The sequence below is a fragment of the Nocardioides sp. Leaf285 genome (genome assembly GCF_001422955.1).
Taxonomy (GTDB): Bacteria; Actinomycetota; Actinomycetes; order Propionibacteriales; family Nocardioidaceae; genus Nocardioides; species Nocardioides kribbensis.
Genome location: NZ_LMNH01000003.1, coordinates 628,164 through 854,516, shown reverse-complemented (window position 1 = coordinate 854,516; position 226,353 = coordinate 628,164). Strand labels below are relative to the sequence as shown.

Here is a 226,353-nt window from a genome sequence, read left to right as displayed (position 1 = left end):
GGCCCCGACGCGCTCGCGTGGCTGCGGCAGCGCCCCGGACGCTCGGGGCTCGTGGTCCACGACGACGGCACCACGAGCACGTTCGCCACCCCGCGCTGACCACGCAACACCCGTGTCCCACCCGCGTCCCACCCGCACCGCATCCACACCGGGCCGGCTTGGGGGCCCGTCGCAGGATGGGCCCATGCGCTACACACGACTCGGCAGCAGCGGCCTCGAGGTCTCCGTCGTCACCCTCGGGTGCATGAGCTGGGGCGACCCGTCACGGGGCGGTCACCCGTGGGTGCTCGACGAGGACGCCGGCCGCGCGATCATCCGCGACGCCCTGGAGGCGGGCGTGACGGTGCTCGACACCGCCAACGTCTACTCCGGCGGCTCCAGCGAGGAGATCACCGGCCGCGCGGTGCGCGACTTCGCCCGGCGCGAGGACGTCGTGCTCGCCACCAAGGTCCACGGCCGCATGCGCCCCGGGCCCCACGGCGCCGGCCTCTCGCGCGGTGCGATCCTCCACGAGATCGATGCGTCGCTGCGCCGCCTCGGCACCGACTACGTCGACCTCTACCAGATCCACCGGTGGGACCCCGAGGTGCCGATCGAGGAGACCATGGAGGCGCTCCACGACGTGGTGCGCTCGGGCAAGGCGCGCTACCTCGGCGCCTCCTCGATGTACGCCTGGCAGTTCGCGAAGGCCCAGGAGGTCGCGCGCGCCCACGGCTGGACGCCCTTCGTGTCGATGCAGGACCACTACAACCTCCTCTACCGCGAGGAGGAGCGCGAGATGCTCCCCCTCTGCGCCGACCAGGGGGTCGGGGTCATCCCGTGGAGCCCGCTGGCCCGGGGCCGGCTGACCCGCCCCTGGGACACCGAGACCTCCCGCACCGAGACCGACGAGTTCGGCGGCACGCTCTACCGCGACGAGGACGCCGACATCGTCGCCACGGTGCTCGCCCTGGCCGAGCGACGCGGCGTCGCGCCGGCGCAGGTCGCGCTGGCCTGGCTGCTGCACCAGCCGGTGGTCACCTCGCCGATCGTCGGCGTCACCAAGGCCCACCACCTCACCGACGCCGTGGCCGCGGTCGACCTCGAGCTCAGTGACGAGGAGCTCGACGAGCTCGGCTCCGGCTACGTGCCCCACGCGGTCGCCGGCCACCGCTGAGGGCCCGCCGGGACCGCTCGGGTCAGTACGCCGCGGCCGTGTCGGTGCTGCTGGTCGCGTCGGTGCCGTCGGCCGGCGCGTAGGCGCAGGAGTCCTCGGGGTCCTCGGCCCGGCCGGGGTCCTTCTTGCCCAGCCCGGGGCGCGAGCGCGGCTCGAGGGCCTTGGCCACGACCTGGCGCATGTAGTCGAAGTCGGGGTCGCCGGAGAAGAATCGCTCGGAGGGCCGGAAGACGACCGACTTGACCTTGGCGTCCTTGACCTTGAGGGCGAGGTCGAGCAGCGCCGGCACGATCCGTCGCGGGATGTCGGTGGAGACGATCTCCTGCCCGGTCTCGGCCAGGGCCTGGTAGCGCTGCAGCACGGTCATCGGGTCGGCGGCCTCGATGATGGCGTCGACCGCGCAGCGCTGGCGGTCCATGCGCTCGTAGTCGTCGGAGCCGTAGCGCCCCCGGGCGAACCACAGCGCGTGGAAGCCGTCGAGCTCTTGGTCGGGGCCGGGGTCGATGTAGTCGACCGGCGGGATGCCCAGGTCGGTGTTGCCCTGGATGGCGACCGGCTCGTTGACGTTGACGGTGATGCCGCCGATGGCGTCGACGACGTCCTCGAAGCCCTTGAGGTTGACCATCAGGTAGTAGTCGACCGGCACCCCGAGGCTGCCCTCGACGGCCTGCTTGAGGGCGTCGGCACCCTCGTTGTCGCTCGCCCCCAGGATGCCCGGGTGACGCTCGGGGATCTGGCCGTAGATGGCGTTGAGCATGTAGAAGCCGTCGTCCTCGGGCCCGCTGAACCCGGTCGGGTAGAGGTCGTGCAGCGGGCTGTCCTCGGGGAACTGCGCGTTCATCAGGTTGCGCGGCAGGCTCACCGTGACCGCGCGGCCGGTGGTGGTGTCCATGCTCAGCAGGATCACGGTGTCGGTGCGCACGCCGGTGCGACCCTCGCCGCCGTCGCCGCCGAGCAGGAGCACGGTCACCCGCTCCCGCCCGCCCCAGGGGTCCTCCTCGGTGACGTCGGTCGGCACGGTGGCGCTCTCGTTGCGGTCGTCGTCGAAGACGGTGCCGACCAGCCCGGCCTGCACCTGGGCGTAGCGCGCCGCCACCGCGAAGGGCGCACCGATCGCGAGGCAGAGCACCAGCACGAACCCGTGGCCGACCGCCGTGTGCCACCGGGGTCGGCTCGGGGGCCTGACCTGGCGGTAGGTCAGGTAGACCACGGCCACCCAGGTCGCGAGGCCGAGCACCAGCACGACCGCGGCGATGGTGAGGCGGGTGGGGTCGACGGCGAAGGCGAGCAGGGCGCGCAGGTCGCGCCCGACGTACCACGCCGCGCCCCCCAGCAGGGCCAGCACCGGAAGCAGCACCAGGGCCCCGAGCAGGCGGCGTCCGGTGTAGAGGAAGCCGGCCCCCGGCACGAGCGCGCCGAGCAGCGTCACCCCGAGCGTGCCGGGCAGGCCCGCGGCGCGACGGCGGCGCCGGTCGGCGCGGGCACCGCCGCGGCGGCGGGTGGGAGGCGGGGTGGAGGGCGAGGTGGAGGGACGGGCCCGCCGCGTGCGCCGGGCGAGGGCCGGTCGGCTGCTGGCCCGCCGGCGTCCGCGTCGGGGCGCCTGGGTCGACGGGGACCCGGGGTGGGCGGGCACGGCACCGGGCTCACGTGACACGTCCTCCACGCGGCGCCTCTCCCTCGGTCCGGTCGGCCTGCTCCTGTCGGGTCGGTGCACCGGCACGGCTCGCACCACCCTCGGCGGAAAATAGCACCCCGCCCGATCACCCCGCCGGGGTCGACGCCCTCACCCGTTCGGGGTCTGGGGTCCGCCGGCGCCCCGACGTAGCGTGGGCCCATGACCTCATCGAACATGTCTTCGAACGACCAGGCTCCCGAGCAGGGCACGGAGCAGACCCCGAGCGGCGTGCCCGACGGCGAGGTCCTGGGTGCCGACAACCCCAGCCCGACCAACGCCGAGAAGGACCCCAACGACTGGGTGACCGGCGACGAGCCCATCACCGGCGCCCAGAAGAGCTACCTCGACACCCTGGCCCGCGAGGCCGGCGAGACGCTTCCCGCCGACCTGACCAAGGCCGAGGCCTCCGAGCACATCGACCGGCTCCAGACCTCCACCGGGCGCGGCGCCGACAGCTGAGCGACCGCGCCGCCGAGGCGGCGCAGCGTCTCCGTGCCGCAGCGGCGGCGGAGCCCCCGGGACCTCACGGTCCCGGGGGCTCGCTGACGTAGGGCGGGTGGGGCTCGAACCCACGACCCAAGGATTATGAGTCCTCTGCTCTGACCGGCTGAGCTACCGCCCCACGGTGCGGACGGTCGAGGGTCGCGCCCGTCCAGCCGCGCACTCTACCGACGCCGCGCTCCCGCCGACGTCAGGTGCCCCGCCCGGTCCGGGGCCCCCGCGAGGCCCGGACCACCGGCCCTGCTTCGATGGGCCCATGATCCGCAACGTGGTGGTGGGAGTGCTCCGGGACGACGCGACGCGCGAGCAGGCGCAGGCCGCGCTCGACGCGATCGCGGCGCTGCGCGTCGAGGGTGTCGCGTTCGAGATGCGCACCGGTCTCGACCTGGGCCTGCGGGAGGGCAACGCCGGCTACGTGCTGACCGCCGACTTCGCCGATGCGGAGGCCTACCGCGTCTACGACCTCGACGAGGAGCACAACCGGATCCGTCGCGAGCTGTTCGCGCCGATCTCGAGCGAGATCCGCCGCATCCAGTTCGCCCTCGACTGACCCCCCTCCCCGCACCGGCTACCCGACGCGGCGCACCTCGATCAGCACGAGGTGCTCGGGGTCCTGCGCCGGGACCTGCACCCCGACGGTGTCGAGCACCCGCCCGGTCAGGCGCACGCCGGTCGACCACCACGGCAGCGGCGAGTAGCCGGGGCCGTGCACGACGTCACCGGGCGCCAGCGCCGCCACGTCGTACGTCGCCGCCGCGTCGAGACCGGGCAGCGTGACCGGGCCGGGCGGCCACGTGGTCGGCCCGGCGGTCGCGACGACGGCGTAGACCGCGTGGTCGGCCGCGGGCGAGACGATCCCGTGCACGAGCGTGGCGGGGTCGGGGTGGTCGGAGCGCACCGTCGTGCCGGTGGCCAGCAGCGGGCGCAGCCGCCGGTGCAGCGCCACCCACGCCGCGAGCTCCTCGCGCTGCGCCGCGGTGGCCTCGCGCAGGTCCCACTCGATGCCGAGGTGGCCGAAGAGGGCGGTGCCGGCGCGGAAGGACAGGTCGTGGGTGCGTCCGGTGGTGTGGGAGCGCGCGGAGCCGATGTGGGCGCCGAGCAGCTCCGGGGGCACCAGCAGCGAGGTCCAGCGCTGGATGCCCTGGCGCTCGAGGGGGTCGATGCAGTCCGAGGCCCAGACCCGGTCGGTGCGCTCGAGCACCTCGAGGTCGATGCGGCCACCACCCGAGGAGCACGACTCGATCTCGACGCCGGGGTGCCGGCGGCGCAGCTCGTCGACCAGCGCGTAGAAGGCCAGCGTCTGGCGGTGCACCGACGCCGCGCCCGCGGGGCCGCTGCCGGCGTCGACGAGGTCGCGGTTGTGGTCCCACTTCAGGTAGGCGATGTCGTGCGCGGACAGCAGGGCGTCGAGGCGCTCCAGGACGTGGGCGAAGGCGTCCGGGTGGGCGAGGTCGAGCACCTGCTGCTGGCGCGAGGCCACCGGCACCCGCCCGCCGGTGCCCAGCACCCACGCGGGGTGGGCGCGGGCGAGGTCGGAGTCGAGGTTGACCATCTCCGGCTCCACCCACAGCCCGAACTCCATGCCCAGCGCGCGCACCCGCCCGATGAGCGGGTCGAGGCCGTCGGGCCAGACCGTGGGGTCGACGTACCAGTCGCCGAGGCCGGCGGTGTCGTCGCGCCGACCGCGGAACCAGCCGTCGTCGAGCACGTAGCGCTCCACCCCGACCCCGGCGGCCAGCTCGGCCAGCTCGGTGAGGACCTCGAGGTCGTGGTCGAAGTAGACCGCCTCCCAGGTGTTGAGGGTGACCGGGCGGGGGTGCCTCGGGTGCTGCGGGCGCGAGCGCAGGTGGGTGTGGATGCGTGCGGTGACCTCGTCGAGGCCGGTGCCGTGGCTGCCGTAGAGCCACGGCGAGGCGTAGGACTCCCCCGGCGCCAGCCGGACCTCGCCGGGCAGCAGCAGCTCGCCTCCGCTGACCAGCGTCACCCCGGTCGTGGCCCGCTCCACGCGGCTGCGGTGGTCGCCCGACCACGCGACGTGGGTGGCCCACACCTCGCCACGGCGGAAGCCGAAGCCGGGCTCGCCGAGGGCGGTGAGCAGGGTGGCGTCGGTGCCGGTGCGTCCGCGGCGGCCCTCGCGCACGTGGGCACCCACGGTGACCGGGCGCCGCTGGGGGCTGCGCTCGCGTGCGTGGCGCCCGGTGAGGTCGAGCAGCTCCCCGGCCCGGGTCGGCACGGGCAGCGCCGGCTCGAGCGCGTCGAGGCGGTAGTCGCCCTCCCCCGTGCTGGTCAGCGTGGCCCGGGTGCGCAGCAGCCCGCTGGCCAGCAGCTCCACCTCGAGCAGCACCTCCAGCCCCGCGACCGCGTCGACGAGCTCGTACGTCGCGCTGCCGCCCAGCGCCGCCGGGTCCGCCGCGTCCGCCGCGGTGGTTGACACCCGGCGCACCCGCAGCACGGGCGACCAGTCCGCGCCGTCGGCGCGCGAGCCTCGCAGGCCGGGCGTGCCGGGCCAGCCCGAGGCGTGCTCGGGGAGCAGGCCGACCGGGCGCAGCTCGTCGACGGTGTTGGGGGTCAGCTCGCGGTGCCCGGCACGCACGACCTCCCCGCGGGCCGCCTCGTCGAGCGGACCCAGGTCGGCACCCCAGTGGGCCACCCACGGCCCGCCGTGGTCCACGTCGGGGTGGTGGGCCAGCAGCACGCTGACCCCGGCTGCCCGCAGGTGCAGGGTGGTGGGCGCGCCCACGGCGCGGTCGTCGGTCACGGTCGCCTCCTCGTCGGCGACAGACGCTAGCGGCGACGCCGGGCCGGCGAGCGCGCGGGCCCGGTGCGACGCGCCCGCCCGCGGGACCGGCCCGCGACGCTCAGGCGGCGCGTCGCCCGTCGACGACCAGGGCGACCGTGTTGAGCGCCGCCCAGCCGAGGGTCACGGCCATCACCTTGCCGCGCACCTGGGAGTCGGGGGCCTTGGCGGCGAGGATCGCGCAGTCGCCCAGGTCGCCGACGATGCGCAGCAGCATCGCGGTGCGCACGACCTTGTCGGAGCGCCCGAGCGCACCGGCGGCGCTGATGCCGAGGTCGCGGACGCCGTAGGTGCGGGCCAGCACGTCGTAGCCGCCCCGCTCGGAGCGGCCGGCCTGCATGGCCGAGCCGAGGTGGTCGGGCTTGAGCAGGGCGAAGGCGCCGTAGCCGGCGGTGGCGGTGGACATGAGGCGGCTCAGGGGATAGCTCATGCCTCCGGTCTACCCCGCGCCGGGTCTCCCCGGCTCACCCGCGCGGGGTGGTCGCCGCGCCCACGGGACCGTCCACGGTCGCTCCCGCGGGCAGTGTCAGCCGCATCCGGGCGCCCGCGCCGCCGGCGGGCTCGCGGCAGACGAGCTCGCCGCCGTGGGCGCGGGCCAGGCCGCGGGCGATCGAGAGCCCGAGGCCCGAGCCGCCCGCCCGGCGCTCGCGGGCGGGGTCGAGCCGCACCAGCCGGTCGAAGACCCGCTCGCGGTCGGCCGCGGGGATGCCCGGTCCGTCGTCGACGACCTCCACGACCGCCGCGTCCCCGTCGTAGGACGAGCGGAGCTCGACCTGACGCGCGCCGGCCTGCACGGCGTTGTCGACGAGGTTGCCCAGCACCTGCACGACCCGGTCGCGGTCGGCCACGGCCACCGCCGGGTCGCCCACGACCCGGACCACCGCCGGGCCGGGCCGCGGCGACCTCGCCACCTCCTCGGCCACCGAGCGCAGGTCGACCGGGCCCGTGACCAGGGCCAGACCGCGGTCGATGCGCGCCATCAGCAGCAGGTCGTCGACGAGCCGGCCGGCGCGCTGGGCCTCGCGGATCAGGTCCACCAGCACCTGCTCCCGCTCCTCGCGCGGCGGGTCGGCGCGCAGCACGTGCTCGGCAGCGGCGCGGATGCCGGTCACCGGGGTGCGCAGCTCGTGGGCGGCGTCGGAGACGAAGTCGCGCAGCCGGGCCTCCGAGTCGACCGCTCGGGCCTCGGCGCCCACCACCTCGTCGAGCATCTCGTCGAAGGCCAGCGCGGTGCGGCCGAGGTCGGTGCCGGGCGTGGTCGGGCGCAGCCGGCGCCCGCGGTCACCGCGGGTGATGCTGCGGGCCACGTCGGTGATGCGACGCAGCGGCCGCAGCGCCCCGCCCACCACCAGCGGCACGACGAGGGCGGTGGCGAGCAGCACCGTCACCGCGGTCACGAGCAGCACCAGCCTGACCTGGGCGACGGTGTCGCGGACGTCGCTGGCGTCGGCGAGCAGCAGCAGCGTGCTGCCGTCGGTGAGGCTGCGCGCGACCGCGAGCAGGTCGCCGCTCTCCTGCACCGCGGGAGTCGCGCCCGGCGGGTCGGGCGGACCCGGGTCCCCCAGCGGGCTGGGCACCGTGGCGGGCCCCCGGGGCCCGCCGTCGGCCGGCCCCTCGCCCGTGCCCGAGCCGCCTCCCGTGCCTCCGGAGCCTCCTGTGATCTCCTCGCCGTCCCCCGGGGCCACGCCGGCCGCCCCGGCCAGCGGACCCTCGGCGTAGACCTCGCCGTCGGCGGCCCGCACCACCGCCGAGACGCCCTCCCCCTCCAGGCGTCGGGCCAGGTCGCGGTCGTCGACCTGGCCCACGAGGGCGTCGGCCACCCCCGCGCGCTCGACGAGACGCTGGCGCAGCTGGTCGTCGAGCCGCTCGCGCAGCGCCAGCTCGGTGGCCGCGACCAGCACCACCAGCAGCACGGCCACCAGGGCCACCACGACCAGCGTCACCCGCCGCCGCAGCGACGGGGTGCGCAGGCCCGACACCGCGACCGGGCCGTGCGCCGCGCCGCTCACCGGGGCGCCCGCAGCACGTAGCCCAGGCCGCGCTCGGTGTGGATGAGACGCGGTCCGTGGACCTCCAGCTTGCGGCGCAGGGCACTGAGGTGCACCTGCACGAGGTTGTCGGCGTAGTCGTCGTAGCCCCACACCTGGCTGAGGATCTGGGCGTTGGAGAGCACCCGGTCGCGGTGGCGGGCCAGGTGGGCCAGCAGCCGCAGCTCGGTGGCGGTGAGCGCGACGTCGTGGCCGCCGCGCGTGACCCGCGCCGCCTCCTCGTCGACGACCAGGTCGTCGATCTCGATCGTGGTGGCCACGGCGCCGGTGCGGCGCAGCACCGCCCGCACCCGGGCGAGCAGCTCCTCCACCACGAAGGGCTTGGCCAGGTAGTCGTCGACGCCGACCTCGAAGCCGCGCAGGCGGTCCTCGACGGCCTCGCGGGCGGTGAGCATCACCACGGCGGCGTCACTGCGCCGTCGCACGACGCGCACCAACTCGGGGCCGTCGCGCCCCGGGAGCATCCAGTCGAGCACCACGAGGTCGACGCGGTGGGCCGCCAGCTCCTCCTCGAGCGCGCCGCCGTCGGCCAGCGCACGCACGGCGTAGCCCTCCGAGCGCAGCGACCTCGCCAGCGACTCGCGGATGACGTCGTCGTCCTCCACCACGAGCAGGCGGGCGGCGGCGTCACGGATCGGCACCTCGACAGTGTGCCGTCGCCGACCTGAAGACCACCTCAAGAACACCGCGTGCGGTCGCCGTCTTGAGGTGGCCCGCAGGTACGCCGCCCAGAGTCGACCCCGGCGGCCCCCACCAGGGGCCCCGACCGCCCGGCCCACCGGCCCGGCGCGTCCGGCCGTCCTCGACCCCAGGAGTACCCGTGCCACACCTCTCCGTCCCGGTCCCGTCCTCCCTGGGCCTGGTCGACCTGCTGGTCGCCCTCGCCGTCCTGCTCGCCGTGGTCGGCGCCCTGCGCACCGGTCGCGGACTCGTCCCGACGCTGCTGTCCGCCGTCGGCGCGGGGCTCGCCGCCCTCGCCGTCGCGTGGGTCGTCACCTCGGTCCTGAGCACCTGGGGCCGCCCCGCGTCGCCCGGGCCGTCGACCGCAGCGCGTTCGCCGCGGCCCTGCCCGCGCCCGACCGTGCCCTCGCCGAGCTGCACGAGCTGCACGAGCTGACCGGCGGTGGGCCCGGCCCCGCGGGCGACCGCGACGACGCACCCGGCCCACGCCCCTGACCGACCGGCCCCCCTGACCCGTCCCGACCTGTCCCGACCCGTCCCCGATCCCTGCACCGACGGCCGACCACGGCCGCGACACCGAAGGAGCACCCCATGACCCACGCCGACCAGCCCCGCCCGCACGACCCCCGCGACCCCGACCGGCGCGACCGGAGCGCCGCGGACCCGCACGACGACACCCGGCCACTGAGCGTCGGCGCCTGGTCGGCCGCGAGCCACCCCACCGCGCCGCCCCCTGCACCGGGTCGCGAGGAGGTCTCCGCTGCTCGCGCCGCGGACGTCGCCGGCCCGCCGCGGCCCCGCCGCCCCCGTCTCCTCGCCGGACTGGCCGCCGGCGCCGTCGCCGGCCTCGTGCTGGGCCTGGGGGTGCCGGCCCTCGCCGGGGGCTCCGGCTCGGGCGGCGGAGACGGTGACGCCGACACCGCGAGCGCCGCCATACCCGCGGTCACCCCCGGCGCCACCGGCGCCGACGCCGGCACCAGCACCGACGCCCCCGGCACCGGCACGGCGACCCCGCCGCAGGATCCCGGGGCCGGTGCGCCGCCGGCGACCACGCCCCGACCGGGCACGGCCCCGGCGCCCGACACCGCCCCCGCGCCCGGCGCCGTGCCGACCCCCGGAGGTCCGCTCTGCGAGGTCCCGGGCACGTCGGGCCCGTCCACCGAGCCCGGCGCGCCCGACGAGGACCCGCGGGCTGTCCCGACTCCCCGTGGCGGCCAGCACCCGACGCCGCCTGCTCCCCCGGCCCCGCCGGCCCCGCCGCACGACGAGCAGCCCGGCGCCGACGCTCCCGCTCCGCCCACCCGGCCCACCCCGCCGGCCGCCCCCGAGGCCAGCGACCGGATCGACCCGGGTGGCCGGCCCGGCTGACGACAGCAGCAGCGGGGCTCCGCGCTCCGGTCGTCAGGCGACGCAGAAGGCCCCGGCCCGCATCAGCGGGCCGGGGCCTTCTCTCTGCTCCCCCGGTTGGACTCGAACCAACAACCCTCCGATTAACAGTCGAATGCTCTGCCAGTTGAGCTACAGGGGATCGGTGCAGCGCGCACACATTAGCAAGCGTGGTCGGCGAGGTGAAATCGGCCTCCCCCGACCCGGCGGACCGTGCGGAGCGGCCCGCTCAGCCCAGCCCGACGGCGTCGCGCGCCGAGGCCAGCGCCTCGGCCGCCGCGGCCTGCACGACGGGATCGGTGGGATCCACGCCCTCGTCGTACTGGAAGACCCAGGTGACCTCGGAGCCGCCACCGGGAGCACGACGGGCCACGACCCGCACCCCGCGACGACCGGCGAGGGGCACGTGGCGCTGCAGCAGCACGCTCGCGGTGACCCGCTCGCGCACCAGCTCCAGCAGACGGGCGCCGTCGTCGAGGCAGAAGCGGTGCACGACGCGCGCGCCGGTGCGACCCGCGTCGTCGGCCTCGGTCACGGCCAGCGTGGAGGTCTCGGCGTCCCAGTCGGCCGCGTCCACCCGCTCCCAGCGCAGCCGCGCGGAGCGGGAGCCGTCGACGGAGACGTAGAGCGCGTCGCGGGTGCCACCGACGTCGCGGCCGTCGTCGGTGCGGGCCCAGGCCAGCAGCCGCTCGCCGCGGCCCACCTGGAGGTCGGGCCGGGGACCGTCGGCGCGGGTGCGCCACCACGGGCGGAACGCTCCGCGCAGCGCCCCGGCGAGGCTCACGCGCCCATCACCCGGTCGCGCAGGGCCCGACGGTGCTGCTCGAGGGCGGCCAGCTCGCCGAACATCCGGTTGTAGGCCTCAACGTCCTCTACCGGGTTGGTGCGCTGCAGCCGCGACTTGACCTCGGCGATGCGGCGCATCGTCGTGAGCTCGAGGAGGCGGAAGACGTGGTGGCCGACGTAGGCCGCGTCGGGCTCCTTCTCGGTGAGCAGCGGCTCGACGCCGAGCGCGGAGACCGCCGAGGAGACCTCCGGGTCGCTCGCCGCGTCGCGCAGCCGGGCGGCCCAGGCCGGGTCGCCGGCGCCCGTGGCGGTGCCACCGGCCTTCTCCACCAGCTCCCACACCGCGCGGTAGGTCGGGTGGGTGAAGTCGTTGGCGCCGATGTCGGCGGTGGTGCGGCCGATCGCCATCGGGTGCTGCACGACGAGCTTGAGCGTCTCGCGCTCCAGGGTGAAGCGGGGGTCGCGCAGGTCGGGCACCTGGCGCCGGGGCGCCGCGGGCGCGCTGTCGGCGGCGGCCGGGGACCGGTCGGCCCGGCGGTCCTGCCCCCGCCCGCCCGCTGCCGCGGCGGGACGGTTGGCGGCGCGGCGCACCTCGGCGCGCGCCTCGTCGGGGTCGACGCCGATCATCTGCGACAGCTCGCGGGCGAAGGCGTCGACCTTCGACTTGTCGCGCACGCTCGAGACCAGCCGGGCACCCTCGCGCAGGGCGTCGATGCGGCCGTCGGCGCGGTCGAGGTCGTACTTGCCGACCACGTTGCTCAGCACGAAGCGGTAGAGCGGCACCCGTCGCGCGACCAGCTCGCGCACGGCGGCGTCGCCGTCGGCGACCCGCAGGTCGCACGGGTCCTTGCCCGAGGGCTCGACCGCGACGTAGGTCTGCGAGACGAAGTTCTGGTCGCCGGAGAAGGCCCGCAGGGCGGCCTTCTGCCCGGCCGCGTCGCCGTCGAAGGTGAAGATCACCTCGCCGCGGAACTCCTCGTGGTCGTCGAGGAAGCGCCGCAGGATCCGCGAGTGGTCCTCGCCGAAGGCGGTGCCGCAGGTCGCCACCGCCGTGCCGACCCCGGCCAGGTGGCAGGCCATGACGTCGGTGTAGCCCTCGACGATCACCGCCTGGGAGGACCGCGCGATCTCGCGACGGGCCAGGTCGATGCCGTAGAGCACCTGGCTCTTCTTGTAGATCGGGGTCTCGGAGGTGTTGAGGTACTTGGCGTCGATGCGGTCGTCGTCGAGGATGCGCCGCGCGCCGAAGCCGATGGTGTCGCCGCTGGCGTCGCGGATCGGCCACATCAGCCGGCCCCGGAAGCGGTCGTAGGCCGACCGGCCTACGGCCACCAGGCCGCCGGTGACCAGCTCCTCCTGGCTGAAGGCCTTGGCGCGCAGGTGCTTGAAGAGGTCGTCGCCCCCCCGCGGGGAGAAGCCGATGCCGAACTGCTCGGCGGCGGCCTGGTCGAAGCCGCGCTCGGCGAGGAACTGACGGGCGACCAGCGCCTCGGGGGTGGCCAGCTGCTCGGCGTAGAACTCCTGCGCCTCGCGGTGGGCCTCCACCAGGCGGGTGCGGGACGGGCCACGCGGACGGTTGTCGCGCTCGTCGCCCTCCTCGCGGCGCAGCTGCACGCCGTACTTGTCGGCCAGCCGCTCGACGGCCTCCCCGAAGCCCAGGCCGTCGATCTTCATCACGAACGTGATGACGTCGCCGCCCTCCTGGCAGCCGAAGCAGTGGAAGAAGTTGCGCGCCGGGGTGACGTGGAAGGAGGGCGACTTCTCGTCGTGGAAGGGGCACAGGCCCTTCTGCGAGCCGCCGCCGGCGTTGCGCAGCGTGACGTACTGCGACACGACGTCGTCGATCCGGGCCTTCTCACGCACCTCGGCGATGCTGTCGTCTCGGATCCGGCCCACCACGGGTCGATCCTACGGCCGGGTCAGTACTCCCCCGACATCACGTTCACCAGCTCCTCGCCGGCGGCGAAGCGCTGCAGCTGCTCGCGCACCAGGCGGTGGGCCCGGGGCCACATCGCGCTACTCGCCCCACCGACGTGCGGGGTCATCAGCAGGCCCGGGGTCGCCCACAGCGGGCTGTCGGAGGGCACCGGCTCGTCCTCGAAGACGTCGCTGGCCGCGCGCAGCCGCCCCGAGGCCAGCTCGGCGAGCAGCGCGTCGGTGTCGACCACCGCGCCCCGCGCGACGTTGACCAGCAGCGCGCCGTCCTTCATGCGGGCCAGGAGGTCGGCGTCGACCAGGCCGCGGGTCTCCTCGGTCAACGGCACGACGAGGACCACGACGTCGACGTCGGGCACGAGGTCGGGCAGCTCCTCGAAGCCGTGGACGTGGCCCTCGGGCTCCTCGCGCGCCGCGCGGGCCACCCGCACCACCTCGCACTCGAAGGGCAGGAGGCGGGCCTCGATGGCCCGGCCGATGGCGCCGTGACCCACCAGCAGCACCCGCTTGTCGGCCAGCGACGGGCGCCAGCCGGCCGCCCACTCGCGCCGCTCCTGGGCGCGCACGAAGTCGGGCACTCCGCGCAGCGAGGCCAGCGTGAGGGTCAGCGCGAGCTCGGCGGTCGAGGTGTCGTGGATGCCGCGCCCGTTGCACAGCGTGACCCCGTCGGGCACGCGGCCGCGCACGGCGTCGACCCCGGCGGTGAGCAGCTGCACGACCTCGAGGGAGGACATGCGCTCCATGACCTCCACGATGCCCGAGCCCAGCTGGTAGGGCGGCACGTAGAACCGCACGTCGCCGACGGTGTCGGGCACCTCGCGGGTCGGGTCGACCCGCTCGTAGCGCAGCCCGGCCGGGGCCTCGCCCAGCTCGGAGACGTCGAAGGGCAGCCAGACGAGGGGTTCGCTCACGGCACCGACCCTAGCCACGACCCAGGAGCCGGCGGTGCCAGCCCACGGCGCTGGCGTCGGTGAGCGAGGCGACCTGGTCGACGACCACCCGCAGCCGGGCCGCGTCGTCGGGCGCCGCCGCCCAGTCGTCGGCGAAGGCCCGCTCCAGGGCGTCGGGACCGCGGTGGGCCACCAGCGCCACCAGCTCGGCCATCACCTCGCGCTGGCGCGCCATGACGGCGAGCCGGTCGTCGGTCTGCATCACGTAGTGCGCGGCCACGCCCTTGAGCACCGCGATCTCCAGCAGGGTCCGCCCGGGCAGCACCAGGTCGCCGCCGTGGCGCACGAGGGCGCCCGGCCCGGAGGCGAAGGTCGCCGCCTGCACCGCGCCGCAGAAGCGGCCGATCAGGTCGCTGGTGAGGTTCTTCAGCGCCGCCAGCGACCTCCGGCTCGCGTCGTACGGCGCGCTGGGCCAGCTCGCCTGCGCGACCAGCCCCGCGAGCACGTCGTCGAGCTCGTCGTCGTCGGCCTCGGGGAGGTACCACTCGCGCACCGTCTGCCACACCGCCGCGGTGTCGAGCGCGGTGAGCTCGATGCGCCCGACCACGATGCCGTCCTCCACGTCGTGCACGCTGTAGGCCACGTCGTCGGCGAGGTCCATCACCTGCGCCTCCACGCAGCGGCGCGGACCGTCGACACCGGCGCGCAGCCAGGCGAAGACCGGCGCGTCGTCGGCGTAGACCCCGAACTTCGGGTCGGCGGCTCCCCCCGGCCCGGCCCCGCGCGCCCACGGGTACTTGGTGCAGGCGTCGAGCGTGGCCCGGGTGAGGTTGAGGCCCACCGAGCGCCCCTCGGCGTCGGCCGACTTCGCCTCCAGCCGGGTCAGCAGCCGCAGGGTCTGGGCGTTGCCCTCGAAGCCGCCGCACTCGGCGGCGAGGTCGGCCAGCACCCGCTCGCCGTTGTGACCGAAGGGCGGGTGACCCAGGTCGTGGGCCAGCGCCGCGGTCTCGGCGATGTCGGGGTGGCAGCCCAGGGCGCGTGACAGGTCACGGGCCACCTGGGCCACCTCGAGGGAGTGGGTGAGCCGGTTGCGCACGAAGTCGTCGGTCTCGGGACCCACCACCTGGGTCTTCGCCGCCAACCGGCGCGACGCCGCGGCGTGGACCACCCGGGCGCGGTCGCGCTCGAAGGGGGTCCGCTCGGGGGCGTCGACCCGCTTCGGCGGCTCGGCCACCACCCGCTCGCGCGCCGACGCGTCGTAGCGCTCGAGCAGGTCGTCGGAGTCGAGGAGCCGGGGCACCGGCCCGACTCTAGCGGCGCTCAGTAGGTCGTGACGTGGACGTGGTCGTAGTGGTTGGCCGTGACCGAGCCACGGTCCTCCATCGCCCGCCACCCCTCGGAGGCGCGGTCGACCGACCAGATCTGCTGGGAGTAGATGATGTAGTTGACGCCCAGCTCCTGGTAGTTGGCCTGGACGAAGTCGCGCACCTGGTAGCCGAGGTCTCCCGACACCATGATGTCGATCGCGATGCCCTGGGCGTGCTCGCCGTCGCTGCGGAAGGTGCCGTAGGTGGTGATCGTCGGGAAGGCCGCGCACACCGCCTCGTGGATCGCGGCGATGTTGGGGCTGACCCCGCTCGGCACCGACGTGCCGTTGGTGCAGGTGGCGGAGCCGACGCTGCGGGCGGAGGCGACGTCGCTGGCCTCCTCGGCCACCGGCTTGTCCTCGGAGAGGTAGCCGGCGGTGACCCAGCGGGCCGACCCCTTGACGACGATCTCGACCCGGTCGCCCAGGGCGCGCCCGGTCACGAGGACCTTCTTCCCCTCGTCGAGCACACCGGTCTGGTCGGCCTCGCCGGTGGGACCGGTCCACAGGTTGAGGGGGGCGGTGCTCCACCGGGGCTGGTCGGCGCCGGCCACCGCGGCGCGGACGGCGGCGGGCGTCATCATCCGCTCGGCCGCGGTGGGCTTGGAGAGCGTCAGGCCCCGCTCGACGCGGTAGGCCGCCGTGCGGTCGGCGTCGCGGGACAGACCGCGGCCCTCGGCGAAGGCCTGGAGGGCGGCGACGTCGGTGGGCTGGACCGCCTCGGCGAGGTCGGAGGTGCCGGCCTGCTGCAGCGGCGCCGTGCCGGGGTCGGCGGTGGCGACGCCGAGGGCGACGACCGCGGAGGTGGCGAGGAGGGCGACGGGTCCGGCGACGAGGGCGGCGCGGGGACGCGGACGTCGGGTGGTGCTGCGGGCATTGGCGTCCCGCTTGTGGCGATGATCTGCCACAGCGCTGATCCTTTGCTGTTGCTGGCTCCTGCCGGGCGGTCGCCCGGCATGACGACGCCGTCCTGCGGTCGGCAGGGCGGCGGAGTTGTCGAGTGAAGCACAGACGGACAGCAGGCGACCAACCGTCGCGGGTAAAAACTGACGTGTCACCGGTCACGACCGTGCCGACCCCGACCGCCTCGACGCGACGCGGGCGGGCCGCCAGATCAGCCGCCGGAGCCCGCGTCGGCGTCCTCGGCGACCGCGCACCCGGCCCCGTCGGCGTCGTCGAGCCAGCCCTCCGGCAGCACCACCCGGGCCCGCGGCGAGCCCTGGCGCCCCCGGGGCGTGCCGAGCTCGGCCACCGGGAACGGCGCGTCGGGGTCGAGCTCGGCGAGCAGGCGGTCGAGCCCCACGAGGGTCTCCACCAGGGCCAGCGCCCGCCGCAGGTCGCCACCGGCCGGGAAGCCCTTGAGGTACCACGACACGTGCTTGCGGAACTCCTTGCAGCCGCGCTCCTCGCCCATGTGCTGGCACAGCAGCTCGGCGTGGCGGCGCATGACGTCGCGCACCTCGCCCAGGCGCGGCAGCGTCGCACGGAAGCCCTCCGCCGGCACGTCGCCGGCGAAGGCCGCGGCCAGGTCGCGGAAGAGCCACGGACGGCCCAGGCAGCCCCGCCCCACGACCACGCCGGCGGCGCCGGTGTGCTCGACCATGCGCAGCGCGTCGCCGGCCTCCCAGATGTCGCCGTTGCCGAGCACCGGCAGGTCGACGTGGGCCACGAGCTCGCCGATGGCGTCCCAGTCGGCCTGCCCCGAGTAGGCCTGCGCCACGGTGCGCCCGTGCAGGGCGATCGCGGCGCAGCCGGACTCCTGCGCGATCCGGCCGGCGTCGAGGTAGGTGAGGTGCTCCTCGTCGATGCCCTTGCGGGTCTTCATCGTCACGGGCACGTCGTACGCCGACGCGGCCCGCACCGCCTGCTCGAGGATCTGCGCGAGCAGGCCCCGCTTCCAGGGCAGGGCGCCGCCGCCGCCCTTGCGGGTCACCTTCGGCACGGGGCAGCCGAAGTTGAGGTCGATGTGGGCCACGCCGTAGTCGGCGCAGAGGATCTCGGCGGCCCGCCCGACGTAGACCGGGTCGGTGCCGTAGAGCTGCACCGAGCGCGTGGTCTCCAGCTCGTCGAAGACGAGCATGTCGCGGGTGTGCTGGTCGCCCTCGACCAGGCCGCGGCTGGTGATCATCTCGCAGACGTAGAGCCCGGCGCCCTGCTCGGCGCACAGGCGGCGGTAGGCGGCGTTGGTAATGCCGGCCATGGGCGCGAGCACCACCGGGGTGTCGACCCGCAGCGACCCGAGGGTCAGCCCCGGGTGGGGGCGGGTCGGCTGGGCGGTCATCGTCACCGGTCCATTGTCCGCCGCGCCCGCCGGGCGCCCCAAATCAGCCGTTGCCGCCCTGGCCGCCGCCCGCGCCGCCGTTGCCGCCCTGGCCCCCGCCGCCCTGGCCGCCCTGGCCGCCCTGGCCGCCGCCGTCGGAGCCCTTGCCGACGGTGGTGACGGGCCCCGACCACGTGATCGGGTTGAAGTCCTCGGTGGGCCGGAAGCTCACCGCCTCCAGCGAGCCGCCGTCGGGCACGAGGTAGACCAGGCAGACCTTCTCCTCGTCGCCGTTGCGGAACTTCTTGGGCAGCGGCGTGCTGGGGCAGGGCGTGAAGGTGCTGACGAACGACGAGGACTCGACGAGCACGTCGGCGTCGTCGACGGCGTAGAGCGGCACCCGGCGTCCGCCGAGGTCGCTGTCGCCGACGTTGGCCACGGTGGCCTGCACGAAGTAGGGCGTGGCCGCGCGGACCTGCTTGGTCAGCTCCCAGCCCTGGAAGGACTTCTCGAACGTCGTCCGCTGGACCTTCTCGACGGTGATGTCGAGGACCCCGACGCTCTTCTGGTCGGGCTCGTAGGCCACGACGGCCTCGTCGCCCAGCGAGAGCGCCGAGCCCTGCCCGGTCAGCTCGACGTCGTCGGGCACGGGCAGGTAGGGCTCACCCTCGGCCGGGGCCGAGGCACCCGCCGAGGCGCTGGTGCTGGCGGAGGCGGCGCCGGACGCCTCCGACGGCCCCGCCGCCTCGTCGGTCCCGCTGCACCCGGCGGCGGCCAGGGCGAGCACGGGCAGGACCGCGAGGGCGGCCAGGCGGGGGCGGCGGAGCGGCGGTCGAGCGGTCATCGGGTCATTGTGCACAGCGGGCGGCTCAGCAACCGACGAAACGCTGGGCGAAGTAGGCCGTGATGCCGTCGAGGCTGATGCGCTCCTGCGACATCGAGTCGCGCTCGCGCACGGTGACCGCGCCGTCCTCGAGGGTGTCGAAGTCGACGGTCACGCAGTAGGGCGTGCCGATCTCGTCCTGGCGGCGGTAGCGGCGGCCGATGGCGCCGGAGTCGTCGAAGTCGACGTTCCAGTTGCGGCGCAGCTCCGTGGCCAGGTCCTTGGCCTTGGGCGAGAGGTCGGCGTTGCGGCTCAGCGGCAGCACGGCCACCTTGACCGGCGCCAGGCGCGGGTCGAGGCGCAGCACCGTGCGCTTGTCGACGCCGCCCTTGGTGTTGGGGGCCTCGTCCTCGACGTAGGCGTCGACCAGGAAGGTCATCAGGCTGCGCGAGAGCCCGGCCGCGGGCTCGATGACGTAGGGCGTGTACCGCTCGCCGGCGGCCTGGTCGAAGTACGACAGGTCCTGGCCCGAGTGCTTGGCGTGGGTGGAGAGGTCGAAGTCGGTGCGGTTGGCGATGCCCTCGAGCTCGCCCCACTCCGAGCCCGCGAAGCGGAAGCGGTACTCGATGTCGACGGTGCGCTTGGAGTAGTGGCTCAGCTTCTCCTGCGCGTGCTCGTAGTGGCGCAGGTTGTCGGGGTCGATGCCCAGGTCGACGTACCACTGCGTGCGGGCGTCGATCCAGTACTGGTGCCACTCCTCGTCCTCGCCGGGCTTGACGAAGAACTCCATCTCCATCTGCTCGAACTCGCGGGTGCGGAAGATGAAGTTGCCGGGGGTGATCTCGTTGCGGAAGCTCTTGCCGATCTGGGCGATGCCGAAGGGCGGCTTCATGCGCTGGCTGGTCACGACGTTGGCGAAGTTGAGGAAGATGCCCTGGGCGGTCTCGGGGCGCAGGTAGTGCAGGCCCGACTCGTCCTCGATGACGCCGAGGTAGGTCTTGAGCAGCCCGGAGAACTGGCGCGGCTCGGTCCAGGCGCCGCGGGTGCCGCAGTTGGGGCAGGCCAGGGTGGCGATGTCGACCGTGTCGGGGTCGTCGATGCCCTTCTTCTCGGCGTACTGCTCCTGGAGGTGGTCGGCGCGGTAGCGCTTGTGGCACGACTGGCACTCGGTCAGCGGGTCGCTGAAGGTGTCGACGTGCCCGCTGGCCTCCCAGGTCTGGCGGGGCAGGATCACGCTGGAGTCGAGGCCGACCATGTCGTCGCGCATCTGCACCATGGACTTCCACCACTGGCGCTTGATGTTGTCCTTGAGCTCCACGCCCAGCGGGCCGTAGTCCCACGCCGACCGGGTGCCGCCGTAGATCTCCCCGCAGGGGTAGACGAAACCCCTCCGCTTGGCGAGGGAGACGACGTTGTCGACGGTGGACGGGGGCGGCTTGGCCACGGGTGCTCCTGCTCTCACGGACCGGCTGGCTGCCGGTCCTGGACGAAGCGCTCAGCCTAGCGATCGGGTCCGCTCGACATTGAGGTCGGTCCCGGGCTCGACGACCTCGTAGGCGCTCGGCTCGTCGAGGGCGCGGTAGAGCACCGGCACGGCGTGCAGCTTCACGTCGTACGACGACAGCGCCCGGCGGTAGGCGCCGACGTTCTCCCACCGCGTGGTCAGCACCCACAGCCCGGGGTCGTCGACGTTGCGGCCGATCGTCGCGCCGACGTGGCCGGGTCGCGCCGCGAGGGCGTCGCGGGCGGTCTCGAGCGCGATGCGGAACGAGCCCTGCTCCTCGGGGGCGACGCGGAAGCGGTTGACGACGATCACACCCCGACCCTAGGTCAGCCCTAGGTCAGCCCGGGGCCAGCCCGGGGCCAGCCCGGGGCCAGCCGGCGATTTTGACAATCGTTCTCAGTGGGTCGAGAATCGTTCTCATGACTTCGCGTGCCACCCGAGCCACCCGCCCCGTCCGACAGCGGCTGCTCTCCCCCGCGGTCGCCGGCGTCGCCGCCCTCGCGCTGAGCTCGTGCGCCGCCTTCTCCGACGACACGGGCACCGCCTCCGACGACGGCGACGTCACGGTCGCCGCAGCCTTCTACCCGCTGCAGTTCGTCGCCCAGCGCGTGGCCGGCGACCGCACCGAGGTCGCCAACCTCACGAAGCCGGGCGGCGAGCCCCACGACCTCGAGCTGAGCGTCGGCCAGACCGCCGAGGTCGCCGGCGCCGACCTGGTCGTCTACGAGGCCGACTTCCAGCCGGCCGTGGACGCCGCCGTCGAGCAGAACGCCGAGGGCGCCACGCTCGACGCCGCCGAGGTGGTCGGTCTCGAGCCCTTCGCCGACGAGCACGCCGAGGAGGAGCACGCGGACGACTCCCACTCCGAGGAGGAGCACGCGGAGGAGGAGCACTCGGAGGAGGAGCACGACCACGGCGACCTCGACCCCCACTTCTGGCTCGACCCGGCGCGGCTGGCCGAGCTCGGCGACGCCGTCGCCGAGCAGCTCGCCGAGATCGACCCCGACGGCGCGGAGACCTACACCGCCAACGCCGCGACCCTGCGCGAGGACCTCGAGACCCTCGACGGCGAGCTGTCCGAGGGCTTGGCCGACTGCGAGCGCTCGACCATCGTGGTGTCCCACGACGCCTTCGGCTACCTCGGCAAGTACGGCATCGAGGTCGAGCCCATCGCCGGGCTCTCCCCCGACGCCGAGCCCACCCCGGCCGACCTGGCCCGCCTGCAGCAGATCATCGACGAGGACGGCATCACCACGGTCTTCTCCGAGCGCCTGGTCTCGCCCGCCCTCAGCGAGTCGCTGGCCCGCGACAAGGGCATCGAGACCGCGGTGCTCGACCCGGTGGAGGGCCTGAGTGACGAGACCGCCGACGAGGACTACCTTTCCCTGATGCGTGAGAACCTCGCGGCCCTCCGGACCGCCAACGGGTGCCGGTGACCCCCGCCGTCCCGGCCGCACCGACGCCAGCGCCCGAGCCCGGGGCCGACCACACGGTCGGCCCCGGGCTCGAGGCCGTGGTGCGACTCGTCGACGGTGCCGTGGCCATCGCCGGTCGCCCGGTGCTGCGCGGCATCGACCTGACGGTGTCGCGCGGCGACTTCGTGGCGCTCATGGGCGCCAACGGCTCGGGCAAGTCCACCCTCGTGCGGGCGCTGACCGGCCTGCGACCGCTGACCACGGGCAGCCTGGAGCTCTTCGGCCACCCGTTGGAGCACTTCGACGAGTGGCGCCGCGTCGGCTTCGTGCCGCAGCGCACCGGCGCCGCCTCGGGCGTGCCGGCGTCGGTGTGGGAGGTGGTGGCCTCCGGGCGGCTCACCCACCGCCGCCTGCTGCGCCCGCTCGGGCGCGCCGACCGCCGCGCCATCGCCGACGCGCTCGAGGTGGTCGGCCTGGCCGACCGGGCGCGTGACGGCGTCTCGCAGCTCTCCGGCGGCCAGCAGCAGCGCGTGCTCATCGCGCGGGCGCTGGCCGGTGAGCCGGAACTGTTCTTCCTCGACGAGCCCACGGCCGGGGTCGACCTGCCCAACCAGCACGCCCTCGCCGCGTCGCTGGCGCGCCTGAAGGAGCGCGGCGCCACCGTCGTGCTCGTCGCCCACGAGCTGGGCCCGCTGGCCCCCCTGGTCGACCGGGCGGTGGTGATGCGCGACGGGCGCGTCGTCTACGACGGCACCCCCCTGGCCGACCACGAGGTGCACCAGCCCTGGCTGGGCGAGGCCCACTCCCACCACCACGCCACGCACCGCGACCGCGCCCGTCACGACCACGCGCCCCACGTCGCCTCACCGCTCGGGACCCACCCGGAGGAGCACCACCGATGAGCACCCTCGAGCTGTTCTCACTGCCCTTCATGCAGCGAGCCCTCATCGCCGCGGTCTTCGTCGGGCTCGCCGCCCCGGTCGTCGGCACCTACCTGGTGCAGCGGCGCCTGGCCCTCATGGGCGACGGCCTCGGCCACGTCGCCGTCACCGGCGTCGCCCTCGGCCTGCTCACCGGCACGTCCCCGACCTGGACGGCCGTGGTGGTCGCGGTGCTCGGCGCGGTGCTGATCGAGGTGATCCGCGAGCGCGGCCACACCAACGGCGACGTCGCACTCGCGCTGCTCTTCTACGGCGGCCTCGCGGGCGGGGTGCTGCTGACCGGGCTCGGCGGCCAGAGCGCCTCGCGGCTCCAGACCTTCCTCTTCGGCTCGATCACCACGATCTCCGTGGCCGACGTGGTCACGACGATGGTGCTGGCCGCCGTCGTCGTGCTCCTCGGTGTCGGTCTCTCCCCGCAGCTCTTCGCGGTGGCCCAGGACCAGGAGTTCGCCCGCGTGGCGGGCCTCAACGTCCGGGCCTACAACCTGCTGGTGGCGGTGATGGCCGCGGTGAGCGTCACGGTGGCCATGCGCACGGTCGGCCTGCTGCTCGTCTCGGCGCTCATGGTGGTGCCGGTGGCCACCTCCCAGCAGCTCACCCGCTCCTTCCGCACCACCCTGGTCGCGGCCATGGCCCTCGGCACCGTCGCGTCGCTGGGCGGGCTGGTCGTCTCGGCGCTGGTGCCGGCCGGCACCTCGGTCTCCCCCGGGCCGACCATCGTGCTGCTCGCCCTGGCCGGCTTCGTGGCCACCTGGCCGGTGGGGGTGTGGCTGCGCCACCGCGAGCAGCTGCGGGCGCCCTTCCCGGTGGACCCCGACGCCCCCGACGGCGCGGTCGCGCCCCTGTGCCCCGAGGTCGTGCCCGGACCCGCCGACCACCGCCACGACGAGGAGCACGCCGACCACGACCACGGGCCCGACTGCGGGCACGTCGCCGTGCCCCACGGCGACCACGTCGACTACGTTCACGACGGACACCGCCACGCGCCGCACGGGAGGCACTATGACGAGCACTGAGCCCCATGACGAGCACTGAGCCGCCGACGACGGACCGCGCCGACCAGCAGACCGCCCAGGAGCCCGCCCAGGAGCCCGCCCAGGAGCCCGCTGCGAGGCCCGCGCTGCGCCCGACCCGCCAGCGTCGTGCCGTGAGCGAGGCGATGGCCTCCTTCGAGGACTTCCGCTCCGCGCAGGAGATTCACGAGCTGCTGCGCAACCGCGGCGAGGCGGTCGGCCTGGCCACCGTCTACCGCACGCTGCAGCGCCTGGCCGACGCCGGCGAGATCGACATGCTGCGCAGCGAGGACGGCGAGGCCATCTACCGCGCCTGCTCGACCACCCACCACCACCACCTGGTGTGCCGCTCCTGCGGACGCACCGTCGAGGTGGAGGGCCCCGCCGTCGAGCGCTGGACCAGCGCGATCGCCGCCGAGCACGGCTACGGCGAGGTCAGCCACACCCTGGAGATCTTCGGCACGTGTCCGGCCTGCCGCTAGACCCCGCGCCCGTCGAGGCGCCGCGCACCCCGCTCCAGGTCGTCGTCATGGGTGTCTCGGCGACGGGGAAGTCGACCGTGGCCCGCGGTCTCGCCGACGACCTGGGCTGGCCGATGGTGGAGGGCGACGACCTCCACCCCGAGGCCAACATCGCCAAGATGGAGGCCGGTGAGCCCCTGACCGACACCGACCGCGAGCCGTGGCTGGACCGCATCGCCGTGGCCCTGCGCAGCGACGTCGAGGCCGGTCGGCCCGGCGTGGTGACCTGCTCCGCGCTCAAGCGGTCCTACCGCGACCGGCTGCGCGCCGGCGCGCCCGACGTGTTCTTCGTGCACCTCCACACCGACCCGGCGGTGCTGCGGGAGCGGATGGCGCGCCGTGAGCGGCACTTCATGCCCACCTCGCTGCTCGACAGCCAGCTGGAGACCCTGGAGCCGCTCGACGCCGACGAGCAGGGCGCCGTGGTCGACGTCGCCCCGCCGGTCGAGGAGGTCGTAGCCGAGGCCGCCCGTGTGGTGCGGGCGCGGCTGTCGTCGCCGTGAGCCCGCGCTACCCCTCGGTCGGGTTCGGGAGCGCCCCGCCGTACCTGCGGTCGCGCGAGGCGTAGATCTCGATGGCCCGCCACAGGGCGCGGCGGTCGACGTCGGGCCACAGCACGTCGGTGAAGACCATCTCGGCGTAGGCGGCCTGCCAGAGCATGAAGTTGGACAGCCGCTGCTCCCCGGAGGTGCGCCACACCAGGTCGGCGTCGGAGAGCTCGGGCACGTAGAGGTGGCGGGCGAAGGTCTTCTCGGTGATCCGCTCGGGGTCGAGGCGTCCTGCGGCGACCTCACGGGCGATGGAGCGGGCGGTGTCGGCCAGCTCCGCGCGTCCGCCGTAGTTGACGCACATGGTCAGCGTCAGCACGTCGTTGTCGCGGGTCAGCTCCTCGGCGACCTGCAGCTCCTTGACCACCGAGCGCCACAGCCGCGGGGTGCGACCGGCCCACCGCACGCGCACGCCCAGCTCGTGCATCTCGTCGCGCCGGCGGCGGATCACGTCGCGGTTGAAGCCCATCAGGAACTTCACCTCGTCGGGCGAGCGTGACCAGTTCTCGGTGGAGAAGGCGTAGGCCGACACCGCCTTGACGCCCATCTCGATCGCGCCCTCGACCACGTCGAAGAGCGAGGACTCCCCCGCCTCGTGGCCCTTGGTGCGAGGCAGGCCGCGCTCCTTGGCCCAGCGCCCGTTGCCGTCCATGACCACCGCGACGTGGCGGGGCACCAGCTCGCGGGGCACGGCGGGGGGCCGGGCGCCCGAGGGGTGCGGGGTCGGGGGACGGACGTCGCGCTTCACGCAGCAGACCCTAGGACCCGCGGGCCCGGACACCGGTCGCGGCTCACCGCTCGACGTGCTCCATCGAGCGCAGCCCGCGCTCGAGGTGCCAGTGCAGGTACGCCGCGACCAGGCCGCTGGCCTCCTTGCGGGTGCGGGCGTCGGCGGCGGCGACGGCCGGCCAGTCACCGGCCAGCAGCGAGCCGAGCAGCTCGAGCGTGGCCGGCGCGGGGCTGGCCGACCCGGGCACCCGGCAGGTCGCGCAGAGCACCCCGCCCATCGCGTGGTTGAACCAGCGGTGCGGGCCCTCGACGCCGCAGCGGGCGCAGTGGTGGAAGGACGGGGCGTAGCCGGCCACCGACAGCGAGCGCAGCAGGTAGGAGTCGAGCACCTGCCCGGGCCCCCGGTCGCCCGAGACCATCGCCCGCAGCCCGCCCACGAGCAGCAGGAACTGCTGCAGCGAGGGCTCGCGCTCCTCGGTGGCCAGCCGCTCGGCGGTCTCGAGCATGACGGTGCCGGCGGTGTAGCGCTCGTAGTCCAGCCCCACACCCGCGGCGAAGGGGTCGAGGGTCTCGGCCTGGGTGATCGTGTCGAGGTTGCGCCCCTCGGCGAGCTGGAGGTCGACGTGGGTGAAGGGCTCCAGCCGCGAGCCGAACTTGGAGGTGGTGCGCCGCACGCCCTTCGCCACCGCGCGGACCCGGCCGTGGTGGCGGGTCAGCAGGGTGATGATGCGGTCGGCCTCCCCCAGCTTGTGGGTGCGCAGGACGATCGCCTCGTCGCGGTAGAGGGGCACGCCCCCCATTGTGCCCGCCCCGGGGTCGCCCGGCGCTCAGGCGCCCGGACGCGGGCGGGTGCGGCGCGAGGCGCGGGGGCTGCGCCAGCAGGCGGTCGCGAAGTCGGCCGCCGCCCGGTCGAGCCGAGCGGGGGCGACCCGCCACTCCAGGATGCTGCGGGCCCGCACGAAGGTGGCGTGGGGCATCTCCTCGGCCAGCATCGCCGCATCGGCCGCCGGGTGGATCGGGTCGGCGGGGTGGCCCACCACGAGCGCCGGCGCCTGGATGGCGCGCCGCTGGCGGGAGGAGGGCGCCACGCGGCCGAAGAACAGCCCGTGCACCACGGCGGCGACGCTGTCGGCTCGCTGGTCGAGGGTGTCGAGCACGATCCCGACCCAGAAGGGCACCAGGCCGCGCGGCACGGGGCGGGTCAGTCGCCGGACCCCGTTGACGGTGAAGGGCAGGAAGCGGGCGGCGAAGAGCACCGGGGCGAAGGCCAGGATGCCTGCCTCGACGGCGTTGTCGAGCACGGGCATCTCGAGGATCAGGCCGCGCACCCGGTCGGGGGCCTCCACCGCCACCTCGAGCGAGACGTTGGCCCCCAGCGACGTGCCTCCGACGACCGCCTGCGGCGCGCCGAGGTGGTCGAGCAGCGCCACGACCTGCTCGGCGAAGGCGGTCATGGAGTAGGCCAGCGGGTCGGCGGGCCGGTCGGAGCGGCCGTGGCCGAGCAGGTCGACGGTGACGACGTGGAGGCCCTCGGCGGCAAGCGCGCGCGCCAGCGGCTGCTGCATGCGCCGGGGCATGAGCTGGCCGTGGATCAGCACGACCCACGAGTCGCCGCCGCCGTACTCGGTGTACTCGATGCGGTCGCGGCCCGACTCGCCCTCGAGGAAGAACTGACCGATCCGCTCGGAGACCAACATGGCGCGAATGTACTGCGAGCGGCTCCGGCACCGGGAAGAATGCCCGCCATGAGCGAGCACGGCGGTCGACCCCTGACCCTGAGGGCGTCGGTCCTGCTGCTCGTGGCGACCTACGCCGCAGCCGTCGGGGCGGTCGAGCTCGCCCCCGCCGACCGCCCGGTGGCGGCGTGGTGGCCGGCCGCCGGCATCGCGGTCGTGCTGGTCGCCTGCGCACGTCCAGGCCGACTGGCCGTGCCGCTGACGGTGGCCGCGCTCGTGGTGGTGACCGCGGCCGCCAACGTGACCGGGGGCCGTCCACTCGACGTCGCCACCGCCTTCGGCGCCGCCAACGCCGCCGAGGCCCTCGTCGCGGGCCTCGTGCTGCGCCTGGGACGGGGCCGGGCGGGCGGGACCCCCGGGCTCGCGGGGGCCGACGACTTCGTGCGGCTGGTGCTCGCCGCCCTGGCCGGCGGGGCCACGGTGGCGGCGGGTGCCGCCCTCACGGTGGCCACGCTGGTGCCGGGCGGCTCCCCGGGCGAGGCCGCGGTCTCGGTGCTCGCCGCCCACGCCGCCTCGACCCTCGTGATCGCCCCGATCGCGCTCGCGGCGACGACGCGTCGCCGTCCGCGGGGGCGCAGCGAGGAGCTGGCGGTGCACGTGGCGGCGCTGCTGGTCGCCACGCTGGTCGTCTTCTCCCCCGCCCAGTCGCTGCCGCTGGCCTTCGTGCCCTTCGTGCTGCTGGCCTGGGCCGGCCTGCGCTTCGACCTCCGCACGGTCACCGTGGAGCTGGCCGGCTTCGCGGTGCTGACGACCTACGTCACCGACCTCGGGTGGGGGCCGCTCGGCAACGCCGCCGACGCGGCCGCCCTCGGTGGCCTCGCCGCGGCGACGCTCACCCAGGGCTACCTCGTCTGCGCCGTGCTCATCACCCTGCCCCTGGCCATCGTCGTCGCCCAGCGCGCCGACCTCCTCGAGCGGATCCGCTCCGACGGCCTGCTCTTCCGGCGCAACTTCACCGAGTCGCTGCTCGGCCAGGTGCTGCTGCGCGCCGAGGGCGCCGACCTGGTCGTCGTCGACATCAACGACGCCGCCGCGGCCGTGCTCGGCGCGGGCCGCGAGAGCCTGCTCGGTCGTGACCTGGGCGGGCTGCTGGTCACCCCCCAGTCGTTGCCCGACCTCGTCGTGGGGCTGAGCACCGGGCGCATCCGCAGCTGGCAGTCCACCGTGGGGGTGACCGGTCGCGAGGGAGCGCGGGTCGACGTCGCCCTGGGGGTGATCGACCGCGAGCTCGACGGGGGGCTGGTCTACTCCGCCCAGCTGCTCGACGTCTCCCGCGAGCACAGCGCCCGGCGCCAGCTCGAGGCCGCGCAGAAGCTCACCAGCGCCACCCTCGACACCACCGACGCGCTCATCCTGGTCACCGACCTCAGCGGCCGCGTGGTGCGCGTCAACGCGGCCACCACGCGGGCCACCGGCTACGGCGAGACCGAGCTGCTCGGCCGCCTCGTCGGGGAGACCGGCCTGGCTCCCGACAGCGGCGACCTCGACGCCCTCTTCGTGTGGCCCAACCGCTCCGGCGCCCCGGTGGTGCGCGAGGGCGAGGCCCTGACCCGCAGCGGCGAGCGGCGCCGCATCGTGTGGAGCAGCAACGTCGTGCGCGACGAGCACGGCTTCCCGGCCTTCGGGGTGATGACCGGCATCGACGTCACCACCGAGCGCGCCAGTGCGGGGCTGGTCAGCCACCTCATGCGGGCCCCGATCGGCACCGCACTGCTGGGCCTGAGCCCCGAGGGCTGCATCGAGGTGGTCAACACCGGCGCCGTGCAGCTGCTGGGCCACCAGCCCCACGAGGTGGTCGGTCGCCGCTTCGTGGACCTGCTCGACCGCGAGCAGCTGCTGGCCCGCACCGGCACCACCGACCTGCGGGCCGCCTTCGCCGCCCTGGTGGCGGAGGCCGGTGACGGGGAGACCCGCGCCCGCGAGTGGACCTTCGTCGGGGGCGACGGCAGCCCCCGGGTGATCTCGGTGACCCTGAGCGCGACCGACCCCTCGCTGTCGACCGGCGTCGGCTACCTCTGCGTGGGGCGCGACGTCACGCAGCAGCGCCGCAGCCAGGACATGCTGGCCGCGGCGCTCGACAAGGAGCGCACGGCCGTCGAGCGGCTGCGCGCCCTCGACGAGGCCAAGACCGAGTTCGTCTCCACGGTGTCGCACGAGCTGCGCACCCCCATCACCAGCATCGTCGGCTTCACCGAGATGCTGCAGGACGGCTCCGTCGTCGAGCCGCTGCCCGAGCAGCTGCGCCTCTTCGAGACCATCGCGCGCAACGGCGAGCGCCTCATCGCCCTGTGCAACGACCTGCTCATGCTCAGCGGCCTCGACAGCGACGACGTGACCTGGCGCAGCGAGGAGGTCGACCTGGCCGCCTGCCTGGGCCTGGTCGAGGACTCCGTGCAGCCGCTGCTGGCCGGGCGCGACCTCACGGTCACCTTCGAGACCCCGACGGGCCCGCTGCACGTGCTGGGCGACCGTCCGCAGCTCGAGCGCGTGATGGTCAACCTCGTCAGCAACGCGATGAAGTTCACCGAGGACGGCGGCGTCGTGCGCGCCCGGCTCTGCCAGGAGGGCGACGAGGCGGTGCTCAGCGTCACCGACACCGGTCTCGGGATCCCGCTCGACGAGCAGGAGGACCTCTTCAAGCGCTTCTTCCGCAGCTCCACCGCCCACACCGAGGCGATCCAGGGCACCGGGCTGGGCCTGGCCATCGTGGCCGCGATCGTCGAGGCCCACGGTGGTCGGATCCGGGTCCGCTCGGCCCACCTGGAGGGTGCCACCTTCACGGTGCGGCTGCCGCTCCTGCACAGCGGTGGCCCGAACCGCCCCGTGGGCGACCCGGGCCACCGGCCGGTGCCGGCCTGACTCGGCCGGCCTGACTCAGCCGGCGCGGTTGACGGCGCTCACCACGGCCTGCAGGGAGGCCGTGACGATGTTGGCGTCCACGCCGACGCCCCAGTAGATGCGGTCGCGCACCGAGCACTCGACGTACGCCGCGGCCAGCGAGTCGCCACCGGCGGTCAGCGCGTGCTCGGCGTAGTCGAGGATCCGCACGTCCCAGTCCTGCGGGAGCGCGTTGATGGCGTCGCAGAAGGCCGAGAGCGGGCCGTTGCCGGTGCCGTGCAGCGACTGGGCCTGCCCGTCGACGAAGACGTTCACGTCGAGGGCGTCCTTCTCCCCGGCCGCGGAGCTGGTGTGCACCGCGTCGAGGCGCAGCGGGGCCTCCCGGTCGAGGTACTCCGCGCGGAAGACCGCCCAGATCTCGTCGGGCGTGATCTCGCCGCCCTCGGCGTCGGTGCGCTCCTGGACCACGCGGCTGAACTCGATCTGCGCGCGGCGGGGCAGGTCGAGCTTGTGCTCGGCCTTGAGCACGTAGGCCACCCCGCCCTTGCCGGACTGGCTGTTGACCCGGATCACGGCCTCGTAGGTGCGACCGACGTCCTTGGGGTCGATGGGCAGGTAGGGCGCCTCCCAGCGGATCTCCCCGACGGGGTGGCCCTGCTCGGCGGCCTGGCGGTCGAGGTCCTCCAGGCCCTTCTTGATGGCGTCCTGGTGCGACCCGGAGAAGGCGGTGTAGACGAGGTCGCCGGCGTAGGGGTGGCGCGGGTGCACCGGCAGCTGGGTGCAGTACTCCACCGTGCGGCGCACCTCGTCGATGCCGCCGCCGACGGCGAAGTCGATCTGGGGATCGATGCCCTGGCTGAAGAGGTTCATCCCCAGGGTCACCAGGCACACGTTGCCGGTGCGCTCGCCGTGGCCGAAGAGACAGCCCTCGACGCGGTCGGCACCGGCCATCAGCGCCAGCTCGGTGGCCGCCACCGCCGTGCCCCGGTCGTTGTGCGGGTGCAGCGAGATGGCGCTCACCTCGCGCCGGGTCAGGCCGCGCGAGAAGTACTCGATCTGGTCGGCGTAGGTGTTGGGCGTCGACATCTCGACGGTCGCCGGCAGGTTGAGGATGATCTCGCGGCCCGGCTCGGGCTGCCACACGTCGGAGACCGCCTCGCACACCGACAGGGCGAAGTCGGTCTCGGACTGGGTGAAGATCTCCGGGGAGTACTGGTAGCCGAACTCCTCGATGGCCCGGCCCAGGTGCTGCTCGGCGTACTTCATCACCAGCTCGGTGCCGCGCACCGCGATGCTGGTGCACTCCTGCGGCGTCACCCCGAACACGACGCGACGGAACAGCGGGGCGGTGGCGTTGTAGAGGTGCACGGTGGCGCGGTCGGCGCCCACCAGCGACTCCACGGTGCGCTCGATGAGGTCCTCCCTGGCCTGGGTCAGCACCGAGATGCGGACGTCGTCGGGGATGCGGTCGCCCTCCACCAGCTGGCGCACGAAGTCGAAGTCGGTCTGGCTCGCCGACGGGAAGCCGACCTCGATCTCCTTGTAGCCCATGCGCACCAGCAGGTCGAACATCTCCAACTTGCGCGCCGGGGTCATCGGGTCGATCAGCGCCTGGTTGCCGTCGCGCAGGTCGGTCGAGAGCCACCGCGGGGCGTGGGTGATCTTGCGGGTGGGCCAGGTGCGGTCGGGCAGGTCGACGGGCTGGAACGCCTCGTAGCGGTGCACCGGCATGCCGCTGGGGCGCTGGGCGTTGTGGGTGTTGCTCAGGTCGATCCGGGTGCTGCTCATGGTCAGGTCCTCGCTGGGTGGGGCCGTGGGCGGCCGGCGCGCACTGGTGCACTCCGCAGCGAGGGGGTCCGGCTCTGGCTCAGACCTCGCTGCGGCAGCGAAGGAGGAGGAGCAGCTGTCGCGTCATGAGGCGACCACCATAGCCCAGCCCCGGGCGGGCCCGCGCTGGCACGGGCGTCGTCCCACCCCTCGGGCCGTTCGTCGGCCCGGCCGGCACCCACGGGCGGGTTCACGAAAATTTCACCCCTCCGGGCGAGGCGTCCCCATGTCACTCGTGTCGTGCTCACGATTAGGTTCCCGTTCCGTGACCGCACCACCTCCTGCTCCGTCCCGCGCGCGACCGCCGCTGCGCGTCGGGGTGCTGGCGGAGTCGGAGCTGGTGGCCGCGGGGCTGGTCGGGATGCTCGCGCCCTACCGTCACCGTGTCGTGGTCGACCTCCTGCCCGACGAGGTCCTCGAGGAGCCGAGGGCCCTGGCCGGCGTCGACCTCGTGCTGTGCGACCCCTTCACCCCCGGTCCGGGCCACGAGGCCCGGCTCCTGGCCTGGCTCGCGCACGCCCCCGGGGTCCCGGTGCTCGTCCACACCTGGCAGACCCACGCCTCGGCGGTCGAGCGCGCGCTGGACGCGGGCGCCGACGGCTGGGTCGCCAAGACCGCCCCGGCGGCCGAGCTCGTGGTCGCGGTGGAGGCGGTCCACCGCGGCGAGGCCGTGCCGGCCCAGGCGGGTCCACCGGCCTTCCCGGGCCTGTCGGGCCGCGAGTCGGAGGTGCTCGTCCTCCTGTGCCGGGGGCTGTCCAACAGCGAGATCGCCGAGGCCCTCTTCGTGAGCGTCAACTCGGTGAAGACCTACGTCCGCCAGGTCTACGCCAAGACCGGGGTCAGCCGCCGCACGCAGGCCGTGGCCTGGGCGCACCGCCAGGGCTGGACCGGCTAGCGCCGGGCCTCGCCCGGGCCGGCGGCGATGGCCAGCAGGTCCCTCACCGGCCCCGCCGGCGGTCGCGAGCTGCCCTGCCAGACCGCGGTCAGCACCCGGTGGAGGTCCAGCCCGGTGGTGGCGACCTCGACCACGTCGCCCGCCTCCACGTCGCGGCGCACCGCCCAGCGGCTGAGGAAGGCCGGCGGGCTGCCCGCACGCACGGCGGCCAGCACCGCGGCGTTGGTGGTCAGCTCCACCTCCGGCGCCGACGCCACGTGCCCCGCCGCGGCCAGGGCGTCCTCCAGCACGCGGCGGGTGCCGGAGCCCGGCTCGCGGGTGGTCAGCGCCCGCGCCGCGACCCCGGCGGCCGGCAGCGGGGTGCGCCGGCTCGCCCACGGGTCGTCGGGCGCCGCCACCAGCACCAGCTCGTCGGTGCCCACCGGCCGCGTGGCCAGCCCGTGGAGGTCGACCGGCCCCTCCACGAAGCCGAGCCCGGCGCTGCCGTCGCGCACCGCGGCGACCACGGTCTCGGAGTTGGTGGCGTGCAGGCTGACCGCCACCGGCGCGGCCGTCCCGGCCGCGCGCTGCTGGCGCAGCCGCACGAGCCAGCGCGGGAGCAGGAACTCCGCGGTGGTCATGCTGGCGTAGACGTGGAGCTCCCGCGCGCCCTCCGAGCGCAGGGTCCGCAGCGCGAGGTCGAGCTCGTCGGCCCGGTCGAGCAGGTCCTGGCTCCACTCCACGAGCAGGCGACCGTGGGCGGTGAGGGTCGAGCCGCTGGTGGAGCGCTGCACCAGCGAGAGCCCGGTCTGCGTCTCGACCGCCCGCAGCCGCTCCGACGCGCTCTGCTGGGAGATCCCCACCGCGCGTCCGGCCGCGCCGATGCTGCCCAGCCGGGCCACGTCGACGAGCAGCCGCAGCGCCGGCAGGTCGGGGAGGGAGCTCACGGGCAGCACGCTAGTGCCCGCGGCGCTGCCGCACCCCCGCAGCGCGGTGACCGGCCGCTACGGTCGGCCCATGAGCCGGCTCCTCCTCGTGCACCACGCCCCCACCGCCGTCGTCGCGGAGCTGGCCGACCGGGTCGAGGCCGGGGCCCACGACGAGGAGGTCACCGGCGTCGAGGTGGTCGTGCGCGACGCGCTGTCGGCGGGCCCCGAGGACGTGCTCGCCGCCGACGGCCTCGTGCTCGGCACCCCGGCCAACTTCGGCTACATGTCGGGAGCGCTCAAGCACTTCTTCGACTCCGTCTTCCTGGAGGTCGGCGGCTCGCTGTCCGACGACGGCTCCGCCGCCTCCGGCGCGGGCGCCAGCACGCCCTTCGGGCTGTGGGTGCACGGGCGCTACGACACCACCGGCGCGACCCGGTCGGTGCTCACGATCACCGGGGCGCTGCCGTGGCGGCAGGCGGCCGCTGTGCTGGAGGTGGTCGGCGACGTCGACCGACGGGCCCGCGACGCGGCCTACGAGCTCGGCGCCACGCTGGCCGCCCTGGTGTCGCCCGACGCCTGAGCCACTCCCGCCCCTCGCCGGCGCCCCCACCGGTAGCATCCCGGTGTCCGCCCCACCACCCGGCGTCGCGCCGGGCCGAGACCAGCACCGGAGGAGCGCGTTGCCCCACGCACCGCTGCCCCACGCCTCGCTGGTCCCCCGACGGCGCCCGCTCCCCGTGCCCACCGCCGTGCTGGCCGCCCTCGCCCTCGCCGCGCTGCTGAGCGCCTGCAGCGGGGGCGCCCAGGCCGACCCCGAGGTCGACCCCGCCCAGGTCGACGCCGTCGAGGCGCCCGAGCTGGGCGCGTGCCGCGTGCTCACCCCCGACGACGTCGCGCAGCCCTCCGACGCCACGCGCACCGTCGATTGCTCCGAGCCGCACACCGCCCAGACCTACGCCGTGGGCCCGCTGCCCGACGAGCTCTCCGACGCCGCCTACGACGACCCGCGCCTGGGTGCCTTCGCCTACGACACCTGCTCGGCCCAGCAGATGGCCTTCCTCGGCGCCGACGAGAGCACCGTCATGCGCACCGTGGTGGCGTGGGCGTGGTTCCGCCCGTCGGAGGCCGCCTGGGACGAGGGCGCGCGGTGGTACCGGTGCGACCTGGTCGGCGGCAGCGAGCAGAGCGAGGAGTACGTCGAGCTCCCCGAGACCGCCGAGGGTCTGCTGACCGGACGCGTCGACGACCGGTGGCTGGTCTGCGCCGACGGCGCGACCGTCGCCGGGTCGCCGCGGGTGCCGTGCAGCGAGCCCCACACCTGGCGGGCCGTCACCACCATCAAGCTCGGCGAGGCCGGCGACCCCTATCCCGGCGACCGGCTCTCCGAGGTCCGATCCCGCGACTTCTGCTCGGAGTCGGTGGGGGCGTGGCTGGGCTACCCGCCCACCTACGAGTACGGCTACACCTACTTCCACGAGGCCGAGTGGGACGGCGGCAACCGCCGCTCGGTGTGCTGGGCGAGGACCGACCGGTGACCCGCGCGCGCCGCCTGCGCACCCGTCTGGGCGCCCTCGCCCTCGTGCTCCCGCTCCTCGCCGCGTGCAGCGGCGGGTCCGGCGAGCCGCAGCCGTCGTCCTCCTCGACACCGTCGGGCTCCGGGTCGGCCTCGGTGAGCCCCACCCCGACCGCTCCGCCGACGGCCGAGCCGGTGGCGCGGCCCGCGGAGGGCGCCTGCTACCGCCTGTCGTACGCCGCGGCCCTGGCGCCGACCGTCGACGCCCGCCCGGTGGACTGCGGGGACGACACGGCGCGCACCTTCGCCGTCGGCACCGTCGACGCGCTCGCGGGGGGCCACCTGCTGGCCATCGACTCCGACCGGGTCCAGGCCGCCGTGGCGCGCACCTGCCCCGAGCGCCTGGCCGGCTTCCTCGGCGGCACGCAGGCCGACCGCCGGCTGAGCATGCTGCGCGCGGTGTGGTTCACCCCCACCGTGGAGGAGTCCGACGCCGGCGCCGACTGGTACCGCTGCGACGTCATCGCGCTGGCCGCCGACGAGCGGCTCGCCCCGCTCACCGGGGTCCTCGCGGGCGTGCTGGACACCGAGGCCGGTCGCGCGCGCTACGGCGTGTGCGGCACCGCCGAGCCGGGCACCGCCGGTTTCTCCCGCGTCGTGTGCTCGCGCCCGCACTCCTGGCGGGCGATCTCGGTGGTCGACCTCGGCACCGGCGCCTACCCGGGGGTCGACACCGTGCGCACCCGGGGGGAGGCGCCGTGCGAGGACGCCGGGCGCGACGCCGCGGCCGACCCGCTCAGCTTCCGCTGGGGCTACGAGTGGCCCACCGCCGAGCAGTGGGCCGACGGGCAGACCTACGGCCTGTGCTGGGTGCCGGACTGACCGGTCCGACGGACCGGCTCCGCGGCGGTGGGCTCAGAAGCCGAGCCGGCGCAGCTGGCGGGGGTCGCGCTGCCAGTCCTTGGCGATCTTGACGCGCAGGTCGAGGTAGACCGGGGTGCCGAGCAGCGCCTCGATCTGCACGCGGGCGTCGGAGCCGACCTTGCGCAGGCGCGAGCCCTTGTGGCCGATCATGATCCCCTTCTGCGAGTCGCGCTCCACGAAGACCGACGCGTGGATGTCGAGCAGCGGGCGGTCCTCGGGGCGGTCCTCGCGCAGCCCCATCTCCTCGACCACGACGGCGATGGAGTGCGGCAGCTCGTCGCGCACCCCCTCGAGGGCGGCCTCGCGGATCAGCTCGGCCACGATCGCCTCCTCGGGGGCGTCGCTGAGCTCGCCGTCGGGGTAGAGCTGCGGGCCGGTCGGCAGCAGCGCGACGAGCAGGTCCTGGAGCAGCTCGACCTGGTCGCCGGCCTGGGCCGAGACCGGCACGATCTCGGCCCACTCGATGCCGGTCTCGGCGCCGAGCGCGGCGATGTCGAGCAGGTGCTGACCGATCTGCTCGGGCGTGGCGAGGTCGGTCTTGGTGGCGATGGCGACCTTGGTCGTGCGACGCACCTTGGCCATCTCGGCGACGATGAAACGGTCCCCGGGCCCGATCTTCTCGTTGGCGGGGAAGCAGACGGCGACGACGTCGACCTCGGCCAGCGTGGTCTTGACCAGGTCGTTGAGCCGCTCGCCGAGCAGAGTGCGGGGGCGGTGCAGCCCCGGGGTGTCGACCAGCACGAGCTGAGAGTCGGGGCGGTGCACGATGCCACGCACCACCGTGCGGGTGGTCTGGGGCTTGGAGGAGGTGATGACCACCTTCGAGCCCACCAGCGCGTTGGTCAGCGTGGACTTGCCGGCGTTGGGCCGGCCCACGAAGGAGGCGAAGCCGCTGCGGAAGCCGGCGCTCCCGTCGGCGCCGCCGCCCGCGCGGTGGTCGTCGAGGCGCTCGCCGGACGTGCGGCCCGACCTGCTGCCGGGGGTCGTGGGGGTCTCACTCATGTCGCGCCTCGTCATAGTCGGCCCAGATCTGCTCGTCGGTCTTGCCCGCTGCCTTGCCGGCCCGCCAGATGGGGCCGGGGTCGACAGCGCGCGGCTGACGGGTGGCGCCTCCGCGCCAGTAGCCCATCACGTCGTAGGCCGTGCTGGGCAGCGACCGCTCGCGCATCAGGTGCTTGCGGATCGCCCGCATCTGCGAGGACTCCCCCGCCATCCAGAAGTATCCCTCGTCGGCGGGCCAGTCCAGCTCCTCGACGACCTCGGCCAGCCGGGAGCGGCCCTCGCCGGGCTGCGGCAGCCAGGTCACGTCGGGGCCCTCGGGCAGGTAGCCGGTCGGCACCTCGGGCACCTCGACCCAGATCCGGGTCGGCACCGCGGCCCTCGCGCCGTCGGCCCGGGTGGTCGTCTGGGCGATGCGGGCCATGGCCGGCAGGGCGGTGAGGTCGCCGACCAGCATCAGCCAGGCCGCTCCCGCCGGCATGGCGAAGGAGCCCTTGGGCTCGGTGACCGTCACGGTCTCCCCCACCAGCTCCTCGGCCGGCCGGGCCGCCCACTCGGCGACCAGGCCGACGTCGTGCACGACGACGTCGAGCACGAGCTCGGTGCCGTCCCAGGAGCGCACCGTGTAGTAGCGGCTCTGGAACTGGCCCGGCACCACGAGGCCCACCCACTCGTCGGGCACCCCGGTCGAGACGAACCCGGCCAGACCGGGCCCGCCGAGGACCAGGCGCACGAGGTGGTCGCTGCGCTGCTCGCGACGCAGCACCACGGCGGCGTACTGCTGGGCGCGGGTGCTCACCGGACGAGGTTAGTCACCAGGTGGGCCGCAGCGGCAATCCGTCGGAGCCGTCCTCGCCGGTGCGCACCGCGAGCACCTGGTGCAGCTGGATCTCGTTGCGCTCGAAGCCGAGCCGCGAGCCGGCCATGTAGAGCCCCCACACCCGGGCCGTGCCCTCGCCGACCTCGGCCACGCACTCGTCCCAGTGCTCGACGAGGTTGGCGCACCAGTCGCGCAGGGTCATCGCGTAGTGGCGGCGCAGGTTCTCCTCGTGCACGACCTCCAGCCCCGCGTCCTGGGCGGTGGCGATGATCGTGCCCGACCCGGTGAGCTCGCCGTCGGGGAAGACGTAGCGGTCGATGAACGCCCCGGTCTCGGTGACCGCGTTGTCGTGGCGGGTGATGCAGTGGTTGAGCAGCCGGCCCTCGGGGCGCAGCCGCTCGCGCAGGAAGGAGAAGTACGCCGGGTAGTTGCGCACGCCGACGTGCTCGAGCAGGCCGATCGAGCTGACCGCGTCGAAGTCGGTCTCGAGCACCTCGCGGTAGTCGCTGTGGCGCACCTCGGCGAGGTCGCCCAGGCCGTCGCGGTCGATGGCCTCCTTGGCCCACGACGCCTGCTCGCGCGACAGCGTCACGCCGAGCGCCTTCACGCCGTACTCCCGCGCGGCGTGGCGCACCATGCCTCCCCAGCCACAGCCCACGTCGAGCAGGCGCTGTCCCGGCTTGAGGTCGAGCTTGCGGCACACGAGGTCGAACTTCTCGGCCTGCGCCTCCTCCAGCGAGGCGTCGGCGTCGGGGTAGACGGCGCAGGTGTAGGCCATCGAGGGGCCCAGCACGTGGCGGTAGAAGGCGTTGGAGACGTCGTAGTGGTGGCTGATGACCTCGGCGTCGCGCGTCAGGGAGTGGCGCAGGCCCTCCACGGCGCGTCGCCAGCGCGGCAGGTGCTCCTGCGGCGGGGGCGGCGGCGGCTTGAGGTGCCCCAGGCCGAGCCCGCGCACGAGGGTCACGAGCTCGCCGGGGGTGGGCTTGCGGAAGCGCAGGTGGTTCTGCAGGAGCCGCATGACGGCGTAGGGGTCGCCGGGGTGCACGCCGTGCACGACCAGGTCGCCGGAGACGTAGGCGCGCGCCATGCCCAGGTCGCCGGGCGCGGTGAGCAGGTACGACAGCCCGCGCGGGGTGCGCAGCTCGAGGCCGAGCTCGGCGTCGGGCGGGCCCGCGACGGAGCCGTCGTAGGCCCGGAACCGCACCGGCATGCCGTCGCGCAGCAGGGTCTCGACCGCCTGGCCGATGGTGAGGGTGGATGTCGTGGGGCCGGTCACTGCCTGCGCACCGCCTTGTCGTAGAGGTGGGTGAGTCTGTCGTCGGGGTCGACGCGGGCCTTGACGGCGGCCAGGTGCGCCCCGTCGTAGAGCCGGTCGAAGGTCTCGCGGTCGTAGAAGGCCTCGGAGTAGAGGGACTTGTGCCCGCCGAGGCGGTGCACCTCGGCCTCGATGGCGCGGTTGGTCGGGCCGTCGTCGGCGTCGTCGCCGACGTGCACGGTGCCCCAGAAGCCGACGTTGACGTAGGTCTCGCCCGGCTCGAGGGGGTAGGTGGGCCAGCGCCCGCCGCCGCTGGTGCCGCGGGAGACCAGCGGGCACAGCCACACCGGGCGCATGCCGACCTCGTCGTCGAACCACGCCAGGAAGTCGGGCAGCCGCTCGACGGGCACCTCGACGTCCTGCACCACCCGCTCGCGGCGCGGTCGGCCCGCGCGGGCGTCGAGGCGGTCGACCAGGCCGAGGCGCTGGTCGAGGCCGACGAGGCGGTGGTAGACGTCGGAGCGACGCCAGCGCCGCGGCCACAGGCGTCGCACGACGGGGCGCTGCACCCCGAAGGCCCCCGAGCACCAGAACCAGTCGGTGTCCCAGCGCCAGAGGTAGTCCTCGGTGGTCAGCACGTCGTGCTCGCGCTGCTGCAGGGAGCGGTAGAAGACCTGCTGGCCGGTGTAGTCCGACGCGGGCCCGCCGGGTCGGTCGGTGAAGGTGGCCAGCGTGAGGTAGAGCTCGTCGGGGGAGAACGCGACCCCGTCGAGGCCGTCGACACGCACCCCGTCGTGCTCCCCCGACCCGACCACGGCCGCGATCCCCGCCGCCAGCTCCTTCGCGTTGGCGAAGCGCACGTGGCGCAGGGCCACGAAGGACGGCACCGCGACCAGCGAGATCCGCAGCCGCGTGGCGTAGCCCAGCGAGCCGTAGGAGTTGGGGAAGGTGTCGAAGAGGTCCTCGCCGGGTCGGGTCGTGACGATCTCGCCGGCGCCGGTGAGCACGTCCATCTCCAGCACCGACTCGTGGGGCAGCCCGTGGCGGAAGCTCGTCGACTCCACGCCCAGCCCGGTGACCGCGCCACCGAGGGTGATGGTGCGCAGCTGCGGCACCACCTCGGGCACGAGCCCGTGGGCCAGCGTGGCCGCCACCAGGTCCTCGTAGGTGCACATGCCCTGCACCTCGGCGGTGCGCCGCCCGGGGTCGACCTCGATCACGCCGGTCAGGCCCGACACGTCGAGGCCCGGCGACGTGGTCGCGGCGCGGGGCCGGAACAGGTTCGAGGTGCGCTTGGCCAGCCGCACGGGGGCGTCGGGCGCCAGCTCCGCGTACGACGTCAACAGGCGGGCGACCGCCTCCTCATGCTGTCTCCAAGCACCGCTCTCAGCCACTCGCCGCACGTTACTCCCGGGTCGTGTCGCCCAGGTGTCGGGTCCGTGTCGCCCCCCGTCGTACGGTGGCGGACGACACGGGGTGCCCGCCGACGCGGGCTGAGAGCAGACCCGTCGAACCTGATCTAGCTCGCACTAGCGAAGGGATGTCGCCGTGGACCAGCCACGCCCGATCCAGCCGGACCCGACCCGGCCCGACCCGATCCGGCCCGACCCCGCCCGGTGGCGCCCCGGCGGCGTCATGCTGGTCGCCGACACCGGTGCCTGCCGGCCGCGGGGCGTGGTGGCCACGGTGGCCGCCGCCCTCGACGGCGGGATGCGCTGGGTGCAGCTGCGCGCCAAGACCGAGCCGGACGGCGAAGTGCTCGAGCTGCTGGGCGAGGTGGCCGAGCTGTGCCGCGACCGGGCGCGCCTGGTGGTCGACGACCGCGTCGACGTGCTGCTCGCCGCGCGGGCCCGCGGCCTCGCGGTCGACGGCGTGCACGTGGGCCGGCGCGACCTGCCCGTCGACCTCGTACGCCGCCTCGTCGGCCCCGACGCGCTGGTCGGGCTGACCACCCCCACCCCGGCGCTGGCCGCCCGCGCGGGCGACCTGCCGCCCGGCACGGTCGACTACCTCGGGGTCGGCGCCTACCGCGCGAGCACCACCAAGGCCGACCACCCGCCGGTGACCGGCGCGACCGGCCTCGCCGCCGTCGTGGCCGCGGCCGGGCGGCTGCCCTGCGTGGCGATCGGTGGCATCGTCGCGGGCGACCTCGCCGCGGTGCGGGGTGCGGGCGCGGCGGGGGCCGCCGTCGTCGCGGCCGTCTGCGCCGCCCCCGACCCGCGCCTCGCCGCCGCGGCCCTCGTCACCGCCTGGGGCGCCCCGTGAGCCGCCCCGTCACCACCGCGGGGCGCCGGGCACGACCGGACCTGCGCGCCAGGGACCTGCCCCGCGTGCTCAGCATCGCCGGGAGCGACCCCAGCGGCGGCGCCGGCGTGCAGGCCGACCTCAAGAGCATCGCCGCCCACGGCGGCTACGGCATGGCCGCCCTCAGCGCCCTCACCGCGCAGAACACCCACGGGGTGCGCGCCGTGCACGTGCCCCCGCCGTCCTTCCTGCGCGCCCAGCTCGACGCGGTCTCCGACGACATCGTCGTCGACGCGGTCAAGGTGGGCATGCTGGCCCGCGCCGACGTGGTAGGCGAGGTCGCGGCGTGGCTCGGGCGGACGGCGCCGCCGCTGGTGGTGCTCGACCCCGTGATGGTCTCCACCAGCGGCCACCGCCTCCTCGACGCCGACGCCGAGGCCGCGGTGCGCGACCTGTGCGCCGGCGCCGACCTGCTGACGCCCAACCTCGCCGAGCTGGCGGTGCTGGTCGACCGGCCCGCGGCACCCGACTGGTCGGGAGCGCTCGCGCAGGCGGCCGAGCTGTCGGCGCGCACCGGCGCGGTCGTGCTGGCCAAGGGAGGACACCTGGCGCGCAGCGCCTCCGACCGCGGCGGGGAGGCCGGCTGTCCCGACGCCCTCGTGGACGCCGCCGCGGCGCCGGTGGTGCCGGGCGGCCTGCTCGAGCTGCCGGGACGGCGGCTGGCGAGCACCGGCACCCACGGCACGGGCTGCTCGCTGTCGGCGGCGATGGCCACCCTGCTGGCCCGCACCGCCGACTGGGCCGGCTCGGCGCGCACGGCCAAGGCCTGGCTCCGCGGCGCCATCGAGCACGGACCGGAGCTCGAGGTCGGCACGGGCCACGGGCCCGTGCACCACCTGCACGCGTTGTGGGCCGCGGCCCGGTGACCCCGGCCCCCGGCGCGGCTCAGGTGGTGGTGGTGCCCAGCAGGGAGCCGCGGGCGTCGCCGCGGTGGACCACGACCCCGGCCCCGGCCAGGTCGCGCACGGCGGCGAGGTCGGTGTCGGCGACCGCGTCGGCGTCGGTGAGCACGACGACGGCCTCCAGACCCTTCGAGCCCGAGGCCACGGCCATCGCCACGCAGACCCCGACGGCCGACACGGCCAGCGAGGGCAGCGCCACCGTCGCGGCGGCGTAGGTGCGTCCGTCGGAGTCGCGGACCGCCGCGCCCTCCGCGGCCCCGGTGCGGGCCCGGGTGGCGCGCGCCAGGGTCACCAGCTTGCGGTCCTCGGCGGAGGTCTCCTCGGTGCGGGTCTCAGTCATCGTGCTCCTCGTCGTCGTGGGCGGGGTCCTGCGGGGGCACGCGGCTGATCAGCACGGTGCCGATCCGGTTGCGCCGCCCGGTGGTCTGCTCGGCGGTGAAGCGCAGGCCGTGGGCCTCCACCTCGGAGCCGGCGATCGGCACCAGACCGAGGTGCTTGGCCATGAGGCCGCCGACGGAGTCGACGTCCTCCTCCTCGACCCGGTGGCCGAAGAGCTCGTCGAGGTCGTCGACGGGATAGCGGGAGGAGACCCGGAAGACGTCGTCGCCGAGCACCTCCACCTCGACCTCCTCGGCGTCGTACTCGTCGGTGATCTCCCCGACGATCTCCTCGAGGATGTCCTCGATGGTGACGAGCCCGGCGGTGCCGCCGTACTCGTCGACGACCACCGCGACGTGCTGGCGCCGCGCCTGCATCTCGGTGAGGAGCGCGTTGGCCGGCTTCGACTCCGGCACCCAGTGCACCGGGCGCATCACCTCGTCGATGCGCTGGGTGAGCGCGACCTCGGGGGCCTCGAAGTCGCGGCGCACGATGTCCTTGAGGTAGGCCATGCCGACGATGTGGTCGACGTTCTCCTCCACCACGGGCACGCGGGAGTAGCCCGAGCGCAGGAAGAGCGAGAGCGCCTGGCGCAGGTCCTTGTGGCGCTCGAGGAAGACCACGTCGCCGCGGGGCACCATGACCTCGCGCACCGTGGTGTCGCCGAGCTCGAAGACGGAGTGGATCATCTTGCGCTCGCTGGTCTCGATCACCGAGGACGCCTCGGCCAGGTCGACGAGCTCGCGCAGCTCGGTCTCGGTGGAGAAGGGACCCTCGCGGAAGCCCCGCCCCGGCGTGATGGCGTTGCCGACCGCGATCAGCAGTCGCGGCAGCGGGCCGAGGACACCCGTGATGACGGCCAGCGGGCCGGCCGACAGCAGCGCCACCGTCTCGGCGTGCTGGCGTCCCACCGTGCGCGGGGCCACCCCGACGGCGACGAAGGAGACCACCAGCATCACGAGGATCGCCGTGACGACGCTGCGCCACCACGCGCCGTCGTAGGCCTCGTCGATCTGGTCGGCGACCAGCACGATGGCCGAGATCTCGCACAGCAGCCGCAGCAGCAGGGCGGTGTTGAGGTAGCGCGGCGGGTCCTCGAGCAGGACGACGAGCCGGCGCGCGCCGGGGCGCCCCTCGGCGAGCAGCTCCTCGGCCCGGGCGCGGGAGAACGACGCGAGCGCGGCCTCGGCCGCGGAGAAGACGCCGGCGAGGACGACCAGGGCGGCCGCCGTCACCAGCAGCCCGAGATCGCCCGAGGTCACCGCCGGGTCACCGCGAGCGCCAGCCGGCGAGGAGCTCGTCCTGGAGACCGAACATCTCCCGGTGCTCCTCCGGCTCGGCGTGGTCGTAGCCGAGCAGGTGCAGGATGCCGTGGGTCGTCAGCAGCTCCAGCTCGGCCAGCGTGCCGTGCCCGGCCGTCTCGCCCTGCCGCTCCGCGACCACCGGGCACAGCACCAGGTCGCCGAGCACGCCCTCCTCGGGCTCCTCGTCGACCAGCCCCGGACGCAGCTCGTCCATCGGGAAGGCCAGCACGTCGGTGGGGCCCTCCTTCTCCATCCACTGCTCGTTGAGCTGAGCGATGGTGTCCTCGTCGACCGCCTTGATGCACAGCTCCGCGAGGGGGTGCACCCGCATGGCGTCCATGACGTAGCGGCTCAGCGCGGCCAGGTGCGCCACGTCGAGACCCCGGCCGGACTCGTCGAGGACCTCGATGCTCATCCCGCTCACCGCCCGGGGTGGCCCGCGCGGGACCGCTCGGAGCGCGCGCTCTCGGCGCGGGCGTCGAACTCGTCGTAGGCCGCGACGATCTTGCCGACCAGCTTGTGGCGCACGACGTCGCTGCTGGTGAGGCGGTTGAAGGAGATGTCGTCGACGCCGTCGAGGATGCCCTCGATGATCCGCAGCCCCGACTTCGTGCCACCCGGCAGGTCGGTCTGGGTGATGTCGCCGGTGACCACGATCTTCGAGCCGAAGCCCAGCCGGGTCAGGAACATCTTCATCTGCTCCGGCGTCGTGTTCTGCGCCTCGTCGAGGATGATGAAGGAGGAGTTGAGGGTGCGACCGCGCATGTAGGCCAGCGGTGCCACCTCGATGGTGCCGGCCGCGAGCAGCTTGGGGATCGACTCGGGGTCCATCATGTCGTGCAGCGCGTCGTAGAGCGGGCGCAGGTAGGGGTCGATCTTCTCGCTCAGCGTGCCCGGCAGGTAGCCCAGGTGCTCGCCGGCCTCGACGGCCGGACGGGTCAGGATGATCCGGGTGACCTCCTTCGACTGCAGCGCCTGCACGGCCTTGGCCATGGCGAGGTAGGTCTTGCCCGTGCCGGCCGGGCCGATGCCGAAGGTGATGGTGTGCTTGTCGATGGAGTCGACGTAGCGCTTCTGGTTCAGCGTCTTGGGCCGGATCGAGCGGCCGCGGTTGCTGAGGATGTTCATGCTCAGCACGTCGGCGGGACGCTCGGTGGTCTCGGCGCGCAGCATGCCGAGCACGCGCTCGACGGTCTCCGCGGTGACGCCCTGGCCGGTGCGGATGATCGTCACCAGCTCGTCGAGCAGGCGCTCGGCCAGCGCGACCTCGCCGGGCTCGCCGAGGAAGGTGATCCGGTTGCCCCGCACGTGGATCTCGGCGTCGAAGGCCCGCTCGATGAGCGCGAGGTGCTCGTCGCCGGCCCCCAGGAGGCTGACCATGTTGATGCTGTTCGGGACGACCACGGTGTGCCGGGTCTGGTGGGCGACGGACGGGCTCTGCGGGGCGTCGAGGTCGCGGGGGGTGCTCTCGGTCATGGATGCCCCGGTCGGGGCGCCTCTCGTGGTCGGCGGTGCGGCCGTTCCATCGTACGGCGCGCCGCCCGACCAGCCCAGCGGGTTCCTCGCTGGGAGCCGCGGGCGCGGCGTACGGTGGGCGCATGGCCGGTCCGGACGCGCACGTCGAGCAGTGGCCCGACGAGGACCCCGACGACCACGACGACGACACCGAGCCGTACTGGTTCCCCGGTCACCACCTCCCCGGCCACGCCCGCGGCATGGGGCTGACCCACCACACGCAGGAGGGGGCCCTGCTCGACTTCGCAGGCTCGCTCGACCCCAGCAAGCCGCTGCACAAGATCACCGCCTGGGTGATGCTCGTGGTCTTCGGCCTGCCGGTGTTCTTCTACGTGCTGCGCCTCGTGCTCGCCGTGCTGCCCGGCTGACCGGGCGCGCCGGCCCGGGTCCGCCCCGCCGACCGGCTCAGCCGGGCGGCCAGGTCATCGAGCGACCCGCGAGCAGGTGCAGGTGGGTGTGGAAGACCGTCTGGCCCGCGTCGGCGCCGGTGTTGAAGACCAGGCGGTAGTCGTCGTGGCCCGCGGCCGTGGCCACCGCGGCCGCGGTCGTCACCAGCTCGGCCGAGGCCTGCGGGTCGCCCGCGGCCAGCTCGGCGGCGTTGGCGTGGTGCTCGCGCGGCACGACGAGCACGTGGGTCGGCGCCTGGGGGTTGAGGTCGCGGAAGGCCACCGTGCGCTCCGTGACGTGCACCACCTCGGCCGGCACCTCCCCCGCCACGATCTTGCAGAACAGGCAGTCGGCCACGGGGCCCTCCGTCGGTGGGGTGCGTCGGGCCCCGGCGGGACCGCTCGGTCGTGCCGCCGGCGCAACCCCGGGGGCGCCCCGAGCGTCTCACCTGCGCCGACCCCGCACCAGCACCGACCCGACACGCGAGCCCCCCGCCTCCAGCGCTGGACCGGCTCCCACCCTGAGGATGGACCCATGACCGCTTCCCCCTGGACCCGTCTCGCCACCGTCGGTGGCACCCTCGCCCTCGGCGCCTGCGTGCTCGCGGGCTGCGGCGCCGACGACGACACCGCCGGCGACCCGACGGCCTCCGACAGCGCCACCGCCTCCACGACCCCCTCGGAGTCGCCCAGCGGCAGCGAGGAGCCCACCACCTCCCCCAGCGCCAGCGCCCCGACCGCCAGCGCCTCCGAGGAGCCGAGCCAGGACCCCGGCTCGGAGACGGTGCCGACCTACTTCGTGGCCGACGCCCCGCAGGGCCCGCGGCTGTTCCGCGAGTTCCACCAGGTCTCCGGCGACCCGCTCCAGGCCGCCGCCGACCTCGTCACCACCGGCGAGGCCACCGACCCCGACTACCGCTCGCTCGTGCCCGCCGGCACCTTCTCCTCCGTCTCCTACGACGGCGACGCCTTCGTGGTCTCCCTGCCCGACGCCTCGTGGGCCGAGCGCGGCGGCCTGTCGGCGCGCGAGGCCCGCCTCGCGGTGCAGCAGGTGGTCTACACGCTGCAGGGGGTGCAGCAGGAGCGGGCGCCGCTGCGCGCGGAGCTCGACGGCGAGCCCTCGACGCTCTTCGGGGTCGACACCTCCGCGGGCGTCAAGCAGGCGCCGCAGCTCTCGGTGCTGGGCCTGGTCAACGTCACGGCGCCCGAGCAGGGCGCGACCCTGTCGGGCACGGTCACGGCCTCGGGCCTGGCCAGCTCCTTCGAGGCGACCGTGCCGTGGGAGGTGCGCGACGCCTCCGGCGAGGTCGTGCTCGACGGGTTCGCCACCGCCGACGGCTTCATGGGCCGGCTCTTCCCGTGGACGACCGAGGTCGACCTGTCCTCGCTGGAGCCCGGCGACTACACCTTCGTCGCGTCGACCGACGACGCCGGCGGCGAGGGCCCCGGCCCCACCGAGGACTCCAAGGACTTCACCGTCGGCTGACCAATCCACCCGCAGCACGACTCCGAAGCACCAGGGCAGACGCTCCGGCCTCGTGGCGTGGGGGCCTTTTCCGGGTCCGGACCGTCTGCGGCGCTCGACCCCGGCCTCACACATCGAGGCCGGGGTCGAGCCGTCTCCGGAGCCCGCGCCGGGACAGAACCGGGGGAAGTCCGCCCAGGGCGGCGGAGACGACGGGGACGGTACCCCGCCGGCAGCGCGAGTACCCAACTTGACGTCGGCCCCGCGAGGTGGTGGGGCTCAGCCCCAGCGAGGCGTGGCCGCCAGCAGTGCCGCGACGGCGGCGAGCCCTGCGGTCGACGTGCGTAGCACCTCGGCGCCCAGGCGCACCGAGCGGGCGCCGGCCGCGACGAGGGCCGCGACCTCCTCCTCGGTCAGGCCGCCCTCGGGGCCGACGACCACGACGAGGCGACCGGAGGCCGGCACGCTCAGCGCCGAGAGCGCCTCGGTGGCCTCCTCGTGGAGCACCACGGCCAGGTCGGCCGCCGCGACGAGGGCGCAGACGTCCTGGGTGCGCGTGAGCGGGGGGACCTGCGGGTGCCAGGGGCGGCGCGCCTGCTTGGCGGCCTCCCGGGCCGTGGCCCGCCAGCGCGCCAGCGACCTCTCGGCCCGCTCGCCCTTCCACACCGCGACCGACCGCGCCGCGGCCCAGGGCACCACCTCCGCGACGCCGACCTCGGTCAGCACCTCCACGGCCAGCTCGCCCCGGTCGCCCTTGGGCAGGGCCTGCACCACCGTGACCGACGGCGCGGGCTCGGGGTGGTCGGCCACCTCCTCCACGACGGCCTCCAGCGACCGCTTGGCCGTGGCCGTCACGGCGGCCACGACAGTGCGCCCGCGGCCGTCGGTCAGCACCAGGCGCTCACCGACACGCATCCGGCGTACGGCGACGGCGTGGTGGGCCTCGTCGCCCTCGAGCGCGACGGGCGCCCCCACCCGGGCGTGGGCGAGGGTCTCGACGAGGTGCACCGGCAGCGACACGGCCGGCTCAGTGCGGGTTGAAGGCGTCGCGCAGGCGGCCGAAGACCGACTTGGTGCCGGGGCGCACCGACCCCGTGGGGGCCTCCTCGCCCCGCAGCGCGGCGAGCTCGCGCAGCAGCTCCTCCTGGCGCGCGTCGAGGCGACCGGGGGTCTCGACGGCGATGGTGACGACGAGGTCGCCCCGGCCGCCCCGCAGCCCGGGCACACCGCGCCCGCGCAGCACCTGCTCGGTGCCCGACTGGGTGCCGGGGCGGACCTCGATCTCGAAGCTGGTCTCCAGCTCAGTGGGCTCCTCGGGATCGGCCACGACGTCGGCCTCCAGGGTCGGCAGCGTGATCGTGGTGCCGAGCGCGGCCGCCGTCATCGGCACCGTGACGGTGCACTGGAGGTCGTTGCCGTGGCGGCGGAAGGTCGGGTGCTCGGCCACGTGGATCTCGACGTAGAGGTCACCGGCGGGGCCGCCGCCCGGCCCGACCTCGCCCTGCTCGGTCAGCTGCACGCGGGTGCCGGTGTCGACGCCCGCAGGGATCTTGACCGTCAGCGAGCGACGCGAGCGCACCCGGCCGTCGCCGGAGCACTCCCGGCACGGGTCGGGGATGATCGTGCCAAAGCCGCGGCAGGCCGCGCAGGGGCGCAGCGTGCGGATCTCGCCGAGGAACGACCGCTGCACCTGGGCGACCTCGCCCTGGCCCCGGCAGGTCTCGCACGGCACCGGCTGGCTGCCCGGTGCGGCGCCGTCGCCGTGGCAGGTCGAGCACAGCACCGCGGTGTCGACCTTGATCTCGCGGGTGACGCCGAAGGCGGCGTCGGCGAGGTCGACCTCGAGGCGGATCAGCGCGTCCTGCCCCCGACGAACGCGCGGGCGCGGACCACGGCCCTGGCCACCGCCCTGACCGCCGCCTCCGAAGAACGCGTCCATGATGTCGGTGAAGGAAAACCCGGCACCCTGCCCGAAGCCGGCCTGGCCGCCCCCACCGAAGGGGTCTGCGCCGCGGTCGTAGGAGGAGCGCTTCTGCGGGTCGGAGAGCACCTCGTAGGCCATCGAGACCTGCTTGAACTTCTCCTGCGACTCGGGGTCGGGGTTGACGTCGGGGTGCAGCTGGCGCGCCAGTCGGCGGTAGGCCTTCTTGATCGCGTCGCCGTCCGCGTCGCGGGCGACCCCGAGGAGGTCGTACAGGTCCTGGCTCACTGATGGTCCTTCGTCGTCGTCCGGGTGGTGCGTGCTGGTCGTGCGTCGTGCTCTGGCGTGCTGGTCTGGCGTGCTGGTCTGGCGTGCTGGTCTGGCGTGCTGGTCTGGTGGGGCGCGGGCGCTCGGGGGCCCCGGGTGCGGGGCGGGCCCGCGGGCCCGGCCGGCGAGGGCCTGCTCAGGCCTCGTCGAGGATGCGGGAGACGTAGCGGGCGACCGCGCGCACCGCAGCCATCGTGCCCGGGTAGTCCATGCGGGTGGGACCCACGATGCCGAGCGTGGCCAGCGACTCCTCGCGGGGGCCGTAGCCGGTGGAGACGACGCTGGTCGAGGACAGCTCCTCGTAGGGGCCCTCGGCGCCGATGCGCACCGTGACGAGCCCGCCGGTGCCCGACTCCCCCAGCAGCTTGAGCAGCACGACGTGCTCCTCGAGGGCCTCGAGCAGCGGGCGCACGGCGGAGTCGAAGCTGTCGCCGTACCTCGCGAGGTTCGCTGCGCCGCCGACGGCGACGCGGGCGTCGTTGCGGTGGTCGCTCATCGAGTCCACGAGCACCTCGACCACCTGCACGGTGGCTGCGCTCGGGCCCCGGCCGTCGGGGTCGCCGGCCTCGCCGAGGGCGCGCAGGGCCACGAGGGCCTCGGCGATGGTGGCGCCGGTGACGGTGCGCAGCACCAGCGAGCGCAGCTCGGCCAGCTCCTCGTCGTCGAGCTCCCCCTCGAGCTCGACTACGCGCTGCTCGACGCGCCCGGTGCTGAGGATCAGCACGACGAGCAGCCGGTGGGCGCCCAGGGAGACCAGCTCGACGTGGCGCACGGTGGAGCGCGACAGCGTGGGGTACTGCACCACGGCCACCTGCCGGGTCAGCTGGGAGAGCAGCCGCACGCTGCGCTGCACCACGTCGTCGAGGTCGACGGCGCCGTCGAGGAAGGTGGAGATGGCCCGGCGCTCGGCGGTGCTCATGGGCTTGACCGTGGTGAGCCGGTCGACGAAGAGCCGGTAGCCCTTGTCGGTCGGCACGCGGCCGGCGCTGGTGTGGGGCTGGGTGATGTAGCCCTCGTCCTCCAGCACGGCCATGTCGTTGCGCACGGTGGCCGAGGAGACGCCCAGCCCGTGCCGCTCGACGAGCGCCTTGGAGCCGACCGGCTCGTCGGTGGCGACGTAGTCCTCCACGATGGCTCGCAGCACGGCGAGCCTGCGGTCCTCCTGCATCCCGCCTCCTCCCGCCGGCCCGGTCCGGGGCCTCTGGCACCCGGCCGCGCTCGATTGGCACTCGATTCCGTGGAGTGCCAACTCTACAAGGTCGGGTCCCTCACGGCAGCCCGGGCGTGGACCGCGTCGGCCGCCGGGCGTCCGCGCTCCGGCGCGTGTGGCGGACCCGACTCGGAGAGCCCCTCCCCCGGACGACCCGAGTAGGTTAGGCTCACCTAACAACGACCACCCGTCACGGCGTCCGACCCAGGACCGCCCGCCGATCGGAGGCAGCATGACCGCCGAGAGCTCGACCCGTCCCCTCCACGACCCCTACCTGGTCGCGGCCGAGGCGCGCGCGGTCCTGTCGTGCGCCACCGACGCCGGGCTGGTCGTCGAGGGCGCCCCCGACGTGCTGCGCGACGACACCCTGGGCATGGCCGAGCGCGACGGCGTGCCGACCTTCACCTGCTCCCCCGCCGGCGACCTCGCCCTGGCCGCCGCCCGTGGCGCCGGGGCCGTGCTCACCGTCGACAGCGCCCTCGCCGGCCCCGCCGGCGCGCGGCCTCCCTCGGTGACGGTCTCGGGCCGCCTCTCCCTGGCCGGCCTGGAGGCCTGCCCCTGCTGCGAGGACGAGCGGCAGGTCGTGCGCTTGGTGCCCGAGCAGGTCGCCCTCCAGCTCACCGGCCCCGACGGCGTCGCCACCTCGCTGGCCGTGCCTGTCGAGGAGTACGCCGCGCCCGCCCACGCGCTCAACCGCGGCTACCTGCAGCGCTGCGTGGAGCACGCGGGCCGCTGCCACCCCGAGGAGCTGCGCGCCTCGGTCGCCCTGGCCGCCGGCGTGCCCGTCGAGCGCCTCATCGCCGCCGAGCTGGCCGAGCTCACCGCCGGCGGGGTCGACGTGCGCTGGATCGACGACGCCGGCGCCCACGTCACCCGCCTGGTCTTCCCCCGCGCCGCGCGCACGCCCGTGGAGCTGGCCGCGATGCTGCGGCGCGAGCTCGGCGCCGGCATCTGCTGACCGCTCCGACCCTCGCGCGGTCGGGGTCGCCCGGTCGGAGCGGACAGCAGGGGTCCTGAGCCGCCGAACCAGCGCCATTGCGCAGCGCGCACGCCTCGGGGCTCGCCGGTCTGCGTGATCGGAGACCACCCCGGCGGCCCCAGCCTGCTCAACCAGCGCAATTGCGGAGGGGGCAGGGCGCAGGGCTCACCGGTCTGCGTGATCCGCGACCACCCCGGCGGCCACACCCTGCTGAACCAGCGCAATTGCGCAGCGCGCACCCCTCGAGGCCCACCGGTCTGCGTGATCCGCGACCACCCCGACGGCCCCAGCCTGCTCAACCGGCGCAATTGCGCAGCGCGCACCCCTCGACGCCCACCGGTCTGCGTGATCCGCGACCACCCCGACGGCCCCACCCTGCTCAACCAGCGCAATTGCGCGGCGCGCCCCGCACCCCGCACCCCGCTCCCCGCGTCCCGCGTCCCGCGCCCCGCGCCCCGCGCCCGGCTAGGTTGAGCCGATGGACTTCGAGGAGATCGCCGACCGCGTCTGGATCTCACGGCGCGCGTGGTGCGACGTCAACGTCACGGTGGTGCGCGGTGAGCGCGGCCTGGTGGTGGTCGACACGCACGGGTCGCTGGCCTCGGGCCGCGCGCTGGTCGACGACGTCCGTGCGCTCGGCCGGGGCGAGGTGGTGGCCGTCGTGACCACCCACGACCACTACGACCACGCCTTCGGCACCGGGGCGTTCCTCGAGGCCTGGGGGCCCCTGCCCGTGCACGCCCACGAGACGGCCGCCGCGCTGCTCACCGAGGCCGCCCGGCGCGGCACGGGCGACTACCGGGGCGAGCACGCCGAGGAGGTCCACGCGACCGAGGTGGTCGCGCCCGACCACGTGTTCTCCTCCGCCGCGGTGCTGGACCTGGGCGACCGCGCCCTCGAGCTGGTCCACCCCGGCCGCGGTCACACCGCGGGCGACCTCGTGGTGCGGGTGCCCGACGTCGACGTGCTGCTGGCCGGCGACCTCGTCGAGGAGGCGCCGCCCGCCGGTGCCGGGGACGGCGCGGTGCCGGCGTACGGCGCCGACTCGTTCCCGTTGGAGTGGCCCTGGAGCCTCGACGTCGTGCTGTCGCTGACCACCGGTCGCTCGGTGGTCGTGCCCGGCCACGGGTCGCCGGTCGACCGCGACTTCGTCGAGGTCCAGCGCAACGAGATCGGCCTGGTGGCCACCGAGATCCGCGACCTGGTGGCCCGCGGCGTGCCCGAGGCCGAGGCCCTGGCCACGGGGGCGTGGCCCTACCCGGCCGCGACCCTCGCCGACGCGGTCGCCCGCGGCTACTCCCAGCTGCCGCGCACCCCGCGCCGGCTCCCCCTCGTCTGACCCGCCCCCCAGCCCCGCCGCGGCACCACGCCGTCACCACCCCACCCCGTCACCACCCCGCCGGGCGGTCGACCGCCCGCCCCCCGCGCACTAGCGTCGCCCCATGAGCGAGACCCCCGACGAGCCCAGGACCGGCATCTCCGACGACCAGCTGCCCGAGGACCTCGTGCCCGGCGACGACAACCCCCTCGCGGAGGGCCTGCCCGCCGGCGAGGACGCCGGCGACCTCCTCCACGACGGCAAGCCGGCCGCGGAGGCCGACGGCGACGACGACGGTGAGGAACCCGACACCCAGCACTGACCGGCGCGCCGGGCCGGCTCGCGGCGACGGGCGTCCTAGCCTGCTGCGATGAGTGATCGGTACGGCGGCGACGTGCTCTCCGGCGACTGGCGCGCCCCGAAGCGGGGCCGCGCGGTCGAGGCGCCCGCGGAGCTCGGAGCCGTGGTCGAGGAAGTCACCACCGACTGGGTCGGCGAGATCGTCGCCGTCGACCGGGACCTGCACACGCTGACGCTGGAGGACCGCCGCAGCAGGCGGCGCACCTTCCCCCTGGGCCCCGGCTTCCTGCTGGAGGGGCGCCCCGTCATCCTCGTGGCCCCGGCCCGCAAGGGTGCCCCCGCCGCGCCAACGCGCACCGCGTCGGGCTCGGTCGCCGTGCCGAGGGCGAAGGCGCGCGTCGCGCGGCAGAGCAGGATCTTCGTCGAGGGCCGCCACGACGCGGAACTGGTGGAGAAGGTCTGGGGCGACGACCTGCGCATCGAGGGGGTCGTCGTGGAGTTCCTCGGCGGCGTCGACGACCTCGCCGACCACCTGGTCGACTTCAGGCCCGGGCCGCAGCGGCGCGTGGGCGTGCTGGTCGACCACCTGGTGCCGGGGTCGAAGGAGAGCCGCATCGCCCAGGGCATCGCGCGCTCGGCGGTAGGCAAGCACGTCCTGATCGTCGGCCACCCCTTCATCGACGTCTGGCAGGCCGTGAAGCCCGACCGCCTGGGGCTGGCGGCCTGGCCGACGATCCCCCGCTCGGTGGAGTGGAAGAAGGGCGTGTGCCAGCACCTCGGCTGGCCGCACCGCGACCAGGCCGACATCGCGCGCGCCTGGAAGCACATCCTGGGCAAGGTGGCCTCCTACGACGACCTCGAGCCGGCCCTGCTCGGTAGGGTCGAGGAGCTGATCGACTTCGTCACGGTCGACTGACCGCGACCGGCACCAGGAGGCCCCATGTCCCAGCCGCCCTTCGGCCAACCGCCCTACGGCCAGCAGCCCTACGGCCAGACCCCCTACGGCCAGACCCCGGGGCCCGACGGCCTGACCCCCGACGAGCGCACCTGGGGCGGCGCGGCGCACTGGTCGGCCCTCGTCGCGGCCTTCGTGGCCCTGTCGTTCCTCGGCCCGCTGCTCGTGCTGCTCCTCAAGGGCGGCACCTCGCCCTACGTGCGGCAGCAGTCGGTCGAGAGCCTCAACTTCCAGCTCTCCATCCTCATCTACGGCGTCGTGTCGCTCGTGCTCGCCCTGGCGCTGGTGGGCTTCCTGCTGCTGCCGGTGGTGGGGCTGGTCTGGCTGGTGTTCACCGTCATCGGCTCGGTGCGCTCGGCGCGCGGCGAGCTCTACCGCTACCCGCTGACCATCCGCATGGTCAGCTGAGCAGGTCGCGCACCACGCCGTCGGCGACGAGGCGCGCCGCGTCCTCGAGCACGACCCGGTCACCCTCGACCCGCACGAGGCCCCGCGAGCGCAGCCCCGGCACGGCGGCGGCGCCGGCGTCATCGAGGACGTCGAGCGGGAGGCCCTCGCGCAGCCGCAGCTCCAGCAGCACCCGCTCGACGCGACGGTCCTCCGGTGAGAGCACCTCGCGCGCGTGCGCCGGGCTCAGCCCGGCGCCGATCCGCTCGGCGTAGGCGACGGGGTGCTTGACGTTCCACCACCGCACGCCCCCCACGTGGGAGTGGGCGCCGGGACCGACGCCCCACCAGTCGGCCCCGGTCCAGTAGAGCTCGTTGTGGCGGCAGCGGTGGGCTCCGCTGGCCGGCATGCCCCGGGCCCAGTTCGACACCTCGTACCACCCCAGCCCGGCCGCGACCAGCCGCTCGTCGACGAGGGCGTACTTGTCGGCCAGGTCGTCCTCGTCGGGCATCGGCAGCTCGCCGCGGCGCACCCGGCGGGCCAGGGCGGTGCCGTCCTCGACGATGAGCGAGTACGCCGAGACGTGGTCGGGCTCGCAGGCCAGGGCCGCGTCGACCGAGGTGGCCCAGTCCTCCAGGCTCTCCCCGGGGGTGCCGTAGATCAGGTCGAGGCTGACCTGCTCGAAGCCGGCCTCGCGGGCCCACGCGACCGCCGCCGGCACGCGGCGGGGGTCGTGGGTGCGGTCGAGCACCCGCAGCACGTGGCCCACCTGCGACTGCATGCCGAAGGAGACGCGGTTGAGACCCAGCTCGCGCAGCCGAGCCAGGTCGGCGGCGTCGACGCTGTCGGGGTTGGACTCGGTGGTGATCTCGGCGTCGGGGGCCAGCCCGAACTCCTCGGCGACCGCCTCCACCACCGCCCCGAGGTCGTCGGGGTCGAGCAGCGTGGGGGTGCCGCCGCCGAAGAAGACCGTCGACACGGGCAGGTCGACCTCGCCGAGGACCCGTCGCGCCTGCCGGACCTCGGCCACCGCCGCGGCGGCGTACGTCGAGCGCGAGGCCCCCGGGGCGCCCCCGGCGGGGCCGAGCTCCTCGGCGGTGTAGGTGTTGAAGTCGCAGTAGCCGCAGCGCACGGCGCAGAAGGGCACGTGGACGTAGAGGCCGAACGGGCGCCGGCCCAGACCCGCCAGGGCGGCCTCGGGCAGGGACCCGTCGGCGGGGACGGGATCGCCGTCGGGCAGGGCGGAGGGCATCTGGCCATCCTCCCACCCGGGGCCCGGGCGGCTCGGCGGCGGCTCGGACCCGGAGGGCTCAGATGGGGACGTTGAGGGTCAGGGTGTAGCCCTCGGCCACCGACCCGGCCGCCTTCGCCAGCTGCAGCGAGTACCCGTCGGAGAAGACGTTGTCGCTGTCGAGGCTGGTCTGGGCCATGTTCGTGACGCTCTGCTCGTAGCCCTCGGCCTCGGCGTAGACGGCGTCGGCGACGTCCTGGGGGATGGCCAGCTGGCTGGTGCGCAGCTTGTTGGAGGCGCTCGTGGCGTCCTCGAGGCTGGGGTAGACCTCGAAGTGCACGTGGGGCCAGCGACCCGAATAGGCGGCGGGGAAGATGGTGGTGAACTCCACCCAGCCCTTCTCGTCGGTCTCCTGGACCCCGCGCAGGTAGTTCTCCTCCGCGATGGACTCCGAGTACATCGAGTACTCCCCGTCGCGGTCGCAGTGCCACACGTAGACCGCCGCCCCCGACAGCACCTCGGCCTCGTCGCCGGTGAGGTCGTAGACCTTGAGGCGCAGCGTCGTGGGCACCCCCTCGGCCACGCCCGAGGCGGAGCCGAAGCTGCGGGTGATGTCGGAGCGCACCACCCCCGACTCCGTCAGCACGTTGACGCCGTTGGACCCGTCACCGGGGTAGGGACCGGCGGTCTCCTCGGGGATCTCGCCCTCGGCGACCTCCACCTCGGACCCGGCGGGCGCCGCGCCGCCGGGCCCGCCCTCCGGCGGGGTGCCGCCCGCGGTGCCGCCACCGGCGCCGCTCGTCGAGTCGGCATCGGCGGAGCACGCCGCGAGCGCCGTGGCCGCGCCCACGCCACCCACCGCGGCGAGGAAGCGGCGCCGCCCGAGACGGTTGCGCTCCACGATCCGGGGCAGGTCGTGGCTCAGGCCCAGGTCGTGGTCCTCGAGGTCGCCCTGGTGGTCATGGTGGTGGTCGTGGCGCTGGTGCGGGGTCATGGCTCTCCTCGGAAGACGGAACGGGTGCCGGCGGTCTCCCGCCGGCACCCATTCGAGTCGTCCTGCCTGTGCGCCCCCTGTGGGGAGCCTGCGCTCAGGAGTAGAAGGAGGCGATCCTCTCGGAGTTGTTGCTCTCCACCACGTTGCGCTTGACCTTCATCGAGGGGGTCAGCTCGCCGGACTCGATGGTCAGGTCGTGGTCGAGTAGGTCCCACTTCTTGATGGTCTCCCAGCGGTTGAGCCGCTCGTTGAGCTGGTCGACGTAGCCCCCGACCATCGCGCGGACCTTCTCCGAGCGCACGATGTCGGTGTAGGAGGCGCCCGACATCCCGTTCTCCTCGGCCCACGTCGCCATCGCGTCGGGGTCGAGGGTGATGAGGGCGACCACGAAGTTGCGCTCGTTGCCGAACACGAGGAACTGGCTGGCGTAGGGGCACAGCGCCTTGAACTTGGCCTCGATGGCCGAGGGGGCGATGTACTTGCCGCCCGAGGTCTTGAAGAGGTCCTTGATCCGGCCGGTGATGGTGAGGAAGCCCTCGGCGTCGAGGCTGCCCTTGTCGCCCGTGCGCAGCCAGCCGTCCTCGGTGAACGCCTTGGCGGTCTCCTCGGGAAGGTTGTGGTAGCCGGCCATGATGTGGGGGCCGCGGATCTGGATCTCGTCGCCCTCCCCGATGCGGATCTCGCTGCCGGGCATGGCCTTGCCGACGCTGCCGATGCGGTAGTCGTCAGGGTGGTTGACCGCCGCGCCCGCGGAGTTCTCCGTCAGGCCGTAGCCCTCGAGGATGAGGATGCCGGCGGCGTGGAAGAAGTCGGCGATCTCGGAGTTGAGGGCGGCGGAGCCGGAGATGAAGAACTTCACGCGGCCGCCGAAGCGCTCGCGGACCTTGCTGTAGACCAGCTTGTCGAAGAGGCCGTGCTGCACCCGCAGCGCCAGCGGGACCGACTTTCCCTCGCGCTTGAGGCGGTCGACGGTCGTGCCGACCTCGAAGGCCTTGGTGAAGATCTTCTCCTTCGCGCCACCCTCCGCGGCCTGCATGGTGACGATGCGGGCGTGGGCCTTCTCGAAGATGCGGGGGGCCGCACCCATGAAGGTCGGCTTGACGACGCCGAGGTTGTCGACGATGCGGTCGACGCGACCGTCGATGGCGGTGGCGAACCCGCAGGCGAGCTGGGCCGAGAGCAGCACCTTGCCGAAGGAGTGGGCCATCGGCAGCCACAGGAACTGCAGGTCGGTCTCGTCGAGGATCCCCTGCTCCTTGATGAGCGCACCCTGGTAGACCCAGCCGCGGTGCAGCAGGCGCACGCCCTTGGGGCGCCCGGTCGTGCCCGAGGTGTAGATCAGCGTGGCCAGCTGGTCGGCCGGGATCGCCTCGGCGGTGCGCCGGATGACGTCGGGGTGCTCGGCGAGGTAGGCGTCGCCGCGGGCGGCGAGCTGGTCCATGCTGAGCACGCCCTCGCCGTCGGCGGCACCGTCGAAGGTCACGACCGTGCCGAGGGCCGGGAGCTCGCCGCGGTGCTCGGCGATCTTGGCCAGCTGCTCGTCGTCCTCGGCGAAGACCACGCGGCACTCGGCGTCGCTGAGGATGTACGCCGTGTCCTCGCTGTTGGTCGTGGGGTAGACCGTCGTGGTCGCACCGGCCGCGAGCATGATCGCGAGGTCGGCCAGGACCCACTCGTAGCGCGTGCTCGAGGCGATGCCGACGCGCTGCTCGGGCTCGATGCCCAGCGAGAGCAGGCCGGCGGCGAGCCGGGAGACCAGCTCGCCGGTCTGGCGCCAGGTCACCGACTCCCAGGCCTCGCCGACCGGGAAGCGGTAGGCCTCGCTGTCGGGCGAGGTGGCCACCCGGTCGAGGAACAGCAGGGCGACGTTGGGTGTGAGGTGATCGACGAAGCCGGGGTCGATGGTGGCGGGCATTGACGCTCTCCTGCGGTGGACGACGACAGTGCCCGTAACCTACGTCACGTCGTGACCCGTGAGTAACCGGATCCCCCCAGGCGGTCCGTGTCGGGCCAGGCTTTACCCGGGACGCGCGCCCCCGGCGACCCAGCGCTCGGCGGCGAGCCGCGCCTCCGGCACCAGGTCGGGCACCTCCAGCAGTCGGGGCAGCAGCGTCCGGTCGAGGTGCACGGCCCGGAACATCAGCGCGACGGTCACACCGTGCCCGGGCCGGTGGCGCACCCGCACCTCGTCGCCGGCGGCCAGCGTCCCCTCCCCCAGCACCCTGAGGTAGGCGCCGGGGCGGGCCCGCTCGGTGAAGCGCCGCAGCCAGGCCTCGGCGGGCAGCCCGCAGTGGTCCATCCAGCCGCTCAGGGTGCGGCACGGGGTGCGGGGCGAGCGCACCTCCAGCACGACCTCCCCCACCTCCCAGCGCTCGCCGATCTCGCAGGCGTCGACGTCGAGCCCGCTCAGCGTGAGGTTCTCCCCCAGCTGCCCGTCGGGCAGGTCGTGGCCCAGCTCCGCGGCCCAGTCGTCGATCGCCTCGCGGGCGTAGGCGTAGACGGCCTTGTCAGGACCCCCGTGGTGGCGGCGGTTCGACACCTCGTCGCCCACCAGCCCCGCCGCCGTGGCCCGCACCCGACCCACGACCGGGGTCTTGTCGATGGAGGTGCGCCCCGTGGTCGCCCACGACGCCGCACGGGGACGACCCACGTTGACCGACCGCACCACCGCCACGTCGCCATCGTGCCAGCCCGCGGTCCGGCACCCGGCGCCACACCGTGTGACACGTCACGCACCCCGGTGGTTTGGACCGGGCCCACCGGGATAGGTTGAGTGGTGTCATACCGGGGGGTATCAGTTACATGCGTCTTCACATGGACGACGTCGTGCCAGGACTGGCCAGCGTCACACCATTGCTCATCGCCGCCGACCTGCTGGCCGTCACGGGTGCCAGCCTCGTCGTCGCCGACTCCGTCACGCTCGTCACCGTGCTGTGCGCCGCCGTCGGCGGCGCCGTCGTCAGCCGGGGTCTCAGCCTCCAGCGCTCCCGACTCGTGCTGTCGGTCCTGGAGGACCTGCCGGCCTTGTGCCTGACCGCGATCGCCGCCACGCTCCTGCTGCTGGCCACCAGCGGCCTCGACGTGGGCGACGGCGGAGCGGTGCTCGGCCCGGTCGCGGCCTTCGCGGCCACGACGCTCGGCCTGCTGGCGACGCTGCGCGGGGTGGCGTATGCGCTCGTGCGGGCCGGGCGCCGGCGCGGTGTGCTCTCGCACCCCGTCGTCATCGTCGGCACCGACGGCGTGGCCCGGCGCCTCGCGGCGGCCCTGCTCGCCGACCGCAGCCTCGGGCTGCACCCCGTGGGGTTCGTCGACGACGACGTCGAGACCGCCCTCGACCTGCCCGTGCCCCTGCTCGGCGCGCTCGGCGACCTGCCCCACGCGATGCGGGCCCTCGACGTCAACGACGTCATCTTCGCCTTCGGCAACGCGCCCGACGAGCGGGCCCTGGCCCTGGTGCGCTACTGCCAGAGCCAGGACCACCAGGTCTTCGTGGTGCCGCGCTTCTACGAGATGATGGGCCTCGACCGCCCCAGCCGCATCGAGGTCGTGCGCGACGTCGCCGTCGTGCGGCTGCGCCGCTGGCGGGTGCGGCCCCACGCCCTGCTCGTCAAGCGGTGCTTCGACGCCACCCTGTCGGCGGCCGCCCTGGCCGCCCTCGCCCCCCTCATGCTCGGCATCGCGCTCGCGGTCCGGCTCGAGACCGGGCCGGGCGTCATCTTCCGCCAGGTGCGCGTGGGCCGCGGCGGTCGCACCTTCGAGCTGATGAAGTTCCGCTCGATGAAGCCCGCCGACCCCTCCGAGAGCGCCACGGCGTGGAACATCGACAACGACCACCGCATCGGCCCGGTCGGTCGGTTCCTGCGCCGCACCGGTCTCGACGAGCTGCCGCAGCTGGTCAACATCCTGCGCGGTGACATGAGCCTGGTCGGCCCGCGCCCCGAGCGGCCCTACTTCGTCGAGCAGTTCTCCCGCGAGACCCGGGGCTACGGCCACCGTCACCGGGTGCCGATGGGCCTGACCGGCTGGGCGCAGGTCAACGACCTGCGGGGCGACACCTCCATCGACGACCGGGTGCGGGCCGACAACTACTACATCGAGAACTGGTCGCTGTGGGGCGACGTCAAGATCGTGGTGCGCACCGCACGCACGCTCGTGCGACCCCAGCCCGCGGCCACGCCGGCCTCGATCGGCCCCACGACCGCCGACCACGGGACGGGGGACGACCGGGCCGCCGAGGTCACCGTCGACCCGGCCGTCGTACGTCGCATCGACGGCGCGCAGCGTCCGCCCGCCGGGCACCGGGGCTCCGAGGGGACGCCCGAGTCGGTGCGCCGCGGCGCCTGACCCGTCCCCCGGCGGGTCGTCCGGCCGCGCTCAGGCCCGGTTGCGTGACGCCATCAGGCCCAGCGACAGCCGGGCCACGCGCCGGGCGGCCTCGGCGGCGTCGCGCTCGGCGCTGACGTGGTCGTAGCCCGCCCACCCCTCGTCGTCGGCCCGCGCGGGGTCGAGGAGCCGCTCGGCCAGGGCCGCGGCGAGGGCGTCCGGGTCGCCGGGCGGCACGAGGGCCCCCACGCCGTCGACCACGCCCTCGGCGATCCCCGGGACGTCGGTGGCCACGACGCTGCGTCCGCTCGCCATCGCCTCGAGCGGCGCGAGGGCCATGCCCTCGTAGCGCGAGGGCACGGTCACGACATCGGCCGCCGAGAGCCAGTCGGGCACGTCGACGCGGGCGCCGGCGAAGACGACCCCGCGGAGGCCGCTGGCACGCCGGCGCAGGTCGGCCTCGTCGGGCCCGGCGCCGACGAGCACCAGCTGGGCACCCGGCACGGCCTCGAGGACCGACGTCCAGGCGTCGAGCAGCCCGTCCTGGCCCTTCTGGTGGCTCAGCCGCCCCACGCACACGACCGTCGGGGCCTCGCGCAGGCCCAGGCGCGCCCGCGCCTCGACCCGGTCCTCGGGGCTGGTCGGGCCGAAGCGGCGCAGGTCGACCCCGTTGGGCACCACGGTCACCTCGGCGCGCACGCCCGCCGCCTCGCCCACGAGCCGCTCCCCCTCGCCGACGCACACGACCTGGTCGGTCCACCGCACGGCGAAGCGCTCCCACAGCAGCGCCAGCCGGCTCGACGTGCCGGACCCGGCCTGGAAGGACCAGGCGTGGGGCTGAAAGACGGTGGGCACGCGCCGGCGCACCGCGAGCCGACCGGCCAGACCGGCCTTCGAGCTGTGCAGGTGCACCAGGTCGGGACCGAGCCTGGTGACCAGCGCGGACAGACGGGCGGTCTCCTCCAGGGTCCCGACGCCGGGCTCACGGCCGGCGCGCCACCACGCCACCTCGGCGCCGGCCTCGCGGGCCGCGTAGCCCAGCCAGCCCTCCGAGGGGCAGGCCACGCTCACCCGCCAGCCCCGGGCCAGCTGCTCGCGCACGTAGCCCAGCAGCACCTCGGCCGTGCCCTCGCTCGTCGGCACGCTGACGTGCAGCACGTGCGGACGGCCCGGCGTGGCCCCGACGGGGGCGGTCGCGGCGCTCAGGGCGCCAGCGCCTCGGCACGGTGCCCGACGAGCACGGTGCCGGCCAGGCGCACGCCGGCGACGACGAACCGGTCGGCGTAGGCGGCCAGCGCCTCGGGACTGATGACGCCCTCTACGACCCCGAGCAGCAGCGAGCCGCCCGCGGACATGACGAGCGCGTCGTCGCGCTCCTCCAGCGAGGGGGCGATGACCACCACGACGTCGAAGGTGCGGGTCAGGGCCTCGGCCAGCGCCCCGAACCTCCGCTCGAGCAGGTCGCCCGGCTCGGCGCCCGCGTCGGAGGCGGGCGCGCGACCGGGAGGCAGCACGCTGAGTCCGTCGACGGGGCCGGGGCTGACCGCGTGCTCCCAGGGCGTGCCGCGCAGCACGTCGTGGAGACCGGGGGTGTCGGGCTCCTCGGGCAGGGGCTCGTCGGCAGGGGTCGCGAGCCGCCCGTCGAGGAGCAGCACCCGGCGCCCGGCCGAGGCCAGGGAGATGGCCAGGTTGGCGCCGAGCCAGGCGTTGACGTCGCCCGTCGTCACCCCCGTGACGACGACCAGGCGCGGCGGGTGCGCCCGGTGCGAGGCCTCCAGCGACAGGCGCAGGCGGCGGAAGACGTCGGCGGCCGGCGTGCCGGTGAACATGGCCTGCAGGGTCGGCGACCGGGGTGGGGCCACGTGGGCGAGCACGGGGGCCCGCAGCGCCGCCTCGACGCCGTGGGCGTCCTTGACCGTGTAGGTCCGGCGGTCGCGGGCCAGGGCCGAGACCACCGCGAGCACCAGGCTCAGCAGCACGCCGACGCCGATGGCGAGCGGGAGGTCGGGGCTGGAGTAGGTCGCCGGCTCGACCGCGGGGTCGACGTCGGTGAACTCGAAGGCCCCGGTGGGGTCGCTCTGCTGCAGCGTGAAGGACGCGGCGTTGGCCAGGCCCGCCGCGTCGCGGGCCGACGGGTCGGCGACGGTGATCTCGATCAGCTGGGTGCCCTCGACCCAGCGCGCGTCGACCTCGTCGAGCAGCTGCCCCACCGACCGGTCGACCCCGGCGCGCGTGGCGGCCTGACGCAGCACCTCGGGCGTCGTGGCGGTCTCGGCCAGGGTCGCGCGCAGGTCGTCGAGCTCGGCCGGGGCGGGCGCTCCGGGCGCCGGGGCGGCCGACACCGTCGCGGTCGCGGTGTAGGTCTTGGTCGAGGACCACACCCCCACCGCGACGCCGATCGCCGTGACCACCACCACCACGGCCACCAGCAGACGCTGGCGCCACAGTGCGGCCCCCATGTCTCGCAGCTCCATGCCCACGCTCTCCGCGGTCGGTCCTGCCCGACCGTCCTCACCCGTGGCCAGGAGATCTTCCCGGCCCCGCACGCCCCCGAGCGGAGTGCTGCACGGTGGCACCCTGGTGCGGCCACCGCTTGAAATGTCTACCACCCGAGCGCACCACCCAAACCCGTCAGCAGCCTGCGGTAGAGGTCACGGTAGGCCGCGTGCATGGTCGCCGTGGCGAAACGCGCGTCGACGAGCCCGCGGGCCCGCGCCGTGCGCTCGGTGACCGCGCGGCCGCCGGCGAGCACCTCGTGCAGACCGGCCGCCAGCCGGGGCGCGGAGCCCGGCGCCACCCGCGTCACGGCATCGCCCAGGCTGGCCAGGCCGCCCACGTCGCTGGCGACCACGGGCACCCCGACCGCCATGGCCTCGAGCACGGCCATCGGCAGGCCCTCGCGGTCGCTGGGGAGCACCAGGACGTCGGCCGCGGCCAGCAGTCGCGCCACGTCGGCGCGCTCGCCGAGCAGGCGCACGCTCGCGGTGAGCCCGGCGTCGGCGACCTGCTGCTCGAGGGCTCGGCGATGCGGCCCCTCGCCGACCAGCAGCAGGGTGCCGAGCGCCTCCCCGTGCGCGCGCCCGTCCCCGTGCTGGGCCCTGCGCTCGGCCCAGGCCTCGACCAGCAGGTCCTGGCGCTTGGGCCCGGCCAGCCGGGCCAGGCAGAGCACCACCGGTCCCCCCTCGGGGAGCCCCAGGTCGCGCCGCGCTGCGACCCGGTCGCCGGCGCGGGCCGCCGGAGCCACCCGCACGGCGTTCTCGATGACCGAGAGCCGCTGCGGGTCGAGCCCGGCCGCCACGAGGTCGTCGGCGACGGAGTCGGAGACGGCCACGACGTGGTCGGCGCAGCGGGTCAGCACCCCGACGGCGCGGGGGTAGCTCTGCGGCGGGAGGCCGTGCACGGTGCTCAGCACCGGAGGTCCACCCGCGGGATAGGTCGCCATCCGGGCGACGAGGGTGGCCCGGACGTTGTGGGCGTGGACCAGGTCGGGGCGCAGGCGCTGGGCGTGCGCCGCGAGGCGTACGACGGAGCGCGTGCGGTCGAGGGCCGTGTCACGTCGCAGCGGCACGCGTAGCGTCTCGACACCGCCGATCCCGGCGACCTCCCGCTCCCGGAAGCCGCCGCTGCTGGCCAGGCTGACCTGGTGGCCCTCGGCGGCCAGGTGGGCGGCCATCTCCGCGACCAGCGTCTCCGCGCCGCCCGGTCCCATCTCGGCGATCGTGACCAGCACCCTCACGCCGTCACCCGGTCGTAGGTCCGCAGCAGTCCCGCGACGCAGTGCGACCGGGTCCACCCGGCCGCCACCCTCTCGCGCGCGGCCGTGCCGAGCCGCCGTCGCAGCCGCGGGTCGTCGCGCAGCCGGCGGAGCGCGCCCCCCAGGGCGTCGGGTTCGTCGACCGGCACCAGGAGGCCCTCGACGCCGTCGCGCACGACCTCCGGCACCCCGCCGACCGCGGTCGCCACCACCGGCAGGCCGTGGGCCATGGCCTGGAGCATCGCGAGCGGCTGGTTCTCGGCGGCGGAGGTCGACACGTAGACGTCGGCCGCAGCCAGCGCGGGGGCGAGGTCGGGCAGCTGCCCGACCACCTCGACGCCGCCCGGGCCGCGCCAGCCGGTCGCCGCCACGCGGCGCAGCAGGAGGTCGCGCTCCGGCCCCTCCCCCGCGATCACCACCGGTCCCAGCCCCGACACCCGCTCGACCGCGTCGAGCAGAGCGCCGGGCCGCTTGGCCGGCACCAGCCGGCCGGCCCACACCAGGGCCGGCGCCCGGGCGGGTCCGGCGGGTCCGACGGGGCCGACGGGCGGTACCTCGACGCCGTTGGGCACGACGTCGAGCAGGTCGGGGTCCACGCCGACGCGGTGCACCAGGAAGTCCGCGACGGCCCGGCTGGGCGTGACCACCCGCGTGCGCGTCCACCGGGCCGACCACCGGGTCGCCCACCGCTCGCCGGCGACGTAGTAGAGGTCGTCGCGCCGCCGGCGCGGGCCGACGAGGGCGTTGCCCGCCACCTGGTCGCTCAGGCCATCGGCGACCCCGTGCACGGTGTGGACCACGCCCGCCTGCAGGGCGGGGGCGGCGAGGCGGCCCACCCAGGCCGCCCGCCGGTCGTGGAGGTGGACGACGTCGGGGCGCAGGCCGCGCACGACCCGCGCCAGCGCCAGGGCCCCGGCGGCGTCCCGCTTGGAGGTCACCGCCACCGTGTGCCAGGCGGCCCCCGCCGCCCGCACCGTCTCCGTGCGCGGCGACGCCGGACCCACCACGTGCACCTCGATCCCCTGTCGGGCCATGGCGGCCGCCACCGCGGACACGTGGTCGGCCGGTCCGCCCCCCGGCTGGGTCAGCACGTGCACCACCCGGCCGCGCCACCGGTGCTCGGCGGGCACGTCCGACCTCGTCGGGCGGACCTCGTCGGGGTGCCTCATCGGGCGCGGCGCACGCGCGGTGGTCGCCGCGCGGGTGCGCGGTCGCCGACGGACACCGCGACGGCGAGGGCCGCCAGCAGCCACAGCGGGAGGTAGAACTGCTCGCTGAGGAAGGACGCGGCCACCCCGGTGCCCACCAGGGCGGTGCACACCCCCGCGGCCAGCGGCGAGCGGTCGCGCCGCCAGCGGGCCCAGGCGCCGGCGAAGGCGGTCCCGAGCACCGAGAGCAGGGCCAGCAGGCCGAGGAGACCGAGCTCGGCCGCCACCTCGAGATAGGTGTTGTGGGCGGTGTCGAGGTCGGCCACGGAGGCCCCGGCGTCGCCGGCGTAGTCCTGGTGCTCCTCGGCGAAGGACCCGGGGCCGTGACCGAGCAGCGGCGCGTCGAGGGTCATCCGCGCGGCCTGCTGCCACAGCTCGAGGCGCTGGGAGACGTTCTCCTGGGCCACCGCCTGCTTCTGCTCGAAGCTGACCCTCACCAGGTCGGCGTTGACCGACGCCGTGAAGGCGACCGCGGTGACCACGACCACCAGCAGGGCGCCGACGGCGCGCCACGGCAGCAGCCGCACCACGACGGCGACGCCCAGCGCGACAAGCAGCCCGAGCACGGCGCCGCGGGAGTAGGTGCCGGCCAGGGCGACCGCGCACACGACCGTGGCGAGGTCCCACGCGCGGGGTCGGCGGCTCTCCGCACGCACGGCCAGGCCGAGCGGCACCGCGGCGAGGAGGTAGAAGGCGAAGTCGTTCGGGTCGGCCACCGGCCCGCCGACCCGGCGGTCGCCGTCGGCAGAGGGGAAGACCACGAGGGCGCAGAGGGCCGCCAGGGCGCAGGACGCGACGTAGACCTCGGCGAGCACGGTGGGCGCCAGGCGCCCGCGCAGGCAGTCGGCGAGCACGACCAGCACGGCCAGGAAGCCGGCCCACCGACCCAGGGTGGCCACCGCGGCGCCGTCGGAGCCGGTGACCAGGGTCGACAGCAGCAGCACTACGACGAGCACGCCGGCCGACACCAGCACGGGGCTGCGCGGTGCGTGGTGGAAGGGCCGCGCGGCCCGGCGCACGGCCCAGGCGACCACCACCACCACGGCCAGCGTCTTGGTGGCGGCGGGCGAGACGAAGACCAGGTAGTCCTCGAAGACCGACGCCGCCACGACCACCAGGGCGGCGATCTCGATCTGGCCCAGCAGCAGCGTCAGCACGACGACGGCGAGCACGACCAGGCCGGTCAGGCCCGGGGCGAGACCCACCGACACGCCGCCCAGGAGGGCGAGCAGGACCGGTACGACGGTGTGCAGCCACGCCGGCCGGGTCCGCCGCGACGGGTCGTGCCGACGGGGGCGCCCCACCGACAGCAGGGCGCTGGGCGCCTCCCGGAGCATGAGGGTCATCGGGTCCGGCCCTCCCCCAGGAGCAAGCCGACGCGCGCGAGGGCCGCCAGGAGCACGGCCGCCGCCACGACGACCTGCGCCGCGGCGACGGCCACGACCCCGGCGGGAGCGAGCAGGAGCAGCGTCGGCAGCAGGAGCAGCAGGTGGGCCAGCCGCGCGAGCACCGCCTCGCCGGGACGGCCCATGGCGTGCAGCACGGTCAGCGTCACGTGGAGCAGCCCCGCCGCGAGGGCGTAGGCCGCGAGCACCCGGAGCACCGGCACGGCCGGTGCCCACGCGGGTCCCAGCAGCACCAGGCGGTCGGCCAGCAGGGCCAGCAGCCCGCAGACGGGCAGGAGCAGCGCCAGCGAGAGCCGCGCGAGGTCCGACACCGTGGCCCGCAGCTCCGCGCCGTGCCGGCGGCACAGCACGGGGAAGGCGGCGCTGGAGAGGACCACGGCCACCAGGAGGTAGGGCACCGCCGCCACCCGGAAGGCCAACGAGTAGTGGCCCAGCGCCACGGCGCCGAGCAGGTGGGCGACCACGACGTAGTCGAGGTTGACCTGGACGAGCTCGAGCAGGTGGGCCCCCGACCACGGGAGCCCGAAGCGCAGGAGGCCGCGCACGTCGTCGGCGTGCCAGCCCGGGCGCACGGGCGGGTGCACGCACCAGGCCAGCAGCAGCACCGCGACGCCCTGCACCACCTGGCCGGCCACCAGCGCTCCGACGCCCCAGCCACGCCCGACCAGCCACACCGCCAGCGCGGCCCCCAGCAGGGAGGCCGCGACGTCGGGCAGCACCCGGCGGCCGAAGGCCAGGCGCCGGCGCATCAGCTCGAGGGTGACCATGGCCGCCGCGACCAGCGGCGCCGTCAGCACGAGCCCGCGCACCGGGCCCACGGCGGCGGGCCCCGCCCCCAGCGCGGACACCAGCGCCGGCGCCGAGACCCACACCGCGAGCGTCGCCGCGGCGCCCGAGGCCAGCGCGAGGGAGACCGCGGAGCGGGCGGCCCGGTCGACGTCGCCCTCCCAGCGCACCAGGGCGGCGGAGGCCCCGAGACCGCTGACGAGCGCCACGGCGCTCGACACCAGCGTGGCCAGGGCGACGACCCCGAGGTCGGCCGGCACCAGGGCCGCGGCCAGGGCCAGCAGCACGACGGTCTGCCCGGCCTTCAGGCTCACGGCGTGCGTGGCGAACCACAGCGCCCCCGTGCCCACAGGACGCTCGCGGGGCGGGAGGGCGCGCGTCGGTGCGGCCACCACGGCACGCGCGACGTCGAACATCATCCCCCCGGACTGCGACCGGGACGTCCTCCCGATCGCCATGATCGTGCTCCGACGCTACCCCGGATGGTGTGTCGCCACACCCGCGAGGGCATCATGGGGGCCGGTCCACGCGTGTCGACGGTGATTCGGGGGAACACATGCGCACCCAGCCGGCCCGCCTCCTGGTGGCGCTCCTGCTGCCCGCTCTGCTGCTGGCCCTCGCCGGCTGCGCCGACCTGCGGGCCCAGGTGGCCGGCGCGGCCGACGCCCCCGCCTCGGGCGCGGCCGAGGCGCCCGACGTGCTGACCACCAGCGAGTGGGCCGTCACCGACGGACTCCTCTCGGTGCTGGTGCGCAACGAGGAGGACCGCACGCTGCGCACCGCCGAGGTCACCCTCGAGGCCTTCGACCGCGACGACGTGTCCCTCGGCACCTGGAGCGCCAGCGCCATGGTCGGGCAGGACGCCTGCTGCACCGTCACCGACCTGGCCCCCGGCGAGATCTACGGGCTCTACTTCCCCGTCGGCGTCGACGTCGGGGAGGTCGCCGCGGTCGACCTCGACTACCGCGACGTCGCCTGGCAGCCCGCCGCGACCGACCAGGACAGCTCCACCGCCTCGGCCACCGGCCTGGCCAGCGACCTCAACGCCAGCCGCACCGTCGTCAACGCCGACCTCACCGTGGGCAGCGCCGACATCCCGCAGGCCCTCGTGCAGGCCATCCTGCGCGGCGTCGACGGTCAGCTGGTGGCGGTCGTCACCGGGGTGTGGACCTGCCTGACGGCCTTCGAGGTGCGCCCGATCGAGATGCAGCTCTTCCAGGGCGTGCCCGAGGGCACCGTGGTCGACTCGATCACGGTGCGACCGCTCGACCCCTCGACCAGCCCCGTCGCACCGACCTGCGGCTAGCCACGCCCGCGAGCCCCGGGCGGCCCGGGCGCTGGAGGCGCCGAGGGCGCCGCGTGCGCCGCGGCCGCCCGAGCGGATCAGTGGCCGCGGAAGAGCCAGCCGAGCGGGCGGGCACCCGTGAGGGCCTGGTCGAGGTCGTCCTGCTCGCCGCCCGCGGCACGGGCGCCCGACGCCGTCCGCTGCGACGGGCCCGTCGCCGGCTCGGGCCGGGGCTCGGGCGCCACGGCCTCGTCCTCCCCCACGGGCACCGGGCCGGGGGCGGTCTCCGCGCCCGAGGTGGACCCGGGCTCCCCGTCGCCGTCGTCGGCCAGGTCGTCGGCCAGGTCGTCGGCAGCGAGGTCGTCGGCAGCGTGGTCGTCGGGACCCACGACCACGACCGGCAGCGCGGTGACCTCGCCCCCCGGGCCGGAGGGGCCGTCGGCGCCCTGGGGTGCGTCCGCCGTGTCGGTCGTGTCCGCCGTGTCGGTCGTGTCGGTCGTGTCGGTCAGGTCGGAGCCGACGGCGGCGTCGAGCTCGGCGGCCGCGGTGGTCACCGCGAGCGCCACCGTGCTGGCGCTCGCCAGGGTGGTGGCGAGACCGCGCAGGTCGGAGTCGATCCCGGCGATGAGCCGCTCGGCCTGCTGGCGCACCTGGGCCATCTCGGCGAGGGCCTCGGCCCGGGCCTCGCGGCGGGCCTCGGCGCGCGCGGCGTCGGCCTCGTCGCGCACCCGGACGGCCTCCGCCTCGGCCTCCTCCTTCACCCGGGTGGCCGTCGCCTCCGCCTCCGCCACCGTGCTGCGGGCCCGCTCCGCCGCGGCGTCGCGCTCGCGCTCGGCGTCGGCGCGGGCCTCAGCCACCAGCGTGGTGGCCAGCTCCTGGGCCTCGCGCACGAGGTCGTCGGCCTCGGCCACGGCCGCGTCGCGCACGCGCGTGGCCTCGGCGAGCAGCCCGCTGGCCTCGCGCCGCGTCGCCAGCTCCGCGCGCAGCGCCGCGGCCCGCGCCCCGACGTCACCCGCCGGGCCCGCTCCCGCGTCGCCCGCGTCGCCCGCGTCGCCCGCTGCGTCCTGCGACTGGTCCTGCGACTGGTCCTGATCGGTCACCGTCGTCCCCCTTTGCGCTGGTGTCCTGCCCCGAGGGTAACCCGGCTCAGCCCTGCACGGCCTTGGCGATCGTGATGCAGCGGGTCAGCCACTCGGCGTCGGGCGCTCCCGACTCCACCGACCACAGGGCCTGGTGCAGCATGCGCACGACGACCCAGTCGCGGGCACGGTCCTCGTCGAGACCGGCGGTGTCGATGGTGGTGTGGAAGCGGCGGCGCACCGCGTCGCGCACGTCGCCGGAGGCCAGGACCTCCTCCCAGCGGTTCCACAGCAGCGGCGCCACCTCGTAGTGCGGGTCGCCGCTGACCGGCTTCGGGTCGATCGCCAGCCACTCCGGCCCGTCGGAGCGCGAGGTGGCCAGCACGTTGGCGTAGTGCAGGTCGGTGTGGATCGTCGTGCCGGCGGCCGCGTGGTCGCCCAGCAGGTCGCGGCCCAGCGCCACCGCCTGCTCCACCAGGCGGTGCGGCACCCCGGCGTCGCGCGGCAGCCCGGCCAGCCGCTCGCTCCAGGGCTCGACGTACGACGCGAGGGTGCGCAGCTGCGGCGGGGCCGGCGTGTGGAGCGCGGCGTAGAGCCCGCCGACGACCTCGCAGGCCTCGACGTCCCAGGCGTCGGTGAGGTCGCGGTCCTCCAGGCGCTCCAGCAGCAGCGCGCGGCGGTGGGGGTCGGCGCGCAGCAGCCGCACGCTCGCGCGCCCGCCCCAGCGCTGGAGCACCAGTGCCTCGTGCTCGGACTCCTCGTCGGGGAAGGCGAGCTTGAGCACCGCCGGCGCGCCGCGGTCGGTGCGCACCGGCAGCACCCACGAGCAGTGCCCGGCGCGGGCCTCGCCGTCGGCGGCGAGCTCCCACGCACCGGCCAGCTCCTCGACCAGCCGCGGCAGCCGCTCGACGAAGGCCGCCCAGTCGGGCCCACGCGCGGCGAAGGCCGTGACCTCGGCCGGCAGCCGTGGCCTCACCGGGCCCGCACCTACTTCTTGCCGGTCTTCTCGCCGGCGACGGTCGGGCCGTTGGACAGCGCGGCGATGAACGCCTCCTGGGGGACCTCGACGCGGCCGACCATCTTCATCCGCTTCTTGCCCTCCTTCTGCTTCTCCAGCAGCTTGCGCTTGCGGGTGATGTCGCCGCCGTAGCACTTGGCCAGGACGTCCTTGCGGATGGCGCGGATGTTCTCCCGCGCGATCACCCGGGCGCCGATGGCGGCCTGGATCGGCACCTCGAACTGCTGGCGCGGGATGAGGTCCTTGAGCTTGCCGGCCAGCATGACGCCGTAGGAGTAGGCCGCCTCGCGGTGGACGATGGCGGAGAAGGCGTCGACCGGCTCCCCCTGGAGCAGGATGTCGACCTTCACCAGGTCGGCGGCCTGCTCGCCCGAGCGCTCGTAGTTGAGCGAGGCGTAGCCCTTGGTCTTGGACTTGAGGTGGTCGAAGAAGTCGAAGGCGATCTCGCCCATCGGCAGCGTGTAGCGCATCTCGACACGGTCCTCGGAGAGGTAGTCCATGCCCTTGAGCGTGCCGCGCTTGGTCTGGCACAGCTCCATGATCGTGCCGATGTAGTCCGAGGGGCTGAGGATCGTGGCGTTGACCACCGGCTCGCGGACCTCGGCGATCTTGCCCTCGGGGTACTCGCTGGGGTTGGTCACCGTCAGCTCGGTGCCGTCCTCCATGACGACCTCGTAGACCACGTTCGGGGCGGTGGAGATGAGGTCGAGGTTGAACTCGCGCTCGAGGCGGTCGCGGGTGATCTCCATGTGCAGCAGGCCCAGGAAGCCCAGGCGGAAGCCGAAGCCGAGCGCGCCGGAGGTCTCCGGCTCGTAGGTCAGGGCCGCGTCGTTGAGCTGGAGCTTCTCGAGCGCCTCGCGCAGGTCGCCGAACTGGTCGCCGTCGATGGGGTAGAGACCGGCGTAGACCATCGGGTTGGGGTGCTTGTAGCCGCCCAGGGCCTGGGTCGCGCCGTGGTGCTGGGTGGTGACGGTGTCACCGACGCGCGACTGGCGCACGTCCTTCACCCCGGTGATGAGGTAGCCCACCTCGCCGACGCCGATCTTGTCGGCCTTGACCTGCTCGGGGCTGATCACGCCGAGCTCGAGCAGCTCGTGGGTGGCGCCGGTCGACATCATCTTGATCCGGTCGCGGTGGCTGAGCTCGCCGTCGATGACGCGGACGTAGGTGACCACGCCGCGGTAGGTGTCGTAGACGGAGTCGAAGATGAGCGCCCGTGCGGGCTTGTCGGCCTCGCCCACGGGAGGCGGGGTCTGCTTGACGATCTCGTTGAGCAGGTCGGCCACGCCGACGCCGGTCTTGGCGCTGACCCGCAGCACGTCGGAGGGGTCGCAGCCGACCAGCCCGGCGAGCTCCGCGGCGTACTTCTCGGGGTTGGCGCTGGGCAGGTCGATCTTGTTGAGCACCGGGATGATGTGCAGGTCGGCGCCCATGGCGAGGTAGAGGTTGGCCAGCGTCTGCGCCTCGATGCCCTGGGCCGCGTCGACCAGCAGGACCGCGGCCTCGCAGGCCTCCAGGGAACGCGAGACCTCGTAGGTGAAGTCGACGTGGCCCGGCGTGTCGATCATGTTGAGCACGTAGTCGCCGGCCTCGGCGCCCTGCTCGTTGGCCGCCGGCACCGTCCACGGCATGCGCACGGCCTGGCTCTTGATCGTGATGCCGCGCTCGCGCTCGATGTCCATGCGGTCGAGGTACTGCGCCCGGGCGGCGCGCTCGTCGACCACGCCGGTCAGCTGCAGCATCCGGTCGGCCAGCGTCGACTTGCCGTGGTCGATGTGCGCGATGATGCAGAAGTTGCGGATGATCGCGGGCGCGGTCTGGCCGGGCTGCGGCAGAGGGGTGGGTGCCATGGTGCACCCATTGTCCCCAACGCCGCCACAGGCGCGAAACCCGTGCCGCGAGGTCACTCCGGAGCGGCGACGAACTCCTTGGTCTTGGCCAGCGCGAAGCCCCAGCCCTGCGCGACGGTGGGCGTCGGCGGCACGGCCACCTCGTCGGGGTTGGTGACCACGTCGAGGAGCACGGGCCCGGGGTGGGCCAGCGCCTCGCGCACGGCCTCGTCGACGTCGTGGGGGTCGGTGACCCGCACCCCGTGCAGGCCCACGGCCCGCGCCACCGCGGCGAAGTCGGGGTTGTGCAGGACGGTGCCGAACTCGGGCAGCCCCGCCTGCTCCATCTCCAGCTTGACCATGCCCAGGCGGCCGTTGTCGAAGACCACCAGCTTGACCGGCAGGTCGTGGGAGACGGCGGTGAGGAGGTCGCCCATCAGCATCGACAGGCCGCCGTCACCGCAGAAGGCCACCACCTGGCGGCCCCGGTCGAGGCCCTGGGCACCCAGGGCCTGCGGCATGGCGTTGGCCATCGAGCCGAGGTTGTAGCTGCCGAGCAGCCGGCGCGTGCCCGACATGCGCACGAAGCGCGCGAGCCAGGTGGTGGCCATGCCGGTGTCGGTGGTGAAGACGGCGTCGCTCGCGGCGTGGCGGTCCACGGCCGCGGCCAGCAGCTCGGGGCGGATCAGCGCGTCGGGGTTGTCGACGCGGCGGCGCAGCAGGCCGCGCGGTCGTCGGTCGTGGTCGGGGTCGGTCAGGCGCTGCTGCCGCTCGCGCCAGGCGTCGTACGACGAGCGCGCCGACTCCAGGTGCGACCGGTCGGGCTTGGCCGACAGCCGAGCGAGCAGGCCCTCGATGGCGAGACGGGCGTCGCCGACCACGGCGTGCTGCACCGGGATCCGCCGGCCGATCCGGGCGCCGTCGAGGTCGACCTGCACGACCGTCTTCCCCTCGGGCAGGAAGCCGGTGTAGGGGAAGTCGGTGCCGAGGAGCACCAGCACGTCGCAGCCGGAGAAGGCCACCTCGGAGGCGTGGTTGCCCAGCAGGCCCGACTGGCCGACCTCGTAGGGGTTGTCCTCCTCCAGCCCCTCCTTGGCCTTGAGCGAGAGCACCATCGGCGCGGAGAGCCGCTCGGCCAGTCGCAGCACCTCCGCGCGGGCGTGCCGCGCACCGGCGCCCACCAGCAGGGTCACCGCGGAGGCCGACTCGAGGGCGGTGGCGGCCTCGGCGAGGGCGTCGGGGTCCGGCGTGGCGACCGCCGGGCGGGCCACCAGGCGCGGCACCGGCGTGCCGGAGGGCAGGTCGAGCTCGCCGACGTCGCCGGGCAGCGTGAGCACGGCCACGCCGCGGTGCTGGAGGGCGGCGTTGCCGGCCCGCTCGATCAGCCCGGGCAGCTGCTCGGTGCTGGTGACGGTCTCGCAGAAGACCGAGACGTCGGCGAAGAGGGTGTCGTTGTCGACCTCCTGGAAGAAGTCGCTGCCCATGTCGCCGCGCGGCACCTGCCCGCAGATGGCCAGCACCGGGGCGCCGGACTTCTTGGCGTCGTAGAGCCCGTTGAGCAGGTGGATCGCCCCCGGGCCCACCGTGCCCATGCAGACGCCGAGCCGCCCGGTGAGCTGCGCCTGGGCCCCGGCGGCGAAGGCCGCGACCTCCTCGTGGCGCACCCCCATCCACTCCAGGCGCTCCTCGCGCCGGATCGCGTCGGTGACAGGGTTGAGCGCGTCGCCGACCACGCCCCAGACCTGGGTGACGCCGTGGTCGGCGAGGGACTCCACGAGCAGCTCTGCGACGGTGGTCATGGCCCCACCCTCCGCTCGCGGCACGACGCCCGGCTCCCCTCGCGGGGTGGGTCGCCGCCGACGGGCCCGGTGGCCGAGGATGGCCGCGTGCACCCCACGACGATCCCCCACGGCCGCACGGCGCGGCGCGTCGAGTGGTCCTTCCTGCCCCCGGCGCTGCGCGCCCAGGTCGAGCGGCGCCTCGGCTCCCCCGTGGTCGAGGCCCGCTCCCAGCGCGCCGGCTTCACCCCCGGCATGGCCTCGGTGCTGGTGTGCGCCGACGGCAGCCGCCACTTCGTCAAGGCGGCCTCGGTCAAGGCCCAGCGGCCCTTCGCCGAGGCCTACCGCGCGGAGGCCCGCACGCTGGCCGCCCTGCCCGCGGCCACCCCCTCGCCGCGGCTGCGGTGGGTCCACGACGACGGCGACTGGGTGGTGCTGGCCATCGAGCACGTGGAGGCGCGCGCGCCCCGCCGGCCGTGGACCCCCGCCGACCTCGACGCCGCGCTGGCGGCCCTGGCCCGCGCCGCCCAGACGCTGACCGCGGCCCCGGACGGACCGGCCGTCGTCGCGGGCGCCGCCGACTTCGCCACCGAGTTCGCCGGCTTCCCGGCGTACTGGGACAGCCTGCGGCGCAGCCTGCCCGACCTGCGCCACCGCGAGGAGGCCGCGCTCCTGGCCGGGCGCTTCCGCGAGGTGACCGCCGGCAGCACCCTGGTGCACACCGACGTGCGCGACGACAACCTGCTGGTGCGCCCCGACGGCAGCGTCCTGGTCTGCGACTGGAACTGGCCGGCGCTGGGGGCGCCGTGGATCGACTCCCTGCTGCTGCTCATCGGCCCCCGCGGCGACGGACTCGACGTGGAGGCCGTGCTCGCCACCCACCCGACCTTCGCCGGCGTCGCCCCCGAGGCCGTCGACATCGTGCTCGCCCTGGTCACCGGCTACTTCCTCAAGTCCGCCGGCGACCCCGTGCCCGCGACCTCCCCCCACCTGCGCGAGGCGCAGTGGTGGCAGGGCGACGTGTGCTGGCACTGGCTCAGCGAGCGGCGCGGGTGGGAGTGAGCCCCGTGACCAGTGGTTCGACGACTCCCTGGCCTCCTCGCCCGTCCGGCGCCTGGGGGTGTGACCCGAGGTGCGGGTGGTGCGATTTGGGGGCCCAGGAGCGCCGCTGTTAATCTTGCTCGTCGCGTGTCTGGCCGCAGCCTGCGCCGACCGCACCGCAGACCTGCAGCACCAGACCACCACACGTCGACTCGAAGCGAAGGCACATCCGTGGCGAACATCAAGTCCCAGATCAAGCGCAACAAGCAGAACGAGAAGGCGCACGAGCGCAACAAGGCGGTCAAGACCGGCCTGAAGACCGCCGTCCGCAAGTTCCGCTCCGCCGCCGACGCCGGCGACAAGGACACCGCCGTCACCGCCGGCCGCGACGCTGCGCGCATGCTCGACAAGGCCGCCTCCAAGGGCGTCATCCACAAGAACCAGGCGGCGAACCGCAAGTCGGCCATCGCCAAGAAGACCGCCTCTCTCTGAGTCGGTCCACCACGAAGGCGCCACCCCGGTCGGGGTGGCGCCTTCGTCGTTCTCCGGCCCAGCTGCGCGGCCCGACCGCGCGGTCCCGCTCAGCGCTGCGTGCGCAGGCCGGTGATCGTCAGCACCAGCCGCTCCAGCGTGTACGACGGGTCGCTGGCGGCGCCCTTGATGTCGGCGTCGGCGCGCGCGACCGCCCGGATCGCGCGGGCCAGACCGTCGTCGTCCCACCCGCGCAGCTGGTCGCGCAGGGTGCGCAGCTTCCACGGGGGCACACCGACCTCGCGCGCGAGGTCGGCCTCGCCGCGACCTCGTGCCGAGCGCAGCCGGGCCAGGCCGCGGGCGCTGCCGGCGAAGGCGGAGGTCACCAGCACCGAGGCCACGCCGTTGTCGAGGGCCCAGCGCAGCTCCTCGAGCGCGGCACGGGTGTGGCCGGAGAAGGCTGCGTCGGCGACAGCGAAGGACTTGGCCTCGGCGCGGCCGCCGAAGTACTGCTTGACCTTCTCGACGGTGAGGTTCTCGCCCAGGAAGTCGTTGGTGAGCTGGTGGGCCGCGGCGGCCAGCGAGCGGAGGTCCTGCCCGACGGCCTGCACCAGCACCGAGGCCGCCTCCTGGTCGATGCGCGCCCCGTGGGAGCGCACCTCGGCGGCCACGAACGAGGGGTACTCCGAGGCGCGCAGCTCGGCCGACTTGACCTCGGTCACCGCGGGCAGCTTGCGCAGCTTGGCCAGCACGCCCGACCCCTTCGCGCCGCCACCGTGCACGAGCACGAGCGCGACGTCCTCGACCGGGTCGGCGGCGTAGGCCAGCAGGCCGGCCACCGACTCCTCCGGGAGGTGCTCCAGCGCCCGCACCACGACGCAGCGCGTGCTGGAGAACAGCGAGGCGGCCGACATCTCCCCCAGGGTGGCGAGGGTGAGGTCGGCGGCGGGCGAGTCGGCCAGCTCGGCCTCGGGGTCGTGGGCCCTGACCGCGGCGCGCACGGCGACGACCGTGCGCTCGCCGAGGAACTCCTCCTTGCCGGTGACCAGGGTGACCCGCCCCAGGACGTCGGCGGCGCTCGGCCCCCGACCCCCGGCGGGTCGGGCGGCGGAGCGGGTCGAGGACGATGCGGCGGCCATGGTGGGACGAGCCTGCCACAGACCGGGGACACCGCGTGCGGGCGCATGGGCCGACCGCGTGCGCGCGGGGCTCAGCGGTCGCCGGCGCCGCCCGGCTCCGCCGTCGAGGCCGGGCGGAGCGGCTCGTGGGTGAGGGTGCCGAGAGCGCCGTCGGGGTCGACGACGACGGCCAGGTCGCCGCTGAGGTCGGTGCGCAGCACCCGCGCACCGGTGCGCTCCAGGTCGGAGACGACCTGCGGCGAGGGGTGGCCGTAGGTGTTGTCCTGCCCCACCGAGACCAGGACCAGGCGGGCCGCCAGCGACTCCAGGAAGGCCTCGTCCTGGTGGGCGCTGCCGTGGTGGGGCAGCTTGAGCACGTCGGCGCGCAGGCCCGGCAGGGCCGCGGCGAGCACCGCCTGGCCCGTGGGCTCGAGGTCGCCGGTGAGCAGCATCCTGACCCCGCGCACCTCGACGAGCAGCACGACGCTCGCGTCGTTGGCGGCGCTGGCCCCGGAGGGCACCGGCGGGGCCGGCACCGGTGGCCACAGCACCTGCAGCGTGGCCTCGCCCACCCGCGACGTCGCGCCGTGGGCCACGGTCGACACCGCGACGCCGTGCTCCGCGGCGACCTCCTGCACGTGCTGCACCCCGCCGGGCGGGTCCGGCACGGAGGTCACCTCGACGCGGTCGACGCGCCGGCCCTCGAGCACGCCGGCGAGACCGTCGACGTGGTCGGCGTGGAAGTGCGTGAGCACGACCAGCGGCACCTGCTCGACCCCCAGGTCGGTCAGGCAGCGGTCGACCGCCGCGGCGTCGGGGCCGGCGTCGACCACCACCGCGGCCCCCGGGCCGGTGCGCAGCACCAGCGCGTCGCCCTGGCCCACGTCGCAGGCCACCAGCACCCAGCCCGGCGGGGGCCACCCGGGCGTCGGGAGCCGCACCAGCGCGACGAGGACCACGACGCCGACCGCGACCGGGCCCAGCGCCCGGCTGCGCAGCACGCGGGGCGCCAGCAGCGCCAGGGCGGCGCAGGCGAGGACGAGCACCACCAGCGCCAGCGGGCCGGTGCCCCAGGCGACGGCCGCCGTGGGGAGGTCGGCCCCGCGACGGGCGACCAGCACGATCCAGGCCACGCACCACGCGGCCAGGGTGCCGATCACCGTGGCCAGCCCCGGCCAGACCAGCCCGACCAGCCCGGCCACGAGGCCGAGCACCGTCGCCGGGCCGACGACAGGGGCCACCAGCAGGTTGGCCACCACCGCGACCAGGCTGACCTGGCCGGAGACGGCGGCCACCAGCGGCGTGCAGGCCAGCTGGGCCGCGGCCGGCACCGCCACCGCCTCGGCCGCCCACCGGGGCAGCCAGCGCCGCAGCGCGTCGCGCCAGGTCGGGGCCAGCACCAGGATGCCGGCCGTCGCGAGCACCGACAGCGCGAACCCCACCGTGGTCGCGAGCCCGGGCGAGACGAGCAGCAGCGCGGTGACCGCCACGCCCAGGGCCCGGAACCCGCGCTGTCGGCCGTTGCGGCCCAGGCCCAGCAGCCCCACCGCCCCCATCGCGGCCGCGCGCACGACGCTGGGCTCGGTGCGCGCGAGCAGGACGAAGCCGACGATGCCGAGGGCGCCGACGACCACCAGCCAGCGCCCGCGCACCCCGACCCAGCGCGCCAGCAGGAGCACGAACCCCACGACGAGCGTGAGGTTGGTGCCGGACACCGCGGTCAGGTGGGTCAGCCCGGTGGTGCGGAAGTCCTCGGCGACCCCGGGGTCGAGGCCGGCGTCGTCGCCCACGACCAGCGCGGGCACGAGCACCCGCTGGGCCGCGGGACGGTGCTCGACAGCCGCCCGCAGCGAGGCCCGTACGCCGGCAGCGCCGCGCCACCACACGTCGGGGCCCTCGAGGGTGGCCACCGCGTCGGCGCCGACCAGCAGCGCCGCGACCTCGTCGCCGCCGCGGGAGTCGGAGGGTGCCAGCCGCCCGCTGGTGCTCACCCGCGCACCGAGCGGCACCGCGGCCCAGTCGGCGCCGCCGAGCACCACCACGGGCGCGGAGAGCCGCCACGCCCGACCACGCCCGACCACGCGGTCGACGTCGAGGCGCACGACCACCTGCTCCTCGAAGGCGCCCTGCACCGGGCGCGGGTCGCTGACCACCGTGCCCTCCAGGTCGACCACCGCACGCTCGGCGGCGAGGTCGGCCACCGGCCCGTCGCGCACGACCGCGGCCCGCAGCACCGCGACGACCCCGACGGCGACCAGCACGCTGAGCAGCGCCGCCACGAGCGCACGGGTGCCGGGGCGGCGACGGGCCAGCGCGGCTCCGCCGACGAGGGCCGCGGCGAGCACGAGCGCCGCCCAGCCGACCGTGAGGAGCGTGCCGGCGAGGGCACCGGCCCACGCCGCGAGCCCCACCAGGGCCATCCGGGGGTCGCGCACCTCAGAGGGTCACGTGGGGGGCGATCTGGGCCAGCGTGGCGTCGCCGATGCCGTCGACCTCGAGCAGCTCCTGCACCGAGGTGAAGCCGCCGTGCTCCTCGCGCCAGGCGAGGATGGCCTGCGCCGTCACCGGCCCGACCTCGGGCAGGGCCTCCAGCTCGGCCTGGGTGGCGGTGTTGAGGCTCACCGTGGCCACGGGCGCACCCGCCTCGGGCCCGGGGACCGCGCCGGGGGCCACCGCCGGCGCGGGTGCGGCCGCAGGCGCGACCCCCACGACCACCTGCTCCCCGTCGACGAGCACACGGGCCAGGTTGAGCCCCGCCAGGTCGACCCCGGGGCGGGCCCCGCCCGCGGCCTCGAGGGCGTCGACCACCCGCGAGCCCGCCTCGAGCACCGCGATGCCGGGTCGGCGCACCTTGCCGGTGACGTCCACGGTGACCGTGGCGGCCTCCCCCGACGCCTGCCCCGACGCCTCCCCCGACGCCTCCGTCCCGACCGCGCCGGTCGGGGCGGCGCCGAACGCCTCGGGCGCGGTCGGGACCAGCGGAGTGGGCGCCGCCCCGGGCCCGGCCGCGGCGGCAGGCGCCGCCTCCACGACCGGGTCGGACCGCACCACCCACCAGCACGTGAGCGCCAGTGCCGCCGCCACCATCAGCGCGAGGGCGGCCACGTGGCCCGGCTGCAGCGGGACCGCGGGCAGCCGCGCGGCCCAGGACCGGCCCACCCCGACCCCCGAGCGCCTCGCGGCGTGTCGTCCCGGCACCGGCACGACCACCGCACCGTCCACCGCAGCGTCCACATCAGCGGCCGCAGGAGGGGCAGCAGCACCGTCCGCAGGAGGGGCCGCCCCGGGCCACCGCCCCGGGCCGGGCTCCCGGCCCTGCGTCGGAGCCGGCACCAGCCGCAGCGGCGGCTGCTCCCCGGCGACCCGGGTGTGCCCGTCCCACCACGGCTGCTCCCCGCCGGCGGCACGCGCGGCGTCGAGCTCGGCGGTCAGCAGGGCCAGCCGACGGGCGACGGCCTCCTGGTGCTCGGGGCGGGGTCGGGTGCGCATGCCGGCACGCTACGAAGCCTCCGCGGCCCGTCGCGGCGACCGGAGGCCGACTGTGGACCAGCGGGCATCCCCGGCGCCCTGTGCACGACAGGTGGGCCCCCGCAACCGGCCGCGGGCGCGTGCGGACCTCAGCGGGGCGCGACGCAGACCGCGATCATGCCGGGCCCGACGTGGGCCCCGAGCACGGCGCCGAGCTCGCCGCAGGAGATCTCCTCCCCGGCCAGCTCGACGTCGAGCCGTCCGGCGAGCCGCTCCACCAGCTGGGCGGCGCGCTCGGGGTTGGCCAGGTGGGCCACCGAGACCTCCACGGGTCCGCCGGCCGCCGTGGCCGCCTGCACCGCGAGCTCCTCGAGGCGACCCAGCGCGCGGCCGGAGGTGCGCACGCGCTCGAGCGGCGACACCCGGCCCTCGGCGATCTGCAGCAGCGGCTTGACCGCGAGCGCGCCGCCGAAGAGTGCGGCGGCGGTGCCGATGCGCCCGCCGCGGCGCAGGTACTCCAGCGTGTCGACGTAGAACAGCGAGGTGGTGGCGCGGCCGCGCTCGCGTGCGGCCGCGGCGGCCGTCGCGGCGTCGGCCCCGCCGGCCACGGCACGGGCGGCGGCCAGGGCGGCGTAGCCGGTGCCGATGCCGACCTGCTCGGTGTCGACCACCTCCACCGGCACCGACGCCCGGCGCGCGGCCAGCTGGGCCGACTCCACCGTGCCGCTCATCTGACCCGACAGGTGCACCGACACGATCGCGTCCGCCCCGCCGCGCGCGGCCCGCTCATAGGTCTCGAGCAGCAGCTCGGGCGAGGGGCGCGAGGTCGACACCGGCGTCCACTCCCGCAGCGCCGCCGCGACCAGGGCCGGGGTCGCCTCGCCCTCGGCCTCGCCCTCGTCGTAGGCGCTGGCGCCGATCACCACCTGCAGCGGCACCACGACGATCCCGAGCCCGGCCGCCAGCTCCCCGGGGAGGCTGGCGGTCGAGTCGGTGACGACGACGACGCGACCGGCGGGCACGCGCTCAGACCACGATGTTGACGAGCTTCGGGGCCCGCACCACGACCTTGCGCACCTCGCGCCCGTCGAGGGCACGCTGCACGTCGGCGTCGGCCAGGGCCAGCGCCTCCAGGGCCTCGCCGTCGATGCCGGGGTCGACCTCCAGGCGGGCCTTGACCTTGCCCTGCACCTGCACGACCGCGGTGACCGACTGCTCCACCAGCAGCGCGGGGTCGACCTCGGGCCAGGCGACCTGGGCGACGGTGGGCTCGTGGCCCAGCCGCTCCCACATCTCCTCCGCGACGTACGGCGTGACCAGCGACAGCAGCTGCGCGACCGTCTCGACGGCCTCGCGCACCGCCGGGTCGGCCGGGCCGCAGCCGGTGTCGACGGCCTTGCGCGTGGCGTTGACCAGCTCCATCACGCGGGCCACCATCACGTTGAAGCGGTGGCCCTCGACCAGCTCGGCGGCGTCGCGGATCGTGCGGTGGGTCTGCGAGCGCAGCGTCGCGTCGCCGCCCGCGGGGTCGGTGCCCGGCGCGGAGGTGACGTCGCCGCTGAGGCGCCAGGCCCGCTGGAGGAACTTCTGCGAGCCCGACGGGGACACGTCGGCCCAGTCGATGTTGTCCTCGGGCGGGCTGGCGAAGACCAGCGTCAGGCGCACCGCGTCGACGCCGAAGGCGTCGAGCTGCTCGCCGAGGTTGACGCCGTTGCCCAGCGACTTGCTCATCTTGCGGCCCTGGTTGACCACGACGCCCTGGCCCAGCAGCGCCTCGAAGGGCTCGACGAAGTCGAGCATGCCCATGTCGTGCAGGACCTTGGTGAAGAAGCGGGCGTAGAGCAGGTGCAGCACGGCGTGCTCCAGGCCGCCGACGTACTGGTCGACCGCCCCCCACTCGCGCAGCTTCTCGGGGTCGAAGGGCCCCTCGGTGTAGCCCGGCGAGGTGAAGCGCAGGAAGTACCAGGAGGAGTCGACGAAGGTGTCCATCGTGTCGCTGTCGCGCTTCGCCGCGCCGCCGCAGGTCGGGCAGGCGACGTCGACCCACTCGCTGGCCGCGGCCAGCGGGGAGACGCCCCGTGGCTTGAGGTCGGCGCCCTTGAGCTCGGGCAGCTCGACGGGCAGCTGGTCCTCCGGCACGGGCACCTCGCCGCAGGAGGGGCAGTGGATGATCGGGATCGGGCAGCCCCAGAAGCGCTGCCGGCTCAGCAGCCAGTCGCGCAGGCGGTAGTTGACCGTGCCGGTGCCGGTGCCGCGCTCCTCGAGCAACTCGATGGCACGGCCGATGCCGGCGGCCTTGTCGGTGAGGCCGTCGAGCTCGCCGGAGGAGACGTAGACCCCGTCGCCGCTGGTGGCGACGCCGCTCTCGGCGGGGTCGGGCTCGCCGGTGTCGACCACGCGGCGCACCGGCAGGTCGAAGGCGCGGGCGAAGTCGAGGTCGCGCTGGTCGTGGGCGGGCACGGCCATGATGGCGCCGGTGCCGTAGTCGGCGAGCACGTAGTCCGACGCCCACACCGGCAGCCGCTCGCCGGTCAGCGGGTTGGTCGCGGTGACCCCGAGGTCGACGCCGCTCTTGGGCCGGTCGGTGGCCAGCCGCTCGATGTCGGAGGCCTTGCGAATCTCCTCCAGGTAGGCCTCGTAGGCCGGGCGCTGGGCGTCGCTGACCAGCTCGGCGGCCAGGTCGGCGTCGGCGGCGACCACCATGAAGGTCGCGCCGAAGAGGGTGTCGGGGCGGGTGGTGTAGACGGTGACCGGCTGCTCGCGGCCCTCCACGGCGAAGTCGACGTGGGCGCCCTCGGAGCGGCCGATCCAGTTGCGCTGGGCGGTGACCACGCGGTTCGGCCAGCGGTCGGCCACCTGGTCGAGGTCGGTCAGCAGCCGCTCGGCGTACTCGGTGGTCTTGAAGTACCACTGCGTCAGGTCGCGCTTGGTGACCACCGCGCCGCAGCGCTCGCAGGCGCCGTCGACGACCTGCTCGTTGGCCAGCACGGTCTGGTCGTTGGGGCACCAGTTGACCGGGCTCTTGCGGCGGTAGGCCAGGCCCCGCTCGCGGAACTTCAGGAACAGCCACTGCGTCCAGCGGTAGTACTCCGGGTCGGAGGTGTGCAGGCGGCGCGACCAGTCGAAGGCCAGGCCGTAGCGGCGCATCGAGGCGGCCTGGGTCTCGATGTTGGCGTAGGTGTAGGTCGCCGGGTGCTCGTCGTTGCGGATCGCGGCGTTCTCGGCCGGCAGGCCGAAGGAGTCCCAGCCCATCGGGTCGAGCACCTCGAAGCCGCGCATGCGCCAGTAGCGCGCGATGACGTCGTGCAGCGCGAACACCTCGGCGTGACCCATGTGCAGGTCGCCGCTGGGGTAGGGGAACATCGTGAGCGCGTAGCGCTTCTCGCGCGGGGAGTCGTCGTCGGCCCGGAAGGGGTCGAGCTCCTCCCAGACCCGCTGCCACTTCTCCTCGGTCGCCACGACGTCGTACGTCGCCGCCTCGGTCTCGGCGTGCGTGGTGCGGTCCTGCGTCATCGTGGTCTCCTGGTGCTGGCCCTGACGGCCGGGCCGGTGCTGGTGCTGAGGCTGGTCCTGGTGCTGGAGCTGGCGGTGTCGCCACATGAAAAAACCCCTCGCAGGGAGGGGTGGCCGCGCGATCGGTGGAAGATCAGCGCGGCTGGCCGAGAAGCAGGGTCGACGTGGTCATGGCCTCATCCTAGCGCCCCACGACGGAGCCGAGGAACTCCACCTGGGCGGCCACGGAGCGCTCGAAGGGCTCGCCGAGGTAGATGTCGAAGTGCCCCACGTCGAGGCGCTCCACGACCACCCGGCCCCGGGCCCGCTCGGCCACGCGCTCGACCGCCGCCGGGGGCGCGATGGTGTCGTCGGCGGCCACGAGCAGGAAGAGCGGCATCCGCAGCCGGCGGGCACGCGCGACGGGACGGTTGGTCGCGATCGGGAGGATGGCGCGCGCCGGCGTGTCGTTGCGGAAGCCGGGTCCGGCGATCGCGGCGTAGCCGTCGACCCCGTCGTGGGAGGTGATCGCGGCCAGCGACCCGGGCTCGCCCACGACCGCGATGCGGTGGTCGGGACGGCCCAGCGCGTGGCCGGCCGCGTCGCGCAGGGCGTGGCCGGTCAGGCGCAGCAGCTGGCGCGGGCCGGCGTAGCGCAGGATCTCGCGCACCGCCGCCAGCCCGTCCATGGCGGCGCCCTGGGAGACGACCGCCGCGATCCGGGGGTCGTCGGCGGCCACGGCGACGACGTGCCCACCGGAGTAGGAGCTGCCCCACAGCACCACGCGCTCGGGGTCGAGGCCGGGCAGCCCGCGCACGTGCGCCACGACAGCGGCGTAGTCCTCGCGGTGGCGCCGGTGGTCCACCAGCGTGCGCGGCTCCCCCGCCGAGGCACCGAAGCCGCGGTAGTCGAAGAGCACCACGTCGGCGCCGGCCGCGGCGAAGCGCTCGGCGAAGGGCATCAGGCCCGAGTCGCGGGTGCAGCCGAAGCCGTGGGCCATGACGACGACCGGTCGCCCGGCCGGCCCGGCCCAGGCCTCGGTGGTGGCCGGGACGTGCCAGGCCGCGAGGGACGTGCCGTGGCTGGGGATCGTGAGGTCGTGGCGCACGTCTCGGACCCTAGGCCACCGACGGCCCCGGTGTGCCTACGATCACGCCATGACCGACCCCACCACGACCGACCGCCCGCGCACCGTCTCCGACATGTTCCGCCTCGACGGCAGGGTCGCCGTCGTGACCGGCGCCTCGAGCGGCCTCGGGGTCGCCTTCGCCGAGGCCCTGGCCCAGGCCGGCGCCGACGTCGTGCTCGGCGCCCGGCGGGTGGACCGCCTCGAGGAGACCGCCGCCCTGGTGCGCGCCGCGGGACGCACGGCGCTGCCGGTGGCCACCGACGTGGCCGACCCCGCGTCGTGCGACCGGCTCGTGGCGCTGGCCATGGAGGAGTTCGGCCACGTCGACGTCCTGGTCAACAACGCCGGGATCGGCACCGCCGTGCCCGCCACGCGCGAGACGCCCGAGCAGTTCCGCGGCGTCATCGACGTCAACCTCAACGGCTGCTACTGGATGGCCCAGGCCTGCGGACGGGTGATGGGCCACGGCTCGTCGATCATCAACATCTCCTCGGTGCTCGGCCTCACCACCGCGGGTCTCCCCCAGGCCGCCTACGCCGCGTCCAAGGCCGGCCTCATCGGCCTCACGCGCGACCTCGCCCAGCAGTGGACCGGACGCAAGGGCATCCGGGTCAACGCCATCGCCCCGGGCTTCTTCGCCTCCGAGATGACCGAGCAGTACCCCGAGGGCTACCTCGAGTCGATGCAGCAGCGCATCCCGGCCGGACGCAAGGGCGACCCCGCCGAGCTGGCCGCCACGGTGGTCTGGCTGGCCTCGCCGGCCGGCGGCTACGTCACCGGCCAGACCCTCGCGGTCGACGGCGGCCTCACCATCACGTGAGCACCCCGCGCCCGCCCGGTGCCGCTCCGGACGGGCGCGAGGAGCGCCGTCAGGCCCGGCGGAAGGCGACGACCACCGACGGGCGCGGGAAGTCGTCGGTGTGGGGCCAGGTGCTCTGCGGGGCCTCGAAGGTGGCCGTGTCGGCCTCACCGGGGTGCTGCACGGCGAAGAACAGCGACCGGTTGCGATCGGTCACCAGCGGCCCGCAGGCCTCCGCGCCGCGCGGCACGGTGACGAACTGCTCGACCTTGCCGCGGTCGGGTCCCGTGGTCGGCACGCGGAAGACGCCGTCGTTGGAGCCGAGCACGTTGCCGTCGGTGGAGATCCACAGCGAGCCGTCGTCGGAGAAGGTGACGTTGTCGGGGCAGCTGATCGGGCTGACCTGCGACTTGTCGAAGCCGGCGAAGTAGGTCTCCTGCGCCGCGGGGTCGCCGCAGACCAGCATGAGGTCCCAGGTGAAGGTCGTGCCCGCGTGGCCGCCCCTGCCCGGCGTCATCTCCAGCACGTAGCCGTTGCGGTTGCCCGAGGCCTGCGTCAGCGGGGCGCCCAGCGAGGCACGGACCATCGAGGAGCCGACCGGGTTGGGCTCGTCGGTGGGCAGCGCGGCGGTGCCGCGGTTGGAGTTGTTGGTCAGCGCGGCGTAGACCTTGCCGTTGACCAGGTTGGGCTCGACGTCCTCGGGGCGGTCCATCCGGGTCGGGGCGACCTTGTCGGCGGCCAGGCGGGTGAAGAGCAGCACGTCGGCCACCGACATGCCCTCGACGAAGGACTCGGTGTCGCTGCACAGCGGGATCCACTCGCCCGTGCCGTCGGAGACGCCGTCCTCGGCGCCGTCGCCGGTGAGGCGCGCGACGTAGAGGGTGCCGGCGCTGAGCAGGCGCAGGTTGCGGCGCTTGGCCCGCTCGGAGCCCGCGTCGTCGAAGGTGCCGGCGGAGACGAACTTGTAGAGGTAGTCACCGCGCTCGTCGTCGCCCATGTAGGCCACGGCGCGACCGTTCTCGGCGATGACGACGTTGGCGCCCTCGTGCTTGAAGCGGCCCAGCATCGTGTGCTTGCGCGGGGCGCTGTCGGGGTCGAAGGGGTCGACCTCGACGATCCAGCCGAAACGGTGCGGCTCGTGCGGCTCGGCGCTGAGGTCGAAGCGCGGGTCCACCGTGTTCCAGCCCTTGCCCTTGCCGCTGATGCCGTAGCGGGCGTACTGCGCGGTGTAGCGCTCGTCGAGGCCGTCGGGGGCGTCGAAGTACTGGTTGAAGTTCTCCTCCCCCGAGAGCACCGTGCCCCACGGCGTCGTGCCGCCGGCACAGTTGTTGAGGGTGCCGAGCACCTTCGTGCCGGTCGGGTCGGCGGTGGTGCGCAGCCGCTCGTCGCCGGCGGCGGGCCCGTCGACGACGAAGGTGGTGTCGATGTGGAGGCGGCGGTTGTAGCGCGCCCGCCGCAGGTCGCTGACCGGCAGCCAGTCGCCGTCGACCTTGGCGCGCTTGATCTGCACCACCGACATGCCGTGGCTGGCCATGGCGATGGCCTTGACCTGGTCGGCGGTGTAGACGCCGGTCGGGAACATGAGGTTCTCGTCGGTGTACTCGTGGTTGACGACCAGGAGCGCCTGGTCGAAGTCGCGGGCCAGGTAGCCGTACTGCGTGCCGCCCTTGCCGCCCTTGCCCTTGCCCTTGCCCTTGGCGGGCAGCGGGAGCACGCCGACGTAGTCGCAGTTGTAGCCGAACTGGGTCTTGGCGGCCTGGGGGGTCTGGGCGTAGGCGTCGAAGCGCGGCGCGCCGGCCACGACCCGGTCGCCCCAGCTGATCACCACGGAGTGGTCGAAGCCGCGGGGCACGGTCACGGCGTCGCGCTTGTTGGGCCCGACCGGCGAGAACGCCGCGCGGGCCAGGTCGCCGCTCATCGGCTTGGCCGACGGCGCGGCGGGCGCGGCGGGGGCGGCCGCCGCCGCGCCGCCGAGGGCGCCGGCGGTGAGGCCGCCGAGCACGAGCGCGCCGGAGGTGGTCGCCGCGCCCTTGAGCACGGAGCGGCGGGCGACGGCCTTGACGATCTCGTCCTGCACGTGGCCGTGGCCGGTCTGGTTGGGCTCGGGGTGGTCGCAGGCCAGGCCGCAGCGGAAGAAGCACGTGGCGTAGCTGCGCGAGCCGTGGCGGGTGCCGGAGGGCACGGGCACGAGCGGCAGGCTGCGGCGCGCGGTCGGCGCGTCCGCGGCGGTGGGGCTGATCGGGCTGATCGGGCTGACCGGGGTGGTGGGGGTGGTCGTCATCGGGATGGGCTCTCCATGATCGATCGTCGTGGTGGCCCGCGGTGTCCGCGGGCGACGGCCGCACCCTAGGAAGGTCAGGTGGTGCGGGAGGGGGCCTGCAGGTGGGGTCGCGGTGACCTCTGGGTGAACGCAGGGTGCTCCCGGCGCGCGCTCGACGGGGGTCCGCCGGTCCAGCGGCGGTGCGCGTGGGTGAGGGCCGCGGTCTCGGCGTAGCCCAGCCGCCGCGCCACCTCGGCCACCGGCAGCCCGGCGCCCAGCAGCTCGGCGGCCAGCGGTGCCCGCACCTCCTCCAGCAGCTCGCGGTACGTCGTGCCCGCGGCTCCCAGCCGGCGCCGCAGCGTGCGCTCGCTGAGCCCGAGGGCCGAGGCGACCTCGGGCATCGGCGCTCCGGCCGCGAGGCGCTGGGCGATGAGCACGCGCACCTCCTGGGCCACGCCGGTGCGCTCGCGCCGGCGGGCCACGGCCTGCAGGCACAGCTGCTCGGCGAGCCGGTCGACCTGCGCGGCGGCGCGACCGGTGGGGCGCGGCAGCGGACGGGCGAGCTCGGCCGCGTCGACCTCGAGGCGGGCCCGGTCGGCGCCGAGGCTCAGCCGGGCGCCCACGCCCCCGGGCACCAGCGAGGCCAGGACGGTGTCGACGGCGGTGGCGTCGCGGGCGAGGAGGAACGCGCGCACGTCGGCCGGGAGCCCCGACCCGTCGAGGTCGACCACGAGCCGGCCGTCGACGAGCCCGGCGTGTGGGATCGCGAAGGCGTGGCTGAGGTCGACGTAGCGCAGCGCCACCTCGACCGCGTCACGCACGGTGCGGCTGGACAGCAAGGCCAGCCCGAGCACCCCGAAGGTGCGCGCGTCGTAGGATGCCCCCACCTCGGCCCCCGACCCCGGGCGGTGCCGCTGGAGCGTGCGCACCACCCGCAGCTCCTGCGCGGCGGTCACCACGGCCCCTGGCGCCTCGAGGTGGTCCACCGCCAGGCCGGTGCCGGCCAGGGCGGCCTCGGGGGCCAGCCCGGCGCGCACCGCGTGCCGCACGAGCAGCGCGACCCCGAGGGCCGAGCGCGGGAAGTCCCAGTCGGCGGCCGCGGGGGCGGGCAGGTTGTCCGGCATCATCAAGCCGATCCTCCCCGACCGCTCCCCCGGCGGCAACCGGCGCCCTAGCGTCGGGGCATGGTCACCCCCACGCCCGCGCAGGGCCCCCGTGCCCCCCGTGCCCCCCGTGTCCCCCATGTCCTCGTGGTCGGAGCCGGCTTCGGAGGCCTCGGCGTCGTGCGCGCCCTGCGCGAGCGGGGCCTCACCGACGTCACCGTGCTCGAGCGGGCCGAGGCCGCCGGCGGCGTCTGGCGCGACAACACCTACCCCGGGGCCGCCTGCGACGTGCCCTCGCCGCTCTACTCCTGGTCGTGGGCGGTGAAGACCGACTGGCGGCACCGCTACGGCACCCAGCCGGAGATCCTCGCCTACCTGCGCGAGACCGCGGCCCGGGAGGGGCTGCTCGACCACGTGGAGACCGGACGCACCGTGACCTCGCTCCGCTGGTCGGAGGACACGCGGAGCTGGGCCGTGGCGACGGCCGAGGGCGCGACGTACGAGGCCGACGTGGTGGTGACCGCCACCGGTCAGCTCTCCGAGCCGGTCGTGCCCGACCTGCCGGGCGCCGACTCCTTCGCGGGCCCGTCCTTCCACTCCGCGCGGTGGCGCCACGACGTCGACCTCACCGGCAAGCGCGTGGCCGTGGTCGGCACCGGCGCCAGCGCGATCCAGTTCGTGCCGGGCATCGTGGACCGGGTCGGCGCGCTGACGGTCTTCCAGCGCTCCGCGCCCTACGTCGTGCCCAAGCCCGACCAGGAGTGGGGCGAGCGGCACCACCGCGTCTTCGACCGCGTGCCGGCGCTGATGGGCCTCGAGCGGCGCTCGTGGTTCTGGCTCACCGAGCGGCTCAACGCCGCCCTCGTCGGGGAGTCGCCGCTGACGCCGGCCATCAACCGCGGCCTGCGGGCGGTCTGGCGGCTGCACCTGCGCCGCCAGGTGCGCGACGCCGCACTGCGGGCCCGGCTCGTGCCGGACTACCCGATCGGGTGCAAGCGGCTGCTCTTCAGCAACGACTGGTACCCCGCGCTCGACCGCGACCACGTCGAGGTGGTCGATACCGCCGTGGCCGGCGTCGAGCCGACCGGCGTGCGCACCGCCGACGGCGTGCTCCACGAGGTCGACGTGGTGATCTGGGGCACCGGCTTCGCCGCGACCCGCTTCCTCGACGGCGTCGAGGTCGTGGGCCCGGGCGGCCGGACCCTCGCCGAGCAGTGGCGCGGTGGCGCGCGCGCCCACCTCGGCGTGGGCGTGGCGGGCTTCCCCAACCTGTTCTGCGTCTACGGGCCCAACACCAACCTGGGGGGCAGCTCGATCATCACCATGATGGAGGCGCAGGCCGGGTGGATCGCCCAGGTCGCCCGCGGCATCGCCGACGGCCGCGCCCGCGGGGTCGCCCCGCGCGCGGAGGTCTACGACGCCTACGACGAGGAGATGCAGACCCGGCTGGCGCGCAGCGCCTGGGCCGGCTGCTCGAGCTGGTACGTCGAGGGCGGCCGGATCAGCACCAACTGGCCCGGACGGGTGCAGGAGTACCAGGAGCGCACCGCCCGCGTCGACTGGTCGCAGTTGGAGGACGTGTCGTGAGCGCGGCCGAGTCGGCCGGCGCCTACCCGCCCGAGCCGTGGGACCTCACCGGCACGGGCCGGCTCACCGCCTGGGCGGTGCCCGTCGGCGACCTGCCCGCACTGCCGGCGGGCGTGCGGCCGGTGGTGCTGCGCGGCCGCGCACTCGCGGCGACCGCCTTCGTGCGCTACGACGAGCGGGGCCTGATGGCCTACGACGAGCTGCTCGCCGCCGTGGTGGTGCGCCACGGCCGGGGGCTGGCGCTGTCGATCATCGACATCTGGGTCGACAGCGAGGTCTCGCGGGCCGGCGGCCGCGGCCTGTGGGGCATCCCCAAGGAGCTGGCCAGCTTCTCCTCCCCCGCGCCCGACCGGATCGGCGCACGCACCGACGACGGGCCGCTGGCCTCGGTCGAGACCGCGCCCCGGCGGCTGCCGGGCCTGCGACTGCCGCTGCCCCTGCGCTCCCACGTGGTGCAGACCCGCGACGGTGCCACCGTGGCCAGCCCGATCCGGGCCACCGGGCGGGTGCGCCCCGCCCGGGCCCGGTGGACCGTCGAGCCCGAGGGTGCGCTGGCCTGGCTGCGCGGCGCCTCGCCGGTCACCAGCGCGGTGGCCGAGGACTTCGCGATGCGCTTCGGCGCCGCTCCGGTCCCCCGGCGCTAGCCGCTCCCGAGCCCGCTCAGCCGTGCAGCGGGCGCGGCAGGCTGCGACCGGCGACGCGGTTCTCGGCGTCGATCATCCAGGCCAGCTGCTCGAGGCGCTCGATGACGGTGTGGAGGATGTCGGCGGTGGTGGGGTCCTCCGCGTCGACCTCGTCGTGGATGCGGCGCGCGGTGCCGGTGGTGGCGTAGATCGCGCCGGTGATGAGGTCGACGGTGTCGGCGGTGTTGACCTCGCCCGCGGGGAACTGCGGCAGGCTCGTCTGGGCGGCGACCGTCGCCGAGCGCCCGTCGGGGGTGATGTAGATGGCGCGCATGCGCTCGGCGACGGTGTCGGAGAACTCGCGGGCGGCGTCGACGACCTCGTCGAGGGCCAGGTGCAGGTCGCGGAAGTTCAGGCCGACGACGTTCCAGTGGGCCTGCTTGCCCTGCACGTGCAGGTCGATGAGGTCGACGCTCATCTGCTGCAGGTGGGCCGCCAGCCGCTCGGAGGCGGTGAAGGGGGGGCGGGCGACGTGGGTGGTCTCGCTGTGCAGGACGTCGGTCATGGGTGGTTCCTCTCCTCGGTGGTGTCCCCACTCAAGCAGGTTCTCTGGAATGGTTCCAGAAAGGTGAGCCTGACCTAAACGGCCGGCCGGTCGTCGGGGGGCTGCGGTCGCTGGCGCCCCAGCTCCCCGCCGATGCGCCCGTAGTAGGGCCGTCCGTGGTCGGCGTGCTCCTCGCGGTAGTAGGCCAGGTGGTGCGGCCCGAGGTCGACACGGGCGCCGCTGCGCAGCACCGACCCGAGCACGCGCGCGCCGTGGACCCGCACGTCGCCCTCGACCGCGCGCACGACGTACTCGTCCTCCTCGTCGTGCTCGACCCGGGCGTGCAGCGGCGCCAGGCCGCGCAGCACGACGTCGCAGCCGGGGTCGGAGCCGATGGTGACGCCGTCGCCGAGCCAGAAGATCGGCTGGCGCTCGCCACCCCAGACGTCCTCGCGCACCAGCACCAGGCGTGCCGAGCCGCCGCGGGCCGGGTCGTGGGTGCCCGTGACCCGCCGGCGCGAGCGCCGGGCGAAGGTCGGGGCGATCGGCCACATCGTGGCCGGCGGCAGCAGGGAGGCGCTCGGCAGCACCCCGGGGGCCCGTCGGGCACGGGCGCGGGCCGAGGTCACCGCGCCCCGCAGCCCGCCCAGGCGGATGCGGGCCGAGCCGGTGGCCCGGCGCTGCCACCACGGGGCCCTGACGGCGCCGAGGCACACCAGGAGCTGCCCGTCGTGGACCACGCGGACGACGACGCCGCGCGAGGCGAGGGCCTCCGCGAAGGCGCGCACGGCCGGGGCGTCGGCGGAGCCCGCGAACACGGCAGGGTCGCTGACCTCCATCGTCAGCCGGCTGTCGTGGCCCCGCAGGTGCAGCACGACGTCGTCCTCGCCGCCGGGGTCACCGTCACCGCGCTGCAGCCTGACCTCGAGGTCGGCCGCGACCCGCACGGCCACGGCTCAGCGCTCCCCGGCGGCGGAGGGGACGGCGGAGTCGGTCGTGGTGATGGTCAGGGTGCCGTGGACCTTCCAGGTCGCGCGGGGGGCGTTGGAGCCGGTGTCGCGCGGCACCTCCACGGCCATGTCCTCGAAGCGGTAGTGGATGGCCGCCTGCCGGCCGGTGAGGAAGTCCCACATGCTGCGCCCGAGGTCGGTCCAGTCGACGACCTCGCCGCGCTCGCCGTCGAGCGACTGGCTGCTGACGGGTCGGGGTCCGTCGGGGTGGATGGTGGTCATGACGCCTCCTGAGGGATGAATCTCAACACGATGTCGAGGTATATCTCCACAGAGTGATCCACTTCACCCGGGTCGACAAGGCGTCACCCCGCGCAGTCACCCACGAGGGGGAGAAATGACGAACGAGGCGGACCCCGGTGGGATCCGCCTCGTTCGTGTCGGTGGAGCTGAGGGGACTCGAACCCCTGACCCTCTGCATGCCATGCAGATGCGCTACCAGCTGCGCCACAGCCCCGCCGTCTCGAGCCGGGTTCCCCCGCCTCGGCGACGTCCGGAATACTAGCCACACGTCTTCCCGGATGTGAAATCCGGGTGTCGCCCGCGCGTCGCGCGGGCGCGGTGGTCGACGCGTCAGACGCCCTGACCTGCGGCGACACGGTTGTAGGCGTCGAGCGAGAGGCCACCGGCCGGGTGCTCCACGACCTCGACCCAGCCGCAGTTGCCCAGACCCCGCAGCGTGCGGAACTGCCCCGCGGGCCAGCCGAGCACCGCGCCGACAGCGACGCGTGCGGCCGCCCCGTGGGTCACGGCCACCCCGCACTCCCCCGGCGCCAGGGCGGCCAGCAGGTCCCCGAGCGCGGCGCGCATGCGCTCACCCACCTCGTGGGTCGGCTCGGCGCCCGGGGCGGCGTCGTAGTGACCGAGCCGGAACAGCGCGAACTCCTCCGCGTCGGCCGCGGCGTACTCGTCGTGGGTCAGTCCCTGGCGCTCGCCGAGGTGGAACTCGCGCAGCCGCTCGTCGTAGGACGGCTCGAGACCGGTCGCGGCGGCGACGTAGGACGCCGTCTGGCGCGCCCGGAGCAGGTCGGAGCTCCACAGCAGGCTCGGACGCAGCCGGGCGACCTCGGGAGCGGCCGCGCGGGCCTCCTGGTGGCCCACCTCGTCGAGCTCGACGTCGACGTGGCCCTGCACCCGGCGGGCTTGGTTCCACGCGGTGCGCCCGTGGCGCAGCAGCACCAGCCGCCGCGGGGCGGCGGGGCTCAACGCTGGGGGGAGGTGACGTCGGCCGGCAGCGCGATCGCGGGGCAGTCGCGCCAGAGCCGCTCGAGGGCGTAGAAGTCGCGCTCCTCCTCGTGCTGCACGTGCACGACGACCTCGCCGTAGTCGATGAGGACCCAGCGGCCGTCGCGCTCGCCCTCGCGGCGGATCGGCTTGGCGCCGATCTCGCGCAGGGCGTCCTCGACCGCGTCGACGATGGCCTTGACCTGCCGGTCGTTGGTGGCCGAGGCGATGACGAAGGCGTCGGTGATGGCCAGCTGCTCGCTGACGTCGAAGGCGACGATCTTCTGGGCGAGCTTGTCGGAGGCGGCGCGCGCGGCGGCGTGCACGAGCTCGAGGGCGTGGTCGGTGGCGGTCATGGGGCTCCGGACAGGTCGTGGGTGAGGTCGGGCTCGGGGTGGTCGGCGGTGCGACGCGGGGTCTGCTGGGGGTAGAGGTCGTGCTTGGCGACGTACTGCACGACCCCGTCGGGCACGAGGTACCAGACCGGCTCGCCCCGGCGCTTGCGGTCGCGGCAGTCGCTGGAGGAGATCGCCAGGGCGGGGATCTCCACCATCGTCACGCGGTCGGCCGGGATCGCGGCCAGCGTCTGGGCGTCCATCTCGTAGCCCGGCCGCGTGCACCCGACGAACTGCGCCAGGGAGAAGAGCTCCTCGGCGTCGCGCCAGGTGAAGATGTCGGCCAGCGCGTCGGCGCCGGTGATGAAGTAGAGGTCGGCGTCGGGGTGGCTGGCCCGCAGGTCGCGCAGCGTGTCGATCGTGTACGTCGGCCCGTCGCGGTCGATGTCAACGCGGCTGACGTTGAAGCGCGGGTTGGCCGCCGTGGCGATGACCGTCATCAGGTAGCGGTCCTCGGCCGGCGAGACGTCGCGGTCGGACTTCTGCCACGGGTCGCCGGTGGGCACGAAGAGGACCTCGTCGAGGTCGAACCAGGCCTGGACCTCCGAGGCCGCCACGAGGTGCCCGTGGTGGATCGGGTCGAACGTGCCGCCCATGACGCCGACGCGGCGCCGCCGCCCTCCGGGACGGGCGGTCATCGGGACAGCCTCATGCTGCTCAGCTGTGCTCGCGCCCGGCGCCGAAGGCGGCCAGCGCGAAGGCGAGACCCAGCAGGATGCCGAGGGTCAGCACGCCGATGCCCCAGGAGAGCAGGTGGTTGATCTCGTGCTCCTCCTCGGAGGCGACGAGGACGAGGTTCTGCACGAGCTGAGCGGCGGTCATGCCCCACAGCCTACCGGTCGGGCTCCGGGCTCAACGCACGTGGCCGTCACCGGTGACGACGTACTTGGTCGAGGTCATCTCCGGCAGCCCCATGGGCCCGCGTGCGTGGAGCTTCTGCGTGCTGATGCCGATCTCGGCGCCGAAGCCGAGCTCCCCGCCGTCGGTGAAGCGGGTGGAGGCGTTGACGAGCACGGCCGCGGAGTCGACGGCGGCCACGAAGCGGCGCGCCGCGCCCTGGTCCTCGGTGACGATGGCCTCGCTGTGGCCGCTGGACCACCGACGCACGTGGTCGACAGCCTCCTCCACCGAGCCGACCACGGCCGCGGAGATGTCGAGGGAGAGGTACTCCGCGGCGTGGTCCTCGTCGGTGGCGGGCACGACGCCGTCGAGGCGCGCCACCACCGGGTCGCCGTGCACGGTGACCCCGGCGTCCTGCAGGGCGCGCACGACCCGCGGCAGGAAGGTGTCGACCAGCGAGGCGTGCACCAGCAGCGACTCGGCGGCGTTGCAGACGCTGGGCCGGTGGGTCTTGGCGTTGAGCACGATCGCGAGGGCCTTGTCGAGGTCGGCCGCGGCGTCGACGTAGACGTGGCAGTTGCCGACGCCGGTCTCGATGACCGGCACAGTCGAGCCCTCCACCACGGCGGCGATGAGACCGGCCCCGCCGCGCGGGATCAGCACGTCGACGTGGCCGCGGGCCCGCATCAGGGCCGTGACCGACCCGCGGGTCTCCCCCGGCACCTGCTGGACGACGTCGGGGTCGATCTCGCCGCCTCCGGCGCGAGCGACCGCGTCGCGCAGCACCTCGACGAGCGCGGTGTTGCTGGCCCGGGCGCTCGAGCTGCCGCGCAGCAGCACGGCGTTCCCCGACTTCAGGCAGATGCCCGCGGCGTCGGCGGTGACGTTGGGGCGCGCCTCGTAGATCATGCCGACGACCCCGAACGGCACCCGGAGCTGGCGCAGCTCGAGCCCGTTGGCCAGCGTGCCGCCCCGCACGACCTCCCCCACCGGGTCGGGGAGCGCGGCCACGTCGCGCAGGCCCTGGGCCATGCCCGCGACCCGCTCCGGGGTGAGCCGCAGCCGGTCGACGATGCCCGGCGGCGTGCCGGCGGCCTCGGCGCGCGCCACGTCGGTGGCGTTGGCCGCCAGCACCTCCGCGGCGCGCGCGAGCAGGTCGTCGGCCATCGCGTGCAGCACGGCGTCCTTGCGGGCCCGGCCGGCCAGGGCGAGCGCGTGGCTCGCGGCGCGCGCCCGCCGCGCCACCTCGTGGACCTGCTCCACCGTCCGCTCGTCCGCCCCGCCGACTCCGCCGACTCCGCCGTCCCCGCCGACCTCGTGACCCGTGCTCATGGCGCGAGGCTAGTGCGCGGAGCGTGCCGGCGCCCGTCGCGACCGGTCGCTCTCGCGGGCCGGACGCACACCAGGGGCGGCCCCCGGGTGGGGGCCGCCCCTGGCGGTGTCGTGCGGGCCCGCTGACGCGGGTCGGGCTCAGCCCTTGCGCTGGTTGATCTCCTCGGTCGCGGCGGGGAGCACCGCGTGCAGGTCGCCCACGACGCCGAAGTCGACGAGCTCGAAGATCGGCGCCTCCTCGTCCTTGTTGACCGCCACGATGGTCTTGGAGGTCTGCATCCCCGCGCGGTGCTGGATCGCACCGGAGATGCCGTTGGCGACGTAGAGCTGCGGCGAGACCGTCTTGCCGGTCTGGCCCACCTGGAAGCTGTGGGGCATCCAGCCGGAGTCGACCGCGGCGCGCGAGGCGCCGACGGCCGCGCCGAGGGCGTCGGCCAGGCCCTCGATGGGGGCGAAGTCGCCGCCGGTGCCACGACCGCCGGAGACCACGATCGCGGCCTCGGTCAGCTCGGGGCGACCGGTGGCCTGGCGCGGCTGGGCGGCCACGATCTGGGCCTTCTTGGCCGCGTCGGAGACGGTGGCGGCGAACTGCTCGACCTCACCGGCGCCCGCGGTCTCCTCGGGGGTGGCGGAGTTGGGCTTGACCGTGATGATCGGGGTGCCCTTGGTGACCTTCGCCTTGACGGTGTAGTTGCCGGCGAAGACGCTCTGCGTGGTCACGCCGCCGTCCTCGACGTCGACGGCGTCGGTGATCAGCCCGGAGCCGGTCTTGATGGCCAGGCGACCGGCCACCTCCTTGCCCTCGTAGCCCGAGACCAGCAGCACGGCGGCGGGCGAGGTCTTCTCGACCAGCTGCTGCAGCGCCTCGGCCTTGGGAGCCACCAGGTAGCCCTTGATCTCGGCGTCGTCGACGACGTAGATCTTGTCGGCACCGAAGGCCTTGAGCTTCTCGGCGGCCGCGGCGGAGGCGTCGGCGCCGCCGAAGAACACCGCGGAGGGCGAGCCGAGGCGCTTCGCCAGCGCGATCAGCTCGAAGGTCGGCTTGCGGATAGCGCCGTCGACGTGGTCGACGACGACCAGGACCTCAGTCATGGGTGTGTGCTCCTCGTCCTCAGATGAACTTCTTGGAGGCGAGGAAGCCCGTGAGCGCCGTGGCGCCCGAGCCCTCCTCGTCGGTCACGATCTCGCCGGCGGTGCGCGGCGGGCGGGCCGTGGTGTCCTCGACCTCGCTCCAGGCGACCGACAGGCCGACCTCGCCGGCGTCGACGCCGATGTCGGACAGCGACCAGGTCTCCATCGGCTTCTTCTTCGCCGCCATGATCCCCTTGAAGGAGGGGTAGCGGGCCTCGCCGGTCTGGTCGGTGACCGACAGCACGAGGGGGAAGGTGGCCCCGATGACCTCGGTGGCGGTGTCGGAGTCGCGCTTGACGCGGATCTGGTCGCCCTGGGTCTCGATGACCGAGGCGAAGGTCACCTGGGGCAGGTCGAGACGCTCGGCGAGCATCGCCGGGATCACGCTGCCCGAAGCGTCGGTCGAGGCCATGCCGCACATGACCAGGTCGACGGCCTGCTCCGAGCCGGCCTTCTCGATGGCCTTGGCCAGCACCAGCGAGGTGGCGATGTAGTCGGAGCCGGCGATGGCCTCGTCGGTGACGTGGATGCCCTTGTCGGCACCCATCTGCAGCGCCTTGCGCACGGCGTCGACGGCCTTGTCGGGGCCGACGCAGAGGGCGGTGACGGTGGTGTCGTCGCCGGCCTTCTCCTTGAGCTGGAGCGCCTGCTCGACGGCGTACTCGTCGAGCTCGCTGAGCAGCCCGTCGACGCCCACGCGGTCCACGGTGTTGTCCGACTCGAACTGCCGGTCGGCAGTGGCGTCGGGCACGTACTTCACACAGACAATGATGTTCATGGCAGATGGCCTGGACGGCCCCTCCTGTGCACTCGATGTGACCTCGAGGTTACCGCCGAGTCACTTCCGGCGGTACACGCCTCACTGGTTGGCTATCTCACATGCCTGACAGCGTCGCTGTCAGGGTCCTGCATCGCTCTGCGGCCCTGCTCAGGGGCGGATGACGCGCTCGAGGACGCGGCCCACCACGAGGTAGGCGACCGCCCCGAGGCCCCAGTTGACCAGGGCGTTCTTGGTGCCGGCGTTCTGTCCGTCGAACTTCATGATGCCGTCCTCGCGGGAGAAGACCCCCAGGTCGACGGCGTCGGCGGTCTCCTTCACGAAGGACACCAGCCCGTTGTCGGGGTTGGCGTCGACCGCGATGAGGAGCGCACCCACCGCCAGCGCGAGGGCGCAGAGCACGAAGACCGCCCACACCACCTGGGCCAGGCGCAGCCGGACGGCGGCGACCGCGGCGCCGCGGTCGCGTCGCGGTGCACGCGCCGGGCTCTCGGCCGCGGCCGTCCCCTCCTGCGCCGCGGTCTCGCCCCGCTTGCCCCGTCGGTTGCCCAGTCGGTCGGCCAGTCGTGCCACGGGTGACTCCTTCGTCGGTCGGATCCTCGGGGAAGGATGGCACACCGCCCCCGACGGGGCCCGAGGGTCTCAGCGGGCTCAGCGGCCCTCGAAGACCGCCTTGCCCGGGCCCTGCTCCACGAAGGAGGTCATGCCGATCTCGCGGTCGCGGGTGGCGAAGAGCGCCGCGAACTGCTGGCGCTCGATCTCCAGGCCGGTCTCGAGGTCGGTCTCCAGGCCGCGGTCCACGCACTCCTTGGCCCCGCGCACGGCGTACGCCGCGGCCGTGCTGAACTGGCGCGCCCAGGCCACGGCCTCCTCGTAGACCGACGCGGCGGGGTAGAGCCGGTCGACCAGGCCGATGGCCAGCGCCTCCTCGGCCGCCACGAAGCGGCCGGTGAAGATGATGTCCTTGGCGCGGCTCGGGCCGACCAGGCGGCTGAGCCGCTGGGTGCCGCCGGCGCCGGGGATGATGCCCAGCAGCACCTCGGGCTGGCCGAGCACGGCGTCGTCGGCGGCGAAGCGGACGTCGGCGGCCAGGGCCAGCTCGCAGCCCCCGCCGAGGGCGTAGCCGGTCACGGCGGCGACGACGGGCTTGGGGATGCGGGCCACCGCGGTGACCGCCGACTGCAGGGGGCCCGACCGCTTGACCATGTCGACGTGCGACATGTCGGCCATCTCCTTGACGTCGTTGCCGGCGGCGAAGACCCGCTCGCCGCCGTAGACGACGACGGCGCGCACGTCGTCGCGGTCGGTGGCCTCGGCGGCCGCGGCGCGGATCTCCTCCTGCACCTGCACGCTGATGGCGTTCATCTTCGGCCGGTCGAGCCGGATGGTGCCGACGCCGTCGGCGACCTCCAGCCGCACGAGCTCACCCATCGTCGTCCTCTTTCCCTGTCGTCGTCCTGCGGTCGGTGCTGCGGTCGGTGCTGCGGTCGGTGCTGCGGTCGGTGCTGGGCCCGGGTTTGGGCGGTAGTCCTCCGGCATGCTGCCACCATCGGCGATGATGCATGCCGTGACACCGACCAAGTGGACCCACCTCGGCCAGACCTCGCCGGTCTGGCCCGGCCGCAACTGGCCCCTCGGCGCGACCTGGAGCCAGGAGTCGACCAACTTCGCGGTCTACGCCCCGGCGGCGACCGAGGCGTGGGTCTGCATCTTCGAGGACGGCCCCGAGGGCCCCGACGGACCCGGGCCCGACGTGGAGACCCGCTACCCGCTCACCGAGCGGTCGCTGGGCATCTTCCACGGCGCCCTGCCCGCCCTGCCGCGCGGCACCCGCTACGGCTACCGCGTCGACGGCCCGTGGGACCCCGAGCGCGGCATGCGGTTCAACCCCGCCAAGCTCCTGCTCGACCCCTACGGCCTGGCGGTCTCGGGCGACTACACCCCCGACGCCGCGACCTTCGGCTACGTCCGCGGCGCACCGTCGGAGCAGGACCACGAGGACTCCGCGCCCCACGTGCCGCGCAGCGTCGTCGTCGACACCTCCTTCGACTGGGAGGGCGACACGCCCATGCGGCGCCGCTGGCGCGACACGGTGATCTACGAGGCCCACGTCAAGGGCATGACGCAGCTGCACCCCCGGGTCCCCGAGTGGCTGCGCGGCACCTACGCCGGCCTGGCCAACCCCGCGGTCATCGACTACCTCAAGGACCTCGGGGTCACGGCCGTCGAGCTGCTGCCCATCCACGAGTTCGTCTCCGAGCCCGGCCTGACCGAGCGCGGCGCGTCGAACTACTGGGGCTACAACTCCATCGGCTACTTCGCCCCCCACCACGCCTACGCCGCCACGGGTGACCGCGGCGAGCAGGTGGTGGAGTTCAAGAAGATGGTCAAGGCCTTCCACCAGGCCGGCCTGGAGGTCATCCTCGACGTCGTCTACAACCACACCGCCGAGGCGGGGCCGCTCGGACCCACGCTGTCCTTCCGCGGCCTCGACGACCGCGGCTTCTACAAGCGGGTCAAGCCCACCGTGGACGACAAGACCGGGGCGTCGACCTTCGTCGACACCTACTGGGACGTCACCGGCTGCGGCAACACGGTCAACACCGACGACCCGCAGGCGCTGCGGCTCATCCTCGACTCGCTGCGCTACTGGGTCACCGAGATGCACGTCGACGGCTTCCGCTTCGACCTGATGTCGGCACTGACCCGCACCGGCTACGACATCGACATGCGCTGCGCGCTGCTCACCGCCATCGGCCAGGACCCGGTCCTGCGCCACGTGAAGCTCATCGCCGAGGCGTGGGACGCCTCGATGGACGGCTACCTCGTGGGCCGGATGCCCCCGCCGTGGGTGGAGTGGAACGACCAGTACCGCGACACCATCCGCGACTTCTGGCGGGGGCAGTCCTCGGGCATCCACCGGGTCGCGACCCGGCTCGCCGGCTCCTCCGACCTCTACGCCGACGACGGCCGCTCGGCCTACAACTCGGTCAACTTCGTCACCGCCCACGACGGCTTCACGATGCGCGACGTCGTGTCCTACGACCACAAGCACAACGAGGCCAACGGCGAGGACAACCGCGACGGCACCGACAACAACCGCTCCTGGAACCACGGCGTCGAGGGCGACACCGACGACGCCGAGGTGCTCGAGCTGCGCCGGCGTCAGGCCGCCAACATGATGGCCACGCTCTGCCTGTCTAACGGCGTCCCGATGATCACCGCCGGCGACGAGCGCGGGCGCACCCAGCGCGGCAACAACAACGCCTACTGCCAGGACAACGAGCTGTCGTGGATCGACTGGTCCGACGACGACGCCTGGCTCGACGTCCTGCGCGTCACGAAGGCCGCGCTCCGGCTGCGTCGCGACCACGCCGCGCTGCGCCAGCGGCACTGGTTCGAGGGGCGGCCCACCATCCGCGGCGGTCCGAAGGACCTCGCGTGGATCCACCCGACGGGCCGGGAGATGACCGACGCCGACTGGCACGACCACGGTCTGAAGACGGTCGCCCTCTTCCTCTCGGGCGCGCCGCTGCGCTCCCCCGGCCCGCGCGGGCAGCAGCAGTTCGACAGCTCGTTCATGATCTGGCTCAACTCCAGCTCGCGACCGAGTCGCATCGAGCTGCCGGTCAACGACTGGGTGCGCGCCGGGGAGGTCGTGGTGAGCACCGACGTCGAGCTGCCGGTCGGCACCGCGGTCAAGGCCGGCGACGGGTTGGTGCTGGGCAGCCGCTCGGTGCTGGTGCTCCAGCAGACCGAGTAGCCGCCGCGGCCCCGGACGCACCCGGGGGTCAGGGCAGGGCCACCACGCCCAGCTCGGCGACCGAGGCCAGCAGCGGGTGCCGCGGCACGACCCGGGCGGTGTAGCCGAAGGGCCCGGAGTGGTCGAGCACGACCTCGCCGTCGAAGCGGTGGCGGCCCCCCTCGTAGGTCTCGCCGACGGCGAGGTCGACGGTGACGGTGTCGACCAGCTCGTCCTCGCCGGTGGCGCGGCCGTGCACCAGCTGCACGGTGACGTCGTCGGGCGCCAGGTCGCCGAGGGCCACGAAGGCCCGCACGCTCAGCACCGCGCCCACCTCGGGGGCGTCGCCGACCCCGCTGGACTCCACGTGCTCGACGCGCACGCCCGGCCACGCCGCGCGGACCCGTGCCTTCCAGGTCGCGAGCTCCCGGGCCCCCGACTCGTCGGCGCCCAGCGCCCGGGAGGTGGCCGCGGCCGGGGCGTAGAGGGTGCGCACGTAGTCGCGCACCATGCGCGTCGCGAGCACCTTCGGCCCCAGCGACTTCAGCGTGTGGCGCAGCATCTCGACCCACCGGGTCGGCACGCCGGCGGCGTCGACGTCGTAGAAGCGGGGCGCGACCTCGTTCTCCAGCAGCGTGTAGAGCGCGTCGGCCTCGAGGTCGTCGCGGCGCTCGGTGTCCTCCACGCCGTCGGCCGACGGGATGGCCCAGCCGTTCTCCCCGTCGTACCACTCGTCCCACCACCCGTCGAGGACGGAGAGGTTGAGCCCGCCGTTGAGCGCGGCCTTCATCCCCGAGGTGCCGCAGGCCTCGTAGGGCCGCAGGGGGTTGTTGAGCCACACGTCGCAGCCGGGGTAGAGCGGCTGGGCCATGGCGATGTCGTAGTCGGGCAGGAACACGATGCGGTGCCGCACCTCCGGGTCGTCGGCGAAGCGCACCAGCTCCTGGATCAGCCGCTTGCCGCCGTCGTCGGCGGGGTGCGACTTGCCCGCGATCACCAGCTGCACCGGGCGGTCGGGGTCGAGCAGGAGCCGCCTGAGGCGGGCCGGGTCGCGCAGCATCAGCGTGAGTCGCTTGTACGACGGCACCCTGCGGGCGAAGCCCACCGTCAGCACGTCGGGGTGCAGCGCCGAGTCCACCCAGCCGAGCTCGGCGCGCGAGGCGCCCCGGTGCTCCCAGGAGGCGGCCAGTCGCCGGCGCGCCTCGTGCACCAGCCGCTCGCGCAGCTGCCGCTTGACCGCCCACATCCGCTCCGCCGGCACGGTGTCGACCGCCGCCCAGAAGGCGTCGGTGTCGTCGCCGTCGGGGTCGGCGCCCTCGCCGGCCGCGAGCTCGAGGATCTCCCGGGCCACCCAGGTCGGGGCGTGCACGCCGTTGGTGATCGACCCGATCGGCACCTCCGCCTCGTCGAAGGCGGGCCACAGACCGTGGAACATGCCGCGGCTGACCTCGCCGTGCAGCAGCGAGACGCCGTTGGCGCGCTGGGCCAGGCGGAAGCCCATGACGGCCATGTTGAAGACGCCGGCGTCGCCGCCGGGGTAGTCCTCGGCGCCCAGGGCGAGCACGCGCTCCACCGGCACCCCGGGGGTCGGGCCGGCGTCGGAGAAGTACTGCTCGACCAGGGTGCGCGAGAAGCGGTCGATGCCGGCCGGCACCGGCGTGTGGGTGGTGAAGACCGTCGAGGCGCGGCCGATCTCGAGCGCGGTGTCGAAGTCCAGCCCCGGTCCGGCGGGGTCGGCGGTGAGCTCGCGGATGCGCTCCAGGCCCAGGAAGCCGGCGTGGCCCTCGTTGGTGTGGAAGACCTCGGGAGCGGGGTGGCCGGTGATGCGGGCGAAGGCGCGCAGGGCGCGCACGCCGCCGACGCCCAGCAGCATCTCCTGGCGCAGGCGGTGCTCGCTGGTGCCGCCGTAGAGGCGGTCGGTGACGTCGACGTAGTGCTCGGGGTTGCCCTCGACGTCGGTGTCGAGCATGAGGAGCGGCACCCGTCCGACGGAGGCCACCCAGATCCGGGCGAGCAGCTCGGGTCCGTCGGGCATGGCCAGGCTGATGAGCGCGCGCTCCCCCGAGGGCTCGCGCAGCAGGGAGATCGGCAGCTCGTCGGGATCGAGCACCGGGTAGGTCTCCTGCTGCCACCCCTCGCGCGACAGCGCCTGGGTGAAGTACCCGTGGCGGTAGAGCAGGCCGACGCCCACCACCGGCACACCGAGGTCGCTGGCGGCCTTGAGGTGGTCGCCGGCCAGGATGCCGAGGCCCCCGGAGTACTGCGGCAGCACCGAGGTGATGCCGAACTCCGGGGAGAAGTAGGCGACCGCGCGCGGACCCTCCAGCGAGCCGCTCGCGGTGGCCCGCTGGTACCACCGCTGCGAGCCGAGGTAGGCCGCGAGGTCGGCACGGGCCTCCTCCAGTCGGGCCAGGAAGGCCTCGTCGTGGGCCAGCGCGTCGAGGCGGGCCCGCGAGACCGCACCGAGCAGGCGGACCGGGTCGCGACCGCTCGACTCCCACAGGGCGGGGTCGACAGCGGCGAACACGTCCTGCGTCGGCGGGTGCCAGCACCAGCGCAGGTTGCCCGCGAGCTCGCCGAGCGCAGCGAGGGACTCGGGCAGCACGGGACGGACGGTGAACCGGCGGATGGCGCGCATCCCGGCAAGGTAGCGGCTGGACTTGATCGTTCCAAGAGGCACCGCGTAGGTGGGGCCGCCCGGCGGCGCCGTGTCACGTTCGTGTTTCGTGGCGCGCCCGCGCATAACGTCGGGCCCGCACCCGCCGTTGTGCTGGCCATGACACCTCCCGCCAGGCGCCGTCGCACCACGGCCGCCCTCGCCCTGCTGACCGCGGCCGTGCTGCCCGGTCTCACGCAACTGCCGGCCGTCGCCGGCACCTCCCCGGTCGCGGCCACGGCCGACCCCGCCCTCCACCCCGACGACGTGGTCACCCTCGGCGACCCGGTCGCCGGACTGGCCGACCTCGACGTGCGCGACGCGGTCGCGCCCCTGGCCTCCCAGCGCGCCGCCGTCGCCGCGCTCGGCGACGTGGACCTGCGGTGGAACGCCTCCGGCACGCCCTCCTCCATCCTGCCCGCCGACGGCGTGCTCGGCCCCGACGCCGGCACCCCCGTGCAGACCGCCCGCGCCTGGCTGGCCGACCACGCGGGCCTCTTCGGGCTGCGCGCCGCCGACCTGGCCGGCCTGGTGCTGGTCAACGACCAGGCGATGCCCGACACCGCGGCCCGCGCCGTGCTCCTGCGCCAGGACTTCGGCGGGCTGGCCCCCGCCCGGGGCGGCCTGGTCACCGTCGGCATCGCCGCCGACGGCACCGTCGCCTACGTCTCCTCCTCCCTCGCGCGCACCACCGCCGCGCCCCCGGCCGCCTCCCTCAGCCCGCTCCAGGGCTGGGTGGCCGCGACCCGCGACGTGCGACCGACCTTCGACACCGGTCTGGTCGGCGACGTCGTCGACTCCGTCTCCGGCGGCTGGACGCGGCTGCGGGTGCCCGGCTTCGCCCAGGAGCAGCAGGTGCGCCTGCGTGCGCTCCCGATGCCCGACGGCACCGTGCGCGCGGTCCTCGAGGCCAACGTCGTCGACACCGAGGCGGGCGACGCCTTCGCCTACACCTCGCTGGTCGACGCCGTCACCGGCGACGTCCTCGTGCGGCAGAACCAGGTCGAGAACGCGATGTACGACGACGTGTTCACCGGCTCCGTCACCGCCACCGCGTGCGGGCCGACGCACACCTTCGAGCTCGACGACGACCTCACCCGCTCCATCAACGCCGTCGGCATCGCCGCGCCCACCGACGACATCACGGTCAAGCTCTTCGGTCCCGACGGCGAGCTGCTGCTGGCCCAGGACCTGCTGACCAGCCCCGAGGTGCTCACCTACACCTCCGAGGAGATCCCGGCCGGGGTCTACTCGGTGCAGGTGTGCCCCTTCGACGCGTCCTCGGTGGTCGTCGGGCAGTACGCCCTCACCGTCTCCACCAGCGACGAGGGCGCTCCCGAGACCGGCACCGGCCTCCCCGACCCGCGCTGGCGCTACTTCACGGCCAACCCCGCCATGACCAGTCTCGGCGAGGCCACGCCGACCAACTCCGTCATCGGCTGCTGGGTCCAGGGCGCCGGCTGCACCACGCCGACCGGCCCCTTCCGCAACCCCGCCTCGGTCGGGCCGTGGGACACCGTCGGCGGCACCGTGCCCACGCTGACCACGGTCGGCAACAACGCCAACACCCACGAGGCCTGGGCCAGCCCCCTGACCCCGGGCGGCTTCTTCCAGGCCCCGGTCTCCCCCACCCGTGACTACACCACGGAGTTCACCGACGCCTGGAACAACTCCCGGTGCGACCCCGCCCAGCTCGTGCCGGGCGGCAACGACATCGACGCCTCGGTGGGCAACCTGTTCGTCTCGCACAACCGCATGCACGACTACTCCTACTACCTCGGCTTCACCGAGGAGAACTACAACCTCCAGCTCGACAACCACGGCCGCGGCGGCGTCGGCGGCGACCAGGAGATCGGCAACGCCCAGGCCGGCGCCCTCACGGGCGCGACGTACCTCACCGGCCTCGGGCGCGACAACGCCAACCAGATCGCCCTGCAGGACGGCATCCCCGGCATCACCAACCAGTACCTCTTCCAGCCCATCGCCGGGGCCTTCTACGCCCCCTGCACCGACGGCGGGCTCGACATGGGCATCGTCGGCCACGAGTACACCCACGCCATCAGCAACCGGATGGTCGCCGGGCCCGACGAGGGCCTGACCTCCGAGCAGGGCGGCGCGATGGGCGAGTCGTGGAGCGACCTGGTGGCCGCGGAGTACCAGTTCAGCCACGGCTACGACAACGGCGGCAACATCTGGGCCGTCGGCGTCTACGCCACCGGCAACACGTCGGTGGCCATCCGCGACTACTCCATCGACAAGAACCCGCTGAACTACTCCGACTACGGCTTCGACACCACCGGCGCCGAGGTCCACGCCGACGGCGAGATCTGGAACGGCACCCAGTGGTCGGTGCGCCAGGCGCTCGTGCGCACGTGGAACGACCGCTTCCCCTACGCCGACCAGCGGCTCCAGCTGCGCTGCGCCCAGGGCGACCAGACCGTGTCGCCGCTGCCGGCCAACCTGTGCCCGGGCAACCGCCGCTGGGTCCAGCTGATGTTCGACTCCTTCCTGCTCCAGCAGGGCGCCACCTCCATGCTCGACGCCCGCGACGCGATGCTGGCCGCCGACCGGATGCGCTTCGGGGGCAAGAACCAGACGGTCATGTGGAAGGCCTTCGCCCAGCGCGGCATGGGCAAGGGCGCCTCCGTGCCCGACGCCGACTCCGAGGCCACCGTGCCCAGCTTCGCCTCGCCGCGGCAGAAGAACGGCACGGTGCGCTTCACCGGCGCCGCTCCCGACACCGAGGTCTACGTCGGCCACTACGAGGCCCGCGCCACCCCGGTGGCCGACCTGTCGCGGTCGACCCGGAGGCTGCGGGAGACGGCCGCCTTCGTGCCGGGCCGCTACGAGATGCTCGCGGTCTCGGAGAAGCAGGGCTTCCGCCGCTTCACGATGACGGTGCGTCCCGGTGCCCGGACCGTGCGGATCGGCGGGGCCACCAACCTCGCCGCGAAGGCCTCCGGGGCCACGGTCCTCGCCGCCACCGAGGGCTCGCGCAACGCCGCCTTCCTCATCGACGGCACCGAGGCCACCAACTGGGGCGGCGTGACCACGGAGAACGTCGACGTCTCCCGTCCCTCGGTGTCGGTGGACCTCGCCGGCGGCAGGCACACGATCCGCCGGGTCCAGGTCAGCGCCCTGCTGACCCCCGCCCCGGCCGACCCGGACGCGCTGCCGCTGGCCGTCGACGAGGACCCCGACTCCGGCTCCCGCTTCACCGCGCTGCGGAAGTTCGCGATCGAGGTGTGCACCTCGGGCTGCTCGGGCCCGCGGGCCACCTGGAAGCGGGTCTTCGTGTCGCGGGCCGACGCCTTCCCGGGCAGGCGCCCCCGCCCGGTCGCGCCCGACCAGACCATGCGCAGCTTCCGCATCGGGGCGGTCCAGGCCTCGGCCGTGCGCCTGGTGACCCTGGAGAACCAGTGCACCGGCTTCGCCGGCTACGCCGGTGAGTCCGACGCCGACCCGCTCAACGACACCGACTGCGCCACGGCCTCCGACCGCGGCACGATCGTGCACGCCGCGGAGCTGCAGGTCTTCACCCGCTGAGTCGCGCGGGCCCGGGCCCACCGCCGTACGTCGACACCCCTGCGGTCACCCGCAGGGGTGTCGACGCGTCTCCTGCCTTGCAACGCCGCGGGCAGGCCGGTTGGGTGGACGCATGGTCGGACGCATCCCAGTCATGAACGTCATGCCCCTCGTCGACCTCGGTCGGCTCCCCGCGAAGGCCACCGTGGGCGAGCCGATGCCGGTGTCGGCCACGGTCTTCCGCGAGGGCCACGACAAGCTCGGCGCCGAGGTGGTGCTGGTCGGCCCCGACGGGGAGCGCCGCGCCCCCGTGCGCATGGCCAAGCACCCCACGACGCCCGACCACTACGAGGCGTGGGTGACCCCCGACGCCGGTGGCGCCTGGTCCTTCGAGGTGCACGCCTGGTCCGACCCGATCGCCACCTGGCAGCACGCCGCGGGCCTCAAGGTGCCCGCCGGCGTCGACGTCGACCTGATGTTCACCGAGGGCCGCCTGCTGCTCGAGCAGGTGCGCGAGCAGCTGGCCGCCGACGACCGTCGGGGCGCCGAGCTGGTGGCGGCCGGGCTCGCCGCCGCGGTGGACGAGCAGCGTCCCGTCGAGGCGCGCCTGGCCGCCCTCCAGGACCCCGCCCTCGAGGCGGTCCTGCTGGCCCACCCCGTGCGCGAGCTGGTCACCGTCGAGGGCCCCTTCCCGCTCTACGCCGACCGCCCCCGGGCGCTCTTCGGCAGCTGGTACGAGTTCTTCCCGCGCTCGGAGGGCGCGACCCGCGACGCGACCACGGGCGCGGTCACCAGCGGCACGTTCCGCACGGCGGCGAAGCGGCTCGACGCGGTCGCGGCCATGGGCTTCGACGTGCTCTACCTGCCCCCGATCCACCCCATCGGCGAGGTCAACCGCAAGGGACCCAACAACACCCTGACCCCCGGCCCCGACGACCCAGGCTCGCCGTGGGCGATCGGGTCCAAGGACGGCGGCCACGACGCGGTCCACCCCGACCTCGGCACGCTCGAGGACTTCGACGCCTTCGTGGCCCGCGCGCGCGAGCTCGACATCGAGGTCGCCCTCGACCTCGCGCTCCAGGCGGCGCCCGACCACCCGTGGGTGACCACCAACCCCGAGTTCTTCACCACCCGCGCCGACGGCACCATCGCCTACGCCGAGAACCCGCCGAAGAAGTACCAGGACATCTACCCGGTCAACTTCGACAACGACCCCCGCGGCATCTGCCGCGAGGTGCTGCGGGTGGTGCGGCACTGGATGGCCCACGGCGTGCGGATCTTCCGGGTCGACAACCCCCACACCAAGCCGGTGGCCTTCTGGGAGTGGCTGCTCAAGGAGGTGCGCCGCACCGATCCCGACGTGCTCTTCCTGGCCGAGGCCTTCACCCGCCCGGCGATGATGCGCGGGCTGGGCGCCGTCGGCTTCCACCAGTCCTACACCTACTTCACCTGGCGCACCGCCAAGTGGGAGATCGAGGACTACCTGCGCGAGCTGTCCTCGGAGACCGACCACATGATGCGGCCGAACTTCTTCGTCAACACCCCCGACATCCTCCACGGCTTCCTGCAGTACGGCGGCCCCGCCGCGTTCAAGATCCGCGCCGCGCTGGCGGCCACCAGCTCCCCCACGTGGGGGGTCTACGCCGGCTACGAGCTCTACGAGCACGTCGCGGTGCGCCCCGGCAGCGAGGAGTACCTCGACTCGGAGAAGTACCAGATCCGCATCCGCGACTGGGAGGGCGCCGAGGCCGAGGGCCGCACGCTCGCGCCGTACCTCACGCGGCTCAACGAGATCCGGCGCGCCCACCCCGCGCTCCAGCAGCTGCGCAACGTGGTGATCCACGCCAGCGACGACGAGAACGTGCTCGTCTACAGCAAGCAGCTGCCCCCGGGCAGTGCCGCGGAGGCCGGTAGCGACGACACGGTGCTCGTCGTGCTCAACCTCGACCCCCACGCCACCCGCGAGACCACCGTCCACCTCGACCTGCCCGCGATGGGCATGGAGTGGGGCGACTCCTTCCTCGTCACCGACGAGATCTCCGGCGAGGCCTGGACCTGGAGCCAGCACAACTACGTGCGCCTCGACCCCCACCACGAGCCCGCCCACGTCTTCTCCGTCAGGAGGACCGCATGAGCACCAGCCCCGACACCCGCCCTGAGACCCGCACCGAGACCCGCACCGACCCGGTCGAGGACCAGCACGACGGCCCCGGCCCGGCGCCCGAGGGTCCGCCGCTGGGCGCCGACCCCGTCGAGGACGGCCACACCAGCTCCGGCGTCGACGCCGGGGAGGCGGCGTACTCCACGCCCGACTGGTTCAAGACCGCCGTGTTCTACGAGGTGCTGGTCCGCTCCTTCCGCGACTCCAACGGCGACGGCACCGGCGACTTCCGCGGCCTGGTCGAGAAGCTCGACTACCTCGAGTGGCTGGGCGTCGACTGCCTGTGGATCCCGCCGTTCTTCCCCAGCCCGCTGCGCGACGGCGGCTACGACGTCGCCGACTACACCGGCGTGCTGCCCCAGATCGGCTCGATCGAGGACTTCCGCTACTTCCTGGAGCAGGCCCACGAGCGCGGCATCCGCGTCATCATCGACTTCGTCATGAACCACACCAGCGACCAGCACCCGTGGTTCCAGGCCAGCCGCTCCGACCCCGACGGCCCCTACGGCGACTTCTACGTCTGGTCCGACACCGACGAGCTCTACTCCGACGCCCGCATCATCTTCGTCGACACCGAGCCCTCGAACTGGACCTGGGACCCCGTGCGCCAGCAGTACTTCTGGCACCGCTTCTTCTCCCACCAGCCCGACCTCAACTTCGACAACCCGAAGGTCCACGAGGCGATGATCGAGGCCATGTCGTTCTGGCTCGACATGGGCCTCGACGGCTTCCGGCTCGACGCCGTGCCCTACCTCTACGAGCGCCCCGGCACCGACGGCGAGAACCTCCCCGAGACCCACGACTTCCTGCGCACCGTCAGGTCCTACGTCGACGAGCACTACCCCGGTCGCGTGCTGCTGTGCGAGGCCAACCAGTGGCCCAACGACGTGGTGGAGTACTTCGGCGACTTCGAGTCCGGCGGCGACGAGTGCCACATGGCCTTCCACTTCCCGGTGATGCCGCGCATCTTCATGGCGGTGCGCCGCGAGTCGCGCTTCCCGATCTCGGAGATCCTCGAGCAGACCCCGGCGATCCCCCACAACTGCCAGTGGGGCATCTTCCTGCGCAACCACGACGAGCTGACCCTGGAGATGGTCACCGACGAGGACCGAGACTACATGTGGTCGGAGTACGCCAAGGACCCCCGCATGAAGGCCAACATCGGCATCCGCCGACGGCTGGCGCCGCTGCTGGAGAACGACACCAACCAGATCGAGCTCTTCAACGCGCTCCTGCTCTCGCTGCCCGGCAGCCCGGTGCTCTACTACGGCGACGAGATCGGCATGGGCGACAACATCTGGCTCGGCGACCGCGACGGCGTGCGCACCCCGATGCAGTGGACCTCCGACCGCAACGCCGGCTTCTCCTCGGCCAACCCCGGTCGCCTGGACCTGCCGGTGGTGCAGGACGCGATCTACGGCTACGAGTCGGTCAACGTCGAGGCGCAGCTGGAGAACTCCTCCTCGCTGCTGCACTGGACGCGCCGCATGATCCACGCGCGTCGCAACCACCCGGCCTTCGGCCTCGGCGACTTCCACGACCTCGGCGGCTCCAACTCCACGGTGCTCTCCTACGTGCGCACCCACGTCGCCGACGACGGCACCGAGGACACCATCCTCTGCGTCAACAACCTCTCCCGCTTCCCGCAGCCGGTCGAGCTCGACCTGCGCCGCTACGAGGGCTGCCGGCCCGTGGAGCTGCTGGGTGGGGTCTCCTTCCCCGAGATCGGCGAGCTGCCCTACCTGCTGACCCTGGCCGGCTACGGGTTCTACTGGTTCCGCCTGACACCGAGCGACAAGCCGCACGAGGGACAGCTGCTGTGAGCGACCCGACGACACCCCCGACCACGCCCCCGACCCACCTGGACCCCCAGGTCTTCGTCGACTACCTGGGCCGCACCCGCTGGTTCGCCGGCAAGGGGCGCCCGTTCACGGTCAGTGCGATCCGCCGCATCGGGATCCTGCCCGGCCAGGTGGAGGGCCCGCCCACCGTGGCGGTGCACCTGGTGGAGCTGACCTACTCCGACGTCGCCGCCGACGCGCCCGACGCCGTGGAGCTCTACCAGGTGCCGCTGGCCTTCTACACCGACCCCGAGCCCCGCCTCGACCACGCCTTCATCGGCTGGTGGGAGGAGCCGGGCCTGGGCTGGGTCCACGCCTACGACGCGCTCCACGACCGTCGCGCCATGGCGGGCTGGCTGCGCTCCTTCCACCAGGCCGCCTCGCGCCCCGGCGGCAACATGACCGACGAGCGCAGCACCATGGCCTTCCACCGGCTGCCCGGCCACGAGCTCGACACCGACGTGCACTCCACGCTCTTCTCCGGTGAGCAGTCGAACTCCTCGGTGGCCTACGGCGAGGACTCGCTGATGAAGGTCTTCCGCAAGGTGACCGTGGGCGTCAACCCCGACATCCAGGTGCACGAGGTCCTCACCCGCTCCGACAGCGACAAGGTGGCCTCCCTCTACGGCTGGCTGGACTGGATGGACGAGACCGCCGACGGCGGCACGGGCGCGGTGGTGCAGCTGGCGATGCTGCAGCAGTTCCTCCGCACCGCCAGCGACGGCTGGGACCTAGCCCTCTCCAGCGTGCGCAACCTCTTCGCCGACCCCGAGCTGCACGCCCACGAGGTCGGTGGCGACTTCGCCGGCGAGGCCACCCGGCTCGGCGAGGCCCTGCGCGAGATCCACGCCCTGCTGGCCGAGCAGTTCCCGACCCGGGTGCTGGGCGCCGAGGAGACCGCGGGGATCGGTGCGGCCATGACCGCGCGGCTCGAGGCGGCCACCGCGGTGCAGCCGAGCCTCGCGGCCCACGCCGCGGGCCTGCGGGCCGCCTACGACCGCGTCGCCTCGCTCGGCGAGGTGGAGGTGCAGCGCGTGCACGGCGACCTGCACCTGGGCCAGACCCTGCGCACCGCCAAGGGCTGGAAGATCGTCGACTTCGAGGGCGAGCCCGCCAAGCCCCTGCACGAGCGGCTGCTGCCCGACTCCCCCTGGCGCGACGTCGCCGGCATGCTGCGCTCCTTCGACTACGCCCCGCGCGTGGTCGAGCGCCAGCTGCTGGAGGAGGACCCCTCGGGCGCCGAGCAGCGCAGCGTGCGCGCCGCCGAGTGGGCCCACCGCAGCCGCAACCACTTCCTCACCGCCTACAGCGGTGGTGACATGAGCGAGGCCGAGCACGTGCTGCTCGCCGCCTACCTCGCCGACAAGGCGGTCTACGAGACCGTCTACGAGACCCGCAACCGTCCGGCCTGGGTGGACATCCCGCTCGCGGCCGTGGCTGAGATCGGAGCGGCATGACCCCGCAGAGCCAGCACCCCGTCCCCGTCCCCACCGAGGAGCTCGACCTGCTCGTCTCGGGGCAGCACGGCGACCCGCACGCGGTGCTCGGTGCCCACCCGGGCCCCGGCGGCGTGACGGTGCGCGCGCTGAGGCCGCTCGCCTCCAGCGTCACCGTGCGCGGCACCTGGGGCGAGACCGCGCTGACCCACGAGCACGAGGGCGTCTGGGTCGGCGTGCTCCCCGTCGACGAGGTGCCGGACTACCGGCTGCTGGTCGCCTACGACGGCGAGCCGCACGAGGTCGACGACCCCTACCGCTTCCTGCCGACCGTGCGCGAGATGGACCTCCACCTCATCAACGAGGGCCGTCACGAGCTGCTGTGGACCGTGCTCGGCGCCCACGTGCGCCACTACGAGGGCGGGGTGTCCGGCACGTCGTTCGCGGTCTGGGCGCCCGCGGCGCGTGGCGTGCGGCTGATCTCGGAGGTCAACGGCTGGGACGGCCGCCAGCACCCGATGCGCCAGCTCGGCACGTCGGGGGTCTGGGAGCTCTTCGTCCCGGGCGTCGGCAGCGGCACGGCGTACAAGTTCGCGATCCTCACCGCCGAGGGCCGCTGGCTGGAAAAGGCCGACCCGATGGCGGCGTGGGCCGAGGTGCCCGCCGCGACCGCCTCGAAGGTCTACGAGTCGACCCACACCTGGGCCGACCAGGAGTGGATGGAGGCGCGGGCCGCCAAGCAGCCGGTCGCCGAGGCGATGAGCGTCTACGAGATGCACCTGGCGTCGTGGAAGAAGCATCACGACGGCTCGATGTGGGACTACGACGCGCTGGCCGACGACCTGGTCGGCTACCTCGCCGACCTCGCCTTCACCCACGTCGAGCTGATGCCGGTGATGCAGCACCCCTTCGGCGGCTCGTGGGGCTACCACGTCACCTCCTACTTCGCCCCCGACTCCCGCTTCGGCGACCCCGACGGCTTCCGCCGCCTCGTCGACCGGCTGCACCAGGCCGGCATCGGCGTCATCCTCGACTGGGTGCCCGGCCACTTCGCCACCGACGAGTGGGCGCTGGCCCGCTTCGACGGCACCCCGCTCTACGAGGACCCCAACCCCCAGCGCGGCTGGCACAAGGAGTGGGGCTCCCACATCTTCAACTTCGGGCGGCCGGAGGTGCGCAACTTCCTCTACGCCAACGCGATCTACTGGCTCGAGGAGTTCCACGCCGACGGGCTGCGCGTCGACGGCGTCGCCTCGATGCTCTACCTCGACTACTCCCGCGAGGAGGGCGAGTGGACCCCCAACGTCCACGGCGGGCGGGAGAACCTCGAGGCCGTGCAGTTCCTGCAGGAGATGAACGCCACCGCCTACAAGCGGGTGCCCGGGATCGTGACCATCGCCGAGGAGTCGACCTCCTGGCCCGGCGTGACCCGCCCGACCTCCGCCGACGGCCTGGGCTTCGGCTTCAAGTGGAACATGGGCTGGATGCACGACTCGCTCGACTACGTCGCCCACGAGCCGGTGCACCGCGCCCACCACCACGGCGAGATGACCTTCTCCCTGGTCTACGCCTGGTCGGAGAACTACGTGCTCCCGATCAGCCACGACGAGGTCGTGCACGGCAAGGGGTCCCTGCTGCGCAAGATGCCCGGCGACCGCTGGCAGCAGCTGGCCAACCTGCGCGCCTACCTCGGCTTCATGTGGGCCCACCCCGGCAAGCAGCTGCTGTTCATGGGCGCCGAGATGGGTCAGGAGTCGGAGTGGGCGGAGTCGCGCGAGCTCGACTGGTGGCTGCTGGACCACCCCGAGCACCGCGGCGTGCACTCCCTGGTGCGCGACCTCAACCGCACCTACGTCGACACCCCGGCGCTGTGGGCGCTCGACCACGACCCGACCGGCTTCCGCTGGATCGACGCCAACGACGCCGGTCGCAACACGTTCTCCTTCGTGCGCCACGGCGGGGAGGGCGCGGCCGACCTGGTCTGCGTGACGAACTTCTCCGCGATCCCCCACCACGACTACCGGCTCGGGCTGCCCGAGGCCGGTGAGTGGGAGGAGGTGCTCAACACCGACTCCAGCGGCTACACCGGCTCCGGCGTCGGCAACCTCGGCTCGGTCGTCGCCGTGCCGGGCGAGCACGTCGGTCAGCCGGCCCACGCCGACGTCGTGGTGCCGCCGCTCGCGACCGTCTGGCTGCGCCGCCGGACCTGACCCCGAGCCGAGGTGTTACCCGCCCGCGACGCCCCGACACGGGCGGGTAACACGCACCTGGTGGGTTGTGGGTCATGACCACCTCGGGAACCCCTGACCAGCTGTCCTCCCTCGCCCGACGGGCCCTCCTGCGCGGGGCGGCCGCGGGCGCTGTCGGCGCCGGGGCCCTCGGCGCGACCGGCGCCCCGGCGGGTGCCTCGCCCGGACGTCGGGCGCCGGCGGGCGGACCCCACGGGCCGGTCCGCGTGCTGCAGCCCGGCACCGGTCCGACCCGCGGTCGCTACGTGCGGGCGCGCGCCGAGGAGGTGCTGTGGGGCCGGCTGCCCAACCGGCTCAGCGAGCCCGTCGCCGTGGTCTCCTCCGGCGACGTGGTCACCCTCGACACCCTCTCCCACGAGGGCCTGCTCGAGGACCAGGGCCAGGACCCCCGCGAGTACTTCGGCTCCTTCGGCGTGCCCGAGCGTCACGTGCTGCGCGACGCCGTCGAGGTGGCCGCCCGCACCCCGCACGACGGCCCCGGACCCCACGTCGTCACCGGGCCCGTCGCGGTGCGCGGCGCCGAGCCGGGCGACGTCCTGCGCGTCGACGTGCTCGACCTGCCCCTGCGGGTGCCCTACGGCGTGGTCTCCAACCGCCACGGCAAGGGCGCGCTGCCCGGCGAGTACCCCGAGCGGTTCGTGGGCGACCCGGCGCACGCGGCGTACGTCAACGAGGGCGGGAACATCAGCGTGTTCACCGAGGTCGTGAGGTCTCGCGGCGGGCTGCGCGGTCGCCTGCCCGGCGACGTGCCCGTGGGCTTCGACCTGCACCCGTTCCTGGGGATGATGGGCGTCGCCCGCGACACGACCGCCCTGGTCGACTCGGTGCCGCCGACCTACGCCGGCGGCAACATCGACATCAACGACCTCACCGTCGGCTCCACGCTCTACCTGCCCGTGCAGGTCGCCGGGGCGATGTTCTTCGCCGGCGACCCGCACATGGCCCAGGGGGACGGCGAGGTCGCCCTGACCGCGATGGAGGGCTCGCTGCGTCCCACCCTGCGCCTGAGCGTGGTCAAGCGCGGCAGCCGCGGCGCGCCCGCCCAGGCCTTCGAGCAGCCCTTCGCCGAGAACCGCGACTTCTGGATCCCCATCGGCCTCAGCGACCCCGACGGTCCCGAGGGCGGCGGCAACGCCACCAGCCTCGACCTGGCCATGAAGGACGCCGTGCGGCAGGCGCTGGCCTTCCTCGTCGAGGAGCGCGGCATGGCCGGTCCGGTGGCCTACGCCTACCTCTCGGCGGCCGCCGACTTCCAGTGCTCGCAGGTCGTGGACCGCACCACCGGCATCCACGCGCTCATCCGCAAGGCCGACTTCGCCTGACCGCGACCGACCGGCGGCGACACCCGCGGCTGGGCGGTCGCTCCTCCCGGGGCCTGACTAGGCTGGCCCGGTGAGCCAGGAACCGACCGTCCAGCCGAGCGTCGCGACCGTCGCCGAGGGCGTGGCCCGGATCAGCTGGGAGCCCGGGGAGAACGTCGACGTCGTGCGCCGCGAGGTCGCCGCCGCCCTGGTCGACCACCCGCGGGTGGAGGCCCTGGTGGACCCCGACGACGAGGGCGGCCAGCGTCTGGCCACCTGGTCGGGCATGCGCCGCGAGGGCGTGATGCGCGGGGTGACCGTCGACGGCGGGCCCGTCGACCGCGTCGTCTACGCCCGCCTGGCCACCGACACCCCGGTGCACGAGCCGGCCGGCTTCCGCGAGCTGCTCAACTCCTTCTTGCCGCGCAAGCGCGCCATCAGCCAGATGCTGGTGCGCGACGAGGAGGGGCGCGTGCTGCTGTGCCGCCTCACCTACAAGCAGGACTGGGACCTGCCCGGCGGGGTCGTCGAGGTCGGCGAGGCCCCCCGCGAGGCCGTCACCCGCGAGGTCGAGGAGGAGCTCGCGCTGCAGATCCCCGCCGGCGACCTGCTGCTGACCGACTGGCTGCCCCCGTGGAGCGGGTGGGACGACGCGCTCTGCCTGGTCTACGACGGCGGCGTCCACCCCGCCTCGATCACCGCCTCGATCGTCGAGCAGGCCCGCGAGATCCGCTCCGCGCAGTTCTGCACCCCCGCGGAGGTCCGCGAGCACTGCGCCGACTTCACCGCGCGCCGCGTCGAGGCCGCCCTGGCCCGCGTCGCCGACCCCACCGGTGCCCCGGCGTACACCGAGAGCGGCCGCTGAGAGCGGGCGCGCCGCTCCTGCACCGACCGCTCGTGGATCGCACGCACCAGGTGCGTGCGATCCACGAGTCAACGGGGCGGCGCCTCGCCCGGCGGGCACCGGGGGCACCGTCGTGACGCGCCGGACCAACCAGCGCGGCGCAGCAGCGCGGCCAGCTGGCCCGCCGTACGACACGGTGCTGCGGTCACCTGACCCCAGGTGAGCCGCACCGTGCTCCGCCCGGAGACCAGTGCCTCGAGGTCGCGCTGGTGGTCGGCGTCCCAGGCGGCACGGTCGGCGTGGAACGCCCGACCGTCGAGCTCGACCACCACGCCGAGCCCCAGGTACTCCACGTCACGCACGGTGGCGACCTCGCCCGCACCGGCACGAACCTGGCGTGCGCCCGTCGGGAGGCCGTGGGGCCGCTCCACCCGCTCCCAGAACGCACGCTCGAGGGTGGAGCAGGCGCCCGCGGTCAGGTCGTCCAGCATCGCCTCGATGACCCCGCGACCGCGCACCCTTCCCCGGGCGTCGAGCGCCGCCCTGACGCGTTCCGGGGTGGTCTGCCGGTCGTGACAGGCCGCGGCCAGCACGCCGAAGTGGCGGGCGGGGTCCTCCCCGGCGATCACGTCGATCACCGCGTGCTCGCGCCGGACCCGCGGCGGAGTCGCCTGCCAGAGCACGCGACCCTCCAGGTCCGCCGTGCGGTGCACCACGACACCGGCCAACGGCCTGACCGTGCGGCGGTGGTCGACCGCGATCTGGATCGGGGCGTCGGCCGGCGGTCCGGGCAGCGCCGACTCGCGCGCCAGGGCGGCCGGCCACCGTGCGTGCACCGCACACCACGCCCGTTGCCGCCAGGTGGGCAGCCCGGTGTGCGCCACGAACGCACCGGGGTGCACGGCCACGAGCTCATGTCGCCGGACCAGGCGGGCGATGTCGTGGTCGGCACCGCCGAGAGCCAGGATCTGCCGGCGCGAGACCGTGCGGTCCTGCACGCGGTCGAGCAGGTGGTCGAGCTCGTCCCGGTCCAGAGGCATGCCCCATGGTCGCCGAGGCGGACGACCGTCGCGAGCACGCTGCGCCTGGGCTGTGGACGAGCTGCGGCCTTCCTCAGCCGCCCACGGGGCGGGCGGCTGCGGCGTCGAGGGCGTCACGGGCCAGGCAGGTGGAGGCGACCACCGCGGCCGGCATGACGACCACGGCCCCCAGGGGCACCAGGAAGCACAGCTGGGTGGCGGTGCCGAGGCCGAGCAGCACGGCGCGGTGCTCGCGCAGCAGCGCCCGCCGCCCGTGCCGGTCGATGCCGCGGGCCTCCAGGGGCCGCGAGACCAGCTCGGCGGCCAGCAGTCGCCCGGAGACCACGACCCCGAGCACGGCGCCGACCACGGCGCCCACCACGGGCAGCAGGCCGATCAGCAGCACCAGCAGGCCGGTCACCAGGCCCAGCCCCACGAGCACGCCCGCATCGCGCGCGGAGCGCCAGAAGCCCAGCCCGTCTCCGGGAGCCTCGCCCCCGAGCATGGTCTCGGTCTCTCGCCAGATCCGCTCGTAGAAGGGGTCGCCGACCGCCAGCGTGAGGCCGGTGAAGGTCAGCGAGGCGACCAGCAGGAAGCCCAGCACCACCAGCACCCCGAGCCCGACGCGCAGCGCGACCCGGGCGGCGTCGGCCCAGCCGTCGGCGAAGGGCGTGGCCCACCCCACGAGGTCGTCGACGGTGAGCAGCAGCCCCACCAGCGCGGCGACCACCACGACGAGCACGATCAGCGCCGGCACCATGCCGAGGGCCATCAGCCCGGGCCGGCGCCGCCACATGGCGAAGCCGCGGCCGAGGTAGGCCACGCCCTGCCCGAAGCCCAGCGGGGTCACCGGCTCCTCGCCCCTCAGAAGAGGGCGTTGGCGAGGCCCTGGCGCCCGCGCAGCACGCGCGGGTCGTCGTTGCCCACGGCGGCGAAGAGCCCGAGGAGGTGCTCGCGCGCGGCGGTGCGCTCGTCGCCCGTCGTACGCCGCACCAGCTCGACCAGCCGCGCGAAGGCCTCATCGACCTGTCCCAGCACCAGGTCGAGGTCGGCGACGAGGGTCTGGGCGTCGACGTCGTCGGGGCGCGCGTCGGCGTCGGCGCGCACGGCGGCCTCGTCGACGCCCTGGGTGCGCTGGAGGACCGTCGCCATGGCCAGGCCGGCCGCGGCCTCGGCGTCGGCGGGGTTGGCCGAGACCAGCTTCTGGTACTCCGCGACCGCCCGGTCGACGTCGCCGGCGGCCAGGGCGTCCTGGGCGGGGGCGTAGCGGGGGTCGACGGCGGGCTCCTCCTCGCCCTCCGCGCCGGGCTCGGCCTGGGCACCGCGGGGCTGGTGGCGACCGGTCATGCCCTGGGCGGTGAGCTGCTGCACGACCTGGGTGAGCGCGGTGCGCAGCTCCTCGAGCGGCAGCACGTCCTGGAAGAGCGGCGCGGGGCGGCCGTCGAGCACGGCCACGACCAGCGGGATCGAGGGGATCTGCATGGCCTGGGCGATGCCGGGGGCGGCGTCGATGTCGACGAGGCCGGCGAGGAAGCGGCCCTCGAACTCCGCCGAGAGCGTCGCGAGGTCGTCGGCCAGCTGGCCGCTCTCGGGCATGCGGGTGCGGGAGTAGAAGACGAGCAGCACCGGCGCGGTCATCGACTGCTCGACGACGGCCTGGAAGCTCTCCTCGGTCACCTCCACGGCGTAGGACGAGCCGCCCGCGCCCCCCGCGGCCGGGCCCCCGGCACTGCCCGGGGCCCCGGGGGCGGCCGGCGCGGCGGGCGCCGCGGGCGCGGGCCGCTTGAGGGCCGAGAGGTCGATGGCACCGGGGCGGGAGAACGGCTGCTGCGTCATGGGGCCAATCCTAGGGAAGGCCGGTCTCAGTTGACGCGCGGGCCGCGCAGGCCGGAGCGCTGCACGACGCGCTGGATCGCGAGGTCGCGCTCGTCGGGGCGACCGACGTACCTCACGTCGCGCAGGCCCTGCTCCTGGGCCGCCGACTCGAAGACGAAGTGGCCGAAGCCGAGCAGCCGCCCGTGCAGCGGCTTGACCACGGTGATGTCGAGGATGCGGCTCAGCGGCATGGTGGCGAGGTTGCTCGAGAGCACCCCGTGGACGCGGAAGACGCGCATGTTGGTGATGACGAAGCGGTCGCGGTGCTCGCGCAGCACTCCCCACCCGGCCCGCAGCAGCAGCACGAAGGCCCCCACGAGCAGCACCCAGGCGGCACCCATCGGCACGAAGGCCGCCCCGACGAGCACCACGAGACCGAGCACCCCCTCGAGCACCGGGCGCACGTAGGCCGTCCAGTGGTGCAGCACCTCGTCGACGATGACCTCGCCCTCGTCGCGCAGGAGGTGCTTGTGGATCTGGGGGTCGCCCCAGCTGCGGAGCAGACCCACGGCTCAGCCCAGCTCGCCGACGAACCTGATGAGCGCGGAGAAGAAGTCGCCGGTCCACGCCGCGATCTGCCCCCCGGCGCCGCCGGCGGCGTCGGCCAGCCCGCGCGGGTCGGTGAACATCCAGAAGCCCAGGAACACCACAACCAGGGCGATGACCACCTTCTTCATCGTCGACCAACCTGTCTGTTCTCGAGCGGTGAGCGGCGGACGTCAGCGGCTCGGCGCCGCGCGTCCACAGGACGGCACATGCCTACCAGCAGCCACACCCGTCACGGAGCAGGCGCGCCGAGCAGCCGGTCGGCCGCGGCGTAGGGGTCGCTCTCCCCCGCGGCGACGGCCTCGGCGAGGGCGTCGAGCTCCGAGCGTCCGTCGACGTCGCCCCAGCTGCGGCGCAGCGCGGTGACGGCGATCGCGACGACCTCCTCGCGCGCCCGACGCGTACGTCGACGCCGCAGCTCGCCGGTCTCGTGCAGCCAGGCGTGGTGGCGGTCGAGCTCGGCGACGACCTCGTCGACGCCGTCGCCGCTGGACGCGACGGTGGCGACCACCGGGGGCCGCCAGGCGCCGGCGGGGCGGTCGGCCATCGACAGCATGCCCCGCAGGTCGCGGCGCACCTGGTCGGCGCCGTCGCGGTCGGCCTTGTTCACGACGTAGACGTCACCGATCTCGAGGATCCCGGCCTTGGCGGCCTGGATGCCGTCGCCCATGCCGGGGGCCAGCAGCACCAGCGTGGTGTCGGCGCGCGCCGCGACCTCGACCTCGCTCTGGCCGACGCCCACGGTCTCGACGAGCACCACGTCGCACCCGGCGGCGTCGAGCACCCGGATCGCCTGCGGAGTGCTCCAGGCCAGGCCGCCGAGGTGGCCGCGGGCGGCCATGGAGCGGATGTAGACGCCCGGGTCGGAGGCGTGGTCCGACATCCGGATCCGGTCTCCGAGCAGCGCACCGCCGGAGAACGGCGAGCTGGGGTCGACCGCGAGCACGCCGACCCGCTTGCCCGCGGCGCGCAGCCGCGTGACCAGCGCGTTGGTGGAGGTCGACTTGCCGACCCCGGGCGAGCCGGTCAGCCCCACGACCTGGGCGCGGCCGGTGTGCGGGGCCAGCGCCGCCATCACCTCGCGCAGCGCGGACGACTCGTCCTCGACCATCGAGATCAGCCGGGCCACCGCCCGGGGCTGACCCTCGCGGGCGGCCGCGACCAGGTCGGGGACCGACGCCGCGCGGCGCCGGCCCCCGGGTCGCGGGGCGACGGGGCTCAGCTGCTCGGGACGCGCACGATCAGGGCGTCGCCCTGGCCGCCGCCGCCGCAGAGCGCGGCCGCGCCGGTGCCGCCGCCGCGCCGCTTGAGCTCGAGGGCGAGGTGCAGCACCACGCGTGCCCCCGACATGCCCACCGGGTGGCCGAGCGCGATCGCCCCGCCGTTGACGTTGACCTTCTCGTCGGGCAGGCCCAGGGCGCGCGCCGAGGAGATGCCGACCGCGGCGAAGGCCTCGTTGAACTCCACGAGGTCGAGGTCGGTGGGCTCGATGCCCTCCTTGCGACAGGCCAGGGCGGTGGCGTTGGCCGGCTGGAGCTGCAGGGTGGAGTCGGGGCCCGCGACCATGCCGTGGGCGCCGATCTCGCAGAGGTAGTCCAGCCCGAGCTCCTCGGCCTTCGCCTTGCTCATCACCACGACCGCGCAGGCGCCGTCGGAGATCTGCGAGGCCGAGCCCGCCGTGACGGTGCCCGTCTTGGAGAAGGCGGGACGCAGGCGCCCGAGGGACTCGGCGGTGGTCTCGCCGCGCACGCCCTCGTCGGCGGAGACGACCACCGGGTCGCCCTTGCGCTGAGGGATCGAGACGGGCACGACCTCCTCGTCGAAGACGCCGTTCTTCCAGGCCGCGGCGGCCTTCTGGTGCGACAGCGCGGAGAACTCGTCCTGCTCCTCGCGGGTGAGGTTCTCGTCGGCGGCGTTGCGCTCCTCGGTGAGCAGACCCATCGCCTGGGAGGTGAACTGGTCGAAGAGGGCGTCGTAGGCCATCGAGTCGACGAGCTTGACGTCGCCGAACTTGATGCCCTCGCGCGACTTGGGCAGGAAGTGGGGGGCGTTGGTCATCGACTCCATGCCGCCGGCCACCACCACGTCGGCCTCGCCGGCGCGGACCATCTGGTCGGCCATCGCGATGGCGTTGAGACCGGAGAGGCAGACCTTGTTGATGGTGATCGAGGGCAGGCTCATGGGCAGCCCCGCGGCCACACCGGCGGTGCGGGCGGGGTTCTGGCCCGCGCCGGCCTGGATGACCTGGCCCATGATGAGGTAGTCGACCTGGTCTCCGGAGACGCCGGCCTTCTCGAGGGCGCCCTTGATCGCGACCCCGCCGAGGTCGGCGGCGCTCAGGTCCTTCAGCCCTCCCAGGAGACGGCCGATCGGGGTGCGGGCTCCCGCGACGATGACGGTCGGCGAGCTCGACGGGGCGGCGTGGTCGGACATGGGTTCCTCCAGCGGGTCGGTGCTCGGACCGGCGGAGACGGGCCCGATGCGAGCAAGATACCGACGAGTCACATCGGGGGCGAGGGTGTCCGAGTCCCCACCTCGTGAGGCGCGCGTCACAAGCGGTCGCGGCGCGCGGCGCGGCGTACGACCATGACGCCATGAGCCAGACCCAGGACAGCGGCGCCAGCCCGCTCGGCATCCCCGACCACCTCTTCACCGCCATCGACCACGTCGGCATGGCCGTGCCCGACCTCGACGAGGCCATCGCGTTCTACCGCGACACCTTCGGCATGCGCCTGGCCCACGAGGAGACCAACGCCGAGCAGGGCGTGCGCGAGGCCATGATGGCCGTGGGCGACTCCGGGTCGTGCGTGCAGCTGCTCGCGCCGCTCGACGAGACCTCCACCATCGCCAAGTACCTCGACCGCTCCGGCCCAGGCTGCCAGCAGGTCGCCTACCGCGTCACCGACGTCGAGGCCGTCAGCGCGGTCCTGCGCGAGCGGGGCCTGCGGTTGCTCTACGACGAGGCGCGCCGCGGCACCTCCGACTCCCGGATCAACTTCGTGCACCCCAAGGACGCCGGCGGCGTGCTCGTCGAGCTGGTGGAGCCGGCCGCGCGCCCGGCGCACTGACCGCACCGCGCTGCTCGGCGGGCGCCACCAACCGCCCGCCCACCTCGGCCCGCCACCCTGAGCGGGCCTGAGACCTCCAACACATCGGTCGCCTGACCGGTTACCGGACAGTAATGTTCGCCAGACGTCGACCCGCCCCCGGGTCCGACGCCGTCACCCGCACCTCCCCGACCCCGCACAGGAGCCGACGTGCAGAACATCCTCGACGCCGTCCTCGCCGGCGACACCGCCAGCGAAGACTTCGCCCACCTGCCCCTGCCCGAGTCCTACCGCGCCGTGACGGTGCACAAGGACGAGCAGGACATGTTCGAGGGCGTCGCGAGCCGCGACAAGGACCCGCGCAAGTCCCTGCACGTCGACGACGTGCCCTTCCCCGAGCTCGGCCCCGGCGAGGCGCTGGTGGCCGTGATGGCCTCGGCGATCAACTACAACACCGTGTGGACCTCGATCTTCGAGCCGGTCTCGACCTTCGGCTTCCTCGAGCGCTACGGCAAGATCTCGCCGCTGACCAAGCGCCACGACCTGCCCTACCACATCGTGGGCTCCGACCTGGCCGGCGTCGTGCTCGCCACCGGCCCCGGCGTGAACTCCTGGAAGCCCGGCGCCGAGGTGGTCGCGCACTGCCTGTCGGTGGAGCTGGAGAGCCCCGACGGCCACAACGACACGATGCTCGACCCCGAGCAGCGGATCTGGGGCTTCGAGACCAACTTCGGCGGCCTGGCCGAGGTCGCGCTGGTGAAGTCCAATCAGCTCATGCCCAAGCCGGCCCACCTGACCTGGGAGGAGGCCGCCTCCCCCGGCCTGGTCAACTCCACCGCCTACCGCCAGCTGGTCTCGCGCAACGGCGCGGGCATGAAGCAGGGCGACAACGTCCTCATCTGGGGCGCCTCGGGCGGCCTGGGCGGCTTCGCGACGCAGTACGCGCTCAACGGTGGCGCCACGCCGATCTGCGTGGTCTCCAACGAGGAGAAGGCCGACATCTGCCGCGCCATGGGCGCCGAGCACATCATCAACCGCTCCGAGGAGAACTGGAAGTTCTGGAAGGACGAGCACACCCAGGACCAGAAGGAATGGCGTCGCCTCGGGGCGAAGATCCGTGAGCTCACCGGCGGCGAGGACGTCGACATCGTCTTCGAGCACCCCGGCCGCGAGACCTTCGGCGCCAGCGTCTACGCCGCGCGCAAGGGCGGCACGATCGTCACCTGCGCCTCCACCAGCGGCTACATGCACCAGTACGACAACCGCTACCTGTGGATGAACCTCAAGAGCATCGTCGGCTCGCACTTCGCCAACTACCGCGAGTCGTGGGAGGCCAACCGCCTCATCGCCAAGGGCATGATCCACCCGACGCTGTCGCGGACCTACGGCCTCGAGGAGGTCGGCCAGGCCGCTCTCGACGTGCACAAGAACGCCCACCAGGGCAAGGTCGGCGTGCTCGCGCTGGCCCCCGAGGAGGGCCTGGGCGTGCGCGACACCGAGATGCGGGCCCGCCACATCGACGCGATCAACCGCTTCCGCGGCGTCTGAGGAGGCCCGTCGACCCGGCCCACCCCGACACGCGCTGAGTAAACGCTGAGCCACGCCGCGTCGGGGTGGGTTCGGGGCCTCGCATGCGGGAGGATGGGGAGGCACCAGCCCCCACCACCCGGAAGAGGTTTCCACCCATGAGCGACCAGGGCCTGTCCATCTTCGACGACGACTCGGAGCGCCGTTCCCAGGACGCCGACAAGACCCAGGTGATCCCGGTGGCCACGAACGCTCCCGGGTCGGCCCCTGGTCGCGCGACCGGTCAGGCGCCGCGCCAGGCCCCCCCGGCCGGCCAGCGCCCGGGCACCGCTCCGGCGGCCCCGCAGACGCAGCAGGCCCCGCCCGCACCGCCCGCCCGCCCGCAGGCGGCTCCCGCCCGCGCCGGCGCCAGCATCTCCTTCCCCGTCGTGCGCCGTGGGGGCTACGACACCGCGGCCGTCGACACCAAGGTCAAGCAGCTGGCCGCGGAGAAGGCCGGACTCGCCGGCAGCCTCGGCGAGTCCGAGCGGCGCGTCGTCGAGCTCGAGGCCCGCCTGGCCAGCCTGGAGCAGCAGGTCAAGGAGAACGAGACCCCCTCCTACGCCGGTCTCGGGGGCCGCGCCAGCGCCATGCTCCGCCTCGCCGAGGAGGAGGCCGACGAGATCCGCGGCACCGCGATGCGCGAGGCCGACGAGATCCGCGCCCAGGCGACCCGCGACGCCAAGCAGATCCGCACCGAGGGCCAGCGCGAGGCCGAGGACATGCGCATGGTGCAGCTCAAGGAGCTCGACGAGCACCGCGCCCGCACGCTCGCCGACGCCGAGCAGGAGCGCGAGCTGGCCCGCAGCGAGGCCGCCGACCTGATGGCCTCGGCCAAGCGGGAGTCCGACCAGCTGCGCCTGGCCGCCAAGCAGGAGACGACCGAGATGCGCACGGGCGCCCAGCGCGAGGTGGAGCAGGCGCGTGCCGCCGCCGACCGCGAGGTCACCGAGGCACGCCGCACCCTCGCGGTGGAGAAGGAGCGGCTCGCCCGCGAGGCCACCGACCACCACAGCAGCGCGATGGCCGAGACCCGCAAGCTGGTCGAGGAGGCCGAGCAGCGCGCCGCCGCTGCCGAGGCCCGGGCGCAGGAGGCCGCCACCCAGGCCGCCACCCAGCGCCAGCAGGCGAAGTCGGAGGCCGACGCCGTGGTCACCCGCGCGCGCCGCGAGGCCGAGCAGGTCGTGGCCTCGGCCCAGACCCAGGCCGACTCCATCACCTCCTCGGCCACCGCCGAGGTCGAGCGCGAGCTGGCCATGCTGCGCACCGAGGTCGCCCGGCTGGCCAAGCGCCGTGACGGCATCACCGCCCAGCTGGCGAGCCTGCGCGACGTCGTCGCCGGCTTCGGTCAGGACGACGAGGACGAGTGAGCGACCAGCCCGACCCGCCGGCGCCCGGCGCGGACCCGACGACGGTCGGGCCGGTCGTCGACCCGGCCGCCGCGGCGCCGGCCCCCGAGGTGCTGCCGGTCACCGGCGTGCCGCAGAAGGGCAAGCGGCAGGGGCTCGTCGGCGGGCCCGAGCACCTCGGCACCCCCGGGGCGCCGCTGGACCGCACGGCGCCGTACCTCATCGGGTTCCTGGGCGGGTTGGGCTTCGTCACCGCGTACTGGCTGGGCACGACGCTGCTGGCCATCGGCTCCACGCTGCTGCTGGTGGTGGTCGCGCTGTTCATCGCCGCCGGCCTCAACCCGGCGGTGGAGTTCTTCGAGCACCGCGGGCTGCGCCGCTCCTGGGCGGTGCTGGTGGTGACCTTGGTCTTCCTCGGCGCCATCGCCCTCTTCGTGGTGGCGATCGTGCCGGTCATCACCGACCAGGTCGCCTCGCTGACCGCCAACGCCCCGGTGTGGTTCGACCAGCTGCTGCAGAACCCCAAGATCCAGAAGCTCGACGAGGAGTACCAGATCGTCGAGAAGGCCCAGGACTACGTCGCCGGCGGTGACTTCGTCACGGGCCTGTTCGGCGGTGTGCTCGGCTTCGGGATCGCCCTGCTGGGCGCCCTCTTCAACCTCTTCATCGTGCTGGTGCTGACGCTCTACTTCCTCTCCGCGCTGGAGACCACCAAGGGCGCGCTCTACAAGCTGGCCCCCGCCTCGCGTCGCGACCGGGTCACCCGCCTCGGGGACCGGATCGTGGCCAGCATCGGGGGCTACGTGTCGGGCGCCTTCCTCGTCGCCCTCTGCGCGGGCCTCACGTCGCTGGTCTTCCTCTTCGCCGTCGGCCTCGGCGAGTACGCCGTGGCGCTGGCCTTCGTCGTGGCCCTGCTCGACGTCATCCCCATGATCGGCGCGACCATCGGCGCCACGATCGTCACCGCCATCGCCTTCGCCACCGATGTGCGCACCGGCCTGATCTGCGTGGTCTTCTACGTCGTCTACCAGCAGCTCGAGAACTACGTGATCTACCCCCGGGTCATGGCCTCCTCCGTCGACGTCCCGGGTGCCGTCACCGTGATCGCCGCCCTGGTGGGCGCCGCCCTGCTCGGCGTGGTGGGCGCGCTCCTGGCCATCCCCACCGCGGCCGCGGTGCTGATGCTGACCCGCGAGGTCTTCGTACGACGCCAGGACGCCCGCTAGACCCACCTGTCCCCGGGCCGCACCCCGCTCAGCCGGCGCGGACCAGCGTGGTCCAGCCGTGGGGGTTGGTCCAGGCGTAGGTGCCGTCGGGATGCCGGTGGTAGGTCCACGGTGGACTCCCGTCGGAGCCGGTGGTCTTGAGCCGGTGGTGGTGGCGGCACAGGGGCGCGAGATTCGACGGATGCGTTTGGCCGGGCTTCCCGCCGTGGTCGGGGTCTCGGTAGGGCTGGATGTGGTCGAGGTCGCAGCGTCGTGACGGCACGCTGCAGCCGGGGAACGCGCAGCGTGGGTCGCGCAGGGTGACGTGTTCGCGCATCCACGGTGGTGGGTCGTGCCGGTCCACGGCGCCGGCGGTGGTGGGGTCGAGGTCGATGACGGGTCTCACGTAGACCTTGGTGCCAAGGAGCCAGCGGCGCAGGGTGGTGGTGGAGACGACGCCGAGGCCCTCGACGACCGCGGTGCCGGGTGGTGGTCCGGTGCGGTCGATCTGGGACAGGTGGCTGGTCTCGTGGTGGCGATGGACCGCTGTGGGGCGCAGGTCGGGGCCGGTGGTGCGGTACGGGTCGCCCGCAGGCTGCTCGTCGGCGGGCTGCTCGTTCGCGGGCTGTTCGTCGGTGGCCGGGGCTTGGCTTCGAAACGCTCGCTGCGCTCGCTCCTCAGCCACCGGGGCCGTGGCCTGTCCGGCGGTGGTCTCGGGAGCTTTGCCCGCGGCGGGGCTTCGAGACGCTCGCTGCGCTCGCTCCTCAGCCACCGGGGTCGTGGTCTGTTCGGCGGGTGTGGTCTCGGGGTCGTTGTCGGTGGTCGCGGCGGGGCTTCGAGACGCTCGCTGCGCTCGCTCCTCAGCCGCCGTGGCCGCCGTGGTCGCCGCGGTCGCCGCGGTCNTCGAGACGCTCGCTGCGCTCGCTCCTCAGCCACCGGGGTCGTGGTCTGTTCGGCGGGTGTGGTCTCGGGGTCGTTGTCGGTGGTCGCGGCGGGGCTTCGAGACGCTCGCTGCGCTCGCTCCTCAGCCACCGGGGCCGTGGCCTGCTCCGCGGGGACGGTCTCGTGGTCGGCGGGGGTGGGGAGGTCCCGGGGGTCGGGCGGGGGCTCCATGGCCGGGGCCTCGGTGGGCGGCGGGGATTCCTGTTCGTCATGGGTGGCTTCGAGGGCGGCGAGGGTCTCGGCGCGTGCGAGGTCCTCGGGGCGCAGGTGGAGGTAGACCACCCGTTCCTTAGCGGTGGTGGGTTCGACGGAGTCGAGGGCGGTGAGGCCTTGGGCGCGGTCGGTGATGACGCCGATGGCGCGGGCCTTGCGGACCTCGAGGGACTCGACCACTGCTCCGGTCGAGGTCTGGTGGCGGCCGAGCTCGGCGGCGGTGGCGCAGATGAGGTCGTGGAAGCGGGTGAGGTCTTGGGTGTCGCCGGTCGCCTCGAGCCAGGAGGTGCCGGAGGCGGAGCCGCGGTCGATGTCGTGGGTCACCCGCACGTTCCACCCACCGCGTGCTCGTTCTTCGAGGGCGGCCTGGGCGTGGGGGTCGTGCCTGGCGGCCGCCTCGGCGACGAACAGCTCGATCCGTCGTGCCCCCAGGCTCTGCGCGCGGGGGCCGAGGGCGGCGACCTTGCGGTCGACGTACGCGGCACCGGTGTCGTTCAACACCTGGGTCTGGGAGGCGATCCGCCGCGCGCGCCAGCCGGGGAGGGTGAGGTCCTCGACCATCGCCCAGATGCGGGGCAGGCGGTGGACCAGCTCCATGACTTCCGCGAGGTTGCAGCCGGCGTTGACCGGCGACATCTCCAACGCCAGCGCGAGGGGTTCGGCGGCGAACTCGTCGAGGCCGTGGCGGATCATCCCCGGCACCGACCAGGCGTAGGCCCGGTCGGGGTTCAGGGCTCCCCAGCGGGCCATGACCCGCAGGGTGCGACGCTCGGCGGCGCGTACGGATCGGGCGGTGTCGGCGGCGTACTCCAGGACGTCGTCGGCCTCGAGGGAGTCGACGTCGACCACGGCGCCGGTGGTGTCGAGGTCGAGGAGCATGCGCTTAGTTTATTCGAACAGGCATTCGATGGCTAGGTGTATGGATCGATCTGTGGAAGGGGTTCTGCTGTCGCGTGAGGGTGGTTTCGAGACGGTCGCTGGCGCTCCCTCCTCAACCACCGTGCGGGGCCGTGGTTTCGAGACGGTCGCTGGGGCTCCCTCCTCAACCACCGGGGACGCTGGCGCTCCCTCCTCCACCACCGGGGTCCGCGCGGGCGCTCCCTCCTCGACCACCGTGACACTGGCGGCCGCTCCTCGACCACCGCCGGCGAGCGGCTCAGACCTCCGCGGCGGGCAGGACGGCACCGGGCAGCTCGAGCCACACGGTCGCACCTCCTCCGGGAGTACCCCGGAGACCGATCCCGCCGCCGTGCGCCTCGACGACGCGGCGACAGGTGGCCAGACCCATCCCGGTGCCGGCCACCGCGGTGTGCACGCGCTCGAGCGGCTTGAAGACGCGGTCGCGGTCGGCCTCGGCGACGCCCAGGCCGTGGTCGACCACCACGAGCCGCACCGAGCCCGGCTCGCTCGCGGGCTCGGTGCGCACCTCGACACGGGCGGTCGCGCCGGGCGCGACGTACTTGGCGGCGTTGCCGAGGAGGTTCTGGAGCACCACGCGCAGCTGCACCGCATCGGCGCGGACGTGCGGCAACGGGCCGACCACGACCGAGGCACCCTCCAGCTCGGTCGCCAGGTCCTCGCGAGCCTCGGCCACCAGGCGCTCGAGGGAGACCTCGGTGAGCTCGAGCTCCCCGCCGATGCCGGCGAAGGACAGGACGTCGGAGATGAGCGCCTCCATGCGGTGGGCGCTGCGCCTCGCTCGCACCACCAGGGCGCTGAGCTGCGCAGACCCGTCGGGTCCGCCCTCGGCCACGACGTCCTCCATCAGCTCCAGCGAGGCCGCGATCGCGGAGAGCGGGTTGCGCAGGTCGTGGGTGACCTGTCCGGCGTAGGCCGCGAGCTGGGCGTTCGACCGCTCGAGCTCGTCGCGCGAGGCGCTGACCTCGGCGAGCGCCTCGTCGAGCTGTCGGGAGCGCAGGGCGAGCTCCAGGACGTCGACGGCACGCTCGGCCAGGTTGGCCACGGCGGCGCGCTGGGCGGCATCGAGCTCACGCGGCGCGGAGTCGAGGACGCAGAGCGAGCCGAAGGGCACGCCGGCGGGGGTCCGCAGCTGCTGGCTGACGTAGAGCCGCGCGGGCGGGTCCATCTCCACGGCCGGGTAGCCGCTCCACTCCCCCTGCGCCGCCAGGTCCGCCTCGATCAGCGGCACCGGGTCGTGGAGCACGCGGTGGCACACCGAGGCGTGGTTCGGGACCGGTCCGATCCGGAAGCCGTGGGTGGCCAGCTGGTGCATCTCCGAGTCGGTGAAGAAGGTCAGCATCGCCTTCGGCGCCTCGCAGACCTGCGCGGCGAGCTCCACGATGGCGCGCAGCTCCGGGAGCCGGGTCAGCTCCGGCAGGCGATAACGACGCACCTCCGCGGCGCGCAGCGCCGCGCGCTCGGCGTTGCGGACCGGGTCGACGTCGGCCGCGACCCCGGAGGTCGGCACGACGACGTCGCCCGCACTGCCGGCGACCGACGGACCCACCACGCCCAGCGCGTCGTCGAGCCGGACATCGACGGGCACGCCGGCTGCGGCGGCGGCGGTGGCGACCCCGTCACGGCGCCCCGGTGTCCTCACCCGCTCATCGTAGGACGACCGGCGGCGGGCTTCAGGCGATCTGCGGATCCGGCCCCCGCGCCACGGGTCGCCTCACGCCGGCGTCGGCTCGACCCGGACGACGCCCCGCTCGCCGAGCTTCACCGCCACCACGCCGGCCAGGATGAGCAGGCCGCCGGCCAGCTGCACCGGGCGCGGCAGCTCGTCGAGGAGCAGCCACGCGAAGCCGACGCCGGCGAGCACCTCGAGGAGGGCGACGAAGGAGGCCAGCCGCGAGCCCAGGCGACGCCCGGCCGCGATGCCCGTGGTGTAGGCCAGGGCCGCCGTCACCAGGCCGAGCAGCACCAGCGGCACCCACCAGTCGACGGTGGTGGCGCCGTAGGTGACCGGACGCGTGGACCCGGCCATGGGCAGCACGCCGACCAGGCCGAGCAGGCCCAGGACCGCTGCCCCGACGACCAGGCCGCCGGCGGCCAGCGTCAGCGGAGGCAGCCCGTTGCCTTCGTCGGCGGAGATCACGAAGTACGACGCGGCCCCCACCATCGCCCCCAGCGACCACAGCACGCCCACCACGCTGAGGTCGGCGCCGGAGAGCAGGTCGAGCACCAGCACGAGACCGGCGGCGGCCAGCGCCGCGCCCAGCAGGGTGACGGGTCCGGGTCGCTGGCCGTGGCGCAGCCAGAGCCACACCACCACGGCCGCGGGCGCGGTGTACTCGATGAGCAGCGCCGGCCCGACCTGCATGTGCTGCACCGCGGAGAAGTAGCAGAACTGCGCACCGGCCACGGCGAGCACGCCGTAGGTCACCACGAGGGCGGCGTTGCGGCGCAGCAGCGACCACCGCCCGCGCAGCGAGGCCAGCCCGAAGGGCAGCACGACGAGGGCGGCCAGCCCCACCCTGACCAGCACGCTCGAGCCCGGCGTCCACCCGGCGTCGAGCAACCCACGGGCCAGGGCGCCCGACGCACCGAAGGCGGTCGCCGAGACGACGGCGAGCACGAGCCCCGACACCAGGCGGGAGCCATCGGCGGGACCGCCGGCCGACCGGGTGGCGTCATGAGTCATCGTCGTCATGATCCATGACGCTACGGGCCGTCGGGTAACCTGTCAACGTGGTTTTCGCCCATGACACCGAGATGTCGCTCCAGTCCGCCGTGGTGCTCGCCAACTCCGCCGAGCCCCCCGACACGCTGGAGAGCGTCGCCGACCTCGACCGGTTCCTCGCCGACTTCGAGTACTCCGGGCGCCACGACCGCACGCGCGCCGAGCTCGACGCCGTGCGCGCGCTGCGGCCGGTGCTGCGCGAGCTGCTGACCGCCGAGCGCGACCACGCCGTCGAGCTGGTCAACGCGATGCTGAGCGAGGCCCGGGCGCTGCCCCAGCTGGTGCGCCACGAGCCCTACGACTGGCACGTGCACGCCGTGCTGCCCGACGCGCCGCTCGTCACCCGGATCACCGTCGAGACCGCGATGGCCATGATCGACGTGATCCGCACCGACGAGATGTCACGGCTGGGCGTCTGCGCCGACGAGGACTGCGACGGTGTCGTGCTCGACCTCTCCCGCAACCGCTCGCGCCGCTTCTGCTCGACCACCTGCGGCAACCGCAACGCCGTCGCGGCCTACCGCGCCCGCCAGAGCGACGGCTGAGCCACCGGCTGGGCGACCGGCTGGGCGACCGGCTGGGCAGGGGGACTCGGCGGGAGGCCGGTCAGCACCACCGCGGGTCGTAGGCCGGCCGCAGCGGGCGGTCGCGGCGCACCACCGGCAGCGCGTCCCCGAAGCCGGCGCAGGTCGCCTCGAAGTCCCGGTCGCGGTACTCCACGACCACGACCTGGTCGCCGAAGACCTCGGTGTAGGCGTCGCACTCGTCGTAGCGTCCGCACTCCTCGGCCACCGCGAGGTCGAAGCCGATGCGGGTGCCGTCGTAGCCGGCGAGGTTCTTCTGGGCCACGGCCAGGCCGGACTCGTGGCCGCGCTCGACGAACAGCGACGCGAGCGCGAGGTTCTGTGCCCGCCTCAGCAGACCGTCGCTGCGCAGGAAGGAGTCGAGGTTGTCGAGCTCGACGGCCTCGAAGCCGTCGCGGGCGCAGCCGTCGATCCAGCGCCCCACGATGCGGGCCACGCGCTCGCGCTTGGAGGCGGTGCGCAGGTCGAGCAGCCACTCCCCCCAGGCCGAGTCCACGACCGGTCGGCCCCGGTCGTCCTTGAGCACCAGCGACCAGCGCTCGCGCCAGAAGCGCCGCGCGTCGGGCTGGGTCTGGAAGCCGTTGACGTAGCAGACGTCGTAGACCCCTGCCGGCTCCTCGGTGCGGTCGCGCACGACGATCCCCACGTGGTCGGGCACCTCGTCGACCCCGCCGAGCTGGTAGTCGACGTCGGTCGCCGCCGGGAGCGCCGGAGGCGCCGACGGCTCCTCGACGGCGCGCTCCCCCGCCGTCGGTGCGCCGGTGCTCGCACCCGAGGCGCCGCCCGGGGCGGCAGCGAGCAGAGGCCCGACGGTGAGACCGAGGAGCAGCACGAGGAGCAGCACGAGGAGCGGGGACGTCGTGCGCGGGCTCCGGGCGGTGGGTCGGTGCGACATGGGCGGCAACCTAGCAGCGGGCGGCGCTGCCTCCCGCCGTCCGTAGGCGTGCCTCAGGTCCCCGCCCCGACGGCCGATGGGGAGGACGAGGCGGGCGCGAGGCCCGCCCGTCCGAGGGGGGACGGACCCGAACGATGCGCATTCTGGTGGTGGACGACGATCCGGACCTGTCGACGCTGATGGAGATCTTCCTCGGCCGCGCCGGGCACGACGTGGAGCTGGCGCCCGACGGTCGCTGCGGCCTGCGGCGGCTGCTCGCGGGCGGCTTCGACGCGGTGGTGCTGGACTGGATGATGCCGACCCTCGACGGCCTGGGGCTGACACGGGCGGTGCGCAGCGACCCAGCGCTGCGGGGCCTGCCGCTGCTCATGGTCACCGCGCGCCGCGACCACGCCGCGGCCTACGCCGCCGGCGTCGACGAGGTGCTCGACAAGCCCTTCAGCGGGGCCGGCCTGGTGTCGGCGGTCGAGACGCTGGGGCGGCGTACGCCGGCCCGGGCGGGCTCGGCCTCGTGAGGAGCCCGGTCGTCGGCCCCGAGGTCCTGACCCCGGCGGCGACCTCCGGCGGCGACGCCGTGGCCGACCACGACGCCCGCGCCGCCCACACCGCGCTGCGCGCCCTCGCCCGGGCCGAGCAGCGGTGGCGGATGACGATGGACAGCTCCCCGCTCGGCATGGCCCTGCTCTCGGTGGAGGGCCGCTTCCTGCGCGTCAACCGCGCCCTGTGCGCCCTGCTCGGTCGCGACGCGGAGTCGCTGCGCGCGCTGGCCTCGAGCGACGTGGTCCACCCCGACGACGCAGCGGTGGCGGCCGTCGAGTCGGCGCGCTGCCTCACCGGCGAGCAGGAGTCCTCCCGGCTGCTGCAGCGCTGGCGACACGCCGCGGGTCACCACGTCTGGGTGGAGGTCACCGCCGCGGTCGTGCGCGAGGACGACGGCACGCCCATCCACGTCGTCGCCCACGTCGAGGACGTGAGCGCCCAGATGCAGGACCGGGCCCGCCTCGAGCACCTGCTCGGCGAGCTGGCCACCCGCACCACCGAGCTCGAGCGCTCCAACCAGGACCTGGAGCAGGTGGCCGCGGTGGCCTCGCACGACCTGCGCGGGCCGCTGACCGTGCTCACCGGCTGGCTGGAGATCCTCGACCACGAGTACGCCGGATCCCTCGGCCCCCGCGGGCGGGAGCTGCTGCGACGCGCCGACCAGGCGTCGGGACGCATGATGGACCTGCTCGACGCCCTGCTGCGCCACGCCCGCGTCGGCGGCCACGTGGTCGAGCGGCAGCACGTGGCGCTCGACGACGTGCTCGACCAGGTCGTCGTCGACCTGGGCGACACGGCCGCGCGCGGCCTCGTGCGGCGCGACCTCGCGGCCCCGACGGTGCGGGCCGATCCCGCGCTGCTGCGCCAGCTGCTGCAGAACCTGCTCGGCAACGCCGTGAAGTTCCGCTCCCCCGACCGCGCACCGCGGGTGGTCGTGACCTCGGCGGTGACCCCGCAGGGCCACGAGCTGGCGGTGGTCGACAACGGCCGGGGCATCGCGGCCTCCCAGCGGGCGCGCGTGCTCGACATGTTCGGCCGCGACGACAGCGATCCCGACCACGGTCACGGCATCGGGCTGGCCACCTGCGCGCGGATCGCGTCGCTGCACGGCGGACGTCTCCTCGTCGAGGACACCCCGGGCGGGGGCACGACCGTGCGGATGACCCTGCCGTCCTGACCGGGCTAGAAGTCGAAGCCGTCGAACATGTCGCCGAGGCCCTCGCCGACGCCGCCGACGGCCTCGCCCAGGCCCTCGCCGATCTCACCGATGGCGTCGAAGCCTCCGAAGGCACCGAACATCAGCCCCATGAACATGAAGTCCATGGTGGTGAACGACCCGAAGTAGCCGCGGGCGTAGGGCTGGTAGGCCGGGCCGCCCTGCCAGTAGGGCACCCGCTGCGAGCCGACCATCACCTTGCGGATGTCGGGGTCGGCGCCGGCGCGCACCCGCTCGGCGTCGAGGGCGCAGGCCGGCACGTCGCGCTGGGCTCCCCCGGTCGGCGTCCAGGGCACGTCGGTCACCGAGAGCCCGTGGCGGGGGTCGAAGAAGCAGGGCGGACGGCGCGTGGGCAGCGCCTCGCCGGCCACGCGGGCCTGGACGCAGGCGATCGCGTAGCGACCGTCCTCGAGGATCTCGGTGACGTGGCGCACGTCGTCGGGCCGCTCCATCGCGTCGGCGGCGGCCTTGGCCGACTCGTAGGCGTCGAGCGCGCGCTGGTAGTCGGCATTGGCGCCGGCGTCGAGCGGCTGGCCGGCCAGCTCGAGGTCGAGCTCCTGGAGCTCGACCCCGAGCGCGGTCACGTCCTCGGCCGCCAGCTTGCGCACCGGCGCGAGCTCGGCCTCCTTGGCCGCGAGCACCTTGCGCTGATGGCCCCGGCCGGCCAGCGCGGCGACGGCGATGGCACCGAGGACCAGGGCGAGGACGAGGAGGTACTCCATGTCCCCACTGTACGGAGCCCCCGAGGGACCGCCAGCCCCTCGCCCGCTGCCCTGCGGCTGTGCCTGTGCCTCAGCGGGCGGAGTAGTCGCGGAACCCCCGCTTGGTCTTGCGGCCGAGGTAGCCGGCGGTGACCAGGTGCTCGAGCAGCGGGGCCGGGGCGAAGCCCGGCTCGCGGAACTCGAGGTAGAGCTCGCGCTGGATGGCCAGCGACACGTCGTTGCCCACGACGTCGAGCAGCTCGAAGGGACCCATCGGGAGGGCACAGCCCTGCTTCATGGCCACGTCGATGTCGTCGGCGGTGGCGTAGTGGGCCTCGAGCATCTTGACCGCGTCGTTGAGGTAGGGGAAGAGCAGGGCGTTGACGATGAAGCCGGCCCGGTCGCCGCACGAGACCGCGACCTTGCCCACGGCCGCGCACAGCGCCCGCGTGGTCTCGGTGACCTCGTCGGAGGTGGCCACCGTGGAGACGACCTCGACCAGCTTCATCACCGTGGCGGGGTTGAAGAAGTGCATGCCGACGACGTCCTGCGGCCGGCTGGTCACCGTGGCCATGGCGATGATGGGCAGGCTCGAGGTGGTGGTGGCCAGGATCGCCCCCGGCTTGCAGATCTCGTCGAGGTTCTCGAAGAGGGTGGTCTTGACGGCGAGGTCCTCGGCGATGGCCTCGACCACCAGGTCCACGCTCGCCAGGTCCTCCAGGCTCGTGGTGCCGCTGATGCGGGCCAGCACCTCGGCCTTGGCCTCCTCGGTGGCCCGCCCGCGCTGGATCTGCTTGTCGAAGCTGCGGGTGACGGTGGCGCTGACGCCGTCGACCTTGTCGGCCGAGCGGCCCACGACGAGCACGTCGTAGCCGGCCTTGGCGAAGACCTCCACGATGCCGCTGGCCATGGTGCCGGTGCCGACGACGCCGACCTGGCGGATGTCGTGGCGCAGCTGCGGCAGCTCGTCGGCCGACGGGGTCGCGGCGTCGGCGACCACGACCGGGCTGTCGGGGGCCTCGTAGGTGTAGAAGCCGCGCCCGGTCTTGCGGCCCAGCAGACCGGCGGTGACCATCTGCTTGAGGATCGGGGCGGGCGCGTGAAGGCGGTCGCGGCCCTGGCGGTACATCGTCTCGAGGATCTCGTAGGCGGTGTCGAGGCCGATCAGGTCGAGCAGCGCCAGCGGGCCCATCGGGTAGCCGCAGCCGAAGCGCATCGCGGCGTCGATGTCCTCGCGCGAGGCGTAGCGGCCCTCGAACATCGAGGCGGCGTGGTTGAGGTAGCCGAAGAGCAGCGTGTTGGCGATGAACCCGGCCTTGTCGCCGCAGACCACGGGGCTCTTGCCCAGGCGGCCGAGCAGCGCCTGCACGTCGTCGAGCACGGCGGGCTCGGTGACGACCGTGCGCACCACCTCGACCAGCTTCTGCACCGGGGCGGGGTTGAAGAAGTGCACGCCCACCACGCGGCCCGGGCGCGAGGTGGCGCTGGAGAGCTCGGTGACCGAGAGCGAGGAGGTGTTGGTGGCCAGCACCGTGTCGGGACCGACGATCGCGTCGAGCTCGCGGAAGATCGCCTGCTTGGTCGCCATCGACTCCACCGCGGCCTCGACGACCAGGTCGACGTCGGCCAGGTCCTTCAGCGACGTGGTCAGGGTGACCCGGCCGAGCAGCTCGGCCTGCTCCTCCTCGGTCAGCTTGCCGCGGCGCACCGCACGCCCCGTGGAGTGCTCGAGGTACTGCCGGCCGCGCGCCACGCTCTCCTCGCTCAGCTCGACGCCGACGACCGCGAAGCCGTGCCGGGCGAAGACCTCGGCGATGCCGGCGCCCATCGTCCCGAGCCCCACCACGCCGATGGCGGTGAAGTCGCGGCCGGCGTCGGCGGAGGTGTCGGGAGTGGTCTCGAGGCTCGTCATGGGCGGCATCATGGCACGCGTCACCGACCCGGGCCGTGAACTAGTTCACTCACCGGTAACTTGAACGATCCAGACCCGCTCAGGCCCCACGACGTCCCAGCCGGCGAGACATCGCGACCCGCGGACCCGCGGCGACGGCGCCCCCGCGCTCGAGGCCCGCGGCCCGCTCGGCGGCCAGCGCGCGCGCCACGTACGCCGGCGGCCGCGCCTGCTCGGCGTACCCCAGGCGGGCGTAGAGGGGTCCGTTCCACGGCAGGTCGCGGTAGGTGGTCAGGGTCATCAGCCCGGCGCCCGACCAGCGCGCCTCCTCCTCTGCCGCGCGCACCAGCGCCGTGCCGATCCCGCGACGACCGTGCGAGGGCAGCACCGAGAGCTGCGCGAGGTGGACCGCCCCCGGTTCCTCGTGGCCGTGGTCCACGACGTGGGCGAAACCCACCACCTCCTGGTCCGTGCCGTGCACGGCCACGAGCACGGAGCCGGGCAGGGCCGCGCGGTCGAGCCCGGAGGGCGCCGGGGCGAGCAGCGCGGCCGGCAGGTCCTCCCCCAGGTGCGCGCGGAAGAGGGCTCCCCCGCTGTCCTCGACGGCGGCCAGCCGCCGCAGCTCGGAGGGGCGGGCGTGGCGCACGCGCCAGGCCGGGGGGAGCGGCGGGTGGTCGGACACGGGCGCCACTGTAGATTCCTGGCCCGTGAGACTCGTCGTTGCGCGCTGCCAGGTCGACTACGCCGGACGGCTGACGGCGCACCTGCCGATGGCCACGCGGGTGCTGATGATCAAGGCCGACGGGTCGGTGCTGGTGCACTCCGACGGCGGGTCCTACAAGCCGCTGAACTGGATGTCGCCGCCCTGCACGCTGCGCGAGGCCACCACCGAGGAGGGCCAGGTGGAGTGGACGGTGCGCAGCCGCGCGAGCGCCAAGGGGCCCGAGGACACCCTGCGGATCCTCATCGAGGAGGTCCTCCACGACTCCTCCCACGACCTCGGGGTCGACCCCGGCCTGCAGAAGGACGGGGTGGAGAAGCACCTGCAGGTGCTGCTGGCCGAGCAGCCGGCGACCCTCTCGCCCGGGCTCACGCTGGTGCGCCGCGAGTTCCCGACCGCGATCGGCCCGGTCGACCTGATGTGCCGCGACACCGAGGGCCGCAGCGTCGCCGTCGAGATCAAGCGGCGCGGGGAGATCGACGGCGTCGAGCAGCTCACCCGCTACCTCGAGCTGCTCAACCGCGACCCGCTGCTCGCGCCCGTGCGCGGCATCTTCGCCGCCCAGGAGATCAAGCCCCAGGCCCGGGTGCTGGCCACCGACCGCGGGATCGCCTGCGCCCTCGTCGACTATGACGCCCTGCGCGGCGTCGACGACCCCACCCACCGGCTCTTCTGACCGTGGCGACCTCCGCTGCGGGTGCGCCCCGGCTCTTCCACGTGGCGCTCGCGACCGACTGGGAGGCGGCCCGGGAGTCGGGCACCTACACGACCTCCACCCGCGGCGTGAGCCTGGAGCAGGAGGGCTTCGTCCACGCCAGCCGCGCCGACCAGTGGCGCGGGGTCCACGCGCGCTTCTACGCCGACTGCCCCGACGCCCTGGTGCTCCTCGAGATCGACCCCGCGCTGCTGGGGTGCGACGTGGTCGACGAGCCGGTGGAGCCCGGTCGGGCCGACGCCGAGACCTTCCCCCACGTCTACGGCCCCGTGCCCGCGGCCGCCGTCGTGCGGGTGCTGCCCCTCGACGAGGCGCTGCGCGAGGGTCCGGGCTGACCCCCCGGGCTGACCCTGAGCGCCCGCGCCGCTCAGGCCACCGGCTCCACGCGTGCCGGGAGCAGCACCGAGACCGTCGTGCCGACCCCGGGCTCGCTGTCGACCTCGATCCGGCCCCCGTGGGCCCGCACGATGCTGTCCACGATGGACAGACCGAGGCCCGCTCCCGGCACCTGGTCGCGCACCGCCCGCGGCGAGCGGTAGAGCCGGTCGAAGATCTGCGGCACCTCGACGGCCTCCATGCCCGTGCCGGTGTCGCTCACGCTCAGGGCCAGGTCGCCCTCGCGCGGCGCGCAGTCGACGAGCACCCGCCCGCCGGGAGCGGTGAACTTCACGGCGTTCGACAGCAGGTTGTCGAGCACCTGCCCGAGCCGCTGCTCGTCGCCGGTCACGAGCAGGGCACGCGCCCCCTCGGGGGCCACGCCCGCCGCGAGCGTCGAGGAGAGCTCCAGACCCCGGCCCCGGGCACCGACCCGCGCCCCGTCGACGGCGGCGCGCACCACCTCGACGAGGTCGACCGGCTCGGCGTCCATGTGCTCGCGGTCGTCGAGGAAGGCCAGGTCGAGCAGGTCGTTGACCAGCCGCAGCTCGCGGTTGGCGTTGCGCTCCACGATGGCCAGCATGCGGCGCGCCGCCGGGCCGACCTGGCTCTCGCCGAGGTCGAGCAGGAGCTCGGTGTAGCCGATGATCGACGTCAGCGGGGTGCGCAGCTCGTGGGAGACCGTGGCCAGGAGCTCCTCGCGCACCCGGTCGGACTCCTGCTGCAGCGCGAGGCGCGCGGTCACGTCGCGCACCGTGGCGCAGGTCAGCGGCTCCCCGTCGTGGGAGACCGCCGCCAGCGAGATCTCGGCCGGGAACTCGGTGCCGTCGGCGCGCACCGCCGCGAGCTGCAGCAGTCCCATGGCCCGGGCGCCGCCACCGCCGGTGAAGGCCCCGCGTCGCGCAGGGTGGGCCTCGCGCAGCCGCGGCGGCACGAGGACCTCGACGGGCTCCCCCAGCAGGTCGTCAGGGTCGTGCCCGAAGACCGCCGAGCACTGGGCGTTGGCGCGCACGATCCGACCGTCGGCGTCGATCACCACGATGGCGTCGGGCGACGCCTCGAAGACCCCGCGCATGAGAGCGCTCTCGTCGGGTGGTCGATCCTCCACGCAGCGACAATAGGCCGCGGGGGACGCGTGACGCGTCCCGCCTGATCCGTGGGTCGTACCGATTCGGTCACACCAGGGCGGCGACCTCGTCGGCGCACCCCCAGGAGAGCGTGACGCCGGCGCCCCCGTGGCCGTAACAGTGGACCACGTCGCCCACCCGCTCCAGGCGCACGTGCGGTCGCGCCGGCCGCAGCCCCACGGCGTGCCCGAGCACCGGAGCCGCCGAGATCCCCGGCACCAGGGCCTCCGCCCGCTCCAGCAGGCCTGCCGCCGTCGCGAGCGACGGGGTGCGGTCCCACACGCCCTCCTCCGCGGTGCCGCCCACCACCACGTCGTCGGCCCGGGGCACGACGTACGTCGGTCCGGTGCCGTCGAGCCACCACCGGTCGACCCCGGTCCGGGCGACCCGCACGACCTGGCCCCGCACCGGGGTCACCGCGAGGTCGCCGGCCAGCAGCCGGGCGCCGAGCCCTGCGCAGTCGACCACCAGCGCTGCGTGCGGGCCGCTCGCCGGCAGGGAGCCCAGCGCCAGCCGCGTCAGCGAGCCGCCCGCGGCCAGCACCTCGCGCTGCAGCCACCTGAGGTAGCGCGGCATCTCGACCACCGGTGCCGCGAACCGGTAGCCGTCGACGAAGCCCGCCGGCAGGTCCGTCGCCGTGGGTCGCGACAGGTCGGGCACCGCGCCGGCCCACCACGGATCGGGCGTCGCCGCACGGAGGACCTCGGTGCCCACGACGACACGCACCCCGGTCCGCTCCCCGTCGGGGTCGGCCGCGGCGAGGGCGACCAGCTCCTCGCGGGTGGTCGCCGCCCACCCGCTCACCCGCTCCTGCGGTCCGGCGCGGTAGGGGTACCAGAGCGCCGCCGCCACCGCCGAGGTCGTCTCGAGCGGCAGGTCGCGCGCGACCACGTCGACGCGGTGCCCGGCCTGGAGCAGGCGCAGGGCACAGGTGAGCCCGACGACCCCCGCCCCGACCACGACCACGCGCTGCACGCCCTCAGTGTGGACCACCGCGACCCCGTGCGGTGCCCGTCGAGGCGGGCGGACGTCAGCGACGTCACATACCGTCAGTACGCCACGACGGCCCTTGTTGAATTATGTTCAACACATGTCGCTCCCCCGCACGTCGCGCCCGATGGGCCGCCGCCCGCTGCCGGCGCTCGCCCTCGTCCTCGCCGTCGTCGCGGCGGTGCTCCTGCCGGTCGCGGCCGGCACCGCCGCGGTCGGTGACGGCTCCGGCGTCACGCGCACCGGGGCCGACCGCGTCGTGTCCCACCCGGTGCGCTTCGACCTGCGTAACCTCAACGAGACCTCGGTGCCCTGCGTCGCCGACGGCGAGGCCTACCCCGTGCGCGCACGCCTCGTCGGACCCCGGCGCGACGTGCTCGGCCAGACCGGCAGCACGCGGGTCAACGTCCTGGCGCACGACGCCGGCACCGGGTCGTGGTTCTGGCGCATGCCCGGGCGACCCGCCCTCGACTACGCCGCGGCACTGGCCCGGCGCGGCGAGACCTCGCTGGTGCTCGACCGCCTCGGCTACGACGCCAGCCCGCTGCCCGACGGCGACGCCACCTGCCTGGGCGCCCAGGCGACCATGCTCCACCAGGTCGTGCAGCACCTGCGCAGCGGGCGTTTCGTCTTCACCTCGGGCCCGGTGGGGAGCACTCCCCTGCACGCCGCGAAGGTCGTCGTGCACGGACACGGCACCGGCGCCGCGATCGCACAGCTCGAGGCCGCGGAGTTCACCGACGTCGACGGCCTGGTGCTGATGTCGTGGTCCGACACGGGCGCGACCCGTCGCGCCCTCGACGAGGCGGTGCGCCAGTCGTCGGCCTGCCTGGCGAGCGCCGGCGGCTACACGGCGTACGGCGCGAGCGCCCGCGACTTCCGCGACCTGCTGTTCTCCTCCGCGCCCGCCGCGGTCCAGCGCGCCGCCGCCGAGCGGCGCAACGCCGTGCCGTGCGGCGACGTCGCCAGCCTGGCCTCGGCGCTGGGCGCCTCCCTGGCCACGACCGACCGGATCGCAGAGCCCGTGCTCCTCCTCCACGGCAGCGAGGACCGGCGCTTCGACGCCGACTCCGCCGCAGCCCAGGCCGACCGGTTCTCCTCCAGCCCCGCGGTGGCGGTGCGCACCGTCCGCGGCGCCGGCAGCGCCCTGCCCCTCGAGGCCCAGTCGGCGCAGGTGCAGCGCGCGGTCCTGCGCTGGCTCGCACGCCGCTGATTTCGCGGCGCGGGCCGGTCGCGTCGTTCCACCCCGCCACGCGGTCCCGGCGGCCTACGGTGAGGGCCCGCTCCCGGCCCCGAGGTGGATCCGTGCCGCTCCGCTCCCTCCGCACCGGCACCGCCGCCGGGCTCGTCGCCCTGGCCACGGCCGCCGGCCTCACCAGCCCCGCCACGGGCCCGGCCCTCGCCGCGACCCCGACGGCAACGACGGCCACGACGGCCCACGGCGTGGAGCGCCGTCCGGGCGACGGCGGGTTCGGCGACACCGCCGTGCCCCTGCCCGACCGGGGCGACGACCCGGTGCTCACCGTCGTGTCGAGCCCCGACTTCATGAACGCCGACGTGGGCGACGTGTCGGGGCTGGCCCGCTGGGACGGCGTGCACAACTCGATCAACGACCGCTACGTCACGGCCACCGGCGTCGTGCTCGAGCAGCTGCGGGCCGAGGAGCCCGACGCCGTCCTGGTCGCCGGCGACCTGGTCGAGGGGCACTGGGGCGTCGACGTCGACCGCACGGGCATCTTCGGACCCGTGGACACCCCGGCGCGGGCGCGGGCGGCCGTCGGACGCGCCGGCGCGCTCTACTTCGGCGCCTGGGCCCGCCTCTTCGCCCGGCACGGCCTGCCGCTGCCCCACGTGGCCGTGGGCGACCACGAGATCGGCGACGACCCCTGGCCCGGCGGCTCCTTCGACCTCGCCGCGGTGCCGACCTACAAGCGGACCTTCGCCGAGGCCCTCGTCGGCGCCCGCTACGCGCGCTCGCACCGCCCCGTGGGCACGCCGTACGCCGCGACGTCGTACTGGACCGCGCTGTCACCCGAGGTCATGCTCGTCTCGGTCGACGTCTTCGAGCCACGACCCGCGACAGGCGCCGGACGCGACGGCATGCGCCTCGACCTCTCCGGAGCGCACCTGCGCTGGTTCCGGCGGACCCTGGCGGAGGGACGCGAGCGCTTCCGGTGGGTGGTCGTGCAGGGTCACGTGCCGGCGCTCGGCCCGGTGCGCACGTCCGGCTCCTCCGGGCTCCGGCTCGACGACGGCCCGCGGTCGAGGATGTGGCGGGCCATGACGAGCGCCGACGTCGACCTCTACCTGGCCGGCGAGGTGCACGACGTCACGGCCATCGCCCGCCGGGGTCAGCCGGTGCAGGTCACCCACGGCGGCCTGTTCGCCTTCGGCGGCACCACCTACCTGCGCCTCGACGTCTTCGAGGACCGTCTGGAGCTGAGCACCTACGGCTTCGACACCCGGGTCGACCGCGACAGCGGGACGTTGTGGCAGACCAGCGAGAAGCGCGCCGTGCCCCGCGACCTGCGCTACGAGCCCGGGCGCCGCCTGCGCGGCTCGGCCGTGCTCACGCCCACGGGCCGACTCGTGACGCGCAGCGGCGACCTGGCGCCGGCCACGGAGCTCGACGGCCGCTGACAGGGCGGGTCGGCTCAGGCGCCGGCGGCCCGGGGGGCCGTGGGGTCGGCGCCCTCGGCGCTCTGCTCACGCGCGACGTAGTCCTCGATGTCGTCGATGTCGTCGGCGTTGCGACGCACCACGGCGAGCAGGTCCGACATCGTCGCGACCTCCTCGACCTGCTCCTTGATGAACCACTGCATGAACTGCTCGGAGGCGAAGTCGAACTCCTCGCGCGCGGTGCGCAGCAGCGCGTTGATCTGCTCGGTCACGCGACGCTCCTGCTCCAGGGCGAGCGCGACCGGCGCCACGACGTCGTCGAAGGTCGGCACGGGCGCGTCCACACCGGGGATCGTCACCGGCGAGTCGGTGTCGAGGAGGTACTGCACCATCATCATGGCGTGCTCGCGCTCCTCGAGCGCCTGGCCGTAGAAGAACGCCGCCATCTGCGGCATCGTCTCGGCGTCGTAGTAGACCGCGCAGGCGAGGTACTGGTTGTGCGCGGCGAGCTCGTTGCCGATCTGGGCGTTGAGCTGCTCGACGAAACGGGCGGCGGGCACGGTGCCTCCTGGCGGGCGCGGGACGGACGGACGACGTGGCCGCGGGGCGTGAGGAGGGTCAGGCCGCCTTCGCGAGCTTCTTCTTGCTGACCTTCTTGCCGTCGACCCTGACCAGCTCGCGACGCTTGACCGTATACCCCTCGGGCAGGGTGCCCTCCTTGAGCATCCGCAGCGGGCAGCGCCCGCACTTGGACTTGGAGACGCAGCACTTGGTCTTGGGCAGCTTGGCGACCTTCGCGCCCTTGCCCTTCGCCTTCTTGCTCACGACCACCACGCTAGCACGAGGTGAGGGTAGCCTCACCTCATCTCGCCGGGCGGTCAGCCGAGCCCGTGGGCCTCGCGGATCACGTCGACGATGCCGCCCATGATCTCGGTGAGACCGAAGTCCTTCGGCGTGTAGACCGCGGCCACGCCCAGCTCGCGCAGGCGGCGGCCGTCGGAGTCGGGGATGATCCCGCCGACGATGACGGGCACGTCGTCGACACCGGCCTCGCGCAGCCCGTCGAGCACGGCCGGCACCAGCTCCATGTGCGAGCCGGAGAGGATCGAGAGGCCCACGCAGTGGACGTCCTCGGCCACGGCCGCCGACACGATCTGCTCGGGGGTCAGCCGGATGCCCTGGTAGACGACCTCGAACCCTGCGTCCCGGGCGCGCACGGCGACCTGCTCCGCGCCGTTGGAGTGGCCGTCGAGCCCCGGCTTGCCGACGAGCAGACGCAGCCGCCCGCCCAGCTCCTCGCCCGTGGCACGCACCCGGTCACGCACGGTCGAGAGCTCCGTGCCGGCCTCGGCGGCGCCGACCGCGCCGCTCACGCCGGTGGGGGCCCGGAACTCGCCGAAGACCTCGCGCAGCGTGCCGGCCCACTCCCCCGTGGTCGCCCCGGCGCGGGCGGCGGCCAGGGTGGCGGGCATGAGGTTCTCGTCGGTCTTGGCGGTGGCGGCCAGGGCGGCCAGCGCCTCGGCCACCGCCGTCTCGTCGCGCTCGGCCTTCCAGGCCTCGACCGAGGCCCGCGCCGACTGCTCGGCCTGGGGGTCGGCGGCCATGATGGCGCCGTCGAGGTCGGCGGTGAGGGGCGAGGGCTCGGTGGTCTCGTAGACGTTGACGCCGACGATCTTCTCCTCGCCGTTCTCGATGCGCCCGCGGCGGGCCGCGTGGGCCGAGACCAGCTCCTGCTTCATGTAGCCCGACTCGACCGCGGCGATCGCCCCGCCCATGGCCTGCACGCGGTCGATCTCGGCACGGGCGCTGGCGACGAGCTCGGCCACCTTGGCCTCGATGACGTGGGAGCCGTCGAAGATGTCGTCGTACTCCAGCAGGTCGGACTCGAAGGCCAGCACCTGCTGCAGCCGCAGCGACCACTGCTGGTCCCACGGGCGCGGGAGGCCGAGGGCCTCGTTCCAGGCCGGGAGCTGCAGGGCGCGGGCGCGGGCGTTCTTCGACAGCGTCACCCCGAGCATCTCCAGCACGATGCGCTGCACGTTGTTCTCGGGCTGGGCCTCGGTCAGGCCGAGGGAGTTGACCTGCACGCCGTAGCGGAAGCGGCGCATCTTGGGGTCCTCGACGCCGTAGCGCTCCCGGGTGATCTCGTCCCAGAGCTCGACGAAGGCCCGCATCTTGCAGGTCTCCTCGATGAAGCGCACCCCGGCGTTGACGAAGAAGGAGATCCGGCCGACGACCTTGCCGAAGTCGGCCTCCGAGACCTGGCCCGACTCCTTGACCTGGTCGAGCACCGCGATCGCGGTGCACAGCGCGTAGGCCAGCTCCTGGGTCGGCGTCGCGCCGGCCTCCTGAAGGTGGTAGCTGCAGATGTTGATCGGGTTCCACTTGGGGATCTGGTGGACCGTGTAGGCGATCATGTCGCTGATCAGGCGCAGCGAGTGCTCGGGCGGGAACACGTAGGTGCCCCGCGAGAGGTACTCCTTGATGATGTCGTTCTGCGTCGTGCCGGCCAGCTGCGCCGCGACGTCCTCGGGGGTGACCTCACCACCGGGCGCCGCGCCGGCCTGCTCCTCGGCCACGACCTGGTACATCGCCAGCAGCCACATCGCGGTGGCGTTGATGGTCATGGAGGTGTTCATCGAGGTCAGCGGGATGTCCTGGAAGAGCTTGCGCATCTCGCCGAGGTGCGGCACCGGCACGCCAACCTTGCCGACCTCGCCGCGGGCCATGACCGAGTCGGGGTCGTAGCCGGTCTGGGTCGGCAGGTCGAAGGCGACCGAGAGCCCGGTCTGCCCCTTGGCCAGGTTGGTGCGGTAGAGCGCGTTGGAGGCCGTGGCGGTGGAGTGCCCGGCGTAGGTGCGCATCACCCAGGGCTTGTCCTTCTCGGTCATAGACTGAGAGTAGGGCGAGATCTACCGCTTGGTAACCGGCGTCCGGTGTGGCACATGTGACACCCGCCACCGGCCGGCTCAGGCCGTGACGCGGTCGAGGTCGACGACGCGGATGAGGTGGGAGAGGTGCAGCAGCCGCCGCACGGCGGGGCCCGCGCCCCGCAGCACGAGGTGGTGGCCCTCGATCGAGGCCTGCCGGGTGGCGAAGGCGAGCACCTTCAGCGCCGTCACGTCGACGGTGTCGACGTCGGTGAGGTCGACGACCACCTGGCCGTGGGCGTCGAGGTGGTCGTAGAGCGCCGTGCGCACCCGGAAGGTGCTCCGCACGTCGAAGTCGCCGTGCAGCGCCAGCGTGGGTCCGTCGGTGGTGATGTCCATCGTCGCCCTGCCTCCCGAGCCGCGGCGCCGCCGTCGGCGCCGCTGTCACCTACCTTGACGCCTCCGGCGGGCGTCCGGTTGCACCGACCGGGTGACTTTCTGCGACGTGTCGGTAGGTGAAGCCTCAACCGGAGGCGGTCGCGGACCCCGACACACGGTCCTGGACCACCGCGAGGGCCCCCGTGGCGAGGCCGATGAGGGCCATGCCCGCGACGCCCTCCGGGGCGAAGATGTGCCCGATGTGCACGAGGTAGGCCCCCGGCAGGAGCACGAGGCCCACCAGCGCGGGCACCCGCAGCCGCGCCAGCTGGTCGGCCGCGAGCACCGCCACGCACGCCAGCAGGGCCCACGACCCGATCTCGCCCAGCGGCGTGCCGATGCGGAACATCAGGCTCACCGCCGGCGGGCGGGGCACGCCGGGCCCGAGCTCGTGGGTCACCCAGCCGGCGCCGATGCCGCTGATCACGTCGAGCGCGGAGTAGAAGGTGGCGTAGACGTAGGCCGTCAGCCGCACCACCCACGACACCGGGTCGCGCCGGCCCCGCACGAGGGCGGCGAGCGCGGCGCCGACGAGGGGGAAGACCAGCAGGCCGGGCACGTGCAGCGCGAACCAGCGCCACGAGGTGTCGTAGCTGAGGCCGTGGGGGTGGAAGAGCCCGGCCGCCGCCAGCACGAGCCCGGGCAGGGCGAGCAGCAGGGGCCAGGTCACGCGACGACTCATGCCTGCGAACCTAGCCGGGCCCAGGTCGGACCGGCGCGGCCGAGGAGACGCCGGGCGGGCCGAGGGGGCCGAGCGGGCCGATAGGCTCGCTCCATGGTCAACCTCACCCGGATCTACACCCGCACCGGCGACGCCGGCGAGACCCGCCTGGGGGACATGAGCCTCACCTCCAAGAACGACCCCCGGCTCCACGCCTACGCCGACGTCGACGAGGCCAACGCCACCATCGGCGTCGCCGTGGCCCGCGGCGGTCTCGAGGACGACGTGGTCGCCCTGCTGACCCGGATCCAGAACGACCTCTTCGACGTCGGGGCCGACTTCTGCACCCCGGTCGTCGCCGACCCCGAGTTCCCGCCGCTGCGCATCGAGCAGGACTACGTCGACCGTCTCGAGCAGTGGTGCGACGCCTACAACGCCGACCTGCCCGCCCTGCGGTCCTTCATCCTCAACGGGGGCACCGAGGGAGCAGCCCAGCTCCACGTTGCCCGCACCGTCGTCCGTCGCGCCGAGCGCTCCGCCTGGGCCGCCTGGTCCGAGCACGCCGAGACCATGAACAAGGTCGCCATCACCTACCTCAACCGGCTCTCCGACCTGCTGTTCATCCTGGCCCGCCACGCCAACCGCCACCAGGGCGACGTGCTCTGGGTGCCCGGGGGCGAGCGTGGCTGAGCTGTCGCCCGACCGCTTCTGGTCCCTGGTCGACCTGCTCGGCGGTCGCGTCGACGCCGCGGGCGTGGCCCGCCTCGAGGAGGCGCTGCTCGCCGCCGACGTCGAGGAGACGCTGGGCTTCGCCGACGAGCTCGACGCGCTGGTCAGCGAGCTGGTGGTGAGGTGCACCGTCGTGCTCGACCCCGACGAGCAGCGCGTCGAGGTGCCCGACGAGGTCGCCGAGCCGGCCGAGCTCGTCGCCACCGCGGTGGTCGCGGCGGGCCGCGACACCCACGACCGGGTGCTCGGCGCGGGGCAGCCCCTGTCCTCGCGCGAGTGGGCGTGGCGCGAGGCCGCCCTCCTGCTCGAGGCGGGCATGGGCGATGAGCGCCTCGACGACCTCGAGGGTCCCGACGTGCTGCTGCAGTGGCGCACGACGCAGGTGCCCGACCGCGTCGACACCGACTGGGACGCCGACGCGCTCGGCGGGCTCGACCTCGGCGTCGACCCGACGCTCGGCGTGGTGCTGGCGCGCGACCCCGACCTCGAGGAGGCCCTGCTCCGGCTGCAGGCCGACCCGGAGTACCAGCGCCGCCGGGCGCTCATCGACGGCATCGACCTCCACCTGGTGGTCTCCGAGGTGGCCGAGCCCGAGCTCACCGCCTGGCCCACGCCCGAGGCGGTCGAGCACGCCGTGCTGGAGGTGCCCGTCGGCACCTTCGCCCTCGACGGCTCACCGCGCACCGACACCTACCTCGACCTTGTGGTCACCCTCGTCGTCTCGGTGCAGGAGCAGCTGGGCGACCCGGGTTAGTCGCGCGTCACGCCGGCGCCGGGCTCCCCCGTGCACCGGCACTCCTCGCGCTGGAGCCACCAGCCGTTGCGCACCACCGCGGAGTGGGTGCAGGTCATGCCGTGCCAGTCATGGCGGCAGCTGTCGCAGACGAGGCTCATGGTGACTCCCGAGGTTCGGTCGAGGTGGGGAGGCCTGGCCGAGATCCTGCCCTCCACCCTGCCCAACCGGACAGGTGGCCCCTGGTCACGCGGCGGTGGCAGCGACCTCGCTCACACCGGCCGGTCGCGTGTCGCGAGGACGGCCGCCGCCGCGGGCACCATCAGCACCGCGACGACGAGCAGGGAGTGCAGCGTCCCGACCACGTCGGCCAGCTGGCCGAGCAGCGGCGGTCCGGCGAGGAACGCGCCGTAGCCGATCGTCGAGACGACGCTCACCCGCGCCGCCGCCCGGGCGGGGTCGTCGGCGGCCGCGCTCATCCCGACGGGGAACCCGAGGGAGGCGCCCAGCCCCCAGACCACGATGCCGAGGGCGACCAGCGGCAGCGGCTCGGCCAGCACCGTCAGCACGGTGCCCGCACCCGCGGCCGCCGCGCTCGCCCACAGCACCGGGCTGCGTCCGGAGCGGTCGAGCAGCGACGTGCCCAGCAACCGCCCCGCGGTCATGGCGGTGACGAACGCCGCGAAGCCGGCGACACCCACCCACCGCGGCACGTCGTGGCCGTCGATGAGGGCCAGGGCGAGCCAGTCGTTGGCGGTGCCCTCGACCATGGCGAAGGCCAGGACCATGACCCCCAGCGCCAGGGTCCGGGGCTCCGACCACGCCGTGCGCGGCCGCCGCTCGCTGCGCGCCGACGGGGCCGCGGGGGGCAGGAACGAGGACGCGCCGCGCACCGCCAGCCCGACGGCCACGACCACGACCGCCCCGAGGTGCACGGGCATCGCGACGCCGAGGCCGCTCATCGGGATGCCGAGCACGGCGCCGCCGATGGTGCCGAGGCTGAAGCCGGCGTGGAAGCGCGGCATGACCGTGCGCGCCAGACGACGCTCGACCTCGGCGGCCTCGACGTTCATCGAGACGTCCCAGACGCCGATGCCGACACCGTGCACGAAGAGGCCCACCGCGGCGACGGGCACCGACTCGAGCCAGAACGCACCGCACGCGGCGAGCAACAGCCCCGTGCCGTCGACCAGGGCCCCGCCGCGCAGCACGGCGCCGGGGCTCCAGCGCTCGATGAGCCGCCCGGTGCTGGGCAGGGCGAGCACGGACCCCGCCGCGATCGCCAGCAGGAGCAGGCCGAGGTCGCCGTTGCCGAGGTCGAGGCGCGAGCGCAGGTCGGGGATGCGGGAGACGAGCGAGGCGAAGAGGAAGCCGTTGAGGGCGAAGCTGAGACCGACGGCGTTGCGGGCACGACGCACGGTGGGGTCGGGCGGGATCGTCGTGGTCGTCACGGCATCTGCGCGCCCGGGGGCTTCGCCTCGAGCCAGGACTGGAAGCCGGTCAGCGAGGCCGGGGCGAGGGCGAGCTCGACCTGCCCCGCCGGGGAGTCGCAGCACACGACGACGTGGTCGGGGTAGAGCGAGACCTGCTCGGTGCCGTCGGGCTCGCGTCGACCGACGAGCTCGAGGTCCTCGCGCTGCCACACGCGCTTGGGACGCGGCGAGAGGGAGAAGATGCGGAACCACTCGAGGGTCTCCCCCGAGTAGCGACCGATGCCGAGCAGCCACCCGCGGCCCGGGCGGTCCGTGCGCACCCGGTGGCTCAGCTCGAAGGTGCCTCCGTCGCGGGAGATGAGCCGGCGGCGCACCACCAGGGCGACGGCGTAGAGCAGCGCGAGGAGGAGCAGCAGCCCGAGTGCGTCGAGAAGCCACTGCCACAGCGGCATCCGCCCACCCCCACCCTGCGCTTGAAAGAGCAACGACCCGAGGCCCTCACCCTACTGGGGTGGGTGCCTCGGGTCGTGGCGGGGTGGTGCTGTGACGTGCAGGGAGGTGCTGGGCCTCAGCGGGCCTTCTCGACCGCACGGATGCGGGCCTCGGCCCGGCGGATCCGCTGCTCGGCCTCGTCGCTGGTCGGCAGGCCACGGGCCTCGTCCAGCTCGGTCCGGGCGTTGTCGACGTCGATCTCCTCCGAGAGCACGGCGTGCTCGGAGAGGACGGACACCCGGTCACCGGCCACCGACAGGAAGCCCCCGTCGACCGCGGCGACCACGACGCCCTCGGGCGCCGAGATCTCCACGACGGCGTCGGTGAGCAGCGAGAGCAGCGGCGCGTGACCGCGCAGCACACCCACGTCGCCCTCGACCGTGCGGGCGATCACCATCGAGGCCTCGCCGGACCACACGGTCCGGTCGGCCGCGACGAGCTCGACCTGCAGGCCGGTGTCGGACGACGCCATCAGAGGCTCTTCTGGATCTCGGCCCACTTCGCCTCGACGTCGTCCAGACCGCCGCACATGAAGAAGGCCTGCTCGGCCACGTGGTCGTACTCGCCGTCGGCGATCTTGTTGAACGCCTCGATGGTGTCCTTCACGGGCACCGTCGAGCCCTCGATGCCGGTGAACTGCTTGGCGACGTAGGTGTTCTGCGACAGGAAGCGCTGGATGCGACGGGCGCGGGACACGATGATCTTGTCCTCCTCCGACAGCTCGTCGACACCGAGGATCGCGATGATGTCCTGGAGCTCCTTGTTGCGCTGCAGGATCGCCTTGATCCGGATGGCGCAGTCGTAGTGCTCCTGCCCGATGTACTGGGCGTCGAGGATCCGCGAGGTCGAGGTCAGCGGGTCCACCGCGGGGTAGATGCCCAGCGACGCGATCTCGCGCGAGAGCTCCGTGGTGGCGTCGAGGTGCGCGAACGTCGTGGCCGGCGCCGGGTCGGTGTAGTCGTCGGCGGGCACGTAGATCGCCTGCAGCGAGGTGATCGAGTGACCGCGCGTCGAGGTGATCCGCTCCTGGAGCTGACCCATCTCGTCGGCCAGGTTGGGCTGGTAGCCCACGGCCGAGGGCATGCGGCCCAGCAGGGTCGACACCTCCGAGCCGGCCTGGGTGAAGCGGAAGATGTTGTCGATGAAGAGCAGCACGTCCTGGTTCTGCACGTCGCGGAAGTACTCCGCCATCGTCAGGGCCGAGAGGGCCACGCGCAGGCGGGTGCCCGGCGGCTCGTCCATCTGGCCGAAGACCAGGGCGGTCTGCCCCAGCACGCCGGCCTCCTCCATCTCCGCGATGAGGTCGTTGCCCTCGCGGGTGCGCTCGCCGACACCGGCGAACACCGACACACCGCCGTGGTCCTTGGCGACGCGGGCGATCATCTCCTGGATGAGCACGGTCTTGCCCACGCCGGCGCCGCCGAACAGGCCGATCTTGCCGCCGTTGACGTAGGGCGTCAGCAGGTCGATGACCTTGATGCCGGTCTCGAACATCGTGGTCTTCGACTCGAGCTGGTCGAAGGCGGGGGCCTTGCGGTGGATGCCCCAGCGCTCGGTGACCTCGTACTCCTCGCCCTCGGTGAGGTTGAGGACGTCACCGGTCGCGTTGAACACGTGACCCTTGGTGATGTCGCCGACGGGCACGGTGATGGGCTCGCCGCTGTCGGTGACGGTGGCGCCGCGCACCAGGCCGTCGGTCGACTGCATCGAGATGGCGCGGACCATGCCGTCGCCGATGTGCAGTGCGACCTCGAGGATCAGCGTCTTGGTCTCGCCACCCAGGGTCAGGTCGACCGTGAGCTTGTTGTAGATGTCGGGCATCGCGTCGACGGGGAACTCCACGTCGACGACGGGGCCGGTCACCCGAGCGATGCGACCGGTGCTCCCCGACGCCGTGGTCTGGGTCTCTTCAACGATTGCAGTCATGTCTCTCACTCAGCTCTGTTCACTCGTGGGAAGCGTTGGCGTCGGCCAGGGCGTTGACGCCACCGACGATCTCGCTGATTTCCTGTGTGATGCCAGCCTGGCGGGCCTGGTTGGCGATCCGGGTGTACTTCTTGATCAGCTCGTCGGCGTTGTCCGTGGCGGACTTCATCGCCTTCTGGCGGGCGGCGAGCTCGGAGGCCGCCGCCTGCAGCAGGCAGAAGAAGATCCGGCTCTGGACGTACTGCGGGAGCAGCCCGTCCAGCACGGCCTCGGGCGAGGGCTCGAACTCGTAGAGCGGCAGCAGGTCGGCGTCGGACGGGGTGTCGTCGTCAGCGGCCTCCACCACCTCGAGCGGGAGCAGCCGCGTCGCGGTCGGCTCCTGGGTCAGCATCGACACGAAGCGCGTGTAGACCACGTGCACCTCGTCGACGTCGCCCTCCTCGCCCTGCTCCTTGAGGAAGGACTCGATGAGCGCCTCCCCCACCTCGGCCGCGACGTCGTAGGACGGCTGGTCCGAGAAGCCCGTCCACGACCGCACCACCGGGCGCTGGCGGAACTTGTAGAACGCCTCGCCCTTGCGACCGCAGAGGTAGAAGTCGATCTCCTTGCCCTCCTCGCGCAGCCGCTCGGAGAGGCGCTCGGCCTCCTTGAGCACGCTGGCGGAGTAGGCCCCGGCCAGGCCCCGGTCGCTGGTGACGATCAGGACCGCGGCGCGCTGGGGGTTCTCCTCCTCGCGGGTCAGCGGGTGGTCGACGTTGGAGAACGTCGCCACCGCCGAGACCGCGCGGGTGAGCTCGCGGGCGTACGGCGCGGCCGCCTGCGCCCGCTGCTGCGCCTTGATGATGCGGGACGCAGCGATGAGCTCCATGGCACGCGTGATCTTCTTCATCGACTCCGTCGACTTGATCCGCGCGCGGTACTCACGCAGCGACAGGGCCATCGGTCAGCCCCGCTTCTGCTTGACGATCTGCTCCTGGCCGAGCTCGTCGTCCTCGAGGGCCTCGGCGGGGGCCTCGTGGCCCACCTTGATCGAGGAGCCGTCGGAGGTCTCGAACTGGTCGAGGAACGACTCGTAGGCACCGATCAGCGACTGCTCGGTGTCGTCCTCGAACTTCAGCGTCTCGCGGATGGTGGCGAGGATGCCGTCGTGCGAGCGACGCAGGTAGTCGAGGAACTCGTTCTCGAAGCGCAGGACGTCGTCGGTGGGGACCTTGTCCAGACGGCCGCTGGTGCCGAGCCACAGCGAGGCGGTCATCTCCTCGACGGGGTACGGCGAGTAGGCCGGCTGCTTGAGCAGCGCCATGAGGCGCTGGCCGCGGTCGAGCTGCTGGCGCGAGGCCGCGTCGAGGTCGGAGGCGAACATCGCGAAGGCCTCCATCGCGCGGAACTGCGCCAGGTCGACCTTGAGCGAGCCGGTGACGCCCTTCATGGCCTTGGTCATCGCCGAGCCACCCACGCGCGACACCGAGACGCCGACGTCGATGGCCGGGCGCTGGTTGGCCGCGAACAGGTCCGACTGCAGGAAGATCTGGCCGTCGGTGATCGAGATGACGTTGGTCGGGATGAACGCCGACACGTCGTTGGCCTTGGTCTCGATGATCGGCAGGCCGGTCATCGAGCCCTTGCCCATCTCGTCGGAGAGCTTCGCGCAGCGCTCCAGCAGGCGGGAGTGCAGGTAGAAGACGTCACCGGGGTAGGCCTCGCGGCCCGGCGGGCGACGCAGCAGCAGCGACACGGCGCGGTAGGCCTCGGCCTGCTTGGTCAGGTCGTCGAAGACGATGAGGACGTGCTTGCCCTCGTACATCCAGTGCTGGCCGATGGCCGAGCCGGTGTAGGGGGCGAGGTACTTGAAGCCCGCCGAGTCCGACGCGGGGGCCGCGACGATGGTGGTGTACTCCAGCGCGCCGGCCTCCTCGAGGGCGCCGCGCACCGAGGCGATGGTCGAGCCCTTCTGGCCGATGGCGACGTAGATGCAGCGCACCTGCTTGTCGGGGTCGCCGGTCTCCCAGTACTGCTTCTGGTTGATGATCGTGTCGATCGCGACCGTGGTCTTGCCGGTCGCGCGGTCGCCGATGATCAGCTGGCGCTGGCCACGGCCGATCGGCGTCATGGCGTCGATCGCCTTGATGCCGGTCGCCAGGGGCTCGTGCACCGACTTGCGCTGCACCACCGAGGGCGCCTGCAGCTCGAGCGCGCGACGACCGCTGGTCTCCAGCTCGCCCAGACCGTCGATCGGGGTGCCGAGCGGGTCCACGACGCGGCCGAGGTAGCCGTCGCCGACGGGCACCGAGAGCACCTCGCCGGTCCGGCGGACCGTCTGGCCCTCCTCGATCTTGTCGAAGTCACCGAGGACGACGACACCGATCTCGCGGGTGTCGAGGTTCAGGGCCAGGCCGAGCGTGCCGTCCTCGAACTCGAGGAGCTCGTTGGCCATCGCGGAGGGCAGGCCGCTGACGCGGGCGATGCCGTCACCCGCCTGGGCCACGGTGCCGACCTCTTCCTTGCTGGCGGCGTCGGGCTGGTAGTCGGCGACGTACTTCTGCAGCGCGTCGCGGATCTCCTCCGGACGGATGGAGAGCTCCGTCATCTTGGTGCCTTCTCTCTTGTCTCTTGCTTCAGGCGGTCTGGGGCGACTGGTCGCGGGTGGAGCGGTGGTGCGGGGTGCCGGTCTCCCCCAAGGGTGACCGGCGGGTGGTCATCCGGCGATGCGGCGGCGGGCGTCGTCGAGGCGAGCGGAGACGGTGCCGTCGATGACGTCGTCGCCGATCTCGACCTTCACACCGCCGATGACCGAGGGGTCCACCACCAGGTTGAGGTGGACCGGACGGCCGTACTGGCGGGAGAGGACCTCGGTGAGGCGCTCGCGGTCGGCAGCGGAGAGCTCCCGGGCCACGCGCACCGTCGCCACGCCCTGGCCGTGGACCTCGGCGGCGACCTTCTGGTACTCGGCGAGGGCGACCCCGACGGTCCGGTAGGTGCCGGCGAGCGACTGCTTGGCCAGCGCGGCGGTGGCGCCGAGCGCCTTGCCGCGCAGCAGGTCGTCGACCAGCGCACGCTTGTCGTCGACCGAGCGGGCGGGGTCGGACAGCGCGTCGCGCAGCGACGGGTTGTCCTTGACGGCCTGCGCCAGGGCGAAGAGCTCGTCGGCCAGGCGACCCGCGTCGTTGCCGGCGGAGGTCACCACGGCGACGACGCCGAGGTGCTCGAGCGCGTCGGGCAGGTCGCCCGAGGCGGTCCAGCGGCGCGAGGCCGCCGAGCGGAGCAGACCCAGGGTCTCCTCCCCGGCGCGGGATCCGAAGACCTCGCCGACGATGCCCGTGCGGGCCTCGGCCGGGATCGAGCCGTCGGTGACGAAGCGCCGCAGGGCGCCCTCGCCGCGCAGGGTCGCCGCGACCGAGAAGAGCTCGTCACCGACGGTGGCGGCACGCTCGGACGAGCCGGACACGGAGGTGCCCAGCTCGTCGGTGAGCGTGGCGACCGCGTCGACCGAGGCTCCACGGAAGTGCGACATCAGTTGACCCCGCTCCCGCCGGCCGGGGCGGAGCCCGACTCGAGGTCGGCCAGGAAGCGCTCGACGACACGGCTCTGGCGAGCGTCGTCCTCGAGGCTCTCGCCGACGATGCGACCGGCCAGGCCGGTCGCCAGGGCGCCGACCTCGGCCCGCAGCGAGGTGACCGCCTGCTGGCGCTCCGCCTCGATCTGGGCCTTGCCGTTGTCGACGATGCGGGTCGCCTCGGTCTGGGCCTGCTCGCGCATCTCCGAGATGATCGAGGCCCCCTGCTCGCGGGCCTCCTCGCGGATGCGCGCGGCTTCGTGCCGGGCCTCGCTGAGCTGCTGCTCGAGCTCGGCCAGCTTGGCGTCGGCCTCGGCCTGCTTGGTCTCGGCAGCGGCCAGCCCACCCTCGATCGCCTGGGTGCGGTCGGCGTAGGTCTTCTCGAACGACGGCACCACGAACTTCTTGACGAGCAAGAAGAGGATGCCGAAGACGATCAGCGACAGGACGATCTCGACGGCGTGCGGAACGAGCGGGTTGAGCTCGCCGTCCTCCGACGCCCTCACCACGAGGGGTGCGAACGGTGCTTGCATGGGCTAGTCCTTCCGGTCCTGCGTGAGCCCGACTCGGTCAGAGAACGAACGCGAGGGCGATGCCGATGATCGCGAGCGCCTCGGCGAGCGCGAAGCCCAGGATGGCGATCGACTGCAGGCGGCCCTGGGCCTCCGGCTGACGGGCCACACCGGAGATGTAGGCGGCGAAGATGAGACCGATGCCGACGCCGGGGCCGATGGCGGCCAGGCCGTAGCCGATCATGTTCATGGAGCCAGTGAGTTCCACGACTTTCCTTTCGGTTTGTACTACTTCGGGGTTCTGGGCGGGTCGTGCGGGTGGAGCAGTGGGGCCGACGGTCAGTGCTCGTCGGCGAGAGCGCCCTGGATGTACATCGCGTTCAGCAGGACGAAGACGTAGGCCTGGAGGAACTGCACCAGCAGCTCCAGGAAGGCGACGGCGATGAAGAGCACCCAGGCGAGGACGCCGACCGGCGCGTAGGCCAGCGACATCTCCGCGATGATGTACTCGCCGCCGAGGGCGAAGAGGATCAGCAGCAGGTGGCCCGCGAACATGTTCGCGAAGAGACGCAGCGCCAGCGTGACCGGGCGGACCAGGATGTTGGAGAGGAACTCCAGCGGCACCAGCAGCAGCAGGATCGGCCCGGAGATGCCGGCCGGCACCGACTGGAGCTTGAAGTAGCCCACGAAGCCGTGCTTCTTGATGCCCACCGCGTTGTAGATGATCCAGCTCAGCGCGGCCAGCCCGTAGACCATGCCCGCGCGGGAGAAGGTCGGGAACTGGATGAAGGGGATCGTCGCGAAGAGGTTGTTGAGCAGGATGAAGAAGAACAGCGCGAACAGGTACGGCACGAACCGCATGAAGTCGTGGCTGCCGATGATGTCGCGCGCCATCGAGTTGCGGACGAACCCGTAGGCCTCCTCGCCCACGAACTGCAGCTTGCCCGGCACCATGGCCCGCTTGCGCGAGGCCAGGTAGAAGAAGCCGAACACGAGCACCGCTGCCAGCACGAGCTGGAGCATGGGCTTGGTGACGGCCAGCAGCTGGGTCTGGCCGAGGAACTCGTAGGACCCGAAGTCGCCGCCGATTCCGGGCAGGTCGAAGTCCGCGGGACCCGGCGGGGTGAAACCCTCGCTGGCGGGGATGAGGCTGCTCAACGTGTCTCCTGTGTCTGCGTCAACGGGTGCGTCACTGCTGCGCCTGCTGGTCGTGCGGCTGCTGCTCGTGGTGCGGGGCGTGGTCCCGGGTGTCGGGCTGGGCGCCGGGCTTGACGTAGGGCTGCGGTCGGAACCGCGCCCAGGTCTGGTAGAGGCCCAGGGTGATGCCGGTCAGGATGCCGACGACGACGAGGAACTGGGTCCCCCACCACCGGTCGAGCCCCCATCCGATCCCGCCGTAGACGAGCACCCCCGAGACCAGGTAGCCGAAGGCCAGCCACGGGTCGCCCTGCACGTCTCCCGTGGGGGACGTGGTGGGGTCGGGGTCGCTCTGCCCGGAAGGAGAGTCTTCAGGAGCCATCGCGCGTCGGACAATAGCAGCCGCCATGGGTCAGCGATCACCCGCCCGGGCCGCACCGGACGCGGGCGTCCGGTGGTCGTCGGTGCCGGGCGGCGCCTCTGCGGTGAGGGCGTAGGCGGGGATCCGCAGCCGGGTGGTGAGGGCGATCTGGAGGACCACCCACGACAGGGTCCCGACGACGGCACCCGCTGCGACCCAGCCGGCGGCCAGGGTCTCCCCCAACGCGCCGCTGCGGTCGAGGGCGAGGAAGCCGACACCGGTCAGGACGACCTGCAGCAGGTACGTCGTGAGCGCCACCACGAGGGCGAGACCGGGCGCGACGGTGGCCACCGCGTCGACGGCCAACGAGCCGAGTGCGAAGACCACGACGACGAGCCCGGCACCCACGGCGGCGCCGTAGGCCGCCGGGGCCCCGGAGACGACGGCACCCAGGCCGGCCAGGACCAGGCCGGCTCCCACCGAGACCGCCGCGCCTCCGAGGAGCACGGGGGCCACGCTGGTGCGCGGGTCCTGCTGCGACTCGGTCGTCATCGTCGGCGGCCGTTCTCTGGGGGCGGGAGCGGGGGTCGAGAGGCGTTCTGCACGATCGTGACCGCGCTCGTGAAAACTATCACAAGGCCTCCCCGCGGACCCAAACCGCAGGTCAGACGGGGTCTGTGACGCCGGCCGGACGGTGCACACGGGGCAGGAGGAAGGTCAGACCCGCGGTGGCGGCGGTGGCGACGAGGAGCACGACCAGCACCCAGGCGCCGGTGTAGAGGCTGGCCAGCACGGTGCCGAAGGCGACCAGCGCGGCCCAGAGCCACATGATGAAGACCGCGCGCCGCTGCGAGTGCCCGATCTCCAGCAGCCGGTGGTGCAGGTGCTGCTTGTCGGGGGCGAAGGGAGAGCGGCCGGCCCGGGTGCGGCGCACCACCGCCAGCACCAGGTCGAGCAGCGGGATGACGAGGATGGAGATCGGCAGCAGCAGCGGCAGCAGGGTCGGCAACAGGCTGGCCTGACCGCCCGAGGCGCCCTGGGAGATGTCGGCGCCGGCGAACTGGCCGGTGAGGGTGACCGCGGAGGCCGACAGGACCAGCCCGATGAGCATCGACCCGCTGTCGCCCATGAAGAGGCGGGCAGGGTTGAAGTTGTGGGGCAGGAAGCCGGCGCACGCGCCCGCCAGGGCCACGGCCAGCAGGGCCGCCGTCGTGGCGCGAGGCGCGTTGTTGGCCACCGTGAGCTGGTAGCAGAAGGCGAAGAAGGCCAGCGCCCCGATGCCCACCACGCCGGCGGCCAGCCCGTCGAGGCCGTCGACGAAGTTGACCGCGTTGACGGTCGCCACCACCACGAAGCCGGTGAGCAGCGCCCCCTGGGCGGGGTCGAGGGAGAACACGGTGCCGTCGGTGGTCGGGAAGAAGTAGAACTGCACGCCGAAGGCGATGAGGAAGCCGGCGGCGAGCACCTGGCCGCCGAGCTTGGTGAGCGCGTCGAGCTCGAAGAGGTCGTCGAGGACGCCGACGGCGCAGATCAGCGCGCCGGCGATGAGCACGATGCCGGCGTCGCGGAAGACGAAGGCGCCGCTCGCGGAGAGGAACGGCAGCTCGCGCGCCACCAGGTAGGCCGCGACGAGGCCCCCGAGCATGGCCAGCCCCCCGAGGTAGGGGATCGGCTCGTCGTGGACGTCGCGGTCGCGCACCCGGGCGACGGCGCCCGTGCGCAGGGCGATCTCGCGGGCGATGACGGTGAGCAGGTAGGTGACCGCAGCGGCGACCAGGAAGACCAGGACGTACTCGCGCACGGCTCTCGTCAGTCCCCGTGGGTCAGGGTCGCACCGAGCGGCTCGAGCACCTCGTTGAGCTGCTCCAGCGAGAGGGCGCCGAGCCGGAGCACCCGACCCTGGGCGCCGGTGACGTCGACGATCGTGGAGCTCTCCCCCACCGGGGACTCCCCCGCGTCGACGATGACGGCGACGTCCTCACCGAGCATCTCCTCGGCCTGGTCGGCGTCGGTGGCCGCGGGCATCCCCGTCTTGTTGGCCGAGCTGACGGCCAGCGGGCCGGTGCGCTCGAGCACCTCCCGCGTCAGCTCGTGGTCGGGCATGCGCAGCGCGACGGTGGCCCGGGTGTCACCGAGGTCCCACTGCAGGGAGCCCTGCTGGTGGCACACCAGGGTGAGCGGTCCGGGCCAGAAGGCCTCGACGAGGGCGCGGGCGTAGCCGGGGATCTTGGTGGCCAGCGCGTCGATCGTCGTCGCCGAGCTGACCAGCACCGGCGGGGGCATCTCGCGACCCCGCCCCTTGGCGGCCAGCAGCTCACGGACCGCGGCCGGGTCGAAGGCGTCGGCGGCGATGCCGTAGACGGTGTCGGTGGGCAGCACGACCAGCAGGCCGCGCTGGACGGCGAGGGTCGCGGCCTCGACGGCCTCCTCGCGCTCCTCGTCGGTGGTGGTGGCGTAGCGCAGCTTGTCAGTCATCGCCGCTCATCGTGCCAGTCTCGCGGTCGTGAAGCGCGCACGCCCTGCCAGGTCGGTGTGGTCACGCACGTCGGCCCACCGCCCGGCGGCCACGAAGACGGCCGGCGCGGACTCCCCCTGCACGTCGGCGTGCTCGGCGCCCACGACGCCACCGGAGCGCAGCAGCTGGGCCGCCCGCACCGCGAGCACGCGCATCGCGTCGAGCCCGTCGTCGCCGGAGAAGAGCGCCAGGTGGGGGTCGTGGTCGCGGGCCTCGGGGGCCACCGACTCCCACGCCTCCAGCGGCACGTAGGGCGGGTTGCAGCTGATCACGTCGACGGTGCCCCGCAGGTCCTCGAAGGCCGTGGCCATGTCGCCGCGGCGCAGCTCCACCCCGGTGCCCGACAGGTTGCGCTCCGCCCAGGCGTGGGCGCCCTCGTCGAGCTCCACGGCGTGCACCCGCGCGCCGGGCACCTCGTCGGCCAGCGCGCGGGCGATGGCGCCGGAGCCCGTGCAGAGGTCGACCACCACGGGCTCACGGCCCTGCGCCAGCACCGCGCGGGCGGCGTCGACCGCCCACCCGGCCAGCAGCTCGGTCTCCGGGCGGGGCACGAAGACCCCGGGGCCGACGGCCAGCTCGACGTGGCGGAACGCCGCTGTGCCGGTGAGGTGCTGCAGCGGCTCGCGCGAGGCGCGGCGCGCCACCAGGGCGTCGTACGCCGCCAGGGCCGGGCCACCGACCCGGTCGACGAGCACCAGCCGGCCGCGCGTGGTGCCCAGCACGTGCGCCAGCAAGGCGTCGGCGTCGTGCTCGGGCGAGGCGACCCCCGCCTCGCGCAGGCGCGTGCAGGCCGCGGCGAGCACCTCGCGGCGCGCCCGGTCGGGCCCGGGGCCGGCGCTGGTCATCTCAGTCCTCGAGCGCGGCGAGCCGCGCGGCCAGGTCGGCCTCGACGCTGGAGGCGATGACGGGCTCGAGGGCGCCGTCGAGCACCTGGTCGAGGTTGTAGGACTTGTAGCCGGTGCGGTGGTCGGAGATGCGGTTCTCGGGGTAGTTGTAGGTGCGGATCCGCTCGGAGCGGTCGACGGTGCGGACCTGGCTGCGACGGGCGTCGCTGGCCTCGGCGTCGGCCGCCTCCTGGGCCACGGCCAGCAGCCGGGCCCGCAGGATGCGCAGCGCCTGCTCCTTGTTCTGCAGCTGCGACTTCTCGTTCTGGCAGCTGGCCACGATGCCGCTCGGCACGTGGGTGATGCGCACCGCGGAGTCGGTGGTGTTGACGCTCTGGCCGCCCGGGCCGCTGCTGCGGAAGACGTCGATGCGCAGGTCGTTGTCGTCGAGCTGCACGTCGACCTGCTCGGCCTCGGGGAGCACGAGCACCCCGGCGGCGCTGGTGTGGACCCGCCCCTGCGACTCGGTCACCGGCACCCGCTGGACGCGGTGCACCCCGCCCTCGAACTTCAGCAGGGCGTAGGGCGCCTCCCCCGGCTCCGGGGTGCCCTTGGCCTTCACCGCGACGGTGACCGACTTGTAGCCGCCCAGGTCGGACTCGGTGGCGTCGAGGACCTCCAGCGCCCAGCCACGGGTCTCGGCGTAGCGGGTGTACATCCGCAGCAGGTCGCCGGCGAATAGCGCCGACTCCTCGCCGCCCTCGCCGGACTTCACCTCCAGCAGGGCGTCCTTGTCGTCGGCGGCGTCGCGGGGCACCAGCAGCCGGCGCAGCCGCTCCTCGGCCACGACGCGGCGGGCCAGGAGCTCCTCGGCCTCCGCCGCGAAGGCGGGGTCCTCGGCGCCGAGCTCGCGGGCCGCCTCGGCGTCCTCGCCCAGACCGGTCCACTCTCGCCAGGCGGCGATGACCGAGGACAGGGCGGCGTAGCGCTGGTTGAGGCGCTTGGCCAGCCGGGCGTCGGCGTGGGTCTCGGGCGCGGCGAGCCGGCGCTCGAGCTCGGCGTGCTCGCCGAGCATGCCCTCGACTGCCTCGAACACGGAGCCTCCCGGGTGCTGTGAGCGGTGCTGGTGCGGCGTGGGTCGGAGAACCTGGTGGTACGACACGAGCGCCGGCCCCCGTCACGGTGGACGGGGACCGGCGCTCGAGGAGGACTACTTCTTGGCAGCCTTGGCGTAGCGGGCCTCGAAGCGGGCGACGCGGCCGCCGGTGTCGAGGATCTTCTGCTTGCCGGTGTAGAAGGGGTGGCACTGCGAGCACACGTCGGCGCGGATCTCGCCGGACTCCTTGGTGCTGCGGGTCGTGAACTGGGCGCCGCAGGTGCAGGTGACCTGGGTGTCCACGTAGGTCGGGTGGATGTCGCTCTTCATGCTGTCCTCATCTCCTGTTCCCGTCTCCGGGAGGGCGCCGGGTCGTCGGCGCGGGATGCGCGGACGTGAACCGGTGCCAGGTGGTCATTGTGCCAACGTCGGGCCCGGCGTCCCAATTCCCTGTCGCGCCGAGCGCTCGGGCAGGCGCACCACCACCGTGGTGCCGCGCCCCTCCTCCGAGGTGATCCGCACGTCGCCGCCGTGCTTGTCGACGATGGTCTGCACGATGCGCAGCCCGAGGCCGGTGCCGGCGATCTCGTTGTCGACGGCGTTGGAGGCGCGGAAGAAGCGGCCTCCCAGCTGGTCGACCTCGTCGGCGGGGATGCCGATGCCGCTGTCGCTCACCGTCACCCGCACCATGGCCTCGTGCGCGCCGGCCGCCACCGTCACCACCGAGCCCGGCCGGCTGAACTTCACGGCATTGCCGATCACGTTGAGGAAGGCCCGCGCCAGCATCGCGCGGTCCATCAGCACCCACAGCGGGTCCTCGGGCTCCTCGACCTCCACCCTCAGGTCGCGACCGGCCGCCGTGATGGCCACGTCGGTGAGCACGTCGCGCAGCAGCAGGCGCACGTCGCCCTGCTCGAGGCTCGTGCTGCGGGCCTCGGCCCGCGACAGCGTGAGCAGGTCGTCGATCAGCAGCCGCAGGCGGGCGACGTTGCGCGTGGTCGCCTCCAGCATGCGCTGGTGACGGGGGCCCATCGCGTCCTCGAACTCCTCGGCCACCATCTCCAGGTAGCCGCTGATCGTCGTCAGCGGCGTGCGCAGCTCGTGGGAGACGTTGGAGACGAAGTCCTCGCGCGCCGTGTCGAGCTCGCGCAGCTCGTCGTGGATGTGGGCCTCCACGGCCCGCGCCCGGGCCTGGGCGTCGGCGAGCTCGTTGAGCGCCGCCGCGACGGCGCGGACCTCGCGGGTGCCGCCGTCGCCGGCCCGCACCTCGAGGCGACCCGCGGCCATGTCCTGCACGACCGTCTCGAGGTCCTGCAGCGGCCGGGAGAGGTCGCGGCGCAGGTCACGGCGCGCGCGCGTCACCACCAGTCCGGCCAGGGCGGTGAGGAGCAGGGTCGCCGCGATGGTCGCGCCCACCAGCCACCAGGCCCGGGTGCGGGCCTGCGCGGTGAGGTCGTCGAAGGCCCGCGCGGTGACGGCGTGCTCCGCGCGGTAGCGGGAGAAGAGGTCCTGGCCCAGGGCGAAGCGCGCGGGGTCGAAGGTCTCGGGTCCGCCGGGGGCGGCGGCGCGCGGGTCGGCGTACTGGTCCAGCCAGCGCTGCCCGGCCTCGAGCTCCGAGGCCAGGAGCGGCTGGAGGTCGGGCTCGGAGGCCGCGAAGTCGGCGACGTCCCGCTCGTGGCCGGGCAGGCGTGCGGCGGCCTCGCGGTAGTCCTCCAGCGCCGCCGCGTCGCCGCTGCGCGCCCACGCACCGACCGCGGACTCCAGGTCGGTGAGGTCCTGGAGCACCTCCTGGTGGGACTCCGCCGCGGGAGTCACCTCCGAGGTCACGCGCGAGACCGCCTGGGCGGCCAGCAGCATCCCGCCCACCGCGACGACGGCCAGGGCCACCACGACGACCAGCAGCCGGCGCACCACCAGGCCGACGAGGTCCTCGACGCTCGCGGCGTGCGCCCCGCTCCGCCTCATCGGGTGCGGGTGAGCAGGGCCTCCACACGCGACGCCAGCTCGCGCGGGCTGAAGGGCTTGGTGATGTAGTCGTCGGCACCGGAGTCGAAGCCCGACTCGACGTCGGACTCCTGCGCCCGGGCGGTCAGCAGGATGACGGGCAGGTCGGCCAGCGACGGGTCGGCCCGGATGGACTTGATCGCGTCGAGGCCCGAGACCCCCGGCATCATGACGTCGAGCACGGCGAGGTCGGGGCGCGAGGCCTGGCAGGCGGCCACCGCGGCCGCGCCGTCACCGACGGCGGTGATCTCGTGACCGAGCATGCTCAGCTTGAACTCGACGAGCTCTCGGATGTCGACGTCGTCGTCGGCCACCAGGATGCGGGCCACGTGGTCAGCCTTTCGGGAGTTGCACGGCAGGACGGGTCGAGGGGAGCCGCCAGCGTAGCCGTCCCCGGCCCGGCGCGCGCCGGAACGTCCCTCCCCCGGCCACACGGGGCCGCTGGTCCGGACCGGTGACGGCCCGGACCAGCGGCCGCGGGCGCTCAGGCCCGGCCGCGACCGGTGGGAGCCGCAGCGGCGGTGCGCTGGACCTGCATGAGCAGCTCGATGTTGGTCGAGGTGCCCCGCAGCCGCTCCAGCAGCAGCTCCTGGGCGGCCTGCGGCTCGAGGGCGGCCAGCTCGTGACGCAGGGCCCACACGATGTCGACCTCCTCGGCGCCCATGAGCAGCTCCTCGCGCCGCGTGCCCGACCGCGCCGCGTCGACCGCAGGGAGCAGCCGCTTGTCGGCCAGGTCGGTGCGCAGCCGGATCTCGGCGTTGGCCGTGCCGGCCAGCTCCTCGAAGATCAGCTCGTCGATCGGGGAGCCGCTCTCCACGACCGCCGTGGCGAGGATCGTGAGGGAGCCGCCGTCCTCGACGTTGCGGGCGGCGCCGAAGAACCGCGTCGTGGGGTGCAGCGCGGCGGCGTCGACGCCACCGGGCAGCACCCGCCCGCTCGAGGGCAGCGAGAGGTTGTAGGCGCGCCCCAGCCTGGTCAGTCCGTCGAGCAGGACCACGACGTCGTGGCCGAGCTCGACGAGCCGCTTGGCCCGCTCGATCGCGAGCTCGGCGACCATCGTGTGGTCGCTCGGCGGGCGGTCGTAGGTCGAGGCGATGACCTCGCCCTTCACCGACCGCTCGAAGTCGGTGACCTCCTCGGGACGCTCGTCGACGAGCACGACCATCAGGTGGCACTCGGGGTTGTTGGTGCTCACCGAGCGCGCCACCGACTGCAGCACCGTCGTGCGGCCGGCGCGGCCCGGGGCCGCGAGCAGCGCCCGCTGCCCCTTGCCCAGCGGGGCGGTGAGGTCGAGGGCACGGCCCACGACGTCGGCACGGCCGGTCTCGAGCCGGAGCCGCTCCTCGGGGTGCACCGGCGTCAGCGCCGCGAACTCCACGCGGTGGCGGGCCGTGTCGGGCTCGGCGCCGTTGACGGAGTCGATGCGCACCATCGGGTTGAACTTCTCCTTGCGCTCGCCCTCGCGGGGCTGGCGCACCTGCCCGACGAGCGCGTCACCGCGTCGCAGCCCGAACTTGCGGACCATCGACAGCGACACGTAGACGTCGTCGGTGCCCGGCAGGTAACCGCTCGTGCGGACGAAGGCGTAGTTGTCGAGCACGTCGAGGATGCCGGCCGCCGGCACGAGCACGTCGTCGTCGAGCACCTGGGTGTCGGGCTCGTTGCGCCCGCCGCCCGCCGCGCGCGGACCCCGCTCGCGGTCACGTCCCCGGCGGCGGCGGTTGCGCCCGGTGCCGCCCTCGTCGTCCTGCTGCTCGGCGCCCTGGCCGTCGCGGTTCTGGCCGTCGCGGTTCTGGCCGTCGCGGTTCTGGCCGTCGCGGTTCTGGCCGCCCTGGTCCTTGCCGCCCTGGTCCTTGGCGCCCTGGTCGTGGCCGCTCTGGCCGCGCTGCTCCCTGCCTTGCTGGCGGTCCTGCTGGCGGTCCTGCTGGCGGTCCTTGCCGCCCTGGTCGTTGCCGGCCTGGCCCTGCTGGTCCTTGCCCTGCTGGTCCTTGCCGTGCTGGTCCTTGGCTCGCTGGTCCTGCTGACCCTTGCCGGACTGCTTGCCCTGCTGGTCCCTGCTCTGCTGGTCCTGGTCCTGCTGACCGCGGCCCGCCTGCTTGTCCTGACCGCGCTGCTGACGGTCCTGCTGGCGGTCCTCCTGGCGGTCCTGCTCCCGCGCGGCCGGGGCGTCCGGGGCCGGCTGGTCGGCCGCCCCGGTCGCGGCGCGCTCGGCACGCCGCTCGCGCACCCGGGCCGAGCGGCTCTCCTGGCGCACCTGGGTCGTGCCGCCCGGGCCGGCCTCGGCGGCCGCGACCGGCGCCGGGTCGGCGGCCGCGCCGTCGGTCGACCCGCCGGCGGCCGGTGCGCCGTCCGACGGGGCGGCCGTCTCGCCGGCGCCCGCCGTACGCCGCGAGCGCGTGGCGCGCGGCGGGGTCTGGGCGGGAGCGTCCGCCGCCGGGCCGGCCGCACCGGCCGACTGGGCCGACTGGGCCGAGCGGATCGCGTCGACGAGCTGCGCCTTGCGCATCCCGCCCGCGCCGGCGACGCCCATGCCGGCCGCCAGCGCCTTGAGGTCGGCGAGCAGCATGGAGTTGAGCCCACCTCCGCGCTTGCGGGGGGCGTCGCCACCTGCGGGCGCGGGCGAGGTGGGGTCCGGGGTGTCCGTCACGTGAAGGTCCTTGCCACGTATCGATGCGGGGTCCTCGGCCGGGCGCGGAGAGGCCGGCGACCGAGGGTCTGGCTCCCCCGTGGGGCGTCCGACGGCCGGGATCCGGTCGTGCGGACGATCCGCCGGTGAGGACGGGGATCGGGGGAGGTTCCGCGCCCGAGAGGCCGAGCAGGCTGGGGGCGATGCCCCCGGTGCCGGCCGAGAGAGCTGCGGCGTGCGGTCAATGTAGCACCGCGTCGGCCCCGCGGGGCCGGGGATCAGGAGACGCGGACCCCGTCACGGTCCACCGCGACGTAGGACGCCTCCCACCCGCGCGGCGCGCGGTCGAGCACGGCACGCACCGCGGCCGGGCGGCCCGCCTCCGCGAAGGCGAGCACGGTCGGCCCGGCGCCGGAGACCACCGCGGGCACGCCGTCGGCGCGCAGGGCGTCGACGAGCGCCACCGAGTCGGGCATGGCGGGCCGGCGGTAGTCCTGGTGCAGGTAGTCGCGCGTGGCCCGCAGCAGCTGCTCGGGCTGGCTGGCCAGCGCGGCGACCAGGAGCGCCGTGCGCCCTGCGTCGGCGGCGGCGTCGGCGTGGGGCACCTCGGCGGGCAGCAGGCCCCGGGCGACCTCGGTCGACAGCGGGGTCGGCGGCACGAGCACCACCGCGCCGACCCGCGGGTCGACCGGCGAGGTGACGGCGTAGAACCCCTCGTCGTCGTGACCGGAGATCACGAAGCCGCCGTAGAAGGCCGGGGCGACGTTGTCGGGATGGCCCTCGATCTCGGCGGCGAGACGGAAGAGCGCGTCGTCGTCGAGCAGCAGGGAGCCGCCGGCCACCAGCGCGCGGGCCAGGCTGACGCCCGCCACGATGGCGGCCGAGGAGGAGCCGAGACCGCGGGCGTGGGGCACGACGTTGCGGCAGGTCAGGCGCAGCCCCGGCGGCTCGGCGCCCATGAGGCCGAGCGCGGCCCGCATCGAGCGCACCACCAGGTGGGTCTCGTCGCGCGGCACGTCGGCCGCGCCCATGCCCTCGACGACCACCTCCAGACCCGAGGCCACGACCTCGGCGCTGAGCTCGTCGCGCAGGTCGAGCGCGAGGCCGAGGGAGTCGAAGCCGGGGCCGAGGTTGGCCGAGGTGGCCGGCACCGAGACGTGCACGGGCCCGTCGACGAAGCGGGTCACGCCGCCCTCAGGCCAGGCCGGCGGCCTGCGCCGCCGAGGAGACGTCGGCGTCGACCACGGTGTCGACCAGCGGACCCACACCCTCGAGGGCCGTCGCGGTGTCCTTGAGCCCGTGGCCGGTCACGGTGACGACTACCGTCGCACCCGCGTAGGACTCCCCCGCCTCGAGCTCCTGCAGCAGACCGGCCACGCCGGCCGCCGAGGCCGGCTCGACGAAGACGCCGTCGTGGGTGGCCAGCAGCCGCTGGGCGGCCAGGATCTGCTCGTCGCTCACCGCGGCGAAACGACCGCCCGACTCCTCGGCCGCGGCGACCGCGAGGTGCCAGGACGCGGGGTTGCCGATGCGGATCGCGGTCGCCTTCGTCTCGGGGGCCGGGAACGGCGACCCGGTCACCAGGGGGCTCGCGCCCTCGGCCTGGAAGCCGCGCATGACCGGGCGGCGGGTGGCGACGCCCTGCTCGGCGTACTGGCGGTAGCCGAGCCAGTAGGCGGAGATGTTGCCGGCGTTGCCGACCGGCAGCAGGTGGTAGTCGGGGGCGTCGCCGAGGAAGTCGACGATCTCGAAGGCCGCGGTCTTCTGGCCCTCGAGGCGCACCGGGTTGACGGAGTTGACCAGGGCGACGGGGTAGTCCTTCGCCAGCCCCTGGGCGATGGCCAGGCAGTCGTCGAAGTTGCCGCGCACCATGATGACCTGCGCGCCGTGGAGGATGGCCTGGGCCATCTTGCCGGCGGCGATCTTGCCCTCGGGCACGAGCACGAGCGGCTTGAGGCCGGCCTTGGCGGCGTAGGCGGCCATCGAGGCCGAGGTGTTGCCGGTCGAGGCGCAGACCACGGCCTCGGCGCCCTGGTGCTTGGCCACCGAGATCGCGGCGGTCATGCCACGGTCCTTGAAGGACCCCGTGGGGTTGTCGCCCTCGACCTTGAGGTGGACCTCGGCGCCGGTGAGGCCGGAGAGCCAGCCGGAGTGGACCAGGGGCGTGCCGCCCTCGCGCAGGGTCACCGCCGGGGTGCCCTCGGGGAGGTCGAGCAGGTCGCGGTACTCCTCGATCACCCCGCGCCACTGGTGGGTGCGGACCGGGGTCCTGGGGGCCGTGGTCGTCATTCCGCAACTCCTTCGACACGCATGACGGAGGTGACGTCACGCACGATGTCCATGGTCCTCAGGTGCGCCACGGTGGCGCTGAGCTGGGCGTCGGTGGCCTCGTGGGACACCACGACCAGCTGGGCGTCGTCGCCGCGACCCTCCTGGCGCACGGTCTGGATCGACACGTCGTGCTCGGCGAAGGCCAGCGCGACCGTGGCGAGCACGCCGGCGCGGTCGTCGACGTCGATCGCCACGTGGTAGCGGGTGCGGCTCTCGCCCATCGACAGCACGGCGCGCGCGGCGTAGGCCGACTCCCCGGCGCCGCGGGTGCCGGCGAGGCGGTTGCGGGCGACGGTCACGAGGTCGCCGAGCACCGCCGACGCGGTCGGCGACCCGCCGGCGCCAGGGCCGTAGAACATCAGCTGGCCCGCGGCCTCGGACTCCACGAAGACCGCGTTGTAGGCCTCGCGCACCGAGGCCAGCGGGTGGGAGCGCGGGATCATGGCCGGGTGCACGCGCACCGCCACGGCGTCCTCGCCGCCGTCGGCACCCGGGCGCAGCTCGCAGATCGCCAGCAGCTTGACCACGCTGTCCATGTCGCGCGCCGAGGCGACGTCGGCCGCGGTCACCTCGGAGATGCCCTCGCGGTGCACGTCGGAGGCGGTGACACGGGAGTGGAAGGCCAGGGAGGCCAGGATCGCGGCCTTGGCCGCGGCGTCGAAGCCCTCGACGTCGGCGGTGGGGTCGGCCTCGGCGTAGCCGAGGTCCTGGGCCTCCTGGAGGGCGTCGCCGAAGCCGGCGCCCGAGGTGTCCATCTTGTCGAGGATGAAGTTGGTCGTGCCGTTGACGATGCCGAGCACCCGGGTGACCGTGTCACCGGCCAGCGACTCCCGCAGCGGGCGCAGGATCGGGATCGCCCCGGCCACCGCGGCCTCGTAGTAGATGTCGCGGCCGGCCTTCTCGGCGGCCTCGAAGAGGGTCGGTCCGTCCTCGGCCAGCAGGGCCTTGTTGGCGGTGACCACGCTCGCGCCGTGCTCCAGGGCGCTGAGGATCAGGCCCCGGGCCGGCTCGATGCCGCCGATGACCTCGACCACGAGGTCGACGTCGTCACGGGCCACCAGCGCCGCGGCGTCGGTGGTCAGGAGCCCCTCGGGCACCTCGACCTCGCGCGCCGCGTCGAGGCGCCGTACGGCGACCCCCACCAGCTCCACCGGGGCGCCCACGCGCGCCGCGAGGTCGCCCGCCTGCTCCTGGAGCAGCCGCACCACCTGCGACCCGACCGAGCCGCAGCCCAGCACCGCCACACCGAGCGACTTGTCGCTCTCCTTCACTCGAGACCACCCACGTCGGTTGCCAACAGATCGTCCTCAGTCTCGCGTCGTACGACGACGCGCGCGACCCCGTCCCGCACCGCGATCACGGGCGGGCGGAGCGCGTGGTTGTAGTTGGAGGCCATCGACCGGCAGTAGGCGCCGGTGCCGGGCACGGCCAGCAGGTCGCCGGGGGCGACGTCGCCGGGCAGGAACTCGTCCTTGACCACGATGTCGCCGGCCTCGCAGTGCTTGCCGACGACACGGGCGAGCACGGGCGGGGCGTCGGAGACGCGCGAGGCGAGCGTGCAGGAGTAGTCGGCGTCGTAGAGCGCCGTGCGGATGTTGTCGCTCATGCCGCCGTCGACCGAGACGTAGGTGCGCACCGCTCCCCCGTCGAGCCGCACCGCCTTGACCGTGCCGACCTCGTAGACGGTGCACATCGCGGGGCCCGCGATGGCCCGGCCGGGCTCGATCGACAGGTGGGGCTCGGCGATCCCCAGCGCGCGGCACTCGTGGGCCACGATCGCCGACATCTCCGCGGCCAGGCGTGCGGGCTCGGCCGGGTCGTCCTGCGTCGTGTAGGCGATGCCGAAGCCCCCGCCGAGGTCCATCTGCGGCATCGTCGCGCCGAGCTCGGTCGCGACCCGGGCGTGCAGGGCCAGCACCCGCTTGGCCGCGACCTCGAAGCCGGCGGAGTCGAAGATCTGCGAGCCGATGTGGGAGTGCAGGCCGAGGACCTCGAGCCCGGGGGCGTCGAGCACGCGGCGCACCGCCTCCAGCGCGTCACCGGAGGTGATGGAGAAGCCGAACTTCTGGTCCTCGTGGGCCGTGGCGATGTACTCGTGGGTGTGGGCCTCCACGCCCGCCGTCACCCGGACCATCACGCGCGCCGGCCGTCCCTCGCGGGCCACGACCGCCGCCAGCCGCTCGATCTCGTCGAAGGAGTCCACGACGACCCGGCCCACGCCCAGGCGCACGGCGCGCTCCAGCTCGCCGACGGTCTTGTTGTTGCCGTGCAGCTCGACACGCGCCATCGGGAAGCCGGCGCGCTCGGCGACGCTCAGCTCGCCGCCCGAGCAGACGTCGAGGCCGAGGCCCTCCTCGGCGATCCAGCGCGCGGCGGCGATGCTGAGGAAGGCCTTGCCGGCGTAGAAGACGTCGTAGTCGGCGAAGGCGTCGCGGAATGCCCGGGCCCGGCCACGGAAGTCGGCCTCGTCCAGCACGTACGCCGGGGACCCGTGCTCGGCCACGAGGTCGCTCATCGCGACGCCACCGACCTCCAGCACGCCGTCGCTCTTGCGCGCGGTGGTCGACCAGAGGTGGGTGACCAGGTCGTTGGGGTCGCTGGGCTCGCGCAGCCACGAGGGACCGCGGGGCCCCTCGGCGTGGGCCCAGCCGGCCTCGTGCGCCCTCACATCCGCTCCGGGGCGCTCACGCCGAGCAGGCCGAGGCCGTTGGCGAAGACCACCCGGGTGGCCGCCACCAGGGCCAGCCGGGCGCGGTGCAGGTCGTTGGGCTCCTCGTCGCCGAGCGGCAGCACCCGGCAGCTGTCGTAGAAGCGGTGGTAGACCCCCGCCGTGTCCTCCAGGTAGCGCGCGACCCGGTGGGGCTCGCGCAGCTCGGCCGCGCTGGCCACCACGCGCGGGAGCTCGGCGAGGGCGCGCAGCAGCTCGCCCTCCCGCTCGTGGGTGAGCAGGTGCATCGCGTCGCCGGGCTCGAGGCCGAGGGCCGCGGCGTTCCGCAGGATCCCCGAGACGCGCGCGTGGACGTACTGCACGTAGTAGACCGGGTTGTCGTTGCCCGACTTGGCCCACAGGTCGAGGTCGAGGTCGATGTTGGAGTCGGAGCTGTAGCGGGCCAGGGCGTAGCGCGCGGCGTCCTTGCCGATGGCGCCGACCAGGTCCTCCAGCGTGATGACCGTGCCGGCCCGCTTCGACATGCGCACGGGCTCGCCCTCCTTGAGGAGGTTGACCATCTGGCCGATGAGGATCTCCAGGTTCTCCCCCGGCCGGTCGCCGAAGGCGGCGCACATCGCCATCATCCGACCGACGTAGCCGTGGTGGTCGGCGCCCAGCATGATCAGGCAGCGGTCGAAGCCGCGCTCCCGCTTGTCGAGGTAGTAGGCGAGGTCACCGGAGATGTAGGCGCCCTGACCGTCGGACTTGATGATCACCCGGTCCTTGTCGTCGCCGAACTGCTCGGTGCGCAGCCAGACGGCGCCGTCGGCCTCGTAGGTGTTGCCCATCTCGGTGAGCCGCGCGATGGCCCGCTCCACGGCCCCGCTGCGGTGCAGGTCGTCCTCGTGGAAGTAGACGTCGAAGTCGACGCCGAAGTCGTGGAGGCTGGCCTTGATCTCGGCGAACATCATGTCGACACCGACGGCGCGGAACACCTCCTGCGCCTTCTCGTCGTCGAGGTCGCGCACCTCGGGCCGCTGCTCCGCCACGGCCGCCGCGATGTCGTGGATGTACTGGCCGCCGTAGCCGTCCTCGGGCGCGGGCCGTCCCTGCGCGCTCGCCAGCAACGAGCGGCTGAACCGGTCGATCTGCGCTCCGTGGTCGTTGAAGTAGTACTCCCGGGTGACCTCGGCACCGGTCATCGTGAAGATCCGACCCAGGGCGTCACCGACAGCAGCCCAGCGCACCCCGCCGATGTGGATGGGGCCGGTGGGGTTCGCGGAGACGAACTCGAGGTTGATCCTCTCGCCGGCGAAGGCCTGGCTCGCGCCGTAGCGGTCGCCGGCCGCGAGCACGTCGAGGGCGACACGGCCCTGAGCACCGGCCTCCACGGTGATGTTGAGGAAGCCCGGCCCGGCGATCTCGACCTCGCCGACGCCGTCGACCGCACCGAGGCGCGCGGCGACCAGCTCGGCCAGGGCCCGCGGGTTGGTGCCGGCCCTCTTGGCCAGCTGGAGCGCGACGTTGGTGGCGTAGTCACCGTGCCCCTTCTGCCGGGGTCGCTCCACCGTGACGCTGGTCGGGACGCCCTCGGGGAGGGTCAGCGAGCCCTCGTCGACGAGGGCCGACAGGACGTCGACGATGGTGGCGGAGAGCTGCTCGGGAGTCACCGGTCAAGGGTAACGAGGTCGGGCGGTCGACCCGACCACGGTCTCGCGGGCCCGTGGCGGCCCGGCTTCGACGCCGGGCCGGCCTGGTTGTAGGGTTCGGAACCGCGCCGCTGGTCGGCGTGAGCGCCTCCGTAGCTCAGGGGATAGAGCACTGGTTTCCGGTACCAGGTGCCGCAGGTTCGAATCCTGCCGGGGGCACACCTTCTCTTCTTTCGTCTCGTCCGGTTCTCCCCGGGCGCGGCACCGTCGTGGTCTGGACCGCCGGACGTGTGACCTAACTTCCACGTCAGCCCGGCGTTCACTCAGCAACGAGGGGTCTCGGGGTCCCTCGGCCCGGGAGGCGCACGCGGCCGCACGGCCTCACGCGCCCCTCCCGGCCGGCCCCCACTCGCTGACGAAAGCAGGAACAGTGAAGACGACCCTTCGACGGGCGGTCGCGGTCTCCGCGGTCTGCGCCGCCGGCCTCGCCGGCACCCTGACCACCCCCACGACGGCCACGGCCGAGGACGCCCCCTCCGCCCGGGCCGAGCGCCGGCTGACCGACTTCGGCATGAAGGCCAACGTCTACGGCACCAAGGTGCTGCTGGGCGGCGTGGAGCTGAAGAGCCTCAAGGACGCGCGCGCCAACCAGCCCTGCACCCGCACCGCCGGTCTCTCCGACGTCGTGGGCTCGCTGCTCAGCACCGACACGCTCCCCGTCCCCGACGACCTGGTCCACCTCTCCCCCAGCACCAGCAGTTACGAGACCTACGAGACCGCGGGTCGCACGGGAGTGCGCGGCATCAACACCATCGCCGACATCGCCATCGGCGGCGAGGTCGTCGACGACCTCGCCATCCCGACCCTCAGGATCGAGGGGCTGCGCTCGGTCGCCGACTCCTTCTACGACCCCTCCGCCGTCGACGCCCGCGGCGCCCGCGGCGCCTACGGCACCGACCACTCCTTCGGCTTCGAGGGCATCTCGTTGGACTACGACGACACGGTGGTCGAGGGCACCCCGCTCGCCGACCTGCTCGACATCGTCAACGACGCCACGGCCCCCGTCTCCCAGGTCGTCGACCAGCTCGTCGAGCTGCTGTCGTCGGTCGCGGGCAACACCGTCGAGATCCCCGGCCTCGGCTCGATCGGGCTCGGTCGCTCCGGCGGCACGGTCGGGAAGACCTTCGCCACCTCGGAGACCTACGCGCTGAAGATCGACGTCGACCCCAGCGACGCGGCCAACGACTCGGTGACGACGCTCCAGCTGGGCCGCGCCAAGACCCGCATCTCCAGCCCCGTGCGCTCGGGCGTCTTCCGCTCCACCGTCATGGGCCTGGACCTCTTCGCGGGCAACGACCTGCTGCACATGGGGGGCATCGGCACCCAGACCATCCCCTGCGAGGGCACCGGCGGCGACGTCCGCACCAAGACCGTCGAGCAGGCCCAGGTGCTGCTCGGGGGCCTGGTCACCCTGACCGGGCTCGAGTACAAGTACTCCGGCGAGCAGCTGCCCCGCGGACGCGCGCGCTCCATGGTGGCCAGCAACCTCGGCCGGCTCGAGATCCCCTCGGCCGGCCTGGTCATCACCGGCATCGGCTCGCGCATCGACCTGCTGGGCAAGGGCGCCGGCACGAAGGTCGCCCGCACGGTCGAGGTCAAGGTCGCCGACATCCTGCTCGACGGCGAGTCGATCAAGCCCGACGACCTCTCCCTCGGCGACCAGGTGCTCTTCGGCGACAACGGCGTCATCACCTTCGGCCGCATCCCCGCCGGCGGCAGCAACTTCTACGGCACCGAGGTCAGCGCCATCTCCGTGCGGATCCCCGGCGTCATCGACCTGATCGACGTCGGCTGGGCCGGGTCACGCATCTACCCGCGCTGACCCTGCCCCGCCTCCCGACAGCACACCGGCAGCACACCGGCATCACACCGGCAGCACCCCAACAGCACCCCGACGCCGGGGCGGCACCGCCGCCCCGGCGTCGCTGTGTCCGGCACCGTCCCCGCACACCCGCCCGGGGGAGCCCCGCGCCGGCTCCGGTGCGGGTATCGTTCGACCATGCAGGAGCGCCCCTTCACCAGCACCCTCGACTCCGGTGTCCTCACCGTGAGCGGGAGCATCGACGAGTACGCCGTCATGACGCTGCGCAACCAGATCGCCGCACACTCCGCCGACTACACCGGCCGGGTCGTGATCGAGCTCAGCGACGTCGACTACCTCCCCAGCGTCGCGATCGGCGTGCTGGCCAAGGCCATGTCGCAGGCCCGACGCGCCGGCGGGTCCGTCGAGCTGGTCGCCCGGCGCGACACCCTGGCCCAGAGGATGCTCACCGTCGTCGCCCTCCCCTACCGGGAGTCGCCCGACGACGAGGAGCCCGACCCGTCAGGCGCCCCGGGTGCCGTCGCCTGAGCCAGTGCGGCCACCGGTCAGGGCGCAGCTCGCCCTGCCCTTCACCGTCGACTCCGTCACCGAGGCCCGGCACCGGCTCGGTGACCAGCTCGAGGCCGCCGGGGTCAACCGTGTGACCGTGCAGACCGCGTGCGTCATCGTGAGCGAGCTGGTCGCCAACGGCGTCCGGCACGGACGCGGCGGGGCCAGGCCGGCCCTCGAGGTCGCGTGGGAGACCCGCGGCGAGGACCTCGTCATCTCGGTGGCCGACGGCGGGGGTGCCTCACTGCCCGTCGTGCGACCGCCCGACCTCGACTCCGACTCCGGGCGCGGGCTGATGATGGTCGCCGGTCTGAGCCGACGGTGGTCCTACGACACCTCGCGCGGCACCACGGTGCGCGCCGAGATCGAGCTGGGCTGAGCGCGGCCCACCGGCTCAGCAGCCGCGGGGCAGGGTCGCGTCCTGACGGGCGGCGTCACCGAGCCGGCGGGCGACCGGCACGGAGGGCAGCACGACGCTGGCCGCTCCGACCTGACCCAGGGCGCCCGGCACGACGCACGTCGTGATCCTGCTCCGGTCGACCTGCGCCACCGCCTGCGCCAGGCGGAACAGCTCGACCGGAGAGGCGTCGGTGGCGGTGTGACGGAGCACCGTCGCGACACCGCGCTCGAGGAAGCCCGGCCGGTCGGCGCGCTCCGCGATCGCGGCGTGGATGCCGCGGAGCACCCGCTGCTGGTTGGCGGAGCGGTCGAAGTCGCCGCCCGCGAGACCCTTGCGGATCCGGGCGAAGGCCATCGCGCCGTAGCCGTCGAGGCGGATGCGGCCCGCCTCGAAGCCGAGGGGCTTGAGGTCGGGGTCGGAGAAGGCGCGCGGGTTGCCCACCTCGATACCGCCGATGTCGTCGACCATGTCCTCGAAGAAGGGGAAGCGGGTGACCATCACGTAGTCGGGCTCGATCCCGACGAGGTCGCCCACCGTGCGGGCGAGCAGCTGCGGGCCGCCGTAGGTCAGCGCGGCGTTGACCCGGTCGGAGCCGAAGCCGGGGATCGGCACGTAGGAGTCGCGCGGCACGCCGATCGACGCGGCGGCGCCGGTGCGGGTGTCGAGACCCACGAGCTGGAGGGCGTCGCCGCGCACCCGGGTCATGTCCTCACCGGGCCGCGCGTCGGAGCCCACGGCGAGGATCCACACGACATCGGGGGTGAGGTCGACCGCCTGGGCGCGCCGCACCTCCACGAGCACCGCCTGCGGGCTGCTCACCGCCGAGCCGGGCACCGTGAGTGCGGCCAGCACCAGCACCGCGGCCAGCACCACCCGGCGCCAGCCGCGTCGCGCGGCCCCGCCGGCCGACCTCCCGACCTGCTCCTGCGAGCCCGTCATCGCACACCCTTCCCCTCACGCGCCGGCTCGCGCGCCGGCTCACGTGCCAGGCGCCCCTGGGTCAGGTCGTAGGCGAAGACCCGCCAGGCGTCACCGTCCCAGGTCAGGGAGAGCCGCCCCTGCACGCGACGCGCGACCTGCTCGTCGGCGCCGCTCAGCGGCACGTAGTCGAGCAGGACCCGTGCGGTCGCGCCGCGCACACGTCCGCCGTGGGCCAGCAGGTCCACCACGACCCGCTGCCGCGCGGCACGGACCGCGTCGACCCCCTCGCCCAGCGAGGCGGCACTGGTGCGGGCCCGCTCCGCCCGCGCGGCCTCGCGCGCCCCCGCGGTGAAGCCGGGGAAGGCGTCACGGACGTCGGAGCGGGGCCAGGGACCGTCGAGGAAGGCCGCGGCGTACCAGTCGGCCACGACCTGGCCGACCCGCTGCACGACACCCTCGCGGCGGGCCGCCGGCAGTCGTCCGACGACCTCCCCGGCCCGCACGACCACGGGCGCCGACGCGGGGCCGGTGGCTCCCGGGGCCGACGACGCACCGGCGGCGGGCGGGTCACCGCCGTCGGGGGCCTCGTCGGTGCAGGCCCCCGTCGTCAGCAGCAGGGCGAGGGCGAGCGCCCCGGCGGCCCGACGTGCGGACCGCGCTCGGCGCGCGCGCCCGGGCGGCCTCGGCGACACGCCGGGGGCCGTGGGCGGGAGGGGCATCATCGGGTCGTCGTCCTCTCGTGGGCGCCGTGGTGGCGGGGCGCGCGTCGTCCAGTGACCCCGGGCCGGGTGTGGTGCGGCTAACACCCTGCCCGAAAGGTGACCTCAACCTCGGCATTTGCCGGGTCGGGGGACTAGCCTGGACCACGGAAAACCCACCCACCCCGCGCGCTCCCGGAAGAGGCGAAGCAAGTCGTGCCGCAGTCCCCTGGCAACAAGTCTCCACACCCCACCACCACCACGGAGCCGCCTGCGGACTTCGGCGCCAACGAGTGGCTGGTCGAGGAGATGTACGACCAGTACCAGGCCGACCCGTCGAGCGTCGACGCGACGTGGGTGACGTTCTTCAAGAACGGCGGCGCCGAGGCCGTGCTCGGCAACGGCAACGGCTCGAGCAACGGCGCAGCAGCCGCGAAGGCGCCCGCCGAGAAGCCCGCCGAGAAGGCTCCCGAGAAGGCCGCCGCGCCCGCCCCGGCGAAGGCCCCGGCCGCCGCGCCGGCCCAGCCCGCCGCGAAGGGCTCCGACTCCCCCGCCCCGGTCGCCAAGCCGCGGCCGGCCGGCAAGGCCGCCGAGCCCGCGAAGGGCACCAGCAGCCCGGTGCCGAAGGAGTCGCGCCCGGCGGAGCCGTCGCCGGCCAAGGACGAGCCCACCTACACCGTCCTGCGCGGCGCCCCCGCGCGCACGGCGCAGAACATGGACGTGTCGCTGACCGTCCCCACCGCCACCTCCGTGCGCTCCGTGCCGGTCAAGCTGCTGTGGGACAACCGCACCGTCATCAACAACCACCTCGCCCGCGCCCGCGGCGGCAAGGTGTCGTTCACCCACCTGATCGGCTACGCCCTGGTGCAGGCGGTGAAGTCGATGCCGGAGATGAACGTCGGCTTCGACACCGTCGACGGCAAGCCCAACCTGATCACCCCCGCCCACATCAACCTGGGCCTGGCCATCGACGTGCCCAAGCCCGACGGCAGCCGTCAGCTGCTCGTGCCGGCCATCAAGGCCGCCGAGACCATGGACTTCGCCGGCTTCTGGACCGCCTACGAGGACATCGTCGCCAAGGCGCGCGACGCCAAGCTCACCGTCGCCGACTTCCAGGGCACGTCCATCTCGCTGACCAACCCCGGCGGCATCGGCACCAGCCACTCCGTGCCGCGCCTGATGAAGGGCCAGGGCGCCATCATCGGCGTCGGGGCCATGGAGCTCCCCCCGGAGTGGCAGGGCGCCTCCGACGAGGCCATCAGCCGCAACGGGATCAGCAAGGTCATGACGCTGACCTCGACCTACGACCACCGCGTCATCCAGGGCGCACAGTCGGGCGAGTTCCTCAAGCGCGTGCACGCCCTCCTGCTGGGCGGCAACGACTTCTACGACGAGATCTTCCGGTCGCTGCGCATCCCCTACGAGCCGATCCGCTGGAGCAAGGACATCTCCACGTCGCACGACGACGAGATCTCCAAGCAGGCGCGCATCCTCGAGCTGATCCACGCCTACCGGGTGCGCGGCCACATGATGGCCGACACCGACCCGCTGGAGTACCGCCAGCGCAGCCACCCCGACCTCGAGGTCGAGTCGCACGGGCTGACCCTGTGGGACCTCGACCGCGAGTTCGCGACCGGCTCCTTCGGTGGCTCGGGCCGTCGCTTCATGAAGCTGCGCCAGATCCTGGGGATCCTGCGTGACTCCTACTGCCGCACCACCGGCATCGAGTACATGCACATCATGGACCCCGAGCAGCGCCGCTGGATCCAGGAGCGCGTCGAGGTGCCCCACACCAAGCCGCCGCGCGAGGAGCAGCTGCGCATCCTGCTCAAGCTCAACCAGGCCGAGGCCTTCGAGACGTTCCTGCAGACCAAGTTCGTCGGGCAGAAGCGCTTCAGCCTCGAGGGCGGCGAGACCACGGTGCCCGTGCTCGACGAGATCTGCGAGGCCGCGGCCGAGTCGGGCCTCGACGAGGTCGCCATCGGCATGGCCCACCGCGGCCGGCTCAACGTGCTGGCCAACATCGTGGGCAAGAACTACTCCCAGATCTTCCGCGAGTTCGAGGGCAACATCGACCCGCGCACGGTCCAGGGCTCCGGCGACGTGAAGTACCACCTCGGCGCCGAGGGCGAGTTCGAGTCCGGCACCGGGGAGAAGATCAAGGTCTCCGTCGCCGCCAACCCCTCCCACCTCGAGGCGGTCGACCCGGTGCTCGAGGGCATCGCGCGCGCCAAGCAGGACGTGCTCGACCAGGGCGCGGCCTACCCCGTGCTGCCCCTGCTGGTGCACGGCGACGCGGCGTTCGCGGGTCAGGGCGTGGTGGCGGAGACGCTCAACCTGTCCCAGCTGCGCGGCTACCGCACCGGCGGCACGATCCACCTGGTCGTCAACAACCAGGTCGGCTTCACCACCTCGCCGGGCTCCTCGCGCTCCTCGCTCTACTGCACCGACGTGGCCCGGATGGTCCAGGCGCCGATCTTCCACGTCAACGGCGACGACCCCGAGGCGTGCATCCGCGTCGCCCGACTGGCCTTCGAGTACCGCCAGGCCTTCAACAAGGACGTCGTCATCGACCTGGTGTGCTACCGCCGCCGCGGCCACAACGAGGGCGACGACCCGTCCTACACCCAGCCGCTGATGTACGACCTGATCGAGCAGAAGCGCTCGGTGCGCAAGCTCTACACCGAGTCGCTCATCGGTCGTGGCGACATCACGATCGAGGAGGCCGAGCAGGTCCTGCGCGACTACCAGCAGCAGCTGGAGCGCGTGTTCACCGAGGTGCGCGAGGCCACCGGCCAGCCCTCGGAGTGGACCACCGTGCCGGACTACCCGGACAAGCCCGCCGGCGAGACCCAGACCGCGGTCACCCTCGAGGTGCTCAAGCGGATCTCCGACGCCTACGTCACCCCGCCCGACGGCTTCACGGTCCACCCGAAGGTCATGCCCCAGCTCCAGCGCCGGGCCAAGGCCATCACCGAGGGCCCCATCGACTGGGGCACCGGCGAGATCCTCGCCTTCGGGTCGCTGCTCATGGAGGGCCGTCCGGTCCGCCTGGCCGGCCAGGACTCGCGCCGCGGCACGTTCGTGTCGCGCTTCGGCACGATCATCGACCGGGTCAACGCCAACGAGTGGACGCCCCTGGCCAACCTCACCGAGGACCAGGCCCGCTTCTACCTCTACGACTCGCTGCTCAGCGAGTACGCCGCGCTCGGCTTCGAGTACGGCTACTCCGTGGCCCGCCCCGAGGCGCTCGTGCTGTGGGAGGCGCAGTTCGGCGACTTCGTCAACGGCGCGCAGACCGTCATCGACGAGTTCATCAGCTCGGGCAAGACCAAGTGGCGCCAGGAGTCCGGCGTCGTGCTCCTGCTCCCCCACGGCTACGAGGGACAGGGACCCGACCACTCCTCGGCGCGCATCGAGCGCTTCCTCACCATGGCCGCCGACGAGGCCTTCGTCGTCGCCCAGCCCTCGACGCCCGCGTCGTACTTCCACCTGCTGCGGCAGCACTCGCTGGGCTCGACCCACCGCCCGCTCATCGTCTTCACGCCGAAGTCGATGCTCAAGCGCAAGGAGGCCGCCTCGCGGCCCGAGGAGTTCACCGAGGGGTCCTTCCGGCCCTTCATCCCCGACGCCGAGGCCGACCCCGAGAAGGTCGACACGCTGCTGCTGTGCTCGGGCCGTGTCACGTGGGACCTCATGGTCGACCGGGCCAAGCGCGAGGGCGCCGAGCGCTTCGCGATCGCCCGCGTGGAGCAGCTCTACCCGCGCCCCGAGGAGGAGATCCGGGCCGAGATCGCCCGGTTCCCCCGCCTCAAGCAGGTCCGGTGGGTGCAGGACGAGCCGCTCAACAACGGCCCGTGGCCCCACTACGCCCTCAACGTGTGGCCGGGCGTCGACGCCCAGGTGGAGGCCGTCACGCGGGCCGAGTCGTCCTCGCCGTCGGTCGGCACCGTCAAGCGCCACATGGCCGAGCAGAAGGACCTGCTCGACCGCGCGTTCGCCTGACATGTACTTCACCGACCGCGGGATCGAGGAGCTCGAGCGGCGCCGGGGTGACGAGGAGGTCACCCTGGCGTGGCTGGCCGAGCGGCTCCAGGAGTTCACCGACACCCACCCGGAGTTCGAGACCGCCGTGGAGCGGTTCTCCACCTGGCTGGCCCGTCTCGACGACCCCGACGACTGAGCGGCACGACGAAGGGGCCCGATCCGGTGACGGATCGGGCCCCTTCGTCGTGAAGGCGGGTGCCGGACTACCGCTCGTCGACCTCGGGGAAGGGCTCGACGTGCTCCGCCGAGGCGCGGCGAGCGGCGTCGCGCAGCTCGAAGACCTCGGTGGCGAGCCCGCCCAGGGCACCGGCGACGTCCTTGACGGCGCCGGTGAGGATGGTCGCCACCTCACCGACGGTCGTCGCGGTCGCCTCCACGGCGCCCTGGAGGGCGTCCTTGCGGATCTCGCTCTTGCTCAGCTGGTCCTTCATGGGCCCGGTCATGCTCCCTAGTCTGACCCGAGGAGCCTCAGGCGGCCAGGCGGCGGCGCAGGAAGCCGGGCACCAGGGCCTTGAGGTCGGACGGGGAGTCGGGCAGGGCGTAGCGGCAGATCTTCTTGGCCACGCTGCCCAGCTGGCGCCCGAGCGGCCCGGTGTTGTAGTCGATCCCGTAGCGCTCGCAGATCTCGCGCACGTCCTCGGCGATCTCGGGGTAGCGGCGGGCGGGGATGTCGGGGAAGAGGTGGTGCTCGATCTGGTGCGACAGGTTGCCGGTCATCACGTGGAAGAGCCTGCCGCCGGTGATGTTGGCCGAGCCCAGCAGCTGGCGGTAGTACCAGTGACCACGCGACTCGTCCTCGCACTCCTCCTCGGAGAAGGTCGCCACCCCGGCCGGGAAGTGCCCGCAGAAGATGATGTTGAAGGCCCACACGTTGCGCACCAGGTTGGCCACGGCGTTGCCGGCCAGCGTCATCGGGAAGAGGGGGCCGGTGAGGGCCGGGAAGAGCAGGTAGTCCTTCAGCGCCTGGTTGCGGACCTTGCGCATCAGGCCGGGGTAGATCTTCTTGTTGTCCTCCAGCGTGCGCTTGCCGGCCACGAGGTTCTCGACCTCGAGGTCGTGCATGGCCACGCCCCACTCGAAGAAGACCATGAGCAGCGCCGCGTAGACCGGGTTGCCCAGGTAGTAGGGGTGCCACTTCTGGTCGTCGTCCATGCGCAGGATGCCGTAGCCGATGTCACGGTCCTTGCCCAGGATGTTGGTGTAGGTGTGGTGGATGTAGTTGTGCGAGTACTTCCACTGGTCGCTGGGGCACACGTTGTCCCACTCGTACATGCGCGAGCTCAGGCCGGGCTCGTTCATCCAGTCGTACTGCCCGTGCATGACGTTGTGGCCGATCTCCATGTTGTCGAGGATCTTCGACACGCTGAGCGCGGCCACGGCCAGCGGCCACGCCGGCGGCACGTAGAACAGCGCGCGCCCGGCGACCTCGAAGCCCCGCTGCACCTTCACGACGCGGTGGATGTAGTCACGGTCCTCGTCGCCCAGCGAGGCCAGCACGCGCTGGCGGATGGCGTCCATCTCGTCGCCGAAGTCCTTGAGCTGGGCCGCGGTGAGGCGGTGGAACGCGGCGTCGCCGGGCACGACGGGGCGCTCGGCGCGGGCGGCGCTCGCTCCGCTCGTGGTCGCGGTGGTCACGGGGGTCTCGTTCAGGGTGGCGGTCATGGTGCGGTCCTTCCTCAGAGGTCGACGACGCAGTCGCCGACGGGGGCGGAGACACAGATCTGGATGTCCTCGTCGGGCAGCGAGGACTCGGCACCGGTGACGACGTTGCGCACGGTGCCCTCGGTCTTGCGGGAGGTGCAGGAGAAGCAGATGCCCATGCGGCAGCCGAACTCGGGCCGCAGACCGAGCGCCTCGGCCTGCTCCAGCAGCGAGGCACCGGTGTTGGCGGCCTGCTGGCCCGACCGGGCGAAGGAGACCTCGCCCTCGGCCGTGCCCGAGGCGGTCATGGGGGGCTTGAAGTACTCCACGCGCAGCCGGGGGCTCCCGGCGTACGCCGCCTGGACCAGCTCGATCATGCCGGCCGGGCCGCAGGCCCACGTGTCGGTGTCCTGGAAGGCCGGCACCAGCTCACGCAGGGCGGCCTCGGAGAAGCGGCCGCCGTCGGTCTCGTGCACCAGGTGCACGTCCACGTGGTTGTCCCCCGCAGCGATCTCGGCGAGCTCCGCGGCGAAGATCTGGTCCTCGGCGCTGCGGGCGTAGTGCAGGAAGGTCACCTTGCGGTGGGCGCGGCCGTCGTAGCCGTCGCGCAGCAGGGTGCGGACCATCGACATGGCCGGGGTGATGCCCGACCCGCCGGTGATGAAGAGCAGGTGGTTGTTGGTCGGCGTCGCCGGGCTCTCGTGCATGACGAAGTCGCCCTCGGCCTGGCCCAGGTGGACCATGAGGCCCGGGCGGGCCTGCTCGACCAGGAACCTCGAGACCACGCCCTCCGCGTGCGAGCGCACCGTGAGCGAGATCCGCTCCCCCGGCGCCGACGCGGGCGAGGACACCGAGAAGCAGCGGGTCGTGCGCCGACCTCCGGGCAGGTCGACGCCCACCTGGACGTACTGGCCCGCACGGTGTCCGCGCCACGTGCTCGTCGGCTGGAGCACCATCGTGGCGACCGGGTGCTCGCCGTCGGTCTCGCGACGGACCTCGACGACGCGGGCGCGCACCTCGTGGGCCGCCCACATCGGGTTGACCTGCTCCAGGAAGCGGTCGACGCCGTGGGGCGAGGTGAGGGCGGCGACGGCGCGGGACCGGAGGATGGAGCCCGTGATGCTCATCGGAGTTGCTCCCGTCAGATTCGGTGAACGAATGTTCACTCAAAGTCTCCGGGGTCGGCGCCGCGAGGTCAACCGGAACGGCGGGTGACGCCGCCCACCCCGTCCTGGCGGTCGTGCGCCACTCGCGTGACGGTGCACACATGTGCTCCCGGACCGGCCCCAGGGGTCCGGGGCGCGCGAGGTCGGAGCACGCTGCGACGGTGGCCTAGGATCGAGGGATGACCGAGACCCGCGGCGAGCGCAAGGAGCGCACGCGACGCGCCATCCTCGACGCCGCACTGGCGCTGCTCGAGGAGAGCAGCCTGGTCGCGCTCTCGCTGCGCCAGGTGTCGAAGCAGGTCGGCATCGTGCCGACCGGCTTCTACCGCCACTTCGACTCCATCGAGGACCTCGGCATGGCCCTCGTGGACGAGTCCTTCGAGTCGCTGCGCGCCATGCTGCGCGACGTGCGGCAGGGACGCGAGGGCGGGGCACCGGGCTGGATGGACATCGTCGACGACTCCATCGGGATCCTCGACGAGCACGTGCACCGCCAGCGCTCCCACTTCGCCTTCATCGCCCGAGAGCGGACCGCAGGGCCGCCGCTGGTGCGCGAGGCGATCCGCCACGAGATCGAGCTGTGCGAGCGCGAGCTGGCCACCGACCTCGCCCGGCTGCCCGGCACCGACCGCTGGTCGACCGAGGACCTGCGCGTGCTGTCGGGTCTCATCGTCACGGCCATGGTCGCCTTCGCCGAGAACACCCTCCACGCCGTGGGTCGCCCGGGCGCCGAGAAGCTCGTCGTCGAGAACGCCCGCACGCAGCTGCGGATGGTGCTGGTGGGCGCGCTCAACTGGACGTCCCGGCCCTGAGGGGTCCCGCGACCGCAGCGGCCGGCTCGGGGCCGGGGCTCAGGCTCGGGGCTTGAGCACCAGCTCGGTCAGCGTGGCGTCCTGCGGGAGGTCGAGCACGCCCACCACGGCCTCGGCCACCGTGACGGGGTCGATCCAGCGCGAGGCGTCGTAGTCCTTGCCCTCCTGGGCGTGCACCTTCTCCTGCATCGCGGTGGCGGTGCGTCCCGGGAACAGCGAGGTGACCCGCACACCGTGCTGCGCCTCCTCGGCGCGCAGCGCGTCGGCGAGGGCCTTCAGGCCGTGCTTGGAGGCGGCGTAGGCCGACCACTGCGGGTGGGCGAACAGCCCGGCACCGGAGTTGACCAGCACGACCGTGCCGCGCGCCTCGCGCAGCGCCGGCAGCGCGAGGCGGGTCAGCACCGCCGGGGCCACCAGGTTGACCGCCAGCTGCTCGGTCCACGCCGAGGCCGTCAGGTCGGCGACGGCACCGAGCTCCACCACGCCGGCCGCGTGCACGACGGAGTCGAGCCGGGCGGGCAGGCGGCCCTGCAGCCGCTCGAGGGCGGCGGCGTCGGCGAGGTCGGCCACCAGCACCGACGCGCCCGGGTGCTCGACACCGAGCTCCTCGGCCCTCGCCTCGGAGCGCGCCACCAGCACCAGGTCGTCGCCACGCGCGCGCAGGCGCCGGGCCAGCTCGGCGCCGATGCCCGCCCCGGCGCCCGTGAGCAGGTGGGTGCGAGCCATCAGCGGGTGAAGACGATCTTGCCGAAGACGTCGCCGCCGGCCATCGCGGCGAAGCCGTCGGCGGCCTGCTCCATGGGCAGCACCCGGTCGATCAGCGGGCGCGTGCCGGTGGCGTCGAGCAGCGAGACCAGGGACGCGAGCTCGTCGCGGGTGCCCATCGTCGAGCCGACCACGCTGAGCTGGAGGAAGAAGATCCGCGTGAGCTCGGCGTCGTCGAGGTCGGCCCCCGACGTCGTGCCCGAGACCACGATGCGCCCGCCCGGCTTGAGGGCCCGCACCGAGTGGGCCCAGGTGGCCTTGCCGACGGTCTCCATCACGGCGTCGACCTTGACCGGGAGGCGCGCCCCGGACTCGAAGACCTCGTGGGCGCCGATCTCCAGCGCACGGGCCCGCTTGCCCTCGTCGCGGCTGGTGGCCAGCACCTTGAGGCCCGCAGCCCGGGCGAGGGTGATGACGGCGGTGGCGACGCCGCCGCCCGCGCCCTGCACCAGCACGGTGTCACCGGCCACGAGGCCGCCGCGGGTGAAGAGCATGCGGTAGGCGGTGAGCCACGCGGTGGGCAGGCAGGCGGCCTCCTCGAAGGACATCGAGGCGGGCTTGGCCACGACGTTGGCGCGGGGCACGACGACCTTGTCGGCGAAGGTGCCCTGGTGCCGCTCGGAGAGCAGCGAGCGGCGCGGGTCGAGGGTCTCGTCGCCGCGCCACGCGGGGTCGCTGACGACGGCGTGCACCACGACCTCGTTGCCGTCCTCGTCGAGTCCGGCCGCGTCGCAGCCCAGGATCATCGGCAGGGCCTCCTCACGCAGGCCCACCCCGCGCAGCGACCAGACGTCGTGGTGGTTGAGCGAGGCGGCCTTGACCGTCACCGTCGTCCACCCGTCGGGGGCCTCGGGGTCGGGCCGCTCCCCCACCGTCAGGGCGGAGAGCGGGTCGTCGGAGGAGAAGCGGTCGGCGTAGACGGCGAACATGGGGACAACCTAACGGGGAGTGGCTGGACGGGCGGGGCGCGCCGTCTCAGCGGCGAGCGACGCCGTCCTGCCGGGCGGCGGCCGCGACCGCGGCGGAGACGGCCGGGCCGACGCGCGGGTCGAACGGCGAGGGGATGACGTACTCCTCGGTCAGCGCCTCGCCCACCAGGTCGGCGAGCGCGCGGGCCGCGGCCAGCTTCATGCCCTCGGTGATGGCCGTGGCGTGGGCGTCGAAGGCGCCGCGGAAGATGCCGGGGAAGGCCAGCACGTTGTTGATCTGGTTGGGGAAGTCGGAGCGTCCGGTGGCCACGACGCGCGCGTGGCGCCGGGCCACCTCGGGGTGCACCTCGGGCGTGGGGTTGGCCAGACCGAAGACGATGGCGTCGGGCGCCATCGTGGCGACGTGCTCCTCGGGCACCGTGCCGCCGGAGACGCCGATGTAGACGTCGGCGCCGTCGAGCACGTCGGCCAGCGAGCCGGTGCGGCCCGTGACGTCTGCGGTGAGCTCGGCCAGCGAGCGCTTGACCGCGGTGAGGTCGCCGCGGGAGGAGTGGATGACGCCCTTGCGGTCGGTCACGGCGAGGTCGGTGATGCCGGCCTCGAGCAGGATCTTGGCCACCGCCACGCCCGCCGCCCCCGCGCCGGAGATGACCACCCGGGTGCTGCCCGGGTCGCGGCCGGTGAGCGTGAGAGCGTTGGTCAGGGCGGCGAGCGCCACCACGGCGGTGCCGTGCTGGTCGTCGTGGAAGACCGGGATGTCGAGCATCTCCTTGAGCCGGTCCTCGATCTCGAAGCAGCGGGGCGCCGAGATGTCCTCGAGGTTGACCCCGCCGAAGCTCGGCGCCAGCCGGGCCACGGTCTCGATGATCTCCTCGGTGTCGGTGGTGTCGAGGCAGATCGGCACCGCGTCGACGCCGCCGAACTGCTTGAACAGCACCGCCTTGCCCTCCATCACCGGCATGGCGGCGGCCGGCCCGATGTCGCCCAGGCCGAGCACGGCGGTGCCGTCGGTGACGACCGCGACCGTGTTGGGCACCCAGGTGTAGTGCTGCGTGAGCGACGGGTCGGCCGCGATCGCCTCGCAGACCAGGGCCACGCCGGGGGTGTAGGCCAGCGACAGCTCCTCCGCGCCGGCCAGGGCCACGGAGGACTGGATGGACATCTTGCCGCCGAGGTGCAGGTCGAAGACGGGGTCCCCGGCCCGCGGGTGCGATGGCGAGGCCGACGGGCCGTGGCCCGCAGGGCCGGCGGTGGTGGCAGGAGACGTGGGAGAAGCAGTCATCACAGGACTTTCCAGGACGAGTCGGATGGGCCGGATCGTGCCCGGGACCACTGCTCGACGCGAGGGGTTGCCGCGGAGCCGTGACGCCCGGAGGGCTGTCCCGCCAGTCTGGCACAGCGCACGGATACAGGACGCCGGCGTCCGCAATGCTCTACGTCACAGCGCCCGCGAGGCAGCCGTGCCCGGTCCTGCGCCCGCCCTGAGCAGGCAGGGACGCGGCCAGACGCGGCACAGCGCCACGGCCAGCACCTGGTCCTCGGCGACGGGCCCGCGGTGCCGGGAGTCGACGCCCACCGACGGGTCGTCGCTGAGCAGCCACCAGCCGGGCGAGCCGCCGGCCGTCGTACGCCGCTCCACGGCGCGCTTGACCGCCAGCGTGCCGTCGGGCAGCCGGGCGACCACCACCCGCCCCGGCACGACCCGGGCGCCGTGCAGCACCAGCAGCCGGTCGCCCCCGCGCAGCGTGGGCGCCATCGACGCCCCGCGCACCAGGGCCCACCCGGGGCGGCGCGGGCCGTGCAACCCGCCGCGGGCACGAGCCAGCCACCCGATGGGGTGGCTCGAGGGGGAGACACCTCGTGCGGGACGCGACACGCGGAGTAGTGTCGCAGCCGAGCTCAGCAGACCCCTGAAGGACCACGAGAGGAACCGCATGTTCGCGCGACTGTTCGCACCCACCGTCGAGGTCTCCGCCCACTGCGACCTGCCCTGCGGCGTCTACGACCCCGCGCAGGCCCGCATCGAGGCCGAGTCGATCAAGGGCATCATCGCCAAGGTCGCCGACAACGACGACCCCGACTTCCGCACCCGCGCCATCCTGATCAAGGAGCAGCGCGCCGAGCTGGTCAAGCACCACCTGTGGGTGCTGTGGACCGACTACTTCAAGCCCCCGCACTTCGAGAAGTACCCGCAGCTGCACGTGCTGGTCAACGAGGCCACCAAGCTCGCCGGCGCCTCCGGCGCCAAGGGCGCCCTCGACGCCGACGTGGCCGACCAGCTGCTGGCCAAGATCGACGAGATCGCCGAGATCTTCTGGGAGACCAAGAAGGCCTGAGCGACGCAGCCGGCGCGCCGCCGCCGCGGCGGGCGCCGCCGACCGTTTGTCGAGGCCGGTCCCGGGGTAGACCCCCGGGACCGGCCTCGCTGGCGTTCCAGGCGGCACACATGGGGCGCAGCCGAGCACCAGCCGAGCACCGGACGGCCTCCCACCCGGGGAGCCACCGCGTCACCTAGAGTTCGACCACTTCCTCCGCACCTGCCACGAAGGACGGCCCCATGTCCCAGCCCGGTCCGACGATCGACCCGATCCGCGACCGCTCCGATGTCGAGCTGCGACTGCCCGCGGACGGCGCCTACGTGTCGGTGCTCCGCACGACGACGGCGTCGCTGGCCGCGCGCCTCGACTTCACCATCGACGACATCGAGGACCTGCGCATCGCGGTGGGCGAGGCGTGCGCGCTGGTGCTGCCCGAGGCCGACGCCGGGGCCGACCTGGTCGGACGCTTCTACCTGCGCCCCGCCGAGCTGACGGTGTCGGTATCCGTGGGCGCCGCCGACGCCGGCGAGCCCGACCGTGACAGCTTCGCCTGGCAGGTGCTCGACACGCTGGCCTCCGAGGTCGGGGTGCGGATCGCCGAGGGCGAGCTCGCCGTCGCGCTCACGCTGCGCTCCACGCACCTGGGAGCCGGCCTCTGAGATGGACCACCCCCTCCCGAGCGACGACCCCGCCCCCAGCGCGGCGAGCGAGGCGACCGACGCCCGGCGCGCGGGCGTCGAGCTCACCCGCCGGCGCAGCGCCGAGCTGTTCCTGGCCTTCCACGACCAGCAGGGCAGCGAGGCCGGTCGCGAGAGCGCGCGCGACGCCCTGGTGCACCTGCACCTGCCGCTCGTCGAGCACTGCGCACGGCGCTTCCGCAACCGCGGCGAGCCGTTCGAGGACCTGGTGCAGGTGGGCACGATCGGGCTCATCAAGTCCATCGACCGCTTCGACTCCGACCGGGGCGTGGAGTTCTCGACCTACGCCACGCCGACGATCATCGGCGAGATCAAGCGCTACTTCCGCGACAAGGGCTGGGCGATCCGGGTGCCGCGGCGGCTCCAGGAGCTGCGCATGCAGATCGGCTCCGCGACCGCCGAGCTGACCCAGACCCTCGGCCGCTCCCCCACGGCCCGCGAGCTCGCCGAGTGCATCGGGTGCACGGTGGAGGAGATCGTGGAGGGCATCGAGTCCAGCAACGCCTACTCCACCCTCTCCCTCGACGCCAGCGACGACTCCGACGACGGGGCCGCCACGATGCTCGACGCCATCGGCATCGAGGACGCGGGCCTCGAGCACGTCGAGATCCGCGAGTCGATCAAGCCGCTGCTCGACCAGCTCGACGCGCGCGAGAAGAAGATCCTGCTGCTGCGCTTCTTCCGCAACATGACCCAGTCGCAGATCGCCGAGGAGATCGGCGTCTCGCAGATGCACGTCTCCCGGCTGCTCAACCGCACCCTGGAGCACCTGCGGCGCTCGCTGCAGGAGCAGGACTGAGCCCTCTCCGCGCCCCCACAGTGACTCCCCCGGGGCCGCTCAGTCCTCGCGCATCGGGTCGTCGGCGAGAGCCTCGAGGCTCGCGGGGTGCAGCATGCCGGCCAGCACGACGGCGGCCACGACGACCAGGCCCAGCGCGATCAGCTGGGTGCCCCGGAAGCTCCAGGCCAGCCCGAGGGCGATCAGCTGGGTCAGCAGGATCGGACCCCGGGTCCAGGCCTGCCCCCGCGTCACCGCCCAGGCGCAGGCGATGACGGCCACGCCGAAGAGCGCGAAGAACGCCGCCACGGTCCATCCCATCGTGGTGCGCCCCTCGGAGAGGTCGGCGAGCTGGGCGCCGGCGAGGAGCAGCAGGACCAGCCCCTCGACCGCGGCGAGGGAGGCCGCGACGACCAGCGGCGGCGGGTTCTCGGATCGGGTCACGACGCCGAGGTTAGTGCGCCCCCTCCACACGGGACGCCTGTGACGCAGGAGACCAGCGATTTGGCTTGTTTAACGGTCCAAAAGTTGTCAGTGTGTGCGGAGCGCTCGTGGCCGAGTCCACTTCGTGGTGCCATCGCACCGGGCGCTGCCGCAGGCTTGCGTTGCCCCTGGCCTGCACATTTCGCTTGAGGAAAAGAGGGATCGCCCAGCCATGGACTGGCGTCACCGTTCAGCATGTCTCGACGAGGATCCGGAGCTGTTCTTCCCGATCGGCAACACCGGCCCGGCCATCCTGCAGATCGAGGAGGCCAAGCAGGTCTGCCGACGCTGCGACGTGCGCGAGCAGTGCCTCGCCTGGGCCCTCGAGGCCGGCCAGGACCACGGCGTGTGGGGCGGTCTGAGCGAGGACGAGCGTCGTGCGCTGAAGCGCCGCAACGCCCGGGCCCGCGTCCGCACCGCCTGACCCACCGCCTGACCACGGCACCGCCGCAGGGCCGGTCAGGTCAGCGGGTCGAGGGGGACGTCGACCACGGCACGGGTGCCGTGGTGCGAGGGCACCGGCCCCATCTCGAGCCGACCACCGAGCTCTGACTCCACGAGCGTGCGCACGATGGAGAGACCCAGGTTGGTCGATCCCTCGAGGTCGAAGCCGTCGGGCAGGCCGCGGCCGTCGTCGTCCACGACCAGGTGCAGCCGGCCCGCGGCACGGTGCACCCCCACGCTGACCTCGCCCAGCAGCCCGCCGGCGAGGATCTCCTCGGTCGAGCGGAGCCCGGCGGGGTGCTCGTCGGGCACCTCGTAGCCGTGCTCCACCGCGTTCTGCAACAGCTCGGTCAGCACCATGGCCAGCGCGGTCGCCGACTCCGAGGTCAGCTCGCCGAAGCTGCCCGTGCGCCGCACCCTCACCCTGCTGCCGACCGCGCTCACGTCGGTCACCATGGCGCAGAGCCGGTCGGCGATCTCGTCGAAGAGCACCGTCTCCTCCACGGCCTGGCTGAGCGTCTCGTGGACGATCGCGATGGTCCCGACCCGCCGCACGGCCTCCTCCAGAGCGGCCTTGGCGTCCTGGGAGCCGATGCGGCGGGCCTGGAGGCGCAGCAGGGCGGCGACGGTCTGCAGGTTGTTCTTCACGCGGTGGTGGATCTCGCGGATGGTGGCGTCCTTGGTCACCAGCTCACGGTCGCGGCGGCGCAGGTCGCTGACGTCGCGCACCAGCACGAGGGCACCGATCCGGGTGCCCTGGGGCCGCAGCGGGATGGCGCGTGCGATCAGCGTGACCTCGTCGGTGCCGAACTCGGTGTCGCGGTGCGTGCGGCCGCCCATCACCGCGCTGAGGGTCTCCTCGTCGGGGCGGCGCCGCGACGGCACCAGCTCGCGCACCAGGTCGGGCAGCGCGAGCCCGGCCAGGTCGCCGGAGAGACCGAGACGGCGGAAGACCGACAGCGCGTTGGGGCTGGCGTAGACGACGTGGCCCTGGGCGTCGACGCGCAGGAAGCCGTCGCCCACGCGCGGTGAGTCGGCGTGATCGCTGCGCTGGCCCTGCGCGGGGAACCAGCCGCCCGCGATCATCTGGGTCAGGTCGGCCGCGGTCTGCAGGTAGGACAGCTCCAGGCGGCTGGGGGTGCGCACGCCGAGCAGGTTGGTGTTGCGCGTGACCACCGCGATCACGCGACCCTCGCGGCGCACCGGGATGCTCTCCACGCGCACCGGCACGTCGTCGCGCCACTCCGGGTCGCCCTCGCGCACCAGGCGCTGCTCGGCGTACGCCGCGTCGAGGAGGGGGCGTCGCCCGCGGGGCACGAAGGTGCCCACGACGTCGTCGACGTAGGACGTCGGGCCGGTGGTGGGCCGCATCTGCCCCACCGCCCAGAACCCGCTGCCCTCGCGGTCGGGCAGCCACAGCACGAGGTCGGCGAAGGACAGGTCGGCGATGATCTGCCAGTCGGCCTGGAGCAGCTGGAGCCACGCGACGTCGTCGGGTCCCAGGTCGGTGTGGCTTCGGACCAGCTCGCTCATCGACGGCACCCGCCGAGCCTACGGCGAGCGGCAGGGGTGGGCGCACCGTCGGCCCCGACGTCCGACGGGCGGGCACGCGGTCGCACCGTGAGCCCGTGCACACCTGGCCCGCACCGGGAACCCACCGGGCCCGCCCCTCCCCGCGGGCCCGCCGGACCGACCGGTCGGGCCCTCCCCCGACCGTGCGCGGACCCCGGGGAGTTTGGCAGGATGACGGCCATGTCGGGCGCGTATTGGAGACAGGTGCACGCCGACGGCCTCGCGGTGCCGTCGGACCGCCCCCTCGACGACCTGACCGCGGAGCTCACCCGCATGCTCGGCGACACCGACCCCGAGACCCGCGACGGCACGGCCTACCCGACGCTGGCGACCTGGGTCGAGCGGGGCGTCTACGACGACCTCCTGGCCGGTCTCGGCGACGGCATGGCCGCCGGGCTGACCACCGGGCTGGGCGAGGTCGGCACCGACTCGGTCTTCCGCCGCAGCTTCTCGGTGCTGGTGCTCGCCGAGTGCATCGCCCGCGACAACGAGCGACCACTGGTCTCCGGCGGCAAGGTGCTCGACTGGGGCGACCGGATCGCGACCTGGCTGCTGCGCGAGCGCGACCTGCGCGGATTCGTGCCGGGCAAGGGATGGGCCCACGCGGTGGCCCACGGCGCCGACGCCCTCGGAGCGCTCGCCGCCTCCCCCCACATCGGCAAGGCCGAGCTGACCGTCGTGCTCGACGTCGTGGCCGACCGGGTGCTCATGCCCGTCGACGCGCTCTTCGCGCACGGCGAGGAGGACCGCCTGGCCCACACCACCCTGTGCGTGCTGCGCCGCGACGTCGTGCCGCTGAGCATCCTCGAGCCCTGGATCAACCGCCTCGCGTCGGCCGCCGGGGAGCGCGCCGTGCACGGCGAGCAGGACCCCTTCCTGCGCGGCGGCAACGCCGAGGCCTTCCTCCGCGCCCTCTACCTCCAGCTCGCGCTGGGCCCGCGCCCGCCGGCGGTCCGCTCCGACCTGCTGCTGGTTGTCGTCGAGGCGCTGCGGGCCAGCAACCCGCACTTCCTGCGCGACTGACGGCTCGGGTGACCCGTGGGTAACCTGCGGGCATGACGCAGACCACACCCGACCCGCAGCAGCCCGCGAGCCCCGACGCGCACCCGGAGGGCCACCTCGAGGGCCACGCCGGCCAGCTCGCCGTGGCGGTGGCCCGAGCCCACGGCGTCGAGACGATGTTCACGCTCTCGGGCGCGCACGTCTTCCCCATGTACGACGGGGCCGTGAAGGCCGACCCGCCGATGCGCCTGCTCGACGTGCGCCACGAGCAGACCGCGGCCTTCGCGGCCGAGGCCACGGGCAAGCTCACCCGGGTGCCCGGCCTGGCGGTGCTGACGGCCGGGCCCGGCGTCACCAACGGCGTGAGCGCCATCGCCCAGGCGCAGTTCGCCGGCTCCCCCATGGTGGTCGTCGGTGGCCGGGCCCCGCAGAACCGGTGGGGCAGCGGCAGCCTCCAGGAGCTGGACCAGCCGCCGATCGTCGCGTCGGTCTCGAAGCTGGCGCGCACCTTGCCCACCGCGGGCGACGTGCTCGGCGGCATGCACGAGGCCTTCAGCGCGGCGGGGTCCAGCCACCGCGGCCCGGTCTTCGTCGACGTGCCGATGGACGAGTTCTTCGCCTCCGCGTCGGGCTCCCTGCCCACGGTCGGTGCGGGCCGGGGCGAGGCTCCCGACACCGACGCGATCGACCGGATCGCGGCCCTGCTGGCCGCCAGCGAGCGCCCCGTGCTCGTGCTCGGCACCGACGTGTGGGCCGACCGTGCCGAGGTGGCGGCCCTGCGGCTGGTCGAGGAGGCGGGCCTGCCCGCCATCACCAACGGCATGGGCCGCGGGCTCGTGCCCGGGGGGCACCCGCTGCTCGTGACCAAGGCCCGCGGCGCCGCGCTCGGCGGCGCCGACCTCGTGGTCGTCGTGGGCACCCCGCTGGACTTCCGTCTCGGCTACGGCGTCTTCGGCGGCAAGGACGGCGCCACCCCGGCGCGGGTCGTGCACGTCGCCGACTCCGCCGGGCAGGTCTCCACCCACGCCGATCTCGCCGCGTCGGTCTCGGGCGACCTGACCTCGGTGCTCGACGGGCTGCTCGCTGCGCTCGAGCGCCACGACCGCCCCGACCGCAGCGCGTGGGTGGGCGGGCTGCAGGACACCGTGCGCGGCGCCACCGAGCGCGACCGGGCCCTCCTCGGCGCCGAGGCCGACCCCATCCACCCCGCCCGCATCTACGGCGAGCTCGTGCCGCGTCTGGCCGACGACGCCGTCGTGATCGGCGACGGCGGCGACTTCGTGAGCTTCGCCGGCAAGTTCGTCGAGCCGCAGCGCCCCGGCGGGTGGCTCGACCCCGGGCCCTACGGCTGCCTGGGCGCCGGGCTGGGCGCCGCGATCGCGGCACGGATCGCCCGGCCCTCGGCCCAGGTCGTGCTGCTGCTCGGCGACGGCGCGGCCGGCTTCTCGCTGATGGACGTCGACACGCTGGTGCGCCACGGACTGCCGGTCGTGATGGTCATGGGCAACAACTCCGCGTGGGGGCTGGAGAAGGGCCCGATGCAGATGCTCTACGGCTACGACGTGGCCGCCGACCTCGCCCCGCAGACCAGGTACGACGAGGTCGTGCGCGCCCTCGGCGGCGCCGGTGAGCGGGTCACCGACCCGCATCAGATCGGACCGGCGCTCGACCGGGCCTTCGCCTCCGGCGTGCCCTACCTGGTCAACGTGATCACCGACGTCGACGCGGCCTACCCGCGCGCGACCTTCGGCGTCTGAGTGGCCGACCACGCGGCGGGGCCCGGGCCGCACTGGGCGCTGCGGCGGGCCCGTGACGAGGACCTGCCGGCCGTGGGCGAGGTGACGCTCGCGGCGTACGCCCCCTTCACGCGGGGGCCCGACGACCCCTACGTCGCGCGGCTTGGCGACGCCGGCCCGCGGCACCGTGAGGCCGAGCTCTGGGTGGCGGTCGGGCCGGCCGGGCGCGTGCTGGGGTCGGTCACCGTGTGCCCGCCCGGCTCACCGTGGCGCGAGGTGGCCCGCGACGGCGAGGGGGAGTTCCGGATGCTGGCCGTGGACCCCGCGGCCCGCGGCAGCGGGGTCGGGCGGGCGCTGGTGCGTCACGCCGTCGACCGGGCCCGCGAGCTCGGCGCAGGGGCCGTGGTCATCTCCAGCCTCACCGCGATGACGACCGCGCACCGGCTCTACGAGACCCTGGGCTTCGTGCGCGACCCCGGGCGCGACTGGCGCCCGCTGCCCGAGGTCGACCTCATCGCCTACCGACTGGAGCCCTGATGACCACCTTGCACGCCGAGCTCGACTTCACCGTCGGTGAGGACGACACCGCCGCCTCGCTGGGGTCGGGCTCGCTGCCCGTGCTCGCCACGCCCCGCCTGCTGGCGTGGTGCGAGGCCGCCACGTGCGCGGCTCTCGAGCCGGTGCTCGCGCCCGGGTCGACCAGCGTCGGGACCCGGGTGTCGCTGGAGCACCTGGCCGCCTCGGCGGTGGGTCGCCGGGTGCGGGTCAGCGCGACCTCGGCCTACGCCGACGGGCGACTGCACCGCCTCGCCGTCTCGGCGCGTCACCTGGGTCCCGACGGCGAGCCCGTCGGCAAGGTCCTCGCCTCGGGCGAGGTGACGCGGGTCGTGGTCGACCCGGAGCGCTTCCTGTCCAGGCTGTGACACGGACCCGATTTCCCCGGCGCCGCACGATTTGAGAGACTGCCTCCTGGCCCTTCGACGGGTCGCCACCGATTCGACGAGGAGAACACCATGGGCAAGACCGGCCGCAAGCGCCGCGCTCGCAAGAAGAAGGGCGCGAACCACGGCAAGCGCCCCAACGCCTGAGCGCAGGCACCGTGCACTGGACCCCCGAGCCTCCGGCCGGGGGTTCGTTGCTTCTCGGGGTCCGGCAGGATCGCGGCATGGACCACTCCTCCCAGGCCGGCGTCGAGCGCCTGCTCGCGCACGCCGCCGAGGTCGACCCCCTCGTCCGCGCCGTCTGCACCCCCCACCCCGAGGCCCTCGCCCAGGCGGCCCGCCTCGACGCCGAGGCCGCCGCGGGCCGCTCGCGCGGGCCCCTGCACGGGCAGGCGGTGCTGGTGAAGGACAACGTCGACACCCACGACCTGCCCACCACGGCCGGCTCGCTGGCGCTCGCCGACGCACCACCGCCGCGCCGCGACGCCGACCTGGTCGAGCGGCTGCGCGCGGCCGGCATGGTCGTGCTCGGCAAGACCAACCTCTCGGAGTGGGCCAACTTCCGCGACGAGTCGTCGACCTCCGGCTGGAGCGCGTACGGCGGCCTGACGCGCAACCCCCACGCCCTCAACCGGTCGGCCGGCGGGTCGAGCTCCGGCAGCGGGGCGGCCGTGGCGGCCGGCCTGGCCGACTTCGCCGTCGGCACCGAGACCGACGGGTCGATCACCTGCCCGGCGGCCTTCAACGGCTGCGTCGGCCTCAAGCCCACCGTCGGTGCGGTGCCCACGCGCGGGGTGGTGCCGATCGCCGCCTCCCAGGACTCCCCCGGCCCCCTGACCCGCACGGTGGCCCAGGCCGCGGCCCTGCTCGACGTGCTCAGCGCGACCACGCGCGACCCGCACGCCGCCCACGCGGTGCCGGGCCGGCTCGCCGGCAAGCGGATCGGCGTGCCGCGCGCGACCTACTGGGGCTACTCCCCCCACGCCGACGCCGCCGCGGAGCGCGCGGTGGCGCTGCTGGCCGCGGAGGGCGCGGAGATCGTCGACGGCACCGACCTGAGCGGGCTCGACGCCCGCAGCGAGCAGGTGGGCGCCGACGAGCTGCTCGTGCTGCTCGCGGAGTTCCGGCAAGGCGTCGAGGCCTACCTCGCCACCCGCGAGGGCGACGTGCCCCGCAGCCTGGCCGAGCTCGTGGCGTTCAACACCGCCCACGCCGGCACGGAGCTGGCGCACTTCGGCCAGTCGCTGCTCGAGCGGGCGCTCGAGGCGCCGCAGGTCGGTGGCGCGGAGCACCGCGCCGCCCGCGGGCGCAACCTGCTGGCGACCCGCACCGAGGGCATCGACCACGTCCTGGGCGAGCACCGCCTCGATGCGCTAGTGACGCCGTCCTACGCCCCGGCCGGCCCGATCGACCTGGTCAACCCCGAGGTCTTCCCCGGCTCGTGCAGCGGGCCGACGGCGATCGCGGGCTACCCGCTGCTCACCGTGCCGACCGAGCTGGCGGCCGGCCTGCCCGTCGCGGTGTCCTTCTGGGGCACCGCCGGCAGCGAGCGGACGCTGCTGGAGGTGGGCGCGGGCTACGAGGCCGCGCGCGACCGCACGAGCGGTCCGCTGCCGGAGCCGGCGTACGCGCCCTGGGTGTGAGACCGACGGCGGCCCTCGGGCCGCTGGAGCAGGCGGCTCAGGACTCGCTGAGCCGCAGCTGGACCTCGCGCACGCGCAGCATCACGCGCTGGCGCAGTTCGTCGGGCGCCGACTCCGAGCAGGAGCGGGCCACGATCTGCTTGACGGTGCGCTGGAGGTCGTACTTCTCCAGGCACGGGTTGCACGTGTCGAGGTGCACCTGCACGGCGGCGCAGTCGGCGGCGTCGAGCTCGTTGTCGATGAAGTAGACGATCTGCTCGAGGTAGTCGGCGCAGTCGCTGGCCGACACCTCCTCGGGGCCGGCGTGGTCGTGCCCGGCGTGCTCCTGCGTCATGCCTTCTCCCCCTCGAGGCGAGCCGCTGCGGTGAGGTCGCGCGAGCGGGCGTAGTCGGTGAGCATGTCGCGCAGCTGGCGACGGCCGCGGTGCAGTCGCGACATCACGGTGCCGATCGGCGTCTCCATGATCTCCGCGATCTCCTTGTAGGCGAAGCCCTCCACGTCGGCGAGGTAGACCGCGAGGCGGAACTCCTCGGGCAGGCGCTGCAGGGCGTCCTTGACCTGCGAGTCGGGCAGGTGCTCCAGCGCCTCGGTCTCGGCCGACTTCAGCCCGGTGGAGCTGTGCGACTCCGCGCGGGCCAGCTGCCAGTCCTCGACGTCCTCCGACATCGACTGCTGCGGCTGGCGCTGCTTCTTGCGGTAGATGTTGATGAAGGTGTTGGTGAGGATGCGGTAGAGCCAGGCCTTGAGGTTGGTGCCGGGCTTGAACTGGTGGAAGGAGGAGTAGGCCTTGGCGAAGGTCTCCTGCACCAGGTCCTCGGCGTCGGCGGGGTTGCGCGTCATGCGCATCGCGGCCGAGTAGAGCTGGTCGAGGAAGGGCAGGGCGTCGCGCTCGAAGCGCGCGGAACGCTCGGTCTCGGTCTCGGTGGCGAGGTCGACCGGCGCATCGGCCGGGCTCTCGAAGGTGTCGGTCATCGCGTCCCAGACTAGGCCCCCGGCGGTAGGCCGCGGGTCGCGGGACGGCCGCGTGGCGGGAGGTTCCAGAAGTGCGATCACGTCGGGTGGAACGCCCCGCCCCTGCCGCCCATTCCCCGTGCCGACGCTCGGTTCCACCCGCGGGGCCGCCTCGCGGCGGTGGCGAGGCGGGCTCAGGCCCGCACGACCCTGCCCAGCCAGGCCACGACCTCGTCGACGACCAGCTCGCCCGCCTCCTCCTGGCCGAGGACGGCGCGGGCCGGCACCTTCAGTCCGTGGTCGCCACCGGGCACGACGACGGTCTCGACGTCGGGGGGCAGCTCCTCGGGGCGGCCCATCGGGTCGCGCTCGCCCTGCACGACCAGCAGCGGCAGACGGGCCCCGCGCAGCTCCGGCAGGCGCGAGCGCTCGGGGCGACCGGGCGGGTGCAGCGGGAACGACAGCGCCAGCACCCCCACCGCGCCCAGGCCCCGGGCGCAGCGTGCCGCCGAGCGCGCCCCGGCCGAGCGGCCGCCGACCAGCAGGGGCACGCGTCCGCGCAGGGCGTTGGCCCCCGCGACCAGCCCCTCGTCGAGCGTCGGGGGCGGCGTGGCGATCCGGCGGCCCGCGACCTTCCAGGGCTGCTCGAGCCGCACGACGGTGAAGCCTCGTCGCGGCAGCCGGTCGGCCAGCAGCTCGAGGTCCCAGGTGTCGATGCCCGCGCCCGCGCCGTGGCTGAGCAGCAGGCTCGCGCGGGGCTTGCGGGCGCGGTCGGTGACCAGCCTGGCCTCGCCGTGCGGGGTCGCGATCCGCCGCTCGGTCCTCGTCACCGACGCGTCACCGGCCGTCCTGCTCGCGCAGGTCGTCGGGCACGTCCTCGAGGGGCAGCGGTCGCACCAGCTCGGGGCCGTTGTTGCGCACGTTGGACACCAGCGTCGAGACGGCGACCGCCTCGAGCTCGCCCGGGGCGGCCGGCACGAGCAGCTCCCGCGGGTCACCCGCACCGCCACCGGAGGGGTCGAGCCAGGCGTCGCGCCGCTCCCGCGGCACCATCAGGGGCATCCGGTCGTGGATGTGGCCCAGGGCGTCCTCGGCCGCGGTGGTCAGCACGGTGCAGGTCCAGCGGAAGCGCTCGGGGTCGTCGTCGGCCCGGTCGGGGTCGCGCCAGATCTCGTAGAGACCCGCCATGGCGAGCACCGAGCCGTCACGGGGGCGGATGAAGAAGGGCTGCTTGCGCGCCTTCCCCGCGGGCGACGTCGCCCGGGTGGCGTACCACTCGTAGTAGCCGTCGGCGGGCAGCAGGCAGCGACGCGCGGCGAAGGCGCGGCGGTAGGCGGGCTTCTCGGCCACGGTCTCCATGCGTGCGTTGATCATGCGGTTGCCGATGGCGGGGTCCTTGGCCCACGACGGCACCAGCCCCCAGCGCAGCGCGCGCAGCTGGCGCACCTGCGGGCGGTCCTCCTTCGCCGGGCGCTCGAGCACGGCGTAGACCTCCTTGGTGGGGGCGACGTTCCAGTCGGGGTCGAGGGGCGCGGCCAGCAGGGCGTCGGCGACCTCGAACTCGTCGACCAGGTCCTCGGGGCGTCGACTCGACGCGTACCTGCCGCACATGGGGCTCACTGTAGGCACTCCCCCGGCTCCGGCCGCCACCCTCGGGGTGAGGACGTGGGCGGCGACGGTGCGGTAGGAAGGGCCCATGAGCCTGAGCCGACTGATCGCCCGTCCCCTCCTCGCCGCCGGTGTCGTCTACGGCGCCCAGACCGCGCTGCGCAACTCCTCCGCCCTGGCCCCCAAGGCGGCCCGCGTGACCGACCGGGTCGTGCCCGCCGTGCGCAAGGCCGTGCCCGGCGCTCCCATCCCCACCGACACCGCGACCCTGGTCAAGCTCAACGCCGGCGTGCAGATCGGCGCCGCGCTCGCCCTCGCCACCGGTCGCGCCCCCCGCCTGGGCGCCGGAGTCCTCGCGGCCTCCCTGGTGCCGACCACCATCGCCGGTCACGCCTTCTGGACCGAGACCGACCCGGCCGCCAAGCAGACCCACACGCTGCAGTTCTTCAAGAACCTCTCGCTCATCGGCGGCCTCATCATCGCCGCCGGCGACACCGACGGCCAGCCCGGCGTGGCCTACCGCGCGCGCCGCGTCGCCAAGGACACCCGCCGCGAGGCCAAGCACCAGGCCAAGCTGATCGCGACCGCGGCGCGCCAGGAGGCCCGCGTGGCCAAGGCGAAGGTCTCCTGACCGAGGCCGCGACACCGGGTCTCGGTAGTCTCACGCGGGTGAGGACCACCCCCGACGAGGCCGACGACCGCACCGCACCCGACCGCCCCACCGACCTGTGGCCCGCTCCGCGCGCGACCGGCCCGGTGGAGGCGGTCGTGTCGCTCCCCGGCAGCAAGTCGATCACCAACCGCGCCCTGCTGCTCGCCGCGATCGCCGACGGCCCGTCGGTCGTGCGCCGCGCCCTGCGCTCGCGCGACACGACGCTCATGGCGGCGGCGCTGACCGGCCTCGGCGCCACGGTCGACACCACCGGCGAGGACTGGACCGTGACGCCCGGCGACCTGCGCGGCCCGGCCCACGTCGACTGCGGCCTGGCCGGCACGGTCATGCGCTTCGTGCCCCCGGTGGCGGCTCTCGCCGACGGCACGGTCACCTTCGACGGCGACCCCCACATGCGCACCCGCCCGGTCGGCGGGGTGCTCGACTCGCTGCGCACCCTCGGCGCCGACATCGACGACGGCGGGCGCGGGGCGCTGCCCTTCGCCGTGCACGGCACCGGCGCCGTGAGCGGCGGCACGGTGCTCCTCGACGCCTCCTCGTCCTCGCAGTTCGTCAGTGCCCTGCTGCTCGCCGGGGCGCGCTACGAGCGCGGTGTCGACGTGCGCCACGACGGGGAGCCGGTGCCGTCGCTGCCCCACATCGAGATGACCGTCGCGATGGTGCGCGAGCACGGCGTGGAGGTCGACGACAGCGAGCCCGACCGCTGGCGCGTCGCGCCCGGACCGGTGGCCCCGGTCGACCGGACGGTCGAGCCCGACCTGTCCAACGCCGCGCCCTTCCTGGCCCTGGCCGCCGTCACCGGCGGCACGGTGACGGTGCGTGACTGGCCCCGCCGCACCACCCAGGCCGGCGACGCGCTGCGCGAGATCCTGGCCCTGATGGGCTGCGAGGTCGAGCTGGGCGGTGCGGGCCTGCGCGTGACCGGTCCCACGGCGCTGCTGGGCATCGACCACGACCTGCACGACGTCGGCGAGCTCGCCCCGGCGGTCGCCGCCCTCTGCGCGCTGGCCACGACCCCCTCCCACCTGCGCGGGATCGCCCACATCCGCCACCACGAGACCGACCGGATCACGGCCCTGGCGACCGAGCTGACGGCGCTGGGCGCCGACGTGAGCGAGCACGCCGACGGGCTGTCGCTCCGCCCGGCGCCGCTGCACGGCGGCACGTTCCACACCTACGCCGACCACCGCATGGCCCACGCCGCGGTGATCGTGGGTGCGGCCGTGCCCGGTGTGCTGGTGGAGGACGTCGCCACCACCGGCAAGACCTTCCCCGACTTCGCCGGCTTCTGGTCGGACCTCTTCCGGTGACCCGGGGGGCCGCGGCGTGAGCGGGCGCTACTCCGAGCACGACCACGAGCACTACGAGCGCCCACGGCGCCGCACCCGCCCCCGCACCAAGGAGCGGCCCTCCTACGACGACGCCGTCGACGGACGGGTCGTCACCGTCGACCGGGGTCGCTTCACCCTCCTCGTCGACGAGCACCGGGTGATGGCCATGAAGGCCCGCCCGCTCGGGCGCAAGGGGGTGGTCGTCGGGGACCGCGTGCGGGTCGTGGGCGACACCTCGGGCGACGACGGCAGCCTGGCCCGCATCGTGGAGGTGACCGAGCGGCTCACCACCCTGCGCCGCACCGCCGACGACGACGACCCGGTGGAGCGGGTGATCGTCAGCAACGCCGAGCAGCTCGTGGTCGTGGTGGCCCTGGCCGACCCCGAGCCGCGCACCGGCCTGGTCGACCGCGCCCTCGTCGCGGCCTACGACGCCGGCATGGCGCCCCTGCTGTGCCTGACCAAGGCCGACCTGGCCGACCCCGAGGCCTTCCTGTCCACCTACCGCGCCCTCGGCGTGCCGTGGGTCGTCACGCAGCGGGGTGGCGACGTCGGCGTGCTGCGCGAGCGTCTCGCCGGGCGCACCAGCGTGCTGGTCGGCCACAGCGGCGTGGGCAAGTCGACCCTGGTCAACGCGCTCGTGCCCGACGCCGGGCGCGCGGTCAGCCACGTCAACGCCGTCACCGGCCGCGGGCGGCACACCTCGACCTCGGCGTACATGCTCGCGCTCCCGCCGTCGGACCCCGGCGGCCCCGACGACCGCGGCTGGATCATCGACACCCCCGGCATCCGCTCCTTCGGCCTGGCCCACGTCGAGCCCGAGCACCTCATCGAGGCCTTCCCCGACCTCGACGAGATGACCGAGGACTGTCCCCGGGGCTGCACCCACGGCACCGAGGAGCCGGAGTGCGGGCTCGACGAGGCGGTGGCCGCCGGGCAGGCCGACGTCGAGCGCGTGGAGTCGTTCCGCCGGCTGCTGGCGGCCCGCAGCCACCACGACTGGTGAGCGCCCCGCACCCCTCGCCGGGGGCCGGTGGCGTGGTCGCGGCACCCCCGCACGCCGCCGGACCGTAGCCTGTCCCCCGTGGCCACCTCCTCTGACACCGCGCACCGCGACTACACCGACGACCTGCGCCTGGCCCACGTGCTCGCCGACGACGCCGACTCGCTGACCACCGACCGCTTCAAGGCGCTCGACCTGCACGTGATGAGCAAGCCCGACCTCACCCCGGTCACCGACGCCGACCAGGCCGTCGAGGAGAGCATCAGGCGCACCCTGTCGAAGGTGCGCTCCCGCGACGCCATCACCGGCGAGGAGCAGGGCTCCACCGGTCACAGCCAGCGCCGGTGGGTCATCGACCCCATCGACGGCACGAAGAACTTCGTGCGCGGCGTGCCGGTGTGGGCCACCCTGATCTCGCTGGTCGTCGACGACGAGGTGGTGCTCGGGGTGGTCTCGGCGCCGATGCTGCAGCGACGCTGGTGGGCCTCCAGCGGCAACGGCGCGTGGACCGGTCGGAGCCTGCTCAAGGCCACCCGCTGCCAGGTCTCCGACGTGCGCCGGCTCGAGGACGCCTCGCTGTCCTACTCCTCGCTCTCGGGATGGGAGGAGCGCGGTCGCCTCGACGACATGCTCGCGCTGACCCGCCGCTGCTGGCGCACCCGGGCCTACGGCGACTTCTGGTCCTACATGCTGCTCGCCGAGGGCGCCGTGGACCTGGCCGCCGAGCCCGAGCTCGAGGTCTACGACATGGCCGCCCTCGACGTGATCGTGCGCGAGGCCGGCGGCCGCTTCACCGCCCTCGACGGCACCGACGGCCCCTTCGGGGGCAACGCCCTGGCCTCCAACGGACACCTCCACGAGCCGGCGCTGTCGTTCCTGGCCTCGCTGCGCGACGACCCCGAGGGCACCGAGGACCCCGACTGGCCCCGCTCGGGGCCGGGGTCGGTCTCCGACCTGCGGGTGCGCCGCGCCCGCGTGGCCGACGACGGCCCGGTCTACGACCAGTAGACCCGACCGTCGGCCCTGGCCAGGTGACCTGCGTCACTCGTAGAGTCGGCTCACGCCGACCCGAGGAGAGCGCATGCACGTCGCCGAGATCCTGGCCGCCAAGGCCCCCGCCCCCGTGGTCACCGTCGCACCCGACGCAGGGGTGCGCACCCTGCTCGCCCTGCTCGCCGAGCACAACATCGGAGCCGTCGTGGTCAGCTCCGACGGCACCGCGCTCGACGGCATCGTCAGCGAGCGCGACGTCGTGCGCCACCTCCACTCCGACGGCACGGTCGTGGACAACACCGTCGGCGCGATCATGACCGCCGTGGTGGAGACCTGCACCCCCGAGGACGACCTCGACGCGCTCATGGCGACCATGACCGAGCGCCGGATCCGGCACGTCCCCGTCGTCGCGGAGGGCCGCCTCGTGGGCGTCGTCAGCATCGGCGACGCCGTGAAGCACAAGATCGGTCAGCTGGAGTTCGAGCGCGACCAGCTCGACAGCTACGTCCGCCAGGCCTGACCCGGACCTGCTCCGGCCGCGGCCCGGTGACGCCGGGCTCAGTCCTGGAGGGCCCGGTCGAGGGCGTCGAAGGCCTCGGGCCGGTGCAGCACCGAGAACCGGTCGGCGGGCCAGACCCGTGCGAGCACCTTCCCGACGACCAGGTCGGTGGGGACGTACTCGTCGCCCTCCTCGCAGCCGGTGTCGGGGTTGCGGCAGATGTGGAAGCTGGAGTCGGCGGAGTCGTCACGGTGGTCGCCCATCACGAAGACGCTGCCCTCCGGGACCGGCCCCACCTCCCAGTCGGAGCGGCACTGGTTGACCATGGGCCCGTCGCAGTCGGCGCGGTTGCGCGTGAAGTCGGAGGAGTCGAGCGGCACGCCGTTGATCGTGAGGCGGCCGTCGTCGTCGCAGCACACGATGACGTCGCCGGCCACGCCGATGACGCGCTTCACCAGGTGGCCGCCGGTGGGGTAGAGACCGATGCGGCTCATGACGGAGGTCAGGGTGTTGCCGGGGCCGACGTCCTCCTGCGGGCCGAGCCAGTCGCCCGGGTCCTCGAAGACGACCACGTCGCCGCGCTCGGGGTCCCCGCCACCCCAGTAGGACACCTTCTGCACGAGGATGCGGTCGTTGAGCACGAGTCCGGGCTCCATGGAGCCCGAGGGGATGTAGAAGGCCTGCACGAAGAAGGTCTTGACGACCAGCGCCAGGGCGAGGGCCATAACGAGCAGCAGGATGGACTCCTGCCACACGGGCAGGCGCCGGGGACGGCGGGCCGGCCCGGAGTCGTCGGCGCCGTCGGGGGCGTCGGCGCCGTCGCTCGCGCCCTGCTCGTCGTGCTGGGCCACGGCCCACCCCTCTCGGTCCCGCCTCGCGGGGTCCTTCCGGTGCCGCGCGGCTGCTGCCTGCGCGCCGCGACCCTACCCCGGTGTCCCTACGGTCCCCCGCACCCGTGGCGCGGTCGGTGCACGCGGTCGGGACACGCGGTGGCTAGGCTCCCACGGTCGGTCCGACCGGGCCGGCCACCAGGTCACCGAGAGGACACCGAGCACCATGGACAAGCCCGAGATCGACTTCCCCGACTTCGAGCCGCCGAAGGACCTCGAGATCACCGACCTCACGGTGGGCGACGGCGAGGAGGCCGCCGCCGGCCAGACCGTCTCCGTGCACTACGTCGGCGTGGCCCACTCCACCGGCGAGGAGTTCGACGCCTCCTACAACCGGGGCGAGCCGCTGCGCTTCCGCCTCGGCATCGGCCAGGTCATCTCCGGCTGGGACACCGGCGTGCAGGGCATGAAGGTGGGCGGTCGGCGCAAGCTCGTCATCCCGCCGCACCTCGGGTACGGCGACCGGGGCGCCGGCGGGGTCATCAAGCCGGGCGAGACGCTGATCTTCGTCGTCGACCTGCTCGCGGTCTCCTGACGACCCGCGCCACCGGCGACCGTGACGCACTTCGGCGACCACCAGACCGCGATCTACGCCCAGGGCATGTTCCTGGGCCAGACCCCCGCGATCACCACCGACCTCGCGGGGCTGGAGGCGCGGGCCGCCGAGGTGCTGGAGCCGGCCGCGCTGGGCTACGTCGTGCCCAGCGCGGGCGGCGGCTCCACCGCCCGCGCCAACGTGGCCGCCTTCGAGCGGTGGCGGATCGTGCCGCGCATGCTGCGCGACCACGCCCGGCGCGACCTCGCCACCACCGTGCTGGGTACGTCGATGGCCGCACCGGTGCTGCTCGGCCCGGTGGGGGTGCAGACCCTCGCCCACCCCGACGGCGAGCTGGCGAGCGCGCGGGCGGCGACCGCCCTGGGGCTCACCTACGTGCACTCCACGCAGGCCAGCCACTCCCTGGAGGAGGCCGCCGGGGCCTCCGGCGACGGGAGCCGGTGGTACCAGCTCTACTGGCCCTCCGACCCCGAGCTGTGCGAGAGCTTCCTCGACCGGGCGCACCGCGGCGGGTACACCCACCTGGTCGTCACCGTCGACACCACCCTGCTGGGGTGGCGGCCCGCCGACCTCGACCGCGGCTACCTCCCGTTCCTGGCCGGCGAGGGCATCGCCAACTACACCAGCGACCCGGTCTTCACCCGCCGCCTCGAGCGGCCGGCGTCCGAGGACCCCGGCGCCGCGGGCCTGGCCTTCGCCTCGGTCTTCCCCCACCCCGGTCTGTCGTGGGACCGGCTGGCCTGGCTGCGCGAGCGGTGGGCCGGCCCGATCGTGCTCAAGGGCGTCCAGCACGTCGACGACGCGCGGCTGGCCCGCGACCACGGCATGGACGGCATCGTGGTGTCCAACCACGGCGGGCGCCAGGTCGACGGGGCGGTGGCCTCCCTCGACGTGCTGCCCGCCATCGCCGAGGCCGTGGGGTCGGACCTGTGCGTGCTCTTCGACTCCGGGGTGCGCTCGGGGCCCGACGTGCTCAAGGCCCTCGCGCTGGGCGCGGAGGCCGTGCTGCTGGGGCGGCCCTACCTCTACGGCCTCGCCCTCGGCGGGCAGGCCGGGGTGGAGCACGTGCTGCGCTCCCTGCTGGCCGAGCTCGACCTCACCCTGGCCGGAGCGGGGTGGTCGTCACTGGCCGACCTCGGACCGCACTGCGTCGTGCGGGCCTGACCCGGGGCGCGGCGGAGGCCGCGTTCCTCCCGTCCCACCAGGGTCCTCCCCGGGTCCTACCAGGGCAGGCCGTCGTCGAAGGCGCCCCCGTCGGCGACGCGCGCGGCCCGGCCGCGCAGTTCCACCACGTCACCGGCCACGAGCTGGCGCCCGCGACGCGTGTCGACCTCGCCGTTGACGCGCACGTCGCCGGCCGCGACGACCTCCTTGGCCTCGGCCCCGCTGTCGATCAGGTCGGCCAGCTTGAGGAACTGTCCGAGCCGGATCACCTGGTCACGGATGGGGACGTCGACGGGCTCGGGCACGACGTCAGTCAACCACCCGCCACCGCCCGGACCGCCCGGGCCCCGCGGGTCAGCCGATCAGCACGCTCACGGCGTGGATCAGCACGCCGACGAGCCCGCCGACGACCGTGCCGTTGATCCGGATGAACTGCAGGTCGCGCCCCACGTGCAGCTCGATGCGGTCGGCGGCCTCCTTGCCGTCCCAGCGCGCGATGGTGCTGGAGATGATGGTGGTCACCTCGTCGCCGTAGCGGTCGACGGCGAACACGACGGCATCGGCGATCGTCGAGTCGAGCGAGGCGCGCAGGTCGGGCTCCTCGCCCAGGCGCCGCGCGAAGCGGGCCACCTCGGCCAGCAGTCGCTCCCGCACCGCCCCCTGGGGGTCCTGGAGCGACGAGGTGAGCACGCGACGCAGGGCGTCCCACAGCGACACGGCCGTCGCGACGACCTGCGGCTGGTCGAGCAGGCGGTCCTTGAGCCGCTCGGTGCGCTCCTGGGTCTCGGGGTCGTCGAGGAGGTCGTGGGCCAGCTGGACCAGCATCGAGTCGAGGGCCCGACGGGCCCGGTGCTCGGAGTCGTCGCGGATGTCCGCGACCCAGCGCACCAGCTCGAGGTGGATGCGCCCGGTGATCTTCTCGTTGATGCTGGGCGGGGCCCACCAGGGCGCTCGCTCCTCCAGCACCTGCGAGACGGTCTCGGGGTTCTCCAGCAGCCAGCCGTGGAGCTCGTCGAGGACCAGGTCGACGACGCCGTGGTGGAGGTCGTCGCGCATGACCTCCTCCAGCAGCTTGCCCAGCAACGGCGAGATCGGCTCCTCGTGGAAGCGGGGCACGAGCGCGTCCTGGACCACGGCGCGCACGTGCTCGTCCTTGACCTTCGCCAGACCGGTCGCGACGACCTCGGAGACCTCGTCGACCACCGACCGGGCGTGGTCGGGGTCGGAGAGCCACCGCCCCACGCGCGCCGAGACCTCGGCGGCGCCGATCCGCTCGCGCACGATGGACTCCTGCAGGAAGTTCTCCCCCACGAACTCCTCGAGGCCCTTGCCGAGCTCGTCCTTGCGTCGCGGCACGAGGGCGGTGTGCGGGATCGGCAGGCCGAGGGGGTGACGGAAGAGCGCGGTCACCGCGAACCAGTCGGCGATGGCGCCGACCATCGAGGCCTCGGCGCCGGCGTTGACGAAGCCCCAGAAGCCGTCCTGGCCCAGCGTGAGGACGTAGACCACGGCCGCGAAGGCGAGCAGGGAGCCGGCCACCACCCGCATCCGGCGCAGGCCCTGGCGGCGCAGGGCGTCGGCGCCGGGGTCGACGGCGGGCAGGGGCAGGCCGGAGGGGCCGGAGCCGGTGGCCTCGGACGTGGCGGTGCTCGTCGGTGTCGTCATCTCGCACACGATTCTCACCTACCCCCGCCGGGTGCGAGACTGCCGCCCATGCCCGCGCACCACGAGACCGCCACCAGCACCGTGGCCCCGCACGACGAGCGCCCGCGCACGGTGATCACCTTCGGCACCTTCGACGTCTTCCACGTCGGCCACCTGCGGGTCATCGAGCGGGCCGCGGGTCTCGGGGACCGGCTCGTGGTCGGCGTCTCCGCCGACGCGCTGAACCTGCGCAAGAAGGGTCGCGAGCCGGTTTTCAGCGAGGGCGAGCGGCTGGCCATCGTGGCCGCCCTCAAGCCGGTCGACGAGGCCTTCCTCGAGGAGAGCCTCGAGCTCAAGCGCGACTACATCGTGCGCTACGGCGCCGACGTGCTGGTGATGGGCGACGACTGGGCCGGACGCTTCGACGAGTTCCGCGACGTCTGCGAGGTCGTCTACCTCCCTCGCACCCCGGCGATCTCCACGACCGCACTGATCGAGAAGATCTCCGGCACCTCCTGAGGCGACCAGCGCGTCGGGTTTGCCCAGCGCTCGACACGGGGCAGGCTGACCGGGCCCGCTCCCCGACCTGATGAGGACTCCCCCATGCGCCGTACCCTCGCCGCCGCCGTGGTGGCGCTGAGCACGGCCCTCACCGCCGCGCCCGCCGCCTCGGCCACCACCCCCACCGTGACGGCGCCCCGCGCCGCCACGGCGGGCGTGGCCTCCGCCGACCGCGAGGCGACCGCTGTGAAGGCCCGAGCCGCGCTCGCCACCGCCAGCGACCTGGTCACCGGCGACGCCGCCCCCTCCGACGGCGTCCGACGCGTCGACGCGACCCTCGCGCTGACCGACCTCTTCGCCCGCCTCGACCACCTCCGGGGCCCTGAGCGCACCGCCGCCGAGGCCCTACTCGCACGCCCCACCGACGGTGCCGGCGACGTCTACGGCGACGGCTACACCGTGCGGTCGAAGAAGAAGTGCGCCGGCAACTTCTGCCTGCACTGGGTGCCGACCACCGCCGACGCCCCGCCCGGCATGACCTGGGTCAACCGCAACCTGGCCCTGCTCAACAAGGTGTGGCGCTTCGAGGTCGGCAAGCTCGGCTACCGCAAGCCCGTCAGCGACGGCTTCGTGAAGGGCCGCAACAACGGCGGCAACGGCAAGTTCGACGTCTACCTCGCCGACGTCGGCAGCCAGGGTCTCTACGGCTACTGCGCCCCGGAGTACGTCCGCAAGAGCAAGCCGCGCCTGGCCACCGGCTTCTGCGTGCTCGACAACGACTTCTCCCGCGACCAGTTCTCCGCGCCCCCGCGCGACAGCCTGCGGGTCACGGCCGCCCACGAGTTCTTCCACGCCATCCAGTTCGGCTACGACTACCTCGACGACCGCTGGTTCAAAGAGTCGACCGCGACGTGGATCGAGGAGCGCTTCGCCGACGACGTCAACGACAACCGCAGCTACCTCGTCGCGAGCCAGGTGCAGCGCCCCGGCTACTCGATGGACGTCTCGGGCGTCTCCAACTTCCAGCAGTACGGCAACTGGACCTGGTGGGAGTACCTCACCGTCCGCTACGGCGCCGGCATCGTGCGCAAGGTGTGGAACGGCGCCGGCCAGTTCAAGGGCGCGGGCCGCACCTACTCCACCAAGGCGCTGACCCGGGTCCTGGGCAGCCGGGGCGGCTTCCGCGCCGTCTACAACCGCTACGTCGGCGCCAACGTCGCCCCCGGGCGCTTCTACCCCGAGGGCGGGAGCTGGCCCTCGGCGAAGATCGGCAAGACCTGGAAGCTCACCGAGGACCAGCGCACCGCCTCCGGCGTGGCCACCCTCAACCACCTCGCGGCGCGCAACTTCGCGGCGGTGCCGGGCGGCTCGCTGGAGTCGGGCCGGTGGCGCGCGAAGATCACCGTCGACGGCCCTGCGGGCAGGACCTCACCGGCCGCCTACCTGACGGTCAAGAACACCCGTGGCGCCTGGGTGGAGAAGGCGATCCGGCTCAACCGTGACGGTCGCGGCAGCGTGGTCCTCCCGTTCTCCGCGAGGAAGGTGCGCGAGGCCGTGGTCTCCACCGTCAACGCCTCCACCCGCTTCGCCGACTGCGGCGGCGGCAGCATCTACTCCTGCGGCGGCACCCCGCGCGACGAGGGCAAGAAGTTCCGCGTGAGCGTGAAGGTCTACAAGAAGTCCCGCTGACCGACCTCGCGACGCACGAAGGCCCCCTCCCTCGGGAGGGGGCCTTTGTGCGTGCGGGCCGGGGTGCCGGGTCAGGAGCGCCCGAGCACCGCGGCGTCGGGCTGGAGCGCGTCGTCGGATCCCGGCGCGGGTGCGTCCTCGGTCTCGGTCTCGGGCTCGGGGGCCGGCTCCGTCTCGGGGGCCGGCTCCGGGTCGGCCTCGACAGGAGCCGGGTCGGGCTCGAGGGCGTCCACCACGTCGGTGACCTCGTCGACGACGTCGGGCAGCCCGCCGAGCACCGGGTCGACGACCGGGTCGAGCCCGTCGTCGCCGTCCACGTCGTCGACCTCGTCGACGATCACCTCGACCACGGGGTCGACGATCACCGACACGACGCCGTGGCCCTTGCCGGGGCTGCTCCCCCCGTTGCCGTTGCCGTTGCCGTTGCCCGGGGAGGCCGACGGACCGTTGCCGTTGTCACCCGGCGAGGTGGACGGGCCGTTGCCGTTGCCGTTGCCGTTGGCGTTGCCGTTGCCCGGGACGGGCTGGCCGCCGTCGGGCTGGGCGGGCTGGGCGGGCTGGGCTCCGGTGCCGGCCTCCGCCCCGATCGCCTGCTGCGGGGACCGGACCGGGTCGGTGCCGTCGTCGGCGGGCTGGTCGGTCGCGGGGGCGGCCGGCTCGGCGCCGGCGCCCGTCACTCCGGTCCCGACATCGGATCCGGTGGCGGACCCGGTGACCGACCCTGCCTCGGACCCCGCCTCGGACTCGGGGGCGTTGCGGTCGGAGCCCCCCGCGCCCGCGGACGGGGCACCGGAGCGGTCGCCCCGCGCAGGCTCGCGCGGGGCGTCGTCGTCCCCGACCGGGGCCGACGGCGTGACCGGGGCGTCGAGGGGCCGCAGCACCTCGGCGCCGATGACCTCCTGCTCGGGCCCGGCGGCGGTCGGGGCGACCAGGGTGGGCGCGACCTGCGTGATGACCAGCGAGGTCACCAGCACGCACACGAAGGCCAGGGCTCCCAGCGCGAGCGCGCCGTAGCCCAGGTGCAGGTCGAGCCTGCGACGCGCGATCGCGGCGCGTAGACGTGGTGACACCGGGCTCTCCTCATCGACGGTGATGACGCGTTGCCCCACCCCCCGAGGGACAGGACGACGCTAGTGGACGCGGGGCCGCGTCCGTGGCGTTTTCGCACAGGTGGCGCCGGGTGGTCCGGACCGCTGCGCGGCACGGACCGGCAGCCGGTCGCGATCAGGCGCCGACGAGACCGGCCCCCTCGGCGATCAGCAGGAACCCGAAGACGGCGAAGGCAGCGGCGGCGCCGTAGGTGATGGCCTTCTCCGGCAGCTTCTTGCCGAGCATGGCGCCGACCACGATGGCCAGCGCGTCGGCCGCCACCATGCCCAGCGTGCTGCCGATCCAGGTGCCGAACCAGCCCTCGCGCGTGGCCAGGGTGATGGTGGCCAGCATGGTCTTGTCGCCGAGCTCGGCGAGGAAGAACGCCACGCCCACCGCGAGGATCGCCGCGCCCTGGCTCGTGCGCGCCTTGTCGGCCTCCTCCTCGGTGAGCTCGTCGCCGCGCAGCGTCCACAGCGCGAAGCCGAGGAAGGCCACACCGGCGACGATGGCGATGGTGTCCTGGTACTCGGCGAAGGCGTCGCCGATGAAGTAGCCGATGCCCACCGACGCCAGGTGGACGATGGCCGTGGCGACGGTGATGCCGATGAGGACGTCGCGCGCGCGGTAGCGCGCGGCGAAGGTCATCGCCATCAGCTGGGACTTGTCGCCGAGCTCGGCGACGAAGATGACGGCGGTGCTGATCAGGAAGGCTTCCATGGGTTCCTCTCCGCGCCGGGCCGAGGAAGCGCCAGGGAGCCGGACGCGCCTTCGACCAGGCGCGACCGGTTGACGGGTCGTGGCACTGGTCGAAAGTCTCGTCCGCCCGCCGGCTCTCGCCGGCTGGCCCGCTGCACCGGTCCCGCCGCGAGGCGGGGCAGTGTGTCGACGCAGCTGTTGGGGACTACTCCCTTTCGGTGACCGAGCCTAGTCGCTGCGGCCCCGCGGGCACGAATCGGCTCACCCCAGGCTGCGGTCGAGGTTGAGCGCGGCACTGATGAGCGACAGGTGGGTGAAGGCCTGCGGGAAGTTGCCCTGCTGGTTGCCGGCCAGCCCGACCTGCTCGGCGTACAGACCGAGGTGGTTGGCGTAGGTGAACATCTTCTCCAGCGCCAGCCGCGCCTCGTCGATGCGACCGAGCCGCGTGAGCGCCTCGACGTACCAGAACGAGCAGAGCGAGAAGGTGCCCTCGTCGCCGTCGACACCGTCGCTGGTGGCGTCGAGGTCGTAGCGGAAGACCAGGCTGTCGGAGACCAGGCGGCGCTCGACCTCGGCCAGGGTGGACACGAACCGGGGGTCGTCCGGTGCCACGAACTTCACCATCGGCATGAGCAGCACCCCCGCGTCGAGGGTGTCGGAGCCCTCCGACTGCATGAAGGCCCCGACCTCGGGATCCCAGCTGTGCTCCATGATCCGGGTGAAGATGCGGTCACGGACCTCGCCCCAGCCGGCGAGGTCGCCGGGCAGCCCGCGCTGGCGGGCGATGCGCATCATCCGCTCGATGGCGACCCACGACATCAGCCGTGAGGTCGTGTGGGCCTGGGGGTCGTCGCGGATCTCCCACATGCCGGCGTCGTCGCGCTCCCAGTTGTCCATCAGCCAGGTCAGGGCACGCGTCAGGTCGGTCCAGGCGTCGTAGCTGATGCCCGTGCCGTACTTGTTGTAGAGGTAGACCGAGTCGATGAGCTCGCCGTAGATGTCGAGCTGGAGCTGACCCACGGCGGCGTTGCCCACCCGCACCGGCCGGGAGTCGAGGTGCCCGCGCAGGTGGTCGAGCTCGTGCTCCTCCACCGGCACCTCGCCGTCGATGTCGTAGAGCACGCGCAGCGGGCCGAGCTCGTCGTCGCCGTCGTCGTCGCGGCGCAGCCGGTCGGAGAGCCAGCCCATGAACGCGCCGGCCTCGTCGGTGAAGCCGAGGCGGAGCAGGGCGTAGAGGCTGAAGGCGGCGTCGCGGATCCAGACGTAGCGGTAGTCCCAGTTGCGCTCGCCCCCGATCTTCTCCGGCAGGCTGGTCGTCGGGGCGGCGATGATCGCCCCGGTGGGCTCGTGGGTCAGCAGCTTGAGGGTCAGCGCGGAGCGGTCGACCATCTCGCGCCACCGGCCGGTGTAGGTGGACTGGGAGAGCCAGTCGCGCCAGAAGCGGGCGGTGGCGTCGAAGAGCGCGGCGGTGTCGTCGCAGTCGCCCGTCGGGAGGTCCTGGTCGTCGTCGAGCACGTGGAGCACGAAGAGCGCCTCCTCGCCTCCCTCGAGCGTGAGGTCGGCCCGCACGCACCCCTCGTCGGTGGTGAGCGGGGCGGTGGAGGTGACGCCGAGGCGCAGGTCGGCGCCGGTCAGCAGGACTCCCCCGTCGGTCTCCTCGACCTCCGGCACGACCCGGCCGTAGTCGAAGCGGGGCGCCATCTCCATCCGGATGCGCGTGGCTCCCCGCACGCACGCCACCCGGCGCACCACGCGCTGGCGGTGGTCGGGGTCGTGCGGCCGGACGACCGGCATGAAGTCGTGCACCTCGGTGACGCCCTGCTCGGTGAGGAAGCGGGTGACGAGGATCGTGGAGTCGGGGAGGTAGAACTGGTGGGTCGTCGTCGCCCCGTCGACGGGCTCCATGCGCCACGCGCCGCCCTCGCCGGGGTCGAGCAGGGCCCCGAAGACGCTGGCCGAGTCGAAGCGGCGCGGACAGAACCAGTCGATCGTGGCGTCGGTGCCGACCAGCGCGCAGGAGCGCAGGTCGCCGATCAGCCCGTGGTCGGAGATGGCGACGAACCCCTCGGCGTCGGCCGGGCCGCCGCCGTGGGGCACCTCAGCCACCGAGCCGCCACCCGCCCTGCGGCAGGTCGAGCGCGGCCTGCGGGCCCCACGAGCCCTTCTCGTAGGGCTGCACCGACGGCGGGTTGTCGAGCACCGGCTGCACGACCTGCCACAGCCGGTCGACCTCGTCGGAGCGGGTGAAGAGGGTCTGGTCGCCGCGCAGCACGTCGAGCAGCAGCCGCTCGTAGGCCTCGAGGGGATCGCCGTCGGGGACGTCGTCGACCAGGTCGAGACGCAGCCGGGCCTCGACGAGCTCCATGTCGGGTCCGGGCTTCTTGGCCTGGAGCTCCACGGTGATCTTGGGGTCGTCGGTCAGCTCGAGCACCAGGTCGTTGCAGCCGGCCTGGTTGGAGAAGATCTTGGTGGCGGGCGTGCGCAGCCGCAGCGTGATCGTGCGCCTGCCCTCGGCCAGCGCCTTGCCGGTGCGCAGGTAGAACGGCACGCCGCGCCACCGGTCGTTGTCGACGAAGGCCTCGATGGCCACGAAGGTCTCCACCTCGGAGTCGTCGGCGACGTCGTCCTCGTCGCGGTAGCCCTCGAACTGTCCGTAGACCACGCGCGCGGGGTCGAGGGGCCGCATGGCGGCGAAGACCGCGGACTTGGCGTCGCGCAGGGTACCGGCGTCGAAGTCGACGGGGTCCTCCAGGGCGACGAAGCCGAGCAGCTGGCTGAGGTGGGTCGAGACCATGTCGCGCAGCGCCCCGGTGGACTCGTAGAAGCTGCCGCGGCCCTCGAGACCGAGCGCCTCGGGCACGTCGATCTGCACCGAGGAGACGGTCTCGTGGTTCCACGCCGGCTCGAAGAGCCCGTTGGCGAAGCGCAGGGCGAGGATGTTCTGCACGGCCTCCTTGCCCAGGAAGTGGTCGATGCGGAAGACCTGGTCCTCGTCGACGACCTCCTTGAGGCTGGCGTCGAGCTCGCGGGCCGTCTCGAGGTCCAGCCCGAAGGGCTTCTCGATGACCAGGCGGGCCCGCTCGGTGAGCCGCTCGCGACCGAGCATGGCGATCATGCCCTGCATGGCGCCGGGGGGCACCGAGAGGTAGATCAGGCGGCGCACGTCCTCGACGTCGGCGTCGAGCTCCTCCTCGGCGCGGCGCACCGCGGCGGCGAGGTCGGAGCCGTCGTCGGCGTGGGAGGTCTGGAAGCTCACCCGCGAGACCAGGTCGTCGAGGATCTCGGCGTCGGGGTGCTCGACGACGTCCTCGAGCCCCTGGCGCACGCGGTCGCGGAACTCCTCGTCGCTGCCCGGGGAGTGCCGACCGCTGCCGATGAGGCGGAAGTCGGCCGGGAGGCGGCCGTCCTCGGCGAGGCGGTAGAAGCCGGGGAAGAGCTTGCGGGCCGCCAGGTCTCCGGTGGCACCGAAGAGCACCATCACGTGCGGCGGCAGGTGCTCGCCGGCGGAGTCGGGTCGAGACGTCACGGTGGACCTTTCGTGGACGGGTTCGTGGGCGCGGTCGTGTGCGCCACGAGGTCAGGACTACCAGCCCACCTGTAGGGGTGACCAGGCCCGCGCCACCGACCGGTCGGCACCTGGCTAGGCTCCCCGGGTGAGCGCAACCCTCGTCGCCAAGGACCTGGCCGGGGGCCACGCCCACCGCACCCTCTTCGAGGGCCTCGACCTCACCGTGGCGCCGGGCGACGTGGTGGGGGTCGTCGGTGCCAACGGCGCCGGCAAGTCGACGCTCCTGCGCCTGCTGGCGGGGCACGACGCCCCCCTCGCCGGCTCGGTCTCGACCGCGCCGTCGGACGCGTTCGTGGGCTGGCTGCCCCAGGAGCACGAGCGCGTCCCCGGGGAGAGCGTGGGCGCCTACCTCGCACGACGCACGGGGGCGGCGGCGGCGACCGAGCGGATGGAGGCCACCGCGGCCGACCTGGGCGCGCAGGCGCCCGGGGCCGACGACGCCTACGTCGCCGCCTTCGACCACTGGATGGCCAGCGGCGCGGCCGACCTCGAGGACCGCACCGGGGCGGTGCTGGCCGACCTCGGACTCGACCTCGGCGCCGACACCCCGATGACCGCCCTGTCGGGCGGACAGGCCGCACGGGTCGCGCTCGCCGCCCTGCTGCTGAGCCGCTTCGACGTGGTGCTCCTCGACGAGCCCACCAACGACCTCGACCTGAAGGGCCTCGAACGGCTCGAGGGCTTCGTGCGCGGGCTGCGGGCCGGGGTCGTGCTGGTCTCCCACGACCGGGAGTTCCTGGCGCGCTGCGTGACCCGCGTCGTGGAGCTCGACCTGGCCCAGCACCAGGTGGCGGTCTACGACGGCGGCTACGACGCCTTCCTCGAGGAGCGGGCCGTCGCCCGGCGCCACGCCCGCGAGGCCTACGAGGAGTTCGCCTCGACCAAGGCCGACCTCGTGGCCCGCGCCCGCACCCAGCGAGAGTGGAGCAGCCAGGGGGTGCGCAACGCCCTGCGCAAGAGCCCCGACAACGACAAGATCCGTCGCCGCGCCCAGTCGGAGTCCTCGGAGAAGCAGGCGCAGAAGGTGCGGCAGATGGAGTCGCGCATCGCCCGCCTCGACGAGGTGGAGGAGCCGCGCAAGGAGTGGGTGCTCCAGCTCGAGATCGCCGCCGCGCCCCGGTCCAGCGCCGTCGTCGCCAGCCTCGACGCGGCGACCCGCACCCTCGGCGACTTCCGCCTCGGACCGGTCACGCTCCAGGTCGACGCCGGCGACCGCATCGGCATCACCGGGCCCAACGGCGCGGGCAAGACCACGCTGCTGCGCCTGCTGCTCGGCCACGACCAGCCCGACTCCGGCCGCTCCTCGCTGGGCGCGAGCGTAGCGGTCGGCGAGATCGACCAGGCACGCTCCGGCCTGGCCGAGGACCAGCCGCTCGGAGCGGCGTTCGAGGCGCTGGTGCCGCAGTGGAGCCAGGCCGAGGTGCGCACGCTGCTGGCCAAGTTCGGCCTCAAGGCCGACCAGGTCAGCAGCCGGGTGGGGCGCCTCTCCCCCGGCGAGCGCACCCGGGCCGCCCTCGCGCTGCTCCAGGCGCGCGGGGTCAACCTGCTGGTGCTCGACGAGCCCACCAACCACCTCGACCTGCCGGCCATCGAGCAGCTGGAGCAGGCGCTGGAGTCCTACACCGGGGCGCTGCTGCTGGTCACCCACGACCGACGCCTGCTCGACGCCGTGCGGCTGGACCGACGCTGGGAGGTCGAGGCAGGCGTCGTCACCTCGGTGCTGGGCTGAGCCGGGACGGGATCAGGGCTGAGACAGGGCCGGAGAGGGCTCAGCCCACGCGTTGGGGGCGGTCGTCCAGCAGCCGGTTGACCAGGAGGGCCGCCTGCGCCCGTCGCTGCAGGCCCAGCTTGGCCAGCACGTTGGAGACGTAGTTCTTCACCGTCTTCTCGGCCAGGAACATGCGGTCGCCGATCTGGCGATTGGTGAGGCCCTCGGCGATCAGGTCGAGGATCCGACGCTCCTGCGCCGTCAGCGTCCGCAGCTCGGCCGGCACCTCGCGCCGCGGCGCCGGTGTGCGCTCCGCGGCCCGGCGCACCAGGGCGGGGTCGATGAGCGTGCCGCCCGCGGCCAGCACGGCTACCGCGTCGAGCAGCTCGGTGCCGGTGACCTGCTTGAGGACGTAGCCCGCAGCCCCGGCGTGCACGGCGGAGTAGAGCGCCTCGGCGTCGTCGTAGGAGGTCAGCATCAGGCAGGCGATGCTCGGGTCGACCGCGCGCACGTGACGGCAGACCTCGATGCCGGTGCCGTCGGGCAGCCGCGCGTCGAGGATGGCCACGTCGGGTCTCAGCGCCGGGATGCGCGCCATCGCGGTGGCGGCGCTGCCGGCCTCCCCCACGACGGAGTAGCCCTCGACGCTCTCCAGCAGGTCGTGCAGGCCCCGTCGTACGAGCTCGTGGTCGTCGAGCAGAAACAGTGTGGTCACGGCGATCCCCCCTCAGGTCGGCCGAGAACGGGCATGTGGTGCTCCCGCCACACAGTGTGACCGCGACGACAGCGATCGACCAGGGACCAAAGTCCCGACACAGGTCCTCTCCCGCGGTGCATGATGACGGTCCACGGCCGGGGGGACGGATGGATCGCGACGACAACGACGAGGTGCCGGCACTCGGCTTCGACTCGCTGCTGCTGCAGCTGGTCGACCGCGCCGGGGAGCTGATCGGCGCGCGGGACCGGCTCAAGTCGCTCGTGCGCGCCAACCACGACCTCGTCACGGCGCTCGACCTGCCCACCGTGCGACGCCGGGTGTGCTCGGTCGCCGCCGAGCTGGTCGACGCCCGCTACGCCTGGCTCGTGGTGTGGGACGACGACGGCGAGCTCGAGGACTTCGTGCACCACGCGGTCGACGAGGGAGTGACCGGCTCCCTGGGCGGGGCGGTGGACCGCCAGCGGCTGCTCTCCGACGTGATGGCCACCGGCCACCCCCACGGCCTGGTCGCGGCCTGCGCCCCGCACTGCTCGTGCGGCACGCCCGAGCTGCACGAGCCGGAGGGCGGGCTGCTCGTGGTGCCGATCCGTCCTCGCCAGCAGCTGCTCGGCACGCTCTACCTCACCGCCAAGCGCACCGGCACCTTCACCGCCGACGACGAGGAGCTCGTGCACGCCCTCGCCGTCACCGCGGGCATCGCCATGACCAACGCCCGGCTCTTCGACGACCTGGCCTACCGCGAGCAGTGGTCCTCCGTGCTGGCCCAGGCCTCCCGTGACCTGTCGGTGCAGGAGGGCGAGGAGGTCACCGCCCTGCTCACCGGCGCCCGCGACCTGGCCGGCGCCGCGGTGGCCGCGGTGACCGCGCCCGGTGACGACCCGGCCACCCTCGTGACGACCCACGCGGTGGGGCTGGCGGCCGAGGCGTCGATCGGCCTGGTGCTGCCCACGTGCGGCACCCTCGCCGGCAAGGCGGTGACCTCCGGGGTCGCCGCGGCCGCCGACGGCGTCGACCAGCTGCAGCCGCACGGCTACCGCGGCATGGGCGAGCTCGGCCACGCCCTCGCGGTGCCCTTCGTCATCGAGGACCGCGGGGTCGCGGCGCTCGTGCTGGCCCGGGAGCGGGGCGAGGGAGGCTTCCTGGGCCGCGACATCGAGATGGCCGAGGCCTTCGCCGCCCAGCTCGGGGTCGTGCTGGCCCAGGCCGAGGTCCGCGCCACCCGCGAGCGCCTCGGTCTGGTGGAGGACCGGCAGCGCATCGCCCGCGACCTCCACGACCACGTGATCCAGCGCCTCTTCGCCGCGGGGCTCGGGCTCGACGCCGTCGTGCTCCAGATCGGCCCGGGGCCGGTGGCCGACCGCATCGCCCTCATGAACGAGGAGGTCAACGCGGCCATCAGCCAGATCCGGCAGAGCATCTTCTCGCTGGGGGCCACCTCCCGCCCCACCTCGCTGCGCGGGCGGGTGGCCGAGGTCGTCGGCACGACGGTCGGCTTCGCCGTGCCCCCGGCGACGACCTTCGCCGGCCCGGTCGAGCACGTGACCCAGGAGTCGCTGGCCCAGGACGTGGCCGCGGTGGTGCGCGAGAGCCTCGCCAACGCCGTGCGGCACGGGCGCGCCGGCACCGCTCACGTGCACGTCGCGGTGCGCGAGGGGTGGCTCGTCGTCGAGGTCGCCGACGACGGCAGCGGGGCCGTCGACCTCACGCCCCGCGCCGAGCGGAGCGGCCTGTCCAACATGGCCGAGCGCGCACGGAGGCGAGGCGGGTCGATGACCGCGGAGGTGGTGCCCCGCGACGACGACGGCGCGGGCGGCGCGGTCGAGGGCGGGGCGCCCGGCGACCCGCAGGCCGCGGCCGGTGGTGTCGTGGTGCGGTGGTCGGTGCCCCTCTGAGGCACTCCCGACGCCGTCTCACGAGTCCTCCAGGACCGCGGCGTAGAGCGCCACCGCGGCCAGCTGCGAGCGCACGTGGAGCTTGCGCAGCACCGCGCGCACCTGGGTGCGCACGGTCGCCTCCGACACCCCGGCGGCGACGGCGATCTCGGCCACGCTGGTGCCGGCGAAGAGGGAGTCGAGCACCTCCAGCTCGCGCGGCGAGAGCTGAGCGATGCGCCGCTCGACCGACGTCCGCTCCCGCCTGACCCGCGACCAGGCGGCCACCAGCTCGGCCACCGTCTGCGGCTCCACCGACCGG

216 protein-coding genes, 4 tRNA genes, 1 pseudogene and 1 riboswitch (2 of these 222 running past the window's edge) are annotated in these 226,353 nt (G+C 74.0%); of the genes and pseudogenes, 81 read left to right on the top strand and 140 right to left on the bottom strand.

The features are described 5' to 3' along the window. Both ASF47_RS12335 and ASF47_RS12330 read left to right on the top strand, forming a co-directional pair. On the top strand, positions 1-99 hold the end of the coding sequence (locus tag ASF47_RS12335) for an FAD:protein FMN transferase (protein ID WP_235558732.1). It extends 699 nt beyond the left edge of the window; 99 of the gene's 798 nt are visible here — the last part of the coding sequence; its start codon lies beyond the left edge, outside the window; it ends in the stop codon at positions 97-99. A gap of 85 nt (positions 100-184) precedes the next feature. Beyond that, positions 185-1,156 carry an aldo/keto reductase gene (locus ASF47_RS12330; RefSeq protein ID WP_056864240.1) on the top strand — a complete coding sequence of 324 codons (972 nt, stop codon included), beginning with the start codon at positions 185-187 and terminating at the stop codon, positions 1,154-1,156. Positions 1,157-1,178: 22 nt separating this feature from the next. Here the strand turns inward: ASF47_RS12330 and ASF47_RS12325 are convergent, their stop codons facing one another. Beyond that, a complete protein-coding gene (locus tag ASF47_RS12325) occupies positions 1,179-2,819 on the bottom strand; it encodes an LCP family protein (RefSeq protein ID WP_056864239.1) in 1,641 nt (546 codons plus the stop codon). Between the two features lie 171 nt (positions 2,820-2,990). Here ASF47_RS12325 and ASF47_RS12320 point away from each other — a divergent pair, with 171 nt between their 5' ends. Beyond that, entirely contained in the window at positions 2,991-3,290 is a 300-nt protein-coding gene (locus tag ASF47_RS12320) for a DUF3072 domain-containing protein (RefSeq protein ID WP_056864238.1), read from the top strand. A gap of 89 nt (positions 3,291-3,379) precedes the next feature. Here ASF47_RS12320 and ASF47_RS12315 read toward each other — a convergent pair. Continuing rightward, positions 3,380-3,453 (bottom strand) — tRNA-Ile (locus ASF47_RS12315). Between the two features lie 135 nt (positions 3,454-3,588). Here ASF47_RS12315 and ASF47_RS12310 point away from each other — a divergent pair. Continuing rightward, positions 3,589-3,882, top strand: a complete 294-nt coding sequence (locus tag ASF47_RS12310; RefSeq protein WP_056864237.1) for a Dabb family protein — start codon at positions 3,589-3,591, stop codon at positions 3,880-3,882. Positions 3,883-3,900: 18 nt separating this feature from the next. Here ASF47_RS12310 and ASF47_RS12305 read toward each other — a convergent pair whose 3' ends face one another. The 4 genes from ASF47_RS12305 to ASF47_RS12290 form a co-directional block, all read right to left on the bottom strand. Then, positions 3,901-6,090, bottom strand: a complete 2,190-nt coding sequence (locus ASF47_RS12305; RefSeq protein WP_056864236.1) for an alpha-galactosidase — start codon at positions 6,088-6,090, stop codon at positions 3,901-3,903. Positions 6,091-6,190: 100 nt separating this feature from the next. Further along, on the bottom strand, positions 6,191-6,559 hold the full coding sequence (locus ASF47_RS12300) for a hypothetical protein (RefSeq protein ID WP_156697872.1): 369 nt from the start codon (positions 6,557-6,559) through the stop codon (positions 6,191-6,193). A 34-nt stretch (positions 6,560-6,593) separates the two neighbouring features. Further along, complete coding sequence (locus ASF47_RS12295) at positions 6,594-8,138, bottom strand: sensor histidine kinase (protein WP_056864234.1); 1,545 nt, start codon at positions 8,136-8,138, stop codon at positions 6,594-6,596. Then, the gene (locus tag ASF47_RS12290; protein ID WP_228943410.1) at positions 8,135-8,818 is read right to left on the bottom strand and encodes a response regulator transcription factor; all 684 of its coding nucleotides are present in this window, start codon (positions 8,816-8,818) and stop codon (positions 8,135-8,137) included. The genes ASF47_RS12295 and ASF47_RS12290 overlap by 4 nt, the downstream gene beginning before the upstream one ends. 179 nt (positions 8,819-8,997) lie before the next feature. Here ASF47_RS12290 and ASF47_RS21130 point away from each other — a divergent pair, with 179 nt between their 5' ends. Then, positions 8,998-9,294 carry a hypothetical protein gene (locus ASF47_RS21130; protein ID WP_056864233.1) on the top strand — a complete coding sequence of 99 codons (297 nt, stop codon included), beginning with the start codon at positions 8,998-9,000 and terminating at the stop codon, positions 9,292-9,294. A 155-nt stretch (positions 9,295-9,449) separates the two neighbouring features. Further along, on the top strand, positions 9,450-10,226 hold the full coding sequence (locus tag ASF47_RS12280; protein WP_056864232.1) for a hypothetical protein: 777 nt from the start codon (positions 9,450-9,452) through the stop codon (positions 10,224-10,226). Between the two features lie 87 nt (positions 10,227-10,313). Here the strand turns inward: ASF47_RS12280 and ASF47_RS12275 are convergent. The 10 genes from ASF47_RS12275 to ASF47_RS12230 all read right to left on the bottom strand — a co-directional run bounded on the left by ASF47_RS12275 (position 10,314) and on the right by ASF47_RS12230 (position 20,120). Next, positions 10,314-10,386: transfer RNA gene (locus tag ASF47_RS12275), tRNA-Asn, on the bottom strand. Positions 10,387-10,473: 87 nt separating this feature from the next. Further along, positions 10,474-11,028, bottom strand: coding sequence for a hypothetical protein (locus ASF47_RS12270; RefSeq protein WP_056864231.1), 555 nt, complete (start codon positions 11,026-11,028; stop codon positions 10,474-10,476). Further along, entirely contained in the window at positions 11,025-12,929 is a 1,905-nt protein-coding gene (dnaG, locus tag ASF47_RS12265; RefSeq protein WP_056864230.1) for a DNA primase, read from the bottom strand. The genes ASF47_RS12270 and dnaG overlap by 4 nt, the downstream gene beginning before the upstream one ends. A gap of 20 nt (positions 12,930-12,949) precedes the next feature. Next, entirely contained in the window at positions 12,950-13,876 is a 927-nt protein-coding gene (locus tag ASF47_RS12260; RefSeq protein WP_056864229.1) for a 2-hydroxyacid dehydrogenase, read from the bottom strand. A gap of 10 nt (positions 13,877-13,886) precedes the next feature. Further along, positions 13,887-15,155, bottom strand: a complete 1,269-nt coding sequence (locus ASF47_RS12255) for a deoxyguanosinetriphosphate triphosphohydrolase (RefSeq protein WP_235558731.1) — start codon at positions 15,153-15,155, stop codon at positions 13,887-13,889. A 20-nt stretch (positions 15,156-15,175) separates the two neighbouring features. Further along, positions 15,176-16,129, bottom strand: coding sequence for a hypothetical protein (locus ASF47_RS12250; protein ID WP_056864228.1), 954 nt, complete (start codon positions 16,127-16,129; stop codon positions 15,176-15,178). Between the two features lie 206 nt (positions 16,130-16,335). Further along, positions 16,336-17,502, bottom strand: a complete 1,167-nt coding sequence (dusB, locus tag ASF47_RS12245) for a tRNA dihydrouridine synthase DusB (RefSeq protein WP_056864636.1) — start codon at positions 17,500-17,502, stop codon at positions 16,336-16,338. A gap of 43 nt (positions 17,503-17,545) precedes the next feature. Then, positions 17,546-18,325: a hypothetical protein gene (locus tag ASF47_RS12240; RefSeq protein WP_056864227.1), complete on the bottom strand. Its 780-nt coding sequence runs from the start codon at positions 18,323-18,325 to the stop codon at positions 17,546-17,548. Between the two features lie 25 nt (positions 18,326-18,350). Further along, on the bottom strand, positions 18,351-19,748 hold the full coding sequence (locus tag ASF47_RS12235) for a glycine--tRNA ligase (RefSeq protein ID WP_056864226.1): 1,398 nt from the start codon (positions 19,746-19,748) through the stop codon (positions 18,351-18,353). Between the two features lie 51 nt (positions 19,749-19,799). Next, on the bottom strand, positions 19,800-20,120 hold the full coding sequence (locus tag ASF47_RS12230) for an antibiotic biosynthesis monooxygenase family protein (protein WP_056864225.1): 321 nt from the start codon (positions 20,118-20,120) through the stop codon (positions 19,800-19,802). A gap of 107 nt (positions 20,121-20,227) precedes the next feature. On the opposite strand from ASF47_RS12230, the gene ASF47_RS12225 reads away from it, so the two are divergent. The 5 genes from ASF47_RS12225 to ASF47_RS12205 are packed head-to-tail and all read left to right on the top strand — an operon-like array spanning position 20,228 to position 24,201. After that, positions 20,228-21,244: a metal ABC transporter substrate-binding protein gene (locus tag ASF47_RS12225; RefSeq protein ID WP_056864224.1), complete on the top strand. Its 1,017-nt coding sequence runs from the start codon at positions 20,228-20,230 to the stop codon at positions 21,242-21,244. Next, positions 21,241-22,125, top strand: a complete 885-nt coding sequence (locus ASF47_RS12220; RefSeq protein ID WP_056864635.1) for a metal ABC transporter ATP-binding protein — start codon at positions 21,241-21,243, stop codon at positions 22,123-22,125. Before ASF47_RS12225 ends, ASF47_RS12220 begins: the two co-directional genes overlap by 4 nt. Further along, on the top strand, positions 22,122-23,180 hold the full coding sequence (locus tag ASF47_RS12215; RefSeq protein WP_056864223.1) for a metal ABC transporter permease: 1,059 nt from the start codon (positions 22,122-22,124) through the stop codon (positions 23,178-23,180). The genes ASF47_RS12220 and ASF47_RS12215 overlap by 4 nt, the downstream gene beginning before the upstream one ends. 5 nt (positions 23,181-23,185) lie before the next feature. Beyond that, a complete protein-coding gene (locus ASF47_RS12210; RefSeq protein WP_082500246.1) occupies positions 23,186-23,659 on the top strand; it encodes a Fur family transcriptional regulator in 474 nt (157 codons plus the stop codon). Next, positions 23,641-24,201 (top strand): gluconokinase, encoded by a 561-nt coding sequence (locus ASF47_RS12205; RefSeq protein ID WP_235558730.1) that lies wholly within the window; start codon positions 23,641-23,643, stop codon positions 24,199-24,201. The genes ASF47_RS12210 and ASF47_RS12205 overlap by 19 nt, the downstream gene beginning before the upstream one ends. A 7-nt stretch (positions 24,202-24,208) precedes the next feature. On the opposite strand, the gene ASF47_RS12200 is transcribed toward ASF47_RS12205, so the two are convergent. From ASF47_RS12200 to ASF47_RS12190, 3 genes are read right to left on the bottom strand one after another with little or no spacing between them, the layout of a single operon-like run. Next, on the bottom strand, positions 24,209-24,994 hold the full coding sequence (locus ASF47_RS12200) for an isoprenyl transferase (RefSeq protein WP_056864222.1): 786 nt from the start codon (positions 24,992-24,994) through the stop codon (positions 24,209-24,211). A gap of 43 nt (positions 24,995-25,037) precedes the next feature. Continuing rightward, positions 25,038-25,766 carry a DNA repair protein RecO gene (gene recO, locus ASF47_RS12195; RefSeq protein ID WP_056864632.1) on the bottom strand — a complete coding sequence of 243 codons (729 nt, stop codon included), beginning with the start codon at positions 25,764-25,766 and terminating at the stop codon, positions 25,038-25,040. A gap of 36 nt (positions 25,767-25,802) precedes the next feature. Then, entirely contained in the window at positions 25,803-26,672 is an 870-nt protein-coding gene (locus tag ASF47_RS12190) for an alpha/beta fold hydrolase (RefSeq protein ID WP_056864221.1), read from the bottom strand. 48 nt (positions 26,673-26,720) lie between these two features. On the opposite strand from ASF47_RS12190, the gene ASF47_RS12185 reads away from it, so the two are divergent. Beyond that, positions 26,721-29,570, top strand: coding sequence for an ATP-binding protein (locus ASF47_RS12185; protein WP_162242276.1), 2,850 nt, complete (start codon positions 26,721-26,723; stop codon positions 29,568-29,570). Positions 29,571-29,585: 15 nt separating this feature from the next. On the opposite strand, the gene leuA is transcribed toward ASF47_RS12185, so the two are convergent. Then, on the bottom strand, positions 29,586-31,337 hold the full coding sequence (gene leuA / locus ASF47_RS12180; protein WP_056864219.1) for a 2-isopropylmalate synthase: 1,752 nt from the start codon (positions 31,335-31,337) through the stop codon (positions 29,586-29,588). 304 nt (positions 31,338-31,641) lie between these two features. Between leuA and ASF47_RS21460 the strand changes: the two genes are divergently transcribed. After that, positions 31,642-32,271: a helix-turn-helix transcriptional regulator gene (locus ASF47_RS21460; protein ID WP_162242275.1), complete on the top strand. Its 630-nt coding sequence runs from the start codon at positions 31,642-31,644 to the stop codon at positions 32,269-32,271. On the opposite strand, the gene ASF47_RS12170 is transcribed toward ASF47_RS21460, so the two are convergent. Further along, positions 32,268-33,197: a LysR family transcriptional regulator gene (locus tag ASF47_RS12170; protein WP_156697869.1), complete on the bottom strand. Its 930-nt coding sequence runs from the start codon at positions 33,195-33,197 to the stop codon at positions 32,268-32,270. The two genes, ASF47_RS21460 and ASF47_RS12170, sit on opposite strands and share 4 nt — an antisense overlap. Before the next feature lie 70 nt (positions 33,198-33,267). Between ASF47_RS12170 and ASF47_RS12165 the strand changes: the two genes are divergently transcribed. The 3 genes from ASF47_RS12165 to ASF47_RS12155 all read left to right on the top strand — a co-directional run bounded on the left by ASF47_RS12165 (position 33,268) and on the right by ASF47_RS12155 (position 35,574). After that, positions 33,268-33,759, top strand: a complete 492-nt coding sequence (locus ASF47_RS12165) for an NAD(P)H-dependent oxidoreductase (RefSeq protein ID WP_056864630.1) — start codon at positions 33,268-33,270, stop codon at positions 33,757-33,759. Between the two features lie 100 nt (positions 33,760-33,859). Next, a complete protein-coding gene (locus ASF47_RS12160; RefSeq protein WP_235558729.1) occupies positions 33,860-34,714 on the top strand; it encodes a septum formation family protein in 855 nt (284 codons plus the stop codon). Beyond that, a complete protein-coding gene (locus tag ASF47_RS12155) occupies positions 34,711-35,574 on the top strand; it encodes a septum formation family protein (protein WP_235558728.1) in 864 nt (287 codons plus the stop codon). Before ASF47_RS12160 ends, ASF47_RS12155 begins: the two co-directional genes overlap by 4 nt. Before the next feature lie 33 nt (positions 35,575-35,607). On the opposite strand, the gene era is transcribed toward ASF47_RS12155, so the two are convergent. From era to ASF47_RS12135, 4 genes are read right to left on the bottom strand one after another with little or no spacing between them, the layout of a single operon-like run. After that, positions 35,608-36,618, bottom strand: a complete 1,011-nt coding sequence (gene era / locus ASF47_RS12150) for a GTPase Era (protein WP_082500245.1) — start codon at positions 36,616-36,618, stop codon at positions 35,608-35,610. Continuing rightward, positions 36,611-37,414 (bottom strand): siderophore-interacting protein, encoded by an 804-nt coding sequence (locus ASF47_RS12145; protein ID WP_056864216.1) that lies wholly within the window; start codon positions 37,412-37,414, stop codon positions 36,611-36,613. The genes era and ASF47_RS12145 overlap by 8 nt, the downstream gene beginning before the upstream one ends. Before the next feature lie 13 nt (positions 37,415-37,427). Then, a complete protein-coding gene (locus ASF47_RS12140; protein ID WP_056864215.1) occupies positions 37,428-38,711 on the bottom strand; it encodes a class I SAM-dependent methyltransferase in 1,284 nt (427 codons plus the stop codon). Then, positions 38,708-40,084, bottom strand: a complete 1,377-nt coding sequence (locus tag ASF47_RS12135) for an FAD-binding oxidoreductase (protein ID WP_056864214.1) — start codon at positions 40,082-40,084, stop codon at positions 38,708-38,710. Before ASF47_RS12135 ends, ASF47_RS12140 begins: the two co-directional genes overlap by 4 nt. A gap of 68 nt (positions 40,085-40,152) precedes the next feature. After that, positions 40,153-40,248, top strand: a riboswitch (TPP riboswitch). On the opposite strand from ASF47_RS12135, the gene thiE reads away from it, so the two are divergent. Together thiE and thiD are read left to right on the top strand one after the other, a co-directional pair. Then, positions 40,239-40,955 carry a thiamine phosphate synthase gene (thiE, locus tag ASF47_RS12130; protein WP_200919054.1) on the top strand — a complete coding sequence of 239 codons (717 nt, stop codon included), beginning with the start codon at positions 40,239-40,241 and terminating at the stop codon, positions 40,953-40,955. Its footprint overlaps the riboswitch before it by 10 nt. Then, positions 40,952-41,860, top strand: a complete 909-nt coding sequence (gene thiD, locus ASF47_RS12125; protein WP_200919052.1) for a bifunctional hydroxymethylpyrimidine kinase/phosphomethylpyrimidine kinase — start codon at positions 40,952-40,954, stop codon at positions 41,858-41,860. Before thiE ends, thiD begins: the two co-directional genes overlap by 4 nt. Before the next feature lie 19 nt (positions 41,861-41,879). Here the strand turns inward: thiD and ASF47_RS12120 are convergent, their stop codons facing one another. From ASF47_RS12120 to ASF47_RS12105, 4 genes are read right to left on the bottom strand one after another with little or no spacing between them, the layout of a single operon-like run. Continuing rightward, complete coding sequence (locus tag ASF47_RS12120; protein ID WP_056864213.1) at positions 41,880-42,236, bottom strand: hypothetical protein; 357 nt, start codon at positions 42,234-42,236, stop codon at positions 41,880-41,882. Beyond that, positions 42,229-43,536 carry a hemolysin family protein gene (locus tag ASF47_RS12115; protein ID WP_056864212.1) on the bottom strand — a complete coding sequence of 436 codons (1,308 nt, stop codon included), beginning with the start codon at positions 43,534-43,536 and terminating at the stop codon, positions 42,229-42,231. The genes ASF47_RS12120 and ASF47_RS12115 overlap by 8 nt, the downstream gene beginning before the upstream one ends. Before the next feature lie 7 nt (positions 43,537-43,543). After that, on the bottom strand, positions 43,544-43,993 hold the full coding sequence (gene ybeY, locus ASF47_RS12110) for an rRNA maturation RNase YbeY (RefSeq protein WP_056864211.1): 450 nt from the start codon (positions 43,991-43,993) through the stop codon (positions 43,544-43,546). A gap of 5 nt (positions 43,994-43,998) precedes the next feature. After that, positions 43,999-44,958 carry a PhoH family protein gene (locus ASF47_RS12105; RefSeq protein ID WP_235558758.1) on the bottom strand — a complete coding sequence of 320 codons (960 nt, stop codon included), beginning with the start codon at positions 44,956-44,958 and terminating at the stop codon, positions 43,999-44,001. A 218-nt stretch (positions 44,959-45,176) separates the two neighbouring features. Here ASF47_RS12105 and ASF47_RS12100 point away from each other — a divergent pair, with 218 nt between their 5' ends. Continuing rightward, positions 45,177-45,461, top strand: a complete 285-nt coding sequence (locus tag ASF47_RS12100) for a hypothetical protein (RefSeq protein WP_056864209.1) — start codon at positions 45,177-45,179, stop codon at positions 45,459-45,461. Positions 45,462-45,498: 37 nt separating this feature from the next. Here the strand turns inward: ASF47_RS12100 and ASF47_RS12095 are convergent, their stop codons facing one another. Next, a complete protein-coding gene (locus ASF47_RS12095; RefSeq protein WP_056864208.1) occupies positions 45,499-45,837 on the bottom strand; it encodes a histidine triad nucleotide-binding protein in 339 nt (112 codons plus the stop codon). A 177-nt stretch (positions 45,838-46,014) separates the two neighbouring features. On the opposite strand from ASF47_RS12095, the gene ASF47_RS12090 reads away from it, so the two are divergent. Next, positions 46,015-46,965 carry a Gmad2 immunoglobulin-like domain-containing protein gene (locus ASF47_RS12090; protein ID WP_056864207.1) on the top strand — a complete coding sequence of 317 codons (951 nt, stop codon included), beginning with the start codon at positions 46,015-46,017 and terminating at the stop codon, positions 46,963-46,965. Positions 46,966-47,223: 258 nt separating this feature from the next. Here ASF47_RS12090 and ASF47_RS12085 read toward each other — a convergent pair whose 3' ends face one another. The 3 genes from ASF47_RS12085 to hrcA form a co-directional block, all read right to left on the bottom strand. Beyond that, entirely contained in the window at positions 47,224-47,964 is a 741-nt protein-coding gene (locus ASF47_RS12085) for a 16S rRNA (uracil(1498)-N(3))-methyltransferase (RefSeq protein ID WP_056864206.1), read from the bottom strand. A gap of 7 nt (positions 47,965-47,971) precedes the next feature. Beyond that, positions 47,972-49,153 (bottom strand): molecular chaperone DnaJ, encoded by a 1,182-nt coding sequence (dnaJ, locus tag ASF47_RS12080; RefSeq protein ID WP_056864205.1) that lies wholly within the window; start codon positions 49,151-49,153, stop codon positions 47,972-47,974. A 175-nt stretch (positions 49,154-49,328) separates the two neighbouring features. Continuing rightward, positions 49,329-50,360 (bottom strand): heat-inducible transcriptional repressor HrcA, encoded by a 1,032-nt coding sequence (hrcA, locus tag ASF47_RS12075; RefSeq protein WP_056864204.1) that lies wholly within the window; start codon positions 50,358-50,360, stop codon positions 49,329-49,331. 274 nt (positions 50,361-50,634) lie between these two features. Here hrcA and ASF47_RS12070 point away from each other — a divergent pair, with 274 nt between their 5' ends. The 5 genes from ASF47_RS12070 (at position 50,635) to ASF47_RS12050 (ending at position 54,362) form a co-directional block, all read left to right on the top strand. Then, on the top strand, positions 50,635-51,360 hold the full coding sequence (locus ASF47_RS12070; RefSeq protein WP_056864203.1) for a hypothetical protein: 726 nt from the start codon (positions 50,635-50,637) through the stop codon (positions 51,358-51,360). Between the two features lie 499 nt (positions 51,361-51,859). Further along, positions 51,860-52,720 (top strand): MBL fold metallo-hydrolase, encoded by an 861-nt coding sequence (locus ASF47_RS12065; protein WP_056864202.1) that lies wholly within the window; start codon positions 51,860-51,862, stop codon positions 52,718-52,720. A 103-nt stretch (positions 52,721-52,823) separates the two neighbouring features. Beyond that, a complete protein-coding gene (locus ASF47_RS12060) occupies positions 52,824-53,021 on the top strand; it encodes a hypothetical protein (protein ID WP_056864201.1) in 198 nt (65 codons plus the stop codon). 48 nt (positions 53,022-53,069) lie between these two features. After that, the gene (locus ASF47_RS12055) at positions 53,070-53,915 is read left to right on the top strand and encodes a DUF3097 domain-containing protein (protein WP_056864200.1); all 846 of its coding nucleotides are present in this window, start codon (positions 53,070-53,072) and stop codon (positions 53,913-53,915) included. A 24-nt stretch (positions 53,916-53,939) separates the two neighbouring features. Then, positions 53,940-54,362, top strand: a complete 423-nt coding sequence (locus ASF47_RS12050) for a DUF4870 domain-containing protein (RefSeq protein ID WP_082500244.1) — start codon at positions 53,940-53,942, stop codon at positions 54,360-54,362. Here ASF47_RS12050 and hemW read toward each other — a convergent pair. From hemW to ASF47_RS12030, 4 genes are all read right to left on the bottom strand, one after another. Then, a complete protein-coding gene (gene hemW / locus ASF47_RS12045; protein ID WP_056864199.1) occupies positions 54,355-55,593 on the bottom strand; it encodes a radical SAM family heme chaperone HemW in 1,239 nt (412 codons plus the stop codon). The two genes, ASF47_RS12050 and hemW, sit on opposite strands and share 8 nt — an antisense overlap. Positions 55,594-55,651: 58 nt before the next feature. Continuing rightward, a complete protein-coding gene (locus ASF47_RS12040; RefSeq protein WP_056864198.1) occupies positions 55,652-56,566 on the bottom strand; it encodes a dioxygenase family protein in 915 nt (304 codons plus the stop codon). 94 nt (positions 56,567-56,660) lie between these two features. Next, positions 56,661-58,481, bottom strand: coding sequence for an AMP-dependent synthetase/ligase (locus ASF47_RS12035; RefSeq protein ID WP_056864197.1), 1,821 nt, complete (start codon positions 58,479-58,481; stop codon positions 56,661-56,663). 102 nt (positions 58,482-58,583) lie between these two features. Then, positions 58,584-59,240: an MOSC domain-containing protein gene (locus ASF47_RS12030; RefSeq protein WP_200919050.1), complete on the bottom strand. Its 657-nt coding sequence runs from the start codon at positions 59,238-59,240 to the stop codon at positions 58,584-58,586. A gap of 140 nt (positions 59,241-59,380) precedes the next feature. Between ASF47_RS12030 and ASF47_RS12025 the strand changes: the two genes are divergently transcribed. Then, complete coding sequence (locus ASF47_RS12025) at positions 59,381-60,910, top strand: sugar transferase (RefSeq protein ID WP_162242274.1); 1,530 nt, start codon at positions 59,381-59,383, stop codon at positions 60,908-60,910. Between the two features lie 30 nt (positions 60,911-60,940). On the opposite strand, the gene ASF47_RS12020 is transcribed toward ASF47_RS12025, so the two are convergent. The 6 genes from ASF47_RS12020 to ASF47_RS11995 form a co-directional block, all read right to left on the bottom strand. Continuing rightward, the gene (locus ASF47_RS12020) at positions 60,941-62,047 is read right to left on the bottom strand and encodes a glycosyltransferase (RefSeq protein ID WP_200919048.1); all 1,107 of its coding nucleotides are present in this window, start codon (positions 62,045-62,047) and stop codon (positions 60,941-60,943) included. A gap of 44 nt (positions 62,048-62,091) precedes the next feature. Then, positions 62,092-63,363, bottom strand: a complete 1,272-nt coding sequence (locus ASF47_RS12015) for a hypothetical protein (protein WP_056864195.1) — start codon at positions 63,361-63,363, stop codon at positions 62,092-62,094. Between the two features lie 128 nt (positions 63,364-63,491). Further along, positions 63,492-64,625 (bottom strand): glycosyltransferase, encoded by a 1,134-nt coding sequence (locus ASF47_RS12010; protein ID WP_156697868.1) that lies wholly within the window; start codon positions 64,623-64,625, stop codon positions 63,492-63,494. Then, positions 64,622-65,773: a glycosyltransferase family 4 protein gene (locus ASF47_RS12005; protein ID WP_056864193.1), complete on the bottom strand. Its 1,152-nt coding sequence runs from the start codon at positions 65,771-65,773 to the stop codon at positions 64,622-64,624. Before ASF47_RS12005 ends, ASF47_RS12010 begins: the two co-directional genes overlap by 4 nt. A 35-nt stretch (positions 65,774-65,808) precedes the next feature. Next, positions 65,809-67,197 (bottom strand): O-antigen ligase family protein, encoded by a 1,389-nt coding sequence (locus tag ASF47_RS12000; RefSeq protein WP_056864192.1) that lies wholly within the window; start codon positions 67,195-67,197, stop codon positions 65,809-65,811. Then, positions 67,194-68,462, bottom strand: a complete 1,269-nt coding sequence (locus tag ASF47_RS11995; RefSeq protein ID WP_056864191.1) for an oligosaccharide flippase family protein — start codon at positions 68,460-68,462, stop codon at positions 67,194-67,196. The genes ASF47_RS12000 and ASF47_RS11995 overlap by 4 nt, the downstream gene beginning before the upstream one ends. Positions 68,463-68,599: 137 nt before the next feature. Between ASF47_RS11995 and ASF47_RS11990 the strand changes: the two genes are divergently transcribed. Then, the gene (locus tag ASF47_RS11990; RefSeq protein WP_056864190.1) at positions 68,600-69,349 is read left to right on the top strand and encodes a hypothetical protein; all 750 of its coding nucleotides are present in this window, start codon (positions 68,600-68,602) and stop codon (positions 69,347-69,349) included. Between the two features lie 77 nt (positions 69,350-69,426). Here the strand turns inward: ASF47_RS11990 and ASF47_RS11985 are convergent, their stop codons facing one another. The 4 genes from ASF47_RS11985 to ASF47_RS11970 are packed head-to-tail and all read right to left on the bottom strand — an operon-like array spanning position 69,427 to position 75,053. Continuing rightward, positions 69,427-70,428, bottom strand: coding sequence for a hypothetical protein (locus ASF47_RS11985; RefSeq protein ID WP_056864189.1), 1,002 nt, complete (start codon positions 70,426-70,428; stop codon positions 69,427-69,429). 46 nt (positions 70,429-70,474) lie between these two features. After that, positions 70,475-71,383 carry an aminoglycoside phosphotransferase family protein gene (locus ASF47_RS11980; protein WP_056864188.1) on the bottom strand — a complete coding sequence of 303 codons (909 nt, stop codon included), beginning with the start codon at positions 71,381-71,383 and terminating at the stop codon, positions 70,475-70,477. 11 nt (positions 71,384-71,394) lie between these two features. Further along, positions 71,395-73,275 carry a translation elongation factor 4 gene (lepA, locus tag ASF47_RS11975; RefSeq protein ID WP_056864187.1) on the bottom strand — a complete coding sequence of 627 codons (1,881 nt, stop codon included), beginning with the start codon at positions 73,273-73,275 and terminating at the stop codon, positions 71,395-71,397. Positions 73,276-73,328: 53 nt separating this feature from the next. Continuing rightward, on the bottom strand, positions 73,329-75,053 hold the full coding sequence (locus ASF47_RS11970; RefSeq protein WP_056864186.1) for a thiamine pyrophosphate-dependent enzyme: 1,725 nt from the start codon (positions 75,051-75,053) through the stop codon (positions 73,329-73,331). Positions 75,054-75,140: 87 nt separating this feature from the next. On the opposite strand from ASF47_RS11970, the gene ASF47_RS11965 reads away from it, so the two are divergent. Further along, positions 75,141-76,094, top strand: coding sequence for a phosphotransferase (locus ASF47_RS11965; RefSeq protein WP_056864185.1), 954 nt, complete (start codon positions 75,141-75,143; stop codon positions 76,092-76,094). A 210-nt stretch (positions 76,095-76,304) separates the two neighbouring features. Further along, positions 76,305-76,565 (top strand): 30S ribosomal protein S20, encoded by a 261-nt coding sequence (gene rpsT, locus ASF47_RS11960; protein WP_056864184.1) that lies wholly within the window; start codon positions 76,305-76,307, stop codon positions 76,563-76,565. Between the two features lie 89 nt (positions 76,566-76,654). Here rpsT and holA read toward each other — a convergent pair whose 3' ends face one another. The 6 genes from holA to ASF47_RS11930 all read right to left on the bottom strand — a co-directional run bounded on the left by holA (position 76,655) and on the right by ASF47_RS11930 (position 85,730). Next, positions 76,655-77,683: a DNA polymerase III subunit delta gene (gene holA / locus ASF47_RS11955; RefSeq protein WP_056864183.1), complete on the bottom strand. Its 1,029-nt coding sequence runs from the start codon at positions 77,681-77,683 to the stop codon at positions 76,655-76,657. A 71-nt stretch (positions 77,684-77,754) separates the two neighbouring features. Then, a complete protein-coding gene (locus ASF47_RS11950) occupies positions 77,755-80,097 on the bottom strand; it encodes a ComEC/Rec2 family competence protein (protein ID WP_235558727.1) in 2,343 nt (780 codons plus the stop codon). A gap of 1 nt (position 80,098) precedes the next feature. Beyond that, positions 80,099-81,151: a ComEA family DNA-binding protein gene (locus ASF47_RS21895; RefSeq protein ID WP_082500240.1), complete on the bottom strand. Its 1,053-nt coding sequence runs from the start codon at positions 81,149-81,151 to the stop codon at positions 80,099-80,101. Between the two features lie 128 nt (positions 81,152-81,279). Next, the gene (locus tag ASF47_RS11940; protein ID WP_056864181.1) at positions 81,280-82,152 is read right to left on the bottom strand and encodes a DegV family protein; all 873 of its coding nucleotides are present in this window, start codon (positions 82,150-82,152) and stop codon (positions 81,280-81,282) included. A 4-nt stretch (positions 82,153-82,156) separates the two neighbouring features. Further along, the gene (leuS, locus tag ASF47_RS11935; protein ID WP_056864180.1) at positions 82,157-84,643 is read right to left on the bottom strand and encodes a leucine--tRNA ligase; all 2,487 of its coding nucleotides are present in this window, start codon (positions 84,641-84,643) and stop codon (positions 82,157-82,159) included. A gap of 181 nt (positions 84,644-84,824) precedes the next feature. Continuing rightward, complete coding sequence (locus ASF47_RS11930; protein WP_056864179.1) at positions 84,825-85,730, bottom strand: alpha/beta hydrolase; 906 nt, start codon at positions 85,728-85,730, stop codon at positions 84,825-84,827. A gap of 49 nt (positions 85,731-85,779) precedes the next feature. Between ASF47_RS11930 and ASF47_RS11925 the strand changes: the two genes are divergently transcribed. Continuing rightward, positions 85,780-86,571 carry an SDR family NAD(P)-dependent oxidoreductase gene (locus tag ASF47_RS11925; RefSeq protein WP_056864178.1) on the top strand — a complete coding sequence of 264 codons (792 nt, stop codon included), beginning with the start codon at positions 85,780-85,782 and terminating at the stop codon, positions 86,569-86,571. A 49-nt stretch (positions 86,572-86,620) separates the two neighbouring features. Here the strand turns inward: ASF47_RS11925 and ASF47_RS11920 are convergent, their stop codons facing one another. Continuing rightward, positions 86,621-88,831, bottom strand: coding sequence for a PhoX family protein (locus ASF47_RS11920; RefSeq protein WP_082500239.1), 2,211 nt, complete (start codon positions 88,829-88,831; stop codon positions 86,621-86,623). Between the two features lie 74 nt (positions 88,832-88,905). Next, positions 88,906-89,937, bottom strand: coding sequence for an AraC family transcriptional regulator (locus ASF47_RS11915; RefSeq protein ID WP_056864177.1), 1,032 nt, complete (start codon positions 89,935-89,937; stop codon positions 88,906-88,908). Positions 89,938-89,994: 57 nt separating this feature from the next. Between ASF47_RS11915 and ASF47_RS11910 the strand changes: the two genes are divergently transcribed. Beyond that, the gene (locus ASF47_RS11910) at positions 89,995-91,500 is read left to right on the top strand and encodes a flavin-containing monooxygenase (protein WP_056864176.1); all 1,506 of its coding nucleotides are present in this window, start codon (positions 89,995-89,997) and stop codon (positions 91,498-91,500) included. Next, on the top strand, positions 91,497-92,144 hold the full coding sequence (locus ASF47_RS11905) for an acetoacetate decarboxylase family protein (RefSeq protein WP_056864175.1): 648 nt from the start codon (positions 91,497-91,499) through the stop codon (positions 92,142-92,144). Before ASF47_RS11910 ends, ASF47_RS11905 begins: the two co-directional genes overlap by 4 nt. A gap of 16 nt (positions 92,145-92,160) precedes the next feature. Here ASF47_RS11905 and ASF47_RS11900 read toward each other — a convergent pair whose 3' ends face one another. From ASF47_RS11900 to ASF47_RS11845, 13 genes are all read right to left on the bottom strand, one after another. Next, positions 92,161-92,688: a Dps family protein gene (locus ASF47_RS11900; RefSeq protein ID WP_056864174.1), complete on the bottom strand. Its 528-nt coding sequence runs from the start codon at positions 92,686-92,688 to the stop codon at positions 92,161-92,163. Between the two features lie 74 nt (positions 92,689-92,762). After that, a complete protein-coding gene (locus ASF47_RS11895) occupies positions 92,763-93,620 on the bottom strand; it encodes an FHA domain-containing protein (protein ID WP_056864173.1) in 858 nt (285 codons plus the stop codon). 3 nt (positions 93,621-93,623) lie between these two features. Next, on the bottom strand, positions 93,624-93,899 hold the full coding sequence (locus ASF47_RS11890; protein WP_056864172.1) for a hypothetical protein: 276 nt from the start codon (positions 93,897-93,899) through the stop codon (positions 93,624-93,626). A 162-nt stretch (positions 93,900-94,061) separates the two neighbouring features. Beyond that, positions 94,062-94,134, bottom strand: a tRNA-Ala gene (locus tag ASF47_RS11885). A 116-nt stretch (positions 94,135-94,250) separates the two neighbouring features. After that, positions 94,251-94,883 (bottom strand): histidine phosphatase family protein, encoded by a 633-nt coding sequence (locus tag ASF47_RS11880; protein ID WP_082500238.1) that lies wholly within the window; start codon positions 94,881-94,883, stop codon positions 94,251-94,253. After that, on the bottom strand, positions 94,880-95,257 hold the full coding sequence (rsfS, locus tag ASF47_RS11875; protein WP_056864171.1) for a ribosome silencing factor: 378 nt from the start codon (positions 95,255-95,257) through the stop codon (positions 94,880-94,882). The genes ASF47_RS11880 and rsfS overlap by 4 nt, the downstream gene beginning before the upstream one ends. Further along, complete coding sequence (gene nadD, locus ASF47_RS11870; protein ID WP_056864170.1) at positions 95,254-95,934, bottom strand: nicotinate-nucleotide adenylyltransferase; 681 nt, start codon at positions 95,932-95,934, stop codon at positions 95,254-95,256. Before nadD ends, rsfS begins: the two co-directional genes overlap by 4 nt. 19 nt (positions 95,935-95,953) lie before the next feature. Beyond that, entirely contained in the window at positions 95,954-96,118 is a 165-nt protein-coding gene (locus ASF47_RS21115) for a hypothetical protein (protein ID WP_156697867.1), read from the bottom strand. Positions 96,119-96,148: 30 nt separating this feature from the next. Continuing rightward, positions 96,149-97,468, bottom strand: a complete 1,320-nt coding sequence (locus ASF47_RS11865; protein ID WP_082500237.1) for a glutamate-5-semialdehyde dehydrogenase — start codon at positions 97,466-97,468, stop codon at positions 96,149-96,151. A 138-nt stretch (positions 97,469-97,606) separates the two neighbouring features. Further along, entirely contained in the window at positions 97,607-98,560 is a 954-nt protein-coding gene (locus ASF47_RS11860; protein WP_056864168.1) for an electron transfer flavoprotein subunit alpha/FixB family protein, read from the bottom strand. Positions 98,561-98,579: 19 nt separating this feature from the next. Continuing rightward, positions 98,580-99,377: an electron transfer flavoprotein subunit beta/FixA family protein gene (locus tag ASF47_RS11855; RefSeq protein WP_056864167.1), complete on the bottom strand. Its 798-nt coding sequence runs from the start codon at positions 99,375-99,377 to the stop codon at positions 98,580-98,582. A 150-nt stretch (positions 99,378-99,527) separates the two neighbouring features. Further along, on the bottom strand, positions 99,528-99,950 hold the full coding sequence (locus ASF47_RS11850) for a hypothetical protein (RefSeq protein ID WP_228942606.1): 423 nt from the start codon (positions 99,948-99,950) through the stop codon (positions 99,528-99,530). A 78-nt stretch (positions 99,951-100,028) separates the two neighbouring features. Continuing rightward, positions 100,029-100,808 (bottom strand): enoyl-CoA hydratase/isomerase family protein, encoded by a 780-nt coding sequence (locus tag ASF47_RS11845; RefSeq protein ID WP_056864166.1) that lies wholly within the window; start codon positions 100,806-100,808, stop codon positions 100,029-100,031. Positions 100,809-100,944: 136 nt separating this feature from the next. Here ASF47_RS11845 and glgX point away from each other — a divergent pair, with 136 nt between their 5' ends. Further along, positions 100,945-103,140 (top strand): glycogen debranching protein GlgX, encoded by a 2,196-nt coding sequence (gene glgX / locus ASF47_RS11840; RefSeq protein WP_056864165.1) that lies wholly within the window; start codon positions 100,945-100,947, stop codon positions 103,138-103,140. Between the two features lie 28 nt (positions 103,141-103,168). Here the strand turns inward: glgX and glgP are convergent, their stop codons facing one another. Next, the gene (gene glgP / locus ASF47_RS11835) at positions 103,169-105,757 is read right to left on the bottom strand and encodes an alpha-glucan family phosphorylase (RefSeq protein ID WP_056864164.1); all 2,589 of its coding nucleotides are present in this window, start codon (positions 105,755-105,757) and stop codon (positions 103,169-103,171) included. Positions 105,758-105,895: 138 nt separating this feature from the next. On the opposite strand from glgP, the gene ASF47_RS11830 reads away from it, so the two are divergent. From ASF47_RS11830 to ASF47_RS11800, 7 genes are all read left to right on the top strand, one after another. Next, positions 105,896-109,321: a M36 family metallopeptidase gene (locus tag ASF47_RS11830; protein WP_056864620.1), complete on the top strand. Its 3,426-nt coding sequence runs from the start codon at positions 105,896-105,898 to the stop codon at positions 109,319-109,321. Positions 109,322-109,433: 112 nt separating this feature from the next. Further along, entirely contained in the window at positions 109,434-111,434 is a 2,001-nt protein-coding gene (locus ASF47_RS11825) for an alpha-1,4-glucan--maltose-1-phosphate maltosyltransferase (RefSeq protein ID WP_056864163.1), read from the top strand. Continuing rightward, on the top strand, positions 111,431-113,284 hold the full coding sequence (treS, locus tag ASF47_RS11820; RefSeq protein ID WP_082500235.1) for a maltose alpha-D-glucosyltransferase: 1,854 nt from the start codon (positions 111,431-111,433) through the stop codon (positions 113,282-113,284). Before ASF47_RS11825 ends, treS begins: the two co-directional genes overlap by 4 nt. Then, the gene (locus tag ASF47_RS11815; RefSeq protein WP_056864162.1) at positions 113,281-114,759 is read left to right on the top strand and encodes a maltokinase N-terminal cap-like domain-containing protein; all 1,479 of its coding nucleotides are present in this window, start codon (positions 113,281-113,283) and stop codon (positions 114,757-114,759) included. The genes treS and ASF47_RS11815 overlap by 4 nt, the downstream gene beginning before the upstream one ends. Further along, positions 114,756-116,948, top strand: a complete 2,193-nt coding sequence (gene glgB, locus ASF47_RS11810) for a 1,4-alpha-glucan branching protein GlgB (RefSeq protein ID WP_056864161.1) — start codon at positions 114,756-114,758, stop codon at positions 116,946-116,948. The genes ASF47_RS11815 and glgB overlap by 4 nt, the downstream gene beginning before the upstream one ends. 74 nt (positions 116,949-117,022) lie before the next feature. Further along, positions 117,023-118,309 carry an acetamidase/formamidase family protein gene (locus tag ASF47_RS11805; RefSeq protein WP_056864160.1) on the top strand — a complete coding sequence of 429 codons (1,287 nt, stop codon included), beginning with the start codon at positions 117,023-117,025 and terminating at the stop codon, positions 118,307-118,309. 70 nt (positions 118,310-118,379) lie between these two features. Further along, positions 118,380-119,153 (top strand): NUDIX hydrolase, encoded by a 774-nt coding sequence (locus ASF47_RS11800; protein ID WP_056864159.1) that lies wholly within the window; start codon positions 118,380-118,382, stop codon positions 119,151-119,153. A gap of 68 nt (positions 119,154-119,221) precedes the next feature. Here the strand turns inward: ASF47_RS11800 and ASF47_RS11795 are convergent, their stop codons facing one another. From ASF47_RS11795 to ASF47_RS11770, 7 genes are all read right to left on the bottom strand, one after another. Further along, on the bottom strand, positions 119,222-120,172 hold the full coding sequence (locus ASF47_RS11795) for a hypothetical protein (RefSeq protein WP_082500234.1): 951 nt from the start codon (positions 120,170-120,172) through the stop codon (positions 119,222-119,224). Positions 120,173-120,245: 73 nt separating this feature from the next. After that, positions 120,246-121,001, bottom strand: coding sequence for an EI24 domain-containing protein (locus tag ASF47_RS11790; protein ID WP_200919046.1), 756 nt, complete (start codon positions 120,999-121,001; stop codon positions 120,246-120,248). 14 nt (positions 121,002-121,015) lie between these two features. Beyond that, positions 121,016-121,987 carry a co-chaperone YbbN gene (locus ASF47_RS11785; protein WP_056864157.1) on the bottom strand — a complete coding sequence of 324 codons (972 nt, stop codon included), beginning with the start codon at positions 121,985-121,987 and terminating at the stop codon, positions 121,016-121,018. A gap of 26 nt (positions 121,988-122,013) precedes the next feature. Further along, a complete protein-coding gene (locus ASF47_RS11780; RefSeq protein WP_056864156.1) occupies positions 122,014-122,535 on the bottom strand; it encodes a PH domain-containing protein in 522 nt (173 codons plus the stop codon). Between the two features lie 3 nt (positions 122,536-122,538). Beyond that, positions 122,539-122,703 carry a hypothetical protein gene (locus ASF47_RS21110; RefSeq protein ID WP_156697866.1) on the bottom strand — a complete coding sequence of 55 codons (165 nt, stop codon included), beginning with the start codon at positions 122,701-122,703 and terminating at the stop codon, positions 122,539-122,541. A 101-nt stretch (positions 122,704-122,804) separates the two neighbouring features. Then, positions 122,805-123,794 carry a methylmalonyl Co-A mutase-associated GTPase MeaB gene (gene meaB, locus ASF47_RS11775; protein ID WP_056864617.1) on the bottom strand — a complete coding sequence of 330 codons (990 nt, stop codon included), beginning with the start codon at positions 123,792-123,794 and terminating at the stop codon, positions 122,805-122,807. Further along, positions 123,791-125,005 (bottom strand): acetyl-CoA C-acetyltransferase, encoded by a 1,215-nt coding sequence (locus ASF47_RS11770; RefSeq protein ID WP_056864155.1) that lies wholly within the window; start codon positions 125,003-125,005, stop codon positions 123,791-123,793. The genes meaB and ASF47_RS11770 overlap by 4 nt, the downstream gene beginning before the upstream one ends. A 161-nt stretch (positions 125,006-125,166) precedes the next feature. Here ASF47_RS11770 and mce point away from each other — a divergent pair, with 161 nt between their 5' ends. The 4 genes from mce to ASF47_RS11750 all read left to right on the top strand — a co-directional run bounded on the left by mce (position 125,167) and on the right by ASF47_RS11750 (position 129,760). Next, a complete protein-coding gene (gene mce / locus ASF47_RS11765) occupies positions 125,167-125,640 on the top strand; it encodes a methylmalonyl-CoA epimerase (RefSeq protein ID WP_056864154.1) in 474 nt (157 codons plus the stop codon). Between the two features lie 189 nt (positions 125,641-125,829). Next, positions 125,830-127,167 (top strand): crotonyl-CoA carboxylase/reductase, encoded by a 1,338-nt coding sequence (gene ccrA / locus ASF47_RS11760; RefSeq protein ID WP_056864153.1) that lies wholly within the window; start codon positions 125,830-125,832, stop codon positions 127,165-127,167. 137 nt (positions 127,168-127,304) lie between these two features. Further along, positions 127,305-128,555 carry a hypothetical protein gene (locus tag ASF47_RS11755; protein WP_056864152.1) on the top strand — a complete coding sequence of 417 codons (1,251 nt, stop codon included), beginning with the start codon at positions 127,305-127,307 and terminating at the stop codon, positions 128,553-128,555. Next, entirely contained in the window at positions 128,552-129,760 is a 1,209-nt protein-coding gene (locus tag ASF47_RS11750) for an AI-2E family transporter (RefSeq protein WP_235558724.1), read from the top strand. The genes ASF47_RS11755 and ASF47_RS11750 overlap by 4 nt, the downstream gene beginning before the upstream one ends. Positions 129,761-130,642: 882 nt before the next feature. On the opposite strand, the pseudogene ASF47_RS21890 reads toward ASF47_RS11750, so the two are convergent. The 3 genes and pseudogenes from ASF47_RS21890 to ASF47_RS11730 form a co-directional block, all read right to left on the bottom strand. After that, a pseudogene (locus ASF47_RS21890) lies at positions 130,643-131,773 on the bottom strand (hypothetical protein); the annotation flags it as partial. A 277-nt stretch (positions 131,774-132,050) separates the two neighbouring features. Further along, positions 132,051-133,454: a sensor histidine kinase gene (locus ASF47_RS11735; protein ID WP_056864149.1), complete on the bottom strand. Its 1,404-nt coding sequence runs from the start codon at positions 133,452-133,454 to the stop codon at positions 132,051-132,053. Positions 133,455-133,526: 72 nt separating this feature from the next. Next, positions 133,527-134,507: an EamA family transporter gene (locus ASF47_RS11730; protein ID WP_056864148.1), complete on the bottom strand. Its 981-nt coding sequence runs from the start codon at positions 134,505-134,507 to the stop codon at positions 133,527-133,529. 38 nt (positions 134,508-134,545) lie between these two features. Here ASF47_RS11730 and ASF47_RS11725 point away from each other — a divergent pair, with 38 nt between their 5' ends. Next, the gene (locus ASF47_RS11725) at positions 134,546-135,082 is read left to right on the top strand and encodes a CGNR zinc finger domain-containing protein (RefSeq protein WP_056864147.1); all 537 of its coding nucleotides are present in this window, start codon (positions 134,546-134,548) and stop codon (positions 135,080-135,082) included. 61 nt (positions 135,083-135,143) lie between these two features. Here ASF47_RS11725 and ASF47_RS11720 read toward each other — a convergent pair whose 3' ends face one another. Further along, entirely contained in the window at positions 135,144-136,016 is an 873-nt protein-coding gene (locus tag ASF47_RS11720) for an endo alpha-1,4 polygalactosaminidase (protein WP_082500233.1), read from the bottom strand. 149 nt (positions 136,017-136,165) lie between these two features. Here ASF47_RS11720 and ASF47_RS11715 point away from each other — a divergent pair, with 149 nt between their 5' ends. After that, positions 136,166-136,531 (top strand): response regulator transcription factor, encoded by a 366-nt coding sequence (locus tag ASF47_RS11715; protein ID WP_162242273.1) that lies wholly within the window; start codon positions 136,166-136,168, stop codon positions 136,529-136,531. Further along, on the top strand, positions 136,528-137,733 hold the full coding sequence (locus ASF47_RS11710; RefSeq protein WP_056864145.1) for a sensor histidine kinase: 1,206 nt from the start codon (positions 136,528-136,530) through the stop codon (positions 137,731-137,733). The genes ASF47_RS11715 and ASF47_RS11710 overlap by 4 nt, the downstream gene beginning before the upstream one ends. Positions 137,734-137,738: 5 nt before the next feature. Here the strand turns inward: ASF47_RS11710 and ASF47_RS11705 are convergent, their stop codons facing one another. The 3 genes from ASF47_RS11705 to ASF47_RS11695 all read right to left on the bottom strand — a co-directional run bounded on the left by ASF47_RS11705 (position 137,739) and on the right by ASF47_RS11695 (position 141,046). Continuing rightward, positions 137,739-138,494 carry a hypothetical protein gene (locus ASF47_RS11705; protein WP_056864144.1) on the bottom strand — a complete coding sequence of 252 codons (756 nt, stop codon included), beginning with the start codon at positions 138,492-138,494 and terminating at the stop codon, positions 137,739-137,741. A gap of 70 nt (positions 138,495-138,564) precedes the next feature. Continuing rightward, positions 138,565-140,385: a 3-hydroxyacyl-CoA dehydrogenase family protein gene (locus tag ASF47_RS11700; RefSeq protein WP_165699041.1), complete on the bottom strand. Its 1,821-nt coding sequence runs from the start codon at positions 140,383-140,385 to the stop codon at positions 138,565-138,567. A 79-nt stretch (positions 140,386-140,464) separates the two neighbouring features. Further along, entirely contained in the window at positions 140,465-141,046 is a 582-nt protein-coding gene (locus ASF47_RS11695) for a GNAT family N-acetyltransferase (RefSeq protein ID WP_056864143.1), read from the bottom strand. A 25-nt stretch (positions 141,047-141,071) separates the two neighbouring features. Here ASF47_RS11695 and nucS point away from each other — a divergent pair, with 25 nt between their 5' ends. Together nucS and ASF47_RS11685 are read left to right on the top strand one after the other, a co-directional pair. Next, on the top strand, positions 141,072-141,761 hold the full coding sequence (nucS, locus tag ASF47_RS11690) for an endonuclease NucS (protein WP_056864142.1): 690 nt from the start codon (positions 141,072-141,074) through the stop codon (positions 141,759-141,761). A gap of 2 nt (positions 141,762-141,763) precedes the next feature. Next, positions 141,764-142,135 (top strand): DUF952 domain-containing protein, encoded by a 372-nt coding sequence (locus ASF47_RS11685; RefSeq protein ID WP_056864141.1) that lies wholly within the window; start codon positions 141,764-141,766, stop codon positions 142,133-142,135. Positions 142,136-142,167: 32 nt separating this feature from the next. On the opposite strand, the gene ASF47_RS11680 is transcribed toward ASF47_RS11685, so the two are convergent. Next, complete coding sequence (locus ASF47_RS11680) at positions 142,168-143,283, bottom strand: sensor histidine kinase (protein ID WP_156697864.1); 1,116 nt, start codon at positions 143,281-143,283, stop codon at positions 142,168-142,170. A 67-nt stretch (positions 143,284-143,350) separates the two neighbouring features. Next, positions 143,351-144,277 carry an FAD-dependent oxidoreductase gene (locus tag ASF47_RS11675; RefSeq protein WP_056864139.1) on the bottom strand — a complete coding sequence of 309 codons (927 nt, stop codon included), beginning with the start codon at positions 144,275-144,277 and terminating at the stop codon, positions 143,351-143,353. Between the two features lie 115 nt (positions 144,278-144,392). Here ASF47_RS11675 and ASF47_RS11670 point away from each other — a divergent pair, with 115 nt between their 5' ends. Together ASF47_RS11670 and ASF47_RS11665 are read left to right on the top strand one after the other, a co-directional pair. Beyond that, positions 144,393-145,505, top strand: coding sequence for an alpha/beta hydrolase (locus tag ASF47_RS11670; RefSeq protein WP_056864138.1), 1,113 nt, complete (start codon positions 144,393-144,395; stop codon positions 145,503-145,505). 92 nt (positions 145,506-145,597) lie between these two features. Further along, complete coding sequence (locus ASF47_RS11665) at positions 145,598-146,932, top strand: metallophosphoesterase family protein (protein ID WP_056864137.1); 1,335 nt, start codon at positions 145,598-145,600, stop codon at positions 146,930-146,932. Positions 146,933-146,946: 14 nt separating this feature from the next. Here ASF47_RS11665 and ASF47_RS11660 read toward each other — a convergent pair whose 3' ends face one another. From ASF47_RS11660 to ASF47_RS11640, 5 genes are all read right to left on the bottom strand, one after another. Further along, a complete protein-coding gene (locus tag ASF47_RS11660; RefSeq protein WP_056864136.1) occupies positions 146,947-147,471 on the bottom strand; it encodes a ferritin in 525 nt (174 codons plus the stop codon). A 58-nt stretch (positions 147,472-147,529) separates the two neighbouring features. Next, positions 147,530-147,736 (bottom strand): hypothetical protein, encoded by a 207-nt coding sequence (locus ASF47_RS11655; RefSeq protein ID WP_082500337.1) that lies wholly within the window; start codon positions 147,734-147,736, stop codon positions 147,530-147,532. A gap of 53 nt (positions 147,737-147,789) precedes the next feature. Further along, positions 147,790-149,802, bottom strand: coding sequence for a protein meaA (locus ASF47_RS11650; protein WP_056864134.1), 2,013 nt, complete (start codon positions 149,800-149,802; stop codon positions 147,790-147,792). 78 nt (positions 149,803-149,880) lie between these two features. After that, the gene (locus ASF47_RS11645; protein ID WP_056864133.1) at positions 149,881-150,180 is read right to left on the bottom strand and encodes an STAS domain-containing protein; all 300 of its coding nucleotides are present in this window, start codon (positions 150,178-150,180) and stop codon (positions 149,881-149,883) included. Positions 150,181-150,304: 124 nt separating this feature from the next. Further along, positions 150,305-150,901, bottom strand: a complete 597-nt coding sequence (locus tag ASF47_RS11640) for a hypothetical protein (protein ID WP_156697863.1) — start codon at positions 150,899-150,901, stop codon at positions 150,305-150,307. Between the two features lie 93 nt (positions 150,902-150,994). Between ASF47_RS11640 and ASF47_RS11635 the strand changes: the two genes are divergently transcribed. Next, the gene (locus ASF47_RS11635) at positions 150,995-151,570 is read left to right on the top strand and encodes a cob(I)yrinic acid a,c-diamide adenosyltransferase (RefSeq protein WP_056864131.1); all 576 of its coding nucleotides are present in this window, start codon (positions 150,995-150,997) and stop codon (positions 151,568-151,570) included. Further along, complete coding sequence (locus tag ASF47_RS11630; RefSeq protein ID WP_056864130.1) at positions 151,563-152,363, top strand: hypothetical protein; 801 nt, start codon at positions 151,563-151,565, stop codon at positions 152,361-152,363. The genes ASF47_RS11635 and ASF47_RS11630 overlap by 8 nt, the downstream gene beginning before the upstream one ends. Here ASF47_RS11630 and ASF47_RS21105 read toward each other — a convergent pair. The 26 genes from ASF47_RS21105 to argS all read right to left on the bottom strand — a co-directional run bounded on the left by ASF47_RS21105 (position 152,360) and on the right by argS (position 177,472). After that, the gene (locus ASF47_RS21105; protein ID WP_156697862.1) at positions 152,360-152,503 is read right to left on the bottom strand and encodes a hypothetical protein; all 144 of its coding nucleotides are present in this window, start codon (positions 152,501-152,503) and stop codon (positions 152,360-152,362) included. The two genes, ASF47_RS11630 and ASF47_RS21105, sit on opposite strands and share 4 nt — an antisense overlap. A 111-nt stretch (positions 152,504-152,614) precedes the next feature. Beyond that, the gene (locus ASF47_RS11625) at positions 152,615-153,793 is read right to left on the bottom strand and encodes an MFS transporter (protein WP_056864129.1); all 1,179 of its coding nucleotides are present in this window, start codon (positions 153,791-153,793) and stop codon (positions 152,615-152,617) included. Then, positions 153,790-154,227: a DUF2550 domain-containing protein gene (locus ASF47_RS11620; RefSeq protein ID WP_056864128.1), complete on the bottom strand. Its 438-nt coding sequence runs from the start codon at positions 154,225-154,227 to the stop codon at positions 153,790-153,792. The genes ASF47_RS11625 and ASF47_RS11620 overlap by 4 nt, the downstream gene beginning before the upstream one ends. Positions 154,228-154,343: 116 nt before the next feature. After that, the gene (locus ASF47_RS11615; protein WP_056864127.1) at positions 154,344-154,739 is read right to left on the bottom strand and encodes a F0F1 ATP synthase subunit epsilon; all 396 of its coding nucleotides are present in this window, start codon (positions 154,737-154,739) and stop codon (positions 154,344-154,346) included. Continuing rightward, positions 154,739-156,193 carry a F0F1 ATP synthase subunit beta gene (gene atpD, locus ASF47_RS11610; protein ID WP_056864126.1) on the bottom strand — a complete coding sequence of 485 codons (1,455 nt, stop codon included), beginning with the start codon at positions 156,191-156,193 and terminating at the stop codon, positions 154,739-154,741. The genes ASF47_RS11615 and atpD overlap by 1 nt, the downstream gene beginning before the upstream one ends. A gap of 19 nt (positions 156,194-156,212) precedes the next feature. Then, a complete protein-coding gene (locus ASF47_RS11605) occupies positions 156,213-157,133 on the bottom strand; it encodes a F0F1 ATP synthase subunit gamma (RefSeq protein WP_056864125.1) in 921 nt (306 codons plus the stop codon). 3 nt (positions 157,134-157,136) lie between these two features. Beyond that, positions 157,137-158,780, bottom strand: a complete 1,644-nt coding sequence (gene atpA / locus ASF47_RS11600; protein WP_056864124.1) for a F0F1 ATP synthase subunit alpha — start codon at positions 158,778-158,780, stop codon at positions 157,137-157,139. Between the two features lie 108 nt (positions 158,781-158,888). Further along, positions 158,889-159,704 carry a F0F1 ATP synthase subunit delta gene (locus ASF47_RS11595; RefSeq protein WP_056864123.1) on the bottom strand — a complete coding sequence of 272 codons (816 nt, stop codon included), beginning with the start codon at positions 159,702-159,704 and terminating at the stop codon, positions 158,889-158,891. Next, on the bottom strand, positions 159,704-160,279 hold the full coding sequence (locus tag ASF47_RS11590) for a F0F1 ATP synthase subunit B (protein WP_056864122.1): 576 nt from the start codon (positions 160,277-160,279) through the stop codon (positions 159,704-159,706). Before ASF47_RS11590 ends, ASF47_RS11595 begins: the two co-directional genes overlap by 1 nt. Positions 160,280-160,316: 37 nt before the next feature. After that, positions 160,317-160,508 (bottom strand): ATP synthase F0 subunit C, encoded by a 192-nt coding sequence (atpE, locus tag ASF47_RS11585; protein ID WP_251534340.1) that lies wholly within the window; start codon positions 160,506-160,508, stop codon positions 160,317-160,319. 89 nt (positions 160,509-160,597) lie between these two features. Beyond that, complete coding sequence (atpB, locus tag ASF47_RS11580) at positions 160,598-161,416, bottom strand: F0F1 ATP synthase subunit A (protein ID WP_082500231.1); 819 nt, start codon at positions 161,414-161,416, stop codon at positions 160,598-160,600. Between the two features lie 31 nt (positions 161,417-161,447). Beyond that, positions 161,448-161,777 carry an AtpZ/AtpI family protein gene (locus tag ASF47_RS21100; protein ID WP_156697861.1) on the bottom strand — a complete coding sequence of 110 codons (330 nt, stop codon included), beginning with the start codon at positions 161,775-161,777 and terminating at the stop codon, positions 161,448-161,450. Between the two features lie 30 nt (positions 161,778-161,807). Next, positions 161,808-162,308, bottom strand: coding sequence for a hypothetical protein (locus ASF47_RS11570; RefSeq protein WP_056864119.1), 501 nt, complete (start codon positions 162,306-162,308; stop codon positions 161,808-161,810). Between the two features lie 112 nt (positions 162,309-162,420). After that, positions 162,421-163,557, bottom strand: a complete 1,137-nt coding sequence (locus ASF47_RS11565; RefSeq protein ID WP_056864118.1) for a glycosyltransferase family 4 protein — start codon at positions 163,555-163,557, stop codon at positions 162,421-162,423. A gap of 8 nt (positions 163,558-163,565) precedes the next feature. Further along, positions 163,566-164,231 carry an L-threonylcarbamoyladenylate synthase gene (locus ASF47_RS11560; protein WP_056864117.1) on the bottom strand — a complete coding sequence of 222 codons (666 nt, stop codon included), beginning with the start codon at positions 164,229-164,231 and terminating at the stop codon, positions 163,566-163,568. A 6-nt stretch (positions 164,232-164,237) separates the two neighbouring features. Beyond that, positions 164,238-165,116: a peptide chain release factor N(5)-glutamine methyltransferase gene (gene prmC / locus ASF47_RS11555; RefSeq protein WP_056864116.1), complete on the bottom strand. Its 879-nt coding sequence runs from the start codon at positions 165,114-165,116 to the stop codon at positions 164,238-164,240. Position 165,117: 1 nt separating this feature from the next. Then, a complete protein-coding gene (prfA, locus tag ASF47_RS11550) occupies positions 165,118-166,191 on the bottom strand; it encodes a peptide chain release factor 1 (protein ID WP_056864115.1) in 1,074 nt (357 codons plus the stop codon). 114 nt (positions 166,192-166,305) lie between these two features. Further along, positions 166,306-166,521, bottom strand: coding sequence for a 50S ribosomal protein L31 (rpmE, locus tag ASF47_RS11545; protein WP_056864114.1), 216 nt, complete (start codon positions 166,519-166,521; stop codon positions 166,306-166,308). Between the two features lie 84 nt (positions 166,522-166,605). After that, a complete protein-coding gene (locus tag ASF47_RS11540) occupies positions 166,606-168,156 on the bottom strand; it encodes a sensor histidine kinase (RefSeq protein WP_056864113.1) in 1,551 nt (516 codons plus the stop codon). Continuing rightward, positions 168,153-168,524, bottom strand: a complete 372-nt coding sequence (locus ASF47_RS11535) for a response regulator transcription factor (RefSeq protein WP_082500230.1) — start codon at positions 168,522-168,524, stop codon at positions 168,153-168,155. Before ASF47_RS11535 ends, ASF47_RS11540 begins: the two co-directional genes overlap by 4 nt. A gap of 155 nt (positions 168,525-168,679) precedes the next feature. Next, a complete protein-coding gene (gene rho, locus ASF47_RS11530; RefSeq protein WP_056864112.1) occupies positions 168,680-170,842 on the bottom strand; it encodes a transcription termination factor Rho in 2,163 nt (720 codons plus the stop codon). A 257-nt stretch (positions 170,843-171,099) separates the two neighbouring features. Beyond that, the gene (gene thrB, locus ASF47_RS11525; RefSeq protein WP_056864111.1) at positions 171,100-172,008 is read right to left on the bottom strand and encodes a homoserine kinase; all 909 of its coding nucleotides are present in this window, start codon (positions 172,006-172,008) and stop codon (positions 171,100-171,102) included. Between the two features lie 7 nt (positions 172,009-172,015). Continuing rightward, positions 172,016-173,110 (bottom strand): threonine synthase, encoded by a 1,095-nt coding sequence (thrC, locus tag ASF47_RS11520; RefSeq protein WP_056864110.1) that lies wholly within the window; start codon positions 173,108-173,110, stop codon positions 172,016-172,018. Next, entirely contained in the window at positions 173,107-174,423 is a 1,317-nt protein-coding gene (locus tag ASF47_RS11515) for a homoserine dehydrogenase (protein WP_056864109.1), read from the bottom strand. Before ASF47_RS11515 ends, thrC begins: the two co-directional genes overlap by 4 nt. Continuing rightward, positions 174,420-175,820 (bottom strand): diaminopimelate decarboxylase, encoded by a 1,401-nt coding sequence (gene lysA / locus ASF47_RS11510; protein ID WP_056864108.1) that lies wholly within the window; start codon positions 175,818-175,820, stop codon positions 174,420-174,422. Before lysA ends, ASF47_RS11515 begins: the two co-directional genes overlap by 4 nt. Continuing rightward, entirely contained in the window at positions 175,817-177,472 is a 1,656-nt protein-coding gene (argS, locus tag ASF47_RS11505; RefSeq protein WP_056864107.1) for an arginine--tRNA ligase, read from the bottom strand. The genes lysA and argS overlap by 4 nt, the downstream gene beginning before the upstream one ends. 125 nt (positions 177,473-177,597) lie before the next feature. Here argS and ASF47_RS11500 point away from each other — a divergent pair. The 4 genes from ASF47_RS11500 (at position 177,598) to ASF47_RS11485 (ending at position 180,261) form a co-directional block, all read left to right on the top strand. Continuing rightward, positions 177,598-177,670 (top strand) — tRNA-Arg (locus tag ASF47_RS11500). A 211-nt stretch (positions 177,671-177,881) separates the two neighbouring features. Next, positions 177,882-179,333, top strand: coding sequence for a hypothetical protein (locus ASF47_RS11495; protein ID WP_056864106.1), 1,452 nt, complete (start codon positions 177,882-177,884; stop codon positions 179,331-179,333). 177 nt (positions 179,334-179,510) lie between these two features. After that, positions 179,511-179,861 (top strand): STAS domain-containing protein, encoded by a 351-nt coding sequence (locus ASF47_RS11490; protein WP_056864105.1) that lies wholly within the window; start codon positions 179,511-179,513, stop codon positions 179,859-179,861. Positions 179,862-179,865: 4 nt separating this feature from the next. Further along, positions 179,866-180,261 (top strand): ATP-binding protein, encoded by a 396-nt coding sequence (locus tag ASF47_RS11485; protein ID WP_056864104.1) that lies wholly within the window; start codon positions 179,866-179,868, stop codon positions 180,259-180,261. Between the two features lie 15 nt (positions 180,262-180,276). Here the strand turns inward: ASF47_RS11485 and ASF47_RS11480 are convergent, their stop codons facing one another. Both ASF47_RS11480 and ASF47_RS11475 read right to left on the bottom strand, forming a co-directional pair. Next, positions 180,277-181,221 carry an LCP family protein gene (locus ASF47_RS11480; protein ID WP_082500228.1) on the bottom strand — a complete coding sequence of 315 codons (945 nt, stop codon included), beginning with the start codon at positions 181,219-181,221 and terminating at the stop codon, positions 180,277-180,279. After that, positions 181,218-181,925, bottom strand: a complete 708-nt coding sequence (locus ASF47_RS11475; protein WP_056864103.1) for a hypothetical protein — start codon at positions 181,923-181,925, stop codon at positions 181,218-181,220. The genes ASF47_RS11480 and ASF47_RS11475 overlap by 4 nt, the downstream gene beginning before the upstream one ends. Before the next feature lie 192 nt (positions 181,926-182,117). Here ASF47_RS11475 and ASF47_RS11470 point away from each other — a divergent pair, with 192 nt between their 5' ends. Further along, a complete protein-coding gene (locus ASF47_RS11470) occupies positions 182,118-185,906 on the top strand; it encodes a multifunctional oxoglutarate decarboxylase/oxoglutarate dehydrogenase thiamine pyrophosphate-binding subunit/dihydrolipoyllysine-residue succinyltransferase subunit (RefSeq protein ID WP_056864102.1) in 3,789 nt (1,262 codons plus the stop codon). 1 nt (position 185,907) lies between these two features. Then, positions 185,908-186,084 (top strand): DUF6104 family protein, encoded by a 177-nt coding sequence (locus ASF47_RS21580; RefSeq protein ID WP_165699040.1) that lies wholly within the window; start codon positions 185,908-185,910, stop codon positions 186,082-186,084. Between the two features lie 67 nt (positions 186,085-186,151). Here the strand turns inward: ASF47_RS21580 and ASF47_RS11465 are convergent, their stop codons facing one another. The 3 genes from ASF47_RS11465 to ASF47_RS11455 are packed head-to-tail and all read right to left on the bottom strand — an operon-like array spanning position 186,152 to position 188,716. Further along, the gene (locus tag ASF47_RS11465; protein ID WP_228942470.1) at positions 186,152-186,391 is read right to left on the bottom strand and encodes a hypothetical protein; all 240 of its coding nucleotides are present in this window, start codon (positions 186,389-186,391) and stop codon (positions 186,152-186,154) included. Positions 186,392-186,416: 25 nt separating this feature from the next. Further along, positions 186,417-187,610, bottom strand: coding sequence for a fatty acid desaturase family protein (locus ASF47_RS11460; RefSeq protein ID WP_082500227.1), 1,194 nt, complete (start codon positions 187,608-187,610; stop codon positions 186,417-186,419). A 14-nt stretch (positions 187,611-187,624) separates the two neighbouring features. Continuing rightward, positions 187,625-188,716 carry a flavin reductase family protein gene (locus ASF47_RS11455; RefSeq protein ID WP_056864100.1) on the bottom strand — a complete coding sequence of 364 codons (1,092 nt, stop codon included), beginning with the start codon at positions 188,714-188,716 and terminating at the stop codon, positions 187,625-187,627. A gap of 218 nt (positions 188,717-188,934) precedes the next feature. Between ASF47_RS11455 and ASF47_RS11450 the strand changes: the two genes are divergently transcribed. Continuing rightward, positions 188,935-189,567: a TetR family transcriptional regulator gene (locus tag ASF47_RS11450; protein ID WP_056864099.1), complete on the top strand. Its 633-nt coding sequence runs from the start codon at positions 188,935-188,937 to the stop codon at positions 189,565-189,567. Between the two features lie 39 nt (positions 189,568-189,606). Here the strand turns inward: ASF47_RS11450 and ASF47_RS11445 are convergent, their stop codons facing one another. From ASF47_RS11445 to ASF47_RS21095, 4 genes are all read right to left on the bottom strand, one after another. After that, a complete protein-coding gene (locus ASF47_RS11445; protein ID WP_056864098.1) occupies positions 189,607-190,293 on the bottom strand; it encodes an SDR family oxidoreductase in 687 nt (228 codons plus the stop codon). Further along, positions 190,293-191,261 (bottom strand): zinc-binding dehydrogenase, encoded by a 969-nt coding sequence (locus tag ASF47_RS11440; protein WP_056864097.1) that lies wholly within the window; start codon positions 191,259-191,261, stop codon positions 190,293-190,295. The genes ASF47_RS11445 and ASF47_RS11440 overlap by 1 nt, the downstream gene beginning before the upstream one ends. A gap of 46 nt (positions 191,262-191,307) precedes the next feature. Further along, complete coding sequence (locus ASF47_RS11435; RefSeq protein WP_056864096.1) at positions 191,308-192,543, bottom strand: NAD(P)-dependent malic enzyme; 1,236 nt, start codon at positions 192,541-192,543, stop codon at positions 191,308-191,310. Positions 192,544-192,699: 156 nt separating this feature from the next. Then, the gene (locus ASF47_RS21095; protein WP_235558723.1) at positions 192,700-193,137 is read right to left on the bottom strand and encodes a S24/S26 family peptidase; all 438 of its coding nucleotides are present in this window, start codon (positions 193,135-193,137) and stop codon (positions 192,700-192,702) included. 58 nt (positions 193,138-193,195) lie between these two features. On the opposite strand from ASF47_RS21095, the gene sodN reads away from it, so the two are divergent. The 3 genes from sodN to ASF47_RS11415 all read left to right on the top strand — a co-directional run bounded on the left by sodN (position 193,196) and on the right by ASF47_RS11415 (position 195,076). Next, complete coding sequence (gene sodN, locus ASF47_RS11425) at positions 193,196-193,597, top strand: superoxide dismutase, Ni (protein WP_056864095.1); 402 nt, start codon at positions 193,196-193,198, stop codon at positions 193,595-193,597. A gap of 221 nt (positions 193,598-193,818) precedes the next feature. Then, complete coding sequence (locus ASF47_RS11420) at positions 193,819-194,238, top strand: anti-sigma factor (RefSeq protein ID WP_056864094.1); 420 nt, start codon at positions 193,819-193,821, stop codon at positions 194,236-194,238. 1 nt (position 194,239) lies between these two features. Then, complete coding sequence (locus tag ASF47_RS11415; RefSeq protein ID WP_056864093.1) at positions 194,240-195,076, top strand: RNA polymerase sigma factor SigF; 837 nt, start codon at positions 194,240-194,242, stop codon at positions 195,074-195,076. Positions 195,077-195,115: 39 nt separating this feature from the next. On the opposite strand, the gene ASF47_RS11410 is transcribed toward ASF47_RS11415, so the two are convergent. Continuing rightward, the gene (locus ASF47_RS11410) at positions 195,116-195,499 is read right to left on the bottom strand and encodes a hypothetical protein (RefSeq protein WP_056864092.1); all 384 of its coding nucleotides are present in this window, start codon (positions 195,497-195,499) and stop codon (positions 195,116-195,118) included. A 211-nt stretch (positions 195,500-195,710) separates the two neighbouring features. Between ASF47_RS11410 and ASF47_RS11405 the strand changes: the two genes are divergently transcribed. Next, positions 195,711-195,962, top strand: a complete 252-nt coding sequence (locus ASF47_RS11405) for a WhiB family transcriptional regulator (RefSeq protein ID WP_027863177.1) — start codon at positions 195,711-195,713, stop codon at positions 195,960-195,962. 35 nt (positions 195,963-195,997) lie between these two features. On the opposite strand, the gene ASF47_RS11400 is transcribed toward ASF47_RS11405, so the two are convergent. Continuing rightward, positions 195,998-197,524 carry a PAS domain-containing sensor histidine kinase gene (locus ASF47_RS11400; RefSeq protein WP_056864091.1) on the bottom strand — a complete coding sequence of 509 codons (1,527 nt, stop codon included), beginning with the start codon at positions 197,522-197,524 and terminating at the stop codon, positions 195,998-196,000. Between the two features lie 210 nt (positions 197,525-197,734). Here ASF47_RS11400 and ASF47_RS11395 point away from each other — a divergent pair, with 210 nt between their 5' ends. From ASF47_RS11395 to ASF47_RS11375, 6 genes are all read left to right on the top strand, one after another. Then, positions 197,735-198,577, top strand: coding sequence for a DUF2785 domain-containing protein (locus ASF47_RS11395; protein WP_056864090.1), 843 nt, complete (start codon positions 197,735-197,737; stop codon positions 198,575-198,577). A 32-nt stretch (positions 198,578-198,609) separates the two neighbouring features. Beyond that, positions 198,610-200,313, top strand: a complete 1,704-nt coding sequence (locus tag ASF47_RS11390; protein ID WP_056864089.1) for an acetolactate synthase — start codon at positions 198,610-198,612, stop codon at positions 200,311-200,313. Continuing rightward, a complete protein-coding gene (locus ASF47_RS11385) occupies positions 200,314-200,829 on the top strand; it encodes a GNAT family N-acetyltransferase (protein ID WP_082500224.1) in 516 nt (171 codons plus the stop codon). Next, the gene (locus ASF47_RS11380) at positions 200,829-201,215 is read left to right on the top strand and encodes a thioesterase family protein (RefSeq protein ID WP_056864088.1); all 387 of its coding nucleotides are present in this window, start codon (positions 200,829-200,831) and stop codon (positions 201,213-201,215) included. Before ASF47_RS11385 ends, ASF47_RS11380 begins: the two co-directional genes overlap by 1 nt. Before the next feature lie 90 nt (positions 201,216-201,305). Next, on the top strand, positions 201,306-201,380 hold the full coding sequence (locus tag ASF47_RS22220) for a 50S ribosomal protein bL37 (RefSeq protein WP_369759046.1): 75 nt from the start codon (positions 201,306-201,308) through the stop codon (positions 201,378-201,380). A gap of 77 nt (positions 201,381-201,457) precedes the next feature. Beyond that, the gene (locus ASF47_RS11375) at positions 201,458-202,876 is read left to right on the top strand and encodes an amidase family protein (protein ID WP_056864087.1); all 1,419 of its coding nucleotides are present in this window, start codon (positions 201,458-201,460) and stop codon (positions 202,874-202,876) included. A gap of 37 nt (positions 202,877-202,913) precedes the next feature. Here ASF47_RS11375 and rsrA read toward each other — a convergent pair whose 3' ends face one another. From rsrA to ASF47_RS11355, 4 genes are all read right to left on the bottom strand, one after another. Further along, positions 202,914-203,210 carry a mycothiol system anti-sigma-R factor gene (rsrA, locus tag ASF47_RS11370; protein WP_056864086.1) on the bottom strand — a complete coding sequence of 99 codons (297 nt, stop codon included), beginning with the start codon at positions 203,208-203,210 and terminating at the stop codon, positions 202,914-202,916. Further along, a complete protein-coding gene (locus ASF47_RS11365; protein ID WP_056864085.1) occupies positions 203,207-203,848 on the bottom strand; it encodes a sigma-70 family RNA polymerase sigma factor in 642 nt (213 codons plus the stop codon). Before ASF47_RS11365 ends, rsrA begins: the two co-directional genes overlap by 4 nt. Positions 203,849-204,021: 173 nt before the next feature. After that, positions 204,022-204,657, bottom strand: coding sequence for an alpha/beta hydrolase family protein (locus ASF47_RS11360; protein WP_056864084.1), 636 nt, complete (start codon positions 204,655-204,657; stop codon positions 204,022-204,024). Positions 204,658-204,664: 7 nt separating this feature from the next. Beyond that, a complete protein-coding gene (locus ASF47_RS11355; protein ID WP_056864083.1) occupies positions 204,665-205,438 on the bottom strand; it encodes an SOS response-associated peptidase in 774 nt (257 codons plus the stop codon). Between the two features lie 85 nt (positions 205,439-205,523). Here ASF47_RS11355 and ASF47_RS11350 point away from each other — a divergent pair, with 85 nt between their 5' ends. The 5 genes from ASF47_RS11350 (at position 205,524) to ASF47_RS11330 (ending at position 209,955) form a co-directional block, all read left to right on the top strand. After that, on the top strand, positions 205,524-206,066 hold the full coding sequence (locus ASF47_RS11350; RefSeq protein WP_082500223.1) for a DoxX family membrane protein: 543 nt from the start codon (positions 205,524-205,526) through the stop codon (positions 206,064-206,066). 38 nt (positions 206,067-206,104) lie between these two features. Next, a complete protein-coding gene (aroA, locus tag ASF47_RS11345) occupies positions 206,105-207,418 on the top strand; it encodes a 3-phosphoshikimate 1-carboxyvinyltransferase (protein WP_082500222.1) in 1,314 nt (437 codons plus the stop codon). A gap of 16 nt (positions 207,419-207,434) precedes the next feature. Next, a complete protein-coding gene (gene rsgA / locus ASF47_RS11340) occupies positions 207,435-208,445 on the top strand; it encodes a ribosome small subunit-dependent GTPase A (protein ID WP_056864082.1) in 1,011 nt (336 codons plus the stop codon). A gap of 78 nt (positions 208,446-208,523) precedes the next feature. Next, on the top strand, positions 208,524-209,450 hold the full coding sequence (hisN, locus tag ASF47_RS11335) for a histidinol-phosphatase (protein WP_056864081.1): 927 nt from the start codon (positions 208,524-208,526) through the stop codon (positions 209,448-209,450). A 73-nt stretch (positions 209,451-209,523) separates the two neighbouring features. Beyond that, complete coding sequence (locus ASF47_RS11330) at positions 209,524-209,955, top strand: CBS domain-containing protein (protein WP_056864080.1); 432 nt, start codon at positions 209,524-209,526, stop codon at positions 209,953-209,955. A 38-nt stretch (positions 209,956-209,993) separates the two neighbouring features. Here ASF47_RS11330 and lepB read toward each other — a convergent pair whose 3' ends face one another. Continuing rightward, positions 209,994-210,785 carry a signal peptidase I gene (gene lepB / locus ASF47_RS11325; protein ID WP_056864079.1) on the bottom strand — a complete coding sequence of 264 codons (792 nt, stop codon included), beginning with the start codon at positions 210,783-210,785 and terminating at the stop codon, positions 209,994-209,996. Positions 210,786-210,990: 205 nt separating this feature from the next. Here lepB and ASF47_RS11320 point away from each other — a divergent pair, with 205 nt between their 5' ends. Both ASF47_RS11320 and ASF47_RS11315 read left to right on the top strand, forming a co-directional pair. Beyond that, positions 210,991-211,359 (top strand): FKBP-type peptidyl-prolyl cis-trans isomerase, encoded by a 369-nt coding sequence (locus tag ASF47_RS11320; protein ID WP_056864078.1) that lies wholly within the window; start codon positions 210,991-210,993, stop codon positions 211,357-211,359. A 21-nt stretch (positions 211,360-211,380) separates the two neighbouring features. Beyond that, complete coding sequence (locus ASF47_RS11315; protein ID WP_200919044.1) at positions 211,381-212,544, top strand: lactate 2-monooxygenase; 1,164 nt, start codon at positions 211,381-211,383, stop codon at positions 212,542-212,544. 56 nt (positions 212,545-212,600) lie between these two features. Here the strand turns inward: ASF47_RS11315 and ASF47_RS11310 are convergent, their stop codons facing one another. Both ASF47_RS11310 and ASF47_RS11305 read right to left on the bottom strand, forming a co-directional pair. Further along, positions 212,601-212,849, bottom strand: a complete 249-nt coding sequence (locus ASF47_RS11310) for an RNA-binding S4 domain-containing protein (protein ID WP_056864077.1) — start codon at positions 212,847-212,849, stop codon at positions 212,601-212,603. Positions 212,850-212,898: 49 nt separating this feature from the next. Next, positions 212,899-214,209: a DUF445 domain-containing protein gene (locus ASF47_RS11305; RefSeq protein ID WP_082500333.1), complete on the bottom strand. Its 1,311-nt coding sequence runs from the start codon at positions 214,207-214,209 to the stop codon at positions 212,899-212,901. A gap of 48 nt (positions 214,210-214,257) precedes the next feature. On the opposite strand from ASF47_RS11305, the gene ASF47_RS11300 reads away from it, so the two are divergent. Continuing rightward, entirely contained in the window at positions 214,258-214,707 is a 450-nt protein-coding gene (locus ASF47_RS11300) for an adenylyltransferase/cytidyltransferase family protein (protein WP_056864076.1), read from the top strand. A gap of 84 nt (positions 214,708-214,791) precedes the next feature. Next, positions 214,792-216,378: an MXAN_6640 family putative metalloprotease gene (locus ASF47_RS11295; RefSeq protein WP_056864075.1), complete on the top strand. Its 1,587-nt coding sequence runs from the start codon at positions 214,792-214,794 to the stop codon at positions 216,376-216,378. Between the two features lie 71 nt (positions 216,379-216,449). Here the strand turns inward: ASF47_RS11295 and ASF47_RS11290 are convergent, their stop codons facing one another. The 4 genes from ASF47_RS11290 to zwf all read right to left on the bottom strand — a co-directional run bounded on the left by ASF47_RS11290 (position 216,450) and on the right by zwf (position 221,692). Further along, entirely contained in the window at positions 216,450-217,448 is a 999-nt protein-coding gene (locus tag ASF47_RS11290; RefSeq protein WP_056864074.1) for a hypothetical protein, read from the bottom strand. Positions 217,449-217,602: 154 nt separating this feature from the next. Then, a complete protein-coding gene (locus ASF47_RS11285; RefSeq protein ID WP_056864073.1) occupies positions 217,603-218,187 on the bottom strand; it encodes a TMEM165/GDT1 family protein in 585 nt (194 codons plus the stop codon). A gap of 240 nt (positions 218,188-218,427) precedes the next feature. After that, the gene (locus ASF47_RS11280) at positions 218,428-220,272 is read right to left on the bottom strand and encodes a glycoside hydrolase family 15 protein (RefSeq protein ID WP_082500221.1); all 1,845 of its coding nucleotides are present in this window, start codon (positions 220,270-220,272) and stop codon (positions 218,428-218,430) included. Continuing rightward, positions 220,265-221,692 (bottom strand): glucose-6-phosphate dehydrogenase, encoded by a 1,428-nt coding sequence (gene zwf / locus ASF47_RS11275; protein ID WP_235558722.1) that lies wholly within the window; start codon positions 221,690-221,692, stop codon positions 220,265-220,267. Before zwf ends, ASF47_RS11280 begins: the two co-directional genes overlap by 8 nt. Before the next feature lie 127 nt (positions 221,693-221,819). Between zwf and ASF47_RS11270 the strand changes: the two genes are divergently transcribed. Then, entirely contained in the window at positions 221,820-223,463 is a 1,644-nt protein-coding gene (locus ASF47_RS11270) for an ABC-F family ATP-binding cassette domain-containing protein (RefSeq protein WP_056864072.1), read from the top strand. Between the two features lie 40 nt (positions 223,464-223,503). Here the strand turns inward: ASF47_RS11270 and ASF47_RS11265 are convergent, their stop codons facing one another. Then, complete coding sequence (locus tag ASF47_RS11265; protein ID WP_056864071.1) at positions 223,504-224,157, bottom strand: response regulator; 654 nt, start codon at positions 224,155-224,157, stop codon at positions 223,504-223,506. 149 nt (positions 224,158-224,306) lie between these two features. Between ASF47_RS11265 and ASF47_RS11260 the strand changes: the two genes are divergently transcribed. Next, positions 224,307-226,052 carry a sensor histidine kinase gene (locus tag ASF47_RS11260; RefSeq protein ID WP_056864070.1) on the top strand — a complete coding sequence of 582 codons (1,746 nt, stop codon included), beginning with the start codon at positions 224,307-224,309 and terminating at the stop codon, positions 226,050-226,052. 18 nt (positions 226,053-226,070) lie between these two features. Here the strand turns inward: ASF47_RS11260 and ASF47_RS11255 are convergent, their stop codons facing one another. Next, on the bottom strand, positions 226,071-226,353 hold the final stretch of the coding sequence (locus ASF47_RS11255; RefSeq protein WP_162242272.1) for a response regulator transcription factor. Its footprint extends 389 nt past the window's final position; 283 of the gene's 672 nt are visible here — the last part of the coding sequence; its start codon lies off the right edge, out of view; it ends in the stop codon at positions 226,071-226,073.

Excerpts from the sequence above, each read along its gene's own strand:
- ASF47_RS12330 (WP_056864240.1), top strand. The coding sequence starts at position 185 with ATGCGCTACACACGACTCGGCAGCAGCGGCCTCGAGGTCTCCGTCGTC.
- ASF47_RS12280 (WP_056864232.1), top strand. The coding sequence starts at position 9,450 with ATGACCCACGCCGACCAGCCCCGCCCGCACGACCCCCGCGACCCCGAC.
- glgB (WP_056864161.1), top strand. The coding sequence starts at position 114,756 with ATGACCCCGCAGAGCCAGCACCCCGTCCCCGTCCCCACCGAGGAGCTC.
- ASF47_RS11420 (WP_056864094.1), top strand. The coding sequence starts at position 193,819 with ATGTCCCAGCCCGGTCCGACGATCGACCCGATCCGCGACCGCTCCGAT.
- leuS (WP_056864180.1), bottom strand. The coding sequence starts at position 84,643 with ATGACGCAGGACCGCACCACGCACGCCGAGACCGAGGCGGCGACGTAC.
- ASF47_RS11295 (WP_056864075.1), top strand. The coding sequence starts at position 214,792 with ATGCGCCGTACCCTCGCCGCCGCCGTGGTGGCGCTGAGCACGGCCCTC.
- ASF47_RS11595 (WP_056864123.1), bottom strand. The coding sequence starts at position 159,704 with ATGTCGCACTTCCGTGGAGCCTCGGTCGACGCGGTCGCCACGCTCACC.
- ASF47_RS11620 (WP_056864128.1), bottom strand. The coding sequence starts at position 154,227 with ATGCCGCTGTGGCAGTGGCTTCTCGACGCACTCGGGCTGCTGCTCCTC.
- era (WP_082500245.1), bottom strand. The coding sequence starts at position 36,618 with ATGAGTGAGACCCCCACGACCCCCGGCAGCAGGTCGGGCCGCACGTCC.
- ASF47_RS21115 (WP_156697867.1), bottom strand. The coding sequence starts at position 96,118 with ATGACCGCCGCTCAGCTCGTGCAGAACCTCGTCCTCGTCGCCTCCGAG.
- ASF47_RS12090 (WP_056864207.1), top strand. The coding sequence starts at position 46,015 with ATGACCGCTTCCCCCTGGACCCGTCTCGCCACCGTCGGTGGCACCCTC.
- ASF47_RS12210 (WP_082500246.1), top strand. The coding sequence starts at position 23,186 with ATGACGAGCACTGAGCCGCCGACGACGGACCGCGCCGACCAGCAGACC.
- ASF47_RS12015 (WP_056864195.1), bottom strand. The coding sequence starts at position 63,363 with ATGGAGCTGCGAGACATGGGGGCCGCACTGTGGCGCCAGCGTCTGCTG.
- ASF47_RS11475 (WP_056864103.1), bottom strand. The coding sequence starts at position 181,925 with ATGATGCCCCTCCCGCCCACGGCCCCCGGCGTGTCGCCGAGGCCGCCC.
- ASF47_RS12070 (WP_056864203.1), top strand. The coding sequence starts at position 50,635 with ATGACCGCCGAGAGCTCGACCCGTCCCCTCCACGACCCCTACCTGGTC.
- dusB (WP_056864636.1), bottom strand. The coding sequence starts at position 17,502 with ATGACCGCCCAGCCGACCCGCCCCCACCCGGGGCTGACCCTCGGGTCG.
- hemW (WP_056864199.1), bottom strand. The coding sequence starts at position 55,593 with ATGCCCTCCGCCCTGCCCGACGGCGATCCCGTCCCCGCCGACGGGTCC.
- ASF47_RS12105 (WP_235558758.1), bottom strand. The coding sequence starts at position 44,958 with ATGGTCAGCCTCCTGGGGGCCGGCGACGAGCACCTCGCGCTCATCGAG.
- ASF47_RS11365 (WP_056864085.1), bottom strand. The coding sequence starts at position 203,848 with ATGACCGACACCTTCGAGAGCCCGGCCGATGCGCCGGTCGACCTCGCC.
- ASF47_RS11640 (WP_156697863.1), bottom strand. The coding sequence starts at position 150,901 with ATGAGTCGTCGCGTGACCTGGCCCCTGCTGCTCGCCCTGCCCGGGCTC.
- ASF47_RS12065 (WP_056864202.1), top strand. The coding sequence starts at position 51,860 with ATGGACTTCGAGGAGATCGCCGACCGCGTCTGGATCTCACGGCGCGCG.
- ASF47_RS12035 (WP_056864197.1), bottom strand. The coding sequence starts at position 58,481 with ATGCCCGCCACCATCGACCCCGGCTTCGTCGATCACCTCACACCCAAC.
- ASF47_RS11915 (WP_056864177.1), bottom strand. The coding sequence starts at position 89,937 with ATGATGCCGGACAACCTGCCCGCCCCCGCGGCCGCCGACTGGGACTTC.
- ASF47_RS11900 (WP_056864174.1), bottom strand. The coding sequence starts at position 92,688 with ATGACCGACGTCCTGCACAGCGAGACCACCCACGTCGCCCGCCCCCCC.
- ASF47_RS12120 (WP_056864213.1), bottom strand. The coding sequence starts at position 42,236 with ATGACTGAGACCCGCACCGAGGAGACCTCCGCCGAGGACCGCAAGCTG.
- ASF47_RS11395 (WP_056864090.1), top strand. The coding sequence starts at position 197,735 with ATGTCGGGCGCGTATTGGAGACAGGTGCACGCCGACGGCCTCGCGGTG.
- ASF47_RS11320 (WP_056864078.1), top strand. The coding sequence starts at position 210,991 with ATGGACAAGCCCGAGATCGACTTCCCCGACTTCGAGCCGCCGAAGGAC.
- ASF47_RS11355 (WP_056864083.1), bottom strand. The coding sequence starts at position 205,438 with ATGTGCGGCAGGTACGCGTCGAGTCGACGCCCCGAGGACCTGGTCGAC.
- ASF47_RS11415 (WP_056864093.1), top strand. The coding sequence starts at position 194,240 with ATGGACCACCCCCTCCCGAGCGACGACCCCGCCCCCAGCGCGGCGAGC.
- ASF47_RS12190 (WP_056864221.1), bottom strand. The coding sequence starts at position 26,672 with ATGTTGGTCTCCGAGCGGATCGGTCAGTTCTTCCTCGAGGGCGAGTCG.
- ASF47_RS11845 (WP_056864166.1), bottom strand. The coding sequence starts at position 100,808 with ATGGGTGAGCTCGTGCGGCTGGAGGTCGCCGACGGCGTCGGCACCATC.
- ASF47_RS11460 (WP_082500227.1), bottom strand. The coding sequence starts at position 187,610 with ATGACCGCCACCCTGAACGAGACCCCCGTGACCACCGCGACCACGAGC.
- ASF47_RS11925 (WP_056864178.1), top strand. The coding sequence starts at position 85,780 with ATGACCGACCCCACCACGACCGACCGCCCGCGCACCGTCTCCGACATG.
- ASF47_RS11540 (WP_056864113.1), bottom strand. The coding sequence starts at position 168,156 with ATGAGGCGGAGCGGGGCGCACGCCGCGAGCGTCGAGGACCTCGTCGGC.
- ybeY (WP_056864211.1), bottom strand. The coding sequence starts at position 43,993 with ATGAGCATCGAGGTCCTCGACGAGTCCGGCCGGGGTCTCGACGTGGCG.
- atpD (WP_056864126.1), bottom strand. The coding sequence starts at position 156,193 with ATGACTGCAATCGTTGAAGAGACCCAGACCACGGCGTCGGGGAGCACC.
- ASF47_RS11305 (WP_082500333.1), bottom strand. The coding sequence starts at position 214,209 with ATGACGACACCGACGAGCACCGCCACGTCCGAGGCCACCGGCTCCGGC.
- glgP (WP_056864164.1), bottom strand. The coding sequence starts at position 105,757 with ATGCGCGCCATCCGCCGGTTCACCGTCCGTCCCGTGCTGCCCGAGTCC.
- ASF47_RS12300 (WP_156697872.1), bottom strand. The coding sequence starts at position 6,559 with ATGAGCTATCCCCTGAGCCGCCTCATGTCCACCGCCACCGCCGGCTAC.
- ASF47_RS11995 (WP_056864191.1), bottom strand. The coding sequence starts at position 68,462 with ATGATGTTCGACGTCGCGCGTGCCGTGGTGGCCGCACCGACGCGCGCC.
- ASF47_RS11615 (WP_056864127.1), bottom strand. The coding sequence starts at position 154,739 with ATGGCGTCGTCCGACACCGGCCTGCAGGTCGAGCTCGTCGCGGCCGAC.
- ASF47_RS11390 (WP_056864089.1), top strand. The coding sequence starts at position 198,610 with ATGACGCAGACCACACCCGACCCGCAGCAGCCCGCGAGCCCCGACGCG.
- ASF47_RS11405 (WP_027863177.1), top strand. The coding sequence starts at position 195,711 with ATGGACTGGCGTCACCGTTCAGCATGTCTCGACGAGGATCCGGAGCTG.
- ASF47_RS11805 (WP_056864160.1), top strand. The coding sequence starts at position 117,023 with ATGACCACCTCGGGAACCCCTGACCAGCTGTCCTCCCTCGCCCGACGG.
- ASF47_RS11480 (WP_082500228.1), bottom strand. The coding sequence starts at position 181,221 with ATGACGGGCTCGCAGGAGCAGGTCGGGAGGTCGGCCGGCGGGGCCGCG.
- treS (WP_082500235.1), top strand. The coding sequence starts at position 111,431 with ATGAGCACCAGCCCCGACACCCGCCCTGAGACCCGCACCGAGACCCGC.
- ASF47_RS21100 (WP_156697861.1), bottom strand. The coding sequence starts at position 161,777 with ATGGCTCCTGAAGACTCTCCTTCCGGGCAGAGCGACCCCGACCCCACC.
- ASF47_RS11730 (WP_056864148.1), bottom strand. The coding sequence starts at position 134,507 with ATGACGACGATGACTCATGACGCCACCCGGTCGGCCGGCGGTCCCGCC.
- ASF47_RS11465 (WP_228942470.1), bottom strand. The coding sequence starts at position 186,391 with ATGACCGGGCCCATGAAGGACCAGCTGAGCAAGAGCGAGATCCGCAAG.
- ASF47_RS11720 (WP_082500233.1), bottom strand. The coding sequence starts at position 136,016 with ATGTCGCACCGACCCACCGCCCGGAGCCCGCGCACGACGTCCCCGCTC.
- ASF47_RS12040 (WP_056864198.1), bottom strand. The coding sequence starts at position 56,566 with ATGACCCCGCACCAGCGCCACGACCACCACCATGACCACCAGGGCGAC.
- ASF47_RS12165 (WP_056864630.1), top strand. The coding sequence starts at position 33,268 with ATGAGCCGGCTCCTCCTCGTGCACCACGCCCCCACCGCCGTCGTCGCG.
- nadD (WP_056864170.1), bottom strand. The coding sequence starts at position 95,934 with ATGACCGCCCGTCCCGGAGGGCGGCGGCGCCGCGTCGGCGTCATGGGC.
- ASF47_RS11770 (WP_056864155.1), bottom strand. The coding sequence starts at position 125,005 with ATGTCCGACCACGCCGCCCCGTCGAGCTCGCCGACCGTCATCGTCGCG.
- ASF47_RS12310 (WP_056864237.1), top strand. The coding sequence starts at position 3,589 with ATGATCCGCAACGTGGTGGTGGGAGTGCTCCGGGACGACGCGACGCGC.
- ASF47_RS11445 (WP_056864098.1), bottom strand. The coding sequence starts at position 190,293 with ATGGCTCGCACCCACCTGCTCACGGGCGCCGGGGCGGGCATCGGCGCC.
- ASF47_RS11910 (WP_056864176.1), top strand. The coding sequence starts at position 89,995 with ATGGTCACCCCCACGCCCGCGCAGGGCCCCCGTGCCCCCCGTGCCCCC.
- ASF47_RS12320 (WP_056864238.1), top strand. The coding sequence starts at position 2,991 with ATGACCTCATCGAACATGTCTTCGAACGACCAGGCTCCCGAGCAGGGC.
- ASF47_RS11920 (WP_082500239.1), bottom strand. The coding sequence starts at position 88,831 with ATGACGACCACCCCCACCACCCCGGTCAGCCCGATCAGCCCGATCAGC.
- ASF47_RS11830 (WP_056864620.1), top strand. The coding sequence starts at position 105,896 with ATGACACCTCCCGCCAGGCGCCGTCGCACCACGGCCGCCCTCGCCCTG.
- ASF47_RS11450 (WP_056864099.1), top strand. The coding sequence starts at position 188,935 with ATGACCGAGACCCGCGGCGAGCGCAAGGAGCGCACGCGACGCGCCATC.
- ASF47_RS11865 (WP_082500237.1), bottom strand. The coding sequence starts at position 97,468 with ATGAGCACGGGTCACGAGGTCGGCGGGGACGGCGGAGTCGGCGGAGTC.
- ASF47_RS11300 (WP_056864076.1), top strand. The coding sequence starts at position 214,258 with ATGCCCGCGCACCACGAGACCGCCACCAGCACCGTGGCCCCGCACGAC.
- rsfS (WP_056864171.1), bottom strand. The coding sequence starts at position 95,257 with ATGACCGCCACCGACCACGCCCTCGAGCTCGTGCACGCCGCCGCGCGC.
- ASF47_RS11605 (WP_056864125.1), bottom strand. The coding sequence starts at position 157,133 with ATGGCCCTGTCGCTGCGTGAGTACCGCGCGCGGATCAAGTCGACGGAG.
- ASF47_RS12215 (WP_056864223.1), top strand. The coding sequence starts at position 22,122 with ATGAGCACCCTCGAGCTGTTCTCACTGCCCTTCATGCAGCGAGCCCTC.
- ASF47_RS11440 (WP_056864097.1), bottom strand. The coding sequence starts at position 191,261 with ATGTTCGCCGTCTACGCCGACCGCTTCTCCTCCGACGACCCGCTCTCC.
- holA (WP_056864183.1), bottom strand. The coding sequence starts at position 77,683 with ATGGCCGCCGCATCGTCCTCGACCCGCTCCGCCGCCCGACCCGCCGGG.
- ASF47_RS11650 (WP_056864134.1), bottom strand. The coding sequence starts at position 149,802 with ATGACCGAGAAGGACAAGCCCTGGGTGATGCGCACCTACGCCGGGCAC.
- ASF47_RS11890 (WP_056864172.1), bottom strand. The coding sequence starts at position 93,899 with ATGACCACCATCCACCCCGACGGACCCCGACCCGTCAGCAGCCAGTCG.
- ASF47_RS11350 (WP_082500223.1), top strand. The coding sequence starts at position 205,524 with ATGAGCCTGAGCCGACTGATCGCCCGTCCCCTCCTCGCCGCCGGTGTC.
- hrcA (WP_056864204.1), bottom strand. The coding sequence starts at position 50,360 with ATGCAGGAGGACCGCAGGCTCGCCGTGCTGCGAGCCATCGTGGAGGAC.
- ASF47_RS11380 (WP_056864088.1), top strand. The coding sequence starts at position 200,829 with ATGACCACCTTGCACGCCGAGCTCGACTTCACCGTCGGTGAGGACGAC.
- rpmE (WP_056864114.1), bottom strand. The coding sequence starts at position 166,521 with ATGAAGAGCGACATCCACCCGACCTACGTGGACACCCAGGTCACCTGC.
- ASF47_RS11860 (WP_056864168.1), bottom strand. The coding sequence starts at position 98,560 with ATGACTGAGGTCCTGGTCGTCGTCGACCACGTCGACGGCGCTATCCGC.
- ASF47_RS21105 (WP_156697862.1), bottom strand. The coding sequence starts at position 152,503 with ATGAGCCTCGTCTGCGACAGCTGCCGCCATGACTGGCACGGCATGACC.
- ASF47_RS21895 (WP_082500240.1), bottom strand. The coding sequence starts at position 81,151 with ATGCGCACCCGACCCCGCCCCGAGCACCAGGAGGCCGTCGCCCGTCGG.
- ASF47_RS11755 (WP_056864152.1), top strand. The coding sequence starts at position 127,305 with ATGAGCGACCAGGGCCTGTCCATCTTCGACGACGACTCGGAGCGCCGT.
- ASF47_RS12240 (WP_056864227.1), bottom strand. The coding sequence starts at position 18,325 with ATGACCGCTCGACCGCCGCTCCGCCGCCCCCGCCTGGCCGCCCTCGCG.
- ASF47_RS12100 (WP_056864209.1), top strand. The coding sequence starts at position 45,177 with ATGGCCGGTCCGGACGCGCACGTCGAGCAGTGGCCCGACGAGGACCCC.
- ASF47_RS11785 (WP_056864157.1), bottom strand. The coding sequence starts at position 121,987 with ATGACGCAGCAGCCGTTCTCCCGCCCCGGTGCCATCGACCTCTCGGCC.
- ASF47_RS11330 (WP_056864080.1), top strand. The coding sequence starts at position 209,524 with ATGCACGTCGCCGAGATCCTGGCCGCCAAGGCCCCCGCCCCCGTGGTC.
- ASF47_RS21110 (WP_156697866.1), bottom strand. The coding sequence starts at position 122,703 with ATGAAGAAGGTGGTCATCGCCCTGGTTGTGGTGTTCCTGGGCTTCTGG.
- ASF47_RS12225 (WP_056864224.1), top strand. The coding sequence starts at position 20,228 with ATGACTTCGCGTGCCACCCGAGCCACCCGCCCCGTCCGACAGCGGCTG.
- leuA (WP_056864219.1), bottom strand. The coding sequence starts at position 31,337 with ATGAGCAGCACCCGGATCGACCTGAGCAACACCCACAACGCCCAGCGC.
- ASF47_RS12025 (WP_162242274.1), top strand. The coding sequence starts at position 59,381 with ATGGACGACGTCGTGCCAGGACTGGCCAGCGTCACACCATTGCTCATC.
- ASF47_RS11795 (WP_082500234.1), bottom strand. The coding sequence starts at position 120,172 with ATGCCTCTGGACCGGGACGAGCTCGACCACCTGCTCGACCGCGTGCAG.
- mce (WP_056864154.1), top strand. The coding sequence starts at position 125,167 with ATGAGCCAGACCCAGGACAGCGGCGCCAGCCCGCTCGGCATCCCCGAC.
- ASF47_RS12050 (WP_082500244.1), top strand. The coding sequence starts at position 53,940 with ATGTCCCAGCCGCCCTTCGGCCAACCGCCCTACGGCCAGCAGCCCTAC.
- ASF47_RS21580 (WP_165699040.1), top strand. The coding sequence starts at position 185,908 with ATGTACTTCACCGACCGCGGGATCGAGGAGCTCGAGCGGCGCCGGGGT.
- ASF47_RS11825 (WP_056864163.1), top strand. The coding sequence starts at position 109,434 with ATGGTCGGACGCATCCCAGTCATGAACGTCATGCCCCTCGTCGACCTC.
- ASF47_RS11970 (WP_056864186.1), bottom strand. The coding sequence starts at position 75,053 with ATGACCACCGTCGCAGAGCTGCTCGTGGAGTCCCTCGCCGACCACGGC.
- ASF47_RS11590 (WP_056864122.1), bottom strand. The coding sequence starts at position 160,279 with ATGCAAGCACCGTTCGCACCCCTCGTGGTGAGGGCGTCGGAGGACGGC.
- ASF47_RS12055 (WP_056864200.1), top strand. The coding sequence starts at position 53,070 with ATGAGTGATCGGTACGGCGGCGACGTGCTCTCCGGCGACTGGCGCGCC.
- sodN (WP_056864095.1), top strand. The coding sequence starts at position 193,196 with ATGTTCGCGCGACTGTTCGCACCCACCGTCGAGGTCTCCGCCCACTGC.
- ASF47_RS11670 (WP_056864138.1), top strand. The coding sequence starts at position 144,393 with ATGTCGCTCCCCCGCACGTCGCGCCCGATGGGCCGCCGCCCGCTGCCG.
- ASF47_RS11570 (WP_056864119.1), bottom strand. The coding sequence starts at position 162,308 with ATGACGACCGAGTCGCAGCAGGACCCGCGCACCAGCGTGGCCCCCGTG.
- ASF47_RS11260 (WP_056864070.1), top strand. The coding sequence starts at position 224,307 with ATGGATCGCGACGACAACGACGAGGTGCCGGCACTCGGCTTCGACTCG.
- thrC (WP_056864110.1), bottom strand. The coding sequence starts at position 173,110 with ATGACGACCACGGCCCCCAGGACCCCGGTCCGCACCCACCAGTGGCGC.
- ASF47_RS11490 (WP_056864105.1), top strand. The coding sequence starts at position 179,511 with ATGCAGGAGCGCCCCTTCACCAGCACCCTCGACTCCGGTGTCCTCACC.
- prmC (WP_056864116.1), bottom strand. The coding sequence starts at position 165,116 with ATGACCAGCGCCGGCCCCGGGCCCGACCGGGCGCGCCGCGAGGTGCTC.
- rsrA (WP_056864086.1), bottom strand. The coding sequence starts at position 203,210 with ATGACGCAGGAGCACGCCGGGCACGACCACGCCGGCCCCGAGGAGGTG.
- ASF47_RS12060 (WP_056864201.1), top strand. The coding sequence starts at position 52,824 with ATGAGCGAGACCCCCGACGAGCCCAGGACCGGCATCTCCGACGACCAG.
- ASF47_RS11455 (WP_056864100.1), bottom strand. The coding sequence starts at position 188,716 with ATGAGCATCACGGGCTCCATCCTCCGGTCCCGCGCCGTCGCCGCCCTC.
- ASF47_RS12000 (WP_056864192.1), bottom strand. The coding sequence starts at position 67,197 with ATGACCCTCATGCTCCGGGAGGCGCCCAGCGCCCTGCTGTCGGTGGGG.
- ASF47_RS11285 (WP_056864073.1), bottom strand. The coding sequence starts at position 218,187 with ATGGAAGCCTTCCTGATCAGCACCGCCGTCATCTTCGTCGCCGAGCTC.
- ASF47_RS11645 (WP_056864133.1), bottom strand. The coding sequence starts at position 150,180 with ATGGACATCACCACCGACGGACCCACGCTGGCGCTGCACGGCGACTTC.
- lepA (WP_056864187.1), bottom strand. The coding sequence starts at position 73,275 with ATGGCACCCACCCCTCTGCCGCAGCCCGGCCAGACCGCGCCCGCGATC.
- ASF47_RS11855 (WP_056864167.1), bottom strand. The coding sequence starts at position 99,377 with ATGAACATCATTGTCTGTGTGAAGTACGTGCCCGACGCCACTGCCGAC.
- ASF47_RS11375 (WP_056864087.1), top strand. The coding sequence starts at position 201,458 with ATGGACCACTCCTCCCAGGCCGGCGTCGAGCGCCTGCTCGCGCACGCC.
- ASF47_RS11560 (WP_056864117.1), bottom strand. The coding sequence starts at position 164,231 with ATGACTGACAAGCTGCGCTACGCCACCACCACCGACGAGGAGCGCGAG.
- atpE (WP_251534340.1), bottom strand. The coding sequence starts at position 160,508 with ATGAACATGATCGGCTACGGCCTGGCCGCCATCGGCCCCGGCGTCGGC.
- ASF47_RS11705 (WP_056864144.1), bottom strand. The coding sequence starts at position 138,494 with ATGGAGTACCTCCTCGTCCTCGCCCTGGTCCTCGGTGCCATCGCCGTC.
- ASF47_RS11700 (WP_165699041.1), bottom strand. The coding sequence starts at position 140,385 with ATGACGAGCCTCGAGACCACTCCCGACACCTCCGCCGACGCCGGCCGC.
- ASF47_RS11635 (WP_056864131.1), top strand. The coding sequence starts at position 150,995 with ATGGTCAACCTCACCCGGATCTACACCCGCACCGGCGACGCCGGCGAG.
- ASF47_RS11435 (WP_056864096.1), bottom strand. The coding sequence starts at position 192,543 with ATGACTGCTTCTCCCACGTCTCCTGCCACCACCGCCGGCCCTGCGGGC.
- atpA (WP_056864124.1), bottom strand. The coding sequence starts at position 158,780 with ATGACGGAGCTCTCCATCCGTCCGGAGGAGATCCGCGACGCGCTGCAG.
- ASF47_RS11990 (WP_056864190.1), top strand. The coding sequence starts at position 68,600 with ATGCGCACCCAGCCGGCCCGCCTCCTGGTGGCGCTCCTGCTGCCCGCT.
- ASF47_RS12185 (WP_162242276.1), top strand. The coding sequence starts at position 26,721 with ATGAGCGAGCACGGCGGTCGACCCCTGACCCTGAGGGCGTCGGTCCTG.